This is a genomic window from Salipiger sp. PrR007, assembly GCF_010499845.1.
Taxonomy (GTDB): Bacteria; Pseudomonadota; Alphaproteobacteria; order Rhodobacterales; family Rhodobacteraceae; genus Salipiger; species Salipiger pacificus_A.
The window spans coordinates 1-193,482 of the sequence record NZ_JAAGOZ010000093.1; the positions used below are offsets into that span (position 1 = coordinate 1).

The 193,482-nt window shown below is 67.5% G+C and carries 191 protein-coding genes, 2 tRNA genes, 1 other RNA gene and 1 pseudogene; 95 read left to right on the forward strand and 100 right to left on the reverse strand.

Annotated elements, in window-relative coordinates; genetic code table 11:
- Positions 1-935 (reverse strand): annotated as a pseudogene (locus G0Q01_RS24595) (hypothetical protein); the annotation flags it as partial.
- Between the two features lie 165 nt (positions 936-1,100).
- Between G0Q01_RS24595 and G0Q01_RS24600 the strand changes: the two are divergent.
- Positions 1,101-1,814, forward strand: coding sequence for an SIMPL domain-containing protein (locus G0Q01_RS24600; RefSeq protein ID WP_164188800.1), 714 nt, complete (start codon positions 1,101-1,103; stop codon positions 1,812-1,814).
- Positions 1,815-1,893: 79 nt separating this feature from the next.
- Here the strand turns inward: G0Q01_RS24600 and G0Q01_RS24605 are convergent, their stop codons facing one another.
- The 5 genes from G0Q01_RS24605 to G0Q01_RS24625 form a co-directional block, all read right to left on the reverse strand.
- Positions 1,894-3,063 (reverse strand): exo-alpha-sialidase, encoded by a 1,170-nt coding sequence (locus tag G0Q01_RS24605; RefSeq protein WP_164188802.1) that lies wholly within the window; start codon positions 3,061-3,063, stop codon positions 1,894-1,896.
- Positions 3,064-3,176: 113 nt separating this feature from the next.
- On the reverse strand, positions 3,177-4,166 hold the full coding sequence (locus G0Q01_RS24610) for a hypothetical protein (RefSeq protein ID WP_164188804.1): 990 nt from the start codon (positions 4,164-4,166) through the stop codon (positions 3,177-3,179).
- Between the two features lie 201 nt (positions 4,167-4,367).
- Positions 4,368-5,060 (reverse strand): metal-dependent hydrolase, encoded by a 693-nt coding sequence (locus G0Q01_RS24615; protein WP_164188806.1) that lies wholly within the window; start codon positions 5,058-5,060, stop codon positions 4,368-4,370.
- Positions 5,061-5,264: 204 nt separating this feature from the next.
- Positions 5,265-6,782 carry an aldehyde dehydrogenase gene (gene adh, locus G0Q01_RS24620; protein WP_108966742.1) on the reverse strand — a complete coding sequence of 506 codons (1,518 nt, stop codon included), beginning with the start codon at positions 6,780-6,782 and terminating at the stop codon, positions 5,265-5,267.
- Positions 6,783-6,939: 157 nt separating this feature from the next.
- Positions 6,940-7,905, reverse strand: a complete 966-nt coding sequence (locus tag G0Q01_RS24625; protein WP_164188808.1) for a GAF domain-containing protein — start codon at positions 7,903-7,905, stop codon at positions 6,940-6,942.
- A gap of 364 nt (positions 7,906-8,269) precedes the next feature.
- Here G0Q01_RS24625 and rpsA point away from each other — a divergent pair, with 364 nt between their 5' ends.
- The 5 genes from rpsA (at position 8,270) to G0Q01_RS24650 (ending at position 12,505) form a co-directional block, all read left to right on the forward strand.
- Positions 8,270-9,946 carry a 30S ribosomal protein S1 gene (gene rpsA, locus G0Q01_RS24630; RefSeq protein ID WP_108966738.1) on the forward strand — a complete coding sequence of 559 codons (1,677 nt, stop codon included), beginning with the start codon at positions 8,270-8,272 and terminating at the stop codon, positions 9,944-9,946.
- A gap of 166 nt (positions 9,947-10,112) precedes the next feature.
- Positions 10,113-10,802, forward strand: coding sequence for a gamma-glutamylcyclotransferase (locus tag G0Q01_RS24635; protein ID WP_164188810.1), 690 nt, complete (start codon positions 10,113-10,115; stop codon positions 10,800-10,802).
- A 275-nt stretch (positions 10,803-11,077) separates the two neighbouring features.
- The gene (gene ihfB, locus G0Q01_RS24640) at positions 11,078-11,359 is read left to right on the forward strand and encodes an integration host factor subunit beta (RefSeq protein WP_092425075.1); all 282 of its coding nucleotides are present in this window, start codon (positions 11,078-11,080) and stop codon (positions 11,357-11,359) included.
- Positions 11,360-11,364: 5 nt separating this feature from the next.
- Positions 11,365-11,715 (forward strand): lipopolysaccharide assembly protein LapA domain-containing protein, encoded by a 351-nt coding sequence (locus G0Q01_RS24645; protein WP_108967766.1) that lies wholly within the window; start codon positions 11,365-11,367, stop codon positions 11,713-11,715.
- Between the two features lie 121 nt (positions 11,716-11,836).
- Positions 11,837-12,505 (forward strand): phosphoribosylanthranilate isomerase, encoded by a 669-nt coding sequence (locus tag G0Q01_RS24650; RefSeq protein WP_164188812.1) that lies wholly within the window; start codon positions 11,837-11,839, stop codon positions 12,503-12,505.
- A 149-nt stretch (positions 12,506-12,654) separates the two neighbouring features.
- On the opposite strand, the gene ykgO is transcribed toward G0Q01_RS24650, so the two are convergent.
- Together ykgO and G0Q01_RS24660 are read right to left on the reverse strand one after the other, a co-directional pair.
- On the reverse strand, positions 12,655-12,780 hold the full coding sequence (gene ykgO / locus G0Q01_RS24655) for a type B 50S ribosomal protein L36 (protein WP_008884645.1): 126 nt from the start codon (positions 12,778-12,780) through the stop codon (positions 12,655-12,657).
- A gap of 80 nt (positions 12,781-12,860) precedes the next feature.
- Positions 12,861-12,935 (reverse strand) — tRNA-Val (locus tag G0Q01_RS24660).
- 158 nt (positions 12,936-13,093) lie between these two features.
- On the opposite strand from G0Q01_RS24660, the gene G0Q01_RS24665 reads away from it, so the two are divergent.
- A complete protein-coding gene (locus G0Q01_RS24665; protein ID WP_108966733.1) occupies positions 13,094-13,954 on the forward strand; it encodes an N-formylglutamate amidohydrolase in 861 nt (286 codons plus the stop codon).
- Between the two features lie 75 nt (positions 13,955-14,029).
- On the opposite strand, the gene G0Q01_RS24670 is transcribed toward G0Q01_RS24665, so the two are convergent.
- Together G0Q01_RS24670 and G0Q01_RS24675 are read right to left on the reverse strand one after the other, a co-directional pair.
- A complete protein-coding gene (locus tag G0Q01_RS24670; RefSeq protein ID WP_164188814.1) occupies positions 14,030-14,677 on the reverse strand; it encodes an RluA family pseudouridine synthase in 648 nt (215 codons plus the stop codon).
- 83 nt (positions 14,678-14,760) lie between these two features.
- Complete coding sequence (locus G0Q01_RS24675; protein ID WP_164188816.1) at positions 14,761-15,948, reverse strand: acetyl-CoA C-acyltransferase; 1,188 nt, start codon at positions 15,946-15,948, stop codon at positions 14,761-14,763.
- Positions 15,949-16,229: 281 nt separating this feature from the next.
- Between G0Q01_RS24675 and G0Q01_RS24680 the strand changes: the two genes are divergently transcribed.
- A complete protein-coding gene (locus tag G0Q01_RS24680) occupies positions 16,230-16,604 on the forward strand; it encodes an STAS domain-containing protein (RefSeq protein ID WP_108966727.1) in 375 nt (124 codons plus the stop codon).
- Between the two features lie 15 nt (positions 16,605-16,619).
- Positions 16,620-17,105 carry an ATP-binding protein gene (locus G0Q01_RS24685; protein WP_164188818.1) on the forward strand — a complete coding sequence of 162 codons (486 nt, stop codon included), beginning with the start codon at positions 16,620-16,622 and terminating at the stop codon, positions 17,103-17,105.
- 599 nt (positions 17,106-17,704) lie between these two features.
- Here G0Q01_RS24685 and G0Q01_RS24690 read toward each other — a convergent pair.
- The 4 genes from G0Q01_RS24690 to G0Q01_RS24705 all read right to left on the reverse strand — a co-directional run bounded on the left by G0Q01_RS24690 (position 17,705) and on the right by G0Q01_RS24705 (position 21,249).
- Positions 17,705-19,075, reverse strand: coding sequence for a glutamate--cysteine ligase (locus tag G0Q01_RS24690; protein ID WP_108966724.1), 1,371 nt, complete (start codon positions 19,073-19,075; stop codon positions 17,705-17,707).
- Positions 19,076-19,142: 67 nt separating this feature from the next.
- Positions 19,143-19,670 (reverse strand): hypothetical protein, encoded by a 528-nt coding sequence (locus G0Q01_RS24695; RefSeq protein WP_164188820.1) that lies wholly within the window; start codon positions 19,668-19,670, stop codon positions 19,143-19,145.
- Positions 19,667-20,524: a GNAT family N-acetyltransferase gene (locus G0Q01_RS24700; RefSeq protein WP_164188821.1), complete on the reverse strand. Its 858-nt coding sequence runs from the start codon at positions 20,522-20,524 to the stop codon at positions 19,667-19,669. Before G0Q01_RS24700 ends, G0Q01_RS24695 begins: the two co-directional genes overlap by 4 nt.
- Positions 20,521-21,249: a 16S rRNA (uracil(1498)-N(3))-methyltransferase gene (locus G0Q01_RS24705; protein WP_164188823.1), complete on the reverse strand. Its 729-nt coding sequence runs from the start codon at positions 21,247-21,249 to the stop codon at positions 20,521-20,523. Before G0Q01_RS24705 ends, G0Q01_RS24700 begins: the two co-directional genes overlap by 4 nt.
- A gap of 12 nt (positions 21,250-21,261) precedes the next feature.
- On the opposite strand from G0Q01_RS24705, the gene ubiA reads away from it, so the two are divergent.
- From ubiA to G0Q01_RS24730, 5 genes are all read left to right on the forward strand, one after another.
- Positions 21,262-22,230, forward strand: coding sequence for a 4-hydroxybenzoate octaprenyltransferase (ubiA, locus tag G0Q01_RS24710; protein ID WP_164213950.1), 969 nt, complete (start codon positions 21,262-21,264; stop codon positions 22,228-22,230).
- 62 nt (positions 22,231-22,292) lie between these two features.
- Positions 22,293-24,266: an OmpA family protein gene (locus tag G0Q01_RS24715; protein WP_164188827.1), complete on the forward strand. Its 1,974-nt coding sequence runs from the start codon at positions 22,293-22,295 to the stop codon at positions 24,264-24,266.
- On the forward strand, positions 24,263-24,592 hold the full coding sequence (locus G0Q01_RS24720; RefSeq protein ID WP_108966714.1) for a hypothetical protein: 330 nt from the start codon (positions 24,263-24,265) through the stop codon (positions 24,590-24,592). Before G0Q01_RS24715 ends, G0Q01_RS24720 begins: the two co-directional genes overlap by 4 nt.
- Before the next feature lie 366 nt (positions 24,593-24,958).
- Positions 24,959-28,081, forward strand: a complete 3,123-nt coding sequence (locus G0Q01_RS24725; protein WP_164213951.1) for a calcium-binding protein — start codon at positions 24,959-24,961, stop codon at positions 28,079-28,081.
- A gap of 84 nt (positions 28,082-28,165) precedes the next feature.
- Complete coding sequence (locus G0Q01_RS24730) at positions 28,166-29,092, forward strand: LysR family transcriptional regulator (protein ID WP_164188831.1); 927 nt, start codon at positions 28,166-28,168, stop codon at positions 29,090-29,092.
- Between the two features lie 9 nt (positions 29,093-29,101).
- On the opposite strand, the gene G0Q01_RS24735 is transcribed toward G0Q01_RS24730, so the two are convergent.
- The 5 genes from G0Q01_RS24735 to G0Q01_RS24755 form a co-directional block, all read right to left on the reverse strand.
- The gene (locus G0Q01_RS24735; RefSeq protein WP_164188833.1) at positions 29,102-30,103 is read right to left on the reverse strand and encodes a glycosyltransferase family 4 protein; all 1,002 of its coding nucleotides are present in this window, start codon (positions 30,101-30,103) and stop codon (positions 29,102-29,104) included.
- A gap of 26 nt (positions 30,104-30,129) precedes the next feature.
- A complete protein-coding gene (locus G0Q01_RS24740; protein WP_164188835.1) occupies positions 30,130-31,101 on the reverse strand; it encodes a glycosyltransferase family 2 protein in 972 nt (323 codons plus the stop codon).
- 19 nt (positions 31,102-31,120) lie between these two features.
- Positions 31,121-32,035 carry a glycosyltransferase family A protein gene (locus G0Q01_RS24745; protein ID WP_164188837.1) on the reverse strand — a complete coding sequence of 305 codons (915 nt, stop codon included), beginning with the start codon at positions 32,033-32,035 and terminating at the stop codon, positions 31,121-31,123.
- A gap of 294 nt (positions 32,036-32,329) precedes the next feature.
- The gene (locus G0Q01_RS24750) at positions 32,330-34,957 is read right to left on the reverse strand and encodes an ATP-binding protein (RefSeq protein WP_164188839.1); all 2,628 of its coding nucleotides are present in this window, start codon (positions 34,955-34,957) and stop codon (positions 32,330-32,332) included.
- A 26-nt stretch (positions 34,958-34,983) separates the two neighbouring features.
- Entirely contained in the window at positions 34,984-35,502 is a 519-nt protein-coding gene (locus G0Q01_RS24755; protein WP_108966699.1) for an oxidoreductase, read from the reverse strand.
- Between the two features lie 357 nt (positions 35,503-35,859).
- On the opposite strand from G0Q01_RS24755, the gene G0Q01_RS24760 reads away from it, so the two are divergent.
- Together G0Q01_RS24760 and G0Q01_RS24765 are read left to right on the forward strand one after the other, a co-directional pair.
- Complete coding sequence (locus G0Q01_RS24760) at positions 35,860-36,522, forward strand: response regulator transcription factor (protein ID WP_235940389.1); 663 nt, start codon at positions 35,860-35,862, stop codon at positions 36,520-36,522.
- Between the two features lie 259 nt (positions 36,523-36,781).
- Positions 36,782-37,171 (forward strand): hypothetical protein, encoded by a 390-nt coding sequence (locus tag G0Q01_RS24765; RefSeq protein ID WP_164188841.1) that lies wholly within the window; start codon positions 36,782-36,784, stop codon positions 37,169-37,171.
- Between the two features lie 238 nt (positions 37,172-37,409).
- On the opposite strand, the gene ffs is transcribed toward G0Q01_RS24765, so the two are convergent.
- An RNA gene (ffs, locus tag G0Q01_RS24770) (signal recognition particle sRNA small type) lies at positions 37,410-37,508 on the reverse strand.
- A gap of 204 nt (positions 37,509-37,712) precedes the next feature.
- Here ffs and G0Q01_RS24775 point away from each other — a divergent pair.
- On the forward strand, positions 37,713-38,873 hold the full coding sequence (locus tag G0Q01_RS24775) for a hypothetical protein (protein WP_108966693.1): 1,161 nt from the start codon (positions 37,713-37,715) through the stop codon (positions 38,871-38,873).
- Between the two features lie 7 nt (positions 38,874-38,880).
- On the opposite strand, the gene G0Q01_RS24780 is transcribed toward G0Q01_RS24775, so the two are convergent.
- The 5 genes from G0Q01_RS24780 to G0Q01_RS24800 all read right to left on the reverse strand — a co-directional run bounded on the left by G0Q01_RS24780 (position 38,881) and on the right by G0Q01_RS24800 (position 44,670).
- Entirely contained in the window at positions 38,881-39,642 is a 762-nt protein-coding gene (locus G0Q01_RS24780) for an ABC transporter permease (RefSeq protein WP_164213952.1), read from the reverse strand.
- A 97-nt stretch (positions 39,643-39,739) separates the two neighbouring features.
- Entirely contained in the window at positions 39,740-40,534 is a 795-nt protein-coding gene (locus G0Q01_RS24785; RefSeq protein ID WP_164188845.1) for an ABC transporter ATP-binding protein, read from the reverse strand.
- Between the two features lie 63 nt (positions 40,535-40,597).
- Entirely contained in the window at positions 40,598-41,602 is a 1,005-nt protein-coding gene (locus G0Q01_RS24790; RefSeq protein WP_164188846.1) for an ABC transporter substrate-binding protein, read from the reverse strand.
- Positions 41,603-41,758: 156 nt separating this feature from the next.
- Entirely contained in the window at positions 41,759-42,442 is a 684-nt protein-coding gene (locus G0Q01_RS24795; protein ID WP_164188848.1) for an HAD family phosphatase, read from the reverse strand.
- Positions 42,443-42,696: 254 nt separating this feature from the next.
- Positions 42,697-44,670, reverse strand: a complete 1,974-nt coding sequence (locus G0Q01_RS24800) for a bifunctional 2',3'-cyclic-nucleotide 2'-phosphodiesterase/3'-nucleotidase (RefSeq protein ID WP_164188850.1) — start codon at positions 44,668-44,670, stop codon at positions 42,697-42,699.
- Positions 44,671-44,883: 213 nt separating this feature from the next.
- Between G0Q01_RS24800 and nudC the strand changes: the two genes are divergently transcribed.
- Positions 44,884-45,858, forward strand: coding sequence for an NAD(+) diphosphatase (gene nudC / locus G0Q01_RS24805; protein WP_164188852.1), 975 nt, complete (start codon positions 44,884-44,886; stop codon positions 45,856-45,858).
- A gap of 47 nt (positions 45,859-45,905) precedes the next feature.
- Positions 45,906-46,364 (forward strand): SRPBCC family protein, encoded by a 459-nt coding sequence (locus tag G0Q01_RS24810; protein WP_164188854.1) that lies wholly within the window; start codon positions 45,906-45,908, stop codon positions 46,362-46,364.
- Here the strand turns inward: G0Q01_RS24810 and xylB are convergent, their stop codons facing one another.
- The 4 genes from xylB to G0Q01_RS24830 all read right to left on the reverse strand — a co-directional run bounded on the left by xylB (position 46,365) and on the right by G0Q01_RS24830 (position 51,435).
- Positions 46,365-47,819 (reverse strand): xylulokinase, encoded by a 1,455-nt coding sequence (xylB, locus tag G0Q01_RS24815; RefSeq protein WP_164188856.1) that lies wholly within the window; start codon positions 47,817-47,819, stop codon positions 46,365-46,367.
- A gap of 69 nt (positions 47,820-47,888) precedes the next feature.
- A complete protein-coding gene (locus G0Q01_RS24820) occupies positions 47,889-48,521 on the reverse strand; it encodes an ATP-binding cassette domain-containing protein (protein WP_164188858.1) in 633 nt (210 codons plus the stop codon).
- Positions 48,514-50,202 carry an ABC transporter permease gene (locus G0Q01_RS24825; RefSeq protein ID WP_370457123.1) on the reverse strand — a complete coding sequence of 563 codons (1,689 nt, stop codon included), beginning with the start codon at positions 50,200-50,202 and terminating at the stop codon, positions 48,514-48,516. Before G0Q01_RS24825 ends, G0Q01_RS24820 begins: the two co-directional genes overlap by 8 nt.
- Positions 50,203-51,435, reverse strand: coding sequence for an ABC transporter substrate-binding protein (locus tag G0Q01_RS24830; protein ID WP_370457124.1), 1,233 nt, complete (start codon positions 51,433-51,435; stop codon positions 50,203-50,205).
- Between the two features lie 178 nt (positions 51,436-51,613).
- On the opposite strand from G0Q01_RS24830, the gene G0Q01_RS24835 reads away from it, so the two are divergent.
- Positions 51,614-52,207, forward strand: a complete 594-nt coding sequence (locus tag G0Q01_RS24835) for a cyclopropane-fatty-acyl-phospholipid synthase family protein (protein WP_164188859.1) — start codon at positions 51,614-51,616, stop codon at positions 52,205-52,207.
- Positions 52,208-52,219: 12 nt separating this feature from the next.
- Here G0Q01_RS24835 and gph read toward each other — a convergent pair whose 3' ends face one another.
- From gph to coxB, 11 genes are all read right to left on the reverse strand, one after another.
- Complete coding sequence (gph, locus tag G0Q01_RS24840; protein WP_164188861.1) at positions 52,220-52,885, reverse strand: phosphoglycolate phosphatase; 666 nt, start codon at positions 52,883-52,885, stop codon at positions 52,220-52,222.
- Positions 52,886-53,015: 130 nt separating this feature from the next.
- Entirely contained in the window at positions 53,016-53,849 is an 834-nt protein-coding gene (locus tag G0Q01_RS24845) for an MBL fold metallo-hydrolase (protein WP_164188863.1), read from the reverse strand.
- 118 nt (positions 53,850-53,967) lie between these two features.
- The gene (locus G0Q01_RS24850) at positions 53,968-54,552 is read right to left on the reverse strand and encodes a GNAT family N-acetyltransferase (RefSeq protein WP_164188865.1); all 585 of its coding nucleotides are present in this window, start codon (positions 54,550-54,552) and stop codon (positions 53,968-53,970) included.
- Positions 54,552-55,814 (reverse strand): pitrilysin family protein, encoded by a 1,263-nt coding sequence (locus G0Q01_RS24855; RefSeq protein WP_164188867.1) that lies wholly within the window; start codon positions 55,812-55,814, stop codon positions 54,552-54,554. Before G0Q01_RS24855 ends, G0Q01_RS24850 begins: the two co-directional genes overlap by 1 nt.
- Positions 55,811-57,199 carry a threonine synthase gene (gene thrC, locus G0Q01_RS24860; RefSeq protein ID WP_164188869.1) on the reverse strand — a complete coding sequence of 463 codons (1,389 nt, stop codon included), beginning with the start codon at positions 57,197-57,199 and terminating at the stop codon, positions 55,811-55,813. The genes G0Q01_RS24855 and thrC overlap by 4 nt, the downstream gene beginning before the upstream one ends.
- Positions 57,200-57,205: 6 nt before the next feature.
- Complete coding sequence (locus G0Q01_RS24865) at positions 57,206-57,895, reverse strand: SURF1 family protein (RefSeq protein WP_164188871.1); 690 nt, start codon at positions 57,893-57,895, stop codon at positions 57,206-57,208.
- A 335-nt stretch (positions 57,896-58,230) separates the two neighbouring features.
- Positions 58,231-59,031 carry a cytochrome c oxidase subunit 3 gene (locus G0Q01_RS24870; RefSeq protein ID WP_108966661.1) on the reverse strand — a complete coding sequence of 267 codons (801 nt, stop codon included), beginning with the start codon at positions 59,029-59,031 and terminating at the stop codon, positions 58,231-58,233.
- 25 nt (positions 59,032-59,056) lie between these two features.
- Positions 59,057-59,641 (reverse strand): cytochrome c oxidase assembly protein, encoded by a 585-nt coding sequence (locus tag G0Q01_RS24875; RefSeq protein ID WP_108966659.1) that lies wholly within the window; start codon positions 59,639-59,641, stop codon positions 59,057-59,059.
- Positions 59,631-59,810: a hypothetical protein gene (locus G0Q01_RS24880; protein WP_108966657.1), complete on the reverse strand. Its 180-nt coding sequence runs from the start codon at positions 59,808-59,810 to the stop codon at positions 59,631-59,633. The genes G0Q01_RS24875 and G0Q01_RS24880 overlap by 11 nt, the downstream gene beginning before the upstream one ends.
- The gene (gene cyoE, locus G0Q01_RS24885) at positions 59,810-60,772 is read right to left on the reverse strand and encodes a heme o synthase (protein WP_164188873.1); all 963 of its coding nucleotides are present in this window, start codon (positions 60,770-60,772) and stop codon (positions 59,810-59,812) included. Before cyoE ends, G0Q01_RS24880 begins: the two co-directional genes overlap by 1 nt.
- 67 nt (positions 60,773-60,839) lie before the next feature.
- Positions 60,840-61,745, reverse strand: coding sequence for a cytochrome c oxidase subunit II (gene coxB, locus G0Q01_RS24890; RefSeq protein WP_164188875.1), 906 nt, complete (start codon positions 61,743-61,745; stop codon positions 60,840-60,842).
- Positions 61,746-61,931: 186 nt separating this feature from the next.
- Here coxB and tldD point away from each other — a divergent pair, with 186 nt between their 5' ends.
- The 5 genes from tldD to G0Q01_RS24915 all read left to right on the forward strand — a co-directional run bounded on the left by tldD (position 61,932) and on the right by G0Q01_RS24915 (position 69,159).
- The gene (gene tldD, locus G0Q01_RS24895; protein ID WP_164188877.1) at positions 61,932-63,353 is read left to right on the forward strand and encodes a metalloprotease TldD; all 1,422 of its coding nucleotides are present in this window, start codon (positions 61,932-61,934) and stop codon (positions 63,351-63,353) included.
- A gap of 176 nt (positions 63,354-63,529) precedes the next feature.
- A complete protein-coding gene (gene dprA, locus G0Q01_RS24900; RefSeq protein ID WP_164213953.1) occupies positions 63,530-64,687 on the forward strand; it encodes a DNA-processing protein DprA in 1,158 nt (385 codons plus the stop codon).
- Between the two features lie 154 nt (positions 64,688-64,841).
- The gene (gene topA, locus G0Q01_RS24905) at positions 64,842-67,538 is read left to right on the forward strand and encodes a type I DNA topoisomerase (RefSeq protein WP_164188881.1); all 2,697 of its coding nucleotides are present in this window, start codon (positions 64,842-64,844) and stop codon (positions 67,536-67,538) included.
- 290 nt (positions 67,539-67,828) lie between these two features.
- Positions 67,829-68,533 carry a CoA transferase subunit A gene (locus tag G0Q01_RS24910; RefSeq protein ID WP_108966646.1) on the forward strand — a complete coding sequence of 235 codons (705 nt, stop codon included), beginning with the start codon at positions 67,829-67,831 and terminating at the stop codon, positions 68,531-68,533.
- Entirely contained in the window at positions 68,533-69,159 is a 627-nt protein-coding gene (locus G0Q01_RS24915; RefSeq protein WP_164213954.1) for a CoA transferase subunit B, read from the forward strand. Before G0Q01_RS24910 ends, G0Q01_RS24915 begins: the two co-directional genes overlap by 1 nt.
- Positions 69,160-69,354: 195 nt before the next feature.
- On the opposite strand, the gene G0Q01_RS24920 is transcribed toward G0Q01_RS24915, so the two are convergent.
- Together G0Q01_RS24920 and G0Q01_RS24925 are read right to left on the reverse strand one after the other, a co-directional pair.
- Positions 69,355-69,807, reverse strand: coding sequence for a phasin, PhaP (locus tag G0Q01_RS24920; protein ID WP_164188883.1), 453 nt, complete (start codon positions 69,805-69,807; stop codon positions 69,355-69,357).
- Between the two features lie 144 nt (positions 69,808-69,951).
- Complete coding sequence (locus G0Q01_RS24925) at positions 69,952-71,748, reverse strand: alpha/beta hydrolase (RefSeq protein ID WP_164188885.1); 1,797 nt, start codon at positions 71,746-71,748, stop codon at positions 69,952-69,954.
- Between the two features lie 161 nt (positions 71,749-71,909).
- On the opposite strand from G0Q01_RS24925, the gene phaZ reads away from it, so the two are divergent.
- Positions 71,910-73,175: a polyhydroxyalkanoate depolymerase gene (gene phaZ, locus G0Q01_RS24930; protein WP_108966639.1), complete on the forward strand. Its 1,266-nt coding sequence runs from the start codon at positions 71,910-71,912 to the stop codon at positions 73,173-73,175.
- 114 nt (positions 73,176-73,289) lie between these two features.
- On the opposite strand, the gene G0Q01_RS24935 is transcribed toward phaZ, so the two are convergent.
- From G0Q01_RS24935 to G0Q01_RS24945, 3 genes are all read right to left on the reverse strand, one after another.
- Positions 73,290-73,829 carry an adenine phosphoribosyltransferase gene (locus G0Q01_RS24935; RefSeq protein ID WP_164188889.1) on the reverse strand — a complete coding sequence of 180 codons (540 nt, stop codon included), beginning with the start codon at positions 73,827-73,829 and terminating at the stop codon, positions 73,290-73,292.
- Between the two features lie 37 nt (positions 73,830-73,866).
- Positions 73,867-74,490 carry a LysE family translocator gene (locus G0Q01_RS24940; protein WP_164188891.1) on the reverse strand — a complete coding sequence of 208 codons (624 nt, stop codon included), beginning with the start codon at positions 74,488-74,490 and terminating at the stop codon, positions 73,867-73,869.
- A gap of 73 nt (positions 74,491-74,563) precedes the next feature.
- The gene (locus G0Q01_RS24945; protein WP_164188893.1) at positions 74,564-75,436 is read right to left on the reverse strand and encodes an S-methyl-5'-thioadenosine phosphorylase; all 873 of its coding nucleotides are present in this window, start codon (positions 75,434-75,436) and stop codon (positions 74,564-74,566) included.
- A gap of 204 nt (positions 75,437-75,640) precedes the next feature.
- On the opposite strand from G0Q01_RS24945, the gene G0Q01_RS24950 reads away from it, so the two are divergent.
- The gene (locus G0Q01_RS24950; protein WP_108966631.1) at positions 75,641-77,260 is read left to right on the forward strand and encodes a SulP family inorganic anion transporter; all 1,620 of its coding nucleotides are present in this window, start codon (positions 75,641-75,643) and stop codon (positions 77,258-77,260) included.
- Positions 77,261-77,353: 93 nt separating this feature from the next.
- On the opposite strand, the gene rpe is transcribed toward G0Q01_RS24950, so the two are convergent.
- The 9 genes from rpe to G0Q01_RS24995 form a co-directional block, all read right to left on the reverse strand.
- The gene (gene rpe / locus G0Q01_RS24955; RefSeq protein WP_108966630.1) at positions 77,354-78,049 is read right to left on the reverse strand and encodes a ribulose-phosphate 3-epimerase; all 696 of its coding nucleotides are present in this window, start codon (positions 78,047-78,049) and stop codon (positions 77,354-77,356) included.
- Between the two features lie 37 nt (positions 78,050-78,086).
- Positions 78,087-79,022 carry a glyoxylate/hydroxypyruvate reductase A gene (locus G0Q01_RS24960; protein WP_164188895.1) on the reverse strand — a complete coding sequence of 312 codons (936 nt, stop codon included), beginning with the start codon at positions 79,020-79,022 and terminating at the stop codon, positions 78,087-78,089.
- Positions 79,023-79,039: 17 nt separating this feature from the next.
- A complete protein-coding gene (gene rodA / locus G0Q01_RS24965) occupies positions 79,040-80,179 on the reverse strand; it encodes a rod shape-determining protein RodA (RefSeq protein ID WP_164188897.1) in 1,140 nt (379 codons plus the stop codon).
- Positions 80,176-82,095, reverse strand: coding sequence for a penicillin-binding protein 2 (gene mrdA / locus G0Q01_RS24970; RefSeq protein ID WP_164188899.1), 1,920 nt, complete (start codon positions 82,093-82,095; stop codon positions 80,176-80,178). Before mrdA ends, rodA begins: the two co-directional genes overlap by 4 nt.
- Positions 82,092-82,634: a rod shape-determining protein MreD gene (locus tag G0Q01_RS24975; RefSeq protein ID WP_164188901.1), complete on the reverse strand. Its 543-nt coding sequence runs from the start codon at positions 82,632-82,634 to the stop codon at positions 82,092-82,094. The genes mrdA and G0Q01_RS24975 overlap by 4 nt, the downstream gene beginning before the upstream one ends.
- Entirely contained in the window at positions 82,627-83,586 is a 960-nt protein-coding gene (gene mreC, locus G0Q01_RS24980; RefSeq protein ID WP_164188903.1) for a rod shape-determining protein MreC, read from the reverse strand. Before mreC ends, G0Q01_RS24975 begins: the two co-directional genes overlap by 8 nt.
- A 116-nt stretch (positions 83,587-83,702) precedes the next feature.
- Positions 83,703-84,749: a rod shape-determining protein gene (locus G0Q01_RS24985; RefSeq protein WP_095882793.1), complete on the reverse strand. Its 1,047-nt coding sequence runs from the start codon at positions 84,747-84,749 to the stop codon at positions 83,703-83,705.
- 307 nt (positions 84,750-85,056) lie between these two features.
- Positions 85,057-85,506 (reverse strand): YtoQ family protein, encoded by a 450-nt coding sequence (locus tag G0Q01_RS24990; protein WP_108966619.1) that lies wholly within the window; start codon positions 85,504-85,506, stop codon positions 85,057-85,059.
- A gap of 83 nt (positions 85,507-85,589) precedes the next feature.
- Positions 85,590-86,312: a hypothetical protein gene (locus G0Q01_RS24995; RefSeq protein WP_203595172.1), complete on the reverse strand. Its 723-nt coding sequence runs from the start codon at positions 86,310-86,312 to the stop codon at positions 85,590-85,592.
- Between the two features lie 429 nt (positions 86,313-86,741).
- Between G0Q01_RS24995 and mscL the strand changes: the two genes are divergently transcribed.
- Complete coding sequence (gene mscL, locus G0Q01_RS25000) at positions 86,742-87,164, forward strand: large conductance mechanosensitive channel protein MscL (RefSeq protein WP_164188905.1); 423 nt, start codon at positions 86,742-86,744, stop codon at positions 87,162-87,164.
- Positions 87,165-87,278: 114 nt separating this feature from the next.
- Positions 87,279-88,166 (forward strand): cation diffusion facilitator family transporter, encoded by an 888-nt coding sequence (locus G0Q01_RS25005; RefSeq protein WP_164188907.1) that lies wholly within the window; start codon positions 87,279-87,281, stop codon positions 88,164-88,166.
- 126 nt (positions 88,167-88,292) lie between these two features.
- Here G0Q01_RS25005 and ald read toward each other — a convergent pair whose 3' ends face one another.
- Positions 88,293-89,411 (reverse strand): alanine dehydrogenase, encoded by a 1,119-nt coding sequence (gene ald, locus G0Q01_RS25010; RefSeq protein WP_164188909.1) that lies wholly within the window; start codon positions 89,409-89,411, stop codon positions 88,293-88,295.
- A 150-nt stretch (positions 89,412-89,561) separates the two neighbouring features.
- Here ald and G0Q01_RS25015 point away from each other — a divergent pair, with 150 nt between their 5' ends.
- On the forward strand, positions 89,562-90,020 hold the full coding sequence (locus tag G0Q01_RS25015; protein ID WP_164188911.1) for an Lrp/AsnC family transcriptional regulator: 459 nt from the start codon (positions 89,562-89,564) through the stop codon (positions 90,018-90,020).
- A 196-nt stretch (positions 90,021-90,216) separates the two neighbouring features.
- Positions 90,217-90,543, forward strand: coding sequence for a hypothetical protein (locus G0Q01_RS25020; RefSeq protein WP_108966609.1), 327 nt, complete (start codon positions 90,217-90,219; stop codon positions 90,541-90,543).
- Between the two features lie 133 nt (positions 90,544-90,676).
- Here G0Q01_RS25020 and ccoS read toward each other — a convergent pair whose 3' ends face one another.
- The 9 genes from ccoS to ccoN all read right to left on the reverse strand — a co-directional run bounded on the left by ccoS (position 90,677) and on the right by ccoN (position 99,893).
- The gene (gene ccoS / locus G0Q01_RS25025; protein ID WP_095881226.1) at positions 90,677-90,838 is read right to left on the reverse strand and encodes a cbb3-type cytochrome oxidase assembly protein CcoS; all 162 of its coding nucleotides are present in this window, start codon (positions 90,836-90,838) and stop codon (positions 90,677-90,679) included.
- Complete coding sequence (locus tag G0Q01_RS25030) at positions 90,835-93,030, reverse strand: heavy metal translocating P-type ATPase (protein WP_164188914.1); 2,196 nt, start codon at positions 93,028-93,030, stop codon at positions 90,835-90,837. The genes ccoS and G0Q01_RS25030 overlap by 4 nt, the downstream gene beginning before the upstream one ends.
- A 4-nt stretch (positions 93,031-93,034) precedes the next feature.
- Positions 93,035-93,508 carry a FixH family protein gene (locus G0Q01_RS25035; protein ID WP_164188916.1) on the reverse strand — a complete coding sequence of 158 codons (474 nt, stop codon included), beginning with the start codon at positions 93,506-93,508 and terminating at the stop codon, positions 93,035-93,037.
- Entirely contained in the window at positions 93,505-94,941 is a 1,437-nt protein-coding gene (ccoG, locus tag G0Q01_RS25040) for a cytochrome c oxidase accessory protein CcoG (protein ID WP_164188918.1), read from the reverse strand. The genes G0Q01_RS25035 and ccoG overlap by 4 nt, the downstream gene beginning before the upstream one ends.
- A gap of 90 nt (positions 94,942-95,031) precedes the next feature.
- Entirely contained in the window at positions 95,032-95,910 is an 879-nt protein-coding gene (locus tag G0Q01_RS25045; RefSeq protein ID WP_164188920.1) for a LysR substrate-binding domain-containing protein, read from the reverse strand.
- Positions 95,911-96,356: 446 nt separating this feature from the next.
- A complete protein-coding gene (gene ccoP / locus G0Q01_RS25050) occupies positions 96,357-97,244 on the reverse strand; it encodes a cytochrome-c oxidase, cbb3-type subunit III (protein WP_164188922.1) in 888 nt (295 codons plus the stop codon).
- Positions 97,245-97,257: 13 nt separating this feature from the next.
- Positions 97,258-97,455 (reverse strand): cbb3-type cytochrome c oxidase subunit 3, encoded by a 198-nt coding sequence (locus G0Q01_RS25055; protein ID WP_108966599.1) that lies wholly within the window; start codon positions 97,453-97,455, stop codon positions 97,258-97,260.
- A 12-nt stretch (positions 97,456-97,467) separates the two neighbouring features.
- Complete coding sequence (ccoO, locus tag G0Q01_RS25060; RefSeq protein WP_164189061.1) at positions 97,468-98,238, reverse strand: cytochrome-c oxidase, cbb3-type subunit II; 771 nt, start codon at positions 98,236-98,238, stop codon at positions 97,468-97,470.
- Positions 98,239-98,279: 41 nt separating this feature from the next.
- Positions 98,280-99,893, reverse strand: coding sequence for a cytochrome-c oxidase, cbb3-type subunit I (ccoN, locus tag G0Q01_RS25065; RefSeq protein WP_164213959.1), 1,614 nt, complete (start codon positions 99,891-99,893; stop codon positions 98,280-98,282).
- A gap of 204 nt (positions 99,894-100,097) precedes the next feature.
- Between ccoN and G0Q01_RS25070 the strand changes: the two genes are divergently transcribed.
- A complete protein-coding gene (locus G0Q01_RS25070; protein ID WP_164188924.1) occupies positions 100,098-100,937 on the forward strand; it encodes a universal stress protein in 840 nt (279 codons plus the stop codon).
- A gap of 274 nt (positions 100,938-101,211) precedes the next feature.
- The gene (locus G0Q01_RS25075; protein WP_235940390.1) at positions 101,212-101,526 is read left to right on the forward strand and encodes an SH3 domain-containing protein; all 315 of its coding nucleotides are present in this window, start codon (positions 101,212-101,214) and stop codon (positions 101,524-101,526) included.
- A 25-nt stretch (positions 101,527-101,551) separates the two neighbouring features.
- Here G0Q01_RS25075 and G0Q01_RS25080 read toward each other — a convergent pair whose 3' ends face one another.
- Entirely contained in the window at positions 101,552-102,007 is a 456-nt protein-coding gene (locus tag G0Q01_RS25080) for a MarR family winged helix-turn-helix transcriptional regulator (protein WP_108966593.1), read from the reverse strand.
- A gap of 70 nt (positions 102,008-102,077) precedes the next feature.
- On the opposite strand from G0Q01_RS25080, the gene G0Q01_RS25085 reads away from it, so the two are divergent.
- Positions 102,078-102,428: a DUF1428 domain-containing protein gene (locus tag G0Q01_RS25085; RefSeq protein ID WP_164188926.1), complete on the forward strand. Its 351-nt coding sequence runs from the start codon at positions 102,078-102,080 to the stop codon at positions 102,426-102,428.
- A 19-nt stretch (positions 102,429-102,447) separates the two neighbouring features.
- Here the strand turns inward: G0Q01_RS25085 and fnrL are convergent, their stop codons facing one another.
- Complete coding sequence (gene fnrL, locus G0Q01_RS25090; protein ID WP_108966590.1) at positions 102,448-103,203, reverse strand: transcriptional regulator FnrL; 756 nt, start codon at positions 103,201-103,203, stop codon at positions 102,448-102,450.
- A gap of 64 nt (positions 103,204-103,267) precedes the next feature.
- On the opposite strand from fnrL, the gene hemN reads away from it, so the two are divergent.
- Positions 103,268-104,623 carry an oxygen-independent coproporphyrinogen III oxidase gene (gene hemN, locus G0Q01_RS25095; RefSeq protein WP_164188928.1) on the forward strand — a complete coding sequence of 452 codons (1,356 nt, stop codon included), beginning with the start codon at positions 103,268-103,270 and terminating at the stop codon, positions 104,621-104,623.
- A 45-nt stretch (positions 104,624-104,668) separates the two neighbouring features.
- Here the strand turns inward: hemN and G0Q01_RS25100 are convergent, their stop codons facing one another.
- From G0Q01_RS25100 to G0Q01_RS25120, 5 genes are all read right to left on the reverse strand, one after another.
- The gene (locus G0Q01_RS25100; RefSeq protein ID WP_164188930.1) at positions 104,669-106,264 is read right to left on the reverse strand and encodes an ABC transporter ATP-binding protein; all 1,596 of its coding nucleotides are present in this window, start codon (positions 106,262-106,264) and stop codon (positions 104,669-104,671) included.
- Positions 106,261-107,466: an ABC transporter permease gene (locus G0Q01_RS25105; protein ID WP_164213955.1), complete on the reverse strand. Its 1,206-nt coding sequence runs from the start codon at positions 107,464-107,466 to the stop codon at positions 106,261-106,263. Before G0Q01_RS25105 ends, G0Q01_RS25100 begins: the two co-directional genes overlap by 4 nt.
- Before the next feature lies 1 nt (position 107,467).
- On the reverse strand, positions 107,468-108,580 hold the full coding sequence (locus G0Q01_RS25110) for a microcin C ABC transporter permease YejB (protein ID WP_164188935.1): 1,113 nt from the start codon (positions 108,578-108,580) through the stop codon (positions 107,468-107,470).
- A 1-nt stretch (position 108,581) separates the two neighbouring features.
- The gene (locus G0Q01_RS25115; RefSeq protein ID WP_164188937.1) at positions 108,582-110,573 is read right to left on the reverse strand and encodes an extracellular solute-binding protein; all 1,992 of its coding nucleotides are present in this window, start codon (positions 110,571-110,573) and stop codon (positions 108,582-108,584) included.
- Between the two features lie 312 nt (positions 110,574-110,885).
- Positions 110,886-111,395, reverse strand: coding sequence for a cytochrome c family protein (locus G0Q01_RS25120; protein WP_164188939.1), 510 nt, complete (start codon positions 111,393-111,395; stop codon positions 110,886-110,888).
- Positions 111,396-111,539: 144 nt separating this feature from the next.
- Here G0Q01_RS25120 and G0Q01_RS25125 point away from each other — a divergent pair, with 144 nt between their 5' ends.
- Positions 111,540-112,373: a prephenate dehydratase gene (locus tag G0Q01_RS25125; RefSeq protein WP_108966577.1), complete on the forward strand. Its 834-nt coding sequence runs from the start codon at positions 111,540-111,542 to the stop codon at positions 112,371-112,373.
- Positions 112,374-112,394: 21 nt separating this feature from the next.
- A complete protein-coding gene (locus tag G0Q01_RS25130) occupies positions 112,395-112,901 on the forward strand; it encodes a hypothetical protein (protein WP_235940391.1) in 507 nt (168 codons plus the stop codon).
- 78 nt (positions 112,902-112,979) lie between these two features.
- Here G0Q01_RS25130 and G0Q01_RS25135 read toward each other — a convergent pair whose 3' ends face one another.
- The 3 genes from G0Q01_RS25135 to G0Q01_RS25145 are packed head-to-tail and all read right to left on the reverse strand — an operon-like array spanning position 112,980 to position 115,596.
- The gene (locus tag G0Q01_RS25135) at positions 112,980-113,726 is read right to left on the reverse strand and encodes a TadE/TadG family type IV pilus assembly protein (protein ID WP_235940392.1); all 747 of its coding nucleotides are present in this window, start codon (positions 113,724-113,726) and stop codon (positions 112,980-112,982) included.
- Positions 113,727-113,737: 11 nt separating this feature from the next.
- Positions 113,738-114,274 carry a TadE/TadG family type IV pilus assembly protein gene (locus tag G0Q01_RS25140; protein WP_164188941.1) on the reverse strand — a complete coding sequence of 179 codons (537 nt, stop codon included), beginning with the start codon at positions 114,272-114,274 and terminating at the stop codon, positions 113,738-113,740.
- Entirely contained in the window at positions 114,271-115,596 is a 1,326-nt protein-coding gene (locus G0Q01_RS25145; RefSeq protein WP_235940393.1) for a pilus assembly protein TadG-related protein, read from the reverse strand. The genes G0Q01_RS25140 and G0Q01_RS25145 overlap by 4 nt, the downstream gene beginning before the upstream one ends.
- Positions 115,597-116,058: 462 nt before the next feature.
- Here G0Q01_RS25145 and G0Q01_RS25150 point away from each other — a divergent pair, with 462 nt between their 5' ends.
- On the forward strand, positions 116,059-117,495 hold the full coding sequence (locus G0Q01_RS25150) for a Glu/Leu/Phe/Val dehydrogenase (protein ID WP_164188945.1): 1,437 nt from the start codon (positions 116,059-116,061) through the stop codon (positions 117,493-117,495).
- Between the two features lie 66 nt (positions 117,496-117,561).
- Here the strand turns inward: G0Q01_RS25150 and ribD are convergent, their stop codons facing one another.
- From ribD to G0Q01_RS25170, 4 genes are all read right to left on the reverse strand, one after another.
- The gene (gene ribD / locus G0Q01_RS25155) at positions 117,562-118,650 is read right to left on the reverse strand and encodes a bifunctional diaminohydroxyphosphoribosylaminopyrimidine deaminase/5-amino-6-(5-phosphoribosylamino)uracil reductase RibD (RefSeq protein WP_370457127.1); all 1,089 of its coding nucleotides are present in this window, start codon (positions 118,648-118,650) and stop codon (positions 117,562-117,564) included.
- Between the two features lie 31 nt (positions 118,651-118,681).
- Positions 118,682-119,149, reverse strand: a complete 468-nt coding sequence (gene nrdR, locus G0Q01_RS25160) for a transcriptional regulator NrdR (RefSeq protein ID WP_108966569.1) — start codon at positions 119,147-119,149, stop codon at positions 118,682-118,684.
- A 175-nt stretch (positions 119,150-119,324) separates the two neighbouring features.
- The gene (locus G0Q01_RS25165) at positions 119,325-119,744 is read right to left on the reverse strand and encodes a secondary thiamine-phosphate synthase enzyme YjbQ (RefSeq protein ID WP_108966567.1); all 420 of its coding nucleotides are present in this window, start codon (positions 119,742-119,744) and stop codon (positions 119,325-119,327) included.
- Between the two features lie 101 nt (positions 119,745-119,845).
- On the reverse strand, positions 119,846-120,097 hold the full coding sequence (locus G0Q01_RS25170) for a hypothetical protein (RefSeq protein WP_164213956.1): 252 nt from the start codon (positions 120,095-120,097) through the stop codon (positions 119,846-119,848).
- Positions 120,098-120,308: 211 nt separating this feature from the next.
- On the opposite strand from G0Q01_RS25170, the gene G0Q01_RS25175 reads away from it, so the two are divergent.
- From G0Q01_RS25175 to G0Q01_RS25240, 15 genes are all read left to right on the forward strand, one after another.
- Positions 120,309-120,983, forward strand: coding sequence for an SDR family oxidoreductase (locus G0Q01_RS25175; protein ID WP_164188948.1), 675 nt, complete (start codon positions 120,309-120,311; stop codon positions 120,981-120,983).
- 131 nt (positions 120,984-121,114) lie between these two features.
- Positions 121,115-124,528 (forward strand): DUF2126 domain-containing protein, encoded by a 3,414-nt coding sequence (locus G0Q01_RS25180; RefSeq protein WP_164188950.1) that lies wholly within the window; start codon positions 121,115-121,117, stop codon positions 124,526-124,528.
- 40 nt (positions 124,529-124,568) lie between these two features.
- A complete protein-coding gene (locus tag G0Q01_RS25185; protein WP_164189071.1) occupies positions 124,569-126,938 on the forward strand; it encodes a circularly permuted type 2 ATP-grasp protein in 2,370 nt (789 codons plus the stop codon).
- Positions 126,939-126,952: 14 nt separating this feature from the next.
- Positions 126,953-127,831 (forward strand): transglutaminase family protein, encoded by an 879-nt coding sequence (locus G0Q01_RS25190; RefSeq protein WP_164188952.1) that lies wholly within the window; start codon positions 126,953-126,955, stop codon positions 127,829-127,831.
- A gap of 97 nt (positions 127,832-127,928) precedes the next feature.
- Positions 127,929-128,918: a hypothetical protein gene (locus G0Q01_RS25195; protein ID WP_164188955.1), complete on the forward strand. Its 990-nt coding sequence runs from the start codon at positions 127,929-127,931 to the stop codon at positions 128,916-128,918.
- 134 nt (positions 128,919-129,052) lie between these two features.
- On the forward strand, positions 129,053-129,814 hold the full coding sequence (locus G0Q01_RS25200; RefSeq protein WP_108966554.1) for a sulfite exporter TauE/SafE family protein: 762 nt from the start codon (positions 129,053-129,055) through the stop codon (positions 129,812-129,814).
- Between the two features lie 151 nt (positions 129,815-129,965).
- On the forward strand, positions 129,966-130,859 hold the full coding sequence (locus tag G0Q01_RS25205; RefSeq protein WP_164188957.1) for a 2-dehydro-3-deoxygalactonokinase: 894 nt from the start codon (positions 129,966-129,968) through the stop codon (positions 130,857-130,859).
- Positions 130,856-131,476: a 2-dehydro-3-deoxy-6-phosphogalactonate aldolase gene (locus G0Q01_RS25210; protein WP_164188959.1), complete on the forward strand. Its 621-nt coding sequence runs from the start codon at positions 130,856-130,858 to the stop codon at positions 131,474-131,476. The genes G0Q01_RS25205 and G0Q01_RS25210 overlap by 4 nt, the downstream gene beginning before the upstream one ends.
- Before the next feature lie 51 nt (positions 131,477-131,527).
- Positions 131,528-132,040: a tRNA (N6-threonylcarbamoyladenosine(37)-N6)-methyltransferase TrmO gene (tsaA, locus tag G0Q01_RS25215; protein WP_164188961.1), complete on the forward strand. Its 513-nt coding sequence runs from the start codon at positions 131,528-131,530 to the stop codon at positions 132,038-132,040.
- A gap of 180 nt (positions 132,041-132,220) precedes the next feature.
- Complete coding sequence (locus G0Q01_RS25220; protein WP_164188963.1) at positions 132,221-133,048, forward strand: urease accessory protein UreD; 828 nt, start codon at positions 132,221-132,223, stop codon at positions 133,046-133,048.
- Between the two features lie 2 nt (positions 133,049-133,050).
- Positions 133,051-133,353: an urease subunit gamma gene (locus tag G0Q01_RS25225; protein ID WP_164188965.1), complete on the forward strand. Its 303-nt coding sequence runs from the start codon at positions 133,051-133,053 to the stop codon at positions 133,351-133,353.
- Positions 133,354-133,412: 59 nt separating this feature from the next.
- Positions 133,413-133,580 carry a hypothetical protein gene (locus G0Q01_RS26660; protein WP_203595175.1) on the forward strand — a complete coding sequence of 56 codons (168 nt, stop codon included), beginning with the start codon at positions 133,413-133,415 and terminating at the stop codon, positions 133,578-133,580.
- Positions 133,577-133,882, forward strand: coding sequence for an urease subunit beta (locus tag G0Q01_RS25230; RefSeq protein WP_164188967.1), 306 nt, complete (start codon positions 133,577-133,579; stop codon positions 133,880-133,882). The genes G0Q01_RS26660 and G0Q01_RS25230 overlap by 4 nt, the downstream gene beginning before the upstream one ends.
- 32 nt (positions 133,883-133,914) lie before the next feature.
- Positions 133,915-134,244, forward strand: a complete 330-nt coding sequence (locus G0Q01_RS25235) for an antifreeze protein (RefSeq protein WP_164188969.1) — start codon at positions 133,915-133,917, stop codon at positions 134,242-134,244.
- Positions 134,245-134,271: 27 nt separating this feature from the next.
- Positions 134,272-134,484 (forward strand): hypothetical protein, encoded by a 213-nt coding sequence (locus G0Q01_RS25240; protein WP_108966538.1) that lies wholly within the window; start codon positions 134,272-134,274, stop codon positions 134,482-134,484.
- Positions 134,485-134,577: 93 nt separating this feature from the next.
- Here the strand turns inward: G0Q01_RS25240 and G0Q01_RS25245 are convergent, their stop codons facing one another.
- Positions 134,578-135,420, reverse strand: coding sequence for a c-type cytochrome (locus G0Q01_RS25245; RefSeq protein WP_164188971.1), 843 nt, complete (start codon positions 135,418-135,420; stop codon positions 134,578-134,580).
- Between the two features lie 70 nt (positions 135,421-135,490).
- Between G0Q01_RS25245 and G0Q01_RS25250 the strand changes: the two genes are divergently transcribed.
- The 7 genes from G0Q01_RS25250 to G0Q01_RS25280 all read left to right on the forward strand — a co-directional run bounded on the left by G0Q01_RS25250 (position 135,491) and on the right by G0Q01_RS25280 (position 141,281).
- Complete coding sequence (locus G0Q01_RS25250) at positions 135,491-135,877, forward strand: lysozyme inhibitor LprI family protein (protein WP_235940394.1); 387 nt, start codon at positions 135,491-135,493, stop codon at positions 135,875-135,877.
- Positions 135,878-135,897: 20 nt separating this feature from the next.
- Positions 135,898-137,637 carry an urease subunit alpha gene (gene ureC / locus G0Q01_RS25255; RefSeq protein WP_108966533.1) on the forward strand — a complete coding sequence of 580 codons (1,740 nt, stop codon included), beginning with the start codon at positions 135,898-135,900 and terminating at the stop codon, positions 137,635-137,637.
- Between the two features lie 445 nt (positions 137,638-138,082).
- Positions 138,083-138,301 carry a DUF1127 domain-containing protein gene (locus G0Q01_RS25260; RefSeq protein WP_108966531.1) on the forward strand — a complete coding sequence of 73 codons (219 nt, stop codon included), beginning with the start codon at positions 138,083-138,085 and terminating at the stop codon, positions 138,299-138,301.
- 138 nt (positions 138,302-138,439) lie between these two features.
- Positions 138,440-139,039 carry an urease accessory protein UreE gene (locus G0Q01_RS25265; protein ID WP_164188975.1) on the forward strand — a complete coding sequence of 200 codons (600 nt, stop codon included), beginning with the start codon at positions 138,440-138,442 and terminating at the stop codon, positions 139,037-139,039.
- Complete coding sequence (locus G0Q01_RS25270; RefSeq protein WP_164188977.1) at positions 139,029-139,664, forward strand: urease accessory protein UreF; 636 nt, start codon at positions 139,029-139,031, stop codon at positions 139,662-139,664. Before G0Q01_RS25265 ends, G0Q01_RS25270 begins: the two co-directional genes overlap by 11 nt.
- 16 nt (positions 139,665-139,680) lie before the next feature.
- On the forward strand, positions 139,681-140,313 hold the full coding sequence (gene ureG / locus G0Q01_RS25275) for an urease accessory protein UreG (RefSeq protein WP_164188979.1): 633 nt from the start codon (positions 139,681-139,683) through the stop codon (positions 140,311-140,313).
- Positions 140,310-141,281, forward strand: a complete 972-nt coding sequence (locus G0Q01_RS25280) for a ketopantoate reductase family protein (protein WP_164188981.1) — start codon at positions 140,310-140,312, stop codon at positions 141,279-141,281. The genes ureG and G0Q01_RS25280 overlap by 4 nt, the downstream gene beginning before the upstream one ends.
- 231 nt (positions 141,282-141,512) lie before the next feature.
- Here G0Q01_RS25280 and G0Q01_RS25285 read toward each other — a convergent pair whose 3' ends face one another.
- The gene (locus G0Q01_RS25285; RefSeq protein WP_235940395.1) at positions 141,513-146,381 is read right to left on the reverse strand and encodes a translocation/assembly module TamB domain-containing protein; all 4,869 of its coding nucleotides are present in this window, start codon (positions 146,379-146,381) and stop codon (positions 141,513-141,515) included.
- On the reverse strand, positions 146,378-148,198 hold the full coding sequence (locus tag G0Q01_RS25290) for an autotransporter assembly complex family protein (protein WP_164188982.1): 1,821 nt from the start codon (positions 148,196-148,198) through the stop codon (positions 146,378-146,380). The genes G0Q01_RS25285 and G0Q01_RS25290 overlap by 4 nt, the downstream gene beginning before the upstream one ends.
- A 215-nt stretch (positions 148,199-148,413) precedes the next feature.
- Between G0Q01_RS25290 and G0Q01_RS25295 the strand changes: the two genes are divergently transcribed.
- Together G0Q01_RS25295 and G0Q01_RS25300 are read left to right on the forward strand one after the other, a co-directional pair.
- A complete protein-coding gene (locus G0Q01_RS25295) occupies positions 148,414-149,325 on the forward strand; it encodes an NAD(P)-dependent oxidoreductase (RefSeq protein WP_164188984.1) in 912 nt (303 codons plus the stop codon).
- Between the two features lie 4 nt (positions 149,326-149,329).
- Positions 149,330-149,893, forward strand: a complete 564-nt coding sequence (locus tag G0Q01_RS25300; protein ID WP_164213957.1) for a DedA family protein — start codon at positions 149,330-149,332, stop codon at positions 149,891-149,893.
- Positions 149,894-149,969: 76 nt separating this feature from the next.
- Here the strand turns inward: G0Q01_RS25300 and G0Q01_RS25305 are convergent, their stop codons facing one another.
- The 4 genes from G0Q01_RS25305 to G0Q01_RS25320 form a co-directional block, all read right to left on the reverse strand.
- Positions 149,970-150,254, reverse strand: a complete 285-nt coding sequence (locus G0Q01_RS25305) for an HlyU family transcriptional regulator (protein ID WP_164188988.1) — start codon at positions 150,252-150,254, stop codon at positions 149,970-149,972.
- A 16-nt stretch (positions 150,255-150,270) separates the two neighbouring features.
- A complete protein-coding gene (gene rpoD, locus G0Q01_RS25310) occupies positions 150,271-152,265 on the reverse strand; it encodes an RNA polymerase sigma factor RpoD (protein WP_164188990.1) in 1,995 nt (664 codons plus the stop codon).
- Between the two features lie 141 nt (positions 152,266-152,406).
- On the reverse strand, positions 152,407-154,401 hold the full coding sequence (gene dnaG / locus G0Q01_RS25315) for a DNA primase (protein WP_164188992.1): 1,995 nt from the start codon (positions 154,399-154,401) through the stop codon (positions 152,407-152,409).
- Between the two features lie 128 nt (positions 154,402-154,529).
- A complete protein-coding gene (locus G0Q01_RS25320) occupies positions 154,530-154,811 on the reverse strand; it encodes a hypothetical protein (protein WP_164188994.1) in 282 nt (93 codons plus the stop codon).
- Here G0Q01_RS25320 and G0Q01_RS26975 point away from each other — a divergent pair.
- From G0Q01_RS26975 to G0Q01_RS25340, 4 genes are read left to right on the forward strand one after another with little or no spacing between them, the layout of a single operon-like run.
- Positions 154,810-155,187, forward strand: coding sequence for a hypothetical protein (locus tag G0Q01_RS26975; protein ID WP_235940397.1), 378 nt, complete (start codon positions 154,810-154,812; stop codon positions 155,185-155,187). The genes G0Q01_RS25320 and G0Q01_RS26975 overlap by 2 nt on opposite strands.
- Positions 155,184-156,704 (forward strand): CHAD domain-containing protein, encoded by a 1,521-nt coding sequence (locus G0Q01_RS25330; RefSeq protein WP_164188996.1) that lies wholly within the window; start codon positions 155,184-155,186, stop codon positions 156,702-156,704. Before G0Q01_RS26975 ends, G0Q01_RS25330 begins: the two co-directional genes overlap by 4 nt.
- A complete protein-coding gene (locus G0Q01_RS25335) occupies positions 156,701-157,453 on the forward strand; it encodes a ParA family protein (protein WP_108966508.1) in 753 nt (250 codons plus the stop codon). The genes G0Q01_RS25330 and G0Q01_RS25335 overlap by 4 nt, the downstream gene beginning before the upstream one ends.
- Positions 157,450-157,932, forward strand: a complete 483-nt coding sequence (locus tag G0Q01_RS25340) for a CYTH domain-containing protein (protein ID WP_164188998.1) — start codon at positions 157,450-157,452, stop codon at positions 157,930-157,932. Before G0Q01_RS25335 ends, G0Q01_RS25340 begins: the two co-directional genes overlap by 4 nt.
- 398 nt (positions 157,933-158,330) lie before the next feature.
- Here G0Q01_RS25340 and G0Q01_RS25345 read toward each other — a convergent pair.
- Positions 158,331-158,405, reverse strand: a tRNA-Thr gene (locus tag G0Q01_RS25345).
- A gap of 135 nt (positions 158,406-158,540) precedes the next feature.
- Here G0Q01_RS25345 and G0Q01_RS26665 point away from each other — a divergent pair.
- Genes G0Q01_RS26665 through G0Q01_RS25355 form a run of 3 tightly spaced genes read left to right on the forward strand, consistent with a single transcriptional unit; the run spans position 158,541 to position 160,449 of the window.
- Positions 158,541-158,714 (forward strand): hypothetical protein, encoded by a 174-nt coding sequence (locus G0Q01_RS26665; RefSeq protein ID WP_203595176.1) that lies wholly within the window; start codon positions 158,541-158,543, stop codon positions 158,712-158,714.
- Positions 158,714-159,985: a UDP-N-acetylglucosamine 1-carboxyvinyltransferase gene (murA, locus tag G0Q01_RS25350; protein WP_108966504.1), complete on the forward strand. Its 1,272-nt coding sequence runs from the start codon at positions 158,714-158,716 to the stop codon at positions 159,983-159,985. Before G0Q01_RS26665 ends, murA begins: the two co-directional genes overlap by 1 nt.
- Complete coding sequence (locus G0Q01_RS25355; protein ID WP_193989030.1) at positions 159,982-160,449, forward strand: DUF2948 family protein; 468 nt, start codon at positions 159,982-159,984, stop codon at positions 160,447-160,449. Before murA ends, G0Q01_RS25355 begins: the two co-directional genes overlap by 4 nt.
- Before the next feature lie 41 nt (positions 160,450-160,490).
- Here G0Q01_RS25355 and G0Q01_RS25360 read toward each other — a convergent pair whose 3' ends face one another.
- Complete coding sequence (locus tag G0Q01_RS25360; protein WP_235940398.1) at positions 160,491-160,904, reverse strand: c-type cytochrome; 414 nt, start codon at positions 160,902-160,904, stop codon at positions 160,491-160,493.
- Between the two features lie 169 nt (positions 160,905-161,073).
- Between G0Q01_RS25360 and hisD the strand changes: the two genes are divergently transcribed.
- From hisD to G0Q01_RS25425, 13 genes are all read left to right on the forward strand, one after another.
- Positions 161,074-162,375, forward strand: coding sequence for a histidinol dehydrogenase (gene hisD / locus G0Q01_RS25365; protein ID WP_164189000.1), 1,302 nt, complete (start codon positions 161,074-161,076; stop codon positions 162,373-162,375).
- 108 nt (positions 162,376-162,483) lie between these two features.
- Positions 162,484-162,963, forward strand: a complete 480-nt coding sequence (locus G0Q01_RS25370; RefSeq protein ID WP_108966500.1) for a UPF0262 family protein — start codon at positions 162,484-162,486, stop codon at positions 162,961-162,963.
- A gap of 4 nt (positions 162,964-162,967) precedes the next feature.
- Positions 162,968-163,414 (forward strand): low molecular weight phosphatase family protein, encoded by a 447-nt coding sequence (locus G0Q01_RS25375; RefSeq protein WP_108966498.1) that lies wholly within the window; start codon positions 162,968-162,970, stop codon positions 163,412-163,414.
- Positions 163,411-163,809, forward strand: coding sequence for a ketosteroid isomerase-related protein (locus G0Q01_RS25380; RefSeq protein WP_164189002.1), 399 nt, complete (start codon positions 163,411-163,413; stop codon positions 163,807-163,809). The genes G0Q01_RS25375 and G0Q01_RS25380 overlap by 4 nt, the downstream gene beginning before the upstream one ends.
- Positions 163,806-164,414 (forward strand): GNAT family N-acetyltransferase, encoded by a 609-nt coding sequence (locus G0Q01_RS25385; RefSeq protein WP_370457131.1) that lies wholly within the window; start codon positions 163,806-163,808, stop codon positions 164,412-164,414. Before G0Q01_RS25380 ends, G0Q01_RS25385 begins: the two co-directional genes overlap by 4 nt.
- 90 nt (positions 164,415-164,504) lie before the next feature.
- The gene (locus G0Q01_RS25390; protein WP_164189004.1) at positions 164,505-165,389 is read left to right on the forward strand and encodes a carbon-nitrogen hydrolase family protein; all 885 of its coding nucleotides are present in this window, start codon (positions 164,505-164,507) and stop codon (positions 165,387-165,389) included.
- A gap of 108 nt (positions 165,390-165,497) precedes the next feature.
- On the forward strand, positions 165,498-165,716 hold the full coding sequence (infA, locus tag G0Q01_RS25395; RefSeq protein ID WP_005978431.1) for a translation initiation factor IF-1: 219 nt from the start codon (positions 165,498-165,500) through the stop codon (positions 165,714-165,716).
- Positions 165,717-165,782: 66 nt separating this feature from the next.
- On the forward strand, positions 165,783-166,361 hold the full coding sequence (locus G0Q01_RS25400; protein WP_108966490.1) for a nucleoside triphosphate pyrophosphatase: 579 nt from the start codon (positions 165,783-165,785) through the stop codon (positions 166,359-166,361).
- A 15-nt stretch (positions 166,362-166,376) separates the two neighbouring features.
- Complete coding sequence (locus G0Q01_RS25405; RefSeq protein WP_164189006.1) at positions 166,377-167,420, forward strand: ribonuclease E/G; 1,044 nt, start codon at positions 166,377-166,379, stop codon at positions 167,418-167,420.
- Positions 167,417-167,605, forward strand: coding sequence for a DNA gyrase inhibitor YacG (locus tag G0Q01_RS25410; protein ID WP_164189008.1), 189 nt, complete (start codon positions 167,417-167,419; stop codon positions 167,603-167,605). The genes G0Q01_RS25405 and G0Q01_RS25410 overlap by 4 nt, the downstream gene beginning before the upstream one ends.
- 146 nt (positions 167,606-167,751) lie before the next feature.
- On the forward strand, positions 167,752-168,489 hold the full coding sequence (locus tag G0Q01_RS25415) for an allophanate hydrolase subunit 1 (RefSeq protein WP_164189010.1): 738 nt from the start codon (positions 167,752-167,754) through the stop codon (positions 168,487-168,489).
- A complete protein-coding gene (locus G0Q01_RS25420) occupies positions 168,486-169,523 on the forward strand; it encodes a biotin-dependent carboxyltransferase family protein (RefSeq protein ID WP_235940400.1) in 1,038 nt (345 codons plus the stop codon). Before G0Q01_RS25415 ends, G0Q01_RS25420 begins: the two co-directional genes overlap by 4 nt.
- Before the next feature lie 27 nt (positions 169,524-169,550).
- Entirely contained in the window at positions 169,551-170,327 is a 777-nt protein-coding gene (locus tag G0Q01_RS25425; protein WP_164189012.1) for a LamB/YcsF family protein, read from the forward strand.
- A 46-nt stretch (positions 170,328-170,373) separates the two neighbouring features.
- On the opposite strand, the gene G0Q01_RS25430 is transcribed toward G0Q01_RS25425, so the two are convergent.
- The 6 genes from G0Q01_RS25430 to G0Q01_RS25455 all read right to left on the reverse strand — a co-directional run bounded on the left by G0Q01_RS25430 (position 170,374) and on the right by G0Q01_RS25455 (position 176,360).
- Positions 170,374-171,405, reverse strand: coding sequence for a siderophore-interacting protein (locus tag G0Q01_RS25430; protein ID WP_164189014.1), 1,032 nt, complete (start codon positions 171,403-171,405; stop codon positions 170,374-170,376).
- A gap of 14 nt (positions 171,406-171,419) precedes the next feature.
- Entirely contained in the window at positions 171,420-172,211 is a 792-nt protein-coding gene (locus G0Q01_RS25435; protein ID WP_164189016.1) for an ABC transporter ATP-binding protein, read from the reverse strand.
- The gene (locus G0Q01_RS25440; RefSeq protein WP_164189018.1) at positions 172,208-173,185 is read right to left on the reverse strand and encodes an iron chelate uptake ABC transporter family permease subunit; all 978 of its coding nucleotides are present in this window, start codon (positions 173,183-173,185) and stop codon (positions 172,208-172,210) included. Before G0Q01_RS25440 ends, G0Q01_RS25435 begins: the two co-directional genes overlap by 4 nt.
- On the reverse strand, positions 173,182-174,168 hold the full coding sequence (locus G0Q01_RS25445; RefSeq protein WP_164189020.1) for an iron ABC transporter permease: 987 nt from the start codon (positions 174,166-174,168) through the stop codon (positions 173,182-173,184). The genes G0Q01_RS25440 and G0Q01_RS25445 overlap by 4 nt, the downstream gene beginning before the upstream one ends.
- Entirely contained in the window at positions 174,168-175,169 is a 1,002-nt protein-coding gene (locus G0Q01_RS25450; protein ID WP_164189022.1) for an ABC transporter substrate-binding protein, read from the reverse strand. The genes G0Q01_RS25445 and G0Q01_RS25450 overlap by 1 nt, the downstream gene beginning before the upstream one ends.
- 177 nt (positions 175,170-175,346) lie before the next feature.
- The gene (locus G0Q01_RS25455) at positions 175,347-176,360 is read right to left on the reverse strand and encodes a zinc ABC transporter substrate-binding protein (RefSeq protein WP_164213958.1); all 1,014 of its coding nucleotides are present in this window, start codon (positions 176,358-176,360) and stop codon (positions 175,347-175,349) included.
- A gap of 147 nt (positions 176,361-176,507) precedes the next feature.
- Between G0Q01_RS25455 and G0Q01_RS25460 the strand changes: the two genes are divergently transcribed.
- The 3 genes from G0Q01_RS25460 to G0Q01_RS25470 are packed head-to-tail and all read left to right on the forward strand — an operon-like array spanning position 176,508 to position 178,557.
- On the forward strand, positions 176,508-176,999 hold the full coding sequence (locus G0Q01_RS25460; protein WP_108966464.1) for a transcriptional repressor: 492 nt from the start codon (positions 176,508-176,510) through the stop codon (positions 176,997-176,999).
- The gene (locus G0Q01_RS25465; protein ID WP_164189026.1) at positions 176,996-177,763 is read left to right on the forward strand and encodes a metal ABC transporter ATP-binding protein; all 768 of its coding nucleotides are present in this window, start codon (positions 176,996-176,998) and stop codon (positions 177,761-177,763) included. The genes G0Q01_RS25460 and G0Q01_RS25465 overlap by 4 nt, the downstream gene beginning before the upstream one ends.
- Complete coding sequence (locus G0Q01_RS25470; protein ID WP_164189028.1) at positions 177,763-178,557, forward strand: metal ABC transporter permease; 795 nt, start codon at positions 177,763-177,765, stop codon at positions 178,555-178,557. Before G0Q01_RS25465 ends, G0Q01_RS25470 begins: the two co-directional genes overlap by 1 nt.
- Positions 178,558-178,581: 24 nt before the next feature.
- Here the strand turns inward: G0Q01_RS25470 and G0Q01_RS25475 are convergent, their stop codons facing one another.
- From G0Q01_RS25475 to G0Q01_RS25485, 3 genes are all read right to left on the reverse strand, one after another.
- Entirely contained in the window at positions 178,582-180,507 is a 1,926-nt protein-coding gene (locus tag G0Q01_RS25475; protein WP_235940402.1) for a capsular polysaccharide biosynthesis protein, read from the reverse strand.
- Between the two features lie 116 nt (positions 180,508-180,623).
- Positions 180,624-181,766 carry a polysaccharide biosynthesis/export family protein gene (locus G0Q01_RS25480; protein ID WP_164189032.1) on the reverse strand — a complete coding sequence of 381 codons (1,143 nt, stop codon included), beginning with the start codon at positions 181,764-181,766 and terminating at the stop codon, positions 180,624-180,626.
- A gap of 95 nt (positions 181,767-181,861) precedes the next feature.
- Entirely contained in the window at positions 181,862-183,172 is a 1,311-nt protein-coding gene (locus G0Q01_RS25485) for a capsule biosynthesis protein (RefSeq protein WP_164189034.1), read from the reverse strand.
- Between the two features lie 145 nt (positions 183,173-183,317).
- On the opposite strand from G0Q01_RS25485, the gene G0Q01_RS25490 reads away from it, so the two are divergent.
- The 10 genes from G0Q01_RS25490 to G0Q01_RS25535 all read left to right on the forward strand — a co-directional run bounded on the left by G0Q01_RS25490 (position 183,318) and on the right by G0Q01_RS25535 (position 189,778).
- Complete coding sequence (locus G0Q01_RS25490; RefSeq protein WP_108966451.1) at positions 183,318-183,905, forward strand: riboflavin synthase; 588 nt, start codon at positions 183,318-183,320, stop codon at positions 183,903-183,905.
- Between the two features lie 211 nt (positions 183,906-184,116).
- Entirely contained in the window at positions 184,117-184,275 is a 159-nt protein-coding gene (locus tag G0Q01_RS25495; RefSeq protein WP_164189036.1) for a hypothetical protein, read from the forward strand.
- A gap of 128 nt (positions 184,276-184,403) precedes the next feature.
- Positions 184,404-185,321 carry a cation diffusion facilitator family transporter gene (locus G0Q01_RS25500; RefSeq protein WP_164189038.1) on the forward strand — a complete coding sequence of 306 codons (918 nt, stop codon included), beginning with the start codon at positions 184,404-184,406 and terminating at the stop codon, positions 185,319-185,321.
- Between the two features lie 110 nt (positions 185,322-185,431).
- A complete protein-coding gene (locus G0Q01_RS25505) occupies positions 185,432-186,058 on the forward strand; it encodes an ATP-dependent Clp protease proteolytic subunit (protein WP_108966446.1) in 627 nt (208 codons plus the stop codon).
- A 156-nt stretch (positions 186,059-186,214) separates the two neighbouring features.
- The gene (gene clpX / locus G0Q01_RS25510; RefSeq protein WP_095881278.1) at positions 186,215-187,480 is read left to right on the forward strand and encodes an ATP-dependent Clp protease ATP-binding subunit ClpX; all 1,266 of its coding nucleotides are present in this window, start codon (positions 186,215-186,217) and stop codon (positions 187,478-187,480) included.
- A gap of 155 nt (positions 187,481-187,635) precedes the next feature.
- A complete protein-coding gene (locus G0Q01_RS25515; RefSeq protein WP_164189040.1) occupies positions 187,636-188,118 on the forward strand; it encodes a hypothetical protein in 483 nt (160 codons plus the stop codon).
- Between the two features lie 4 nt (positions 188,119-188,122).
- Positions 188,123-188,485 (forward strand): RidA family protein, encoded by a 363-nt coding sequence (locus G0Q01_RS25520; RefSeq protein WP_108966440.1) that lies wholly within the window; start codon positions 188,123-188,125, stop codon positions 188,483-188,485.
- An 80-nt stretch (positions 188,486-188,565) separates the two neighbouring features.
- Entirely contained in the window at positions 188,566-188,949 is a 384-nt protein-coding gene (locus tag G0Q01_RS25525) for an NADH:ubiquinone oxidoreductase subunit NDUFA12 (RefSeq protein ID WP_164189042.1), read from the forward strand.
- A gap of 17 nt (positions 188,950-188,966) precedes the next feature.
- On the forward strand, positions 188,967-189,416 hold the full coding sequence (gene mlaD, locus G0Q01_RS25530) for an outer membrane lipid asymmetry maintenance protein MlaD (protein WP_164189044.1): 450 nt from the start codon (positions 188,967-188,969) through the stop codon (positions 189,414-189,416).
- Positions 189,413-189,778: a DUF2155 domain-containing protein gene (locus G0Q01_RS25535; RefSeq protein ID WP_164189046.1), complete on the forward strand. Its 366-nt coding sequence runs from the start codon at positions 189,413-189,415 to the stop codon at positions 189,776-189,778. Before mlaD ends, G0Q01_RS25535 begins: the two co-directional genes overlap by 4 nt.
- Here the strand turns inward: G0Q01_RS25535 and aat are convergent.
- From aat to G0Q01_RS25555, 4 genes are all read right to left on the reverse strand, one after another.
- On the reverse strand, positions 189,742-190,377 hold the full coding sequence (gene aat / locus G0Q01_RS25540; protein ID WP_164189048.1) for a leucyl/phenylalanyl-tRNA--protein transferase: 636 nt from the start codon (positions 190,375-190,377) through the stop codon (positions 189,742-189,744). The two genes, G0Q01_RS25535 and aat, sit on opposite strands and share 37 nt — an antisense overlap.
- A 66-nt stretch (positions 190,378-190,443) precedes the next feature.
- The gene (accC, locus tag G0Q01_RS25545) at positions 190,444-191,796 is read right to left on the reverse strand and encodes an acetyl-CoA carboxylase biotin carboxylase subunit (protein ID WP_164189050.1); all 1,353 of its coding nucleotides are present in this window, start codon (positions 191,794-191,796) and stop codon (positions 190,444-190,446) included.
- Positions 191,797-191,805: 9 nt separating this feature from the next.
- The gene (gene accB / locus G0Q01_RS25550) at positions 191,806-192,297 is read right to left on the reverse strand and encodes an acetyl-CoA carboxylase biotin carboxyl carrier protein (RefSeq protein ID WP_164189052.1); all 492 of its coding nucleotides are present in this window, start codon (positions 192,295-192,297) and stop codon (positions 191,806-191,808) included.
- 209 nt (positions 192,298-192,506) lie between these two features.
- Entirely contained in the window at positions 192,507-193,223 is a 717-nt protein-coding gene (locus tag G0Q01_RS25555; RefSeq protein ID WP_164189054.1) for a hypothetical protein, read from the reverse strand.
- Positions 193,224-193,482 lie beyond the last annotated feature (259 nt).

A 193,482-nucleotide genomic window follows, 5' to 3' on the forward strand; every position in this document is an offset into this window, starting at 1 on the left:
GCCGAGGCCGAGGCCGCGGGCGCCGGGCCGCGGCTGGCGCGCACGCTACTGAAGCTCGGCGCGCCGGGAGGCGAGACGGGGTGCGCGATCGGCGGCGCGACCGGGGCAGGCGGGGGCGCAGCCTCGGGGGGGGGCATGGGAACGGGCTCGGGGTCCGACTCGGCAGGCCTTTGCGGGGCGCCGGGATCGGCCCGCGGCGTTTCTGCGGCGACAGGAACCTCGACAGGGGGGGCGACATGGTCGTCAATCGGGGCGTCGCCCGTGGCGTCAATCGGGGTGGCGGGCGGCGCCGGTGTTGCGGCAGCTGCGGGCGCTTCCGTGGCAACGGCAGGGGTGACCGGGACGGTCTGCGATTCAGCGGCGGGCTCTGGCTCCGCCGGGTCCGCAATCGTCTCGGCGGTTTGCGGCTCGGCCGTTACCTCCAGCGGCAGCAGCACCACCTTGCCCGGACGTTCGGGGGTGGCGCCCTGCCAGGAGTCGGCGGGGCCGAAATAGGCGGTGCCGCGGAAGGTGCCCGAGGGCGGTATTGCGGCAAAGAGCACCGGCTCGAACCCGCGCTCGCGCAGGAAGGTCTCGGCCTCCTCCAGCGACTCCCGCGCCACGGCAGCGCCAAGCAGGGTGGTGCCGGAGAGCGACCAGTCGAGAACCAGATCCGCGACCCGGTAGGGCGTCGCGCCTTCGAGCGCGGCTTCCAGCGCGGCGCGGCGCTCGATCTCGGTGCCGGGATCGGGCATCTCGAGATAGCGCACCTGATCGTTGGGCAGGAAAAGCGCCACCTGCGCCCCCGCGGGGTCGAGCGCCTGCGCGCGCTCGCGCATGGCGTCGAAGCCGTCCGCAGACAGATCGGCATCGGCCAGCGCAAGCCATCCGCCGGCCTCGCGGCGCAGCAGGGTAAGCCCGTCGGATGTAAGCGAAAGCGCGAAATCTGGTATCATGCGCGGTCTCTAGCACTGCTCTTGGAGCTATGGGAGTCTCCGGCTCCTTGAGCGCAGCCTACAGCAGGAGTTTGCTCAGCGAAAGAACCGGGGGCGCCCGCCCCTTGTCGTTTGCCGTGTCCCTACCGACATTGTGAGCGGAATTCCAAGCCAAAGGATGTGCTTATGACCAGTATTCCCCGCCGCGCCGCCCTCATGGCCGCCACCTGTCTCGCGCTGGCCGCCCCGGCGCTGGCGCAGGCGCAGGAGGCGCCGCTGCCGCGCATCACCGTGACCGGAGAGGGCGAAGTGGCCGCGGCCCCAGACATGGCCACGGTCTCGCTCGGCATCACCGCCGAGAACGCCGAGGCCGGCGCCGCCATGGACGAGGCCTCGCGCGTGGCCGAGTCGCTGCTTGCGCGGCTCGACGAGCTGGGCATCGCCGCGGCGGACCGCCAGAGCTCCGACATCTCGCTGCGGCCGGTCTGGTCGAACGGCGAGGACGGCACCACGCGCGGCATAACCGGCTACGAGGCGGGCAATATGTTGACCGTGCGGGTCCGCGACCTGGACCGGATCGGCGAGGTGCTGGGCGCGGTTCTTGACGGTGGCGCCAACCAGCTTTCGGGCCTCAGCTTCGGTCTGCAGGAGCCGAAGCCGGTGATGCAGGACGCGCGCCGCGCCGCCGTCGCCGACGCGATGGACAAGGCCCGGGTTCTGGCTGAGGCCGCCGGGGTGACGCTCGGCCCGGTGATCTCGATCGCCGAGGCGGGCGGCGGTTTTGCCCCGGCGCCGATGATGGAGATGGCCCGCGGCGCCAAGGTGCCCGTCGCGGCCGGCGAGACGGTGGTGAGCACGCAGGTCACCATGGTCTTCGAGCTGGGCGGCGCGCCCGAGTGAGCCCTGTCCCCGCGGGGACGCGGGCTCTCCGTCCCCGCGGGGACGCCCGACCTCTGTCCCCGCGGGGACAGGGGACGGCTCAGGCGCGTGGCATGACCTCGACGCAGAGCACCGTCGGCAGGTGGCGCGCCAGCTCGCTCCAGCTGTCGCCCTCGTCGAATGAACCGAAGACCGAGCCCGAGTTGGTGCCGAAGAACACCCCGGCGGGCTCGGCGGCATCCACCGCCATCGCCTGTCGCAGCACGGTGAAGAAACAGCCCTGCTGCGGCAGCCCGTCTCTGCAGGCCTCCCAGCTTTCACCCGCATTGCGGGAGCGCCAGACCGCGGCCTTCGCGTCGGGCGGGTAGCGCCCCTCGGTGTCGCCGTTGAGCGGCAGGGTCCAGATCGTCTCGGGGTTGCTGGGGTGCAGCCCGATCGGAAAGCCGAAGGTCGAGGGAAGCCCCTCGGTGATCTCGTCCCAGCTGCGACCGCCGTCGCGCGAGCGGTACACGCCGTGGTGGTTCTGCTGGTAGAGCACGTCACCGCCCCCCGCGGCGCGGCCCATGTTGTGCACGCAATGGCCGGTCTCCTGCCCGTCGCCGGCGGCGGGATGAGAGCTGGGCGTGGCCGGGGCATTGGACCGGCGGTTGCGGCGCTCCCATGTCTCGCCACCGTCTTCGGTGGCGAAGACCCCGGCAGCAGAGATCGCCAGCCACATGCGCTTGGGATCGGCCGGATCGGCGACGATCGTGTGCAGGGTGAGCCCCGCTGCCCCGGGCATCCAGTCGTCGGCGGAGGGGTGATTGCGCAGGCTCTCTATCTCCTCCCATGTCTCGCCGCCGTCCTTGCTGGCGTAGAGCGCCGCGGGCTTGCCGCCGGCGTAGAGCGTGCCATCCGCGGATTTGAGCGACCAGACCGCCTGCAACTGGCCGGTATAGGGAGCGGGGCCGGAGGCCGTCATCCCGAGCCGGGCAGCGAGCTCGGGGTCATTGGATATCCAGTCGTCCATCTGACCGCCAGCGAGCTTCGCCAGCTCCCAGCCGTCGCCATTCGCGCTGCCATTCGCGCGGCCGTTCCTGCGCCAGACCCCGGCACCGAACCACTCGTTGCCGCCCCCTGCCCAGATCGTGCCGGTCTTGGCATCGCCCGCCATGTGGTTGATCGGCCAGCCGTTGCAGAAGGGGCCTTCGGCGCTCCAGCCGTCCTCGCCCTTGGCGAGCAGGAAGGCGCCCTTGGTGGTGCCGACAAGAAGCGTGGGGGCGGTGCTCATGGGACTTCCTCCGTCCTTTGGGTTGATATCAACCTAACATGAGTCTTGGGGCACCGCGAAGAGGCTTTTGCGAGGGGGTGCAGGTTTCCGCGCGTGGCAAGTTGGGGCGGGCTTCAGCGCATCCAGAGCCCGGCGCGCTTGAGCGGGTTGCGGATGCCCTGCTCGCGCCGCGGCAGATCGTTGCGGTCGAACATCGCCCGGACCTTGGCGCCGCGCCCCTGGTAGATGTAGCGCAGGAAGGGCTCGTGGTCCTTGAGCAGTTTCTTGATGCGCTTGGGCGCGGCGATGGCCTCGAGAAAGGCGATGAGCGCGTCGCTCTCGCGGGCATAGAGCAGCGGCATGGCGCGGTAGTGGCAGCTGTGGCTGCCGTCGAGCATTCCCTCGGGCAGGGTGTCGCGCCCACCGCCGAAGCTGTGGATCACCAGCGGCAGCACCACCTGGTCGAGCCAGGGGTCGAGGCTCTGGCAGACCAGCGCCTCGGGCGGGTCGTCCCTGATCGAAAGGGCGTAGTCGAGGAAGCGCTGCCCGAAGTCTTGCGGGCAGGCGTGGAAGAAGAAGCCCGCGTTGAAGTAGAGGTAGCGCTGCCAGTATTCGTCGGGCCACGAGCGGTCGAGCGAGCTTTCGAAGTCGAGCCCGAAGCGGTCGTAGAGGGCGCGCCATGTCTCGGTGTAGCCCGGCCCGTAGAGCTCGATCTTCGGCCAGGTGTCCTCGCGCCTCATCGAGGCGGTGGGGCGGGCGAAGTCGAAGGGCACCTCTGACAGATCGCCGGTGATCAGCGTGTCGGTGTCGAAGAAGACAAAGGGCTCCTTCGCAGGCAGGGCAAAAAGTGCCTCGATCTTGTTGCCGTAGGGGTAGGCCTGCCCGAAGTGGCGGCTCTCGAAGGGAACGATGCGGGCACCGAGGTCGCGCAGGATGTCGCAGGCCTCGGGGGTCATGCGCGGATCATCGTCCCAGAGCGGGCCCGGCTGCGGTTCGGCGACGAAGAGGCGGGCGCGGCCCTCGGGGGTGGCGGCATCGAGCGAGAGGGCGAAGAGCACGGCCTCGTACTGCAGCCGCCCGTGCTGCCCGACGATCAGGATGTTGAGCGGGTGGGGACCTGTCATTCTGCCCGGTTTTCGCCTGTGGTGCCATGCTTGGGCGGGACTATAGGCGGGACCTTAGGGGGCGGGAAGCGGGTGGCGGTGCGGCGGGGGCGCGCTGTGACATCGGAAGCAGCACGCCGATCCGCCGGACTGAGGTCGACAGCGCCGGACGAGCGCCTGCCCGCCTCGGCAGGCTGGCCTCGCCCGGCTTGGCTGGGCCGTCTAGAGCGAGATTGCCGTCAGCACTTCGGGCTCGATCACCTGCACGCCCGGCAGGCCCTCGGCCAGCTTGGCTGCCGATTGCTCTAGCGCCGGGAAGGTGCGGTAGTGGCAGGGGATGACCGTGTCGAAGTCGAAGTAGGTCTTCGACGCCCAGGCTGCCATCTCCATATCCATCGTATAATAGCCGCCGGCGCTGAGGATGCCGATGTCGGGCTTATAATACTGTCCGATCCAGGCCATGTCGGCCATGATCGTGGTGTCGCCCGAGAAGTAGATGGTCTTGCCTTCGCCCTTGATGATGAAGCCTGTTTCCATGCCCGCATACTTGGGGCCTTCGTCGGTCGGCAGGGAGGAGCTGTGCGAGGCGGGCACCATGCTGACGCTGACATTGCCGAAAGAGATGGTGCCGCCCTTGTTGAAGGCGTGGCCCTCGATCGCGCCCTTGCCGTGCAGCTGCCCGGCAAGCTCGACGATGCCCGAGACCGGCGCCCCGGTGCGTTGAGAGACCTCGACGACATTGTCGGTGTGATCGAAATGGCCGTGCGTGATGAGGATCTGCGTGACGTCCTTCAGGGCGTCCTCGATGCGGTCCTCGGGGAAGGCCGGGTTGCCCTTGACCCAGGGGTCGATCAGCAGGACCTGGTCCTCGATCTCGATGCGGAAGGAGCCGTGTCCGAGCCAGATGATGTTCATGCGAGTGCCTCCTGAGCCTTGCCAATCTTGGATTGAGGCGGAGGGTAGCACGCGGAAAATGACGGGCAAGCGATGGCCTGGAGGGGCATGGGTGCGAAAAGAACCACCGGCCAGGCGGGAGGGCCTGGCCGGCGGACCCCTTGCCGACGCGCGCTTGGGGATACGCCCGCGCCGGCCAGGTGGCTGGGGATCAGGAAATTCTGATCAGAAGAAGCCCAGCTTGTTGGGGTTGTAGCTGACCAGCATGTTCTTGGTCTGCTGGTAGTGGTCGAGCATCATCTTGTGGTTCTCGCGCCCGACGCCCGACTGCTTGTAGCCGCCAAAGGCCGCATGGGCCGGGTAGGCGTGGTAGTTGTTCACCCAGACCCGGCCGGCTTCGATGTTTCGGCCGAAGCGGTAGGCGCGGGTGCCATCACGGGTCCAGACGCCGGCGCCGAGCCCGTACATCGTGTCATTGGCGATGGCGAGCGCCTCGGCCTCGTCCTTGAAGGTGGTGACAGACACGACCGGGCCGAAGATCTCCTCCTGGAAGACGCGCATCTTGTTGTGCCCCTTGAGGATCGTCGGCTCGATGTAGAAGCCGTTCTCCAGCCCCTCGATCTTTGCCGCCTTGCCGCCGGTGAGCACCTCTGCGCCTTCCTCAACGCCGATGGTCAGGTAGCTCAGGATCTTGTCCTGCTGCTCCTGGCTCGCCTGCGCGCCGACCATGGTGGACATGTCGCGCGGATCGCCGCGCTGGATCGCCTCGACCCGGGCGATGGCGCGCTTGATGAACTCCTCGTAGATGTCCTCTTGGATGAGCGCGCGGCTGGGGCAGGTGCAGACCTCGCCCTGGTTGAAGGCAAAGAGCACGAAGCCCTCGACCGCCTTGTCGAGATAGGCGTCATCCTCGGCCATCACGTCCGAGAAGAAGATGTTGGGAGACTTGCCGCCCAGTTCGAGCGTCACCGGGATCAGGTTCTCGGTCGCCGCCTGCATGATCTTGCGCCCGGTTTCGGTGGAGCCGGTGAAGGCGATCTTGGCGATGCGCGGGCTGCGGGCGAGCGGCGCGCCGACCTCGGCGCCCATGCCGTTGACGATGTTGAGCACGCCGTCCGGCAGCAGATCGGCGATGCACTCCATAAGGACCATGATCGCGGCGGGGGTCTGTTCGGCCGGTTTCAGCACGACGCAATTGCCGGCGGCAAGGGCCGGGGCGAGCTTCCAAGCCGCCATCAACACCGAGAAGTTCCAGGGGATGATCTGCCCGACCACGCCGAGAGGCTCGTGGAAGTGGTAGGCCACGGTGTCGTGGTCGATCTCGGACATGCTGCCTTCCTGCGCCCGGAGCGCGCCGGCGAAGTAGCGGAAGTGGTCGACCGCCAGCGGGATGTCGGCGGCCATGGTCTCGCGGATCGGCTTGCCGTTGTCCCAAGTCTCTGCGGTGGCGATGAACTCGAGGTTTTCCTCGATGCGGTCCGCGATCTTCAGCAGGATGTTCGAGCGCTCGGCGGCCGAGGTTTTGCCCCAGGCCTCGCGCGCGGCATGGGCGGCGTCGAGCGCCAGCTCAATGTCCTCGGCGGTGGAGCGGGCCACCTCGCAGACCTTGGCGCCGGTGATCGGCGTGATGTTGTCGAAGTACTGGCCTTTCACCGGGGCGGTGAACCTGCCGCCGATGAAGTTGTCGTAGCGGGTGCGGAAGGGCGATTGGTAGCCAGCCGCGACTTGGGTCATCTCGTTCATGTCTGTCCTCCTCAGGGCCCGGTCCTCCACCGGGGATGAGGAGAGTGTGGCGAGGCGCGAAGGCCGCGTCAGCCCGGGGGAAGTCGCGGGACGGGCGGATCTGTCTCAGCCCTGAGACAGGTTTGGGCAGGGAGATGACGCGCGGCGGCGCTGGGCGCTACGACAGCCCGAGCTTTTTCATCCGCCGGTAGAAGGTCGCCCGACCGACGCCAAGCGTGCGCGCGGCCTCGGAGACATTGCCCCTGGCCCGCGCCAGCGCCCGCACCATGGCGGCGCGCTCGGCGCGATCAAACCCCGAGGGGCCATCGTCGCGGCCGAAGAGGTCGCTGGCCGGGCGGGCGACGAGTGGCCCGCTGCTCTCCAACCCGAAGGAGCGGCGCGCGGCGCGGGTGGCACCCTGCACCAGGTCGTCGCCATCGACCGCCAGAAGCACCGAGGCCTCGCTCTCCTCGGCATCGGCGACGATGATCCGCGCCTCGGGGAAGGCGGCGCGGAAGGTGTCGGCCTCGATCTGCCGGGCGGTCTGGGAGACCATGGCGGCGATCAGCCGGTTGAAGGCCTCGGTTTGGTCGGCGCGGGCCGAGGAGACATCGAGCGCGCCGATGAGCTCGCCCTGGGGGCCGAAGATCGGCGCGTCCATGCAGCTCATCGCGGTGTTGCGGGCGTGGAAATGCTCGTCGCGGTGGATCACCACCCGCCGGGCCTCGGCGATGCAGGTGCCGATGCCGTTTGTGCCCTCCGAGGCCTCGGACCAGTCCGAGCCCGGGCAGAGACCCCAGGCGCGAAACACCCCGAGATCGCCCGAGCCGGCGCGCAGGTCGAGCACCACGCCCTCGGCATCGGTCAGAAGCACGCCGCAGCCCGAGCTGCCGACCATCTGGTAGAGCGCGTCGAGTTTCGGCGCGGCGATATGCAGAAGCCGCTCGGCCTGTTCGCGCCGCTCGGAGAGCGCCTGGTCCGTGATCCGGTGCACCCCGTCTTGCCGTGCCGGGTCGAGCCCGTGATGCGCCAGCGACCGCCGCCAGGAGGCAGCGAGACGCGAGCGTGCCGCGGCGGCCGGGTCGGTCGCCGTCTCGACGACGCGGGCGGCGTGGCGGTCGGCTGAGGGCCGGGATCGGGTCATGCGGGTGTCCTCCGGAGGCCGACGATACAGCAATTCGCTTCGGCGCCAAATCCTTCGTTCGTGCTTGGCTGGAGAGGCGGGCGCGGGGGCTTCTTTCGTTTCCCGATAGGCCCGCCGGAGGTCGTCCAAGCGGCCCCGCGGCCAGTATGACGCGGCACCGCCAAGCCTTCGGCCTTGATCTGCGGAGCCTGCGGGTCTATATCGCGCGCGTCAAGCAAGGCAACCAACGCCGCGGACATCGAGACGGGCAGGGTCGGACAACCGGCCCTCTTTGTCATATGCGGAGCGCCCGAAAGACCAATCCGAAGACCGGTGGAGACAACCACCCGGCCAGAAAAATCGATGTAAAGGACATATACGCCACATGGCAAACGCAACCATGGAGGAGTTCGAAGCCCTCCTTTCCGAAAGCTTCGAAATGGACACCCCCGAAGAGGGGTCCGTTGTTAAAGGCAAGGTCATCGCGATCGAAGCGGGCCAGGCCATCATCGACGTCGGCTACAAGATGGAAGGCCGCGTCGAGCTGAAGGAATTCGCAAACCCCGGCGAAGCCCCCGAGATCTCGGTCGGCGACGAAGTCGAGGTTTACCTGCGCGCAGCAGAAAACGCCCGCGGCGAAGCCGTGATCAGCCGTGAGATGGCCCGCCGCGAAGAGGCATGGGACCGTCTCGAGAAGGCCTATGCCGACGACGCCCGCGTCGAAGGTGCGATCTTCGGCCGCGTCAAGGGTGGCTTCACCGTCGACCTCGGCGGCGCCGTGGCCTTCCTGCCCGGCTCGCAAGTCGATGTCCGCCCCGTGCGCGACGCCGGCCCGCTCATGGGTCTCAAGCAGCCGTTCCAGATCCTCAAGATGGACCGTCGCCGTGGCAACATCGTTGTCTCGCGCCGTGCAATCCTCGAGGAATCGCGCGCCGAGCAGCGTGCGGAAGTCATCGCCAACCTCACCGAAGGCCAGACGGTCGACGGCGTGGTCAAGAACATCACCGAATACGGTGCGTTTGTAGACCTGGGCGGCGTCGACGGCCTGCTGCACGTCACCGACATGGCATGGCGCCGTGTGAACCACCCGTCCGAGATCCTGTCGATCGGCGAGACCGTTAAGGTCCAGGTCATCAAGATCAACAAGGACACCCACCGTATCAGCCTCGGCATGAAGCAGCTGCAGGAAGATCCGTGGGATCTGGTGGCCGTGAAGTACCCGCTGAGCTCGGTGCACACCGGCCGCGTGACCAACATCACCGACTACGGCGCCTTCGTGGAGCTGGAGCCGGGCGTCGAAGGTCTGGTTCACGTGTCGGAAATGTCCTGGACCAAGAAGAACGTCCACCCGGGCAAGATCGTGTCGACCTCGCAAGAAGTCGAAGTCATGGTTCTCGAGATCGATCCCGCGAAGCGTCGCGTGTCGCTCGGCCTCAAGCAGACCATGCGCAACCCGTGGGAAGTGTTCTCCGAGACTCACCCGGAAGGGACCGAGGTCGAGGGCGAGGTCAAGAACATCACCGAATTCGGTCTGTTCATCGGCCTGCCCGGCGAGATCGACGGCATGGTTCACCTCTCGGATCTCTCGTGGGATCAGCGCGGCGAGGAAGCCATCCAGGAGTACCGCAAGGGCGACGTGGTCAAGGCCGTTGTCACCGAAGTGGACACCGACAAGGAGCGCATCTCGCTCTCGATCAAGGCTCTCGGCGGCGACAAGTTCGCTGACGCGGTTGGCGGCGTGAAGCGCGGCTCGATCGTGACCGTCGAAGTCACCGCGATCGAAGACGGCGGCATCGAGGTGGAATACGAAGGCATGAAGTCCTTCATCCGCCGTTCCGACCTGTCGCGTGACCGCGCAGACCAGCGCCCCGAGCGCTTCTCGGTCGGCGACAAGCTGGACGTCCGCGTCACCAACATCGACAGCAAGACCCGTCGTCTGGGCCTGTCGATCAAGGCACGCGAGATCGCCGAAGAGAAGGAAGCCGTGGAACAGTACGGTTCCTCCGACTCCGGCGCATCGCTGGGCGACATCCTCGGCGCAGCTCTGAAGCGCGACGAGTAAGCCTCGCGCTTGCTGAATTGAGGAAGGCCCCGGGAGACCGGGGCCTTTTTCGTTTGTCCCCTCCGGTCCTGCGCCTTTGCTCTGACCCGCGCGGCAGCGCACAGGGGATTGTGCAGGGCGACCCGCGCTCTTGCGCGGAACTGGTCTCAGGGACGATATGCGGAGCATGGATAGAGAGCTTCACCTTACCGAAGAGCATGTGAGCCGGGTGTTTCGCGACGTCCCCGAGGGCGACGATGCGCTGCATTGGGGCTGGACCCGCCTCGACGAGGCCGCCGTCTCCGCCAAGGCGCGGGAGATCCTCGCGCAGCGGCCCGAGGGGCCACTGCAGGTCTTTGCCTATGGCTCGCTGCTGTGGAAGCCGGAATTCCGCCCGGTGGCCTCGCGGCCGGGGCGGGCGATCGGCTGGCACCGCGCCTTTTGTATCGAGCTGACCTCCTGGCGTGGCACCCCCGAGGCGCCGGGGCTGATGATGGCGCTGATGCCGGGCGGCGACTGCACGGCGCTGCTGCAGGAGATCGCAGAGCCGGAGGTGCTGCCGGCGCTCGAGGCGCTGGTGCGCCGCGAGGTGCCCTTTGCCGAGGTGGCGGAGTCCTACGCCTGGATCGAGGTGGAGGCCGCCGAAGGCCCGGTGCGGGCGCTCACCTTCTATGCGCCGCCGAAGGGACAGGACCTGCGCCGCGACCTGTCGCTCGAGCAGACCGCGGCGATCATCGCGCGCGCCTGCGGTCACGCCGGGTCAAACACCGAATACCTGCACCGCACGGTGACCGCGCTGGCCGCGCAGGGCATTCACGACCCGAATCTCTGGCGCCTTCAGCAGCTTGTGGCGGCGGAGATCGACGCGCTGGACTAGCGCCGGTCCGGGCGGCTTCGAGAGGTATCTAGAGACCGCTCTGCCTCTTTGCGGACGCATTTGGGGGGCGAATCGCGGGGGGGTGCTTTCGCCTAGCCGCGACGCAGCAATGGGCCTGCTTTGGGGTATCGAAGGGGTTACACCGGCGTGAAGCCGCGCAATACGCTGCTTTCCATGGGTTTTTCTCTGATTCGCGCGGTTTGTGTTTGGCGCGCCCCGGGCAAAGGTCGTACAACGGGGGAGGCTCCGAAAATGCGATACAGGGATGGGCGAGGATGATCAGATCGGAATTGATCCAGAAGATCGCGGAAGAGAACCCGCATCTCTACCAGCGGGACGTCGAGAGGATCGTGAACACGATCTTCGAAGAAATCACATCGGCTATGGCGCATGGCAACCGCGTCGAGCTGCGCGGCTTCGGGGCGTTTTCGGTGAAACAGCGCGACGCGCGGCAGGGACGGAACCCCCGTACCGGCGAAGCGGTTGACGTCGAGGAGAAATGCGTGCCGTTCTTCAAGACCGGCAAACTCCTGCGGGACCGACTGAACGGGAAGTGACCTCGATGAAATACATTCGCTACGCCTTCTGGGCCGTGCTGGCCGTTGTGCTGATCTGCGTGTCTCTGGCCAACCGTGGCCCGGTGACGCTCAACCTGTTGCCGGCCGAGCTTGCCACGTTGCTCAATTTCCAGCTCTCGGCGACCGTGCCGGTGTTCATCGTCATCCTTGGCGGGATCATCGCCGGGCTGCTCATCGGCTTCGTCTGGGAATGGCTGCGCGAGCACAAGCACCGCGCCGTGGCTGCGCAGCGCAAGACCGAGGTGAAGCGTCTGGAGCGCCAGCTCAAGAAGACCCAGGACGAACGCGACAAGGACAAGGACGAGGTTCTCGCGATCCTCGACCAGAGCGCCTGAGGGCGACTCGCGCCGCATCGCTGGCTAGAAGGGAAGGGGGCCGTGTGCCCCCTTTCGCTTGCGCTCGCGTCCCCCGGGGATATTTTCGCGGTGGAACCGCAACGCGAGCCGGAGGGCCGACATGGACATTCAGGTGAAGATTTGCGGGCTGCGCAGGCCTGAGGACGTAGCTGTCGTCGCCGAGGCCGGGGCGCGCTACGCAGGCTTCGTCTTCTTTCCCAAAAGCCCGCGTTCCGTGAGCGTCGCAGAGGCGCGCGCGCTGGCGCTGCTGGCCCCCGTCGGACTCGCCAAGGTGGCGCTGGTGGTGGATGCGGACGACTCGCTGCTCGACGAGATCGTCGCCGAGGTGCCGCTCGACATGCTGCAGCTCCATGGCCACGAGTCGCCCGAGCGCGTGGCGCAGGTTCGCGCCCGCTACGGCCTGCCGGTGATGAAGGCGGTGGGCGTCGCCTCGGAGGCTGATCTGCCGGCGCTGGAGGCCTATGGCAAGGTGGCGGACCAGTTGCTGGTCGATGCCAAGGCGCCGAAGGAGTCGGCGCTGCCGGGCGGCAACGGGCTGGCCTTCGACTGGCGGCTTGTTGCCGGTCGCCGCTGGCCGGTGCCCTGGATGTTGGCAGGAGGGCTGACCCCCGAGAATGTCGCCGAGGCGGTACGGCTGACCGGGGCGCGCCAGATCGACGTCTCGTCGGGCGTGGAGCGCGCACGTGGCGAGAAATCGCCCGAGTTGATTCGCGCCTTTGTCGGCGCCGCGCAGGCCGCCGGGGCCGAGCCCGCGGTGCCGCGATTCTGAAGTCCGCCTGTTCCGGCTTAGAAACTGGAAAAGCCCCGCAATCTGCGGGGCTTTTTCTTGAGGCGCGGCAGGGGGGATGTGAGGGTCCCAGACAGCAAAAAGGCCACCCATTTGGGCGGCCCTCAGCCGGATCTCGTCCTGCGCTTCGTTTAGCCCTGACGGGCCTTGAAACGGCGCTGGGTCTTGTTGATCACGTAGACGCGGCCCTTACGACGCACGACGCGGCAGTCGCGATGGCGCTGTTTGAGCGAGCGGAGCGAGTTTGCGACTTTCATATCAAGTCTCTCCTCTTTCGCGGCGCGCGAGCGCCTGGCGTTGCGTTGTGCCCCGGGACGCATCCCGAAGCGGTGAATAGTGGTGGGCGGTACTGGGATCGAACCAGTGGCCACTACGATGTCAACGTAGTGCTCTACCGCTGAGCTAACCGCCCGTATGGCCTGCGCTTTTCTTTGCTTTCGCTCCGCTTTCCTCTGTGGAAGTCCGCGGTGAGCAGCGCCGGTGGAGGGCTCTATAAAAGGAGTCGGAGGGGGGATCAAGGGCTTTTGGCAGAAATCGGTTCCGGCTATCTTGTTTTCGCAAGGAGCCCTTATGCCCAAAGTCGCGTATCACCTCGACCTGCCTGAAACGCCCAGTTCGGTGGTGGTTTTTGCCTCTCCGCATTCGGGCCGGGATTACCCCTGGAGCTTCCTGCGCGGGACCATCCTCGACGAGACCTTGATTCGATCTTCCGAGGATGCCTTTGTCGATCGCCTGTTCGATTGCGCGCCGCAATTCGGCGCGCCCTTGCTGCGGGCCGGGGCGCCACGGGCCTTTCTTGACCTGAATCGGTCGTCGGACGAGCTTGATCCCGCGCTCATCGAGGGGGTGCGCCGCACCGGCCACAACCCGCGGGTGGCGAGCGGGTTGGGAGTGGTGCCGCGCGTGGTCGCCAACGGTCGGGCGATCTACAGTGGCAAGTTGCCGCTGGCCGAGGCCGAGCGGCGAATCGGGCTCTACTGGAAGCCCTACCACACCCGTTTGCAGGCGCTGCTCGACACCGCCAAGGCGCAGTTCGGAGAATCGATCCTGATCGATTGCCACTCGATGCCGCACGAGGCGGTGGAGAGCATGTTGCGCAAGGGCGGGGCGCGCCCGCAGATCGTGCTGGGCGATCGTTTCGGGGCCTCTGCCGCGCCGGAGATCGTCGAGCTGGTGGAGCAGGCCTTCAGCCGGGCCGGGCTCGTGGTGGCGCGCAATTCGCCCTTTGCCGGGGCTTACACAACGATGCACTACGGGCGCCCCTCGCGGCGTCAGCACGCGATCCAGATCGAGATCGACCGGGGGCTCTACATGGATGAGGCGGCGATCAAGCCGAACGGCAACTTCCACGCCTTCCGCAGGCTGCTGCGCGGGGTGATCGCCGAGATCGCCGCGATCGGGCACCGCGAGCAGCGGCTGGCGGCCGAGTGACCCTCTGCCGCCGGTGCGCGGCGTCCAGCTCCGTCGGTGGGTATCTTCACCTCGAAGACGCGTTTGGCACCGTGCTCAGAACGGGGCGGGGGCGCGGAACTTGAGGCCGAGGCCGCCGTCGGGGTGGCGCAGGCGCAGCTCTTCGGCGTGCAACATCATGCGCGGATAGTTGGCCGCGGTCTCCGGCGCGTAGAAGGGATCGCCGAGAATCGGGTGACCCTGCGCCAGCATGTGCACCCGCAGTTGGTGGCTGCGGCCGGTGAGTGGCATGAGGTGCACCCGGCTCTCCTCGTCGCTGCACTTGATCACCCGCCAGTCGGTCTGCGCCGGCTTGCCGGTCTCATGGCAGACCATCTGCTTGGGGCGGTTGGGCCAGTCGACGATCAGCGGCAGGTCGATATGGCCGGTCTTCGGCTCGAGCTTGCCGGCGACGCGGGCGAGGTAGGTCTTCTTGGTGCGCCTGTATTCGAACTGCTGGCCGATGTGGCGCTGCGCGTGCGGCGTCAGGGCAAAGACCATGACCCCCGAGGTGTCGCGATCGAGCCGGTGCACCAGCAGAACCTGCGGGAAGGCTTGCTTGAGCCGTTCGATCAGGCAGTCGGCCAGCTCCGGGCCCTTGCCGGGCACCGAGAGCAGCCCGGCGGGCTTGTCGACCACGAGGATCTCGTGGTCCGCGTGCAGGATCGGGATCTCGCCCTGCGGAGGGGTGTATTCAGCGCTCATGGGGCCTGCTCATGGCAGGCGGCGGTGCTGGCCGCAAGGGCCCGCGCCGTCGCAGAAGGCCGCGCAGGGCGCGCGCTGGGGGATTAGAGCCGCTCGATGGCGATGGCCGTGCCCTCGCCGCCGCCGATGCAGATTGCCGCCACGCCGCGCTTCAGCCCGCGGGTTTCGAGCGCGTTCAGCAGGGTGACCATGATCCGCGCGCCCGAGGCGCCGATAGGGTGGCCGAGCGCGCAGGCGCCGCCGTTCACGTTCACCACGTCGCGCGGCAGGCCCATCTCCTTCATGAACGCCATGGGCACGACCGCGAAGGCCTCGTTCACCTCCCAGAGATCCACGTCGGAAGGCCGCCAGCCGATGCGCTCGAGCAACTTGCGGGCGGCGGGAATCGGCGCGGTGGGAAAGAGGCCGGGGGCCTGCGCATGGCTGGCGTGCCCGAGGATGCGGGCGCGGGGCAGGGCGCCGGTGCGTTCGACATTGGCGAGGGTGGTCAGCACCAGCGCCGCGGCGCCATCCGAGATCGAACTGGAATTGGCGGCCGTGACCGTGCCGCCGGGGCGGAAGGCGGGCTTCAGATGCGGGATCTTCTCGGGGCGGGCGCGGGAGGGCTGCTCGTCGCGGGTGATCACCTCCTCGCCGGTGCGGGCGTGCACGGTGACCGGGGTGATCTCGGTCTCGAAAGCGCCGCTGCGCTCGGCGTCGAGCGCGTTCGACAGCGAGGCGAGCGCGTATTGATCCTGCGCCTCGCGGGTGAACTGGAAGGCCTCGGCGCAATCCTCGGCAAAGCTGCCCATGAGGCGGCCGCCGCCTTTTTCTCCCCTGTCGTAGGCATCCTCGAGCCCGTCGAGGAACATATGGTCGATCACCTCTCCATGACCCAGACGGGCGCCGCCGCGCATCTTGGGCAGAAGGTAAGGGGCATTGGACATGCTCTCCATGCCGCCGGCGACCATGACCTCGGCTTGGCCGAGCGCCAGCCGGTCCCAGGCCATCATCGCCGCCTTCATTCCCGAGCCGCACATCTTGTTGAGGGTCGTGGCGGGCACCTCTTCGCCAAGACCGGCCTTGAAGCCCGCCTGGCGCGCCGGGGCCTGGCCCTGGCCGGCGGGCAGCACGCAGCCCATCAGCAGCTCGTCCACCGCCGGACGCCCGGCCTCGGCCAGCGCCGCGCGGATCGCGGCGCCGCCGAGCTGCGCCGCGCTGAGCCCGGAGAGCATCCCCTGGAACCCGCCCATCGCGGTGCGCGCGGCACCGGTTATCACCACATCCTGCATGCTCTCTCCTCCCAGGGTCACGACACCTGAATACCGAATGGTAAGGATTGCCGTCTAGCGTGCTGAGAATATGGGCGCTTGTCGCCGCCTCGGCAATGCGTCGGCGGTGTCGGCCCGGCACCGCGCGCGGATCGGGCAGGGTGGCAGAGAGCTGGCAGGGCGGCCGGTGATGCGTTGTGATGCGTGGTGAGGGGCCGTGAGCGGCCGTGGCAGGCTGGGCCGGTCACCTGCCGGAGGCGTTGCCGCCCGCAGAGGGGCGAACTTCAGGAGGCAAGGACGTAATGAAGTTGACGTGCCGGGGAACGGAGCCGCAGATCATCGCCGTTGGCGAGCCGCGCATCGATGCGGCTGTGGCGATCCAATTCAAGGACGCCATGCGCGCTGCGCTCTCATCCGAGGCGGGCCGGGTGATCCTCGACCTTTCGCAGGTGGAGTTCATCGATTCCAGCGGGCTCGGCGCCGTGGTCGCGGTGAAAAAGGCCATGCCGCCGCCGCAGCGGCTCGACCTCGCCGGGCTCACGCCGATGGTCGACAAGCTGTTCCGTCTCACCCGGATGGACACGATCTTTGCACTCTACCCGACGCTGGCCGAGGCGGAGGTCGCGCAAGCCCCGCTGGGCGCCCAGCGGTCCCCGGTGGATGGCTCCGAGGGCTGAAGGGAGATGGGTTCCATGGCGCTGCGCTCGGTCATGGGGGCCGACGGGCCGGAGCCGGGCGGCGCGGGGCTGAGGCTGCAGATCTCCAGCAGCGCCACGGAGGTGCGCGCGGCGCTTGGGCAGGTGACGGAGGCGCTTGGCCGCGGTGGTCATGATGCCCGCGCGCGAAGCTGCGCCGAGCTGGTACTGGCCGAGGCGCTCAACAACATCGTCGAACATGCCTATGCCGGGCAGGACTTGGGGCGCATCACGTTGCGGCTGCAGGGGGCGCCCGGAAAAATTCACCTGGAACTGCGCGATCGCGGACGGCCGATGCCGGGCCTCGCCCTGCCCGAGGGGCGGTTGAAGCCTCTGGGCCATGACGGCGATCTGGCCGAGGGCGGCTTCGGCTGGTATCTGATCCGGCGTCTCGCGACGGAGGTCAGCTACCGGCGGGACGGCCGCGAAAACGTCCTGCGTCTGGTTCTGGTCAGCGGGCCGGAGCCCGGCGAGCGCGGCTGAGCGCGATGCCCCGCCAAGCCGGGGTCTCAGTGGCTGCGCATTTTTGTCCCAGTGTTGATGGCCGTGGGCGCACGGGCGGCAAAAACTGTGCCCTGCCGCCGCAGCGCGCTGTGCCGGTTCGGCGGGGGGGCGCGGCGTTGACGCGGTCGCGTGGAACTTCCGGTAAGTCCTGACGCTTTCCGGGGTTTCCGTGCGATGGGCGTCTTTCTGCCGTTGAAGGGGTGATCTGCGCGGGCTTTCGCCGACCCGGGACAATCTGCCCGGCCTGCTGCACTAAGGTCTCAGAGCGACCTTAGTATTGCCTGATTTGAGCGGGATACATGGAACTGTAGCTGCATATGGCTTCCCTCGGCGCCACGCCGTTTCAGCCCCCACCCAGTGCGTGGCGTCGAGGACTCTAAAGCGCAGCGATTTCCCCGACCTCACAGATCCGGTCCGCGCAGATCCCGACCGCGCAGATCCCGACTGCACAGATTGCGACATGGCAGAGCCCGCCGCCGAGCCGCGCCCCTGTCCGTGTCGGCACGCGGTCGCCCTGACGCAAGCCGCCCGGTCTTTCGGACCGGGCGGCTTGGGATCTCGGTGGCAGGGGGCGGGCCTCAGTAGCTGTAGGCGCCGTAGATCTTCGAAAGATCGCCGCCCCAGTCGCCCTCGTAATGCGCCAGCATCTCGTCGGCCTGCACCGTGCCGCTCTCGATGCTTTCCTTCAGCGCGTTGAGGAAATGTGTCTCGTCCGGCAGCAGGCCACCCGCGCCGGGGCGGGCGCGGGATTTGAGCCCGGCCTCGGCGATCTCCAGCACCTGCGCGGCCAGATCGTGCATCCGGATGCCGTTCACCTCGGCCTGCAGCGCCTGTTCGGAGGCGGCAACGCGCAGACCCTCGCGGGTTGCGTCGTCCCAGCCTTTCACCAGGTCCCAGGCGGCGTCGAGCGCACCCTGATCGTAGGTCAGGCCTACCCAGAAGGCAGGCAGGGCGCAGAGCCGGCGCCAGGGGCCGCCATCGGCGCCGCGCATCTCGATGAACCTCTTCATCCGCGCCTCTGGGAAGAGCGTCGTCAAGTGGTCGGCCCAGTCCGAGAGCGTCGGTTTTTCGCCGGGCAGGGCGGGCAGGCGTCCGGCCATGAAGTCGCGGAAGGACTGGCCGAGTGCGTCGATGTACTTGCCGTCGCGGTAGACGAAGTACATGGGCACATCGAGCGCGTATTCCACGTAGCTTTCGAATCCGAAGCCCTCGTCGAAGACGAAGGGCAGCATGCCGGTCCGCGCGGCGTCGAGATGCCGCCAGACGTAGGCGCGGTAGCTCTTGAGGCCGTTCGGCTTGCCCTCGAGGAAGGGCGAGTTGGCAAAGAGCGCGGTGGCGACCGGCTGCAGCGCCAGCGCCACGCGCATCTTCTTGATCATGTCGAGCTCGGAGCCGAAATCGAGGTTCACCTGCACGGTACAGGTGCGGCGCATCATCGTGGTGCCGGTGGTGCCGACCTTGCCCATGTAGGCGTCCATCAGCTTGTAGCGGCCCTTGGGCATGAGGGGCATTTCCTCGTGCTTCCATTCGGGCGCGGCGCCGAGACCGATGAAGCCCACGCCGATCTCGTCGGCGATGCCCTTCACCTCGCGCAGGTGCTCGTTCACCTCGTCGCAGGTCTGGTGGATGGTCTCAAGCGGGGCACCCGACAGCTCGAGCGCGCCGCCGGGCTCAAGCGAGACGTTCGCCCCGTCCTTGGTCAGACCGATGAGGTTGCCGCCCTCGGTGACCTCGGCCCAGCCATGACGGTCGCGCAGACCTTCGAGCACGGCCTTGATCGAGCGCTCGCCGTCATAGGGCAGCGGGGCATGCGTGTCGGTCAGGTAGCCGAACTTCTCGTGTTCGGTGCCGATGCGCCAGTCGTCCTTGGGCTTGATGCCCTCTTCGAGGTACTCGGCAAGCTGCGCGTGATGCTCGATCGGCCCGCCGCCGGATTGAGGGATGGACATGGCTTGGGCTCCGATCTTGCTCGCCTTTGGTGTCGAAGGTCAGGGATGGGCGCAACCGAAGCCCTTGTCAATGCAGACGGAGGGGGTGGTTTTGTGCGCTGGCGCGCTGCCAGATGAGCACCGGTGCGGAGCCACGCGCCTGCATCTTCGACAGCATCCGCTCGGTCTGCAGCCCGGGCAATTGGGCGAAAATGTCGAAGAGCTGCTCCGAGCCCTCGGCGGTGAGGGGAATCGCCAGCATGGTGCCGTCTTCGCTGCGCAGCAGCCAATGCGGCGGCCTGGCGGAGGGATCGAGGCTGAGGGCGGTGAGGCTCGACAAGTCGGCGAAGCCGCCGGTGAGCGGGCCGAAATAGCTGATCCGCCCCTCGACCACCTGTACCATGCCCGGCCCGCCAGTGCCGGTGCGGAAGCGCGCGCGCTGTACCCCGGCGAAGGTGAGCGCCGCGCCGGCCAGCGCCACGGCCCATCCCAGCAGCGCCAGAAGCCCGCCGGTGAAGAGCGCCCAGTAGAGGCCGAGCGCCACGGCACCGGCCCCCACCAGAACCTCGCGCCAGCGCATCAGCGTGGCCTCGGCCTCGGGGCGCAGGAAGCTCATGCGTGCGTCCTCGCCGTTTGCGGCACACGCAGCACCGCGACGCGGTAGCCGCCGATATGCTCGAAGCCGAGCGCCTCATAGGCGCGCGCCGCCGCCGGGTTATTGGCGAAGAGCACCGCGGTGCGAATGCCGCGGTCCTGCGCCTCGCGGAGCTGGGCGTGGACCACCCGGCGCCCGCGCGCAGCATTGCGCAGGGCGCGCGGCACGAAGACGCCGCCGAGTTGAACGAGATCCGCAACCTCGGCATTGAAATCGCTCATGGCCACGGGCCGGCCCTGGTCGATGAGCAGGCGCAGCGAGCCCTTGGTGATGCAATAGTCGGCGCGCTCGCGTGCGGCCTGACGGGCCGGTTCGTCGGCGGCCGTCGCCTTGATGTCGACCCCGTAGTCGAAGAACCAGTCCGCCAGCAGCGACGCGTCCTGGGGGCCGGGCGGTCGGATGACATCCGCGCAGTCTGGCAGCCTGGCCAGATCGAGCCTGTAGAGCGGCTCCACCTGGTTCAGCCTGAAGGCGGCGTCCCCGAGCCCCAGCGCCGAAATGAGCGCGGCGGTCTGCTCCGGGGGGCCGCTGATCACGGTCACCGGCAGGGGGGCGATGATCTCGGCATAGGCACGGAACGCCTCTGTGGGAGCGCCCTGCGCTTGGCAGATGACGTCGCCACGCCGTGTTCGGCCAAAGACCGCCCGGATCGCGCCGCGTTCGGACCAGATATGCACCGTGGTGGCAAGCCGGTGACCACTGTCGCCGAGTCCGTGCGCGGCGATATTGCTGCGCAGGAACATCGAGGTTTCAGCATGGGGCGCGAGGAAGGCGTCGAGCGCTGCGACATCGCCGGGCAGGGCGCGCCGGATCATGCCCAATCCCCGCAATGCGCCTGCCAGAGCGTCAGCGCAGCCACGGCCGCCGTATCGGCGCGCAGGATGCGCGGACCGAGGGCGATGGACGTTGCCTGGTCCATGCCGTGCAGCTTCTTGCGTTCGGGCTCCGAGAAGCCACCCTCGGGGCCGATCAGCACGGCCCAGGGAGCGGGATCGCCCGACAGGGCGGCGGCATAATCGGTGCCGGCCCCGGCAGAGGATTCGTCGCAGAAGAGCAGGCGGCGCTCGGTCCAATCGGTCAGCAGCCGGTCCAGCTTCTGCAACTCGGCCACCTCGGGCACGAAGGTGGCGCCGCATTGCTCTGCCGCCTCGACCGCGTGGGCCTGCAGCCGGTCCTGCCGGATGCGCTCGGAATTGGTGAAGGCGGTCTGCACCGGCACGATGCGCCGCACGCCCAGTTCCACCGCTTTTTCGACAATGAAATCGGTGCGCGCCTTCTTGATCGGCGCGAAGAGCAGCCAGAGGTCGGGCGGCGTGCCCTGCGGGCGGGTCTGTTCCACGCAAGTCAGCGTGCCGCCCTTCTTGCCGGCCTCGGCCACCTCGGCCAGCCACTCGCCGTCGCGGCCGTTGAACAGGGCAACCGGCGCGCCGACCGGCAGCCGCATCACGGAAAAGAGATAGTGGGCCTGCTCGCGTTCGAGAGCGACCGGTTGTCCCGCGCCCAGCGGGTCGTCTACATACAGGCGTACCTTAGCAGTCATGAGGCGGACCATATGACCCATCCCGGCGCAGCGCCAGATCCCGAAGGACAGGTTTCCGACGCCGTCCGGGGCAACTGGGTGGATCACCACGCCCCGGCCTGGACGCGCCCCTACCTGCGCCTGTCGCGCGCCGACCGGCCGATCGGGACGTGGCTGCTGCTGCTGCCCTGCTGGTGGGGCCTGCTGCTGTCGATGGTCGCGGACGGGCAGGCGCGCTGGTTCGACCTGTGGATCTTCGTCGGCTGCGGCATCGGCGCTTTCCTGATGCGCGGCGCGGGCTGCACCTGGAATGACATTACCGACCGCGATTTCGACGGCTCGGTGGCGCGCACCGCCTCGCGGCCAATCCCCTCGGGGCAGGTCAGCGTGAAGCAGGCGCTGGCCTGGGCGGTGGTCCAATGCCTGATCTCCTTCGCGATCCTGCTGACGTTCCCGCCGATGGCGATCCTGCTGGGGGTCGTGGCGCTGGGGCCAGTTGCGATCTACCCGTTCGCCAAGCGGTTCACCTGGTGGCCGCAGGTGTTCCTTGGCATCGCCTTCAACTGGGGCGCGCTGCTGGCCTGGGCGGCGCATAGCGGCAGCCTCGGCTGGCCCGCGGTGGCGCTTTACTTCTCGGGCATGGCCTGGACGCTGTTCTACGACACGATCTACGCCCACCAGGACAAGGAAGATGACGCGCTGATCGGGGTGAAATCCACCGCGCGGCTGTTCGGCGACGCACGCACCCCGGCGATGCTGGCGCGTTTCCTGGTGATCTCGGTCGCGCTGATGGGGCTTGCAGTGGTACTGGCCGCGCCGCGCGGCGAGATCCTGCAGCTGGTGATCCTGATCGCCGGCCCCTGGGCCTTTGGCTGGCATATGCTTTGGCAGATGCGCAAGCTCGACGTGAACGACAATGCCGTGCTGCTCAGGCTGTTCCGGTCCAACCGCGACGCCGGCCTGCTGCCCGTGCTGTTTTTCGCCGCCGCGCTTTTGGCATGATTGCGCCGACCCGGGGGCGGGCGTATCAGAGATGAAAAATTGATCAAGAAAGGGACGCTTTGATGCGCCTTTCCGGCTATCTCCTTCCGGCTACCGCCTTTGCTGCCGCTGCGGCGCTCTGTGCCGGGACCGCCTATTTCTCGATGCAGATGGTCGAGACCGCCTCGCGGCAGGATGTCGCCGATGCGCTGCTGCGCGATGGGCAGGACTGGGCCGAGGTCGATGTGAACGGTTTGCAGGTCTTTCTCATCGGAACCGCGCCCGACGAGGCGGCGCGGTTCCGGGCGATGACAGTGGCAGGCTCCGCGGTGGATTCAGCGCGGGTCATCGACCAGATGCTGGTCGCCGATGCCGAGGAAATCCAGGCGCCGCGCTTCTCGATGGAGATCCTGCGCAACGAGTCCGGTATCTCGATCATCGGGCTGGTGCCCGGCGAAACCGACCGTGAGCGTCTGCTGGGCGTGCTTTCGGAGATGACCGAGGGTGATCAGCAGGTGGCCGACCTGCTCGAAGAGGCCGATTTCCCCAAGCCCGAGGGTTGGGGCGCTGCCGTGGACTTCGCCGGCCGCGCGCTCGAGGATCTGCCGCGCTCGAAGATCTCGGTCTCGGCGGGTCGGGTGCACATCAAGGCGATGACTGACAGCGAGAGCGACCGGCGCGAGATCGAGCGCACCCTGCGCCGCCGGGCACCGAATGGCGTGGATCTGACGCTTGATCTGTCCGCGCCGCGGCCGGTGATCACCCCCTTCACCCTGCGCTTCCTGATGGACGAGGAGGGGCCGCGCTTCGACGCCTGTTCCGCCGATACCGAGGCTGCGCGCGAGCGTATCCTCAAGGCGGCGCAGGACACGGGTTTCGAGGGCACGGCCAACTGCCGCCTCGGACTGGGCGTGCCCTCGCGGCGCTGGGGCGAGGCCGGGGCAATGGCGATCTCGGCAGTGAAGGAGCTGGGCGGGGGCTCGGTCACCTTCTCCAATGCCGATGTCTCGCTTGTGGCGCTGGAAGGCACCAGCCAGGGGCTTTTCGACCGGGTGGTGGGCGAACTCGATACGGCGCTGCCGCAGGTCTTTGCCCTGCACGCCACGCTGCCCGAGACGCCGCAGGAAACCGACCAGGGCCCGCCCGAGTTCACCGCCACGCTCTCGCCCGAGGGCTCGGTGCAGCTGCGCGGCCGGATCAACTCGGACCTCTCGCGCGAGACCGCGGACAGCCTGGCCAAGGCGCTCTTCGGCTCGGACAGTGTCTATACCGCCGCGCGCGTCGTCGAGGGGCTGCCGAATGGCTGGTCGACCCGCGTGCTGACCGGGCTCGAGGCGCTCGGACAGCTCAGCAACGGCGCGCTGCGGGTGACCCCCGAACTGGTCCGGGTCTCGGGCAATACGGGCAATAAGGACGCGAACGCCGAGATCGCCGGGTTGCTCTCGGACAAGCTGGGCGAGGGCGCCGACTACGAGATCGACGTCACCTACCAGGAAAAGCTCGACCCCGAGCTGGGCATCCCAACCCCCGAGCAATGCGAGGCGCAGATCGTCGAGATCATCGGCGACCGGAAGATCAGCTTCGAGCCGGGCTCGGCCAATCTCGACTCCTCGGCCAAGGACATCATGGACGAGCTCGCCGATCTGCTGAAGCTTTGCGGCGACATCCCACTGGAGATCCAGGGCCACACCGACAGCCAGGGCCGCGAGTCGATGAACGAGGCGCTGAGCCGCGACCGGGCGCAATCGGTGCTCGACGCACTGCGCAACCGCCGCGTGCTGACCTCAAGCTATCGCGTGAAAGGCTATGGCGAAACACTGCCGATTGCGGATAACAGTACCGAAGAGGGACGCGAGGCGAACCGCCGGATCGAATTCAAGCTGATCCGCCCCGAGCCGACCGAGGAAGAGCCGACCGCGCTCGAGCAGATCGAACAGGAAGGCGCCGAAGCCACCGGTGAGTCGGGGGCCTCGGAAGAAAGTGACGCCGCGCAGGACAACGCGGCGCAGGACGAGGCAGGGACGGGCGAGGCAGGCATGGAAGGGGCAGAAGAATGAACCGGACGGAATTCGTGATCGCGACGGCGGTTATCCTCTTCGTGGCCTTCTGCATGGGCTGGTTCGCCAACTGGCTGGTGCACCGGTTCAAGCGCGTCGCCCAGGCCGACGTCGACCAGCTGGAGAAGATGAGCCGCGAGCTGCACGAAGCCGAGGAGACCCGCGACCAGGCGATCACCTACTTGCAGCAGCGCGAGGCCGAGCTGACCAATCAGCTGGCGCAGACCGAGGCCGAGCTCTCTGCGGCTATGGAGGGTCTGCGCGAGGCGCGGCACGAGGCCGAGGACCTGCGCGGGCTGGTCGAACGCAAGAAGGGCATGGCCTGAGAGCCATCTCAGGCGCAGCTTGCGACAAGGCGAGGCTGTGCCTCGCCTTTTTTGCAGTGAATGAGGTTCCGCACCCGCCCTGCTGCCGTTCGCGGGATAAGCCTGCCTCTCAGAACGCGCGGGGTTGATCGGCTGCGGTTTGATCTGGGTCGGGCGGCGCCGTCGGCGCGCAAAAACCTTCGGCATTGCTGATATACTCAAGACAATTTTGCCTGATGGGACTTGCTGTTTCACAAATCGGGCCGTGATCGTTCGCGGCGCCTTAAACTTGTCGCATCTTGTCCCTATCCAGTCTTAATTCGGGGCGCAGACCAGCCCCCGTGTGCGATTCCCCGGGTGTTGGGGAGCTATGTCAGGGTGTGTGCGATGACGGTCTACGCGGTGACGCAGGAGAACTGGAACGATCCGACCTTCTGGGCGGCGATCTCCGAAAGCTCCGCGGGGCACCAGCTCGACCTCGCGGGTCTGCCGGACGGGGTCGAGGCGGAGTTCGACCAGGCCAACCTTGTGCTCTTTCTCCATTACGAGGGCGGCAGCTTTCTGATCGGCGACACCACGGCCCCAGCGGTCTCCGACGCGCAACTCGGCGCGGGCACCGACTGGAGCTATTTCACCCTGATCACCGGCAGCGCGGGCGACGACAAACTCGGTGGCGGCGAGGGCGATGACACGCTCTGGGGCGCGGCGGGGGAGGACAGCATTCTCGGCTATGCCGGGGACGACCTAATTTACGGCGGCGACGGTGGCGACACGGTGCATGCCGGCATCGGTGCCGACACGGTGATCGGCGGCGAGGGCGATGATTCCCTGTCCGGCAACGAGGGGAACGACGTGCTGGAGGGCGGCGCGGGCAGCGACTCGCTCTACGGTCAGGAAGGCGATGACTATGTCAGCGGCGGCGACGGCGACGACACGCTCGAGGGCAACGAGGGCGCGGATACGATCGTTGGCGGCGCGGGCAACGACTGGATGCGCGGCTCTTACGGCAACGACGCGCTTTGGGGGGGCACCGGCGACGACAGCTACTGGGGCGGGTGGGGTGACGACACTTTCCACATCGAGAACGGTTTCGGCAACGACACGGTGGATGCCGAGGGCGTGGACGAGGTGCTGGGCGACACGCTCGACCTGTCGCTTGTCACCGACGCGCTGCGCCTCGACCTGGGCGACATCAACCCCGAAAACGGACGTGTCTCTGACGGAACGAGCACGCTGATCTACGACGAGGTCGAGCACATCATCCTTGGCGCCGGGGAGGATACGCTGGCGCTGTCAAACGGTGGTGGGCACGATGCGGTGGAGGGCTTCGCGCCGCCGAGCGCTCTTGGCGATGGCACCTACGCGGGCAACGACCTGTTGGACGTCTCGGGGCTGACCGATGCCGAGGGCAATCCGCTGGACGTCGGCGACGTCGCGGTGAGCGATACAGTCGGCGACGGCACAGGCGACGCGGTACTAAGCTTTCCCGGAGGCGCCTCTCTGACACTGGTGGGCGTGCTGGCCTCCGAGGTTTCCTCGGCGGCGCAGCTTCAGGCTATGGGCATTCCGGCGGCCAGCGAAGGGGCCGATCCGGTGGAGCCGGGTGATCCTGTCGATCCGGTTGACCCCGTTGACCCGGTCGAGACCACGGGGGAGCTGCCGCAGATCGACGGGGCTTTCGAGTTCGAGGCCACGGTTCGCTTCGATGATCTGTCCGCCGCGCCGGGCCAGAAGGTGTTTGAATTCGGCGGTGCGGGCGAGGACCGGCTGAGCTTCGGCCAGCTCGGCCCGAGCACGGCCGTGCTTTTCGAGATCGTGCAGGACGGGGCGAGCTGGCTCATCGTCGCCGAGGACGCCATCGTCGAGGGCGAAAGTGCCACCTGGACCGTGGGCGTCGACGAGACCGGCTTCATGTATGTCGAGAAGGACGGGCTGCAGATCGCGGAAGGCGACGGCGTCGTGCCAGCCGACAGCGAGCGTCTGACCAACATCCTTGGCGGCAGCGACGGGACGGCACTGGTCGGCGCGATCTCGGGGGTGTCTGTCACCCAGGCGAGCGGCACCTGGGTACCGGCCGGCGGCAGCGGGGCGGATGCGGGCGGTGACGGCGGAGAGGCTGGGGGAGAGACTGGTGGCGAGACTGGCGGCAGCACCGACCCCACGGACCCTGACCCTGCCGATCCGACCGATCCAGCAGGCCCCGATCCGGACAGCGACGCGATCCCGCAGATTGGCGGCGCCTTCGAGTTCGAAGCGAGGCTGCGGTTCGACGACATCACCGGCGCGCGCGACCAGCGGATCTTCGAATTCGGCGGGGCGGGCGAGGATCGCATCACCTTTGGCCAGCTCGGCCCAAGCAGCGCGGTGCTCTTCGAGATCGTGCAGGACGGCGTCACTGCGCTCATCGTCGCCGAGGATGCGATCTCCGAGGGCGAGACCGCGACCTGGACCGTGGGCGTGGATGAGACCGGCTTCATGTACATCGAGAAGGACGGGGTGCAGATCGCCGAGGGCGACGGGATCGTGCCGGCGGACAGTGACCGGCTCGAGAACCTGCTCGGCGGCTCCGGCTCCACGACGCTGCAGGGCGAGATGAGCGACGTCAGCCTGGTGCAGGGAAGCGAGATCTGGACGCCCGAAGAGGGCACGCAAGTCTATGACCCCGGTGAGACGGAGGCGGAGGACGGGGGCGGCGCGGTCGATCCCGTGCTTCCCGAGCCAACCGACGACGACCTGCCGCAGATCGGCGGGGCCTTCGAGTTCGAAGCAGAGCTGCGCTTCGACGATCTCACCGATGCGCGCGGCCAGCAGGTCTTTGAATTCGGCGGGGCGGGCGAGGACCGCATCGCCTTTGGCCAGCTCGGGCCGAGCGATGCCGTGGTCTTTTCGGTCAGCCAAGGCGGATACACCCATTACATCGTGGCCGAGGATGCGCTTACCGAGGGTGAGACGGCAAGCTGGACGGTGGGCGTGGATGAGACCGGCCTTATGTACGTCGAGAAGGACGGGGTGCAGATCGCCGAAGGTGAGGGCGTGGTGCCAAATGGCAGCGCCCGGCTCAGCAACCTGCTCGGTGGCAGCGGCGACCGCGCGCTGCAGGGGCAGATCAGCGACGCCAGCATCACCCAGGAGGGCAGCCATTGGTGGCTCGACGAGGCGGGCGATGCGCATCTTGAGCTGCACGGCACAGAGGAAGACGAGCTGCTCGAGGGCGGCAGCGGCGACGACACGCTCTGGGGGGGCGGGGGCGATGACACGCTGACCGGCGGCGACGGCGCCGATGACTTCGGCGTGAGCGCGGCGGCGGGGAATGTCACCATCACCGATTTCTCTGGGGCCGACCGCATTGACCTCTCGCAGCTCGGGCAATGGGCGGATGGCGAGGCGCTGATGGCGGCGCTGAGCCAGGAGGACGGGACCGCCAGCCTCAGCTTCGACGTCGACGGCGCCGCGCAGACCCTGCTGATCCACGCGGACGAGGAGCTGACCGAGGACGACTTCCTGCTCTGAGCCGTCCCGCCCGGCCAACGGCTTGGCAAGGGGCGGGGCGCGTGGTTCACTCCGCCGACGCCGACAGCCCCTCGAAGGACCGCCATGCCCGGACTGCCCCATCTGCGCGCGATGCAGGCCTTCGAGGCCGTGGGCCGCTGCGGCTCGGTGCGCCGCGCCGCCGAGGACCTGGGCGTCTCTTCCGGCGCGATCAGCCAGCAGGTGCGGCGGATCGAGGAGCATCTGGGCGTCGCCCTGCTAGAGCGTCGCGGACGGCAGCTCGAGCTGACCAGCTGGGGCCGGGTCTACCATGCCGAGGTAAGCAAGGGGTTCGCGCAGCTTGCCCACGCGGGCGAGGCGCTGGCGCGGGCGCGCAACAGCAGGGGCTTCGTGATCAGCTCGCTCACCACGGTGACCAACAAGTGGCTCGGGCCTCGGCTCTTCGAATGGACCGCCGACAACCCCGGCGCGCCGGTGCGGCTGGTCGGCACCGAGATAGAGCCGGATCTGACCCGCGACAACGTCGACTTCCGGCTCTACTTCGACGACAGCCCGCCACATGGCCAGTATGCCGAGCTTTTCACAGACTGCATCCTGCCCGCCTGCGCGCCGTCGCTGCTAGAGGGGCGCAAGCTGCAGCGGCCCGAGGAGGTCTACGACTACCCGCTGCTGCAGATCTCCTGGATGGAGAGCTTTGCCGCGCATCAGGTGCCGGGCTGGGCAGATTGGGCGGCGCAGTGCGGCGTCGCCCCGCCGCCGGACCCGGGCGGCTCGGCGCTCAGCTTCGCGCTGTCGTCTAGCGCCATCGACGCGGCGGTGGCGGGGCGGGGGTTCGTGCTCGGGCAGCTGGCGATGATCGGCGAAGAACTGGCCAGCGGGCGGCTTGTTGCGCCGTTCGATCTGCGCATGCCGCTCTCGGTGCCCTACGGGCTGGCGTGGGACCGCGCGAGTCTCGAAAAACCCATGGGCCGGGCGCTGCGCGACTGGCTGGTGGCGCAGGGGCGGCGGCAGGCGGCCCTCTGCGCCCGCTGAGCGGCGGCATCAGATCGTTGCGAAGGAACTGCTTTTGGCGGTCTTGCGGCAGCCGAGGCGGCCGAGCAACGCCTGCCAGCCCTGCACCGTGGGCTCGCGCGCGGCCGCCACGGCGAGGCGCGGCACGGCATCGGTCTCGGCCAGAACGTCACTGAGGGCCCGGCTCCAGGCGGCGACCGAGAGGTCGGCGACGGTCACCAGCCCAGGTCCCTGGATCTCGGAAAGGCTGTCGCGGCCCGAATGCAGGACCCGGCGCCCGGCGGCCAGCGCCTCTTGCGCGGCCAGCGGGGAGGGTTGCCAGCGGGCCGGGATGGCGATGGCGTCGGCCCGGCGCAGCGCCGCCAGCCGGGTGGTGCTGCCATGTACGCGGATGCGCAGGTCGTGGCGGGCCAGCGCGCGCAGCTCGCCGCGCTGCGGACCGTCGCCGAAGATGTCGAGCCGGGCGTCGGGGTTGGAGACGACGCTGAACGCCTCGATCAGCATATCGAGGCCGCTTTGCCGGTGCAGGCGGCCAATCGCGGCGATGTGCCGGACCGGGCCCCGGGGGTCGGGCAGGGCGGCAAAAGGCGCGAGATCGGCGCAGGGCGGTATCACCGAGAGCTGGCCCGGGTTGACGAGGGCGTGCCGGCGCATCCAGTTTGCCTGCGGGGTGCTCAGGGCGACGACGTGATTGAACAGCGCATAGGCGCTGCGCAGAATGGCGCGCTGCCGGCCGCGGTTCCGCGCCGCCGCCGCCGACCCCTCGCAATGCAGATGCTCGACATGGATCAGCGTGGCGCGCGGGTGGCGGGCGCGCAGGGCCATGAGACCCGGCAGGCTTTGCAGGCGCAGCGGCAGGTGCGAGACGATCACCTCTGCCCTGAGGGAGACCGCCCCCGCGGCAAAGCGTGACACGCGCACCGCGTGGTGCTCGGCGGTGGCGCCAAGCGCGGCATCGCGGCCCAGAAACGCAAGATAGCGAGACAGGTCGCCCGACGTGTGGTCGTCGTGAAGATGGGCGATGCGCGGCATTGGCTAAATCTCCATGCGATGAGGGGTCACGCCGAGCGGCCGTGCCGACGCGAAAGCCGGCTCAGCAGCGGGATGCTGGTCATGGAAAGAAACAGGCTAGTGGCGCAAATCGCCAGCGTCCGGCCGGGCTCTTCGGTCAAGGGCCTCCGCGAGGAGACAAGCGCCCCGCGCAGAAGCTGGGCAGCACCCGGCGCATCACCGCTGGCGATGGCACAACGCGCGAGGTGGCGCAGGTGGTAGGCGCGGGCGGCGGCCGCGTACCGGCCGAAGAACTGCCGATCCTGTGCCGAGAGCTTGGTCACCATACGCTCCCAGGCGGCGAGCTGCTTGCCCACCGAGGTGTGGGGCTCGGCGCGGCGGCAGCTGCAGAGCGTGCGCGGGATCGCGGCGATCTCCCAGTCGGTGACCAGCGCGAAGCGCAACCAGAGCTCCAGGGCCTCGCCCTGCAGAAAGGTCTCGTCGAACCACCAGTCGCGCTCGGTCTCCTGCGGCGGACGGAAGGCGATGCGCTGCAGGGCGGCACGGCGGAACAGGGCCGTGGAGACGGGACCGATGGGGTTGCGCTTGAAGATCGCCGCTGCTCCGTAAAGGCGCTTCCGGGGCGTTTTCCACAGGCTGTACCGAGGGCCTTCGTCGCGGATCATGTCGCAGGCCGAGAAGCTCAGGCCGACGCTCGGCGCGGACTGCATCAGTGCCATGTGCTCGGCCAGCTTCTCCGGCGCCCAGAGATCACCTGCGTCGCAAAAGCCCACCAGGGACCCGCGCGCGGCGGCGATGCCGGTGTTGCGCGCGGCCGGGAGCCCGCGGGTGCGCTGGCGCAGCACGCGGATGCGCAGATCGCCGAAGTCCTCTGCCAGCTCGGCGCTGTGATCGGCGGAGCCGTCGTCCACCACGATGATCTCGAAGTCGGGAAAGCTCTGCGCGCAGAGGCTGCGCAGGGTCTCCTGCAGCCGCTGCGCGGAATTATGTGTCGCAACGATGATAGAGGCGCGGGGCATTGGGGGACCTCCCCGGGGTTCAGCGCGAGAAGAGCGCGTTGCGCAGCAGGCGGGGCAGCAGCGTGGAAAACAGCGCGGCGGTCAGCACGCGGGCACCGTGGCGCGGGTTCGAGAACCAGCCCCTGGGGCTGGTGGTGCAGCCGATGAGACCAAGGCGCAGCACCTGCCGGCCCGAAGCGCCGATGCGCAGGGCTCGCGCGGCGAGGAAACGAAGATGCGCGGCTTCGCTGCGGGCGGTGCTGCTGAAGCCGTAGCGCGCGGCGCTGATCAGCGCGATCGCGCGGCCGGCCTTCATGCCTTCGAGATCGGAGGACAGGCCGCGGTCAGAGACGCGGTAGGTGACCAGCGGGGCGTCGATGCCCACGACCTTGGCACCGTCGCCGATCAGCCGGACCAGCCACTCGAGGTCGGCGTTATGGGTGATGTCGGTGTTGAAGCCGCCGCTGGCAAGGAAGCTCTCGAGGCGGATCGCGAAGTTCGACATGGTGCAGACCGGATTCTCGGACAGCAGCGCATCCAGCGTCAGCGTGCCCTCGAAGGGACCGGTGGGGGTGCCCACGGTGCGCCCATCCGAGAGGGTGACGCGGCCGAAGCAGGCGTCGGCGCTCTCTTCCTCGAAGAAGGCGTCGAGCCTCTCGAGCTTCTCGGGATGCCAGGTGTCATCGGCATCAAGGAAGGCTATGATCTCGCCATCGGCCTCTGCCAGCGCCATGTTGCGCGCCGCGCTGGGGCCGGTGCCGTTGCTCTTCATCAGGCGGAACCGCATATCGATCCCGGCCATGGCGGCGGCGATCAACCGGGTGTCGTCGCTCGAGCCGTCGTCGATGATCAGCACTTCCCAGTCCTGCTCGGTCTGCGCGAGTAGGCTCTCGAGCGTCTCGGCGAGGGTGTCTTCGGCGTTGTAGCAGGGAATGACGACGGAAAAGCGGGGCATCTTCGGGCATCCTTCTCTGCCGGGGACAGGATCGAGGAACGTTGGAACGGGATCGGCGCTTGGCGTCCGATACACCATTTCTACCTGCGCTCCCGCGACCCTGTCGCCCGCACCAGAGGGGAGTCGGATGGGGCAAGCGGCGAGAGACCTATCCAGTAGGATAGGCGCACTAATCCGCGCCCGGGGCGGGCGCGGCAAGACTGTGACAAAGCGGGGCGGAAAAGCGGCGCGGAGGCCCGAAGCGGGCTGCGGAAGGACCTTGCCGACTCGGTTTTCAGGCGCTGCGCAAGGCGGTTAGGCCGCCTCGAGTCGGCTCTCCAGCGCGCTGCGGCTCTGCTGCCAAAGATCGGCCAGCGCGGCGAGTTCGGCCCTCGACGGTTGATCGCCGCGTTTCACCTGCGTCTCGATGCGTCCCAGTGCGCGGCGCAGCGCTTCGACGCCGAAGGGACCGCAGGAGCCGGCGCATTGATGCGCGACCGGACCGAGATCGGGATCGTCGGGCGCGGTTTCCGCGAGTGCGGCAATGTTGCGATCCATCTCGGCGTAGAACCGCTCCAGCAGCTTGTCGACCGTGGGACGCGGCACCTCGGACAGGAAGGCACCGAGGCGCTCCTCGTCGAGCAGTTCCGTGTCGGGCGCGCCTGCGCCCTCCGGCCGCGGCTTGACCACAGTGAGCGAGGGGGCGGCGGCAGCCGCGGCGACGATCTCCGGCGGGATCGCCGGGATGGCCCCCGAGGTTACCTCGGCCAAGGTGCGCAGCAGCAGCGGGCGCTCGATTGGTTTGGTCAGGCAGGCGGTCATCCCGACCTTGCGGAAGCGCTCGCGCTCCTCGGGCAGGGCGTGGGCTGTGAGGGCGATGATCGGCACCTCGGCGCAGGCGCCGGTGCCGCCGCGAATGTGAGCCGACGCGGTGGTGCCGTCCATGACCGGCATGGAGATATCCATCAGGATCACGTCGTAGCGGTGCAGGGCCGCCGAATCCACGCCAGCCTCGCCATTCTCGGCTATGGTGACCTTGTGGCCCTCTCCCTCGAGCATTTCGCGAACGATGAAGCGGTTGATCTCGTTGTCCTCGACCAGCAGAACGTCGAGCGGCCGCTGCGGCTTCTCTGGGCAATCGCGCGGCTCTTCCGGCTCGATGCCGAGGTCCTCGGAGGGGCGCAGCGGCACGCGGATCCAAAACAGGCTGCCTTCGCCGGGTTCGCTTTCGGCGCCGATCTCGCCACCCATCAAGCGCATGAAGCGCCGCACGATGCCGAGCCCGAGCCCGGTGCCGCCCGCTTCGCGCGCGTAGGAGGAATCGAGCGTCTCGAAGTCTTGGAAGATGCGGGTAAGGTCTTCCTCGGCGATGCCGATGCCATTGTCGATGACGCGGAACTCGACCTCGGTCTTCGCGGCATTGACGTATTCCACCTCGATCTCGACGCTGCCGTTCCGCGTGAACTTCAGCGCGTTGCCGACGAGGTTGAGCAGCACCTGGCGCAGACGACGGGCGTCGCCGATGGCGCCGTCGCCCCTGGGGCCGGACCAGCGCCAGTTGAGTTCGTTGCCGTAGGTCTGCGCCAACGGCTGGGCTGTCTCGACCAGCCCGTCGAGAAGGCGGTTGATCGAGAAGGGGGCTTCCTCGACCTTCATTTTGCCCGCCTCGAACTTGGCCAGATCGAGCACGTCGTTGACCAGTTCGAGCAGCAGCCGGCCCGAGCTTTGCATGCGGTCGAGCAGTTGGCTCTGGCGCGCGCTGAGGCTTTGGTCGCGCATCAGCTGCATGGCGCCCAGCAGCCCGTTCAGCGGGGTGCGCATCTCGTGGCTCATCACCGCGAGGAACTCGGACTTGGTGCGCTCACCGGCGAGGGCCCGGTCGCGCGCTTCGGTCATCTGCTCCTCGGCCTCTTTCCAGTTCGAGATGTCGCGGATGTAGAAGACGTAGAGCGGGTTGTCGGCCTCGGCCCTGTCGGCGGAAATCTCCGCCGGGAAGAGATGCAGGTCGCGGGTCTGCAGGGTGATCTCGAAGTGCTGCTCCTCGGGGCGCGGGCGGCGGTGCTCGTCGAGGAAGGCCAGCGCGCCGAGCTGGTGGCGAGCGAGCGATTCAGTCGGGACCATGAGCTCCAGTGCCAGCCGGCCAACTGCCTCGGCGCGGGTGAAGCCGAAGAGCGCCTCTGCAGCGGTGTTGAACTCGCGCACCACGCCCACCTCGTCGGTCACGACGATGGCGTTGGGGGAGGTCTGCACGATGGTCTTCATCCGGGTGCTGGCGAACTGCAGCGCGTCGGCGCGCTTCTGCGCGAGACGGAACAGCCGGAACATCGCATAGGCCAGCAGGGTCAGGCCGATGAACAGCGCCAGAAGCACCGCGGCGATGTAGATCATCAGCTCGGTAATGCCCTCGCGGCGGGAATCCGAGACCTCGGCGAAGGCCGCCAGCGCCGCGAGCGAAAAGGCGCGAACATCGGCGGTGACCTGTTCGGACTGCTCCAGCAGCGAGGGCAGTTCGGCGAGGAAGTCCTCGTCCGGCCCGTCGATCAGCGGGACGGTCTGCTCGAGGAAGTCGAGCACCCGCATGCGCGGCGCAGAAGATTGCACCGACTCGCGCAGGGCATGGAACACCCGCCCGCTGCTCATCGTCACCATGCGGCTGTAGAAGATGTCGAAGCGTCGGCGTACGTCCTCCATCGCGGCGGGATCGTCCTGCGCCTCCTTCATCGAGAGACGGAACTGCAGGAATTCGACGTCCGCCTGCGCGAGGCTCCACTGAAGGTTGTCGGAGTTGGCGACGGAGAAGTCGTCGATCTCTCTCAGAACCAGCCACCCGAGCCAGACCACAAGGCCGACACAAAGCAGGAGCGCCGAGGCCGCGCCCCCGGTCTGCACCAAGGTCGCGCGGCTGTGGGTCGAATTTTCGTCGGGCAAGTTCAAGTTGATCATGCTTCCATGGGCATGAAGCGGGCGTGCTAGTCAAGCACGACGATGCGGTCCAACTGCCAGATTGCACGAGAGTAAATCTGCTCGGTCTGGTACTCGGGCCGCTGGTCGAAGGGATAGACGATCCAGAGGGGGCCCTTGTCACGCACGGCCATCTTCTCGCCGCTGTTGAGGAAGGCAACGATCGGTCCGCCGTCCACCCAATCCGCGCGGGGGATGTTCACCGCGTAGTCGTTGATCGCCGTCGCCTTGATCTCGTCGCCGGTGGCGCCGACCAGGTCCATCAGGTCGCTCAGCTGCACACCGGTGAAGGTCTGGTCGCCGTCCGTCCATATGGTCTTGGTGGTGAAGGTCACCGTGTCCAGCCCCTCGAGCATCTCGAAATCGAAGGAGGCGGTGTCGTCCACATTGGTGTTCGAGATCGCTCCACTGACCACAAGCAGGGGTTTCTCCTCGGGCACCGGCAGGTTCTGCGCCGCCGCAGCTGCCACGGGCGCGACGAAAAGAGCGAGGGCGATGAGCGTGCGCAGGGGCGGAAGACCGAGCATGTTAAGCGACTCCTTGGTAGCTGAACCCATAGTGTCACATACGCGACAATAGCGGTATCGGGGCAATCGGAGGGTCCCCTATCCGTCCGGGTAGGGACGGATCCGACGCCTGAATAGGTGGGAATTGCCGCAGGTGCAGCCTTGCCGTTGCGCGATCCGGGATGCGATACCGATACTCAGGCGGGCATTGGCGGCGAAAATGCACGTAAAACGAGAGGACTTAGGCCCGGCCAGGATGTGCAAGCGTGCCACAGGCCCTGTTTTGTCCATAATTTAACCGCAATCCGCCAATAACTTTGCTATTTGTTTAGAGAATGATGATCGGCGATTCGCCGTGAGGTTGCAGGGAGATGGACGATGATGGCACAGCAGGCGGCACAGGCGGTAACCAGACCGGCCAATATGCTCCGCGTTTTGATCGCCGACGACCATGATCTGCTGCGCGACACGCTCCAGATTTTTCTTGAAGGCGAAGGCACTTTCGAGACCGTCTGCGTCGCAAGCTACTCCGAAGCCGAAGCGCTGGTGAAGGCGGGGGAGCAGTTCGACCTCGTGCTGCTCGATTATTCGATGCCCGGCATGAACGCGCTTGAGGGCTTCAACAAGATGCGCGCGCTCGAGGGCTCGCAGCGGGTGGCGATCATCTCCGGCACTGCGAATCGCGACGTCGCTGAGCAGGTGCTCGAGGCTGGCGCCGCGGGCTTCCTGCCCAAGACGCTCTCCGCCAAGTCGCTGGTCAACGCTGTGCGCTTCATGGCGATGGGCGAGCAATACGCGCCGCTGGATTTCATGCGCCAGGAAGAGGCCACGCCGAGCCACCCGATGGCCGAGCGCCTGTCGCCGCGCGAGCTGGAAGTGCTCGAGGGCTTGACCCATGGCAAGTCGAACAAGGAGATCGCCCGCGATCTCGACATTCGCGAACCGACGGTGAAATTGCACGTCAAGACGCTCTACCGCAAGATCGGCGCGTCGAACCGCACCCAGGCCGCGCTGCTGGCCAAAGAGGCCGGCCTGTTCTGAGCGGCGCCTCCCGACGCTGACATCCGCGAAAGACGCGCCGGGTTTCCCGGCGCGTCTTTTCTTTTGGCAGGCGGTGTGGATTTGGGCGCCGGCCGGCTCGCTTTGTCTCAGTGAGATGTGGTGCCTCACCGGGGCGCCCGGCGTAAATTGAGGTGCAATTATGGCGAAGACCGAATATAATGGGCGCGCAAGACCTTGAAAAGGGCGGGTATTGAGCCGCCTTCATTTTGTGCGATGCATTTTTTTAAGGAATATTGATATGAGTCTTAAGATTATCGCCTTTGGGCTTGTAGCGAGTATTGCAATTTCTGGTTGTGCAAAGAAGTCCCAAGACATTTCAGCCCAATATGTTTCTCCAATGCAGTTCCAATCCTACTCCTGTCGCCAGATCACCGAGGAAGCGCAGCGCGTTTCCGAGTATTCGGCTCGAGCGATGCGTGTTCAGAACCAGACCGCAAGCACCGACGCTGTCGCGACCGGCGTCGCGATCGTGCTGTTTTGGCCCGCGGCCTTTTTCGTGAGCGGAAACGGCGCGAACGCGGATGAGCTTGCGCGTCTCAAGGGGCAGATGGATGCGCTGCAGAGTGCCAGCACGCAAAAGCAATGCGGAATCGAGTTTCGCAGGGCGCCATTGCCCGAGCCGACCTGAGCGCCTGAACAGACCCTGATCTGGCATCCTGCACTCACCCGGGTCCCTCCAGCAGGGGTCCGGGTTCTTGTGTTTTCGACAAGAGGGTGGTCCGGGATGCGGCCTGCGCTCCTCTGCCGGACCTGTCACCCTTGCTGCGGTGCGCGTGCCGACTTCCGAGGTCGAGCGTCGACGGCTCCGATCGAGCCGCGGTGGATTGCGGTCGCTTTCGCAGGGTCTGGTCGTCCTGAGGGGGATAAGGTGAGAGGCTGGACAACGACCCAAGCGGGGCTCGTTACGGCTGCTTCCTTCCGGACCTGACCGGGTTGGCGAGGCGCTCGCCCGCGCCAACCTCTCGACGCTGATATAGGCCGCCCGGTGGCAGGACTGCAAGGGGGGCAGGGCAGAGATTTTTTGTCCGGCCCTCTTTGGATTTTCGCAAACTTTACCTTGATCGGCATAAAGTCGTCGGACAGCGCGGCCCTTGTCGGGGCGCGGTCGCATTCTATCTTGCTTTATCGACATGGCTATAAAGGTGTCGGCGACACATGGGAATCCACAGATGACCGACAGGAGCAACCGCGGCGCCTTCTACGTCCCGCGCAGAGAGCTGGCGGAGACCATTGCCGGGCGGCTGTCGCTCGACCCGCTGATGGGCAGCCCTTCGGGGCTCATGCTGGCCGCCCCGCGGCGGACCGGCAAGAGCACCTTCCTGCGGCGCGACCTTCTGCCGGTGCTCAAGGCGCGCGGCGATCACGCCGTGCTGGTCGACCTCTGGTCGGATCGCAAGGCCGACCCGGGCCAACTCATCGCAGACGCGCTCGCCGCCGACATCGCCGGGATGCCGACCCCCGCCGAGCGCGTCGCCCGTGCCGCGAACGCGGTGCCGATCAAGTCGATCAGCATCGGCGGGCTGCGGGCCGAGATCGGCGGCGTCGCGGACGGGCGCAACCTCACGCTCACCGAGGCGCTGCTGGAGATCGGCGCGCGGGCGAAGGCGGACGTGGTCTTCATCATCGACGAGGCGCAGCAGGCGGTGACCTCCGAGGCCGGGCTCGACGCGATGTTCGCGCTCAAGGCGGCGCGCGATGCAATGAACCAGAGACCCGAGGGCGCGCGGCTCTTCGTGCTCTGCACCGGCTCCAACCGCGACGGGCTGGCAGGGCTGCTGTCGACCAACCAGCAGCCGTTCTACGGCGCGCGGGTCGAGGATTTCCCGACGCTTGGCCGGCCCTACGTCGAGGCGCTGGTGGCGGCGATCAACCCGCGGCTGGCCGAGGACAACAAGCTCGATCCCGAGGATGTGGCGCAGGCCTTCCGCTTGCTGGGTCACCGTCCCGAGAAGCTGGTCGAGGTGGTGCAGCAACATGCCGCCTGGTTGCCCGGCAGCGCCGGGCTGAAGCGCACGCTGCAGGAGCGCGCGGACGAATTGCGGGCGCGGGTCTGGGACCAATACGGTTCGGATTTCGACGGGCTGACGACGCTGCAGCGCGCAGTGCTCGAGGTGCTGATCCGCGACGGAGCGAATTTCGCGCCCTTCCACGAGAAGACCGTGCAGCGCATCGCCGGGATCGCCGGTCGCAAGACCTCTGCGCAGGCGGTGCAAAAGGCGCTGGACGCTCTGCGCGACAGGCAGCTGGTCTGGCGGCCGGGCCGGGGGCGCTACGCGCTCGAGGACCCGGACATGCGCGACTGGCTGCTGGCGCGGATGGAGACGGGCTGAGCGCTGCTCAGCCCTGCGGGCGTTCGGCCCAGCCCGCGAAGACCTTCTCGAGCGCGACCACCACGTAGTAGAGCACGATCCCGAGGAAGGCCAAGGCGATCAGCACCGCGAACATCAGCGGGTAATCGGAGTTGGTCTTGCCGCTGTCGAACAGCGCGCCGAGACCGCGCCCGTGCGGGCTGACGATCTCCATCAGGTTGGTGCCGATGAAGGCCAGTGTCACCGCCACCTTCAGCGCGCCGAAGAACTCTGGCAGGGTCTTGGGCAGCGCGATCTTCCAGAAGATGGTCGACTGGCTGGCGCCGAGAGAGCGCAGGATGTCGCGGTACTCCGGCTCCAGCGTCGACAGGCCGATCGAGACCGAGACGGCGATCGGGAAGAAGGAGATCATGAAGGCGATGAGCACGGTGTTGAAATCGTGCATGCCGACGAACATCAGCGCCACGATGGGCACGACGGTGGCCTTGGGCACGGCGTTGAACCCCACGAGCAGCGGGTAGAGCGCATCGCGCATGGTGCGCGAGAAGCCCATGACCATGCCGAGCGCGGTGCCTAAGACCACGGCGATCAAGAGCCCCACCACGGTGCGCCAGAGGGTCTGCCAGCCCATGGTGAGGAACAGGCTCCAGTAGCGCTCGTAGGCGGGCAGCAGATCGGAGGGCGAGGCCATCTTGTAGTTGGGCCAGCCCATGGCCCAGACCAGCGCCTCCCAGAGCGCGAGGAAGATCACGATGGCGAGGCAGGGGACGGCGAACTGGCGGAAAGTCATGAGGGGCTCCGCTGCGCGGCCTGACCGGCGGGGGCGCGGGTTTCGGCGGCGGGATATGCGTATTTGGAAAGAGGATAAGCGGGCAGGAAGACTCGCATCACGTGGAAGCCCCCGCGGGGGCCCGGCCCTGGGCGATCTCGATCTGGTGGCGCAGCGTGGCGAGCATCTCGGCAGCCTGCGGCGTATAGAGGTGCTCGATGTCGCGCGCGCCGCTTATCCCTGTGTCGAGGGTGAACTGGGTGCGGGCCGGGCGGCCCGAGAGCACCACCACCTGATCGGCGAGGTAGATCGACTCGCGCAGATCGTGGGTGATGAGAACGCCGGTGAAGGGCTCTTTCTCCTTCACTTGGTGCATGATCTGCCACAGGTCCTCGCGGGTGAAGGCGTCGAGCGCGCCGAAGGGCTCATCGAGGATCAGCACCTCGGGCGAATGCACCAGCGCGCGGCAGAGCGAGGCGCGCTGGCGCATGCCGCCCGAGAGCTCGGAGGGACGCTTGTCCTCGAAGCCTTCGAGACCGACGAGGGAGAGCAGGTAGCGGGCGCGCTCCTCCTGCTGCGCCTTGTTGAGTTTCGTCGGCACGATCTCGAGCGGCAGCATGACGTTCCGGAGGATTGAGCGCCATTCCAGCATCACCGGGTTCTGGAAGGCCATGCCGACGGTGGCGCGCGGGCTCTTCACCTTTTCGCCGTGCAGCCAGACCTCGCCCTCGTCGGGTTTCAGCAGGCCCGCCACCAACTTGGTCAACGTGGACTTGCCGCAGCCGGAGGGGCCGACGACGGCGACAAAGCCGCCTTCGGGCACCGACAGCTCCAGCCCGTCCAGCACCGGCAGAGGGCCATTGGCGGTCTTGTAGGCGTGGCGCACGCCCTTGATCTCGATGAGGTTGGTCATGTCTTGCCTTGCATGGGTGCGCCGGGGCGGTAGAGCCGTCCCGGCGCGGTCTTCGTCAGGGTCTCACTCGAGCGGGAAGCCGCCCTCGGGAAGGTAGTCGCCGGTGAAGTAGAGCGCGGCATCGGGCTCGTGCTGGAACTCGTAGGTCAGCTTGATCTGCTCGAGCGCGCTCTGCATGCGGGTGTCGTCGATCGGTCCGAAGCCGTTCGCCTTCGTCCAGTCGGTGACCACATTGGCGTCGAGCGCCAACTCGAGCCGGCGGGTTTCCAGCTCAGCATCCGCAGCGGGGTTGCGCGAGACGAGGCTTTCCACCGCGGCGGCGGGATCGGCCACCGCATCTTTCCAGCCTGTGGCGACGGCGGCGAGGAAGCCCTTGAGCAGGTCGCTGTTCTCGGCGGCCCAGTCGGTGTTGACGATGATCGCGTTGCCGTAGAGGTCGACGCCGTAATCGGCCATCAGGAGGGTCGAGATGTCGGCCTCATCCACGCCGAGGCGGGCGGTGTTGAGATAGGAGGTAAAGGAAAAGCCGGTGATAGCGGCCACCTTGCCCTCGGCCAGCATCGGCTCGCGGGTCGGGAAGCCGACGGGCTCGATGGTGATCTTCGAGGTGTCGAGATCGTTCTCGGCGGCAAAGATCGGGAACTGCGCCCATGCGCCATCCGGCGGCGGCGCACCCAGCACCTTGCCCTCGAGGTCCTTGGGGGCCTCGACGCCCAGCGACTTGCGGCCGATGATGGCAAAGGGCGGCTTGTCGTAGACCATCATGACGCCGGTCACCGGCGCACCGGGGTTCTGGTCGAGGAACTTGATCAGCGAGTTGATGTCGGCAAAGCCCACGGGGAAGGCACCGGTGGCCACTTTGGGGATGGCGTCAAGCGAGCCGGATCCGGCGGAGATCTCCACCTCGAGACCGGCATCGGCGAAATAGCCCTTGTCGATGGCGACGAAATAGGGGGCCGAGGGGCCTTCGAATTTCCAGTCGAGCGCGAAGGGCAGGGCGGTCTGGGCCGAAGCGGCGGTGGCGGCGGCCACGAGGGTGGCGGCCAGCGCGAAGGCGCGGGGGGTCATGGTGTCTTCCTCCGTGTTGCGGCGGTCGGGCCGCCAGGATTTTCGGCGTGTTCGTCACGTCTTGCGGCGAGCTTGCCCGGAAATGCGGCGGTGGGAAGACCTGATCGGAGGAAGTCGCGCGCCGGCCCTGCTGATTTTTAATCGAATGATCAAAAGTTAGGCAGAGAGGTCCTCGGCGCCCTTGCGCAGCGGCAGGCCGGCCGCCAGCGCGCCCTCGATCAGCGAAGCCGCGAGGTGGTGCGCATGGAGCCCGTCGCTGGGCAGCATGTCGGGCACCTGCACCACGCGCATGCCCGCGGCGCGGGCGCTGGCGGCACCGGTGTCGCTGTCCTCGAAGGCGAGGCAGAGCTCCGGCGCATGGCCGAGCGCCTCGGCGGCCAGGAGGTAGGGATCGGGCGCGGGCTTGGGGTTCTCGACGTGGTCGAAGGCGATCACCGCAGTGAAATGTGCGCGCAGCCCGGCGAGGGTGAGCTTGCGCTCGGCCTCCTCCGCACCCGAGCTGGTGGCCACCGCCATGGGCAGACCGAGCGCGGCGATCTCCTCGACCAACAGCTGCACGCCGGGCTTTAGCGGCAAGCCGCTGGCCGCGCGCAGGGCGATACTCTCCTCGCGGATCGCCTGCAGCAGCATCGGCTGGTCGAGGTGCCCGTAGGTGTCGCGCAGGGCGCTTGCCACGGCGTTTCGGTCGCGGCCGATCAGCGCTTCGAGAAACCCCGGCGCCACGGTCTCGCCGAAACGCAGGAAGGCGCGCCGCCCGGCCTCGAGCGCGACCCGTTCACTGTCCACGAGCGTTCCGTCGAGGTCGAAGATGACGGCGGCGAAGGGGAGTGGGGTGGTCATGGCGGGCCTTTCTGCATCGGGCGCCGCCATGTGACCCATCGCGCGGGGGAATGTCGAGGCCGCGGTGTCGTGCCATGCTGTCTGCCTTTGAGTCAGGCTTGAGTCAGGCAGGCACCACAGAAACCTCGTGGACCACGGAGGGTGGTTCGATGATCGCGCGTGTCTTCCAGGTCGTCGCGATCCCGCTGCCGCGCCGCATTAGCGGCTCGTCGAGGTGCTGCCGGGGGCGCTGCGAGGCGCCCCCGGCGGGATCCTCAGAGCTTGATGCGGAACTGCGCGTAGCCCTCCTCGGTGTCGCCCGCGTCCTCGATGTCGAGCGCGACGCTTTCCATGTAGTCGCGTGCCTTGGGGCCGGTCTCGAAGAGCACCGTGGTGCCGTCCATCGGGGCGAAGCTCCAGTTGTCGTCAGCGCTCGGGTTGATGGTGCCCTGCTCGACGATGTAGCGCACGATGACATCGCGATTGGTGTCCGGCGCCTCGAAGACGATGGTGTCGCCGGTGCCCGGGAAGCTGCCACCGCCCGAGGCGCGGTAGTTGTTCGTCGCGATGATGAATTCGGCCTCGGGATCGATCGGCTTGCCCTCGTAGGCGAGGTTGACGATCCGGTTGGTCTCCTCGTTCACCACATTGCCATCGCGGTCGAACATCGCCGGTTGCGACAGGTCGATCTGATAGGTCACCCCGTCGATCACGTCGAAGTTGTAGCTCGGGAAGTCAGGGTTGAGCAGCGGTGCATCACTGGCGCCGGGCTCGATCTGGTTGAACATGCCCGCAGACCGCTCCAGCCAGCCCTTGATCTGAGCGCCAGTGACCTTCACCGCGCGCACCGTATTGGGATAGAGGTAGAGATCCGCGACGTTCTTGATCGCCACCGGGCCCGCGGGCACGTCGGTGTAATACTCCGGCCCGCCGCGGCCACCGGCCTTGAACGGCGCTGCCGCCGACAGGATCGGCAGGCCCTCGTATTCGGTGCCCTTCATCATCTGCGCGATGTACCAGCTCTGCGCGATCGAGACGATCTGCACCGAGGGGTCATCCGCCACCAGCGCAAAGTAGGAATAGAGCGGCGCCGAGGTCTCGCCCACCGCGCGGCGCACGTAGTCCAGCGTCGCCTCGTGCTCGGGGCGGATCGAGTCGAGCACCTCCGCGTCGTCCTCGACCAGCGCCGTGATCGAGCGGTCTTCGCCGCGCTCGTAGATCGGGCGCGCTTCTGACGTGGTCGAGACCACCTTCCACGCGTTGCCGTCGCGCTCGAGCAGCAGGTCGATGAGCCCCATGTGCGAACCCCAGAACCCCCCCATGACGGCGGGCTTGCCGTGGATGGTGCCCGCCGAAAGGTCGATGGCGTCCTGCCCGTCGTAATCCGGCGAGGGGAAGACGAGGTGGCTGTGACCGGTCATCAGCGCGTCGATCCCGTCGACGGCGGCCAGCGGTACCGAGGCGTTCTCCATCCCGTCCTCGTGCTGCGCCGCGCCGATACCGGAGTGCGAGAGCGCAATGATGATCTCGGCGCCCTCTTCCTTCATCTGCGGCACGAACGCCTCGGCGGTGGTGACGATGTCGCGCGCCTCGACGTTGCCCTCGAGATGTTTGCGGTCCCAGTTCATCACCTGCGGCGGGGTGAAGCCGATGATGCCGACGCGGATAGGATGGGTAGTGCCGGCCCCGTCGGTGACCTCGCGGTCGAGGATCACGTAGGGCTTGAACAGGGTCTCGTCCTCGCGCGGGTTCGCGCCCTGCTTCTTGGCGATATTCGCAAGCACGATGGGGAAGTTCGCGCCTGCGGCGGATTTCTCGAGGAAGCCGAGCCCGTAGTTGAACTCGTGGTTGCCGATGGTGCCCGCGTCATAGCCCAGCGTGTTCATCGCGGTGATGACCGGGTGCATGTCGCCGTCCTTCATGCCACGCTCGTAGGCGATGTAATCGCCCAGCGGGTTGCCCTGAAGGAAGTCGCCATTGTCGACGAGCAGCGTGTTGGTGGCCTCGGCGCGGATGCTCTCGATGATCGAGGCGGTGCGTGACAGGCCCACGGTGTCGACCGGCTTGTCGGCGTAATAGTCGTAGGGGAAGACGTGCACGTGCAGGTCGGTGGTTTCCATGATGCGCAGGTGCGCCTGATTGGCCGCCGCCCGGGCCGAATAGGGGTGCAGCGCGATCAGCGCGCCACTCGCGGCGCTGCCAGCGAGAAAGCCTCGGCGGCTGATCGGGGTTTGGGGAAGTTTGCGCATCTTGCTCTCCTTCGAGTCTCGTCGCTGCGGGAATAGTGCAGCTTCAAGACGGTCTTGCAACGATTGCCTCGCGCGGCATCGCGTATTGGCAGATGACGCTGCGACATGCGCCGGGGGCTGTGCATCGCGCCTCCGGCACGGCTCGGAGGGCGCATCGGTTGCCAGTCCGCGCGCCGCGTGCCATCCCTTGCCCGACCCAGCAGGAGACACGGCATGCGGCAGGCGGAAGAGGTGACATTTGGCGGCTCGGGGCTCGATCGGGCGGCGGAGCTGCGCGGCGACGTCCCGGGCCTTGCGGCGTTGATGCAGCGCCCCGGCGCGCGCGGCGTGGTGTTCTGGCGCGGCAAACCTCTCATTGCCGATGAGGCGTCGCGCGGCACCTCCTGTGCCGGGCTGCTCCGGCTGCCGCTCGATCATCCGCTGCTCGGCGCGGCGCGGTCGCGGCCGGTGCTCCTTGGGCGCGAGGCGGGCGAGGTTGTGCTGGCCTACGACATTTCTGCCTGGGAGCCCGACGCGCCGCAGGAAGAGGGCTTTGTCGACCCGAGCGTGCAGGTCCACCCGGATGCGCCGGAGGGCGCGCGTTTCGTCGAGCTGCGCACGCTGCTGATGGCGCTCACCCCGCGCGACGCCGAGCTCGCCGCCACCGCCAAGGCGATCCTCGGTTGGCACGATACGCATGGGTTCTGTGCGCGCTGCGGGTCGGCCTCTGATGTGACGCAGGCGGGCTGGCAGCGGGTCTGCCGATCCTGCGGCGGCCAGCATTTCCCGCGCACCGATCCGGTGGTTATCATGCTGATCACCCGCGGCAATGCCTGCCTTCTGGGCCGGTCGCCGGGTTGGCCCGAGGGAATGTACTCCTGCCTTGCCGGCTTCATCGAGCCCGGTGAGACGGTCGAGGCGGCGGTGCGCCGCGAAGTGATGGAGGAGACAGGGGTCGAGGTCGGTCCGGTCTCGCTGCTCACCAGCCAGCCCTGGCCCTGGCCCTCGTCGCTGATGCTCGGCTGCCACGGCGAGGCGACAAGCGAGGCCATCACCATCGACCCGGTCGAAATCGAGGCCGCGCAATGGGTCAGCCGCGAGCGGCTCGCCGATGCCTTTGCCGGGCTCGAGCCGGGCCTCGTGCCGGCGCGACGCGGCTCGATCGCCAACCACCTGCTGCGCAACTGGCTTGCGGACCGCCTTGAATAGGCCAAGATGCGGCGGCAAATGGGGAAAACTGGGTAACGAGGCAGGCAATGGACATCTCCACCAAGGAAGACATCGCGGTTCCGGTCGAGCGGGTCTACGCGGAGGCGACGAATTTCGATCATCTCGAGCGGCAAATCATGCGGCGTGGGATCGAGTTGCGGCGGGTGAACCCGGAGGGCGCGGGCAGCCATGCCTGGCACGCGGTGTTCAACTTCCGCGGCAAGGCGCGGTCGGCCGATATCACGCTGGTCGAGGAGGATGCGCCGAACCTGCTGGTCTATCGCAGCTTGACGGACGGGCTCGAGGTGATGACGCGGATCGAGTTCGTGGCGCTGTCGCGCAGCCGCACGCGGGTGGCGATGGACCTCGAATTGAAGCCCAAGACGCTCTCGGCCCGGCTCATGGTGCAGTCGCTGAAGCTGGCGCGGGCCAATCTCGAAAAGAAGTTCCGGCTGCGCATGGCAGACTACGCGCAGGCGATCGAGGACCGACTGAATCGCGCCTGATCAGCGCGGGACAGCGAGCGGCTTCAGCACGCGGTAGAGCGCGCGCCAGGCTTCGAGACGATCCTGCAGTGCGGCAGTGGGGCGGGGGCCGAAGATCTCGCGCGCCTCGGGGCGCCGGGCCAGGTCGCTGCGCGACAGCGCGCCTGTGGCCAGCGCCGCGAGCTTGGCCGCGCCCAGAGAGGGCCCGCTGGTGGCACTTTCGGGACGGAAGAGGCTCAGTCCGCTGGCATCCGCGACGCTTTGCAGCAGCAAGTCGCTTTGGGCCCCGCCGCCGAGCGCGGGCAAAGGTGCCAGCCCCTGCGCGGCAGGCCCGAAGCTTTGCACCGCGTCGGCAAAGCAGAAGGCCACTGCCTCGACCACCGCGCGCATCATCGCGGCGCGACTGGTGCTGTCCTCGAGCCCGAAGAAGCCGCCGCGGATGTGCGGGTCGCCATGCGGGCTGCGCTCGCCGGTGAGATAGGGCAGAAAGAGCGGCACGCGGGTTTCGGGCACCTCTGCAGCTTCCTGCAGCAGCGCGCCGATCTCGGCCCCGGACACCCCGGCGAACCAGGCGATCGGGCGGGCACCGTTGAGCATCGCGGCCATCTGGTACCAGCGTTCCGGAAGGGTGTGGGCGAAGGCGTGCACGAAGGCCCCAGGGTTGGGGCGATAGGCGCTACCCGCCAAGAGGAACTGCCCCGACGTGCCGAGAGAGATGAGCCCGGTGCCATCCTCCACGGCGCCCACGGCAACCGCACCGGTGGCCGCATCGCCGCCGCCGGTGACGATCTGCACCTTGGGCGAGAGACCAAGCTCGGCTGCCATTTGCGGGAGCATTTCTCCGGCGACCTGTGCGCCCTCGAGCACCGGCGGCAGCCAGTCCGGATCGGTCGCGGAGGCGGCACAGAGGGCCTCGGACCAGCGCCTCTGCGCCTGGTCGAACCAAAGGGTTCCGGCGGCATCCGAGGGATCGGTGGCGTAGCCGCCGTGCAGGCGCAGGCCAAGGTAGTCCTTGGGCAGAAGTACATGGGCAATGCGGGCGTGGGTCTCGGGCTCGTGCCGCGCCAGCCAGAGCAGCTTCGGAGCGGTGAAGCCGGGCAGCGGTGGAACCCCCGCGAGGGTGCCGATCCCGGGCAGCGCCTCCTGCAGCGCGGCGCATTCGGCATGGGCACGGCCGTCGTTCCACAGCATTGCCGGGCGCAGCACCGCGCCCGCCGCATCGAGCAGCACGGCACCGTGCATCTGTCCCGACAGGGCAATGGCGCTTATGCTCCGGCGCTCGGCCTCGGGCAGGGGCGCGATCAGTTCGGCGAGAACCGCGCGGGCCGCCTGCCACCAGTCCTCGGCGTTCTGCTCGGAAGCGTAGGGCGTGGGCGACGCGGTGGTGAGCGGGCGGCGCGCTTCGGCGCGCGGCCTGCCTGCCTCGCACAGCAGGCCGATCACCGAGCTGGTGCCGAGATCCAGTCCGATTTCCAAGCTGCGTCTCCTCCCATGAGCCCCATTTCGCCCAACCTTTTCGCGGATCGGCGCAGGCCGCAAGGGGGCTCAGCCGAGGGTGATCACCCGTCCGCCAGCGGCCTTGGCATCCTCGGGGTCGTGGGTCACCAGCAGGACTGGCAGGCCCTGAGCCCGTGCCCGCTCGAAGACCAGCGCGCGGATCTGCCCGCGGCGGGCGGCATCGAGCTTCGAGAAGGGCTCGTCGAGCAGCAGCGCGCGGGGCTCGGCGAGCAGCATCCGCATCAGGGCGACGCGGGCCTTCTGCCCGCCCGAAAGCGTGGCGGGGTCGCGCGTGGCAAATCCCTCGAGGCCGATGTCGCGCAGCGCGGTGTCGATCTTTTCGTGCCGGGCCCTGCCGCGCAGCCGCGGCGGCAGGCCGAAGCCGAGGTTGCCGCCGACCGAAAGGTGGGGAAACAGCAGCTCGTCCTGAAAGAGAATGCCGGCGCGGCGCTGCTCGGGTGGCAGGTAAGTGATCTCGGTGCCGTCGAGCGTGATGCGCCCCTCCAGCGTGAACCCGGGCGCCAATGTTCCGATGACCGCGGCGAGCAGCGTGGACTTGCCCGAGCCCGAGGGCCCCATGACCGTCAGCACCTCGCCCGGTACGACGGTGGCGTCGAGCGCCAGCAGGGGGGCGCCGTGATGGAGGATGCGCAGGTGATCCAAGACCAGCCCCCTATCCATGTCGCATTCCCCGCCGGTTGCGCCAGGCCAGCGCCGGGATCAGCAATGCCAGACCGAAGGGCAGGAAGGCCGCGGCGGTCTGCGCCAGAGCGGTCACACCGATGACCCGCCGGTCGCCGCCGGACGCGAGGGCGAGCGCCTCGGTGGTCAGGGTTGGCACGCGGCCTCCGCCGATCAGCAAAGTCGGCAGGTATTGCCCGACACTGACGGCAGCGCTGACCGCGGCGGCGGTGAGCCAGGGTCGCAGCAGCATCGGCAGGCGCACGCGCCAGAAGGTGGCACCGGGGCCGCGCCCCAGCGCGTGGGCGACGGCGGCGTAGCGCGGATCGAGCGCGCGGTAGGGGTCAGAGAGCGACAGGAAGGCATAAGGCAGCACGAAGACCACATGCACAGCGATCACCGCCGCCAGCGTGCCATCGAGTCCGGTGAGCAGCCCGGCCACCTGCAGCCCTGGCAGAAAGGCGATCTGCGGCACCAGCAGCGGCAGATAGAGCAGCCAGAGCGCCCGCGCGCCGGGCCGTAGCCCGTGGCGTTGCTCGGCCTCGAGGCAGGCGGTCGTCAGGATCATGGCGATGCCAGAGGACGTGGCGGCGATCAGCAGGGTCCGCGCGAAAAGCGCCAGCAGCTCGGGTCCGTGGCGCATCCAGCTGCGCAGGCTCCAGCCTTGTGGCAGCAGTTCGGGAAAGCGCCACAGCCCGGCGAAGGACCAGACTGCCAGCCCGATGAGCCCCAGCAGCACCAGCGCCGCCGAAAGCGCGCCGAGGCCGAGCCCCAATGCGCGCAGTAGCCGTTCGCCGTGGCCGCGCCCTCCGGCCACCAGCCAGCGCGCCGCGAGCCGTGCGAGCGTGATCTCTGCGCCGCGCCAGAGCAGCAATGCGGCCAAGGTCAACGCCAGCAGCAGCAGCGCCCCGGCGGCGGCGCGGAAACGCATCGCGAGGTCCGGATCGTTCATCCATCTCAGCACCTGCACCGCCAGTGGCGGCGGCGTGCCCGGCCCGAGGATCATCGCCACGTCAACCACCGAAACCGAGAAGGCCAGCACGGCGTAAACCGGCAGGCGGATCTGTGGATAGAGGCGCGGCAGGATCACCTTGAACCAGGCGGCGACGCGGCCGTACCGCAGGGCCTGCGCGGTGGCGAGACTCTGTGCCGGGCGCAGCGCGGGCAGGGCGGCGAGGGTCATCAGCAACAGGAACGGCATCTCCTTCACCACCAGCCCGGCGATCAGCGACAGGCCGAAAGGGTCCTGCAGGATCAAGAGGTCCGGCGGGCGCTCCCACCCCAAAGGCTGCGCGATCAGCCGGGCGATCCAGCCCGAGGGAGCGATGAGGAAGGCCAGCCCGAAGGCGGCGGCGGCATGGGGAACCGACAAAAGCGGAGAGAGCGCGCGTTCGAGGGCTCTGAAGGCGCGGGTGCCCTGCCAGCCGGCGCAGATCAGCACCGTCAGCGCCAGCGAGACCAGCGTCGCCGCGAGGCCGGTGAAAAGCGACAGGGCCACCGCGCGGGGCAGCCCCGGCCACCCCAGCAAGTCGCCGAAGGGCTCAAGGCTGAGGTCGGTTCCGCCGAGGGCGGGCATCAGGCCAAAGGCCGGGGCGAGCGTGCCCGCCAAGCCCGCCGCCACCGGCCCGAGCAGTGCCAAGAGCGTCAGGACCGGCGCCGCGCGGGTCGGCGAGAGGCCCACTCAGGGGGCCACGCCGTAGCGCGAGGTCCAATCCTCTTCGAGCTTTTCCATCCACGACGGATGTGGCTCGGGCAGGGTGGGCCCCAGCTCTTCGGGGGTCAGCGTCGCGATGCCGACCGGGATCTCGTCGAAGAGCCGCACCTGATCGTCCGAAAGCCGGTCCATCGCCAGCACCGTGCCAAAGCCCAACTCGTCGGGGCTGGCCATGCGCGCCTGCGCCTGCGGCGAGAGCAGCAGGTTGGCGATCACCATCGCCCCCGCCTTGGCATTGGCGTTGTAGGGGATGGCGACGAAGCTGGCGTTGCCGAGCGAGCCGCCCTCGAGCACGAAGCTGCGGACCGTGTCAGGCAGCTGGAAGTTCGCGATGGCGTTGGAGGCGGCGTTGGGGTTGAACTCGAAGCCGATGTCGATCTCGCTGTCGGCCACGAGCTGGATCATCCGCTGGGCGTTCTGCGGGTAGGCTTTGCCCTGGCGCCAGAGATTCGGGGTCAGCGCGTCGAGCCAATCCCACAGCGGGGCGGTTGCAGAGGCGTAATCGGCCTCTTCGACCGGCTGCGACAGGGCATCCGTGTCCGGGGTCAGCTCGATCAGCGCCTGCTTGAGGAAGGTCGAGCCGAGAAAGTCCGGCGGCTGCGGATAGGTGAAGCGGCCGGGGTTCTGCTCTGCCCACTCCGCCAGCGCCGCCATGCTGCGCGGTGGCCGGGACAGGCGGGCGGTGTCATGGTAGAACACCAATTGCGCCATGCCCCAAGGGCTTTCCAAGCCCTCTGTCGGCACGGTGAAATCGGCGGTGAGCGCGGCATTGGCCTCGGGGTCGGTGAGCTGCCAGTTCGGCAGCGCCTCGGACCACGGGCCAAAGAGCAGCTCCTGCCGCTTCATCGCCGCGAAATTCTCCCCGTTGATCCAGATGAGGTCGATGGCCCCGCCCGTGTCCTTGCCGGCGCTCTTTTCGGCCAGCACACGGCTCACCGCCTCGGCGGTGTCCGAGAGCTTCACGTGTTCCAGCGTCACGCCGTAATTCTCCTGCGCGAGCTCGCCCATCCAGTCGATGAAGGCATTGACGTTCTCGGCCCCGCCCCAGGCGTTCCAGTAGACGGTCTGCCCCTTGGCCTCGGCCAAGACGGCGTTCCAGTCGGCGGGGTCCGCCTCGGCAAAGGCAAGGGTAGGAGCTGTGACAGTGAGGGCAGCGGCAAGGCCGAACGGCAGCCAGTTGCGCATCGGACGGCGGATCATCGCGCGGGTCTTTCCTGCTGTGCCGCAAGATGCGGCAATTTCGTGCTATAGGGAGTCATGTTTTCGCAAGTGCGCCGCCCCGGGGTCAATGGCAAAAGGCTGTGAACGATTGCCACGCGCTTGTCGCCTTCGGGCGCCTTTCTATCTGAGCCATATGTATTTTTGAGGAGCATCGCCCATGTGGGACGAACGATATGCCGTCGAGGACTACGTGTATGGAACCGAGCCTTCGGGCGTTTTGATCCGCCGAAACCACTGGCTGAAGCCGGGCGCGCGGGCGCTTTGCGTTGCCGATGGCGAGGGGCGCAACTCTGTCTACCTTGCGGGGCAGGGTCTGAAGGTCACCGCATTTGATGGCGCGGCGCCCGCGGTCGAGAAGGCGCGGCGGCTGGCCGTCGAGCGCGGAGTCGAGGTCGACTACGCGGTGCAGGATGTCTTCGACTGGTCCTGGCCGGTGGCGGAATTCGACCTTGTTGTCGGCATCTTCATCCAGTTCGTCGGCCCCGCCGGGCGCGCCATGCTGTTCGACAAGATGAAGGCGGCGCTGAAGCCCGGAGGCGTGTTGCTCCTGCACGGCTACACGCCGCAGCAGCTGCGCTACGGCACCGGCGGCCCGGGCGTGGCCGAGAACCTCTACACCGCCGGCATGCTTCGCAAAGCCTTTGCCGACATGCAGGTGCAAGTGCTCGAGGACTATGAGCTCAATATCCAGGAGGGCCGGGGCCACAACGGGCGCTCGGCGCTGATCGACATGATCGCCGTCAAGCGCTGAACACTGCGCGGCTCAGGCCTCTTGCGCGGCGAAGTGCTGCGCCACGATCCCGGGAAGCTGGTCCCAGTGGTCGAAGGCATAGGCGTGCGGCAGCTCCCCCACCGGGGATTTGCGATAGCCCTCGGTGAAGAGGACAAACGGCAGGCCAGCGCGCTCGGCGGTCTCGGCGTCGACTTCGCTGTCGCCGACGTAAAGCCCCGGCCCGCCCAGATCATGCATGACCTTGATCAGCGGCGCGGGATCCGGCTTGCGCACCGGCAGGGTGTCGGCGCTGGCGACGGCGCGCAGGTGGCGGTCGAGCCCGAAGTGCTTCAGCGCGATATGGGTGGGGGCCTCGGGCTTGTTGGTGCACAGCCCCATGGCGCAGCCGAGCAGCTCGAGCCGCGCCAGCGCGTCGATCACCCCGGGGTAGAGCACCGTCAGCGCCGGATCTCGCTCGTATTCGTGCATGAACTTGCCCAGCAGCCGGGCGTGGGCGTCGGGATCATCGCTGAGCCCCACGGCTTCGACCACCCGCTCGATGAGCACCGACGCGCCCTTGCCGATGAAGCTGCGGGCCTGCTCGAAGGTGATTTCTGGCAGCCCCTCGCTGCGCAGAACGACATTGGTGGCGCGGTGCAGGTCCGGGGCGCTGTCGATCAGCGTGCCGTCGAGATCAAAGACTACGGATTTCAGCATGTTGCGCGGCCTTCGGCGAAGAGGGCGTGAGAGAAGGGCATGGCGCAAGGCTCCTGTATCGGCGCCGCGGGAAGGCGGTGCGCGGCCATACTGGCCCCGCCAGGGCACGACGTCCAGCGCCACCGGGATCTCATTCGCCGAGCCATTCGGGCGGCAGCACCATGACCGTCGGTTGCGGGGGCAGGGTGTTCAGGCCGATGACCAGCTCGGAGCTGTCGCGGCGCTCGACCACGAAGGTGTCCGACACATCCGCGATGAAGCGCTCCAGCGAGGCGCCGGAGAACCAGTGCATCGGCAGGATCAGCGAGCTGCGCAGCCTCTCGACCACGCGCTCCATATCCTCGAGCGGCATCGTCATGCCGCCGTCCACCGGGACCATCAGCACGTCGATCCGGCCGAGTGCGGCGTATTGCGCGTCGCTTGGCTCGTGGTGAAGGTGGCCGAGATGGCCGATGCAGAGCCCCTCGACCTCGAAGACAAAGATCGAATTGCCGTTTTCCTCGGTTCCGCCGTAGGCCGAGCGGATGTCCGTCGAGACATTGCGCACCAGCATCTCGCTTAGGTCTAGGTGATGCTCGATGCCCTCGCCGAAGGGCCCCCAGCCCTCGAGGATGTGCGGGATCGCCGGATCGGGATAGGGGGTCCAGTGGCTTGTGTGCGCGTGGTTCATGGTGACGACGTCTGGGATCATCGGCACGTTGCCGATGTAGCCGGTGAAATCGGTCACCACGTTCAGCCCACCGCGGGTCTGGATCAGGAAGGAGGCATGCGAGAGATACTGGATGCGCACCGAATACTCGGGCACCGGGTCGGTCCAGGCCGCCTGGTGCAGATACTGTATGCCGGGTGCGGCGTCGGCGATGGCGATGCAGTGAGACGCGCGGCGCTCCTGCGCCTCGGCGGGCAGGGGGGCGGTCAGCAGAGGAATCAGCGCGGCGGCTGAGGCAAGGACAGGACGCGGCATGGCGGGGCTCCTTTCGGGAAGCAGCCTAAGCCGGATGGCCCCGCGCGAAGTTAAAATTTACGTGGGGTAAGCTTTGGGCGCTCTGCGAACGCGTGGCAGCGGCCTTCCCCGCGGGCCATCAGCCGACCTGTGTCCGCCCGCGCCGGTCCAGCCGCAGCGCGCTGTAAAGCACATGGGTGCGCCAGCGGCCATTGATCTGCAGATAGCTCTGCGCCACGCCCTCGTACTTGAAGCCCGAGCTTTCCAGCAACCCTCGCGAGGGAACGTTCTCCGGCAGGCAGGCAGCTTCGATGCGGCTGAGGTCCATCGCGGTGAAGGCGTGATGCACCAGCGCCGCGATCGCCTCGCGCATGTAGCCGTGACGGGAGAAAGGCTGGCCGGTCCAGTAGCCGAGCGTGCCCGACTGCGCCGGGCCGCGCCGGATGTTGTCCAGGGTGATCGCTCCGATCAGCAGCTGGTCTTCGCGCCGGACAATGAAGAGCGGCACCGCCGAACCTGCGTTGATCGAGCGCTGCGCCCAGTAGACACGGTTGGTAAAGGCGCGCCGCGACAGGTGATCCTCGGCCCAGGACGGCTCCCAGGGGGTGAGGTATTCCTTGCTCTGCAACCGCAGCGCGACCCAGGCGTTGAAATCGCCATGGAGCGGCGGGCGCAGGATCAGGCGCTCGCTGTCGAGCCTGAACTTCCGCCGCCGTCCCAGCATCACGCGGCTCGCTGCGCCTGCAGTTCGCCCAGCCCCGGCGCGCCCGAGACCGGCCCGTAGAGCGCCAGCGCCGCAGGCGCCTCGGCGGCGACGGTCTCGGCGAAGTCGCGCACGTCGCCGGTGGTGACATTGTCGATCTTCTCGACCGTCTCCTCGATCGGCGGCACCTCGCCCCAGATCTGCACCATGCGCGCCATGCGCTCGGCGCGGGAGGACGAGCTTTCCAGCCCCATCAGCAGCCCGGCCTTCATCTGCGCGCGGGCGCGGGCGACCTCCTCGGGGGACATGTCGTCAGCGGCGCGCTTCATCTCGTCGATGGTCAGCCGGGCAAGCTCGCCGACTTCCTCGCCGGAGGTTCCGGCGTAGATCGTGTTGAGCCCGGTTTCCGCATAGGCGCCGGTCTGCGAGAAGATCGTGTAGCACAGGCCGCGCTTTTCGCGGATCTCCTGGAACAGCCGCGAGGACATGCCGCCCCCGAGCGCGATCGAGTAGATCTGCGCGGTGTAGAAGGCGGGGTCGCGATAGCCCGGCCCTTCGAAGGCCAGCGCCAGATGCGCCTGCTCGAGCGTCTTCTCGCGGCGGAACTCTCCGCCGGTGAACCGCGCGTTCTCGGCAATCGGCGCAAGCCGCGGCGCCATGTGGCCAAAGAGCGCCTCGGCCTGCGCCACCAGCGCCTCGTGATCGACCGCGCCGGCGGCCGAAAGGATCATCTGGCCCGGCCCGTAGTGCTCGGTGACAAAGTTGGCGAGATCGTCGCGCCCGAAGCCCTTCACGTTGGCTGCCTCGCCGAGGATGGTGCGCCCGAGCGCCTGTCCACCATAGGCCTGCTCTTGCAGCCAGTCGAAGATCACATCATCGGGCGTGTCGAGCGCCTGGCCGATTTCCTGCAGGATCACGTGGCGCTCGGTCTCGATCTCCTTGGGCTCGAAGATCGGGTTGAGCAGGATGTCCCCGATCACGTCCATGGCGAGCTTGGTGTCGTTCTCCAGCACGCGGGCGTAATAGGCGGTCACCTCGCGCGAGGTATAGGCATTGATGTAGCCGCCCACGTCCTCGATCGCCTCGGCGATCTGCAGCGCGCTGCGGGTCTTCGTGCCCTTGAAGGCCATGTGCTCGAGGAAATGGGCAATGCCGTTTTGCTCGAGCCGCTCGTTGCGGCCCCCGGCGGTGACCCAGATGCCAAGCGAGGCCGACTGCAGGCCGGGGACGTTTTCCGAAACGACGCGGAAGCCGTTCGTAAGGGTGGTGAGTTGCACGGTCACTTGGAGATACGCTCCCGGATGAGGGTTTCGAGTGCCGCAAGGTCATTGGGCACGCGGGTGACACGCTCGGGGCGGTCAAAGAGATCGGCCATGCGCGCGGGTAAGGGCGGGCGGATGCCGCTGGCCTTCTCGACGGCGTCGGGGAACTTGGCCGGATGCGCGGTGGCGAGGGTGATCATCGGCACCGAGGGGGTGCGATGCTCCTCGGCGACCTTCACGCCGATGGCGGAATGCGGGCACAGAAGCTCGCCCATGGTCTCGCGCGCCTGCGCGATGGTGGCCAGGGTTTCGTCTTCCGAGGCGCGGCCGCTCTCGAAATGCTCGCGCAGCGCCTGCAGCGCGCCCTGGCTGACGTGGAAGCCGCCCGCTTTCAGCTCGTCCATCAGCTGCGCCACGGCCGCACCGTCGCGGCCGTAGGCATCGAAGAGCGCGCGCTCGAAGTTGCTGCTCACCTGGATGTCCATCGAGGGGCTAATCGACGGGTGCACTTCCGAGGTCTGGTAGTCGCCGGTCGACAGGCAGCGGTGCAGGATGTCGTTCTGGTTGGTCGCCACCACCAGCCGGTCGATGGGCAGACCCATCTTCTTGGCGATGTAGCCGGCGAAGATGTCGCCGAAGTTGCCGGTGGGCACGGTGAAGCTGACCTTGCGGTCGGGCGCGCCGAGCGAGACCGCCGACGAGAAGTAGTAGACCACCTGCGCCAGCACCCGGGCCCAGTTGATCGAGTTCACTCCCGCCAGCCGCACGTCGTCGCGGAAGGTGAAGTCGTTGAACATGTCCTTGAGCTTGGCCTGGCAGTCGTCGAAATGCCCGTCGAGCGCGAGGGCGTGGACATTGGCCTCGGGCGGCGTGGTCATCTGGCGGCGCTGGACCTCCGAGACGCGGCCATGCGGGAAGAGGATGAACACATCCACCGCGTCGAGCCCCTTGAAGGCCTCGATCGCCGCCGAGCCGGTGTCGCCCGAGGTCGCGCCGACGATGGTGACGCGCTCGCCGCGGCGGGTCAGCGCTTCCTGGAAGAGCTGGCCGATGAGCTGCATGGCGAAGTCCTTGAACGCCAGCGTCGGGCCGTGGAACAGCTCCAGCAGGAAGTGGTTCGGCGCCAGCTGCACCATCGGCGCGCGGGCGTTGTGGCCGAAACCGGCATAGGCCCTGGAGATCAGATCGCCGAAGGTCTCGTCGCTGAAGGTGTCGCCGACGAAGGGGCGCATGACGCGAAAGGCGACTTCCTCGTAGGATAGCCCGTTCAGCGCGCGGATGTCGCCAGGGGTCATCACCGGCACCGTCTCGGGCACGTAGAGGCCGCCGTCACGGGCAAGGCCAGAGAGCATGGCCTCTTCGAAGCTGAGCGCCGGGGCTTTGCCGCGGGTCGAGATGTAGCGCATGAGGGCTCAGGCCTTTCCTGTCTTAGACTGCCGGCGGATGTAATAGCCGGTCATGATCAGCCACACCACGGCCAGCGAAAACCAGGTGATGGCATATTGCAGGTGATCGTTTGGAATGCCGCTGGGGCTGACCGGCAGCGGCTCTATCTTGGGGTCGGCGGGGTCGATCTCGCGCGCGACGACGAGCAACGGCTCGGTCTGCAGCACCTCGGCCATGGCGCCGATGTCCCTGGCGAACCAGATGTTCGCCTTGAGGTCATTCTCCGGTGTCGCGCTGTTGCGGTCGTCCGGCCAGTGCAGGTTGCCGGTCACGGTGACCGGACCGGTGCTGCGCGCGGCGTCCTTGTCGGCATCGGCGGTGAAGCCGCGGTCGAGCAACAGCAGCCGCGGCCCGCTCGGCGCCCCCTCGACCCGGAAGGGCGAGATGATCCGATAGCCCGCGCCGACCTGCTTTTGGCTGACCAGCACGCGGATTTCGCCGGGCAGGATTTCGCCCTGCAGGGCGACCGGCTGGTAGCGCTGTTCGTCGGGCGAGATCATTTGCGGCAGGGGCTCGGCCGGGCCGGAGATGCGGCTGTCGATCTCGGCCAGCACGGCCTCTTTCCATTCGAGCCGGCGCAGCTGCCAACTGCCCAGGGAGACCAGGATCCCGGCGCCGATCAGGCCAAAGAGGAGAGGAGCGAGGTAGCGGGTCACGTAGGTCCGGGTCCAGCTTTCAGTCGAGGGTCGGGGCGCCTGTGCGTCCCGCCTGCTTTAGCGCCTCTGCGCGGGGCACATCAAGGCGCGATTGAGCGGCCTTGCAAGAGGGGCGGGAACTGCAGCCAAAGAGCAGGGCGTCCGCTCCTCTGCGGATGCGCCGCAGTCACCCCGGCATATCTGGAAAGAGAAGACGCGCGCTGCCGCTGCGTCTTCTCTTCTGCAAGCACGTTTGCCGAAGCCCTGCCGTCGCGCGCGGAGTCGGGCAGATGCGAAACGCCCGCCGAAAGGGGCGGGCGTCTGCGGTCCCGAAGGACGAAGCGCGGGGGCCTGGCTCAGCCGCCCCAGATGTAGACCGAGGCGAAGAGGAAGAGCCACACGACATCGACGAAGTGCCAATACCAGGCGGCGGCCTCGAAGCCGATGTGCTTGGTCGGGGTGAAGTCGCCCTTCATCAGCCTCAGCAGGCAGACGAAGAGGAAGATCGTGCCGATGATCACATGGGTGCCGTGGAAGCCCGTCGCCATGAAGAAGTTGGCGCCGTAGATGTTGCCCGAGAAGCCGAAGGCCGCGTGGGTGTACTCATAGGCCTGGAAGACGGTGAAGAGCACGCCGAGCGCGATGCCGATGATCAGGCCCCACTTCATGTCCTGGCGGTTGTTCTCATGCACCAGCGCGTGGTGCGCCCAGGTCACCGCGGCGCCAGAGCAGAGCAGGATCAGCGTGTTGATCAGCGGCAGGTGCCAGGGATCAAAGGTCTCGATTCCCGCGGGCGGCCAGACGCCGTCGACGGCCGGCGAGTTCGGACCCATCGGGTAGAGCGCATGTTTGAAGAACGACCAGAACCAGGCGAAGAAGAACATCACCTCGGACATGATGAAGAGGATGAAGCCGTACTTCAGGCCGATCTGCACCACCGGGGTATGGTCGCCCACCCGGCTTTCCGCGATCACGTCCGACCACCAGCCGAACATGGTGTAGAGCACGCCGACGAAGCCCGCGAGGAAAATCCACGGCCCGTGGTCGTGCATCCACAGCACCGCGCCGAAGAGCATGACGAAGGCAGAGGCCGAGCCGATCAGCGGCCAGGCTGATGGAGGCAGGATGTGGTAGTCGTGGTTCTTTGCATGCGCCATCTCGATTCCCTCGTTGGTCAGGCGGTCAGTTCACGGAACTGGTGTCCGCTTCCTCTTTGGCGAGAGCGGCCTGCGTCTCCTCTGGCAGGTCGATCTCGTAGAATGTGTAGCTGAGCGTGATGTGCTTGGCGAACTTCGCGTCGGGATCGTTGACGATCTCCGGGTCGACGTAGAAGCTCACCGGCATTTCCACCCGCTCGCCGGGCATGAGCACCTGCTCGGTGAAGCAGAAGCACTCGATCTTGCTGAAATAGGCGCCCGCATCATAGGGGGCCACGTTGTAGGCGGCCTGTCCGGCAATCGGGCGGTCGGTGGGGTTGTAGGCCTCGTAGAAGGCCAGCCCGTCCTCGCCGATGCGCAGCGTCATCTCGGTTTGCAGCGGCTTGAACTCCCAGGGGAAGCCGCGATCCTTGGAAGCATCGAAGCGGATCTTGATGGTTTGGTCGAGGATCTGCGAGGATTCCCCGGTGGCCACGTTGGTGGTGCCGCCATAGCCGGTGACCCGGCAGAACCAGTTGTAGAAGGGCACCGCTGCCCAGGCCATGGCGCCCATGAAGACCACCACGCCGATCAGCGACCAGAGGGTTTTCGTGGTCCCCTTAGTTGCCATTCTGGACCTCTTCCTGCTGCGGCGCGTTGGCGGCGCCGAAGTCCCCCGAGCCGATCTTCACCATGGTCAGCCCAAAGACGATCGCGATGAAGGCAGCCAGGGTCAGCCCGACCCCGATATTGCGCCCGCGGCGGCGCTGGTGCAGCTCGTGTTCGTGCGCAATGCCCATCAGAAAGCCCCCAGAAGATCGATGCCGAAACGGGCCAGCCCCGCCTCGACCAGGATCGCGCCGAAATGCGCGAAGAGGTAGAGCAGCGAGAGCTTGAAGAAGCTCTTTTCGGTTTTGAAGTTGTCCGCCTCGGACATGGTCTCGTCGCGGCGGAAGATGTCCCAGGCACCCTTGAGGAAGAGCACGTTCAGTACCAGCGCCACCGCAAGGTAAATCGGTCCGCCCACCGAGGTGAAGCCGGTGCCGATGGCCAGTGCGGCTAGCAAGATGGTGTAGACGAGGATATGCTTGCGGGTCGAGCGGCGGCCATGGGTCACGGTCAGCATCGGCACCTTCGCGTCGTCGTAATCGGAGCGCATGAACAGCGCCAGCGCCCAGAAGTGCGGCGGGGTCCACATGAAGGTCAGGCAGAACATCAGCACGGCCTCGACGCTGACCGACCCGGTCGCGGCGGCCCAGCCGATCATCGGAGGGAAGGCGCCCGCGGCGCCGCCAATGACGATGTTTTGCGGCGTCGAGCGCTTCAGCCACATGGTGTAGATCACCACGTAGAAGAAGATGGTGAAGGCCAGCAGCCCCCCCGCGAGGACGTTGGTGGCCAGCGCCAGGAAGACGCAGGAGAAGCCCGAGAGCGCGAGCCCGATGGCCAGTGCCTCGCCCGCCTGCACGCGGCCCGACGGGATCGGACGCTTGGCGGTGCGCTTCATCACCGCGTCGATGTCGGCGTCCCACCACATGTTCAGGGCGCCAGAGGCGCCGCCGCCCACGGCGATGAAGAGGATCGCGCAGAAGCCGATGAAGGGGTGAACCGGAACCGGAGCGGCCAGCAGGCCGACGAAGGCGGTGAAGACCACCAGCGTCATGACGCGCGGCTTGAGCAGGGCGAAATAATCGCCGAACTGCGCGTCGTACTCGGACACGCGGGCTGCCTGGGCTGCGGGATTGGTGGTGAGGTCGCTCATCTGGGTCTCGATTCAGGTCTTGGAAACGCGCCCTCCTCCTCGGGGCGCGCCTCCGTGGTGTAAAGAGTTACGACGCGGCGAGGAACTGGCGCACGTCGACGTAGCCGCCCTCGTCCTGCGAGGCAGCGAGCCAGGCGTCGTAGGCCTCCTGGCTGACCACCTTGACGGTGATCGGCATGTAGGCGTGGCTGATGCCGCAAAGTTCCGAGCACTGGCCGAAGAACACGCCTTCGCGCTCGGGCTTGAACCACAGCTCGGCAATGCGGCCCGGAACGGCGTCCTGCTTCACCCCGAAGGCGGGGATGGTCCAGGAGTGGATCACGTCGGCCCCGGTCACCTGCATGACCACGGTCTTGCCCACGGGCACGACCACGGCGCTGTCGGTGGCGAGCAGGAACTCGCTGTCGCTGTAGCCGGCTTCCTGCAGCTGGGCAGAGACCTCGGGGTTCATGCGGTTGTCGCCGCCGGTGGCCGGCGCGCCGATCATGTAGCCTTCGTAGCCGAGGTCGGTGCCGACGTATTCATAGCCCCAGTACCACTGGTAGCCGGTGACCTTGATGACCACGTCGCCCTCGGGGATTTCCTGCTGCTTGAACAGCACCGGCAACGAGAAGGCACCGATCACCACGAGAATCACGATGGGACCAAGGGTCCAGGCGATCTCCAGTGGAGAGTTGTGCGTGAAGCTCTTGGGGTTCGGGTTCGATTTCCTGTTGAAGCGCACCGCGGCGAAGGCCAGCAGCGCGATGACCAGGATGCAGATCGCGGTGATGATGACCAGCAGCATCCCGTCGAGCCAATGAAGATCGCGCGCCAGCTCGGTCGCGGCGGGCTGGAAGCCCACGCCGCCGGCCTGCGGGTGGCCGACCAGCTCCAGCGAGTCCTGCGCCATGGCGGGCGCGGCCTGCACAGCGGCGAGGGCTGCGGCGAGGGTGCCGGTGGCGCGGCCCGTCAGCATCGATAGTTTACGCATGTATCACCTGATCCGGTTGTCATTCTTCTCTGCGGACAGGAGGATTCACCCCCGAGCCGCCGCCCGAAGAGCCTCCTCCCTGTTGTTGTGGACTTTAAAAAGCACATTGCGCCCATCAAATAAAGATGAACGCTTGCGGCAAAAGCGCACTTTTTTGATCCAGATCAAATCTAAAAGGACAATCCCATGAGCGAAAGCCCCTTCCGGCCCTTTGAAACGGCCCTCGATCTGGACCGCACACTGGGGCAGCTGCGTAATGCTGTCGCGGGGGCGGATGACGGCGAATTGTTCCTCGAACGCCGCCGCGGCGAGGCTTTGGTGCTCGACGACGGGCGAATCAGGACCGCCAGCTACGACGCCTCCGAGGGATTCGGCCTGCGCGCGGTGCGTGGCGAGGTGGCGGGCTACGCCCATTCCACCGAGATCTCTGAACAGGCGATCACCCGCGCCGTGGAAACCGCGCGGTTGGCGGTGGGCGATGGCGGCGGCGTGCTCGCCCCGCCGCCCGCGGGCACCAACCGCAAACTCTACACCGACGCCGATCCGATTGCGGGGCACAGCTTCTCGGTCAAGCTCGACACGCTGCGCGAGATCGACGCCTTTGCCCGCGACCTCGATCCGCGGGTGGTGCAGGTGACGGCCACCATCGCCGCGTCGTGCCAAGAGGTCGCGATCCTGCGGCCCGAGGGCGGGCTGGTCTCGGACGTGCGGCCGATGACGCGCGTCACCGTGTCCGTCATCGTCGAGGAGAACGGCCGGCGCGAGCAGGGGGCGGCCTCGGGCGGCGGGCGCTACCTGCTGGACGGGCTGCTGGAGCCGTCGGCCTGGCAGGCGCAGGCGCGCGAGGCGCTGCGCGTGGCGCTCGTCAACCTGCGGGCCGAGGATGCGCCCGCCGGGGTCATGGACATCGTGCTCGGGCCGGGCTGGCCGGGCATCCTTCTGCACGAGGCGGTGGGCCACGGGCTCGAAGGCGACTTCAACCGCAAGGGCAGCTCGGCTTTTGCCGGCCTGATGGGCCAGCGCGTTGCGGCACCGGGCGTTACGGTGGTCGACGACGGCACTCTGCCGGATCGCCGCGGTTCGATCTCGGTGGACGACGAGGGGACGCCCTCGGCGCGCAACGTGCTGATCGAGGACGGCATCCTCGTGGGCTACATGCAGGACCGGCAGAACGCCCGGCTGATGGGGGTCGCGGCCACCGGCAACGGTCGCCGCGAGAGCTATGCCCATGCGCCCATGCCGCGGATGACCAACACGATCATGGAAGGCGGTGCCGCCGACCCGCAGGACATCGTGGCGGACCTCAAGGACGGCATCTGGGCGGTGGGCTTCGGCGGCGGCCAGGTGGACATCACCAACGGCAAGTTCGTCTTCTCCTGCACCGAGGCCTACCGGGTGAAGAACGGCAAGGTCGGCGCCCCGGTCAAGGGCGCGACGCTCATCGGCGACGGGGCGACCGCGCTGCAGCACGTGCGGGCGCTGGGGAATGACATGGCGCTCGACCCGGGTATGGGCAATTGCGGCAAGCAGGGGCAATGGGTGCCGGTGGGCGTGGGCCAGCCGACCGTGATGATCGGCGGGCTGACCGTGGGCGGTGCCGGCAGCTGAGGCCCGGCGCCGCGCAGCGGGCGCGGGGCAGGGCCCGAGGCGAGGGGCGCTGCTGCCCCTCGCGCTCCCCGGAACGCTTGGCCCAGGACGAAAGGGCGGACGCCGTGGAGCGCGGCGCTTCATGCTTGCTTAACCAGTCATCGGGTAGAGAGGATCTCGCAAGAGGCGGGATCAGGATGACCGGGCCCAGACAGACTTCCAACCACCCCCCACTCCCACCCACCACGGAAGCCGACCGGCTGGACTGGCTCCGTCTCTTGCGCTCGCGCCGAGTGGGGCCATCGACCTTCTGGCGGCTGCTGTCGGAACATGGGACGGCCGCGGCGGGGCTGGCGGCGCTGCCGGCGGTGGCGGCCGAGGCCGGTGTCGAGGACTACAGGACCTGTCCCGCGGGCGTGGTCCTGGCCGAGCTCGAGGCCGGCACGCGTGCCGGGGCCCGATTGGTGTTTCGCGGCGCGCCAGACTACCCGCCCGCGCTTGCCGAGCTGGAGGATGCGCCGCCGCTGCTTTGGGTGATCGGGCAGGGGCCGTTGCTGCGCCGCCCCACCGTTGCGCTGGTGGGCGCACGCAATGCCTCGTCGCTCGGCGCCCGCACGGCGCGATTGCTGGCGCGCGGGCTTGCTGAAGCTGGCTGGCTCGTGGTGTCGGGTCTGGCGCGCGGCATCGACGCCGAGGCGCACCGCGCAGCGCTGGAGGGTGCCGGGGGCGGAGGCGGCACGGCGGCGGTCATGGCTGGCGGCGTCGACGTCATTTATCCCAAGGAAAACGAGATGCTTGCCGCCGAGATTCGGGCGCGCGGCGTGCTGCTGTCCGAGCAGCCCATGGGCGTGCAGCCGCAGGCCCGGCATTTCCCGACCCGCAATCGCATCGTCTCGGGCATGGCCCGGGGTGTCGTGGTGGTCGAGGCGGCGGTGAAGTCCGGCTCGCTGATCACCGCGCGCTGCGCGCTCGACCAGGGGCGCGAGGTCCTGGCGGTGCCGGGCCATCCGCTCGACGGGCGGGCCGGGGGCTGCAACCTGCTCTTGCGGGACGGCGCCCAGCTGGTGCGCCATGCCGAAGACGTGATCGAAGCGCTGGCCCGGCCGGAGCCACCCGACCTCGTGGAGGTGATCGAAGAGATTCCTGCGCCGCCGCCCGAGCGCCGCAGCCGGGCCGAGACGCTGGCACTGCATCAGCGCATCCTCGACCGGCTCGGACCAGTGCCGGTGCCCGAGGATCAGGTGATCCGCGACCTTGGCGGCGCGGTCGGGCAGATCGCCCCGGCGCTCACCGATCTGGAGCTCGAGGGCCGGCTTGAACGCCGTCCCGGCGGGCTGCTCAGCCGCCCCTCCTGATCCCGGATTCCGCGCCAAATCGCGGCAATCTGCCTACGTTGCAAGGGGCCCGCGAGCGGCCCACATTGACATTTCCCCCTTGCGTCCCACATGTTGCGCCGCCATAGCGGCAGGCAAGCCGTTTTGAGCACAGCGTTGCAATGAGGTCTCATTAATGCCCGTCGTCGTCGTCGAATCCCCGGCCAAGGCCAAGACAATCAACAAGTATCTGGGATCCGACTACACGGTGCTCGCCTCCTACGGTCACGTGCGCGACCTGCCGGCCAAGGATGGATCGGTCGACACGGAGCACGACTTCGACATGACCTGGGAGATCGGCAGCGACTCGCGCAAGCACGTCGCCGCCATCGCCGAAGCGCTGAAAAACGACAACGCGCTCATTCTCGCGACCGACCCCGATCGCGAGGGCGAAGCGATTTCTTGGCACCTGAAGGAGGCGCTGACCAAGCGCCGCTCGATCAAGAAGGACACGGCTGTGAGCCGGGTGACCTTCAACGCGATCACCAAGGCCGCCGTCACCGAGGCGATGCAGAACCCGCGCGAGATCGACGCGCCGCTGGTCGAGGCCTATCTCGCCCGCCGGGCGCTCGACTACCTTGTCGGCTTCAACCTCTCGCCGGTGCTCTGGCGCAAGCTGCCGGGCGCGCGCTCGGCGGGCCGGGTGCAATCGGTCTGCCTGCGGCTCATCGTCGAGCGCGAGATGGAGATCGAGGCGTTCAACCCGCGCGAATACTGGCAGGTCAAGGCGCTGCTCTCGACGCCGCGCGGGCAGGACTTCGAGGCCCGGCTGACCACGCTCGCCGGCAAGAAGCTCGACCGCTACGATCTCGAGAACGCCACCCAGGCCGAGATGGCGGTTCAGGCCGTGGCCAAGCGCGCGCTGAAGATCCTCTCGGTCGAGGCGCGGCCCAGCACGCGCAACCCCTCGGCGCCCTTCATGACCTCGACCCTGCAGCAGGAGGCGAGCCGCAAGTTCGGCATGGGTGCGCGCGCCTGCATGAACGCGGCGCAGCGGCTCTACGAGGCGGGGCACATCACCTACATGCGGACCGACGGCATCGACATGGCCCCCGAGGCAGTCACCGCCTGCCGCGAGGCCATCGCCGATCGTTTCGGCAAAAACTACGTGCCGGGCAGCCCGCGCATCTACAAGAACAAGGCCAAGAACGCGCAGGAAGCGCACGAGTGCATCCGACCCACCGACATGACGAAGGACGCGGGCGATCTGAAGCTGCGCGAGGACGACCAACGCAAGCTCTACGACCTGATCTGGAAGCGCACGCTCGCCTGCCAGATGGAGGCCGCGAAGCTCGAGCGCACCACGGTCGAGATCGGCTCGGACGACCAGCAGGTCGGCCTGCGCGCCACCGGCCAGGTCATCGTCTTCGACGGCTTCCTGAAGATCTACGAAGAGGGCCGCGATGATGTCGCGGATGACGACGACAAGCGCCTGCCGCAGATCATGCAGGGCGAGAATGCTGCTTTTGCCAAGTCGGGCCTCAAGGCGCAGCACGAGAAAGCTGCCGAACGCGCCACCGCCGCCTCCGGCGTGTCGTCGATCCTGTCGGACAACAGTGCCGTGCTGGGCACTCAGAGCTTTACCCAGCCGCCGCCGCGCTACACCGAGGCGACGCTGGTCAAGCGGATGGAGGAGCTCGGCATCGGGCGGCCCTCGACCTATGCGTCGGTGATCACCACCATCCAGGACCGCGAATACGTCAAGAAAGAGCAGAACCGCCTGATTCCCGAGGACAAGGGCCGGATCGTCACGATCTTCCTGCTCAACTTCTTCCGCAAGTACGTGGGCTACGAGTTCACCGCCGAGCTTGAGAACGAGCTCGACGAGGTCTCGGCGGGCGAGATGGACTGGAAGGCGCTGCTGGGCAAGTTCTGGCGCGACTTCTCGGCGGCGATCTCCGAGACCTCCGAGCTGCGGATCTCCGAGGTGCTGGACGTGCTCGACGATGCGTTGGCGCCGCAGCTCTACCCGCCGCGCGAGGACGGCTCCGATCCGCGGGTCTGCCCCAAGTGCGGCACCGGCCAGCTGCATCTCAAGACCTCGCGCACCGGCGGCTTTGTCGGCTGCGGCAACTACCCCGAATGCACCTACACCCGCCCGATCGCGGGCGAGGGGGCCGAGGGCGACGAGCGGCTGCTTGGCGAGGATCAGGGCGACGAGATCTGGCTCAAGGCCGGGCGCTTCGGCCCCTACGTGCAGCGCGGCGAGCCGACCCCCGAGAACAAAAAGCCGCCGCGGGCCTCATTGCCGCGCGGCTGGTCCAAGGACGAGATGACGCTGGAGAAGGCGCTTGTGCTGCTCTCGCTGCCGCGCGAAGTGGGCGAGCACCCCGAGGGCGGCACGGTGTCGAGCAACTTCGGGCGCTTCGGCCCCTACATTATGCACCAGCTGCCCGACGACGCGAAGCCGACCTACGTCAACCTCAAGGACCCGGCGGATGTCTTCGAGATCGGCATGAACCGCGCGGTCGAGATGCTGGCCGAGAAGCGCGCCAACCCGGGCGGGCGCGGCCGTGCGGCGGCCAAGGCGCTGAAAGAGCTGGGCGATCACCCGGACGGCGGCAAGATTGCCATCTTCGACGGGCGCTACGGGCCCTACGTGAAATGGGAAAAGGTGAACGCCACCCTGCCCAAGGATACGGACCCCGAGAGCGTCACCATGGAACAGGCGCTCGAGTGGATCGCCGAGAAGGCCGCGAAGTCCGGAAAGAAGAAAGCCGCCCCGAAAAAGGCTGCGGCGAAGAAGACGACCACCAAGAAGACCACGGCGAAAAAGACAACCGCGAAGAAGACGCCGGCGAAGAAGACTGCGGCGAAATCGGGCGACGACTGAGCGCGCCCAGATTAGGCTCGGCGGATCGGCCCGCGCCCCCGTTGGCGCGGGCCGTTGCACGTCCGGCGTTGCGCCCCTGCGCCCCTGCGCCCCGAACGGGGACATTTCCGCCTAGAAGAAAAGGGCTTGCCCTTGCCTGCCAATCTTGGGAATGCTGCATCGCGGCGCCAGTTTGCTGCGCATGCGAAAGTGACTTGGCGCGAACCCCGCGAACGGCGGGGGAGGCTTCGTTGACTCTGCGGGTCCCGCGGGTGACAAGTCTCGCAGACTCTTTCTTTCGGGAGGACGGAATGAAGAAAGTTTACGGCTCCGCCGCAGAGGCGCTGGACGGGCTGCTCTTCGACGGGATGACCATCGCGGCGGGCGGCTTTGGCCTTTGCGGCATCCCCGAGCTGCTGATCGACGCCATGGTCGAGAGCGGCGTCAAGGATCTGACGATCGCGTCGAACAACTGCGGCGTCGACGGCTTCGGCCTTGGCAAGCTGCTCGACACCAAGCAGATCAAGAAGATGATGAGCTCCTACGTGGGCGAGAACGCCGAGTTCATGCGCCAGTACCTGTCGGGCGAGCTCGAGCTCGAGTTCAACCCGCAGGGCACGCTCGCCGAGCGTATGCGCGCCGCCGGCGCGGGCATCCCGGGTTTCTACACCAAGACCGGTGTCGGCACCGTGGTGGCCGAGGGCAAGGAGACCAAGGTCTTCGGCGGCGAGGAATACGTGCTCGAAGAGGGCATTTTTGCCGACCTTTCCATCGTCAAGGCATGGAAGGCCGATACCACCGGCAACTGCGTGTTCCGCAAGACGGCGCGCAACTTCAACCCGCCGGCGGCCATGTGCGGCAAGGTCTGCGTGATGGAGGTCGAGGAGATCGTGCAGCCGGGCGAGCTTGACCCGGATCACATCCACCTGCCGGGCATCTTCGTGCATCGCATCATCCAAGGCGAGCATGAGAAGCGGATCGAACAGCGCACCGTGCGCAAGCGGGAGGACGTGTAATGCCCTGGGATCGTAACCAGGTGGCCGCGCGTGCGGCCGAGGAACTCGAAGACGGCATGTATGTGAACCTCGGGATCGGCATCCCGACGCTTGTCGCCAACTACGTGGGCGACAAGGAGATCACGCTGCAGTCCGAGAACGGCATGCTGGGGATGGGCCCCTTCCCCTATGAGGGCGAAGAGGATCCGGATCTCATCAACGCCGGCAAGCAGACCATCACCGAGCTGCCCAAGACCTCTTATTTCGACAGCTCCATGTCCTTTGCGATGATCCGCGGCGGCAAGATCGCGGCGGCCATCCTCGGCGCCATGGAGGTCGCCGAGAACGGTGACCTGGCGAACTGGATGATCCCGGGCAAGCTGGTCAAGGGCATGGGCGGCGCCATGGACCTGGTGGCGGGCGTTGGCCGCGTCATCGTCGTCATGGACCACACCAACAAGCACGGCGAGAGCAAGCTGCTCAAGGAATGCACCCTGCCGCTGACCGGCAAGGGCGTGGTTGACCGGATCATCACCAACCTGGGCGTGCTGGACGTGGTCGAGGGCGGTCTGAAGATCGTCGAGACTGCCGAGGGCGTCACCGAGGACGAGCTGCGCGCGGCAACCGAGGCGACCATCGTCGACTGAGGCGCGGTCCCAGTGCCTTATCCGAACGCGGCCCCCCGGGGCCGCGTTTTTCTTTGGCGTCCTCTGCGGATCCGGGCGCGGCACAGAAAAAGGGCGGGCTCTGATGAGCCCGCCCCACGCATTGCGCCGGATACATGGGAGGAGAGGAAAGGCGCAACAGCGGCTCGCCCCGGGGAGGCCGGGGCGAAATCCGTCTTATTTCGTGGCGGCCGTGGTGGTCTTCTTGGCAGCTGCCGTCATGTCGTCGGTGGCCTTCTTGACCGCCGCGGAGGCATCCTCGGAGAAGTCCTTGCCAGCGGCCATCATCAGCTCGACGGTGTCCATCTGCACCTTCTTCGCGATCTCTGCGAAGGCGGCCATGTTCTCGGCAGCGACCTCGGCCTGCGCCGATGCGAAATCGGTCATTGCCTTGGCATAGTCGGCCGGCTCTTTCTTGACCTTGGACATGTCGGAGAGTTTCGCCAGCGTTTCTTTGGTCCACTTGGCGGAGATCTCGGTGGACTTTCCGGCCGCTTCGAGCGCAACCGCCGAGAGTTTCTCGTTCAGCGTTGCAGAAGTCTTGAAGGCTTCGTCCATGGCCTTGGTGTCCACGGGGAACGCGCCCATCATGTCCTTCATCATGGCGGTGAAGTCTTGAGTCTTAGCCATCCTTAAATTCCCGTATTCAGCCTGGCGGGCCCACCCCGCGCTTTGTCTATCGGCTACACACAATATGAATGCTGCAGTGCAGCATTTCAAGGTTTTTTGCCGCAGCGCAGCAAAAATCGTGCAACGTCCTGAATTGACGCAAGGTTAAGCGGCCTTTACCCGCACGTATTCGCCGGGCGCGGGGCAGAGCGCGGGATGCGCCGAATCGCCAGGGGCGCGCGCGGGGACCAGTTTGCCCGAGCGTTTGCGCAGCCAGGCCTCCCAGACCGGCCACCACGATTGCTTTTCGTGGAAGGCCGCGCCGGCCTGCCAATCCTCGGCCGAGAGCTTGAGGTCGGGGTTCAGGTAGTGGCCGTACTTGTTCTTGCTCGGCGGGTTCACGATGCCGGCGATGTGGCCAGATTCCGACAGCACGAAGGTCTTCGACCGCGAGCCCATCTTCTGTACGCCGCGATAGCAGTCCTTCCAGGCGGCGATGTGGTCGCCCTCGGCGGCGATCGACATCAGGGGGACGTCCACGTCGGTGATGTCGAGCCTGTGCCCCAGGATTTCGAAGTCGCCGCGAGAGAAGAGGTTCTGCTGGCAGAGCCCGCGCAGGTACTGGACCGTCATCTTGCCCGGCAGGTTCGCGCCGTCGCCGTTCCAGTAGAGCAGGTCGAACGCCGGGGGCGTCTCGCCCATCATGTAGCTGCGGATCGCCGGCGTGTAGATCAGGTCCGTCGAGCGCAGGAACGAGAAGGTGCGCGACATGATGAAGCTCTTCAGGATGCCGCTGGCGTTGATCTCGGCCTCGATCCCATCGACAAAATCGTCTTGCAGGAAGGGGGTGAACTCGCCCTGATCGGAAAAATCGGTGAGCGTGGTAAAGAAAGTCGCCGACTTCACCGAGGTGTCGCCCCGCTGCTTGAGCAGGGCAAGGGTGAGCGCGAGCGTCGTGCCGGCGATGCAGTAACCCACCGCGTTCACCTGCGCGACACCGCAAATATCCCGGACCTGCTGGATCGCGGTCAAGAAGCCGTCCTCGATGTATTCCTCGAGGCCGACGTCGCTGTAGCTCTCGTCGGCATTGACCCAGCTCACCACGAAGAGCGTGTATCCTTGGTCAACGATGTACCTGATCAGGCTGTTCTGCGGCTTGAGATCGAGGATGTAGTACTTGTTGATCCACGGTGGGAAGAGCACGATCGGGGTCTCGCGCACCTTCTCGGTGGTGGGCTTGTACTGGATCAGCTCCATCATGCGGTTGCGGTAGACCACCTCGCCCTCGGCGGTGGCGATGTTCTCGCCGAGCTTGAAGGCGTTCTCGTCGGCGAGACGCACCACCAACTCGCCGTTGTTGGCCTCGAGGTCGGCGACGAGGTTCTCCATCCCCTTCACCAAGCTTTCGCCCTCGGTCTCGAGCGCCTTTTGCAGCGCGTCGGGGTTGGTGGCGAAGAAGTTGGTCGGCGCCATCATGTCGACGATCTGCCGGGCGAAGTAGCGCAGGCGCTTCTTTTCCTTGGGATCGAGATCGTCGATCTCGTCGATCGACCGGTGGATCGCATCGGCGGAGATCAGGTACTGCTGCTTGATGAAGTTGAAATAGGGGTGATTGTCCCACAGCGGGTTCGCGAACCGCTTGTCTCGGGGGCCGGTATCCTCGGGCGGCGTCAGTTGGCCACCGGCCAGGGCCGCCTGCGCCTCGAGGTAATGGCTGAGCGCCTTGCCCCAGTAGGACACCTGCTGCTCGTAGACCTTGGCCGGATTTTGCATCCACTCCATCCAGTAGGCCTGCGCGGCCTTGCCGTAGAGCAACGGATCCGGGCCATTTAACGCGGGATTGATCGGCTTACGTCGCGAAATTGCTTCCATAAGGCGTTGAGAAAGGGCTTCGATCTTCTCAATGTTTGCTTCGAGTCTTGCGCGGTCAGACGTGACGTCCGTGCCCGGAGTAGTTGTCATAAGGTCGAATCCCCTCTACTTTCGGCATGTTGCAGAATAACGGCGGCAGAGCGGGGGGCAAAGCGGCGAATTGGTCCGGGGACCGGATCGGCGGTGATTGCGTGACGGGAGGTGCGCAAGGCCGGACGCTGTGAGCGACCGCATCTCAGGAGACACGCATCATGCGTCAAATGGCGACCTACGATCTGATGGAAACCTTCCGGAACACCAACCAGTGGCTCGGGGCCACCGCGCGGACCATGGCTTCCTATCCGGCCTTCGCGGCAATCCCCAATCCGATGATCGGCTTGATGGCCGCCTGGGGCGAGGTGACCGAGCGCACCTTCGAGCGCATGGTGGTCAAGCCCGACTGGGGCATCCGCACGGTGACCTGCAACGATGGCCGCGACCACGTCGTCGAACCGACCACCGTGGTCGAAAAGGCGTTTGGCGACCTGGTGCATTTCGAAGTGGTCGGTCGTCCGACCAAGGAGCGAAAGGTGCTGCTGGTCGCGCCCATGTCCGGCCACTACGCGACGCTGCTGCGCTCCACGGCCGTCTCGCTGCTGCCCGATTGCGAGCTCTACGTCACGGATTGGAAAAACGCCCGCGACATCCCGGTCTCGGAGGGCAAGTTCGATATCGAGGACTACACCCTCTACCTGATGGACTTCATGCGCGCGCTTGGGCCGGACACCAATGTCATCGCGGTCTGCCAGCCGGCGCCGCTGACGCTGGCGGCCACCGCCTATCTCGCCGAACTCGAGCCCGCCGCGCAGCCGCGCACGATGACGCTGATCGGCGGGCCGATCGACCCCAATGCCACCCCTACCGACGTCACCGATTTTGGCCACCGCGTGACCATGGGCCAGCTCGAAGAGACGATGATTCAGCGCGTCGGGTACAAGTACGCGGGCGTCGGAAGGGCGGTCTACCCGGGGCTGCTGCAGCTGGCCTCCTTCATGTCGATGAACGCCGAGCGTCACTCCAAGGCGTTCTCCGAGCAGATCCTCCGCGTCACCCGTGGAGAGGCCTCGGATTACGACGCGCACAACCGCTTCTACGACGAGTATCTCGCGGTGATGGACATGACCGCCGAGTTCTATCTCTCGACCGTCGAGCGGATTTTCAAGAACGGTGAGATTGCCTCGAACAATTTCATCGTGGACGGGCACAAGGTCGACATCGGCAAGATCACTGACGTGGCGGTGATGACCGTCGAGGGCGCCAACGATGACATCTCGGCCCCGGGCCAATGTGTCGCCGCGCTCGACCTCTGCACCGGCCTGCCGGACAGCAAGAAGGGCCGGCACCTCGAGCCGGGAGCGGGCCATTACGGCATCTTTGCCGGGCGCAGCTGGCGCAGCAACATCCGGCCGCTGGTGCTCGACTTCATCGACCGCAACTCGAACGCGCCCCGCAAGGCAGCCAACAGCAACGCCGCCTGAGTTCTGCGGGAAGGGGGGCGCTGTCCGCTCTGGCCTAACGGCCGGGTTTTCCTACGGCGTACTAGCAAAGAGAATAAGCGCGGCGGGCCGAGAGGCACCGCCGCGTCTTATTGGTCAGAGGCCTTCGTAGGCGCAGAGCGCGTGGACCTTGCCACCGAGCGCTTCGAGCCGCTTGCGGCCGCCGAGGTCTGGCAGGTCGACGATGAAGGCGGCGCCGACCACGGTGCCGCCAAGCCGCTCGACGAGCGCCACCGCCGCCTCGGCGGTGCCGCCCGTGGCGATGAGATCATCCACCAGCAGCACCTGCTCGCCGGGCGCGATGGCGTGCTCCGAGAGCTCCACCACCGCCTCGCCGTATTCCAGCGCGTAGCTCTGCGCGATCACCGGCGGCGGCAGCTTGCCCTCTTTGCGCAGCGCCGCGAAGCCTGCCGAGAGCTGGTGCGCCACCGCGCCGCCGAGCAGGAAGCCGCGCGCCTCGGGTCCGATCACCTTGTCGATCTTCTGGCCGGTGAAGGGCAGGGTGAGCTGGTCCACCGCCAGACGGAACCCCTGCGGGTCGGCGCAGAGCGGCGTCACGTCGCGGAACAGGATCCCTGCATGCGGGTAGTCGGGGATCGTGCGGATGTAATCGGGAATGGACTTGGGAGGCTTCATCGGAAGGATCCTGTGACAGATGCCGCGCGCGGCAGGGTCAGGCGGCGCGGCGCAGCGTGGCGGTGAGGGCGCCCATGGCGATCAGCGCCGCGCCTCCGGCGCGGGTGAGCCAGGCGAGCACCGAGGGGCGGCCGATCAGCCGGCGCAGCCGGTCGGCGGCCAGCGCATAGGCCAGCACGTTGAGCGCCGCAAGGGTGACGAAGGTGGCCACCAGCAGCGCGAATTGCGGCAGGAGCGGCGCCGAGGCGTCGACGAACTGCGGCACGAAGGCGATGAAGAAGGCGATGCTCTTGGGGTTGAGCGCGGTCACCGCCGCGGCATGACCGAAGACACCGCGCGCGCTCACCGCGTCGCGGGGCACCGCCAGCCCGGCACCGGGGGCCGAGCGCAGCAGTTTCACCCCCATCCAGACCAGGTAGAGCGCGCCGATCCACTTCAGCACGGTAAAGGCGGTGGCCGAGGCCAGCACCAACGCACCAAGCCCGGCGAGCGACAGGCTCATGGCCGTGAAATCGCCGAGCGCAACGCCCGCCGCCGAGGCCAGCGCCACCGAGCGGCCCTTGGAGAGCGCGTAGGACAGCACCAGCAGCACCGTCGGGCCCGGGATCAGCAACAGCGCGACAGAGGCGGCGACGAAGGTCAGCCAGAGATCGAGGGGCATGGCGGTGTCCTGTCCTGTTCGGCGGGCAGTCTGGCGCGGCGGCGCGCGCGGGGCAATGGCGGAATGAGTACTTTCAGAGCAGCCGGCCAGCCACGGCATCCAGCCTTGCCAGCACCTCGGGATCGCGCGCCGCGGGGGCGGTGATGAGCGCATGTTCGAGCGCCCGGTCACAACCATGCGGGCAGGGCGCGCGGCTCGCCCCAAGCAGCGCCGGCAGGCGCGAGACCAGCGCGCGGGCCTTCTCGGCATTGCCCTGCAGCACCTTGAGAATGTCCGAGACCTCGACCGCGCCGTGATCCTCGTGCCAGCAGTCGTAGTCGGTGACCATGGCGACCGAGGCGTAGCAGAGCTCGGCCTCGCGGGCGAGCTTGGCCTCTGGCATGTTGGTCATGCCGATGACGTCGGCGCCCCATTGTTCGCGGTAGAGGCGCGATTCCGCGAGGGTCGAGAACTGCGGGCCTTCCATGGCGAGATAGGTACCGCCGTCATGCACCGTGATCCCCGCATCGCGCGCCGCGGCGAGCGCATGAGCGCCGAGCCTCGGACAGGTGGGACGGGCGAGCGAGACATGCGCGACACAGCCGGTGCCGAAAAAGCTCTTCTCGCGCGCGAAGGTGCGGTCGATGAACTGGTCGACGACGACGAAGTCGCCCGGCGCCATCTCCTCGCGGAACGAGCCACAGGCCGAGACCGAAACAACGTCGGTCACTCCGAGCCGCTTCAGCGCGTCGATATTGGCACGGTAGGGCACGCTCGAGGGCGACAGCCGGTGGCCGCGGCCATGGCGCGGCAGGAAGGCCATCTCGACCCCTTCCAGCGTGCCGGTGAGGATCTGGTCCGAGGGCGCTCCCCAGGGCGTGTCCACCGTCACCCAGGCGCGGTCCTCCAGCGTGTCGAGGTCATAGACCCCGGATCCGCCGATCACCCCAATCATCGTCTTTGCCATGCGCGGTCTCCTTTTGCGCGCAGCCTGCCCCGCGGCGTCGGCGAAGGAAAGGGGCGGGATCTGCCGCCCCGCGGCCCCTCCGAATGCCGGATTTGCACCATTCGTGGCGGATCTGCCGAAATTCGGCGCCTCCGGGTAGCGCCCGCAGCCTCTGTGCCTTATGGGCAGGGGCGCGCGCAAACAGACCGATTGGAACAGCTCCCCATGGCCAAAGCCCTCCTGGCGCGATACGCCAGCCGTATTCAGAAACCCGACCTGAGCCTCTCGCCGACGGCGCGGCTCACTCCCGCACAGATCCGCACCGACATCCTGTCGGGCCTGACCGTGGCGCTGGCCCTGGTGCCCGAGGCCGTGGCCTTTGCCTTCGTGGCGGGGGTGCATCCGCTGGTCGGGCTCTATGCCGCCTTCCTCGTCGGGCTGATCACCGCGCTGATCGGCGGCCGGCCGGGGATGATCTCGGGCGCCACCGGCGCGCTCGCCGTGGTCATGGTGGCGCTGGTCGCGGACCATGGCGTCGAATACCTCTTCGCCACGGTGGTGCTGATGGGTCTGCTGCAGATCTTTGCAGGCGTCATGCACTGGGGCAAGTTCATCCGGCTGGTGCCGCACCCGGTGATGCTGGGCTTCGTCAACGGCCTGGCGATCGTGATCTTCATGGCGCAGCTCACGCAGTTCAAGGTGCCGGGTACAGCGGTGCCGGGGGTGACGCCCGGTGAGTGGCTCGCGGGTCCGCAGCTTGCGATGATGCTGGGGCTGGTGGTGCTGACCATGGCGATCATCTGGCTGCTGCCGAAGGTGACCAAGGTTATCCCGGCGCCGCTGGCGGGCATCGCGGTGACCGCCGCCATCGTCATCGCCTTCGGGCTCGACGTGCCGCGGGTCGGCGACATGGCCTCGATCGAGGGCAGCTTCCCGCCGTTCCACCTGCCGATGGTGCCGCTCAACCTCGAGACGCTGCAGATCATCCTGCCCTATGCGGTGATCCTCGCCGCCATCGGCCTGATCGAAAGCCTGCTGACCCTCAACCTCGTCGGCGAGATGACCGGCCAGCGCGGCGGCGCCAGCCAGGAATGCATCGCCCAGGGGACCGCCAACGTGGTCACCGGCTTCTTCGGCGGCATGGGCGGCTGCGCGATGATCGGCCAGTCGATGATCAACGTGAAGTCGGGCGGACGCACCCGCATCGCCGGCATCGTCGCGGCGCTCTTCCTGCTGTCCTTCATCCTCTTCGCCTCGCAGCTGATCGAACTCATCCCGCTCGCGGCGCTGGTCGGGGTGATGTTCATGGTGGTGATCGGTACCTTCGCCTGGAACAGCCTGCGTATCCTCGCCAAGGTGCCGCTGACGGACGCCTTCGTCATCGTGCTGGTGACCGTGGTGACGGTGTTCGAGGATCTCGCGGTGGCGGTGGTCGTCGGTGTGATCGTCTCGGCACTGGCCTATGCCTGGAACAACGCGCGCCGCATCCACGCCAAGAGCTACACGACGCCCGAGGGCGCCAAGGTCTACCAGATCCAGGGTCCGCTCTTCTTTGGCTCGTCCGACGGCTTCGCCGAGCTCTTCGACATCGAGGGCGACCCGAAGGCGGTGATCGTCGATTTCGCCGACAGCCGGGTGGTCGACCAATCGGCGCTGCAGGCGATCGAGGCGGTGGCCGGCAAGTACGAGGCCGCGGGCAAGCGGCTTCAGCTGCGCCACCTGTCGCGCGACTGCCACCGGTTGCTGACCAAGGCCGGGCACCTGGTCATCGACAGCGACGACGACCCCGATTACGCGCTGGCTGCGGATTACCACGTGCGCACGGGCATTCTCGGCGGGCATTGAGCCGCATCCGACAGGAATGAAAAAAGGCGCCGCGAGAAATCGCGGCGCCTTTCTTCATTGCAGGAGGGGTCTCCGCTCCCGAGGCGCGGAGGCTCAGCCCTCGAGGCTGGCGCGGATGGCGCGGATGTTCTCGCCGTAGGGCGCCGGGTTCTCGACCGAGCCGCCGCGGAAGACGGCGGATCCCGCCACCAGCACGTCGGCGCCGGCCTCGACCACCAGCGGCGCGGTCGAGGGGTCGACGCCGCCGTCGATCTCGATGTGGATCTCGCGATCGCCGATCATCTCGCGCAGCTTCTTCACCTGCGCCACCTGGCTGTGGATGAACTTCTGGCCGCCGAAGCCGGGGTTCACGGTCATCAGGCAAACGAGGTCGCACATGTCGAGAAGCGGTGCCGCCGCCTCGACCGGGGTGCCGGGGTTCAGAGCGAGCCCGGCCTTGGCACCCGAGGCGCGGATCGCCTGCAGGGTGCGATGGGTGTGGGCGCCGGCCTCGAGGTGCGCCGTGATGATATCGGCGCCTGCCTCGGCGAAGGCCTCGATGTAGGGATCGACCGGCGCGATCATCAGGTGCACGTCCATGACGGTCGAGATGTGCGGGCGGATCGCCTTCACCAGCGGCGGACCGAAGGTGAGGTTCGGCACGAAGTGGCCATCCATGACGTCGACGTGGATCCAGTCCGCGCCCTGTGCCTCGACGGCACGGATCTCGGCGCCGAAATTGGCGAAATCGGCGGAGAGGATCGAGGGGGCGATCTTCACGTTGCGGTCGAAGGTCTCGGGCAGGGGCATGGCGGCAGCATCTCCAGTTAAGATGCGCCGCGCCTTATCAGTATCCCGCGCCCCGGTCCACAAGATGCAGCAGCGGCTCGCCCGTGACGCCGCGCCGCAGGTTCTCGGCAATCACCCGCGAAGCCGAGTCGGCCCGGGTTTCGGCGGCGATATGGGGAGTGACCGTCACCTTGGGATGCGCCCAGAACGGATGGTCCTGCGGCAGCGGCTCGACCCGGAAAACGTCGAGTGTGGCATGGCCGACCTGTCCGGCGTCGAGTGCCGCCAGCAACGCGTCGTCGTCGATCAGCGGGCCGCGCCCGGGGTTGATGATCGCGGCACCGGGTGCCAGCAGGGTGAACTGCTCGGCGCCGAGCGTGTTCTCGGTCTGCGGGGTGAAGGGCAGCAGCAGCACGACGATCTCGGCGCTGGCGAGCGCTTCGGCCAGCCCCTCGGCGCCCGACAGGCAGCGGATACCCTCGATCTCCCGCGGGGTGCGGCTCCAGCCGGTCACCGGGAAGCCGATCTGCGCAAGTTGCCGGGCGCAGGCGCTGCCCAGCATGCCGAGGCCGAGCACGGTGACCGGGCGCTCGCGCGCCAGCGGCGGCGCCTTGTTCAGCCAGACATGGTCGGGATTCACGATATGCGCATCCATCCCGAGGTGATGGCGCAGCGCGTGGCCGGTGACATATTCGACCATGCCCTGGGTGAGCCCCTCGTCGTCCACCATGCGGGTAAGCGGCACGGCAAGCTTGTCGTTGCCCACGATCTTCTCGACCCCGGCCCAGAGGCTCAGCACCGCCTTGAGCTTGGGAAAACCGGTGAAGTCGGTCAGGCCCGAGCTCGGCGCATAGACGATGTACTCGACCTCGGCCGCAGGAATGTCACGGGAGAGGTGGTAGTCGATCCCGGTGGCGTCCAACGCCTCGGTAAGCGGCGCGCGGTATTCGTCCCAGCTGTCCTGCGGGGCGGCGAAGAGGATCGTCGTGGTCATGGAAGTCCTTGCGAAGTCTAGCGTGGCCTGTGGATGTGCGCACTCTGCACGAGACCGAAGGCGATCATCAACACCAGCATGGCCGAGCCGCCGTAGCTGACCATCGGCAGCGGCACGCCGACCACGGGCGCAAGGCCCATGACCATCGACATGTTGACCGCGAAGTAGAGGAAGAAGGTCAGCCCGATGCCCAGCGTTAGCAGCGAGGAGAACCGGTCGCGGTTGCGCAGCGCTGCGAAGATGCAGAACAGCAGGATCAGCACGTAGAGCGTCAGCAGCGACATGCCGCCGACGAAGCCGAACTCCTCGGCCAGCGTGTTGAAGATGAAGTCTGTGTGCTTCTCGGGCAGGAAGTTGAGCCGCGACTGGGTGCCCTGCATGAACCCGCGCCCGGTCCAGCCGCCCGAGCCCATGGCGATCTTGGCCTGGGTGATGTGATAGCCCGCGCCGAGCGGATCGGTGGATGGGTCGAGGAAGGTGTCGATGCGGCGGAACTGGTAGTCCTTCAGCAGCTGCCAGTCGGTGCCGCGCGACTCGAATACGGTAAAGACCGTGCCCACCCCGGCGGCGATCACCACGGCAAAATAGGCCCAGTGCACCCCGGCGAGGAACATGATCAGCCCGCCGCCGATCATCAGCAGCAGCGCCGTGCCGAGGTCGGGCTGGATCAGCGTCAGCCCGGTCGGCAGCAGGATCAGCAGGATCGGCATCAGCACCCAGAGCGGGCGCGACGTCTTCCTCAGCGGCAGCCAGTCGTAATAGGCGGCCAGCACCATCACCAGCGCGATCTTCATCAGCTCCGACGGCTGCAGCCGCATGAAGCCGATGTCGATCCAGCGTTGCGCGCCCATGCCGACGGTGCCGAAGAGCTCCACGGCGATCAGCAGCCCGAGCGCGCCGAGGTAGGCCAGAACCGACAGGTTCCGCCAGAGCCAGATCGGCACCATGGCGGTGACGAACATCGCCGCCAGCCCGAGGCCGAAGCGCTTCATCTGCGGCTCGGCCCAGACGTCAAGTCGTCCGCCAGCCACCGAGTAGAGCATCAGGAAGCCGACGCTGGCCACGGCGGTCAGCAGGATCACCAGCGGCCAGTTGATGTAGAGCACCTTGCGCCAGCCCGTGGGCGTGGTCTTGACGGTGTATTCGAGATAGCTCACGCGCGCCCCCGTGCCTGTTCGGCGCGCTCGCGGCGCTCGCGGTCGAGCCGCTCCTGCAGCTCCTTGATCTTGTCGTGGTCCGACGAAGGGTAGGCGTCGAGCGGGGGCGTGCCGCCGTAGAGCGCCTGCAGCGCCACGTCGCGCACGATGGGGGCCGCGGCCGAGGAGCCGCCGCCGCCGTGCTCGACGACCACCGAAACCGCGATGCGCGGCGCGTTCACCGGGCCGAAGCCGACGAAGAGCGCATGGTCGCGCTCGACCCAAGGAACCTCGTCGTTGCTGACCACCCGGTTGCGGACCTGCGCCGTGCCCGACTTGCCGGCAAGCTCGTAGCCTTCGGCGACAACGCGTGAACGGTAGCCCGTGCCGCGCGTGGTATTCATCACCGACGACATGCCCTTGCGCACCCAGCGCAGGTGGTTGGGATTGATGTCGAGCGCCTGCCCGCCGACAAGCTCGGTCTCGACCCCGTCGATGGTCTTGACGAGCCGCGGGTGTACCTCGCGGCCGGTGGCGATCCGGGCGGTCATGATCGCGAGCTGCAGGGGCGAGGTCAGGACGAAGCCCTGACCGATCGAGGCGTTCACCGTGTCGCCGATCAGCCAGCCCTTGCCCCGCTCGCGCTGCTTCCACTCCTTGTTGGGCATGATGCCGGAGGTTGTCGCCGACATCGGCACGTCCGGCGCGGTGCCGAGCCCGAGCCGCCGACCGACATCCGCGATGCGGTCGATGCCGACCTTCATCGCCACGTCGTAGAAGAACACGTCGCAGCTCTGCTGCAGCGCCTGCTCCAGCGTCACGTGCCCGTGGCCGGAGCGCTTCCAGCAGTGGAATCGGCGCGAGCCGACCTCCAGGTGGCCGGGGCACCAGACGGTGTCGTCGGGCGAGAGGACCCCTGCCTCGAGCGCGGCGAGCGCGGTGACCATCTTGAAGGTCGAGCCCGGCGGATAGGCATCCTGCACGGTCTTCGAGGCGAGCGGGCGGTGATCGTTGTCGCGCAGGATCGAATAGTCGGCGACCGAGATGCCGCGCACGAACTTGTTGGGATCGAAAGAGGGAGCCGAAGCGATGGCCAGCAGGTCGCCCTTTTCCACGTCCATGATCACGCAGGAGGCGGATTCATGGCCCAGCCGCGCCTGCACGTAGTCCTGCAGATCGCTGTCGATGGTCACCTGGATGTCGGCGCCGTTGTCGCCCTCGCGCCGGTCGAGCTCGCGCATGACCCGGCCCACGGCGTTGACCTCGACGCGTTTGGCCCCCGCCTTGCCGCGCAGCTCTTCCTCGTATTTGGCCTCGACTCCGACCTTGCCGATCTGGAAGCGCGGGATGCGCAGCACCGGCTCGGGGTCCTCGTAGCGGGCGAGGTCGCGCTCGGACACCGGGCCGACGTAGCCCACCACATGCGCGAAGTTGCCGTGCTGCGGGTAAAAGCGCGACAGGCCGACCTCGGGGGTGACGCCAGGAAGGGCAGGGGCGTTGACCGCGACGCGGCTGATCGACTCCCAGCTCACCCGGTCGGCGATGGTGATCGGCAGGAAGGGGGCAGAGCGGCGCATCTCGGCCAGCGCGCGGTTGAGCTCGTCCTCGTCCAGCTCGACCAGCGCCGAGAGCTTGGCGATCACATCCTCGACGTCCCCGGCGTCTTCGCGGACGATGGTGATGCGGTAGGTCGGGGTGTTCTCGGCGATGACCTTGCCCTTGCGGTCGAAGATGCGCCCGCGACTCGGCGGGATCAGCCGCATGTTGATGCGGTTTTCCTCGGCCAGCAGGCGGAACTCGTCCGCCTGATCGACCTGCATGTGGTGCATGCGCAGCCCCAGCATCCCGGCAAAGCCCAGCTGCGCGCCGCCCAGCAGCAGGGCGCGGCGCGATATGCGGCGCCAGCTGTCGGAGCTTTCCTTGGGGGTGCGTCTCACATCGGTCTCCCGGCATGGTCGAAATCGCCCGGCGCCATCCGGCGCACGCCGAACAGGCCCTGCGACAGCAGAACCACCAGAGGGTAGCAGATCACGGTGGTGGCGTATCGCATGAGCGCAAGGAAAGAGGTTCCCTCGGGCACGATCAAGAGCCCCAGCGCCAGCCGGAACAGGATCGTGATCACCGCCAGCACCACGGCGACGGTGATCCATTCCATCAAGAAGGTCTGCTCGCGCCGCGGCCCGTCGCGGTTCTTCAGCGACTCGGTGGCCATCAGCACCAGCACCGCCCAGAGCCCTGGCGGGCGTTGGAACAGCAGGTCGGCCAGCAGCATGACTCCCGCCACCAGCAGCGCGGGCACGTAGTCGGGCCGGCGCAGCGCCCAGGCAAAGCACAGGGCGGTCAGCACGTCCGGTCCCGCATAGGCGGCGGGCATCAGGTCGAGCGGCAGCAGGTGGATGAAGATGAGCGCGAAGGTCAGGGCGACGAAAATGGCGCGCATCATCCAGACCTTGGCCGGGCGGCTGCTCTCAGCCATTGCCGGCCTCCGGCCCCGATCCGGGCTCCGCGTCGCTGAGCGGTGGCACCGTCGGATCGGTCACCGCCTCGGGCTGCGGTGCCTCGGGCGGGGTTTCGGGCAGGATCAGCCCCGACGGGGCGCTGACCCGCCGCGCGCCGTGGTCGCGCAGCACGCGCAGGAACTCCAGCCGCTCGTAATCGGCGGCAAGGCGCACGCGCAGCCGCCCGCCCGGATCCTGCACCACCTGGCCAATCAGCAGCCCCGGCGGGAAAACCTCCCCGTCGCCCGAGGTGACAATGCGGTCGCCGGGCTTCACGAGGTCGGGGTTCTCGAGGAAATCGATCGGCGGGTTGGCCGAATTGTCGCCGACCACCATGGCCCGCTGGCCCGAGGGCTGGATCGTCGCCGGGATGCGACTGCTGGCGTCGGTCAGCAGGATCACCCGCGCCGTGTTGTTCCCGACCCCCGAGATGCGCCCGACTAGACCGATGCCGTCCATCGTGGCCCAGCCGTCGACGATGCCGTCGCGGCTGCCGACGTTGATCAGCACCGACTGGCGAAAGGGCGAGCCGCTGTCGGCCAGCACCACGCCGGTGATATAGGTCAGCCGCGGATCGAGCTGCACGTTGTTGAGATCGCGCAGCTTGGCGTTCTCCTGCTCGAGCTGCAGCGCGGCCTCCTTCCAGGCGGTCATCCGGCGCAGCTCGCGGCGCAGCTCCTGGTTCTGCTCGTGGATGCGCTGGTAGGACTGGAAGTCGCGCAGGATCTTCACCGCGCCGGTGACCGGCGCCATCGCCCAGTCGAACCCGGGCATGATGGTGTCGATCACCTGTGCGCGGAATCGCTCGACGCGCGGGCTGTCGATGCGCCAGAGGATGAACAGCCCGGTGAGACACAGGATCAACACCGCCAGAAGCAGGCGCTTCAGCGGGGCGGAATAGTCTTCGCTGTTGGTGCCGTGTTTCGCCATCGGATCTCTGCGGGTGGCCTCTGCGTCACGTGTGCCTCAGGGGCGGTGCAGGGCGGGTGCGGCCTCGGCAGCACCCGCCCCGGACTATGCCGCAGCCGGGACGATCCCGAAAGGGATCAGCTGTCGTAGTCGATCGCGTGCTGCAGCTGCTTTTCGTATTCCAGCGCCTTGCCGGTGCCGAGCGCCACGCAGTTGAGGCTTTCCTCGGCGATCGACACCGCAAGCCCGGTCTGCTCGCGCAGCGCCAGATCGAGATCGCCCAGCAGAGCGCCGCCGCCGGTCAGCATGACGCCGCGGTCGACGATGTCGGCCGCCAGATCCGGCGGGGTCGCCTCGAGCGCGGACATCACCGCCTCGCAGATCGCCTGCACCGGCTCGGACAGCGCCTCGGCCACCTGGGCCTGGCTGATCTCGGTTTCCTTCGGCACGCCGTTCAGCAGGTCGCGGCCGCGGATCTGCATCGAGCTGCCGCGCCCGTCGTCGGGCATGCGCGCGGTGCCGATCGACGTCTTGATGCGCTCGGCCGTGGCTTCACCCACCAGCAGGTTCTGCTGGCGGCGCAGGTAGTTGACGATGGCCTCGTCCATGCGGTCACCGCCGACGCGGATCGAGCGCGCATAGACGATGTCGCCCAGCGAGAGCACGGCCACCTCGGTGGTGCCGCCGCCGATGTCGACGACCATGTTGCCGGTCGGATCGGTGATCGGCATGCCAGCGCCGATGGCCGCGGCGATCGGCTCTGCGATGAGCCCCGCCTTGCGCGCGCCGGCGCTCAGCACCGATTGACGGATCGCCCGCTTTTCCACCGGCGTCGCGCCATGCGGCACGCAGACGATGATCTTCGGCTTCGAGAAGGTCGAGCGCTTGTGCACCTTGCGGATGAAGTGCTTGATCATCTCCTCGGCGGTGTCGAAATCGGCGATGACGCCCTCGCGCATCGGCCGGATGGCTTCGATCGAGCCGGGGGTGCGCCCCAGCATGAGCTTCGCATCCTCGCCGACGGCCAGCACCTTCTTGACGCCGTCCTTGACGTGATAGGCCACAACCGACGGTTCGGACAGAATGATTCCGCGACCTTTCACGTAGACCAGCGTGTTCGCCGTGCCGAGGTCAATGGCCATGTCCGCCGAGAAGGCGCCCATGAGTCTGTCCAGTCCAAACATTAAGTGTCCCGCCCCAGAAATACGCGTTTTGGCCCTCGACTCCCCTCGAGCGAAGGCTCGGGTGTTATAGGGTCGGACGGCGCGGCAAAAAAGCCCCCACCCTGCGCAAATGCGCGTGAAATCGCGTGTGGGGTCTTGCTGCCGCACATCCGCCGGTCGGCAGCGCCCCGACTCGGCGCTGAAGCACGTCGCACATCTCTCGGCATTTGCTTGCGAAAGGGGCGCGACGGAACGTCGCGGCCGCCGCATCGGGCCGCAGGGCGGGGTGGGCCGCGTCGTGGCGTCACCCGGCGGCGATGATAGCCTGTTATTCGGGCAGGGCGCCGGTCAGAACGTAACGCAGCGTGGCCACCACCTCCTCGGGCTCGCGCGTGACCGCCAGCGCCGCGGCATCGACCTCCTTCAGCGCATGGTCATGCTCGGGGCGCTGCAGGATGATCAGCGACTTGCCGAGCGCGGCGGCATAGCCCGCGTCGAAGGCGGCATTCCACTGCTTGTACTGCTCGCCGAAGCGCACGACGACGACGTCGGCATCGGCGATCGCCTTGCGGGTGCGGATGGCGTTCATCTTGGCGCCCTTGTGGTCGTGCCAGAACTTGCTCTGTTCGGCGCCGAGGATGGCCACGCCGCAATCATCACTGGCCGCGTGGTCGGTCACCGGGGCGCTGAAGGTCACATCAAGCCCCTGCGCCCCCGCGATGATACGCTCGCGCCAGTCGGTGTGAATCTCTCCCGAGAGATAGACGTTCAGTCCCATGCGGTGTCCCTTCCGTGTCCTTGCGTACCGGGCAACCTATGCACTGACCGGCGCAAGACAACCGCAAAGGCGGGGAAGAGGGCTCAGAACTCGTGCCGGTAGGAGACGCCGAGCTTCTGCTCTTCGCCGAAATCATTGTCGATGTAGGAGCCGAAGAGCGCCACCGTGTCGGCCTCGGACAGGTGATAGGACAGCCCGCCGCCCAGCGAGATACCGTTGAAGTCGTCGGACCCGCGCGTGTAGATGCCGCCGGTCATGAAGGTGAGCTTCTCTGTGAACGGCCGGATCGCGAACAGTCCGGCATAGCCGCTGTTGTTGCTGACCTCGACGTCGAAGGTCTCGTGCAACTCCACGCTCGTGACTGCCACGGTGCCCTCGCTGTAGGTATAGCCGAAGGGGGTGAAGAGCTGCCACCGCCCGGTCTTGAGCCCCATGGCCGTCAGCGGGATGAAGCCCCCGAGCGAATAACGGGTCTGCTCCGAGCCATTGTCGAACTCGTTCTTGCCGGCCGAGAAGGTCAGGATGCCGAAGGAGAAGAGGTAGGATGCCCCGAGCGACCATTGCCCGCTCTCCGAGACCCGCGCGTTGACCTTGGTCACCGGGCCGAAGGCCAGCGAGCCGGAGACGGAGAACTCGTCCGAATAGGACACGCCGGCCTTGGTGGCGATCTTGGTGGGGTCCTCTGGGTTCTTCTCCTCCTGCGCGGCGGCAGGGGTGGAGGTCAGAAGCGCGATCAGGGCGGTGCCGGCGCAGAGCCGCGCAAAGCGGGGGTCCGTGAGGAATGGTCGGGAAACGGGTCTGGCCACGAGATTGCCCCTTGTGAAATGCCGACGGGAAGAATGATCGGTTGGAACGCCTGTCATGCGCGACGCCGGGAAATGCCTGCGGTCATACTAAGGCGGGAAAGCCAAACAACAAGCACCAGTTAAGGTGGAGCGAGACGGCGCGCGGTGTGGTTCTGGTTGCCCTGGGCCGCCGTGACCTGCGCGCCGTGCAGCGGCCAGCGCGCCCCGATCCATGGCGGCCAATGCTGCGGCGACGAAACCGCGCCGCGCGGAGAGGGCGACGTCCGGGCGCACCGGGCCCAACGCACAAAAAGTGAGGGATCTCTGCATCCTGTCCGCCGCCCGCGCGGAATGTCCCCGGGTTTTCCGTGGCGTCATCGCGGCAAACGTGCCACCTCTGGACCCGGAAACGACAGTCACACCCGCGCAGCGGGCAGGGAACCCAGAGACATGATTCAGGAATTCAAGGACTTCATCGCCAAGGGCAACGTCATGGACATGGCGGTGGGCATCATCGTCGGCGCCGCCTTCACCGCCATCGTCACCTCGCTCGTGGGCGACATCATCAACCCGATCATCGCTCTTTTCACCGGCGGCATCGACTTCTCGGGCTGGTTCTACGCGCTCGACGGGGGCGACTACGCCTCGCTGCAGGCGGCCAAGGACGCCGGGGCGCCGGTCTTCGCCATCGGCAGTTTCATCATGGCGGTGATCAACTTCTTCATCATCGCCTTCGTGGTTTTCATGCTGGTCAAGATGGTCAACAGGATCCGTTCTGCGGCGGAAAAGCCCGACGAGGTGGCCCCCGAGGTGAAGACCGGCCCCTCCCAACTCGATATCCTGATCGAGATTCGCGACGCGCTGAAGAAGTGATCCGTCTTGCGCATTCTGCAGTCCCGCCATGCAGGCCCGGATCCCGATACGGGTTCCGGGTTGCGAGCCAAAGACGACATCGCTAAGTCGCCCGGACCCCTCCGGAGAGCCAGCATGACCCGCAGCGTGAAGATCGCCCTCGGCAGCGTATTCGTCGGCATTCTCGTGCTGACGATCAAGACCTTTGCCTGGTGGCTGACCGGCTCGGTCGCTCTGATGTCGGACGCCCTGGAGAGCATCGTCAACGTCGCCACGGCGCTGGCGGCGCTTCTGGCGATTCACATCGCCTCGCAGCCGGCGGATGCAGACCACCCCTTTGGCCACCACAAGGCCGAGTATTTCAGCGCCGTGCTCGAGGGCGTGCTGATCGTCGTCGCCGCGGTGCTGATCCTGCGCGAGGCCTGGGGGGCCTGGCAGCAGCCCGAGGCGATCCAGCAGGTCGGGCTCGGCCTTGCCATCAACCTCGCGGCAGGGGCGATCAACGCGCTCTGGTGCTACGTGCTGCTGCGCGAGGGGCGCAAGCTGAACTCGCCGGCCCTGGTGGCGGACGGCAAGCACCTTCTGACCGACGTCTTCTCCTCGGCCGGGGTGGCCGTGGGGGTCGGCGCGGCGGTGCTGACCGGTTGGCTCTGGCTCGACGCCGCTCTGGCGGCGCTGGTGGCGGTCAACATCCTCTGGTCCGGCTGGCAGGTGATCCGCGGCTCGGTCGGCGGGCTGATGGACGCGGCGGTGCCCGAGGCGGAACTGGCGGACATGCGCGCGGTGATCTCGGCCAATGCCGAGGGCGCGGTCGAGGCGCATGACCTGCGCTCGCGCCGGGCCGGGCAGGCGGTCTTTCTCGAGTTCCACCTCGTGGTGCCGGGCGAGATGTCCGTCGATGCGGCGCATGAGATCTGCGACCGCATCGAGCACGCGCTTCAGGAGAAGATCGACGGCTGCCGCGTGACCATCCACGTCGAGCCGGAGCACAAGGCAAAGCACTCGGGCATCGTGGTGCTCTGAAACCCGGGCCGCAGGGGGCATTACCCCCGACCTGCCTGCGCTTGGACTCCCCGCGTATTTGAAAAGAGAAAAAAGGGCGGGCGCTTCTGGCGGCCCGCCCTTTCGTTTCTCGCGATGTCGTGCCGATCAGGCGGCGAGAGCCTTCTCGATGCTCTCCAGCGGCAGGTTCAGCGCGCGGGCCACGGCAGCGTTTGTGATCTGCCCGTCGTGCACGTTGAGCCCGGCCTGCAGGTGCGGGTCCTCGGCGCAGGCGACGCGCCACCCCTTGTCGGCGAGCGCCAGCATGAAGGGCAGGGTGGCATTGCCGAGCGCCAGCGTCGAGCTGCGCGGCACCGCGCCCGGCATGTTGGCGACGCAATAGTGCTGAATGCCGTCAACCGTGTAGACCGGGTCCTGGTGGGTGGTGGCCTTCGAGGTCTCGAAGCAGCCGCCCTGGTCGATCGCCACATCCACCAGCACCGCACCGGGCTTCATGGTCCCGAGCTGCGCGCGGCTGACCAGCTTGGGCGCGGCGGCACCGGGGATCAGCACCGCGCCGATCACCATGTCGGCCTCGGCCAGCAGCTCGGCCACGGCGCCCTCGGTCGAGTAGCGGTTCTTGAAGAGGCTACCGAAGGTCTCGTCGAGCTGGCGCAGGCGCGGCAGCGACCGGTCGAGCACGGTGACATCCGCGCCCATGCCTGCGGCGATGCGGGCCGCATGGGTGCCGACGACGCCGCCGCCCAGCACCACCACATTGGCCGGCCCGACGCCGGGCACGCCGCCCATCAGCACGCCGCGCCCGCCATTCGCCTTCTGCAGCGACCAGGCGCCCATCTGCGGCGCGAGGCGCCCCGCGACCTCGGACATCGGCGCCAGCAGCGGCAGCCCGCCACGCGCATCGGTCACTGTCTCGTAGGCGATGCAGGTGGCGCCGGACTCGAGCAGATCCTGCGTCTGCTCGGGGTCGGGAGCGAGGTGGAGGTAGGTGAACAGCAGCTGGCCGCGCGTGAGCTGCTTGCGCTCGCCTGCCTGCGGCTCCTTCACCTTGACGATCATCTCGGCCTCGGCCCAGATTTCCTCGGCTGTGGTCGCGATGCGGACACCCGCCGAAGTGTAATCCTCGTCGGAGAAACCGGCGCCGAGACCCGCGCCCTGCTGCACGATCACCTCGTGACCATGGGCCACCGCCTCGCGCGCGGCGTTGGGCGTAAGACCGACGCGATATTCCTGCGGTTTGATCTCTGTCGGGCACCCGATTTTCATGATAGCTCCTCCTCCTGGCCCCTCCGGGCATCTCTTGATGCTTTCAGGATGCGCCCGCGCGCGTGCAATTTCCTTGCTGAAGTGTCCCGTCCAAAGCGCTATTGGGGGGAGAATCTTCGACCACACCGCCAAGTTTTCGAAAGACTACGCATGCAACTCGACGATACCGACCGGCGCATCCTGCGCGCGCTGCAGAAGCAGGGCCGCATGTCCAACGCGGAGCTGTCGGAAAAGGTGAACCTCTCGGCCTCGGCCTGCCACCGGCGGGTGCAGCGGCTGGAGGCCGAGGGCTACGTGAAGGACTACGTGGCGCTGCTCGACGCCCGCAAGCTGGGGCTCGCGAGCACGGTGTTTGTCGAGATTCGCCTCAGCGCCCAGGCCGACGAGGTTCTGGATGCCTTCGAGAAGGCGGTGGCGCGGGTGCCGGCGGTGCTGGAATGCCACCTGATGGCGGGCACGGCGGATTACATCCTCAAGGTCGTGGCCGAGGACACCGAGGATTTCGCCCGCATCCACCGCCAGTATCTCACCCGCCTGCCGGGCGTGGCGCAGATGCAGTCGAGCTTCGCCCTGCGCACCGTGTTCAAGACCACCGCCCTGCCGCTCTGAACAGCCTGCACCGCATTCCGACTTGCCGCGCCATGCCGCGCACCCCCTCGGGCAACACAAATGCGCCGACGACCATGATCGCCGAGAAGGCGGCCGAGATGATCCTGCAATGCTCCTCTGCGGTTGCGTCGGAACCGTGCTATGCTCGGCGGTGTTCGAGACTCAAGACTTTGCCCGAAGCATTTGGAGACAGCCGATGAACGCCATTACGCCGATCGCCGCCGCGGTCCTTTCGCTCAGCCTTGCCGCCCCGGCGCTTGCCGGGGATTTCACGGTCTACGAGGGTGTGCCCGCCGACCGCAGCAAGGACGCAGGTCGCTACTTCTCGCAGCTCGACCTCGACCGCAACGGTGTGCTGACCTGGTCCGAGCTGGTGGCCGCCTACGGGGATTCGGCCTTCGACGCGATCATGGCTTTTGATGGCAACGCCGACCGCATGGTCACCCGCAACGAGATGCGCGCCTATGACGATCTCGGCACCGGCGGGCCGGCCGGGCTGCTGCACGAGAGAGTGCGCGGCTGACCGGGGCGCGGAGGGGGCTTTGCCCCCTCGGTGCTGCTTTCCTCACCCCGGGGATGGTTCCCCTTAGAAGAAAACCGCGCGGCGTCTTCCAGGCTCGAGCCTGTGCGCCGTAGGCGGGCCTGCCCGGGGGCGCTCAATCCTGCTTGGGGTGGTCGTCGTACTTGCCCGACAGGATCCGCTGCGCGTCGCCCTCGGGATCTTCGTACTGGCGGCTCTTCACCGTGAAGACGAAGAAGCCGAGTCCGAGCCCCCCGAGGATCAGCGAGATCGGGATGAGGTAGGCGAGGATATTCATTTTGTTGCCTTGAGACGCAGCGCGTTCAGCGAGACGGTGATCGACGAGGCCGACATGGCCAGCGCCGCAATGAGCGGCGAGCAGAGCCCGGCTACGGCCAGCGGCACGGCGATGACGTTGTACCAGGTGGCGATGGCGAAGTTCTGGCGGATGCGTTGCGTGGCGCTTGCGGCCACCGACAATGCTCCGGGGATCGGCGCCAGCGAGCGGCCCAGCAGCACGATGTCCGAGGCCACCCGCGCCGCGTCGAGCGCCGACGCCGGCGAGATCGAGACATGCGCGCCCGCCAGCGCCGCCGTGTCGTTGAGCCCGTCGCCGACCATCAGCACCCGTCTGCCTGCGTCCGAGAGCGCCCTTACCCGCGCCGCCTTGTCCTGCGGCAGCGCCTCGGCGACCCACTGCGGGATCTGCAGCCGCGTCGCCAGCGCTTCGACCGCGGCGGTGCTGTCACCGGAGAGCAGGATCACGCGCTTGCCCATGTCCTTGAGTGCGGCGACTGTTTCCTCGGCGCCGTCCCTCAGGCTGTCCTCGAAGGTGAAGACCTGCGCCGGGCCTTGTCCGACCCGCAGCCATGCAGCGGTGGCGGCGCTCTGTCCGCCGCCGGTCCAGGCGGCCCGGCCGAGCCGCACGGGCTCTGCGCGCCAGAGGGCCTCGGTGCCATGGCCGGGCACCTCCTTGAGCCCGGTGACCTCGGCGGGGCTGATCCCGGCGGCGCGCAGCGCGGCGGTCAGCGACACCGAGAGAGGGTGGGCCGAGCCCTCGGCGAGGGCGAGGGCGATCTCGAGGTCGTGCCGGGTGAAGTCGTCGCGATTGGTCAGAGCCGGCGTGCCCGCGGTCAGCGTGCCGGTCTTGTCGAAGACCACCGTGTCGATCTCGGCCAGCCGCTCGAGCGCGGTGCCGTCCTTGATCAGAAGCCCCTGCTTGAAAAGCTTGCCCGAGGCGGCTGTGGTCACCGCGGGCACGGCGAGCCCGAGCGCGCAGGGGCAGGTGATGATCAGCACTGCGGCGGCGATATTGAGCGCGACGCGGAAATCGCCGGACCAGAGCAGCCAGCCGAGGAAGGCCAGCGCGGCGAGGATGTGTACCCCCGGCGCGTAAAGCTTGGCGGCCTTGTCGGCGAGCGGCGTGTAGTTCTCGCGGCCCGACTCGGCCACGGCCACCAGATCGGCCATGCGGTGCAGCGAGGTGTCGCGGCCCACCGCCGTGGCGCGGATCACCAACGGGCCGGTGAGGTTCACCTCGCCGGCGCTCACCGTCTGGCCGGGGGCGGCGTAGACGGGCAGGGTCTCGCCGGTCAGCAGCGAGCGGTCGAGCTCTGACTGGCCCTCGCAGATCTCGCCGTCGACCGGCATCCGCCCGCCGGGGCGCACGCGGACCAGATCGCCGACGCGCAGCTCGGCGGCGGGGACCTGTTCCTCGCCCGCCTCGGTGAGACGCCAGGCGCGGGGCACCTCGAGCGCCGAAAGCTCCTCGGCGGCGGAGCGGGCGATGGCGCGGGTGCGGTGGTCGAGGTAGCGCCCGGTGAGCAGGAAGAAGGTCAGCGCGATGGCGGCGTCGAAATAGGCGTGCTCGCCCGAGAGCATCGTCTCCCAAAGCGAGGTGACGATGGCCAGCAGGATCGCCAGAGAGATCGGCACGTCCATATTGAGATGCCCGGCGCGCAGCGCGGACCAGGCGTTGCGAAAGAAGGGCTGCGCCGAGAAGGCGACAGTGGGCAGCACGATGGCCGCCGAGATCCAGTGGAACAGGTCGCGCGTCGGCCCCTCGGCGCCGGACCAGACCGCGACCGACAGCAGCATGACGTTCATCGCGGCAAAGCCCGCCACGGCGAGGCGCATCAGCAGATCGCGCCCGGCCGTGTCGGTGGCGGTGGCCGCAAGCGTGCCGGCGTCGAGCTCGTGAGCCTCGTATCCCGCCGCTTCGACGACGGGGATCAGCGCTTCAGCGGTCATTTGCGGGTCGGCCTCGATGCGCACGCGCTTCTGGCTGAGGTTGACCCGGGCGCTGCGCACGCCGGGCACCTTTTCCAGCGCGCTTTCCACGGCGGTCATGCAGGCGGCGCAATGGATGGTCGGCAGCGACAGGGCCAGCCGGGCCTCGGAGGGCTGCGCGCGCTCGGCCAACGCCTCGGCGGCGGGGGCGGCGACGCAGGCCGGGCAGGCAGAGGCGGGCGGTCGCAGGGTGGCGGTCATGAGGTCAGCCCCTGATGAAGAATTCCAGACGCTGCTCGAAGAGCGTACCATCCTCGGCTTGGGCCTTCACCCAGACGTTCCAATGGCCGGGCGCAAGATCGTCGGCGGCGACGAACTGGCGGCCGTCCCAGAAGAACTCGGGCGTGTGGTCGTCCTTGACGTGGGTCGAGCGGCCGAGTCTTGCGCTCAGCTCGGCGGGCTTCACCGGCAAACCCTCGGGATCGGTGAACCGCAGCACCACCGCGCCCTCGCGCGGCTCGGCATGGGCGGTCCAGCGCAGCGCCTCCTGCTCGGCGCGGCGGACATCGAAGGTCTGGCTGGCGACGTAGGAGTTCGGCACCTCGAGCCCAGGGAAGGTGGCGATGGCATTGTAGGCGAGCGCGATGTTCACCGCGATGATCACCCCGAAGGCGCCGCCGAAGATCGCCAGCACGTGCCAGCCGGTGAGCTTGCGTCCGCTATCCTGTGCTTCGGTCATTGAATTGTCCGTCCGTTGAAGATGGTCGCCTTGGCGGCGCGGTCGCCGGTGGTCAGGTCCTCGACCCAAATGTGAAACTCGGTGCGGTCGGCCTTAGCCTCGGGGGTGCCCTCGGGAGCGGTCACATAGACCCTCTGAAGGTGCGTCTCGTTGGCGGGCACGTCAACGGTGGTGTCCGTCTCGCCCTCGAGGCTGATCTGCAGGATGGCATCGTCCGAGAGCGACAGCCGGAAGGGCCGGTCCTCGCCGTGCTTGTTGAGCAGGCGCACGTCGTAGGTGTTGCGGATCGAGCCGTCCGAAAGCACCACGTAGGTCGGATTGCGCACCGGGGCGACGGTGAGCTCGATCTCGGGGCGCAGCACCAGCGCGACCAGCAGGCCGACGCCGACCAGCGACCAGAGCGCGGTGTAGAGAAGCACGCGCGGACGGAAGATGTGCTTCCAGATCCTGCGGGGTTCTTGGCCCGCGCGCTCGCGCGTCTCGTCCGACAGGGCGAGGTAATCGATCAGCCCGCGCGGCTTGCCGATCTTGTCCATCACGTCGTCGCAGGCGTCGATGCAGAGCGCGCAGGTGATGCAGGCCATCTGCTGGCCGTCGCGGATGTCGATCCCCATGGGGCAGACGTTCACGCAGGCGTTGCAGTCGATGCAGTCGCCGAGCTGCTCTGCGCCCTCGGCCTTGCGGTGCTTGCCGCGCGGCTCGCCGCGCCAGTCGCGGTAGCCGACGGTCAGCGTCTCCTCGTCCATCATCGCCGCCTGGATGCGCGGCCAGGGGCAGGCATAGATGCAGATCTGCTCGCGCGCGAAGCCGCCGAAGGCAAAGGTCGTGGCGGTGAGGATGGCGATCGTCGTGTAGGCCACGGGGTGGGCGTTGCCGGTCACCAGGTCGACCAGCAGGGTGGGCGCGTCGGTGAAATAGAACACCCAGGCACCGCCGGTGGCCAGCGCGATGAGCAGCCAGACCACCCATTTGGTCAGCCGCAGCCGTAGCTTGCGTACGTCCCAATTTTTCTGCCGGTGCAGCCGAAGCCGCGCGTTGCGGTCGCCCTCGATCCAGCGTTCGACGAGGATGAAGAGGTCGGTCCAGACGGTCTGCGGGCAGGCATAGCCGCACCAGACCCTTCCCAGCGCCGAGGTGAAGAGGAAGAGCCCGAGCCCTGCCATGATCAGCAGGCCGGCGACGAAGTAGAACTCGTGTGGCCAGATCTCGATGAAGAAGAAAAAGAAGCGGCGGCCAGCCATGTCGACCAGCACCGCCTGGTCCGGCAGCTCCGGCCCCCTGTCCCAGCGGATCCAGGGGGTCACGTAGTAGATGCCCAAGAGCACGAGCATCAGCACCCATTTGAGATTACGGAAGTGCCCGCGCACCCGGCGGGGGAAAATCGGCTCGCGCGCCGCGTAGAGAGAGGGCGCGCCTGGTTGGGTCTCGGACACCGCAAGTACTCCGGTTCGAATCTGCCTGTGCCGCCCGTTCTGACGCCGCAGCGCGCCGCGAACTTTGACCTGCATCAATAAGCATATCTTTCACTTAGCTTTTGCGGCCTCACGTCGCAGCCAGGTGGTGAACATCCGGAGCGGCGCGCGCATGACTCCGGGCCGGGTGACCAGATAGTAGCCCTTTTGTCGGCTATCTTCGAACAATAGTCGCAGCCGGCCCGAGGCGATGTCGTCCTCGGCAAAGACGCGGGCGGTGATCGCGATGCCATGACCCTGCCGCGCGGCCTCGAGCATCAGGTTGCCGGGCAACGAGCTGACCCCCTGCCGGACGTCGTGGTCTATGCCGAACTGGGCGAACCAGTCGGTGGCCTCGTTGGTGCCCAGCTCCTGCAGCCAGTGGAAGCTGCGCAGCTCGGCGGGGTCGGTGTACTCGCGGTCGCCCACCAGCTGCGGCGCGCCGACCAGCGCGATGGGAGACTCCACCAGCAGCTCGGCCTCGAGCCCTGGCCAGCGGCCCGAGCCGTAGCGCAGCGCCACGTCGATGCCGCCAGGCTCCAGCGGCGCGAGCTTGGCCGAGGGATCGAGCATCAGGCTGATCTCGGGATGCGCCTCGCGAAAGCGCGCGAGCCGCGGCATCAGCCAGGACGAGGCAAAACTCGGCGTGGTGGTGATCATCAGCGGCCGGTCGGCTTCGGCGCCGGTCAGCGCCTCGAGCTCCTGCGCGATGCGCCCGAATCCCTCGGCCAGCGCCTGTGCCAGCCGCGCGCCTTCCTCGGTCAGCGCCATGGAGCGCCGCGAGCGGTCTAGCAGCCCGATGCCGAGATGCGACTCCAGGTTTCGTATCTGCTGGCTGATCGCCGCGTGGCTGACGTTCAGAGCTGCGCCGGCCTTTTGCACCGACCCGGTCTCGGCGTAGGCGGCAAAGGCCCGGAGCGCAGGGAGAGGGGGGAGAGAGGTCCAATTCATTATGTCAAGCAATCTTACATGTCAGAATTCTTCCTGACTGGCTGCAATGGGCCCTTCGATCAATACTTGAAGGGCGAAATGGCGTATTCAGGAGGTTAAAAGTGCTTGTAATATATGCAAAAACTTTCATGACTGCGACCCGGACGGACGTCAGGCCAAATTGCCCTCCATCCGCGCGCTCGACACATGCGCCTCACCCCGGTGCGCCAGAGGCGTCCCGGGCAAGCGACAGGCGTCGCCGGGGTATACGGTCAATGATCAACGGAATTTTGATGCGTGCCAAGGGCAGAAATGCGGCCAAGGCAGATTGCCGGGGTCATGAGACGTGAAACGTCCGCTTTCTCGGCGGCAAAAGGAAACGCCGGCCCCCCTGGAAACGCGCGAACAGGTGGGGGACCGGCGTCTGGCCTCCGGGCCTTGCGGCCCAGAGGTATCTTGTCGCGCGCCTACTCGGAGGCTTCGCCGCCGCCAAGCCCGTGCACATAGGTGGCCACGGCGCGGATTTCCGCTTCCGACAGACGGGCGTTCCAGTTCGGCATGACGCCGAAGCGGGCGTTGGTGACGGTCTCGTGGATCGTCGCGTAGTCGCCGCCGTAGAGCCAGATCGCGTCGGTCAGGTTCGGCGCGCCCTGCATCCGGTCGCCGGTGCCGTCCTCGCCATGGCAGGCCGCGCAATTGTCCGCGAAGACCGTGGCGCCCTCGTCAACGAGCGAAGCGTCCTGGGGCTCTTCGCCCGACAGCGTCATCACGTAGTTGCTGACCGCGGCGATCTGTTCGCGCTCGAGCAGCCCGTCACGCCCGAAGGCCGGCATTTCCGAGTAGCGCGCATCGGGGTCGTCCTCGTTGCGGATGCCATGGGTGATCGTGGTGTGGATCTCCTCGATCGAGCCGCCCCAGAGCCAGTCGTCGTCGAGCAGGTTGGGATAGCCCTTGGCCCCCGCTGCGCCCGAGCCGTGGCACTGCGCGCACCAGGTGCGGAAGACCGCGGCCCCGGCGTTCTGCGCGTAGCCGCCCAGCTCGGGGTCGCCCGCGATCGCGCTCAGCTCGACCGAGGCAAGCTGCTCGTTGATCGGGGCGAGCTTGGCCTCCTGCGCCGCGATCTCCTCGGCCACGGCGCCGCGGGTCGAGTAGCCGAGCAGCCCCGCGGTGGCCGAACGCACGCCCGGCCAGGCGGGATAGGCGATGGTGTAGCCCACGCCCCAGATGATGGTCGCGTAGAAGACCATCAGCCACCAGCGCGGCAGCGGCTTGTTGTACTCCTCGATCCCGTCCCAGGAATGGCCGGTGGTCTCGTAGTCGAGATCGTCTCTACGGGTGTCTTTCTTGTCGCTCATGATCCTCGCCTCCTCACTTGTGGGCGGGTTTTTCGGGCGCGTCGGGCGCGGCCGGGGCGGTGTCGTTGCGAAGCGGGATGCTGGCGGCGTCATCGTGATTGCGCCTGGCCCCGGGGCGGAAGATCCAGACGATCATCCCCACGAAGAACAGGAACATCAGCAGCAGCCCCCAGCTGTCCGCGAAGTGGCGGAGGCCGGAATAGGTGTCCATCTCGTCCCCTCCTCAGCGGCTGGCGTCGGGCGTGAAGGTCGAGAAATCGACCAGCGTGCCGAGCATCTGCAGGTAGGCCACCAGCGCATCCATTTCCGAGATGCCCGGTTCGCCGTCGAAGTTGCGCACGCTGACCTTCTCGCCGTAGCGCTCGAGCAGCCCGTCGTAGTCGAGATCGGGGTTCGCCTGCACCCGGAAGTCGGCCGAGGCGTTCTCGACCATCTCGTCGGTATAGGGCACGCCGACCATGCGGTGGGTGGCCAGAAGGTCTTCCATGTACTGCCCGTCGATCAGCTTGGCCGACAGGAAGCCGTACTTGGGCATCACCGATTCCGGCACGACCGACTGCGGGTCGGTCAGGTGATCGACGTGCCACTCGTCCGAGTAGCGGCCGCCGACGCGGGCGAGGTCGGGCCCCGTCCGCTTCGAGCCCCATTGGAACGGGTGGTCGTACTGCGATTCCGCCGCCAGCGAGTAATGGCCGTAGCGCTCCACTTCGTCGCGCATCGGGCGGATCATTTGGCTGTGGCAGACGTAGCAGCCCTCGCGGATGTAGATGTCGCGCCCGGCCAGCTCCAGCGGGGTATAGGGGCGCATGCCCTCCACGTCCTCGATGGTGTTTTCCAGGTAGAAGAGCGGCACGATCTGCACCAGCCCGCCAATGGTCACCACCAGGAAGGCGAAAATGGCCAGCAGCGTGACGTTCCTCTCGAGAACGCCGTGCTTGTCGAGGATGGACCACCTTTTGGGGCGGTCACCCAGACCCGTGGCGGAGGCCGGCATCGGGGGCTTTTTGTCGTTGGTTGCCATTGTCTCGGCCCTCCTTATTCGGCCGGGTGCGCGTGAGCGGCCGCGGTCTCGGCTTCGACAGCCGGAGCCCGTTTCACGGTCATCCACAGGTTGTAGCACATGATAATCGCACCAGCGATGTAGAGGCCGCCGCCGAGGGCGCGCACCACGTACATCGGGAACTTGGCGGACACGGTGTCGGCGAAGCTGTTGACGAGGAAGCCGTTGGCATCCACCTCGCGCCACATCAGGCCTTCCATGATGCCCGTGACCCACATCGACGCGGCGTAGAGCACGATGCCGATGGTGGCGAGCCAGAAGTGCCAGCTGACGAGGCTGAGGCTGTAAAGGCGCTCACGGTTCCACAGTTTCGGCGTCAGGAAGTAGAGCGCGCCGAAGGTGATCATGCCGTTCCAGCCAAGCGCGCCGGAGTGCACGTGGCCAATGGTCCAGTCGGTGTAGTGCGACAGCGAGTTCACCGCGCGGATCGACATCATCGGGCCTTCGAAGGTCGACATGCCGTAGAAGCCGATCGAGATCACCAGCATCCGCATGATCGGGTCGGTGCGCAGCTTGTCCCAGGCCCCCGAAAGCGTCATCAGGCCGTTGATCATGCCGCCCCAGCTGGGCATCCACAGGATGATCGAGAACACCATGCCAAGGGTCGAGGCCCAGTCGGGCAGGGCGGTGTAGTGCAGGTGGTGCGGACCGGCCCAGATGTAGAGGAAGATCAGCGCCCAGAAGTGCACGATCGACAGCTTGTAGGAGAACACCGGGCGCTCGGCCTGCTTGGGCACGAAGTAGTACATCATCCCCAGGAAGCCGGCGGTCAGGAAGAAGCCCACGGCGTTGTGGCCATACCACCATTGCGTCATCGCGTCCTGCACGCCCGAGAACAGTTGCACCGACTTCGAGCCCCAGATCGATACGGGGATGCTGAGGTTGTTGAAGATGTGCAGCATGGCGACGGTGATGATGAAGCTCAGGTAGAACCAGTTCGCCACGTAGATGTGCGGTTCCTTGCGCTTGATGATCGTGCCGACGAAGACCAGCAGGTAGGCGACCCAGACCACGGTCAGCAGCCAGTCGACGTACCATTCGGGCTCGGCGTATTCCTTCGACTGGGTGGCGCCCAGCAGGTAGCCGGTCGCGGCCAGCACGATGAAAAGCTGGTAGCCCCAGAAGACGTACCACGCGAGGTTGCCGCCCCAGAGGCGGGTCGCCGAGGTGCGCTGGACGACGTAGAACGATGTGCAGATCAGCGCGTTGCCGCCAAAGGCGAAAATCACCGCCGAGGTGTGCAGCGGCCGCAGCCGTCCGAAGTTGGCAAAGCCCTGCGCCCATTCGAAGTTGAGCGCCGGAAAGGCCAGCTGGGTGGCGATGAACACGCCGACCGCGAATCCCACCACGCCCCAGAAGGCGGTTGCAATGACGCCGGCGCGCACCACATCGTCCATGTAGCTCAGCTCTCGCACCCGGGCGGGCACCGGCTCGTCGGTATTGCGGAGGGTCCAGAGGAACAGACCCGCCGCGAGGAGGAAGATGGTCAGCGCATTGACCATGTAAGCCACGTCTCGTGCGTAGTTGGCAGCGATCAGCGCGAAGAGCGCGACAACCCCCAGCACGATGAGCTTGATATAATTCAGCATCATTCGTCCCTTCGTCTGACTCGCACGATTCGTTGCCGCGCGAGCGGTTCTGACTGACGGGGTTTTGAAGTGAATGCTCCCGCCCAACCTTGATCTGAATCAAGGCTTTGGTTCCGAGTTCTTGCGTTAAGTCATTCTAAGGGTTGCCCTTCGGGCGTAATGTGCCGGTGTCGGGCCCTCCCGGACAATACCACGGAGATTGCAATGGGCTACAAATCAATACTTACGGTTGTGACCGACGAGGCCTTCCTGGAGTCGACGATCGATCACGCCGCCGCGGTTGCCGCCTGCTGGGACGCCCATCTGGATGTGCTCGCCTTTGGCGTCGACCGCACCCAGACCGGCTATTATTACGCCGGCGCCGACGCGATCATCCTGCAGGAAACGCTCGACCGCGCTTCCAAGGACGCCACGGCGCTTGCCACGGCGGCGAAGGCGCGGCTGAACCGCTTCGACCTGCGTTGGGCGGTCGAGGAGGGTGTGGCGCAATTGGCCGACATCGGTCGCCACGTGGCGGGCCGGGCGCGGTTTGCCGACATGGTGGTGCTGCCCAAGCCCTATGGCCCGGACCGCGGCGTCGAGCTGGAGCCGGTGGTCGAGGGCGCGCTCTTCGAGGGGCAGGCCCCGGTGCTGGTGGTGCCGCGCGCCTCGGACCCGTCGAGCAAGCCCAAGCGCGTCGTGCTGGGCTGGAACGAAAGCGCCGAGGCGCTGCGCTCGGTGCGCGCCGCCATGCCGATCCTCAAGGAGGCCGAGGCGGTGCACGTGGTGGTCATCGATCCGCCGCAGCACGGGCCGAACCGCTCCGATCCGGGCGGCATGCTGTCGCAATACCTGTCGCGCCACGGGGTGAGCGCCGAGATCGACGTGCTGACGAAGACCATGCCGCGGATCTCCGACATCCTGAACCGCCACGTGCAGGACGTGGACGGTGACATGATCATCATGGGTGCATATGGCCATTCCCGCTTCCGCGAGGCGATCCTCGGCGGCGCGACGCGGAACATGCTGGAACTGGCGGAGGTACCGGTCTTTCTGGCGCATTGAGGCTTGGGAGAAGAGGCCTCTGCGAAGAAACCGGACAGGCGGCGCAAGCCGTCCGAGGGCGGACCCGAGGGTCCGCCCTTGTCGTGTCAGCCGGTCCGTGTCAGCCGGTCCGTGTCTGCCGCGCCAACCCTGCGAGGACGTGTCTGCGGCAGAGGTTGCCCGGGCACCGCACGGTGGGGGCGCAACGGCCCGGCGCGCTCGGTTGAGGTTCCTTTCGCACCGGCAAGTCGATAGGGTCCGGGCCGAGGCAGAAAAGAACGAGCAGGAGACACCCATGCGCGCAACGATCGGGACCGTGATGATGAGAGGCGCGGCAGCGCTCGCCCTTGCGGCGACATTGGGCGGATGTGCCGCCAATCCCGGCTGGGGCGGGCGCTACGAGGTTTACGGCGTCGAAGAGGGCGACATGCTCAAGCTGCGCGGCGGGCCGGGCACCGGTTTCGACGTGATCATCGGCCTGCCGAACGGCACCGTCCTTCGGGTCTACGACTGCACCCAGACCGGCGGAACCCGCTGGTGCGAGGCCGCCCTCGACCGGGCGCCGGAGACACGGGGCTACGTCTCCTGGGCCTATCTGCGCGAGCACTGAGCACGCCGTCCCCGCGGGGACGGGCTCAGATCTCGCCCAGGGCCATCAGCGCCGCCTTCAGCGTCTCGAGGTCCATATCCCCGAGCGCCGTGTCCACGGCATCGTGCTCGCGGCGCCAGATCGGCATCGCCGCGTGCAGCACCTCGTGTCCCCGCGGGGACAGGCGCAGCCGCTTGCCGCGCTTGTCCTCGGCATCGGCGGTGCTTTCGACCAGCCCGCGCCGCTCGAGCACCTTGAGCGCCGCGGTCAGCGTGGTGCGGTCCATGGCCAGGAAGGGCGCCAGATCCGAGATGCGCGGCGGCTCGGGGCGGTTCAGCGACATCAGGATCGAGAACTGCCCGTTGGTCAGCCCCACGGGTTTCAGCGCGACGTCGAAGCGCCGGCCAAGCGCGCGTGCCGCCCGCTGCGCGCGGAAGCACAGGCAGCGGTCGCGGACCTCGAGGGTGGTCTCATAGGGCAGGGATGGCGTTGTCTCGCTCATGTATTCTCATTCATGTTGATATCAACTTAATTATGCGCCTAGGATGCGGAAGAGCAACAGGAGATGTCTCATGACGCATGTTTGGGGGTTTTTGACGCCCGTGCCGCAGGAAAACAAGGCAGCCTATTTGGAGACGGCCCGAAAATCCTGGGATTTATTCAAGGAATACGGGGCCTTGTCGCTACACGAATGCTGGGAGGCCGAGGTGCCCGAGGGCAAGCTGACCTCCTTTCCCATGGCGGTGAAGCGCGAAGAGGGAGAGGCCGTGGTGTTCAGCTGGATGATCTGGCCCGACAAGGAGACCGCCGACCGCTGCGGCGCCTCCTTCGAGACCGATGAACGCTGGAAGGCGACCATGGACATGCCTTTTGACGGCAAGCGGATGATCTACGGAAGCTTCGATCCGCTGTTCGAGGCCTGAGCCGGGCGCAGGCGGGCGGTCAGGCGAAAACGCCGCCGTCCGCGTCGTCGCCCGCCTCTTCGAGCAACCGGTCCATGTCGGGGATGGTGACGTGGCGCTTGCCCTCGAGCTCGATCACCCCGTCCTTGCGCAGCGCCGAGACCTGGCGGCTGACCGTCTCGAGCGTCAGCCCGAGGTAATCCGCCATGGCCTCGCGGGTGAGCGGCAGGTCAAAGGTGATCCGCTCGCCGGGCGCGCTCACGTCGCGCATGTTGATCGAGGCATCGCGACGGGCAATGATCGACAGCAGCGAGGCGATCTTCTCGCGCGCGGTCTTGCGGCCGAGCACCAGCATCCATTCGCGTGCAGCATCGAGCTCGTCGAGGGTCATCTCGAGAAGGCGCTGCGCGATATGCGGGGTGCGCATCATCATCTCTTCGAAGGGGCTCTTGCGGAAGCAGCACATCACCAGGTCGGTGGTTGCCACCACGTCGTAGGCAGCCGAGGCGCGGCCCGGACGGCCGACGAAATCCGACGGCAGCAGCAGGCCGACCATCTGGGTGCGCCCGTCTTCCATGGTCTGGGTGAGCGTCGCGATGCCCGAGACCACCGAGCCGACGAATTCCATCCGGTCGCCGGACCAGATCACCGTCTGCCCGGCTTCGAATTTGCGGTAATACTTGATTTCTTCGAGCCGCTCGAGCTCATCCGACTCGCAGCGGGCGCAGACCGCACGGTGGCGGATCGGGCACTCGTTGCAGTCATGCGAAACCGCGATGCTCTTTTCGTTCAGCATTCCATGTCCAAATCTTGATCTGCGTCAAAGTCGTGCCGCGAAAAATTTTCGTAAGCCTACGCTCATGATTACGCGAGCACAACTCTCCCGCCTTGGCCTCTTCGACGCGAAGGTTCCCCGGTACACCAGCTACCCGACGGCCCCGCATTTCTCGGGCGACGTCACCCCGGGCGATTTCGCAAACTGGATCAGGGCCGTGCCCGAAAATGGCATGGTCTCACTCTACCTGCACGTGCCTTTCTGTCGCAGGCTGTGCTGGTTCTGCGCCTGCCGCACGCAGGGCACCGCGACCCTCGCGCCGGTGGAAAGCTACGTCGAGACGCTGAAGGCCGAGCTTGACCTGCTGAAGCGGCATCTGCCCCGGGGTGTCAAACTGTCGCGGCTGCACTGGGGCGGCGGCACGCCGACGCTGCTGACGCCCGAGCTGATGCGGGCACTGATCGACAAGCTCGCCGACGTTGCCGATTTCGCCGAAGGGGCCGAGTTCTCGGTCGAGATCGACCCCAACGAGATCGACGGCGAGCGGCTCGACGTGCTGGCCGCCGGGGGGATGAACCGTGTCTCGATCGGGGTGCAGGACTTCGATCCCGGGATCCAGAAGACCATCGGTCGCGAGCAGAGCTACGAGGTGACCCGCCGCGCGATCGAGATGGTCCGCGACCGCGGCATCGGCAGCCTCAACGCCGACATCCTGTACGGGCTGTCGCATCAGTCGAAGGCGCGGATCACCGAGTCGGTGCAGAAGCTGCTGTCGCTCGGGCCCGACCGCGTGGCGCTCTACGGCTACGCGCATGTGCCCTGGATGGCCAAGCGCCAGCAGATGATCCCCTCGGACGCGCTGCCCACGCCGAGCGAACGGCTCGACCTTTTCGAGACGGCGCGCCAGCTTTTTGCCTGGGATGGCTACGCCGAGATCGGCATCGACCACTTCGCCGTGCCCGATGACGGGCTGGCGATCGCGCAGAAGACCGGCAAGTTGCGGCGCAACTTCCAAGGCTACACCGACGACACGTCCGAGGTGCTGATCGGGGTGGGGGCCTCGTCGATCTCGCGCTTTCCGCAGGGCTTCGCGCAGAATGCTCCGGCGACCTCGGCGCATGTGGCGGCGATCCGAGAGGGGCGTTTCTCGACAGCGCGCGGGCATACTTTCCGGGGCGAGGACAAGCTGCGCTCGCGGATGATCGAAATGCTGATGTGCGATTTCCGCATCCGCTCCGAGGAGTTGATCCGGGACTACGGCGCGAGCGAGGCGATGCTCGCGGGCCTGTACCGCGATGCCAATGCCCGCTTCGACGGGCTGCTGGAGATCACTGAGGACGGGCTTTTCATTCCGGTGGGCGCGCGGCCGCTGACCCGCATGGTGGCGCGCAGCTTCGATGCCTACGAGCTGTCGAAGGCCGGGCACAGCTCGGCGATCTGAGCAATGGCGCATGGGCGGGCGCTGGCCCGCCCGGCGCGCGCCGCCTTATCCCGCCAGCTCGAAGGCCGCGGCAAAGAGCGTCTGCGTGTAGTCCGTCTTGGGCGCGGCGAAAATCTCTTCCGCGTCGCCCATCTCCACCACGTCGCCCTGCTTCATCACGATGACCTTGTGGCTCATCGCGCGCACCACCTTGAGGTCGTGGCTGATGAAGAGGTAGGCGAGGTCGTACTTGCGCTGCAGCGCGCGCAGCAGCTCGACGATCTGCACCTGCACCGTCATGTCGAGCGCCGAGGTCGGCTCGTCCAGCACCACCAGCTTGGGCCGCAGCACCATGGCGCGGGCGATGGCGATCCGCTGGCGTTGACCCCCCGAGAATTCATGCGGGTAGCGGTGCATCGTGGCCGGGTCGAGACCCACCTCGGTCATGATCGCTGCCACCACCTCTTTCGCGGGTCGCCCGTCGGGGGAGCCGTGCACGCCGAGACCCTCGGCGATGATCTGCTCGCAGGTCATCCGCGGGCTGAGCGAGCCGAAGGGGTCCTGGAAGACGATCTGCATCTCGGAGCGCAGCTTGCGCAGCTGCCGGGTCGACAGGTCGCGCACGTCGCGCCCGTCGAAGGTGATGCCGCCCTGTGACTGGATCAGCCGCATGATCGCAAGAGCCAGCGTGGTCTTGCCCGACCCGGACTCGCCGACGATGCCCACGGTCTCGCCCGCGCGCACTGAGAAAGACGCGTCGTTGACCGCCTTCACGTAGCCGACGGTCTTTTTCAGGAACCCTTTCTGGATGGGGAACCAGATCTTCAGATTGTCGGCGCGGGCGATCTCTTTCGCATCCGGCTCAACCGGATCAGGTTTCCCGGTGCTCTCGGCCGAGATCAGCTTCAGCGTGTAGGGATGCTGCGGGTTGGCGAAAAGCTCGGCGGTGGGGCCATGCTCGACGATCTCGCCGTTCTTCATCACGCAGACCCGGTCTGCAATCTTGCGCACGATGTTGAGGTCGTGGGTGATGAACAGCAGGCTCATGCTCTCGGCCTGCTTGAGATCGGCCAGAAGCTCGAGGATCTGCGCCTGGATGGTCACGTCGAGCGCGGTGGTGGGCTCATCCGCGATCAGCAGGTCCGGCCCGTTGGCCAGCGCCATGGCGATCATCACCCGCTGCCGCTGCCCGCCCGAAAGCTGGTGCGGATAAGCCGACAGACGGCTTTCGGGGTCGCGGATGCCGACCTTGTTCAGCAGATCGAGGATGCGCGCGCGGGCCTTGTCGCCGGTTAGCCCCTGGTGCAGCGCGAGGCTCTCGCCGAGTTGCTTTTCCAGCGTGTGCAGCGGGTTGAGCGAGGTCATCGGCTCCTGGAAGATGAAGCTGATGTCATTGCCCCGCACCTTGCGCAGGCGCTGCAGATCGGCGCCGATCATCTCCTGATCGTTGTAGCGGACCGAGCCTTCGACATGTGCGGCATCGCCCAGCAGCGAGACGGTCGAGAGCGCGGTCACCGACTTGCCCGAGCCCGACTCGCCGACCAGCGCCACGGTCTCGCCGCGCGGGATGTCGAAGCTCACACCCTTGACCGCGAGGCTGCGCGTGCCGTCCTGGGTGAAGCTGACCTTCAGGTCGCGGACCTCGAGGATATTGGCGCTCATGAGAAGGTCTTTCTGGGGTCAAACGCGTCGCGTACGCCTTCGAAGATGAAGACCAGCAGCGACAGCATCAGGGCAAAGACGGTGAAGGCGGTGAAGGCCAGCCACGGCGCCTGCAGGTTCTGCTTGGCCTGCAATGTCAGCTCGCCCAGCGAGGGCGCCGAGGAGGGCAGGCCGAAGCCGAGGAAGTCGAGGCCGGCGAGAGTGCTGATCGTGCCGGTCACGATGAAGGGCAGCATGGTCAGCGTCGCGACCATGGCGTTGGGCAGCATGTGGCGGAACATGATGGTCCAGTTGCTGACGCCGAGCGCCTTGGCGGCGCGCACGTACTCGAGGTTGCGCGCGCGCAGGAATTCTGCCCGCACCACGCCCACGAGTGCCGTCCAGCCGAAGAGCACCGTCAGGAAAACCAGCAGCCAGAAACTTCGGCCCAGAATGGCGAAGAGGATGATGATCACGTAAAGCGATGGCGTTGCGGACCATATCTCGATCAGCCGCTGGAAAATGAGGTCGAGCCAGCCGCCGAAGAAGCCCTGCAGTGCCCCGGCGACGACGCCGATGATCGACGAGACGACCGTGACCACCAGCGTGAAGAGGATCGACAGGCGGAAGCCGTAGATCACCCGCGCCAGCACGTCGCGCTTGGTGTCGTCGGTACCGAGCAGGTTCTGCCCATTCGGGGGCAGGGGCGCCGCGCCGGGACGGTCGACCGGGGTGTTGAACGTGTAGGGAATGGGCGGCCAGATGCTCCATCCCTTGACGAAATCGCCCTCGGGGGTGCCGCCCGCCTCCACCGTCTCGATCAGCCCTTCGGGGTCGTCGAAACATGCCTCGATGCCGCCGGTGCGAATGAGGCATTGCACCTCGGGATCGCGGTAGGCGGCCTCGGTCCGGAAGTCGCCGCCAAAGGCGGTTTCGGGGTAGAAATTGAAGATCGGCATGCGCAGCTCGCCGCGGTAGCTGACGAGGATCGGCTTGTCGTTGGCGATGAACTCGGCGAACAGCGACAGGCCGAAGAGCACCACGAAGCTCCACAGCGACCAGAAGGCGCGGCGGTTGCGCTTGAAGTTGCGCCAGCGGCGCTGGTTCAGCGGCGACAGCGCGAAGCGGCCGGGTTTGGGCTGCGGGACGACGGGAATTCCGGGCTCGGGCTGCGGGCGGAGCGGCGCGGAGTCGTCGAAGCGGGGATCAGGCTCGTAGCTCATCTCAGCCCTCCCGCTTCTCGAAGTCGATGCGCGGATCGACCAGAACGTACATCATGTCCGAGATGATCCCGACGACAAGGCCGATGAGGCCGAAGATAAAAAGCGTGCCGAAGATCACCGGATAGTCGCGCGCCACCGCCGCCTCGAAACCGAGCCGCCCGAGACCGTCGAGCGAGAAGATCGTCTCGATGATCAGCGAGCCCGAGAAGAAGACGCCGATGAACACCGCCGGGAAGCCGGCGATGACGATCAGCATGGCATTGCGGAAGACGTGGCCATAGAGCACGCGGCTCTCGCTCAGGCCCTTGGCACGGGCGGTCATCACGTAGTGCTTCTTGATTTCGTCGAGGAAGGAGTTCTTGGTCAGCAGCGTCAGCGTGGCAAAGGCCGAGATCGTCGAGGCGATCACCGGCAGCGCGATGTGCCAGAAGTAATCGGCGATCTTCATCGGCCAGCTCAGCGCCTCCCAGTTGTCCGAGGTGAGGCCCCGCAGCGGGAAGATCTGCCAGAACGAGCCACCGGCGAAGAGCACCAGCAGCAGGATGGCGAAGAGGAAGCCCGGGATGGCGTAGGCGACGATGATCACGCCCGACGTCCATGTGTCGAAGCTGCTGCCGTCCTTGACGGCCTTGCGAATGCCGAGCGGGATCGAGACGATATAGGCGATGATCGTCGACCAGAGCCCGAGCGAGATCGACACCGGCATCTTTTCCAGCACCAGGTCGATCACCGAGATCGAGCGGAAGTAGCTCTCGCCGAAGTCGAGCCGCATGTAGTTCCACATCATCCCGAAGAAGCGCTCGAGGGGGGGCTTGTCGAAGCCGAACTCCTTCTCGAGGCTCTCGATGAACTCGGGCGGCAACCCGCGGGCGCCGACGTATTTCTCGTTGCCGCCGCCGCCCATGCCCGCGCCGACAGTGTCCATTCCGGCACCGGGCGCAGTGCCGCCACCGCCGGAGAAGCCGCCGAAGACGTCTCCCTGGCCCTCGATCTGGGCGATGATCTGTTCGATGGGACCGCCGGGCACGAACTGCACCAGCGCGAAGTTGATGATCATGATCCCCAAGAGCGTGGGGATGATGAGCAGCAGTCTGCGGAGAATGTAGGCTCCCATATTATTTCAGCACGCCGGCCTCTTTGAGGGCCTTCTCCTTGTCGGGGTTCACCCACCAAAGGCTGAGGTAGCCAAGATCGTAGGGCGGGATGGTCTCGGGGTGTTCGTACATGTCGTAATAGGCGACCCAGTAGTCTGCGATATAGCCGTCGGGGACGATGAAGAACTCGTAGCGCAGCGCGCGGTCGAGCGCCATCAGCGCGACGTCGGTTTCCGCCTGGCTGGTGGCCTCGAAACTGGCGGCGATGATCGCGTCGACGAGCGGGCTGGCGAGCCCGGCGGGGTTGAAGAGCGAGAATTCGGCTTCGCGCGAGCCGTACATCTGGCTGAGCCCGCCCCCCGTGGACAGGAAGGCGCCGTAGCGACTCGAGTAGATCATGTCGTAGTCGCGCTCGCGCTGCCGCAGCGTGAACTGCGAGGGATCGACCTTTTCGTAGCTGGCATCGATCCCGATGGCGCGCAGGTTCTGCACGTAGGTTTCATGCATCGACTCGATGCTCGCTTCGATGTTGCTGGGAATGATCATGTGCAGCTTGAGGGTCTCGCCGGCGTCATTGCGCGCCAGCCCGTCGTCGCCCACGCTCCAGCCCGCCTCCTGCAGCAGCCCGCCTGCCTGGCGGCGCGTGCCGCGGCTGATCAGGTCCTCGGGGTTGCTCTCGTGCATGGTCCAGACGTCGGTGGTGTAGATGCCTTCGGGAACCACGTCGCCCAGCGACTTGAGGAAGTCCAGCTCGGCCCCCTCGGGCAGGCCCTTGGCCTCGATCGGGGTGCCCTCGACGAAGGAACTGCGCGGGCTGTAGAGCCCGTAGCGCAGGCTCTCATTGCTCCACTCGAAGTTGAAGGCCAGGGCGATCGCCTCGCGCACGCGCTTGTCCTTGAGCTGCGGCTTGGCGAGGTTGAAGACGAAGCCGGTGGGGTTGGGCGGGCTGCCGTCGGCGATCTCTTCCTTTTTCACCGTTCCCTGCTGGATGCGCGGGAAGTCGTAGGAGGTGGCCCAGAGCTTGGGGTCGCTCTCGACCCGGAAGGTGTATTCGCCCGCCTTGAACGCCTCGAAGGACGCCGTCTGGTCAGAGAAATACTCGACCCGGACGGTGCCGTAGTTGTGCCGGCCCTTGTTGAAGGGGATGTCGCGGCCCCAATAGTCGTCGCGCAGCTTGTAGACGATGCGGCGGTTCACCTCGTAGCTGTCGAGCTTGTAGGGGCCAGAGCCGACCGCCACCTCCATGCGCGGCTCGTCGAGGCGGCGCTTCTCGGGGTCTTCCTCGAACCAGGCCTTCTTGAACACCGGCGTGGCGCCCACGGTCTCGATGCGCGAGCGCTTGGTGAGCTCTGTGTTGAAGGTGAATTTCACGGTGCGCTCGTCGAGCGCTTCTGCGCCGGTCACCATCTCGCCCACGGCGGCGGCATAGGAGGGAAGGCCCTGGGTGATGAAGAGCTTGTGCGAATAGACCACGTCCTCGGCGGTGACCGGCGTGCCGTCCCAGAAGGTCGCCTCGGGGCGGATGTGGAAGATCACCCAGGATTTGTCCTCGGGGTATTCGAGGCTCTCGGCGAGGACGCCGTAATATTGGCCGACGGAATCCTCGGTGCTCTCGATCAGGCTATCGTATTGCAGGGTGGTCAGCGCCCCGGCGCGGCCCTTGCGCGAATAGGGATTCATGCTGTCGAAGGTGCCGGAGGCGCCGAGCACGATCTCGCCCCCCTTTGGCGCGTCGGGGTTGGCAAAGTCGAAATGGTCGTAGTCGGCAGGGTAGTCGAGCTCGCCGAAGTAGGAGTAGCCGTGCGCGGTGATGATCTTCTGATCCGTCGCCTCGGCGGAGTCGGGGGCAGTTTCGGTGGCGGCGGGGCTGGCTGCGGGACTGGAGTCCTGGGCCCAGCCGGCTTGGGCGGCGAGGGCGATCCCCAGCGCGGTCAGCGCGCCGAGAAGGGGGCGAAAGGCAATCGGATCGAGGCTGCGAATGGCGGCCGCGGCAGGGCGCGTCGTCCGGATCATGTGGTCTCCCCTCTGGTTGTCGGCTTGAGCTCTGCCGTTTGATGTAAGCTAAGGGCCGGTCGCGACGACATTCAAGCCGAACTTGCTGGAGTTTGCGTGAGCGCCCGCGATTTCGGCGCGAGGGCGCCTGCGCGCAGGCCGTCCCGCCCGCGTCGCGGCCCGGCGCGCTTTGGGGGGTCGATTTTTCAGGGAAGGGGCGCGCAGCGGCCGCTGGTGGAGCGCCCATCCGTCCGCAGCGCACAGAAAAAGGCCACGGCGCGGGGCCGTGGCCTTTGCAATCTTGCTGCCGGAGCGATCCGGCTGATCCGCGGATCAGCCGCCCAGCGAGTCCAGGTAGGCGATCAGGTTCACGCGGTCCTCGGGCTTTTTCAGGCCGGCGAAGGACATCGCGGTTCCGGGCGCCACACCCTTGGGGTTCTCGAGGAAGTGGAAGAGGTTCTCGGGGGTCCAGACATCGCCGACCTGCTCGAGCGCGCCGGAGTAGGAGAAGCCGTCCACGGCGTCGATGTCGCGCCCGACGACGCCGTCGAGATGCGGGCCGGTGGCGTTGGTGCCGTCAATCTTGTGGCAGGCACGGCACTTGCCGAAGACCTTCTCTCCCTTGCCGGCATCGGCCGAGGCCATGAGCGTGGCGAAGTCGACCGTCTCTTCCTCGGCGCCGCCGCCGGCATCGGCGACCTCGATCACGTAGGAGGCCGTTTCCTCGCCATGGCTGCCGCCGACGTGGTAGAGGCTTTCGCCGACCCAGCTTCCCAGAAGGTAGATCAGAAAGGCGCCGCAGACGCCGCCCACCACTTTCGTCAAGGTCATGGTATCAAACATATGTCGCGTGTCCTCCCCAGGTCGGGCGTCGAAAGATAACCGTCGATCAGTGGTCTACGGCTTCCCTTGGCGTCTGGCAAGGTATACTAGCCGCGACCAAATGCCCACAAGCTGCAAGTGTTTCCAAAACGACGCGAGACTGAAATGACCAACCGCATTGCCTTCCAGGGAGAGCTTGGCGCCTATTCGCACCAAGCCTGCCGAGACGCCCGTCCCGACATGGAGGCACTGCCGTGCCGCACCTTCGAGGACACGATCGAGGCGGTGAAGAGCGGTGAGGCGGATCTGGCCATGCTGCCGGTCGAGAACTCCACCTACGGGCGGGTCGCGGACATCCACTCGCTGCTGCCGCACTCTGGGCTGCACATCGTTGACGAGGCCTTCGTGCGGGTGCACATCAACCTGCTGGCGCTGCCGGGGGTGCCGCTCGAGAAGATCGAAAAGGCGATGACCCATACCGTGCTGCTGGGCCAGTGCCGGAAGTTCCTGTCCGAGCATGGCATCGCCCGGCTGACCGGCGCCGACACGGCGGGCTCGGCGCGGCAGGTGGCCGAGATGGGCAAGCCCGAGATCGCGGCGCTGGCCTCGGAACTGGCGGGAGAAATCTACGGCCTCGACGTGCTGGCGCGGCACATCGAGGACCAGGGCAATAACACCACCCGCTTCCTCGTCATGTCGCCCGAGGCGAATCACGAGCGCCGCGGCGATCACGGCATGATGACCACCTTCGTGTTCCAGGTGCGCAACATTCCCGCCGCGCTCTACAAGGCGATGGGCGGTTTCGCCACCAATGGCGTCAACATGACCAAGCTGGAAAGCTACATGGTCGGCGGATCGTTCACCGCGACGCAGTTCTATGCCGACATCGAGGGCCATCCCGAGGACCCGGCGGTCAAGCGGGCGCTGGAGGAACTCGACTACTTCACCGAATACCTTGAAATCCTTGGGGTCTATCCGCGCGATCCGCGCCGCGACTGATCCGGGGCAGGGGGAGGACCCATGCAAGACAAGATGGACGACAAGATCCTGGCGCGCGCCTCGGCCACCGGGCCGCGGCGGGTGATCGGCGTCGGCACGATGGGCGGGCTCGGCCTGCTGCTGCTCTGGCTGGCGGTGATGCAGCCGCCGGCGAACCCGCTCTGGCTGGTGTTCCTGATCGTGCTCGGCGTGGCGGCGCTCTGGGTCGCGCAGATGATGTGGCGCGTGACCTCGCGCGAGCTGCTGCTCACCGACGACGCGCTGAGCGACAGCTCGGGCGCGGTGATCGCGCGCATCGCCGACGTGGTGAAGGTGGACCGCGGCGCCTTTGCGCTCAAACCCTCGAACGGCTTTGCCCTGACGCTGAAGGCACCGGGCAAGCGCGCGTGGTATCCGGGGCTTTGGTGGCGCACCGGTCGGCGGGTTGCCGTGGGCGGGGTGACCGCCGCGCGCGACACCAAGCCGATGGCCGACATCATCTCGGTGCTGGTGATGCGCCGCGAGGGCGAACTGCCGCCGGAGATGTGATCCCGGGGCACCCCGAAGAGCAGAAAGGCCGCAGCGATGCTGCGGCCTTTTGCGTAGGGTGGTGGGCGCGGGCGGGGATCAGCTGTCCCAGCCAGCCTCATTGTTGTAGCTGCCGTCGGTGTTGTCGCAGTCGGTGGCGTTCTCGGCGTTGTTGTTGCACAGCGAGTTGCCCGAGGCGTCCTGGTCGCCGTTGCCCCAGCCGTTGTTGCCGCTCTTGTTGTTGTAGAGAAGCTGCGGCGCATAGCGCGGCTGGGTGAAGCTGTAGGCCTTGATCGGGAAGGCGGAGAGACCGACCCGGAACAGCGGGTAGTAGTCGTCCCAGGTCTCCACCAGGATCACCTGCGCGGCATCGGCCAGGATCGGCAGGCGGTTGCGCATCCCGCTAAGGTCGCCGTTGGTCAGCGGCGCCGGATCGCCGCGCACGACGGACCATTCGACCGAGTAGTTGTCCTTTTTCTCCGAATAGCTGACCACGGTGATCCGAAGGTCGGTCTTATAGAGGTCGCCCTCGGCGAAGCCGGCGTTTTCGCGGTCCTCTCCGTAAACCGCGTTGCCGGTTCGGGTGAACAGTTTCAGCAGCTTGTAGGCGTTGTCGATATAGGTGTCGGTGATCTCGTCGGTTTCGCGCGAGAGCGCATCGCCGATGACGTAGTTGGCCTTCTGGTTCACCGAGGTCTCGCGAAAGACGTCGAAATAGACCCAGCAGGCTGCGAAGATCACCACCAGGATGGGCAGGGTGATCATCGCTTCCATCGTCACGTTGCCCTCGGTGTCGCGGGCAAAGCGGGTCAGGCGCGAAGCGAGGGATCTCTTCAGGGTCATCATGTCCTCACTCCTCACAGCGGTTCGTGGACGAAGGCCGAGGTGGCCACCAACGCGGTGTAGCCCTCGTCGTCCTTGTACATCGACGAGGCCAGCGCTCCGCCGGGCGAGATCGGGCGGTATTTGAAGCAGGCGCGCAGCAGCATGGTCTCATGCTGACCGCCGTGGACGAAGCTGCGCATCGGCGTGACCGTCAGGTTGGTGTCAACGCAATCCGGCGAGGCCGCGGGCGCCACCCAGTTGCGCATGTCGAGGCCGACCATTTCGAGCTGCAAGGTCTCGACGCAGCTTCCGAGGATGGGCGCGCGGTCGCAGATCATCTCCTTGAGCGAGTCGGCCGTGTAGAGCGTGCCGGTCCCGAGCTTGACCTCGCGCACCGTCTCGTCGAGCGCGCGGTCCAGCGCGGTCTGGCGCATGGTGGCAAAGCCCGATTCGACGCTGGCGATGAGCAGGCCGACGAAGACCGGCGTCCAAAGCGCGAAGGGGATGACTGCCGAGCCGTTCTCGTCACGGCCGAAACGCCGCAGGGCGGATTTCAAGGAGCCGATCATTGGGTCAACCTCAGCTGGTTGAGGGTGTGCGCGATGGTCGAGAAGGCTTCGCTGATCTCCGTCCCCTCGACGCGGAAGAAGTGCGAGGGCGAGGAGGCACAGCTTTCCATCACGTCCGCGCCGTGGTCTGCGACCTCGAAGCCGATGGACCAGATGATGATGCCCTTGTCCTTGGCGGCGGTGCAGATGTTGTCCAGCAGCGTGTCGCCCGTCCTGGCGTCATACTTCTGGTAATAGAAGTTGCCGCGCTGCCATTCGTAGACGTTGCGGTTCAGCCAGTACCAGAGGTTGTTCTTGCTCCACTGCACGTACTCGGATTCCGAGTTGTAATATGCATCGCGGATGCGGAACGACTTGTCGTGCTGCCCGTCGGTCATCAGGACAACCGTCTTCAGCACGTCCTCGTCGCCGTAGTCCACCGGACGACCCTCGAAGACCGAGTCCACCTCGCCATCGGCAATCAGCCCGCTGGCGATATTGCGGCTCGAGGGATCGAGCAGCGCCGCGCCCCATTTCATCCCGAGGAAGATCGAGGTGCCGGCGCGCGGCGTCAGCTTTCCGATCTGCCGCTTGAGCGCCGTCGCATCCTGGCTGAACGGGGTGATCCGCTCGTAGTCGTAGCGCGGGCAGACCGTGTCGGTCAGCGTGTTCCTGCCGTCGTAGTTCCACTGGAAATGCTGCATCTGGTCATAGCGGATCGAGGTGTCGAGCTCGGTCGAGCCGAAGACCGAATTGGGCATCTCGAGGCAATGCGAGAAACCGTGCTTCCAGTTCACCGGCAAGTAGCTCAGGATCTCGGGGCCAGCGTTGACCTGCTCGGAATAGGGCACCAGCGAGATCGAGACCAGATCGTCGCTTCCGTCCGACAGCAGGGTGTCGACGAAGTCGCTCGCGGCGGCCTTGAGGTTTTCCATCTTGTTGTTGTTGACCATCGAGCCGGAAATATCGACGACCAGCGAAACCTCGACCTTGTTGAACCGTTCCGTGGCCTGGGCGTGTCCCGAGGCCGTGGTCGTGTCGATGCCGAGCAGGCCGATGAAGTTCGAGGGCGCCTCGACGAAGCCGTCGGCAGTGACGATCCGGTAATTGAGGCCCTCGTCCACATCGGAGGAGACCAGCGCATCGCCAAGGCCCATCTTTGCCATGTAGTCGGCAACGACGTCCTCGGGGTCGAGAATTTGATCGAGGTCCGCGGCGGCAAGCACCGCGCGGTCCAACGTGTTCTGTACCTTGGTGCGATTGAGCTCGGTGAACACCATGTCCACACCAATTCCGCCAAACGCTATCATCACTAACGAGGACACAAGCGCGAAGTAGGACATGCTGCCCTCTTCGTCACGGAGAAAGGCATCGCTGCCGCGCATCCGCGCCATCAGCGAAACCCTGCTCCGGGCGCGAAATACGCGCCAGCAAGCAGTCTGCTTTTCCATGATATAAGATACCCTTTTCTCGACCATTGCTGACGCAAGGCCTTCAGAACTCACCACACTACGAGGGGAACTATCGGAACGCTTGATGGCTAAAATGCGGCTCATTTCACGGCGAAATTGGGACCTACGGCTCGCGGTCAGGGACAATACCGGGGGCTTTCGAGGGGCAGGTTCCGGAGTCAGAACAATACGTTGCCCATCGGTTAGCAAACGGTTTCGCCGCGACAGGTTTTCGGTCAGTAATGAAGGGCCGCCGTCTCTTGCTCCTCCGGACTGTCCGGCACCGCGGCAGCAGACGGCACTCCGCGCTTCGGCGCGGACCGGCAAGCGTGCGTTTGGCCAGGAGGAGATCCAATGAACGTCTTACCATCCAACGAGCCGACATTCCGCCAGAGCGTCGATCTGATGTTCAACCGCGCCGTGGCGCTGATGGACCTGCCGCCGGGACTGGAAGAGAAGATCCGTGTCTGCAACGCGACCTACACCGTGCGTTTCGGGGTGCGCCTGCGCGGCAAGATCGAGACCTTCACCGGCTACCGCTCGGTGCACTCGGAGCACATGGAGCCGGTCAAGGGGGGCATCCGCTACGCTGCGGCGGTGAACCAGGACGAGGTCGAGGCGCTGGCCGCGCTGATGACCTACAAATGCGCGCTGGTCGAGGCGCCTTTCGGCGGGTCCAAGGGCGGTCTGCGGATCGACCCCACGCAATACGAGGAGCACGAGCTCGAACTGATCACCCGGCGCTTCGCTTACGAGCTGTGCAAGCGCGACCTGATCCATCCCAGCCAGAACGTGCCCGCGCCCGACATGGGCACCGGCGAGCGCGAGATGGCCTGGATCGCCGATCAATATGCACGGATGAACACCACCGACATCAACGCGCGCGCCTGCGTGACCGGCAAGCCGCTCAACGCCGGCGGCATTTCCGGGCGGGTCGAGGCGACGGGGCGCGGCGTGCAATACGCCCTGCGCGAGTTCTTCCGCCACCCCGAGGACGTGGCCAAGGCCGCGCTTTCGGGCGGGCTCGCGGGAAAGCGGGTGATCGTGCAGGGTCTTGGCAACGTGGGCTATCACGCCGCGCGTTTCCTGTCCGAAGAGGATGGGGCGATCATCACCGGGATCATCGAGCGTGACGGCGCGCTCTACGATCCCAAGGGGCTCGATGTCGAAGCGGTGAAGGATTGGATGACCAGCCACGGCGGGTTGGTTGATTACCCCGACGCCATCCACACCCGCGATGGCGGCGCGGTGCTGACCGAGGACTGCGACATTCTCATTCCTGCCGCGCTCGAGGGGGTGATCAACCTCACCAATGTCCACAGGGTTCAGGCCAACCTGATCATCGAGGCCGCAAACGGGCCGATCACCGCGGGCGCCGACGACATCCTGCGCAGCCGTGGCACGGTGGTCATCCCCGATCTGTTCGCGAACGCCGGGGGCGTCACCGTGTCGTACTTCGAATGGGTGAAGAACCTCAGCCACATCCGCTTCGGGCGGATGCAGCGGCGCCAGGAAGAGTCGCGGCACCAGTTGGTGGTGGACGAGCTCGAACGGCTCGACATCGCCATGGGTGACGCCTGGACCCTCGATCCGGCGTTCAAGGCGCGTTACCTGCGCGGCGCGGACGAGCTGGAGCTGGTGCGGTCTGGGCTCGATGACACGATGCGCACCGCCTACCAGTCGATGCGCGAGATCTGGCACGGGCGCGACGACGTCACCGACCTGCGCACCGCCGGGTTCATCGTCGCGATCGACCGGGTGGCCAAGAGCTACAAGGCCAAGGGCCTTTGATCTGCCGGGGGAGGGGCGTGGCGCTGCCGCGCCCCTTGCCATGCCTGGGCCGCACCCGGGCCGCGCCTAGCGCAGCCAGCGGTGCATCACGTCGTTGCCAAGCGCGCGGGTCTCCACCAGCCGGAAGCGCGGCGCCTCGCTCAGGGTGTCGACCCCCATGGCGCCGACGCCGGGCCGCCCCTCGGCGCCGAGCGCAAGGCCGGCGGTGAAGCCGACCAGCTCGTCGACGAGATCGGCGGCGAGCAAGGAGGCGGCGAGCTGACCGCCGCCCTCGCAGAACACCCGCGTCAACCCCTGCGCGCCAAGTGCCGAGAGCAGCGCCCCGGGATCGAGGCGCCCCGCGGTGACGCGGCTCTGGATCAGGGTCGCGCCGCAGCTCTTCCAGGCCCGGCGGGTCTCGGCGGCGGCGTCGGAGCCATGCACGATCCACACCGGCACCTCGCGCGCGGTCGAGGCGAGCCGGCTCATCAGCGGCACGTCGATCAGCCGCGAGGCGATCACCCGTATCGGCTGGTGCACCTCGCCCCAGCCGCGCACGGTGAGTTCGGGATCATCTGCGCGCGCGGTGCCCGCGCCGACCATCACCGCGTCATGCGCCGCGCGCAGCCCGTGCACGGTGCGGCGCGCCTCGGGGCCGGTGATCCATTGGCTCTCGCCGGTGGCTGTGGCGATGCGCCCGTCGAAGCTGCTCGCCAGCTTCAGCGTCACCCAGGGGCGGCCCTCCTCGGTCTTCAGGAAAAAACCCGCGTGGTCGTGCGTCGCCTCTTCGGCAAGCACGCCGGTGGCCACCTCGATGCCCGCCTTGCGCAGCATCTCGAAGCCCTGGCCCGAGACGCGCGGATCGCTGTCGGCGATGGGGGCCACCACCCGCGCGACGCCCGCCTTGATCAGCGCCGTTGCGCAGGGCGGGGTCTTGCCAGTGTGGGCGCAGGGCTCGAGTGTGACATAGGCGGTGGCGCCACGGGCGCGCGGGCCGGCATCGGCCAGCGCCACGGCCTCGGCATGCGGGCGGCCGCCGGGCTGGGTCCAGCCGCGGCCGACAATCCGGCCGTCATTGACCAGCACGCAGCCGACGGCGGGGTTCGGCCAGCACTTGCCCATGCCCCGGCGCCCAAGGCGCAGGGCGTGGGCCATGTGGCGGGCATCGTCGGTCACGCGGACATGCTCCCTTTTTGCCGGTGCGGGCTCACTTCTCGGTGTGGGTGCCCGGGCGCAGCTCGCTCACGAACTTGTCGAAATCGTCGGCCGCCTGGAAGTTCTTGTAAACGCTCGCAAAGCGCACGTAGGCCACCGTGTCGATCCGGGCGAGCGTCTCCATGACGATTTCGCCGATCTGCTTCGACTGTATGTCGGTCTCGCCGAGGCTTTCAAGACGCCGCACGATCCCCGAGATCATCTGGTCCACGCGTTCCGGATCGATCGGGCGTTTCTGCAGCGCGATGCGGATCGAGCGCTCGAGCTTGTCACGGTCGAAATCCTCGCGCCTGCCGCTGGTCTTGATCACCACGAGGTCGCGCAACTGGACCCGCTCGTAGGTGGTGAACCGGCCGCCGCAGGCGGGGCAGAAACGCCGGCGACGGATCGAGACATGGTCCTCTGCCGGGCGTGAATCCTTGACCTGGGTGTCGATATTTCCACAAAACGGGCAGCGCATGCCTTCCCCCAATCACTTCGTTCCAACGTGGGCATGAGGTTATCCCTCATTTATCCACAGCCACTATAGGGGAGCGCCCAGAAATTGGGTAGAGGTCAAATCACCCCGCAAGATGAAGGGCGTTGAAAATCTGCGGGACGGACCTAAAGCGCTATGAAAACGGCCTTGCCCGCCTTCACGCGCAGAGATGGGCCAAAATCTCGCGCCGGTGCGGCGCGCTGCGGTGCTCGAAAAGATAGATGCCCTGCCAGGTGCCGAGCGACAGCTTTCCACCGGTGACAGGAATGGAGAGCGAGACCGGCAGCAGCGCCGCCTTGATGTGGGCGGGCATATCGTCCGGGCCTTCGTAGGTGTGCGTGAGATAGCGCATCGACGGATCGCTGCTGGGTGGCACCAGCCTGTGGAAGAACTCGGTGAGATCGCTGCGCACCTCCGGGTCCGCATTCTCCTGAATGAGCAGCGAGGCCGAGGTGTGGCGGATGAAGAGCGTGAGAAGACCGTCGCCTTTGCCGGTCCCGCCGACCCATCGGCTGACGTCACGGGTGACCTCGTAGAGGCCGGGGCCTCGGGTCTCAACGGTGAAGAGCGTCTGCATTGGCGTGGGCGCCTCGCTTTCGGATTGGGAGTCCAAGGCGTAGCAAGCGGGGCGCGGGAGTGCCAGCGCCCACGCTCCAGACCGTGGCCCAGACCGTGGCCTCAGACCGTGGTGGCGACGCAGCGCACCTGCGGCAGGTCCTCGGACGACTGGAAGAGCAGGGGCGTGCCGTCGTCTGAGACGGCGGGCATGGAGCCGACCTGTTGCAGCGTCTCGCGGCACTGTGCCAACTCGTGCGGCGCGACCTCAATTTCGATGACCGTTGCGGCGCCAGGGTTCAGCGCCTCGGTCGCGGCATAGGCGGCGACGGCGGTGCAGGTGGCGGCGGCAGTGAGCAGTGCAAGGCGTTTCATCAAGAGTCTCCGTTACTGGTCAGCAGGTACGGTCGGCAAGAAAACGCTGGTGCGTCGAAAATCGTTCCATTTCCGCCGCGTGAGGTCCGACCGGTTCACGTCGAGGCCCGGCTGCATGGGCGGCGGCACGCGGCGCCCTACCTTTGAGCGGAGCCGCGCCGGGAAGCCGGCGCTTCGAGTTTCACGGCAATTTCCTTCGGGAGGATTAAGCATGAATCGCAAGACCCTCTTCATCACCGGTGCCTCCTCGGGCATCGGCGCACAGACCGCCCGCGCCGCGGTCGAACACGGCTGGAACGTCGGGCTCTTCGCCCGCTCCGAAGACAAGATCGCAGAGTTGGAAAAGGAGCTTGGTGCGCACGCGCTGGCGCTGCCCGGGGATGCGACCTCGCTGCAAGAGCAAGAGGCGGCGATGGCAAAGCTGGCCGGGCATTTCGGTGATGTGAACGCCGCCTTTGCCAATGCCGGGACGGGCCTTTCGCAGTCGGGCACCCGCAAGGGCGATCCCGAGGAATGGGAGGCCCTCGTGCGGCTCAACATTCTGGGGGTGCTCTGGACCGCCAAGGCGGCCTCTGCTTACTTCGTGAAGAACCGCGGTCATCTTCTGATGACTGGCTCGGCGGCGGGGCGGACGACCATCAAGGGCTCGCTTTACGGCGCCTCGAAGTGGTTCGTGCACGGCTACGGCGGCAATCTCGCCGAAGAATTCCGCGAGTGGGGTGCGCGGGTTACGGTAATTGCGCCGGGCATGGTGGACACGCCCTTCTTCGACGAGGCAAAGCCGGACAAGCTCAAACCCGAAGACATTGCGCGCTCGGTGATCTTCGCGCTCGAGGCCGATCCGCGCGCGAATGTGCGCGAGGTCTTCGTTATGCCGGTGAACTGAAGCGGGACACCGCGCCGCCTGCGGAACGGGCGGCGCGGCAACGCGTGATGCCGCGAGGTCACGCAGGGCTTTACAAGCGCAGACCAAGTCGCTCAGGTGTGGGAGGTTTCCCCCAGTTCCGGACCTGATGAATGGCGATCACGGCAAGTATCTATCACCTGACGCATTACAAGTACGACCGCCCGGTGTCGCTCGGGCCGCAGATCATCCGGCTGAGGCCCGCGCCGCATTCGCGCACCCGGGTGATCTCGCATTCGCTGAGGGTCTCGCCCGAGGGGCACTTCGTCAATCACCAGCAGGATCCCTATGGCAACTGGCTGGCGCGCTTCGTCTTTCCCGAACCGGTGACCGAGTTCAAGATCGAGGTTGATCTGGTCGCCGACATGACGGTCTACAACCCGTTCGATTTCTTCGTGGATGAGAGCGCCGAGGCCTTTCCTTTTGAATATTCGCAGGACTTCGCCGAGGACCTGTCGATCTACCGCACCCCCGAGCCGGCCGGGCCGCGGCTGCAGGCTTATCTTGACACGATCGAGAAGAGCGCGCCGCGTACGGTCGACTACCTCGTCGGACTGAACGCCCGGCTGCAGAAGGACATCGGTTATATCGTCCGCATGGAGCCCGGGGTGCAGACCCCCGAGGAGACCTTGCATTTGGCGAAGGGCTCGTGCCGCGACACCTCGTGGCTGCTGGTGCAGATCCTGCGCCACCTCGGCTTCGCGGCGCGCTTCGTGTCGGGCTATCTCATCCAGCTCAAGCCCGACCTCGTCTCGCTCGACGGGCCGGCGGGCACCGATCACGACTTCACCGACCTGCACGCCTGGTGCGAGGTCTACATCCCCGGCGCCGGCTGGATCGGGCTCGACCCGACCTCGGGGCTGCTGACCGGCGAAAGCCACATCCCGCTCGCCGCCACGCCGCACTACCGCAACGCCGCGCCCATCGTCGGGGGCTATGCCGCGCCGCCGGACACGCAGACCGACTTCGACTTCGACATGCAGGTGACGCGTGTGGCGGAGCACCCGCGCATCACCAAGCCTTTCTCCGACGAGGCGTGGGAGGCGCTGGATGCGCTCGGGCAAAAGGTCGACGCCGAGATCGCGGCGCAGGACATGCGGCTGACCATGGGCGGCGAGCCCACCTTCGTGTCGATCGACGATTTCGAGAGCGCCGAGTGGAACACCGCCGCTGTCGGCCCGCAGAAGCGCGCGCTTGCCGACCAGCTGATCCGCCGCTTGCGGACGCGCTTCGCGCCGGGCGGCTTCCTGCACTACGGGCAGGGCAAGTGGTACCCCGGCGAGACGCTTCCGCGCTGGACCTTCTCGCTCTACTGGCGGCGCGACGGCAAGCCGGTGTGGAAAAACCCCGACCTTGTGGCGAAGGAGACCGCCAAGGGCGCCGACGCCGCGCAGGCCGACAGCTTCATGACCCGGTTCGCCGAAACCCTCGGGCTCAGCGGCGATTACGTGCATCCTGCCTACGAGGATCCGGCCGAGTGGATTCTCAAGGAAGCCGACCTGCCGATGAACGTGACGCCGGAGGATTCAAAGCTCAAGGATCCCGAGACCCGCGCCCGCATCGCCCGGGTGTTCACCCGCGGGCTCGACGAGGCGGCGGGCTTCATCCTGCCACTGCAGCGCTGGCAGTCCAAGGCGAGCGGGCCGAAGTGGCGCTCGGAGCACTGGAAGACCCGGCGCGGGCATCTCTTCCTGATCCCCGGCGACAGTCCGGTGGGCTTCCGCCTGCCACTCGGCGCGCTGCCCTTCGTGCCGCCGTCGGCCTATCCCTATGTCTATCCCGCTGACTCCAGCATCCCGCTGACCGAGCTTCCGGATTTCCACGCGCAGCAACAGGAGCGCCGCGCGCGGCTGATGAAGGAGCTGGAGCGCATCGCCGAGGAAGAGCGCGAGGCCGCCGCGTCGCTGCCCGAGGTCACCCCGGGCCACGATCAGCCGGTGAGCGCAGCGCGCGACGTCGGGCGGCGGCAGCGCATAATGGAGCAGGGCGTCGATCCGGCAGGGGGCGCGGTGCGCACCGCCATTGCCATCGAGCCGCGCGATGGGCGGCTCTGCCTCTTCATGCCCCCGGTGGAAGCGCTGGAGGATTATCTCGACCTGCTCGCCGCCGCCGAGACCACCGCCGAGGAGTTGGGCCTGCCGATCCATATCGAGGGCTACACCCCGCCGCATGACGCCCGGCTCAACGTCATCCGCGTCGCCCCCGATCCCGGGGTGATCGAGGTCAACGTCCACCCGGCGCACAGCTGGGAGGACTGCAAGGCGATCACCAATGGCGTCTACGAGGAAGCCCGCCAATGCCGCCTCGGGGCAGACAAGTTCATGATCGACGGCAAGCACACCGGCACCGGGGGCGGCAACCACGTGGTGGTGGGCGGCGAGACGCCGAACGACTCGCCCTTCCTGCGCCGCCCCGACCTCATGCGCTCGATGATCCTGCACTGGCTGCGGCATCCCTCGCTGAGCTATCTCTTCTCGGGGCTCTTCATCGGCCCGACGTCGCAGGCCCCAAGGATCGACGAGGCACGGCACGACAGCCTCTACGAGCTGGAGATCGCGCTGGCGCATTTCCCGGCGCCGGGGCAGGGCGAGCCGCCGCTGCCCTGGCTCACCGACCGGCTCTTGCGCAACATGCTGATCGACGTCACCGGCAACACCCACCGGGCCGAGATCTGCATCGACAAGCTTTACTCGCCCGACGGGCCGACCGGGCGGCTTGGCCTTGTCGAGTTCCGCGGCTTCGAGATGCCGCCCGACGCCAAGATGAGCCTTGCCCAGCAGGTGCTGATCCGGGCGCTGCTGGCGCGCTTCTGGAAGGCCCCGATCCAGGGCAAGCCCACGCGCTGGGGCACCACGCTGCACGACCGCTTCATGCTGCCGCATTTCGTCTGGCAGGATTTCCTCGACGTGCTGCGCGACCTTGGCGATCACGGTTTCGCCTTCCGCCCCGAGTGGTACGAGGCGCAGCGCGAGTTCCGCTTCCCCTTCGCCGGGGAGGTCGAGTACGACGGCGTCCATCTCGAGCTGCGACAGGCGCTCGAGCCCTGGCACGTGCTGGGCGAGCGCGGCGCCATCGGCGGTACCGTGCGCTACACCGACAGCTCGGTCGAACGCATGCAGGTGCAGCTCACCGCCACCGAGCCGGGGCGCTATATCGTCGCCTGCAACGGTCGAGCCGTGCCGATGGCCGAGACCGGCGCTTCAGGCGTCAGGGTCGGCGGCGTGCGCTTCAAGGCGTGGCAGCCCGCCGAGGCGCTGCACCCGACGCTGCCGGTGAACGCGCCGCTGACCTTCGACATCTTCGACACCTGGACGGGTCGCGCGCTGGGCGGCTGCCGCTATCATGTGGCGCATCCGGGTGGGCGCAACTACGACACCTTCCCGGTCAATACCAACGAGGCAGACGCGCGCCGGCTTGCCCGTTTCGAGAAACTCGGGCACACCCCGGGCAGCTATTGGCCCGCGCCCGAGACACCGCATCCGGAGTTCCCGATGACGCTCGACCTGCGCCGCCTGCCGGGGATCTGATGCCGTGGTGGCGGACACAAAACGCCCGCCGCCGGAGACGGTGGCCAAGTTCCTCCAAGGCTACAGCCCCCCGCCGGGCGTGGCCGACGAGCTCTTGCGCTCCGATGGCCGTCTCCGCCCCGTCTGGCAGCCGCTGATCCGCCACCTCGCCGCGCAGAGCACCGAGGCCCGCGCCCGCGCCTTTGCCCGGGGCGACCAGTACCTGCACGACACCGGCGTCTACTTCCGCCAGCACACCGGCGAGGGCTCGACCGAGCGCAGCTGGCCGCTGAGCCATGTGCCGGTGGTGATCTCGGGCCGCGAATGGGCGACGCTCTCGGAAGGCATCGTGCAGCGCGCCGAACTGCTCGAGCGGGTGATGGCCGATCTCTACGGGCCGGGCAATCTGGTGAAGCAGGGGTACCTGCCTGCCGACCTGGTGGCGCGCAACCCCGAGTGGCTGCGCCCCATCGTCGGCGTGCAGCCACGCTCGGGGCATTTCCTGCATTTCCTGGCCTTCGAAATCGGTCGCTCGCCAGACGGCTCGTGGTTGGTGCTGGGCGACCGCACGCAGGCCCCCTCCGGGTCGGGTTTCGCGCTGGAGAACCGGATGGCCACCGGCCGGGTGTTCCACGACCTCTTCCCCAAGGCCAACGTCGAGCGGCTGGCGGGCTTCTTCCGCAGCTTCCGCGACGCGCTGATCGGCCTGCGCGCCGACGACCGCAGCCGGGTCGCGATCCTCACCCCGGGCCAGCACACCGACACCTACTACGAGCACGCCTATATCGCCCGCTACCTCGGCTTCATGCTGCTGGAATGCGAGGATCTGGCGGTGCGGAGCGGCCAGCTCAAGGTGCGTACCGTGGCCGGGGACCAGCCGGTCTCGGTGCTCTGGCGGCGGCTCGACTCGCGCTTTGCCGATCCGCTGGAACTTGACGAAAGCTCGGCCCTCGGCACGCCCGGCATGGTCTCGGCACTGCGCGCCGGGGCGATCACCATGGTCAACTGCCTCGGGTCCGGGGCGCTGGAATCGCGGGCGCTCATGGCCTTCCTGCCGCGCATCTGCGAGGCGCTGACCGGCGAGCCCCTGAAGCTGCCCAACATCGCCACCTGGTGGTGCGGCCAGCCCTCGGAGCGTGCCTATGTGCGCGACAACCTGCACCGCATGCTGATCGGCCCGGCGCAATCGACCAAGCTGCCCTTCGACATCGACGCGGGCACCGCGCTCGGCGGGCGGTTCCGTGGCGGCGTGCATGGCTCGGTCTCGGACTGGCTGGAGCGCGAGGGCGAGACGCTGGTGGGGCAGGAGGCGGTGACCCTTTCGACCACCCCCGCCATGGTCGGCGACCAGCTTCTGCCGCGCCCGATGGTGGTGCGTGTCTTTGCCGCCCGCACGCCGCAGGGCTGGACGGTGATGCCCGGCGGCTACGCGCGCATCGGGCGCACGGGCGATCCCACCGCGCTGGCGATGCAGGCGGGCGGCTCGGTGGCCGATGTCTGGATCACCTCGGACGCGCCTGTCGCCCGCGAGACGCTCGCCCCGCGCGACACGGGGCCGTTCCTGCGCCGCCAGCCGGGTCTGCTGCCGGCGCGGGCGGCGGACAACCTCTATTGGCTCGGGCGCTACGTCGAGCGGGCCGAGAACGGCGTGCGGCAGATCCGCGCCTACCACCTGCGGCTCGAGGACTACGGCCCCGACGCGCTTCCGCTGTTGGAGAGCCTCGCGCGGTTCCTGGCGGGCTACGGTCTCGATCCGTCCGAGGAGCCGGTGCCGCCGGGGCTGCTGCAGCTCTTCGACGTCTCGCGCGGTTGCGCGGCCAAGGTGCGCGACCGTTTCTCCACGGACGGCTGGAACGCGCTTTCGGACCTTGCCACCACCGCCCACGAGGTCGCCGAGGGCTGCCATCCCGGCGACGACGCCGCCCGCGCGATGAGCCTGCTGCTGCGCCGCATCGCCGGCTTCTCGGGCCTCGTGCACGAGAACATGTTCCGCTTCCTCGGCTGGCGCTTCCTCACCTTGGGGCGGGCGCTGGAGCGCGCCGACCAGATGGCCGCCTTCCTTGCCGCCTTCACCGACAGGGCCACCCCGACGGGCGGGCTTGATCTGGCGGTCGAGGTCGGCGACAGCGCCATGACCCACCGCCGCCGCTACTCGGTGGAAACCTCGCGCGAGACGGTGATCGATCTCTTGGCGCTCGACGCGGGCAACCCACGCTCGCTGCTCTTCCAGCTCGACGTGCTGATGGCCGAGGAGGCGCGGCTGCGCCCGGCGGGCAGCAGCGGCCTGCCCGAGGCCGGGCGGCGCATCCTGCTGTTGCGCACCGCGCTCGCCGTGGCCGCCCCCGAAGAGATCACCCCGGCCCGCCTGCGCGGCTTCCGCGCCGACCTCGCGGCGATCTCCCACGCGCTGACCGCGCATTACCTGAGCTGACCCCGGAGCCGCCCATGTCCCAGCTCTACGACATCTCGCTGCGGATCACCTATGAATACGCCCATCCCGCCGGGGCCAGCCGCACCTTGCTGCGCATCCTGCCGCGCGCCCTGCAGGGGCAGCAGCTGCTCTCAGGGGCGGTGACCGCCGATCCCGCTCCGAGCTGGCGACGTGATGGAAAGGATTTCTTCGGCAATCCGACCTGCGAGATGGCCCATGATATGCCGCTGAGCGAGATCGCCTTCGCCTTCTCGGGCCGGGTGCGCAAGGCGCGGCCGGTGGACGGGCTCGACCTCTCCGGCGGGCTCGGCGCGTTGGCGCAGGAGCTTGCGGGGGTGCGCAGCATCGGGCCTGAAAGCCCGCATCACTTCCTTGGCGCCTCGCCGCGGCTGCCCGCCGCGCCCGAGATCGCCGCCTTCGCGCGGGGCACGCTGAGCTCCGCCCTGTCGGTGCGCGCGGCAATCGAGGCGATCAGCCACCAGCTCCACAGCGAGTTCACCTTCGACCCCGAGGCCACCGAGGTCACCACCGCCGCGATCGAGGCCTTTCGCGCCCGCCGCGGCGTCTGCCAGGACATCTCCCACGTGATGATCACCGCGCTGCGCAGCCTCGGCATCCCTGCGGGCTATGTCTCGGGCTTCCTGCGGACCCTGCCGCCCGAGGGTCAGCCGCGCCTCGAGGGCGCCGATGCCATGCATGCCTGGGTCCGCGCCTGGTGCGGGGTCGAGCTGGGCTGGGTCGAGATCGATCCCACCAACGACATGTTCGCCGGTGCCGATCACGTCACCGTCGCCTACGGGCGCGATTATTCCGACGTGGCCCCGACGCGCGGCTCGCTGCGGTCCGAGGGCAGCCATGTGACGACGCATTTTGTGGACATGGTGCCCGTCTGAGCCCCCCGCCGAGACCCAGCCCGGGCCCGCGCCGCCATTGACGATTGCGCAACCTCTTTGGCGCATGCTGCCGCGAGGGGCGCCAAGGGGGCAGGCGATGCGGCGGATCGATGAGAAACTGGCGAAGATCGCGCAGGGGCGGTACGGGCCGCGCGATTTCATCCTGACCTTCTGCAAGGATGCGGACCTTGTGCGCGGCTGTTCCGCCGCCGGGCGGGACGAAAACGGCCGGCTGCGCAACGCCCCGGCCTACCGCGCTGACATGCGCCGGGTCATAGAAAGCGATCTGGCCGACATCGTGCTCAGTTCCCTGGCCAACGCCGAGATCTTCAGCGAGGAGGGGATCTATGCCCGCTCCAACGTCACACCGGCCGTACGCCTGACCGACAATACCGACATCTGGCTGGTGCGCGGCGGGCGCTACGCGCAGGTCCCCGCCGTGCCCTTCCGCAGCTCGCGGCTGGAAAACGTGCGCCCGGTGGCGAACCTCGGCCTCTACGCGCTCAGTTTCTACAACGACATCGACATCGACCACGCCACGCTGCGCGCCTATGCCGAGTTTCGCCAGATCGCCGCCTCGGTGGGGCTGCGCCACTTCCTGCGGGTCGCCGATCCGCCCATCCCCGTCGACACCGGCCCCGAGGAATATGGCGCATATCTCAACGACGTGCTGACCCGCAGCCTCGCCGGCGTCGCCAGCAAGGAGCGGCCACTCTTCGTCGAGGTCGGCTACCACGGCCCCCGCCTGATGGAGGAACTGGCCAACTGGGACCCCACGCGGGTGATCGTCGGCCTCACCGGCTGCAAGGAGGGCACCACCCGCGACTGCCTCGAGCGGCTGGCGCAGGGCGAGCGCTACGGCGCGCGCACCGCCAGCTTCAGCCGGCTGGACTTTCAGTGCGAGGATCCCGTGCTGATGATGCGCGCCATGCGCCGCGTTGTGCGCGAGGGCGTGAGCTCGCGCGAGGCGGTGCAGGCCTACCATGCCGAGCTCGAGGTTGCGGGGCTGCCTCCGAACCGGCCCCTGCAGGAGGACCTCGAGCTCACCGTGCCCCTGCTCAGCCGAAACCACAGCCGCGCCGCCTGACGCATGCGGGCGGTCCGCCCGGTTTGTCGCCCGCCGCCGCCGCGCCTGTCTGCATCTGCGGCTGCCACGGCGGTTTCCGCTTTTCCCTCCCTCCGCCTTTCTCCAGAAGGGGGCACGGCAAGAGAGGGTGCGTCATGGAAGATGGAAGCGGGTTCTGGATTGCGGCGGCGCTGGCGACCTTCTGCGTCGGCGCCTCCAAGGGCGGCATGCCGGTGATCGCCATGCTCGGCGTGCCCATGCTGACGCTCTTCATCTCTCCCGCCGCGGCCGCCGGGCTGCTCTTGCCGATGTACATCCTGTCGGACGTCTACGCGATCTGGCTGTTCCGCCGCAATTTCTCGCGCCGCAACCTGAAGATCCTGATCCCCGCTGCCGCAGTCGGCATCCTGCTGGCCTTCCTGTGCATCTCGCGGGTGCCGCCCGAGATCGGCAAGCTGATCGTCGCGCTGGTCGGGCTTTACTACCTTGGCGACACGCTGCGCAAATGGCTGGTGCGGGACCACGCTGCCCGGCCCGCCGATGTCCCGCGCGGGCTCTTCTGGGGCGCGCTTTCGGGTTTCACCAGCTATATCTCCCATGCCGGCGGTCCGCCGTTCCAAGCCTATACCCTGCCGCAGATGATGCCCAAGATGACCTACGTGGGCACCCAGGCCATTGTCTTCGCCTGCATCAACTGGATGAAGCTGCCGCCGTATATCGTCGCCGGGCAGGTGACCTGGGACAGCCTGCAGCGGGTGGCGCTGCTCGCGCCCGTGGCGCTTTTTGGCGCCTGGTCCGGCCAGCGGCTGGTGCGGTGGCTTCCCGAGCGGCTCTTCTTCGGGGTGGTGCGCGCAGCGCTGGGGCTGCTCAGCCTGCGCCTCCTGTGGGAGGTCGCCCGCGCCTGGGGCTGGCTCTAGGCGCGCTGCCGCGGTTTCCCCCGGGCGGACATGGCCCGGAGGGGCAGCCGCGGATCCCCGCAGCATGCGGGTCGCCAGGTTCTGCGGGCTCCCGCGCTTGCACGCCGCAGGGCCGGGCGCTAACACCAAGGCTGCAATTCACGGAGGGCGCATGGCCAAAGCTGACTGGATCGCGGTGGACTGGGGCACGTCGAACCTGCGCCTTTGGCGCATGGCGGCGGATGGCACGGTGCTCGACCGCGCCGAGAGCGACGCCGGAATGGGCCGCCTTTCCCCCGAGGACTTCGAGCCGACCCTGCTGGGGCTGCTGTCCGATCTCGACACGGAAACTCCGGTGATCATCTGCGGCATGGCCGGGGCACGGCAGGGCTGGGCCGAGGCGCCCTACGTCAAGACCCCCTGCGCCCCGCCCGGCGTCGCCGAGGCGATCACCGTGCCGACGCGCGATCCGCGCCTGAACGTGTGCATTCTGCCCGGCGTTGCGCAGGACCGTCCCGCCGACGTGATGCGCGGCGAGGAGACGCAGGTCGCGGGCTTCCTTGCGCTCAACCCGCGGTTCGATGGGGTGATCTGCCTGCCCGGCACGCACAGCAAGTGGGTGCATGTGAGCGCGGGCGAGATTGTCTCCTTCCGCAGTTTCATGACTGGCGAGATCTTCGAGCTGCTGAGCCAGAAGTCGGTGCTGCGGCACGGGCTTGGCGGCGGCTGGGACGAGGCGAGCTTCGCCGAGGGCGTGGATCAGGCCATGGGCCGCCCCGCGGCTTTTGCCGCCGAGCTCTTCACCCTGCGCGCAGAGGGGCTGCTGCACGGGCTGCCGCCCGAAAAGGCCACGGCGCGGCTCTCGGGCCTGCTCATCGGCATGGAGCTCTCGGCGGCGAAACCCTACTGGCTCGGCCAGAGCGTCGCCCTTCTGGGCGCCTCGAAGCTGGTGGCGCACTACCGCAGCGCGCTCGAGACGCTGGTGGTGCCGGTGGTCATCGCTGACGCCGAACGCATGACGCTGGAGGGGCTGAAGGCAGCCCGCAAGACGGAGAAGACCGAATGACCCGCGAGATCATCGCCATCCTGCGCGGCCTCACCCCCGAGGAGGCCCCGGCCGTCACCGAGGCGCTGATCGGCGCCGGGATCACCAAGATCGAGGTGCCGCTGAACTCGCCGCGCCCCTTCGACTCCATCGCCAAGATGGTGCAGGGCTTCGGCACCGACGCGATCATCGGTGCGGGCACGGTGCTTGCCCCCGAGGAGGTGCTGCGCCTGCAGCAGATCGGCGCGCGCATGGTGGTCTCGCCCGACATGAACCAGCGGGTGATCATGGCCACCAAGAAGGCTGGTATGCTCAGCTATCCCGGGGTGCTGACCCCGACCGAGGCTTTCACCGCGCTGCGCACCGGCGCCGACGGGCTGAAGTTCTTCCCCGCCTCGCTGGTCGGCCCCGAAGGGGTGAAGGCAATGAAGGCGGTGCTTCCCGAGGCCACGGCAACCTATGCGGTGGGCGGCGTCAGCGCCGGGAACATGGGCGAATGGCTGGCGGCGGGCGTCACCGGCTTCGGCATCGGCACCTGGCTCTACAAGCCGGGCCGCAGCCTCGACGAGGTGGCCGCCCGGGCGCGCGAGGTGGTTGCTGCCTATGACACGGCGCAGGAGGCGGAACTGGCGGGCTGAGCACGGCCGCGCTAGCTTGTCTGCCAAAGGGGCAGGGACAGGACGCGCGCCATGAGCCAGACCAGGGACGATCAGACCGGGGTCGATAAGACCGGGCAGACCAGCGACGATGCGATCCGCCCCGGCGAGACCGCGCTCGAGCTGCCGCCAGCGCGGGACGCAGAGCTTCGCTTCATCGGCCGAATCCGCACGCCCTTTGCCAGCCGGCGCGATTGCCCGCGGCAGGGCGATCTCGACGGCCCCGAGTGCCGCATCGAACTCGACCCGCAATGGGAGCCCGCTCTCGAGGGCATCGAGCGGGCAGAGCGCATCCAGGTGCTCTACTGGCTCGACCGTGCGCGGCGGGACCTTCTGACCCAGACACCCCATGGCAACACCACCCGTGGCACCTTTGCGCTGCGCTCCCCGGTGCGACCCAATCCGATCGGCATTTCTTCGGTCCGGCTGGTCCGGCGCGAGGGCGCGGTGCTGGTGGTCCAAGGGCTCGATTGCGTCGACGGGACCCCGCTTCTGGACCTCAAGCCGGACCGGTGCGAGCACCGCGAACGGCCGAAGAATGGTTGATTCAATAACGCCCAATCCTTACGCAATCACGCGATTTTCGCCGCGTTTCTGTGCGTATGGCCTGCGCGGTCTGGGGGAGGTCCGGCCTTGCGGCGCACCACTCCTTGTCGCGCTTGCCGCGATGACAGAGGGTCCGCGAGGCAAGCGGAGGACACGTCCATTCCCTATGATAATCCCCAGATGAGCGCGCCTTCTGCCCCGCCGGGGAAGATCGCCGCGCAGCGTGCCCGCGGACGCGCCCGGCTTGCCGCGCGGCGTCGCGGGGCCGCCAGCGTCATCGGGGATCTGCACATGTCAGGTAGCTCCAAGCTGCTCTTCCCGCGCGCATTGGACGCGCTGCAGGCGGTCTATCTCAACAGCTCGGGCGGGGTGACCGGGGGCGACGCCTTTGACATCACGGCCACCGCCCGCGAGGGCGCGCATCTGGCGATCACCACGCAGGCCGCCGAGCGCGTCTACCGCGCGCTGCCCGGCGAGATCGGGCGCGTCGACACGCAGTTGACCCTCGAAGAGGGCTCAAGGCTCGACTGGCTGCCGCAGGAGACAATCCTCTTCGACGGCGCGGCCCTCGACCGGCGGCTTTCGGTCGAGATGGCCGGGGACGCGCGTCTGCTGCTCTGCGAGCCGCTGATCTTCGGCCGCGCGGCCATGGGCGAGAGCGTCACCGACCTGCGCCATGCGGACCGCATCGATATCGCGCGCGCCGGACGGCTCGTCTGGTCCGACCGGCTTCGCCTCAACGGCGACGCTGCCGCCTGCCTTGCCGATCCGGCCATCGCCGAGGGCGCGCGGGCCATGGCCACCGTCGTTCTCGCAGCGCCCGGCGCGGCGGCACAGGTCGCGCCGCTGCGCGGGATGCTGCCCGAAACCGGCGGCGTTTCGGCGCTTGATCCCGACCTTCTCGTGCTGCGCCTGCTCGCCATTGACGGCTTCGAGCTGCGCCGCCACCTTTGCCCCATACTGCGGCGGCTTTCGGGCGCCGAACTCCCAAGACCCTGGATGATCTGACCATGCAACTGACTCCCCGCGAAAAGGACAAGCTTCTGGTGGCGCTCGCCGCCGAGGTGGCCCGCAAGCGCCTCGCGCGCGGCGTGAAGCTGAACTACCCAGAGGCCGTGGCGCTGATCACCGACGCGGTGGTCGAAGGCGCCCGCGACGGCCGCTCCGTCGCCGAGATGATGGAGGCCGGCGCGCAGGTCATCACCGCCGAGCAATGCATGGAAGGCATCCCCGAGATGGTGCACGAAGTGCAGGTCGAGGCGACCTTCCCGGACGGCACCAAGCTGGTGACCGTGCACAATCCCATTCGGTAAAGCCGGGTTCTCGGGAACCTCCGGGGCCACGAGGCACTTTGAAGACCACAGGTGACAAAATGAAATACCTCCTTCCGATCCTTGCCCTGCCGCTCGCAACCCCGGCGCTCGCGCATTCCGGCGCGCACCTGCACCCGCATGGCGCCGAGACGTGGTTGACCGCCGTGGCGGTGCTGGCCGTGGCGGCCTGCGCCGGCTGGCGCATGTTTGGCGGTGGTCGCAAATGATCCCGGGCGAGATCCTTCCCGCCGCCGGTGAGCTTGTGCTCAACGATGACCGCGAGGCGATCACCCTGATGGTCGCCAACACCGGCGACCGCCCGGTGCAAGTGGGGTCGCACTACCATTTCGCCGAGACCAACCCGGCGCTCGACTTCGACCGCGATGCGGCGCGCGGCCTTCGGCTCGACATCGCGGCGGGCACCGCCGTTCGCTTCGAGCCCGGCCAGCGTCGCGAGGTTCAGCTCATCCCGTTCTCGGGAGAGCGCAAGATCTACGGCTTCAACCAGAAGGTCATGGGGGCACTCTGAGGTCTCCTCTTCCAGCGATAGGGACGGCAAGCATGTTCGAAGCATTTACGGCACTGACCGGCAGCATGATGCGGCTGGGGTTCCTCGGCGCCGAGGCGCAGAGCGTGATGACCTACCGGATGCTGGGGTTCGCCGGCATGTGGTCGGTTCCCTCGACCGAGGTCTACCGGATGACCGCCGAGAAGGGTCCGGCCTTCATCCAGGCTTGGTCGCAAGCGAGCGCGGCGATGATGCGCGGCGCGCCCGCGCCGGTGGTGATCAACGCGTTTTCCCGACCGCTGGAAGTGAAAGCCCGCCGCAACCGCAAGCGGCTGAGCCGGCGCGGGCCGCAGTTCCGCCCCGGTCAGCGCTCGGGCTGGTAGGCGCGGTCAGGGCAGGGAGGAGCGGCGATGGTCTACCTGACACCCTTCGACTGGGCGGCGCTTATGCTGCGCGGCGCGAGCCAGATGCTCGCGGTCCAGGCGCAATGGACCGAGGTTTACCTTGGCCATGTCCGCAGGCGGGGGGCTGCAATGCCGACCGCCAAGGCGACCGTGCTGCCCTTCGTGCGCCCGGCGCCCCTGGCAACGATGGGCATCTGCGGCCCGGCGCGGGTGAAGTGAGGGCCCGCCTTGCACGCAGCGAGCCACGCATATTCCTCTTTGGTCAGGCCGGCCCCGGCGCGCCAGCGACTGGCACGCCGGGGTGCGTATCTCTCAGGCGTCGGGCAGCGGCGGCAGGCTACGCAGGTAGAGCACGACGGCATCGAGATCGCCCTCGGTCATATGCGCGAAATAGCCATAGGGCATGGGCGGCATCATCGCCGAGCCGTCGGGCCGCGTGCCAGTGGTGATCATCTTCTTCAGATCGTCGTCGCTGTAGCCCGCCAGCCCGTCCTCGGAGCTGGTGAGATTGGGCGCGGTGACGCTGCCCCAGGGGCCGTGGAATTCGAATCCGCCCTGACCGAGGTGCTCGGGATCGGTCATCGGGCCCTTGTCGCTCATCGGCGAATGGCACTCCATGCAATGGCTGACGGCGGTGGCGAGGTATTGGCCGTAGTCCGCCGACACGCCGCGCGCGGGCGGGGTGATGCTCTCGACCGGCGGGCCGTAGGCCGGGGGCAGGGGGATGTTGTAGACCGAGTCCGGGACTTCGTTGTCGACAGCCGGGAGCGTCCGCAGGAAGGCGACGATCGAAGCCAGATCGTCATCGCCAAGACCGCGGTACATGGCGATGGGCATGGGCGGGCCGATCACCGAACCGTCGGGCAGGATGCCCTCGCGGATGGCGCGGGCCAGCTCTGCGTCGGTCCAATCCGCGACCGCGCCGGCCGGGGTGATATTGGGGGCATAGGCGGTGAACATGGGGTTGTCTTCCACGAGGCGCCCGCCGAGCTCCTTGCTCATGTCGAACCCCGCCTCGCCGAAAGGCGTGTGGCAATTGCCGCAGCCCGCCGGACCCCTGACCAGATATTCGCCGCGGGCGACATCGCCCTCCGCGGCAGCAGCCCCGGCGCCGAGCGCCAGCAGCGAAAGTCCCGCAATCGTCGACCTGGACATTCCAATCTCCTTGCTGATGAACTGGCTGGGAGGAAAAATGAACTTTGCCTGCTTGCCCGGAAGGTTACTCTTGTCCCCTAGTCTTACAAAGCGAATTCGCATTGCCGCCCTTGCAGGGATATCGCTGCTTGCGCTGACTTCGGCCGAGCCGGCCCGCGCCGAATGCGCCGACGCTGTAACCACCGTCGAGATGCGCGCCTGCGCAGCGCAGGAATACGAGGCCGCCGACGCCGAGCTGAACGCGGTCTACGCGCAGGTGAAAGCTGCCGTGTCCAAGGAGGTCATGGGCTATGTCCGCGAGGCGCAGCGGGCCTGGATCCCCTTCCGAGACGCGGCCTGTTCCGCCGAGGCGGCCCCTTACGCAGGCGGTACGATCCAGCCGCAGATCGGGACCGACTGCAAGACGAGACTCACCCGGCGCCGCAGCGAAGATCTGCGCGCGCTCTTGCCGAATTGACCAACCCGAGGACGACCCGAATGCCCGCAACGATTTCCCGCCGCGACTATGCCGCCATGTTCGGTCCCACCACCGGGGACAAGGTGCGGCTTGCAGACACCGACCTCATCATTGAGGTCGAGCGCGATCTCACCGCCTCGCTTGCCGGCGGGGGCACGCGCGCGCTCTACGGCGAAGAGGTGAAATTCGGCGGCGGCAAGGTGATCCGCGACGGCATGGGCCAGTCGCAGTACACCCGCGCGCAGGGCGCCGTGGACACGGTGATCACCAATGCGCTGATCGTTGACCATACCGGCATCTACAAGGCGGACGTGGGCCTGAAGGACGGGCGCATCGCCAAGATCGGCAAGGCGGGCAACCCCGACACCCAGCCGGGTGTGAACATCATCGCGGGTCCCGGCACGGAGGTGATCGCGGGCGAGGGGCGTATCCTCACCGCAGGCGGCATGGACAGCCACATCCACTTTATCTGCCCGCAGCAGATCGAGGACGCCCTGCATTCGGGCCTGACCACGATGCTTGGCGGCGGCACCGGCCCTGCGCACGGCACGCTGGCGACGACCTGCACCCCGGGGCCGTGGCACCTTGGCCGGATGATGCAGGCCGCCGACGCCTTCCCGATGAACCTGGCCTTCGCCGGCAAGGGCAACGCCTCGCTGCCCGCGGCGCTGGAAGAGCAGATCAGGGGCGGTGCCTGCTGCCTCAAGCTGCACGAGGATTGGGGCACCACCCCGGCGGCCATAGACACCTGCCTGTCGGTGGCCGACGACTGGGATGTGCAGGTGATGATCCACACCGACACGCTCAATGAATCGGGCTTCGTCGAGAACACCGTCGCGGCGATGAAGGGCCGCACCATCCACGCCTTCCACACCGAAGGGGCAGGGGGCGGTCACGCGCCGGACATCATCAAGATCTGCGGCGAGGAGTTCGTGCTTCCGTCATCCACGAACCCGACCCGGCCTTACACGGTCAACACGCTCGAGGAACACCTCGACATGCTGATGGTCTGCCATCACCTCGACAAGTCGATCCCCGAGGACGTGGCCTTTGCCGAGAGCCGCATCCGCCGCGAAACCATCGCCGCCGAGGACATCCTGCACGACATGGGGGCCTTCTCGATCATCGCTTCGGACAGCCAGGCCATGGGCCGCGTCGGCGAGGTGATCATCCGCACCTGGCAGACCGCCGACAAGATGAAGAAGCAGCGCGGCAAGCTGGCCGAGGAACAGGGCGACAACGACAACTTCCGCGTCCGCCGCTACATCGCCAAGTACACGATCAACCCGGCGATCGCGCATGGCATCAGCCAGCACATCGGCTCGATCGAGGAAGGTAAGCGCGCCGATCTGGTGCTCTGGAATCCGGCCTTCTTTGGCGTGAAGCCCGAGATGGTGCTGATGGGCGGCACCATCGTCTGCGCGCAGATGGGCGATCCCAATGCCTCGATCCCGACGCCGCAGCCGGTCTACACCCGCCCGATGTGGGGCGCCTATGGCCGCTCGGTCGAGAATTCGGCGGTGATCTTCGTATCGGAGGCGGCACAGGCCGACGGTTTGCGTGACAAGCTCGGCATCGCCAAGCAGACGCTGGCGGTGAAGAACACCCGCGGCATCGGCAAGAAGGACCTGATCCTCAACGACGCGCTGCCGCATGTCGAGGTGAACCCCGAGACCTACGAGGTGCGCGCCAACGGCGAGCTGCTGACTTGCGAGCCCGCCAAGGAGCTGCCGATGGCGCAGCGCTACTTCCTCTACTGACGCCCGCCACCGCAGCGGAGCTCATGACGCCGGCCCGTTGCCACGGGCCGGCGTCTCTGTTCCCAGACGGTGAGTCTCAAGGGGGCCGAATCCGGGTCGAGCCGTGCAAAAAGCGCAGATCGCGCCCCGGATCCAAGCTTGCCGGATGCGCCCGAAAATTCGGCAGCCTCCCCGCCTGCGCATGGCTGCCCTCGGCTAAATGACGCGTCTTGCAGAGTTTTTTACGGCAATTGTTCGCAAAACGCCGCCCATTTATGCGTCAAATAATTTTGCATCCCTCCTAGGGCGGCGTGAGTAATAAAATTATCTGTGATCTTTGCATGGCTGGGGGGCCGGCTATGCACATGCAGCATTTGTTGTTCCCGGGTGCCTGACCTATCTTGGCTGTCAAGGGAGGAAACCAAAACCGAACGCAACGAACTCAAACGCTAGGATAGGTTTCCAAATGGCATTTCTGACTGCATCCGCACGCACTGAACAGGCACCGTTCTTCTCGCGCTTCTTCGCCGCAATCGGCAACGGCCTCGTTGCACTGGGTGAAGCAAACCCGCGCCTGCGCAAGATCGAAGCCCTGCAGCGTCTTTCCGACGAGCAACTGGCCGAGCGTGGCATCCGTCGCGAAGACATCGCGCGTCACGTCTTCCAGGACGTCTTCTACCTCTGAGTTCCTTGGGGCGCGCAAGCGCCGCAGAACTCGGCACATCAAGGCCACGCCCCGGTGATCCCGGCGCGTGGCCTTGCCTTTTCCGGTCGTTGGTCCGAGGGTGCTGGCGCAATCCAGACGATCCCCGGAGCCCTCCTCATGACAGCCCCCTCGACAAGCCTGTCCGTGTCCCACGAGATCGCCCGCAAGGGCGTCGTTCCCGAAGCGAGCCTGAGCGTGACCCTCAGCTACGAGGATCGCTTTCTCCGCCGCAAGGTGCTGAAGAGCGACCAAGGCGAGAGCTTCCTCGTCGATCTCGCGCACACCGAGAGTCTCGACCAGGGCGACGCCTTTGTACTGACCGACGGGCGCGCGGTGCGCGTCGAGGCCGCCGCCGAGCCGCTGCTGGCGGTGAGCGGAGCAGACCTGCCGCGGCTTGCGTGGCACATCGGCAACCGCCACACTCCCTGCCAGATCGAAGCCGCGCGGCTGCTGATCCAGCGCGACCACGTGATCCGCGACATGCTCGCCCATATCGGCGCGACCGTGGACGAGGTGCTCGAGCCGTTCACCCCCGAGGGCGGGGCCTATGGCCACGGCCGCACCCACGGCCATGACCACTCGCATGCGCACGGGCCAGAGGGGCACGCGCACAGCCACTCCCATTCGCACAGCCATGCGCACGCCCATGATCACGATCATGCGCACAGCCACAGCCACAGCCATTCCCACGGTCCCGCGCACGCGCATGACGACTGATCCGCTGCTGACGCTGCACCAACTTTTCTCGCCGGCCTTCCCGGTGGGCGCCTTTGCCTATTCGCACGGGCTCGAGACGCTGGTGCAGGAGGGCCGCGTCACCACCGCCGCGCAGCTGCAGGGCTGGCTCGAGGCGGTGCTCGAACACGGCGCAGGCTGGAGCGACGCGGTGCTTCTTGCGCAGGTATCGCAGGGCGGGGACGTTGCAGAGCTGACGGACCTCGCCACGGCGCTCACCCCCTCCGCCGAGCGGCGGCTCGAGACAGTGAAACAGGGCGAGGCCTTTGCCGCCACCGTCCGCGATCTGTGGCAGGCCGATATCCTCCCCGCGCCCTATCCCGTGGCAGTGGGGCAGGCCGTGCGCGCGCTGGATCTGCCGCTGCTACCGGCGCTGCAACTCTACCTTCTGGCCTTCGCCTCGAACCTTGCGGCCGCCGGCATCCGCCTGATCCCGCTCGGCCAGACGGAGGGGCAGGCGGTGATCCGTGCGCTCTCGCCGCTCTGCGAGGCGCTCGCGGCCCGCGCAATGACCGCCAGCCTTGATGAGATCGGCGGCTTCTCCCCGCTCTCGGACGTTGCCAGCCAGCGCCACGAGGCGCTCTATTCCCGTATCTTCCGATCCTGACACCTCTGGAGACCACATGACTTCCCCCAACGGACCCCTCCGCGTCGGCCTCGGCGGCCCCGTGGGCGCCGGCAAGACCACCCTCACCGCGGCGCTGGCCCGCGCCCTGCGCGACCGGCTCTCGATGGCCGTGGTGACCAATGACATCTACACCCGCGAGGACGCCGAGGAGCTGATGCGCCAGCAGATCCTGCCGCTCGACCGCATCAAGGGTGTCGAGACCGGCGGCTGCCCGCATACGGCGATCCGCGAGGATGCCTCGATCAACCTTGCCGCCATCGCCGAGCTGAACGCGGCCTTCCCCGACCTCGACCTGATCCTCATCGAAAGCGGCGGCGACAACCTTTCTGCGACGTTCTCGCCGGAGCTGGCCGACGTGACGATCTACGTGATCGACGTGGCCGCGGGCGAGGAAATCCCGCGCAAGGGCGGTCCGGCGATCACCAAGTCGGACATCCTCGTGATCAACAAGACCGACCTCGCGCCCTACGTCGGCGCCTCGCTCGAGGTGATGGAGCGCGACGCCACGCGGATGCGGGCGGGCAAGCCCTTTGTCTTTGCCCAGGTCAAGCACGGCGAGGGCGTGGACGAGATCGTCTCGCTGCTCGCCAAGATCGGCGGACTGCCTCTGGCGGAGGCGGTGGCATGAGCCGGATCGTCATCCTTGGCGTTGGAGCCGTCGGCGGCACGCTGGCGGTCAAGCTGACCCTTGCCGGGCAGGAGGTGCTGGGCATCGCCCGTGGCGCGCAGCTCGAGGCGATCCGCGCTGGTGGGCTGACGCTGCTGACGCCCGAGGGCGCCTTGCAGGCCGAATTCCCCTGCGTGGCCAGCCCCGCCGAGGCGCAGCTGCGTCCGGACGACGTGATCTTCCTGTGCGTGAAGACCCAGCACACCGAGGCCGCGCTCATGCAGCTGCGCGACGCGGGGCTGCAGGACCAACATGTCTTCTGTTTCCAGAACGGCGTCGAGAACGAGCGGCTGGCGCTGCGTTACTTCCCCAACGTGCACGGGGTGACGGTGATGCTTCCGGCGGACTTCGTGCAGCCGGGCGAAGTGGTCTGCTACGGCGCGCCCTGCATCGGCTCGTTTGACATCGGGCGCTACCCCTCGGGCTTCGACGCCGCGGACACCGCGCTCGTCGCGCGGCTCGAGGCTGCGGGTTTCCCCTCTGCCACGCGCGCGGCGGTGATGGAACGAAAATATGGCAAACTCCTGATGAACCTCGGCAATATCGTGGGTGCTGCGCTTGGCGAAGAGGTCGACAGCACCGCAGTCACCGCTGCGCTCAAGGCCGAGGCCGAGGCGGTCATGGCCAAGGCGGAGATCGACTGGTCGGACCCCGCCGAGGAGGACGACAAGCGCGCGGCGCAGCTGAAGATCGTCGAGGTGCCGGGGGTGACACGGGTCGGCAGCTCGACGGCGCAGAGCCTCGCGCGCGGGGCCGGCTCGGTCGAGACCGACTACCTGAACGGCGAGGTCGCGCTGCTGGGCCGGCTGCACGGCGTGCCCACCCCCTGCAACGCCTGGTTCACCGCGCTTGCCGCCCGGTTGGTGCGCGACGGTGCCGCGCCGGGGGCGGTGACGCTGGCCGAGGTCGAGGCCGCGCTGGGGCTCTGAGCAGAGGCCAGAGCGTCGCGATAACGCGTTTCGGGGACGATGCGGTAGAAACGACCGCCGATCACCCCGAACCGCCCTCGGGCCGGAAGAGCCTGATCCATGACGCCGCTCTCCCGGATGACCGACTGTGCCGTTCTGGAGAGCCGCAGAGCCGCAGGCAAGAATTGCACCATTGATGAAAAAGGGGTGTCCCCGCGGGGACACCCCTAGATGTTTTGGCGGCGCGGCGCCTTAGTAGTCGTGCTCGTAATAGATGCCGAGCGTGCTGTCGCCCTCCGAGGTCACGCTGCCCTTTGCCTTGAGGCTGGGGGTGATCTTGATGTTGAGGTTGACCGCGCTGCCGCCGCCGGAGTCGACTTCGACGTCGGTGTAGATGTCCTCCGAGATGTACTTGCCGAGCCGCAGCCCGGCCTCGCCCTCGTCGTTCGTGGTCACGTCGAGATCGTCCAGCCCGAGGTTCTGCCTCAGCCCGTCGACCGCGCCGGAGCCGCGCCCGGCGAGCGTGTTCACCGCCGCCGCGATCTGCAGCGCCTGGAAGCCCGAGATCTCGGTGATGTCACGTCCGAAAAGCAGCAATGCCAGCACCTCTTCCTCGGGGCGCGAGGGATCGGAGGAGAACTCGACTTCGGGCTCCGTGGCGAGTCCGGTGATGCTGACGGTCACCGTGGTGCTCTCGACCTGCGAGGTGGCGGCGATATCCAGCGTCGGGATGAACTCTCCGGTGAGCGCCATGGTCGCCCGGTCCAGCGTGAGCCGCTGGCCGAGGATGTCGAGCCGGCCGCGGATCAGGTCGAACCGGCCTTGCGGGATCACGTCGGCCGAGCTGCCGGTGATGCGCAGCGCGCCGCCAAGCTCCATGTCGAGGCCACGGCCGCGCACGAAGATCTGCTGCGGCGCACGGATCACCAGGTCGAGCGGCAGCGCGTAGGCCGAGCCGCCGCCTTGCTTCTCCTCGTCGATCATCCCGGCCCGGATGCGGGTCACGCGCGAGCCGAAGGGCTCGGAGACATGGGTCAGCACGAAGCCATGGCTGCCCGGCCCGAGCCCGGTTTCGGGGATGCGGATTTCGGCGTTGTCGATAAGGATCTCGCCGCCGATCGTAGGCCCGGTGAGCAGTGGCCCCGAGATCGTGACGTTGCCGCCGAGCTGCACCTGGTAGAGCCGCCGGTCCTCGAGCACGAGGTCGTCGAGCGCAATGACGAGGTTGGCGGGGAAATCGCCGCTCATGCCGATGGTGCCGTCGACGTTGATCCGCCCGCCGGTGGCCAGCGCGGTCGAGGCGGTCAAGCTGGTCTGCCCGCCCGAGACATTGGCGTTGAGGTTGAGCCCGGTGAACTCGAGCCCGGCGGTGGGCACGATGACGCGCGCGCCGTTGACCGTGACATTGCCGGACAGGGAGTTCAGCGCCAGCGGTCCGTTCAGCTGCATGTTGAAATTCGCCATGCCGGACATGAGGTTGGGCGAGGCCACCTGATTGGCCAGCTCGAGCGGCGCATTGCCGGTGATCGCCAGGTTGGCGCTGCCGAAGTCCTGCGCGATGCTGCCCGAGACCTGCGCCCGCGTGCCGCCGGGGGCGGTGAGGTTGGTCTGCACTTGGTACTGGCCGCCGTTCTGGGTCAGCGTGCCCTCGGCGGTGGCGCGGCCGGGGAGCTGTGGCACCAGAAGGCCCAGATCGCGCAGCGCGACATTGTAGGTGATGCTGCTGTCACCGGTGCCATAGGTGCCATTGGCGGTGGCGGTGATCTCGCGCGTCTGCACCTCGAGCTGTTGCACGTTCAGCGCCCCGTCCGCATCTCGGCTCAGTTGCACCACGGCGCGGCCGTCGCCGCCAACGAGCTGGTCGACGGTGGGGATGCCAAGCGCCAGCGCGCGGGTGTCGAGCCGCCCATCGGCCGTAAGGCTGCCATCCTCGAGGTTGTAGGCGACGTTGCCGTCGAAGTTGACCCCGCCCGAAAGCGGCTGGCCGACCAGCGGCGCATAGGCGTTCAGCGAGGCGACCGAGGCGGTGCCATCGAAGCCCACCGCGCCGAGCTTGCCGCCGCCGAGCTTCTCGGCGGTGACGCGGCCCTGCGCGTTCGCCTCGCCCGGGCCGGAGCCGCTGAAGTCGAGCTGATAGGCGCCGTCACTTTCCTGCAGGGTGCCCCTGAGCTGCGCGCCGCCGGTGACGCCGGGCTGGATCAGCGACATGTCGGGCAGCGAGATGTCGAAGCTGGCGTTGCTGAGGCCGCTCTCGGCCGAGCGCTCCTTGCCGAGCAGCGCGGCGGTGTAGACATCGCCCTGCGCGGTGACCTGGATTGCCTGGCCGTTCACGTCGAGCTGCCGGATCTGCACCAGATCACCGTCATAGGCGACCGAAGCGTCGAGATCGACCGTGCCGGTGAGCAGCCCGTCCAGCTGCGCGATGCCGGTGCCGAGATCACGCGTGGTGCCGTCGAGCACCGCGTCGGCGGCGCCGGTGGCCATGTCGTAGGAGACGTCGGCGGTGAGGTTCAGCCCGCCCGCCAGCGCGCGTCCGACGAGCGGCTCGTAAATCGACAGGTCAGAGGCCGCGAGGTCGCCATCGAAGGTGACCATGCCGAGGCTGCCATCGGCCCGTTTCTCGGCGCTGGCCTTTCCGATGATGCGCACGTCGCCCGGCGCGGTGGCGTCGAGGTCGAGCAGGTAGGCGTTGCCCTCTTCCTGCAGCGTGCCGGTGAACCGTGCGGGGCCGGTGATCTCGGGCTGGATCAGCGACATGTCGGGCAGGGAGATGTCGAAGCTGGCGTTGCTCTGGCCTGCACTTGCCGACGGGGTGCCGCCCAGCAGGGCGGCGGTATAGACCTCGCCTTCGGCCGAGACCTGCACAGCCTGACCGTTCACCGTCAGCTGGCGGATCTGCGCCAGATCGCCATCATAGGCAACCGAGGCGTCAAGATCGACCGCCCCGGTGAGCAGCCCGTCCACCTGCGCGATGCCGGTTTCGACGTTGGTCAGCCGACCGTTCAGCACGGCATCGATGGCGCCGCCGTCGAGCGTATAGGTGACGTCGGTTTTCAGATCGACGCCGCCCGCCAGCGGTCTTCCAGCCAGCGGGGCATAGGCCGCCAGGTCCTGCGCCGCGGCATCGCCCATGAAGCGCAGGAACCCGATGCCGCCACCTTCGAGCTTGCTTGCGGTCAGCAGACCATCGAGATCGGTGCCGCCCGGCGCGGTGCCCTCGATGTCGAGGCGGTAGGCTTCGGGGGTCTCGTCGAGCGTGCCGGAGACCTGCACCGCGCCCGAAAGCCCGTCCTGCACCTTCGACACGTCCGGTATAGAGATGTCGAAGGTGCCGGTGCTGCCGCCGGTCTGCAGCTTGGCCTCGGCAGTGGCCTTGAGACCCTCGCCCGAGAGGTCGAGGCGGCGCAGCTCGGTGCCTTCCTCGTTGCGGACTGCAGAGGCGAATAGCTCGACCTGCCCCTCGAGCAGGCCGTCGGCCTGCGCGATGCCGGTCTTCAGATCGAGGGTGCGGCCCTGCGCGGTGATGTCGAAGCGGCCCGCGACCGGCTCGATCGAGCCCTTTACCGCAAGGTCGGCATCGCCGCCGAGAGGGCGCCCGGCAAGGCCGGAGAAGCGGCCGATGTCTTTGGCCTTCACGCTGAGGTCGGGCTCGATGATGATATTGCCGCTGTTGCCGAGGCCCGAGAAGGTCACGTCTCCGTCGAGCGAGAGCCCCGCGCCGCCGAAGTCGATCTGCCGCAGGTAGAGTGGATCGCCCGCTTGCCAGTCGATCTGCATGACGCCCCTCAACTCCTCGCCCGCGGCGTCGGCCATGGAGGCGTCGGCGAAGTCGAGGCCGGTGGCATCGAAGGTCAGCTGCGCCTCGACTCCGCCAGGCAGGGAGGCGCCGGCGCTGCGGCGGATGGTGCCGCGCCCGGCGATGTCGGCGCGGTCGATGGACATGTTGGGGCGGTCGATGCCCTCGGCGACCAGATCGAGGATGAAGGCCTCGCCCTGCGATGCGTCGAAGTCGAGCGTCAGCGTGGCGGTGTCGAGCATGGTGACGTCGCCGGACATGGCCAGCCGCACCGGGCTGCCGTCGTCGGAGGCGATTTCCCCGTCGAGTTTCAGCAGCTCGGGCCAGCCGTCTGCGCCGATCCGTGCCGAGCCGGTGAGCGAGACCATTGCGGTTTGCAGGTCCAGCTTTTCCAGATCGAGCGTGCCGTCCGAGCCCTGCAGGCCCGTGACTTGAAGGCTCTGCTCGGGTCCGAAGAAGTCGCGGTGCTCCTCTGGCAGCAGCGGGCGGAGGTCGCCCGAGAGATCGGCGGTGAACTGGCGCCCGGCTTCGGAGCTGCCCTGCAGCGTGACCTGTCCCCCCAGCCGTTCCTCGCCATCGGTGGCGAGCTGCAGGTCGGCGGTGAAATCGTCGAGCACGCCGTCGCCCTTGACCGTCAGCGCCAAAGAGGGCGCTCCGGGCAGGCCCAGCTTGGTGCCGACGATTCCGCCGCTGTCCTCTTCGAGCGCGAGGTCGATGTTGAGCGTGCCGCTGTCGTTGGCGTAGCTGCCTGCGAGAGTCAGCGAATCCCGCGGCCCGTCGAGCCGGTTTACCGAAATGTCGGCATTGCCTTCGCCATCCGCGAGTTTGGCCGAGCCTTGGACCTCCAGCGCGATCTCCTCGCCCATCAGCGGGGCGCCGAGTTCGACGCGGGCGATATTCAGCGCGCCGACCTCGACCGAGACGGGCAGATCGGGCAGAGCGAAATCGCCCGAGGCCTCGGGGGCGGGGGCCTCGCCCTCGGTGATCGGGGCACGCGCGATGGCGAGCCGCTCGGCGCTGAGCTCGTTGACGACGAGCTGGCCGCGCAGCAGCGCGGTGCGGCGCCAGTTGAGCTTGGCATTCTCGAGCGTCAGCCAGACGCCGTCGGAGTCGGAAATGGTCATCCGCTCCAGCGTTGCTTCGGAGCTCAGCGCGCCGCGAAAGCCGATGATGCGCACGTCGCGCCCGGCGCCGGAGAGGGAATCCTCGATCAGCCGTTCAAGAAAGCCGCCGCTGTCCTCGTCTTCCTCCTGCGCCAGCGCAGGCGGGGCCGCCAGAAAGAGCGGCAGCAGCAGCAGCATCAAAAGTCTTTTGAGAAGGGTCAAAACGCTTGTCCTATCCCGAGGTAAATCTGAACGCCGTCGCCGGTGTCGCCGCCGGCGGGCATGGCGACATCGAAGCGCAGCGGGCCGATGCCCGTCTTGTAGCGCACGCCGAGACCGGCGCCCGCGTGCCATTCGCCGTCATCGCCGCCGGGGGTGCTGTCGCGGCCGACGTAGCCCGCGTCGTAGAAGACCACCGCGCCGAGGCTTTCGCCGATGTCCTGCCGAAACTCGGCCGAGAGCGCTGCGAAGCTGCGGCCGCCGATGGTGTCGCCGTCGCCGATGTCGATGGCCAGCGACTGATAGGGCTGGCCGCGGACGGTGCCGGCGCCACCGGAATAGAAGAGGTAGTCGGGCGGGGTTTCGTCGATGTCGGGGCCGAGCACCGAGCCCAGCATGACCCGCCCTGCCAGCACCGAGCGCTCGCGTTCGCCGAGCGCGAGATAGCCGCGGAAGTCGCCGTAGAGCCGCGCGCCGTTGGGATCGTCGCGCAGGTTCAGGAAGGGGGTCGCCTCGGCTAGCGCGTAGAAGCCGTGTCGCGGATCGAACTCGTTGTCGCGGCGATCGTATTCGGCCTTCATCGGCAGAGTCAGCAGCTCGAAGGTACGCTCGCCGAGATCGTCGGTGGTCTCGGAGTAAAGATAGCCGACGCCGATTTCGGTGTAGAGATGGTCGGTGAGTTGGCGGGTGATGCCGAGGGTCAGCTCGATGCTGTCCAGATCGTAGTTCGGCTCCTGCAGGTGCTGCAGCTCGGTCTCGAAGAAGCCGTTGGTCTCGGGTCCGATGACGGCGGGCACGTCGAGCCGCCCGGTGAGCGTGTAGTCGAGCGTGTCGGCCTGATCGGTTATGTCGGTGATCGAGGCGTCGAAGCGCAGTCGTTCGGCACCGCCGAGGATGTTGCGGTGCAGCCAGTAGCCGGTGAGCGACAGGCCTTCGAGCGAGCTGATCTCGGCGCCGGCGCCAACGCGCCGCGGCTTGGAGTCGACAACCTGGAGCGTGTAGTCGAGCGTGCCGTCGGGGTTGGGCACCTCCTTCTCGCGCAGGGTGACCGTGGCAAAGGCGCCGGTGCGGGTGAGCCGATCAACCGCATCGTTGACCTCTTGCGGATCGTATATCTCGCCAGTGGGCAGCCCGGCGATGCGTCGCCGGGCGCTGCCGCGCACGGCGCTCTTGCCGACGTTGAGCAGCCGGCCGAAGCGCAGACGCGGGCCGGTGGTCACCCCGAGGTCCACATCGACGTAGCGGCTGACGTGGTTGGCGGTCACATCCTCGCGGGTCAGCTCGGCCTTGGGGTAGCCGACGTTGCGCCAGCCGTCGACGGCTGCCTGCGCGGCGCCGCTGATGGTGCTTGCGCGGGCGCGGTCGCGGGTCTTGAAGTCCGAGGGCAGTTCGGTGCCGGGGGCCAGCGGCGCCACGTTCGTGCGCCCGAAGCGGAAGCTGGGACCGCGCTTGACCAGAACGTCGACACGGTTCACCGACTGCGGCGTGGTGAGCAGCGGGATGTCGGCCGCCTCGCGACCGTCGATGCGGATCGACACTTCGGGTCCGTAATAGCCGTTGGAATAGAGCGTCTCGACGATGATTCCGTAGTCCTGCAGCGCCGCGGCGAGCACGTCCGGCCCCTGGGTCTTGCCGTCGGTCTTGGCACGCACCAGCGCCGAGTAGGTGGTGATCTGGTCCTGAATGTCCTGGTCGAGCTCCGGAAATGCGAAGCTGAGCGTTTCGAAGGCCGAGGCCGGCAGGGCGGCGAGGCTCAGGGCGAGGCTCAGGGAAATAAGAGAGTGCCGAGGGCGCAATGAACTGTCCTTTCTCGAAACCATGCGGGCACCTTAACGCAGCGGAAGTGCTGCGGCTAGGCGCAGCGGCAATAAGGTCAGCGTTCCGGGTGATTTAGCGCTCATCGGTCACGGGGCGACCGTCGATCCGCAGCGGGAGGCCGCCGGGACGCGGAAAAGCCGCGGCGCGGCTTGCCGTAAGGTCGGTGCGGCACTATCCCGATCAACAGGCAGCTTGGCAAAAAGGGCAGGGCATCACGATGGCGACGCAGACCTATGTGACCGGATGCGCCGGCGTGCTCGGCTTCGAAATCCTGCGCGCGTTCGACGCGGCGGGCCTGCCGGTCACCGGCATCTCGCGCAGCGCGCTGCCCGAAGGGGCGGCGGCGCTGCCGCACGTGCGGGTGAGCGACGCACTGCACCCGGGCTGGCTGGCGCCGGGCGATGCGGGGGCCACCATCGTGCATTGCGCCGGCCTGTCGGACGCGCGGCGGCGCTTCGGCTCGATCGGTGAGTTGTCGCAAGAGATCACCCGGCCGCAGACCGATTTCGTCGAGGCGCTGGTGGCGCGCGGCTGGCGCGGGCATTTCATCTACCTGTCCACCGCGGCGGTCTACGGCGACACGGACGCGCTGCCGATCCCCGAGACCCGCGAGCCACAGCCCAAGGGGTATTACGCGCTGCACAAGCTGGCGATGGAGGAGGCACTGCTGTTCCTCGCCGCGCAGCATGGCTTCCGGCTCACTCTGCTGCGGCTTGGAAACCCCTATGGCACGGCGATGCCTGGGCGCGAGCGGGGGGTGATGCGGCTGCTGCTCGATGCGCTGGCCAGCGGCGCGCCTTTCACCGTCTATGGCAGCGGCGAGACCTCGCGCGATTACCTGCACATGGATGACTTCTGCGCCGCGGTGGAGCGGGTGGCGACCGGCCCGCTGCCGGCGGCGGTGACCCGGCTCAACCTCGGCGCGGGCGAGGGATGTTCGCTGAACGCGTTGATCGCGAAGCTGGAGGCGGCCACCGGACGCCAGCTCAACCTCGTCAGCGAACCTTCGGCGCTGGAGGTGAAGTCGAGCGTGCTCGATATCGCGCGCGCGCGACGTGTCCTTGACTGGGCGCCGCGGGTGTCCCTGGACGACGGGCTGGCGCGCATGGTCGCGGACTACGGGCTTTGAGGCGATGATCGACGCGCTGATCGCCAAATACGGTCTGATCATCGTCTACCTCGGCTGCGCGCTCGAAGGCGACACGGTCGCCATCACCTCTGGGCTGCTGGCGCATCACAAGTTGCTGCCGCTCTGGCCGACCCTTGCCGCCGCCTGGGCTGGGGCTTGGAGCGCGGACGCCGTGATCTTCCTGCTGGCGCGGCACTACCGCGATCACCCGCGGGTCCTGCGCCTCCTCGCCCACCCGGTGTCGCAGAAGATGGCGCGGCGGTTCCTTGGGCGTCCGGTCCTGCTGGCCGCGGTCTTCCGATTCCTGCCGGGAATGCGCACGGTGACGCCGGTGCTTTTGGCCACCGGCGCGCGGCTGAGCCCGGCACTTTACCTGCCGCTCACCTGCGTTTCGGCGCTGGTCTGGGCCGGGGTGATGGTGGTCATCGGCCATGGCATCGGCGGGCTGGTGCACCGCATCTGGGGGCATGTGGACCGGACCGAGTTGCTGCTGGCGCTGCCGGTGCTGCTGGTCGCGCTGTTCCTTGGGCACCGGCTGTGGCAGATGCGGCGGGATCTGCGCGAGTAAACCAGCCAGACTTGGCCGGCGCCGCAAAAGAAAACGCCGCCCCGGAGGGCGGCGTCTTGCGTTCCGCGGGCGCGCTTCAGCCGAAGAGCCGGCTGCCCTGTTCGTCGATCATCTGCTTGGCCTTGCGGATCGACGCCTCTACGGCCTCGTCGCGGTCGCGGATGACGTCGGCGCGGATCAGTTCGTGCACCTTTGTCTCGCCGTTCACCTCGCCCTCGATGCGGGCGGCGATGCGGAACTGACCCTCTGCCGGCTGCGGCGTGGGAAAGATGCGGAAGCCGCTATATTCGACGGCCTCCGCCTGCGGCTCTGCCTTGGCGGGGCCGGAGCCGCCGCCGAAGAGACGAGACCAGAAGGACATGGGCGTTCCTCCGCGTTTACTGGTCGAGGAAGGAGCGCAGCTTGCGCGACCGCGACGGGTGCTTGAGCTTGCGCAGGGCCTTGGCTTCGATCTGGCGGATCCGTTCGCGGGTCACCGAGAACTGCTGGCCAACCTCTTCCAGCGTGTGGTCGGTGTTCATGCCGATGCCGAAACGCATCCGCAGAACCCGCTCTTCACGCGGGGTGAGCGAGGAGAGCACGCGGGTGGTGGTCTCCTTGAGGTTTTCCTGAATCGCCGAGTCGAGCGGCAGGATCGCGTTCTTGTCCTCGATGAAATCGCCGAGCTGCGAATCTTCCTCGTCGCCGATCGGCGTTTCGAGCGAGATCGGTTCCTTGGCGATCTTCATCACCTTGCGGACCTTCTCGAGCGGCATCTGCAGCTTTTCCGCCAGCTCTTCCGGGGTCGGCTCGCGGCCGATCTCGTGCAGCATCTGGCGGCCAGTGCGGACCAGCTTGTTGATCGTCTCGATCATGTGCACCGGGATACGGATGGTGCGCGCCTGGTCGGCGATCGAGCGGGTGATCGCCTGACGGATCCACCATGTCGCATAGGTCGAGAACTTGTAACCGCGGCGGTACTCGAACTTGTCCACGGCCTTCATCAGGCCGATGTTGCCTTCCTGGATGAGATCGAGGAACTGCAGCCCGCGGTTGGTGTATTTCTTGGCGATGGAGATCACGAGGCGCAGGTTGGCCTCGACCATTTCCTTCTTGGCCTGACGCGCCTCTTTCTCGCCCTTCTGCACCTGCTGGACGATGCGGCGGAATTCGCTGATGTCGAGGCCGACGTACTGGCCGACCTGCGCCATGTCGGCACGCAGCTCTTCTGCCTTGTCCGAGAAGCGCTCGATGAACATCTGCCAGCCGCGACCGTCCTTGGCCGCCATGTGGTCCATCCAGTTCGGATCAAGTTCGCGGCCACGGTATTCGTCGATGAACTCGCGGCGGTTGATGCGGGCCTGGTCGGCCAGCTTCACCATCGAGCTGTCGATCATCATGATCCGCTTGTTGATGCCGTAGAGCTGGTCGATCAGCGCCTCGATGCGGTTGTTGTGCAGGTGAAGCCCGTTCACCAGCACCACGATTTCCGAACGCACGCGCTGGTACTGCGCCTCGTCCTCGGCCGAGAAGGAGCCGTCCTCGTTCAGCGTGGCGCTGATCCGGGCATCCTGCATTTCCGACAGGGTTTCGTAATCGGCTGCGATCGTGTCGAGGGTTTCCAGAACGCGCGGCTTCAGCGCGGTCTCCATCGCGGCCAGCGACATGCTGGCCTGGTCGTCCTCGTCCTCGTCGTCATCACGGCGCAGCGGGTTGCCGTCGGCATCGAGTTCGGGCTCGTTGCTGCGCTGCTTCTGCGCCGAGGCGTCGCCGCCGGTGCCGACCACCGGCTCGTCCAGCTCGCCGTCCTCGTCGAGCTGGTTGCCGAAGGTCGCCTCGAGGTCGATCACGTCGCGCAGGAGGATTTCCTCGCTGAGAAGTTCCTCGCGCCAGATGGTGATCGCCTGGAAGGTCAGCGGGCTTTCGCAGAGGCCCGCGATCATCGTGTTGCGGCCAGCCTCGATGCGCTTGGCGATGGCGATTTCGCCCTCGCGCGAGAGCAGTTCGACCGAGCCCATCTCGCGCAGGTACATGCGCACCGGGTCATCGGTGCGGTCGAGCTTCTCGGCGCCCCCGGACGACAGCGCGACGTCGCGACCGCGCGAGGCGTCGACCAGATCGGTCGAGCCCTTCGCCTTGTCGTCACCGTCTTCCGATTCCTCGTCCTCTTCGGTGACTTGGATGCCCATTTCGGAGAGCATCGACATCACGTCTTCGATCTGGTCTGAGCTGACCTGATCGGGCGGCAGAACCTGGTTCAGCTGGTCATAGGTGATAAAGCCACGCTCGCGCGCCTCGGCGATCATCTTCTTGACCGCGGCCTGGCTCATGTCGAGGCTGTGTGCGTCGTCCTGAGTTTCCGGCTTGGCGTCGTCGTTGTCTTTGGCTGCCATGAAGTGCTCCGTCAGAGGGAGGGGCCGGTTCTGGCCGGCACTCGCGCAAGTGAAGTGATTCGATTTTGCGAATCATGGGGGGAATCGTTTGATTCGGCCACCCGTCTACCGGTTTTTCCTCCAGTTTCCCTAAATGGCCATCTAGTTCTGACCTTTGGAAAAGCGAATCTGCTGCAGCAACGCGTCAAAGGCGCTGCGTTCTTCCTTGTCCATGCGGGCGCCATTCACGCCCACGTCGAATTCCACGTCATCCTCGGACCGGTTCATCACGGCCTGGTTGCGTGCCTGCGCTGCCTGTCCCAGGCGCCAGGTGAGGGCTTCGTCCGCCAGGCTTTCCATGTCTTCCAGAGCCTCGGCGAGTTCGGCCACGAGCCCAGCCTGAGCGGCGATTTTCGCGAACTCCTCGGCCACCGTCAGGCGGGCGAGCTCGCTGTCACCGAAATGTCGCAGGCAGGGTACGACAGCCACATGGCGTGCCCCGAGCAGGGAATCAAGGGCCTCGGGTCCGATTCTCTGCATCGCTTCGTCCTGGAGTGTCTCGGGATCGTCGGTCACCCCCGACAGCAAAAGGCTGCGCAGGGCGGCGTGCGAGGGGTCCTGGCAGGGCAGCGTCTCGAGCGGGCTCTCGAATTCGGCCATCAGCGCGGGGTAGCGCAGCAGCACGGCGAGGATGACATCCTCGCGCAAGCGGGTCTCGGCGGCGTCGCCAGCGGCAACCAGGAGCGAGGCCTTGGCCGAGGCGCTCGGCGCGATGGGCACGGCCTGGCCCCATTTCTGCGTACGCCTGCCGTTGCGGAAAGGGGTGTATTGGCTCGCGCTTCCCGAGAACCCGCCGGACGAGCCGCCGCGCTTGCCGCGGAAGAGCTGCCAACGCAGGTCCTTGATCTCGTCGCCGTAGTGGCGGCGCAGGTCGGGGTGCTGGATCCGCTTGATCGCGGCGCGCAGCGTCGCGTCGAGGGCGGCCTTGCGTTCGGGGCTGTCGAAGACCTTGCCTTCGGTCTCGCGCCGCCAGAGAAGCTGCACCATGGGCAGCGCCTGGTCGAGCACGGCCTTCACCGCCTGCGGACCCTTCGCGCGGAGCAGATCATCGGGGTCCTGCCCCTCGGGCATGAGGGCGAACCGCAGCCCTTTGCCAGGCACCAGCAAGGGCAGGGCCGTGTCGATCACCCGGTAGGCGGCGCGCAGCCCGGCCTTGTCGCCGTCGAGGGCGATCACCGGCTCGTCGGCGATACGCCATAGGAGGGCGAGCTGATGCTCGGTCACCGCCGTGCCGAGCGGCGCGACCGAGGCTTCGAACCCGGCTTCGCTGAGGGCGATCACATCCATGTAGCCCTCGGCAACGATCAGCGGCTGGCCCTTGCCCGCCGCCTCGCGCGCGGGCGCGTGATTGTAGAGGTTCCGGCCCTTGTCGAAGAGATCGGTCTCGGGCGAGTTGAGGTATTTCGCATTGTCGCGCGGATCCATCGCCCGCCCGCCAAAGGCGATCGCGCGGCCGCGACCGTCGCGGATCGGGAACATGATGCGGTTGCGGAAGACGTCATAGGGCGCGCGGCCCTTGTCCGAGGGCTTGGCCAGCCCGGCGCCGAGGATCAGATCCTCGGCCACGCCCTGTCCGCGCAGGTGATCCCAGAGCCCCTGCCAGCCGTTCGGCGCGAAGCCGAGCTCGAACCGGTCCTGCACCTCCTGCTTGAGGCCGCGCCGCTCGAGATAGCCACGCGCCTCGGCGGCGGCGCTGGTGCGCAGCTGCATCCGGTAAAAGCGCAGCGCCTGTTCCATCACCTCGGCGAGCTGGCTGCGGCGGTCGGCCTTCTGCGCGGCCTGCGGATCGCGCGCCGGCATTGGCATCCCGGCCTCGCGGGCGAGGATCTCGACGGCTTCCATGAAGTCGACGTTCTCGCTCTCGCGGATGAAGGAGATGGCGTCGCCCTTCGCGTGGCAGCCGAAACAGTAGTAGAAGCCCTTGCGGTCATCGACGTGGAAGGACGCGGACTTCTCTTGGTGGAACGGGCAGGGCGCCCACATGTCCCCCTTGGCCTGGTTCGATTTCCGGCTGTCCCACATGACCTTGCGGCCCACGACCTGAGACAGGCTCGTGCGCGTGCGCAACTCGTCGAGGAAACCGGGTGGAAGACTCATGGTCGGAGTATCAATGCACAACGGAGCCGAGTCCATGCGACTCGACCGGGGATTTCATCATTCGTTGCGGATAGCCGACTCCGGCGCCGCGCGGAAGCGCGACGTCGGTGCCCGTCAGCTCTGAGGGCTCATTGCGTGAGGCACTGTTGCTCCCACGTCCGACCCACGTCGAGGGTCAGATCCTTCTCCGGCAGCTCGTAGATCCATTGCGCGAGCGAAGCGCCGGTGTCGCGGTCGAGCGCCCGGCGCAGCTCGCGCTCGGTCCGCTTGAGGGAAATTCCGTCCTTACGCGCCTGCACCGCTTCCATGACCATCTTTGCCGAGGTCTCGCAGCGTGCCGCCTTCTCACTTTGCGCGGAGAGGGGCGTGGCAGCGGCAAGCACCAGCCCGAGTACAACAAGGTTCCGCATGGTCTGCATCTCCTTCGTCAGCCATGCTGGGTACCTAAGCGCTCGCGGCGGCGCTGTCATCCGCAGCACTCTGTTCATTCACGAACAGATGAGTAGGCCGAGCGTGTTGATTTCAGGGAAAACCGCGTTGCGGGCCGGTCGCAGGAATGACATCATGACGTCACATACAGGAAAGGTGCGCAGCATGGCGAAGGTCAAACAGCCCAAGGCCAAGGATGCACAGGAAGATGAGAAGAAGAACACCTCCCTTCGGCTCAGCGGCGAGACCCTGAAGGCGCTCAAACTGCGCGCGATCGAGGAAGATACAAGCGTGCAGAAGATCGTCGAGACACTGATCGAAGACTACCTGCGCAAGAGCAGAAAGAAGGTACGATGAGCCCGGAGACCCTTGCACTCTATCTCCTGCCCGAAGCGGCGCTGGAGCGGCTGATGGGCGCGCCCGTCGGCGGCCTTGCCGCGCGGTTGGTCTGGCAGGAGGGCAGCAGCGCCTTCCAGGTCCGAGACAGCTTCGATCAGAGGCTCCGGAACTCCGGCAGGCTGCTGGTCGAGGCGGACGAGCGGTTCGAGCTGCTGCGGCCTGCGGGCGCGCCTCTCGTGCAGCGCGGTGCCGCCGGGGCCCGCTTCGTCAGCGACCTTCCCGAGGGGCCGGTCAAGGGGGCGCTCTCGGACCTCTCTTCGCTGCGCTGCCTGCTCCCAGTGGGCGCGGGCACGCTGCGCCGGGGAACGTTGTCGCTGCTGGATGACGAGGGCAAGACGCAGGCGCGGGCGCAGCTTATCGAGCTGGCGGCGACCGGGGGCGGAACCGTATTGGTGCTGCAGCTGCAGGGGCTGCGCGGCTACGACAAGGCGCTGCAGCGGCTGCGCGCTATGGTCGAGGATGCGGGCGGCACGGCGCTCGGCGAGGCCGGGCTCTATGCAAAGCTCTTTCCGGGTCTGAGCGACTACACCCCCAAGCCGGTCGTTTCACTGGATCGCGAGACCGGGGCCTTCGATGCTGCGAGCGACATCATCGCCGCCTATCTGCATGTGGCGCGGGCCAACGAGGCCGGGGTGATCGCCGATGACGACACCGAGTTCCTGCACGACTACCGCATCGCGCTGCGCAAGGTCCGCTCGGTGCTGAGCCTTTTCAGGGATGTCTACGACGCGGAGCTGACCGCCGAACTGAAGGCGCGCTTTTCCGACCTCATGACGCCCACCGGGCGGCTGCGGGATCTTGATGTCTACCTGCTGGAGCGGGACGGCTTCTACGGCATGGTGCCCGCCAGCCTGCACGGCGGGCTCGACCGGATGTTCGCGCTTTTCGCGCAGGAGCGGACGGGGGAACACCAATCGCTTGCGGCACACCTGCGCAGCACTGCCTACCGCAAGGAGATCAAGGCGCTCATCAAGCTCTTTGACAAGCGCAAGAAGCTGGCAAAGGGGGGCAAGGCTGATCTGTCCGCCTACGACTTCGCCTGCAAGCTGATCTGGAAACGCTACCGAAGGATCTGCGCCATTGCCGAGGGCATCGACGAGGGCACACCCGACCACGAGGTCCACGAGCTGCGCATCCACTGCAAGAAGCTGCGCTACCTCATGGAGTTCTTCGCGCCGCTCTTCCCGGCAAAGCCCTTCAAGCAGATCATCAAGCCGCTCAAGAAACTGCAGGACAACCTCGGCCTCTTCAACGATTACTCGGTGCAGCAGGAGAGCCTGCAGGCCTTTCTCGGGCGTCTCGAGGGGGCGACACCGGGCAACCTGCAGATTGCCCAGAGCGTCGGCGCGCTGGTCCTTGTGCTGCACGACCGCCAGCTGGCCGAGCGCGCACGGGTTGTCGGCAGCTTTGCCGCCTTCAACAGCGCCGAGACCCGCCAGACGTTCCGCGACCTGTTCCACGGGGGAAAACCATGAAGATCATCGCCTGCTATTCCAACAAGGGCGGCGTGGGAAAAACCGCGACCTCCGTCAATCTCGCCTATGCGCTGGCGCAGGGCGGGCGGCGGGTGCTGCTCTGCGATCTCGATCCGCAGGGCGCCTCGGGGTTCTACTTCCGGGTGAAGCCATCGAAGAAGCTGACCGAGACGCGTTTCTTCGACGACGTCGCGCGCTTCACCAAGGCCATCCGCGGCAGCGATTTCGACAATCTCGACATCTTGCCCGCGAATATGACCTTCCGCGACTTCGACGTATTTCTGGCGAGGATGCGCAACTCGCGCTCTCGGCTCAAGAAGGCGCTGAAGGCGGTGAAGGGCGACTATGACGTGATCCTTCTGGATTGCCCGCCGAACATCTCGACCCTGTCGGAGAACGTCTTCCGCGCCTCGGATGCCGTTGTCGTGCCGGTGATCCCGACGACGCTCTCGCAGCGCACCTTCGAGCAGCTCAAGGCGTTCTTCCGCGAGCACGACCTGCCGGTGAAGAAGTTGCACGGCTTCTTTTCCATGGCGCAGGGGGTGAAGTCGTTGCATGGCGAGACCATGGACGAGATGCGCCGGGAGCACGGCAAGCGGCTGCTCGCGGCGTCGATCCCCTTTACCTCGGACGTGGAGCGCATGGGGGTGCATCGCGCGCCGGTCATGGTCTCGGCCCCGTCGAGCGCGGCAAGCGCGGCCTACGCGACGCTGCATGACGAACTTGTTGCCCGGGTGTTCGGCAAATGAGCGGCGGCGTGGAGATCGAGCGCAAGTTCCTCGTCGCCCGCCTGCCGGTGCTCGAGGGGCTGAAATCCAAGCCGGTGCGACAGGGGTATGTCACGCTCGAGGGCGATTCCATCGAGCTGCGCCTGCGCGAGAAGGGCGGCGCCTATTTCCTGACGCTGAAATCCGAGGGCGGGCTGGCGCGGATGGAGCGCGAGATCGAGATCGGGCGCGCCCAGTTCGAGGAACTCTGGCCGACGACCGGCGGGCGCGTGGTCGAGAAGACCCGCTACGTGGGCGCGCTGGCGGATGGCACCGGCTTCGAGCTCGACGTCTTTGCCGGCGCGCTGGCGCCGCTGGTGATGGTCGAGGTGGAATTCGATACGGTGGAGGCCGCACTGGCTTTCACTCCGCCGGACTGGTTCGGCGCGGATGTGACCGAGGATCGCCGCTACCGGAATCGCGCGCTCGCCGACAACGGGGTGCCGGGCCGACCCGGGTGACGTGACGTTCGCCTCCTGCGACTCGTGTGTATCGATTCGCGGGGGGCAGTTTTCGCGGCGGAGAATCGCGGTGCCGTGCGATCTGGGCGCGACTCGTTTCCGCGCCGGAGTCGGGGTGACGCCGGGGTGACGCGCCGGGGTGACGCAAGGACCGCTTCCGGGGGTCGGAAAATGCGCAGGATACGGGGGCTTCGGGATGCCCTTGCGGCAGCTCGGTGCGCGCTGCGCGGTGGCGCGCCAAGAGCCCTGGCGACGTGCTCCGATAAAGCCCTGATCTACCGGACCAAGCGCATGCAGGAGCCAGCGCGGCAGCGCGGAGGCGTCTCGGCAAGGCCCGGAGCGCGAGAGGCCACCCTGGGAGAGGGTCTCGCGAAATCTAGCGATTTCAGGGATTTAAGTGGTGCTGCTGGACAGGATTGAACTGTCGACCTCTCCCTTACCAAGGGAGTGCTCTACCACTGAGCTACAGCAGCGCCGGTTCGCCTTTCGAAGCGTCCGCGCTAGGTTGCGTCGGTGTGCCTCGTGGCGTGGCGCGGTGTCTAAGGGCAAACGCCGGGGGGTGCAAGCGCAATCTGGACGGTTTTTTGCCTCTCAAGTAAAGAAAGTTCATGGAGCCGAAAAACAGCCCCCGAACATCCCCTGCGCAGGAGCGCGAAACCCGTCTAAAAGCCGCGCTGAAGGCGAATCTCGCCCGGCGCAAGGCGCAGGCCAAGGCGCGCAATGCCGCGCCGACAGAAGATAACAAGCCCGAAGACGGGCAGAGCAGTGAAAAGGACAGTTAATGGATTCGATCGTCGTCACGGGCAACGGCCCGCTTTCGGGACAAATTCCGATTGCCGGGGCGAAGAACGCCTGTCTCACGCTGATGCCGGCCACCCTGCTGTCCGATCAGCCGCTCACGCTGACCAATGCGCCGCGGCTGTCGGACATCCGCACCATGACGCTGCTGCTGCAGTCGCTTGGCGCCGAGGTGCAGTCGCTGAATGACGGGCAGGTCCTGGCCATGTCGAGCCACGCGCTGACCTCGACTCGCGCCGATTATGACATCGTGCGCAAGATGCGCGCCTCGATCCTCGTGCTCGGCCCGCTGCTGGCACGCTTTGGCCATGCCGAGGTTTCGCTGCCCGGTGGCTGCGCCATCGGCGCGCGCCCTGTGGACCTGCACCTCAAGGCGCTCGAAGCCATGGGCGCCGAGCTCGACCTGCGCGACGGCTACGTGCATGCCAAGGCCCCCTCGGGCGGTCTCAAGGGTGGCATCGTCGATTTCCCCTTCGCCTCTGTGGGTGCCACTGAGAACGCGCTGATGGCCGCGACGCTGGCCAAGGGCACCACGGTGATCAAGAACGCCGCGCGCGAGCCCGAGATCGTCGACCTGGCGCAGTGCCTGCGCAAGATGGGCGCGCAGATCGAGGGCGAGGGCAGCTCCACCATCGAGATTCAGGGTGTCGAGACGCTGGGCGGTGCGACCCACCGCGTGGTCACCGATCGCATCGAGCTGGGCACCTACATGCTTGCCCCGGCGATCTGCGGCGGCGAGGTGGAGTGCCTTGGCGGCACCATCGCGCTGGTTGAGAGCTTCTGCGAGAAGCTCGACGCGGCGGGCATTTCGGTCGAGGAGACGCCCACGGGTCTCAAGGTGGCGCGCAAGAACGGCCGGGTGAAGGCGGTGGACGTGACCACCGAGCCTTTCCCGGGCTTCCCCACCGACCTGCAGGCACAGATGATGGCGCTGCTCTGCACCGCCGAGGGCGAGAGCGTGCTGGAAGAGAAGATCTTCGAGAACCGCTTCATGCATGCCCCCGAATTGCTGCGCATGGGAGCCAAGATCGACGTGCACGGCGGCACCGCACGGGTCACCGGGGTCGACAAGCTCAAGGGCGCCCCGGTGATGGCCACCGACCTGCGCGCCTCGGTGTCGCTGATCCTCGCGGGTCTCGCCGCGGAAGGCGAAACCGTGGTAAGCCGGGTCTATCATCTGGACCGCGGCTACGAGCACGTGGTCCGCAAGCTGCGCGGCGTGGGCGCCAAAATCGAACGGGTGAAGGGCGAGTGACCGAGGACGCAAGATTCGAAGACGCGGGCAACCAACCGCTCAACCTGGGTGCCATGGATCCGGAGGACCTGCAGGTCCTTTCGGCCCTTGCGCAGGATTCGGTGACGACCGTGGCCGACGTGGCCTGGGAGAAGCGTCACCACCGGCTGGCGCTGCTGATCAACCGGCTGCGCCGTGAGGATGGCGTGCATGTCTCGCCGCCGGAGCGGGTGCGATCGCTTCTGGTGATCGAGAACGTCCTGAAGGTCTCGGCGCAAGGGGTGAACCCGGGCGAGAAGGACACCGTGCTCTCGCTGCTCTCGGTGAAATTCGAGCCGGGCGAGGAGGGAGCAGGATTCGTCGAGCTGACCTTCGCCGGTGACGGCGCGCTGCGTGCCGAGGTCGAGGCGCTGGAGTTGCGTCTCAAGGATGTGACCCGGCCCTACACCGCGGTGTCGGGGCAGGTGCCGGATCACGGGGCCTGAACCGGTGGTCCTGAACCACCGGGCCTGACTCCTTTCCGAACCTACTGCGCCTGGATCGATTCCAGGTGCTGCGCGAGGGCGAGAATCCGTCCTCGCGTCACGATCTCGCTGGCGTAGGGGCCGATGTCTATGGAAAGCGCTTCCTTGAACCGCTGCCCCCAGACCGGCATCGGGTAGCCATGCCCCCGGATGCCGCTGCGCCCGTCGATGATCTGAATGACGTCGAGCATCGGAAACGCGCCGTCGTTCCGCGCCGAGATCTGCGTGAGGTCGGGTAGATCGACGGTCATCAGTTCGGCCAGCGGCCCGTCGCCGGTGCCTTTCTCGCCATGGCAAGCGGCGCAGGCGTTCATGTATTCCGTTTCTCCGGCGCTCTGCGCCACGGCCGATCCGCCAGCGCAGAAGGCACTCGCCGCAACCACCAGCCCCATGGCTGCAAATGTCTTCTGAAACATCTTTGCTCCTCCGAAATGCATCGGCTCTCCCATGCCGATTTCGACATATTAGGCGAGTCGCATGTTTTTCGGGCTGATCCATGTCAAGGGATGCGGGCGAATCCCCCGGCGCGCCACTTGAGCCGGGCGGCGCTTCTCTCTAAGCAGTCTCGCGACAAGGAGACCGCCCATGCCCGTCTTTCTCGACACGACCGACCCGGATTTCGAGCTGGAGTTCGCCCAGCTGCTCAGCGCCAAGCGCGAGGACAGCCCCGACGTGGATGACATCGTCGCGGGCATCATCGCCGACGTGCGCGCCCGCGGCGACGCCGCCGTGCTGGAGATGACCGCCAAGTTCGACCGGCTCGAGCTGGAGGCGGCCGGGTTGCGGTTCACTCCCGAGGAGATCGACGCCTATTGCGCGCAGGTCCCCGCAGCCGAGCGTGCCGCGCTGGAGATCGCCGCCGAGCGCATCCGCGCCTACCACGTGCGGCAGATGCCCGAGGATGCGCAGTGGACAGACCCCGACGGCGCGACCCTCGGCTGGCGCTGGACGCCGGTCTCAGCGGCCGGTCTCTATGTGCCGGGCGGACTTGCCAGCTATCCGTCCTCGGTGCTGATGAACGCCATTCCCGCCAAGGTGGCGGGTGTCGAGCGGCTCTGCATCGCCGTGCCGACGCCTGATGGCGTGGCCAACCCGCTGGTGTTGCTGGCGGCGCGCATCGCCGGGGTCGACGAGATTTACCGGATCGGCGGGGCGCAGGCGATCGCCGCGCTCGCCTATGGCACCGAAAGCATCGCGCCCGTGGACAAGATCACCGGCCCGGGCAATGCCTTCGTCGCTGCCGCCAAGCGCCGGGTCTTCGGCAAGGTCGGCATCGACATGATCGCCGGCCCCTCCGAGATCCTCGTCATCGCCGACGAAGGCAATGATCCCGAGTTCATCGCCCTCGACCTGCTCAGCCAGGCCGAGCACGACGAGAGCGCCCAGTCGATCCTGATCACCCCCGACGCGGGCCTTGCTCAAAAGGTGGCCGACGAGGTCGCCCGGCAGCTCGAGGTGCTCGAGCGCCGCGGCATCGCCGGCGCCAGTTGGCGCGACTTCGGCGCAGTCATCATCTGCCGCGATCTCGACGAGGCGGCGGCCCTGTCGAACCGGGTGGCGCCCGAGCACCTCGAGCTCTGCGTTGCCGAGCCCGAAGCGCTGTCCGAGAAAATCCGTCACGCCGGGGCGATCTTCCTCGGCCAATGGACCCCGGAAGCGATCGGCGATTACGTCGGCGGGCCGAACCACGTGCTGCCCACCGCGCGCTCGGCGCGCTTCTCTTCGGGGCTGTCGGTGCTCGATTTCGTCAAGCGCACCACGCTGGCGAAGATGTCGCCCGATGCGCTGCGCGCCATCGGCCCCGCCGCCGAGGTGCTGGCGACCTCGGAAAGCCTGCAGGCGCACGGCATGTCGGTCACCGCGCGGCTGCGCAAGCTCAACGGCTGATCGTCCGGGGCGGGGGCGTCGCCGCTTCTGCCCCATGAGTCGCAAGTCGCATTGCCCCATCCCCGCGCATTGGCTACAGATTCCGGAGCCGCAGCCGAGGACGCGCCCATGAGCACCATCGCCCGTATCGAGCTTGACGACGCCAACCTGCCGCCTCCGACCCCGGAGATCGAGCAGGAGCGGCGCGTGGCCATGTTCGATCTCATGGAGGACAACAGCTTCTGCCTGCCGGCGCGCAACGGCCGCGACGTGCCCGACGGTCCCTATGCGCTCGGCCTGTCGATCCGCGACAAGCGGCTGGTTTTCGACATCACCACCGACGCTGGAGATCCGGCAGCCGAGTTCCACCTGTCGCTCGCGCCCTTTCGGCAGGTGGTGAAGGACTACTTCCAGATCTGCAAAAGCTACTTCGATGCGGTGAAGACGGCGGCACCGAGCCAGATCGAGACCATAGACATGGCCCGCCGCGGCATCCACAACGAGGGCGCGCGCATCCTGCAGGAGCGGCTCGAGGGCAAGGCCGAGGTCGACATAGACACCGCGCGGCGCCTTTTCACACTCATCTGCGTGCTGCATTTCGGGGGCTGATCGCGTGCCGAAGCTGCCGCAATCGGTGCTCTTCTGCTGCGACCACAACGCGGTGCGCTCGCCCATGGCCGAGGGCATCATGAAAAAGCTCCACGGTCAGGGCACCTATGTGCAGTCCGTCGGCGTGGTGAACGATCTCGAGATCGACGGCTTCGCGATCTCGGTCTGCCAGGAGATCGGCGTCGAGCTGTCGCGCCACCGCTCGCGCAGCTTCGAGGAGCTCGAGGAGATGGGCGAGACGCTTTCCGGATTCGACCTGATCGTGGCCATGTCGCCCGCCTCGCAGCGCGCCGCGCTGGATCTGACCCGCTTCTTCCATCTGACGGTGGAATACTGGCCGATCATGGATCCGACGGGGCTCGGCGAGACCCGAGAGACCAAGCTCAACGCCTACCGCCAGACCCGCGACCAGATTTACCAAAAGCTCAAGACCCGGTGGGGAGACACATGACGGCCACCGAAACGATCCAAGCCTATTTTGCCGCCTTCAACGCCAAGAACACCGATGCCATGCTCGAGCTGCTCTCGCCCGACATCGCGCATCACGTGAACGAGGGGCAGATCCGCTCGGGCAAGACGAAGTTCGCCGAGTTCTGCGCCCACATGTCCCACTGCTACGACGAGCACCTGACCGATATGGTGGTCTTCGAAGCAGAGGGCGGCACCCGCGCCGCCGCCGAATTCACGGTGAACGGCACCTATCTCAGCACCGACGCGGGCCTGCCCGAGGCGCGGGGCCAGACATACCGCCTGCCGGCTGGGTCCTTCTTCTCGCTCGAGGACGGCAAGATCACCCGGGTCGTCACCTACTACAATCTCGCCGACTGGATCCGGCAGGTCTCGTGACCGCGGTGACCGAGGTTCGTGTCCTGACCGGCGCGGCGCTCGATTCGGCGCTCGACGACGTGGCGCGGCTGCGCATCGCGGTGTTTCGCGACTGGCCCTATCTCTACGACGGCGATCTGGATTACGAGCGGCGCTACCTGGAAAGCTACCGCACCAGCGCCGGGGCCGTGCTGGTCGGCGCCTTTGCGGGCCCGCGCCTCGTCGGCGCCGCCACCGGCACCCCGATGGAGGATCACGCCGAGGATTTCGCCGCGCCCTTCGCCGCCACCGGACTCGCGCTGGCCGACATCTTCTACTGCGCCGAGTCGGTGCTGCTGCCCGAGGCGCGCGGGCAGGGCATCGGTCACCGCTTCTTCGAGGCGCGCGAGGCACACGCCCGCGCGCTCGGCCGCCGCTACAGCGCCTTCTGCGCCGTGCAGCGCCCCGCGGATCACCCGCTGCGCCCCGCCGCCTACACCCCGCTCGACACGTTCTGGCGCAAGCGCGGCTACGCGCCGCTCCAGGGCGTCGTCGCCCGCTTCCGCTGGCGCGACGTCGACCAGCCCGAGCAGACCGACCACACCCTGCAGTTCTGGCTTCGTGACCTCGACGACGACATCGCCTGACCTTTCCTTCTCTCTTCACATACGCCTCGGGAGTCCGCGCAGCGGACGGGGGCAGAGACCCTTCGACCCCGCCAGCCAAGGACACCATGCATGAAGATCGCCACTGCTGCTTACCCGATGGACTTCCTCGAGGACTGGGACGCCTATGCCGCAAAGACCGAGACCTGGGTCTCCGAGGCCGCGGGGCAGGGCGCAGAGCTCCTGGTCTTCCCCGAATATGGCGCGATGGAGATCGCGACGCTGGCCGGGCGCGCCGCGGCAGGTGATCTCGAGGCCTCGCTGCACGCGGTCTCCGAGCGCATGCCGCAGGTGGATGCGCTGCACTCGGAACTCGCTGGCAAGTACAAGGCCCACATCCTCGCCGCCTCCGCCCCGGTCTTCGATGCCGCCCTCGGTCCGCGCCCGGTCAATCGCGCGCGCTTCTTCGCGCCCGGCGGCGGCATGGGGTTTCAGGACAAGCAGATCATGACCCGTTTCGAGCGGGAGGACTGGCACGTTGTTGGCGGCGCGCCGCTGCAGCTCTTCGACACCGCGCTCGGCAAGATCGGCATCCTCATCTGCTACGACAGCGAGTACCCGCTGCTCGGCCGGGCGCTGCGCGACGCCGATCTGCTGCTGGTGCCCTCCTGCACCGAGGCGCTGGCGGGCTACAGCCGGGTGCGCATCGGCGCCATGGCCCGCGCGCTCGAGCAGCAGTGCATCGCGGTCATGGCCTCGACGGTCGGAAGCTGCGACTGGTCCGAGGCGGTGGATACCAACATGGGCATGGGCGGGGTCTTCTGTCCGCCCGACACCGGCTTTCCTGCCACCGGGGTGATCGCCGAGGGCCGACTCGGACAACCCGGCTGGACCTATGCCGAGGTTGACCTTGACGCCGTCGCGCGGGTCCGTAACGATGGCGTCGTGCTGAACCGAAGCCACTGGGACGATCAGTCCGGCCGCGACGGCCCCGTGACCCAGCGGGCGCTGCGCTAGAGCCTATTCCCGACAATCTGCAATTGTGGGCTTGAAAATTGCCCCGTTTGGGCGCATATGCATCCGCGTTCCGCGAAAGTCAGCGGGACTGCATTTTCAGGAGAAAGCATGGCCAAGGAAGATACGCTCGAATTTCCCGGTGTCGTGAAGGAACTCCTGCCCAACGCGACGTTTCGGGTCGAGCTAGAGAACGGCCATGAGATCATCGCGCATACGGCAGGTAAGATGCGGAAAAACCGCATCCGGGTTCTTGCCGGCGACAAGGTTCAGGTGGAAATGACGCCCTATGATCTGACCAAGGGCCGGATCAACTACCGCTTCAAGTAACTCCGCATGACCCGGAATCTCATGGCGGATCCCGCGTTCCCTGACACGGACACGGGAGGTCCGCGCATGAAACTCGTCCTCGGTTCCGGCTCGCCCCGGCGGCGCGATCTGCTCGCGCAGCTTGGCGTCACCGCCGACGACATCCGCCCGCCCGACATCGACGAAGACCCGATGCCGGGCGAGCTGCCCCGCCCTTACTGCGTGCGGCTCGCGCGCGAGAAGGCGCAGGCGATTCCCTCTGCAGACGACGAGATCGTGCTCTCGGCCGACACCACCGTCGCGCTCGGGCGCCGCATCCTCGGCAAGCCCCGCGACGCGGGCGAGGCCGCGGAGTTTCTCACCAAGCTCTCTGGCCGCCGTCACCGGGTGATCACCGCCGTCGCGGTGCGCCGCGGGAGCCGCATCTGGGAACGCGACGTTGTAACCCAGGTGCAAATGAAGAACCTCTCCAACGAGGAACTGAACGCCTACCTCGCTTCGGGCGACTGGCAGGGCAAGGCCGGGGGCTACGGCATCCAGGGTCTCGCCGGGGCGTTCATCCCGTGGATCAACGGCAGCTTCACCTCGGTTGTCGGCCTGCCGATGGCCGAGACCGCGAACCTGCTGCTCGCGGCGGGCTACCCGCTCTATAAACCTGCAGACTGACCAAAGGGGCCTCGCATGAAGGGACGCACCATCGCGCTCGACCAGCTCGGCGAGGCGGAAGCCGCCGCGCTGATCGTCGACGGCAAGCTCGAGGACCTGCTGATCGACAGCGATCACGCGCGCCCGGGCACCATCTACCGAGGCATCGCGCAGCGCCCGATGAAGGGGCAGGGCGGCATGTTCCTCGACACGCCCGAGGGCTCGGCCTTCCTGCGGCAGGTCAAGGGGCTGGCACCCGGCCAGCCACTGATCGTGCAGGTCACCGGCTTTGCCGAGCCGGGCAAGGCGATCCCGGTCACCACCCGCATCCTCTTCAAGTCGCGCTACGCCATCGTCACGCCCGGCGCGCCGGGGCTGAACATCTCGCGCCGCATCAAGGACGAGGACATCCGCGAGAGCCTGCTCGAGATTGCCCATGAGGTCATGCCCGGCGCCAACGAGGCCGAGAACGGCCTGATCCTGCGCTCTTCCTGCGCCGAGGGCAATGCGGACGAGATCGCTGAGGACATCGCCGCCATGGCGCAGCTTTGCGCGCAGGTGATGGCGGATGTCTCGGGCAAGGCCGAACTGCTGGTCGAGGGCGACGGGCCGCATTCCATGGCCTGGCGCGAGTGGGACGAGGGCGACGTGGACGCAGAGCCCGGCGCCTTCGAGCGCCATGACGTGCACGAGATGATCGCCGCCTTGCAGCGCCCGCTGGTGCCGCTGCCCGGGGGCGGCTCGATGAGCATCGAGCCCACCCGCGCGCTGGTCGCGGTGGACGTGAATACCGGCGGCGATACCTCTCCGGCGGCGGGGCTCAAGGCCAATATCGCCGCCCTGCGCGAGCTGCCCCGGCAGCTGCGCCTGCGCGGGCTTGGCGGGCAGATCATCGTCGATCCCGCGCCGATCCCGAAAAAAGAGCGCCGCCAGCTCGAGACCGTGCTGCGCGCGGCGCTGAAGACCGACGCCACCGAAACCATCCTCGCCGGCTGGACCCAGCTGGGGCTCATGGAGCTGCAGCGCAAGCGCGAGCGCGTGCCGCTGAGCGAGGTGCTGAAACCGGGGATGCTGCCATGAGCTGTCCGATCTGCGCCAAGCCGACCGACGAGAAATACCGCCCCTTCTGCTCGAAACGCTGCGCCGATGTCGATCTGGCGAAGTGGATGTCGGGCAGCTACGCCGTGCCCTCGGACGATCCGCAGGACGTGGAAGAGGCGATCGAGCTTGCCGAGCGCGAACAGGCCAAGCAGACGCGGCACTGACAGGGCGGGCAAGGGCCTTCGCTGCCACCGCGCTGCGCGCGTCCTCCCGAAGGAACGTCTGTCTGGAAGAAACGCAGGGCCGGTCCCGGGGCCGGCGACGGTCATTGCCTGTTGCAGCCGCGCGGGACATCGCTAACGTCCCGCGCATGACCCATACGTCTTCCTATCCCCTGCTGCGCACCGCTGGCATCGACGGCATGCTGGTGAGCTTCGGCGACCGGCTGAGCGAGCCTGCCAACCGCGCCGCGCTGGCCTTCCGTGCCGCGCTGGAGCGCGAAAGCTGGGAGGGGGTGGAGGAGATATCCTCGTCGCTGGTCTCGGCCTATCTGCGCTTCGATCCGCTGGCGCTCAAGCATGCCACGCTCGAGGCGCGGCTGCGCGCGCTGATAAGCTCGCGCGACTGGCTGCAGGCCGAGTTGCCGCACGGCCGCCGCCTGCACCGCATTCCTACCGCTTATGGCGGCACCCTCGCGCCGCAGCTGGCGGAGGCGGCACAGGTGGCGGGGATGACCGAGGCCGAGGCGGTGGCCTCGCTGTCCTCGGCGCGGGTGCGGGTGACGGCGCTTGGCTTCGCGCCGGGCCAGCCCTATCTGGGTGAGTTGCCGGAGGTGTGGAACATCCCGCGCCAGCAGGCGCTGACGCCGCGCGTGCCGCAGGGGGCGTTGGTGCTGGCGATCCGGCAATTCGTCATCTTCTCGGTCACCGCGCCGACCGGCTGGCGCCACGTCGGCCAGACCGCCGCGCCGCTGTTCCGGCTCGGGGCCGAGCGGCCTTTCCTGCTGGCGCCGGGCGACGAGGTGGAATTCCCGCAGGTTTCGGAGGAGGTCTTTAACCGGATGCAGGACGATCCCGACGGCGGGGCGAGCTGGGAGGCGCTGTCATGAGCAAGGCCATGACCGGAACCACGCGCCGCGAGCTGATCGTCCATCGCGCCGGGCCGGCGGTCACCGTGCAGGATGGCGGGCGTCCGGGCTGGATCGCCTATGGCTTGTCACGGGGCGGCGCCATGGACCGCATGGCGCTGGCCGAGGCTGCGGCGCTGCTCGGGCAGGGCGAGAGCGCGGCGCTGGAGATGGGCGGCATGGGCGGGCGCTTCGAGGCGGGCTGCGATCTGCGCATCGCGCTGACCGGCGCGCCGATGCGCGCCAGCATCGACGGCGCGCCGGTTGTCTGGCACGCCTGCCACGCGCTGCCCAAGGGCGCGGTTCTGGAGATCGGCCCGCTGCAGGCCGGGGCCTATGGCTACCTGTCGGTGGGCGGGGGGCTTGCGCCTGACGAGATCCTCGGCGCGGTCTCGGCGCATCTGACGGCCGGGCTCGGCCGGGCGATCGAGGCAGGCGACCGCATTCGCGTGGGTGCCGACCGCGGCAGCGCCGTGGCACGCAAGCTGGCTGTCGAGGACCGTTTTTCGGGCGGCGCATTGCGCGTGGTCGAGAGCCTGCAGACCCGGCTCTTCCCCGAGGAGCAGCGCGCCCGGCTCGAGACCACCCGCTTCACCCGCGACGCCCGCGCCAACCGGATGGGCGCCAAGGTCGTGGCCGAGGGCGAGCCCTTCGGCGTCGAGGGGGGGCTGTCGGTGGTCTCCGAGATCATCACCCCCGGCGACATCCAGGTGACCGGAGACGGCGCCCCCTTCGTGCTGCTGGCCGAGTGCCAGACGACAGGCGGCTATCCGCGCCTGGTCACGGTCATTCCCGCCGATCTGCCGAGCATCGCGCAGGCGCCCGCCGGGGCCGAGCTGCGCTTCCGCTTCGTATCGATGGACGAGGCACTGGCGGCCGAGGCGGCCCATCGCGCCGCGCTCAAGGAGATGCCGCGCCGGGTCGAGCCGCTGGTACGGCACCCCGGCGATGTTCCGGACCTTCTGGGCTACAAGCTGGTCAGCGGGTTTTCCAACGGCGAGCATCACGACCACTAGACACGACAGAAAAAAGGGGAGCGCAGGATGACCAGCGTCGATCTCAACGCGGATATGGGTGAAAGCTTCGGGCCCTGGGTCATGGGGCAGGACGCGGCGCTCTTGGAGGTGATCACCTCGGCCAATATCGCCTGCGGGTTTCACGCCAGCGATCCCGACGTCATGGCGGCGACGATGAAACGCGCCGTCGACCATGGCACCGGCATCGGCGCGCACCCGGGTTTTCCGGACCTGCAGGGGTTCGGGCGGCGGCGGATGCAGCTGTCGTCGGCCAGCCTGCGCAACCTGACCGCCTACCAGCTCGGCGCGGCGCAGGCGATGGCGGGCATGGCGGGCGGCAAGGTGCGGCACCTCAAGCTGCACGGCGCGCTGGCCAACATGTGCGCCGAGGACAAGGCCATGGCGCTGGCCGCCTACGAGGGGGCGCTCGCGGTCGATCCCGAGATCATCGTCATGGTGCTGGCGGCGACGCAGCAGCAGGCGGCGGTCGAGGAGTTGGGCTGCCGCTGGGCCGGCGAGATCTTTGCCGACCGCGCCTATAACGACGATGCGACGCTGGTCGACCGGGCGCTGCCGGGCGCGGTGATCCACGATGCCGAACTGGCTGCCGCGCGCATGGTCAAGATGGTCGAGGCCGGGGCAATCATCACCGAGAGCGGCAAGCACATCCCGGCGGCGGTGGACACGATCTGCCTGCATGGCGACGGCAAGACGGCGCTGCAGATCGCCCGGGCCGTGCGCGCGGCGCTCGAGGGGGCGGGCGTGACGCTGCAGGTCTTCCCCGGGCGCACCGGCGGGGTCTGAGCACCGGGGTCTGATGCCGGGGTCTGAGCGGCGGGGCCGCCCGGTCTCAGCCCTTGGTCCAATAGGCCGAGAAATACCCGCGCTCGCGCGGCAGGCCAAGCTCCTTGAAGTGGGCCTTGGCCGAGCGGACAATGGATTTCTCGGCGGCAACCCAGACGCATTGGCCGTCCTCAAGCCCCGTGACCGCTTTCAGTGCAGCCCCCAGGCCGCCGCCGTGGCCGCGGGTGATCCAGCGCAGCGCCATGCCCGCTGGCAGGATCAGCGCGGGACGGTGCTGCTCCGAGGCGGTCTCCAGGATCACCGTGCCGCGCCGGTCCGCGGGCGACTGCTCGAGGATGCGGCGGATGGTGGGCAGGGCGGTCTCATCCCCGGCAAGCAGGATATGGTCGGCCTCGGGGAACTCGCCGCCGCCCGGTCCCATCACGCCCACCGTCTCGCCCGGCCTCGCGCGACGCGCCCAGTCGGTGGTCTGCCCGCCCTCATGCTCGAAGATGTCGAAGGCAAACCGCCCCGCCTTGGCATCGAGCCAGACGAAGGTATAGGCCGCCCTGTGCAGCGCGCAGGCGCCATCCGGCCAGATGGTGCGGCCCTGCTCGGTCAACTCGGGCCAGCGCGGCGTGGTCCCCTCGGGCGGCAGCAGCAGCGAGAAATGCATGCCGCCCTCCTGCAGCGTCGCGATGCCGTCGCAGGCCATCTCGACGCGCAGGAAGCCCGGGCTGATCCGCCGCGTGCCGACCACGGCGGCGAGGTGGAAGTTGGGCGGTGTGCGGCGGGCATTGACGCCGCTCCAGGTCATGCGCGCGCTCGCCTCGGGCAGCGCCGCGTCGAGGAAGTAGATCACGCTTTCACGGCATTGGTGCAGGGGCACTTCGCCCTCGGCGGCGATCTGCACGGCAAAGCCGGCGTGGTCGAGCCGCAGGGTGATATCGGCCTGGGTGTAGCGGGCGGTCAGCTGGTGCCCGCGTTGCTGCAGCGGGATGTCGTAGTCTTCGAGCTGTGCGCGCAGGCGGCTGAGGAAGCCCTCGGGCAGCGGGCCGTCGTATCGGCTGGCAGAGATGGATCGGTCGGGCAGAACCATGGTGCGCCTTTCGCTCAGAGCGGGATGACCATCGGCGTGCCGGTCACCGGGTCGGGATCGACGCGGGCGGCAAGTCCGAAGGCGGTCTGAAGCTGTGCGGGCGTCAGCACCTCCCAAGGGCTGCCGGTGGCGACGAGCCCGTCGCGGCCCAGCAGCACCAGCCGGTCGGAGAAACGCGCCGCGAGGTTCAGGTCGTGCAGCACCGAGACCACCGTCAGCCCGGCTTCGCGGTTGCGGCGGCGCAGCAGTGCCAGCACCTCGATCTGATGCACGAGGTCGAGGTAGGTGGTCGGCTCGTCGAGCAGCAGGAGCGGCGCGGATTGCGCCATCACCAGCGCGATCCAGGCCCGCTGCCGCTGCCCGCCAGAGAGCTCGCCAATGGGACGGTCGGCGAATGCGCTCATCTGCACGGCGGCCAGCGCGTCGGCGCAGGCAGAGGCATCCTCGTCGCGCCAAGGGGTGAAGGGGCCGCGCCACGGCGTGCGGCCGCGCTTGACGAGATCGGCGACGGTGATGCCCTCGGGGGCGATGGGGCTCTGCGGCAGGATCGCCAACTCGCGGGCCAGCGCGCGGGTGTCGCGGCGGTGGATGTCCTCGCTGTCGAGCAGCACGCGCCCGGCAGAGGGGGCGAGCAGCCGGGCCATGGCGCGCAGCAGGGTGGACTTGCCGCAGCCGTTCGGGCCAAGGATGGCGGTCATTTCGCCGCGCGGCAGCGCGAGCGACAGCTCCGCGATCACCGGGCGCTCGGCGTACCCCAGCGAGAGGCGCTCGGCGGCGAGGCCGGCGGGGGGCAGATCAAGGGTCATAGCTCGCCTTTCTCCATTTCGCGCGACAGGCGCCAGAGCAGGTAGGGGGCACCGAGAAGCCCGGTCATCACCCCGGCGGGCAGCTGGATGCCGGGCAGCGCCGCGCGGGCGGCAAGGTCGGCGACCACCAGCACCAGCGCACCGGTGCCCGCGGCCGAGAGCATCTGTCCGCGCAGCCGCCGCGCGCCGGTGATCCGCGCGCCAAGCGGGCCGGACATCAGCGCGATGAAGGGCACCGGGCCCGCCACCGCCACGCCCGCCGCCGCCAGCAGCACGGCGGTTCCGGCCAGCGCTAGGCGCGCCCGACCGACGCGCAGGCCGAGCCCGGCGGCGAGGTCCTCTCCCAGCTCCAGCGCGGCGAGGCGGCGCATCTGCGCCAGGGCCAGCGCCGCCAGCAGCGCGCCAATCAGCCACACCTGCGCCACATGGGTCCAGTCGCGCGCTGCCAGCGAGCCCGTCAGCCATCGCTGGGCTTCGGCGGCCTGCGGATGCGGGAGCAGGGTCAGCAGGAAGCTCGACAGCGCCGAGGCGATGAAGCCGATGCCGAGCCCGACCAGGATCATCGTCAGCGGCGGCGTCGCATGGCCCCTGCGCTGCGAGAGCAGCGCGACCAGCAGCGCCGCCGCCAGACCGCCGCCCGCCGCCAACAGCGGCGGCGGCAGGGTGAGGCCGAGCGCGATGGCGGCGATGATGGTCAGCCCCGCGCCCGCGGTGAACCCCATGATGTCCGGCGCCGCGAGCGGGTTGCGGAAGAGCGCTTGGAAAAGCGCGCCCGAGAGGCCCAGAACCGCCCCGGCACCCAGCGCCGTGACGACCCGAGGGCCGCGGATCGTGCCCAGCACCAGCGCGCCGGGGCCCTCGCCGGTGCTCAGCCCCTGCCAGAGCAGGGCGGGGCTCAGCTGCACCGGCCCCAGCGCCAGCGCCGCCAGCGTCGCGCAGAGCAGCAGCAGACAGAGCGTCAGAGCCCCCTTCATGCGGTGGCCCCGGGGCGCAGGCGCCGTGCCACCCAGAGGAAGATCGGCCCGCCGATCAGTGCCGTCATGACGCCCGCCCGGACCTCGGCGGGCGGCATCACCACCCGGCCCAGCGTGTCGGCAAAGAGCAGCAGTGCCGCGCCCAGCAGGGCGGAGGCGAGAAGTTCGCGGCGCAGCGCATGGCCCGCGACGCGCCGGGCGAGCGGCGGCACCATGAGGCCCAGGAAGGCGATCGGCCCGGCGACCGCCACGGCCGCCCCGGTGCAAAGCGTCACCACCGCCAGCGCCGCCGCCTGCACCCGGCGGGGCTTCGTGCCAAGACCGCGCGACAGCGCCGAGCCGAGCGAGAGCGCCTCGATCTGCGGGGCGACGGCCAGCGCCAGGATCCCCCCGGCTGCGGCGATGAGAGCCATTTCCATGAGCGGGCGGCTGGCGGCCTGGGTCAGCGATCCGGCGACCCAGAAGCGGAACATGTCGAGCGTGTCCTGCCGGATGAGCACGATGGCGGTAACCAGCGACAGCAGCAGCGCGTTCAGCGCCGCGCCCGCCAAGGTCAGCCGCACCGGTCCCACGTCGCCGCGCAGCCCGCCTCCCAGGGTGAACACCAGCGCCGAGGCGAGCGCCGCCCCGGGGAAAGTCAGCAGCGCCACCGAGGTGGCGTCCGAGGTGCCCAGGGCCGTCGCCCCGATGAGCAGCGCGAAGGCGGCCCCGGCGTTCACCCCGAGCAGTCCGGGGTCGGCCAACGGGTTGCGGGTCATCACCTGCATGACGGTGCCGGCGATGCCGAGTGCGCCGCCCGCGATCAGCCCTGCCGCAAGGCGGGGCAGGCGGATCGCCATGAGGGTCACATGTTCGGGGTTGGTCGGATCGTAGGCCCGCAGGGCCTCCAGCGCCACGGCGGGCGTCACCGGCCGGGCGCCCACCGAAAGGGCGAGCGCGAGCGCCAGTGCCAGCAGCGTGAAAAGACCGAGCAGGCGGAGCATCAGAGCAGGCCGGCCTCGGAGGCGCTCGGCACCACGGTTGTCGGATCGCCGTCGAGGGCGGCACTGATCTCGGGCTCGAGCCGCTTCAGCGCATAGGGCACCGACAGCACGCTGCCGAAGGAGAGCGCGCCCGAGAGCAGCGCGTCGCAGAAGGCCTCGCGCCCCTCGGCGTTGGCGCGCAGGGTGCGGCGCATAGCGAGCGCGGCGAGATCGTCGGCCTGTCCACCGTCCGAGATCCACAGCAGCAGGTCGGCGTCGATGGGCGAGAGGTCCTCGGGCGAGAGCGCGGTGTAGAAGTCGTCGGTCCCCTGCATCTGCGCCAGCGCCTCGGGCAGGCGGAAGCCCATCTCGCGCAGCACCTGCGCGCGGCTGTCGCCGCCGAGGAAGGCGCTGGTCTGCCCGCCCTCGTGCCAGGCGCAGACGGCGCTTTGGCCCTGCCAGTCGGGGTGCCGGGCACGCAGAGCCTCGAAGCGGCCGTGCAGGTCGGCGACCAGCGCCTCGGCGCGCTCCGAGGTGCCGGTGGCGCGGGCGAGCATGCGCAGCTCGGCGTCCCAGGGCATGCCGTAGGTGGTGAATTCGGGCGCCTGCATCAACACCGGGGCGATCTGCGACAAGAGCGCGTATTCGGCCTCGGAGATGCCCGAGCCGATGGCGACGATGAGAGCGGGGGCGAAGCTGGCGACGGTCTCGATCGACACCTCGCCGGTCATCAGCATCGGCTGCCCGTCGCCGAGCAGCGGCTGCGCCCAGGGCCAGACACCATAGGGGTGATCGCCGTACCAGTAGCGGATCGCCTGCGGCACGATGCCGAGCGCCAAGAGACTGTCCTGCGTGGTGTAGCCCAGAGAGACGACGCGTCTCGCCGGCGCCGCGAGGACCGTCTCGCCATAGGCATGCGCAAAGCGCAGCTCCTCGGCGGCATGCAGTTTCGGGGCTGCGAGCAGGCTGGCGGCCCCGGCAAGGAAGCCGCGGCGGCTGAGAGAGGCGAGGGGCGTGGTCATCCGGTTTCCTTGCGCGGCTGTGGCGCCGTGAGTTCCGCAAGGTCTGAGAGTGGCAAACCCCGGCGACGCGGCGCCCGCGTCCTTTATCCAAGCTAATTAGTCGGGAAATGCGGCAAGGAAAAGCCCCTTTGCCATCAAGGCAAAGAGGCGTCGCGCAGCGGGATGTCGGGGTAGAGCTTATTGAGCGGCGCAATCCGCGATGCGCTGCGCCATGTCCTCGATCAGCGCCGGGTAGAAGCCGGGGCCGGGCTCGAGCGTGGCGCCGAGCGGGTCAATCTCGGCCACCGGGGTGCCCGCGCCTTCGGTCACCGCCGCGATGAGGCGCGGGTCGAATTGCGGCTCGGCAAAGACGCAGGCCGCTGCGGCGCCGCTCAGCGCATCGCGCAGCGCGTCGAGGCGGGCCGGGCTGGGGGTGGTGGCATCCGAGAGCGAGATCGCACCCAGCACGGTCAGCCCGAAGCTGTCCTCGTAGTACTGGAAGGCGTCGTGGAAGACGACGAAATGGTTGTCCTTCACCGGCGCGAGCGTGGCTTCGGCGGCGGCGCGGGCCTCGGCGATGCGGGCCTGCGCGGCCTCGGCGTTGGCGGCATAGGTCTGGGCGTTCTCGGGATCCTGCGCCGCAAGGCTCTCGGCAATCGCGGTCAGCCAAGTCGCGGCATTGTCGACCGAGAGCCAGGCGTGGGGGTCGTCGCCCTCGTGGTGGTGTCCGCCCGCCTCGTGACCATGGTCGTGATGGTCCTCGTGCGCATGGTCGTCATGACCGTGATCGTCATGCGCGTCGTGATCGTGCGCCTCCTCGTCGTGCCCGCCGTGGTCATGATCCCCCTGCGCACCGGGCTCGGCGAAAAGCACGTCGTCGCGCGCCGCGAGATGCCGGGTGCCGGGCAGGTCGAAGAGCGAGACTGCGCTGCCCGCCTGTGCGATCGAGTCGATCTTGCGGGCGAGGTCCGGGCTCAGCTCCTCGCCGATCCAGAAGACCAGGTCGGCCTGCTGCAGCGCGCGCGCCTCGGAAGGTTTCAGCGCGTGGCTGTGCGGAGAGGCGCTGGCGGGGATCAGCAGGTCCGGTGTGCCGAGGTCGCCCATCACGCTGGCCACCAGCCCCTGCACGGGGGCGATGTCGGTGACCACCTTAGGCACCTCGGCGAAAGCGGGGCTGGCGAGCAGAAGGGCGGGGAGGAGGGAGCGGTACATCGGGGCCTCTTGCGTGACGGTCGGGAATCAAGGTGTGTTATAAAGTAACAACAGGTGGGGTTGATATCGGCAACACTATAACATATCAACCCCCATCCACCGCGGTCCCGCTCCGGGGGCGAGATGTCAGGCATCAGGGCAGACGACATGACAGAGCATACCGATCCTCTCGGGTTCACCCCGCACAACCACGCGCATTGCCGCGAGAGCGCCCTGCAGGCGGCGGAAGACACCTGCGCGCGCGAGGGGCTGTCGCTCACCAAGCAGCGCCGCCGGGTGCTCGAGCTCTTGCTGCGCAAGCACAAGGCGATGGGCGCCTACGAGCTGCTCGATGCCATGCGCGACGACGGTCAGCCGGCGCAGCCGCCGACGGTGTATCGGGCCCTGGACTTCCTCGTCAGCAACGGCTTTGCCCACAAGATCGAGCGGCTGAACGCCTTTGTCGCCTGCGCCCATCCCGGCGAGCGGCACAAGCCGGCCTTCCTGCTCTGCAGCGCCTGCGGGCTGGTGGCCGAAATGCGCTCGCAGGGGATTGGCGAGGCGGTGAAGGCCGCCGCCGAGGAGCTCGATTTCGCGCTCGAGCGGATGGTGGTCGAGGCCGAGGGGCTCTGCCCGCACTGCCGCGGAGCCGCCGCATGACGCTGATCGAGGCGCGTGGCCTGCAGGTCACGCTGGGCGAGCATCCGGTGCTTCAAGGTGTCGATTTCCACGTCGATCCCGGGGAGATCGTCACGATCGTCGGGCCGAACGGCTCGGGCAAGTCGACGCTGCTGCGCACGCTGATCGGCGCGGTCCGGCCGCAGGCGGGCAAGGTGACGCGCAAGCCGGGGCTCCGGCTCGGCTACGTGCCGCAAAAGCTGCAGATCGACGCGACCCTGCCGCTGACCGTGGCGCGGTTCCTGTCGCTGCCGCAGCGGATCAGCCGCGCCGAGGGCCGTGCCGCGCTGGAAGAGGCCGGGGCCGGGGCGCTGGAGGAGCGGCCCATGTCGGGACTCTCGGGCGGCCAGTTCCAGCGCGTGCTGCTGGCGCGGGCGATCCTCGGAAAGCCCGAGGTGCTGCTGCTCGACGAGCCGACGCAGGGGCTCGACCAGCCGGGCTCGGCGGCCTTTTACCGGCAGATCGAGCAGATCCGCGCGCGGCTTGGCTGCGCCGTGGTGATGGTCAGCCACGAGCTGCACGTGGTGATGAGCGCCTCGGACCGCGTGGTCTGCCTCAACGGCCATGTGTGCTGCCAGGGCCACCCCGAGACGGTGGCGCAGGCGGCGGAGTACCGGGCGCTTTTCGGCACCGGCACCCATGGCGCGCTGGCGCTCTACCGACACGAGCACACGCATACGCACGATCATGCCCATGACCATGCGCATGACCATTCCCACCACGATCACGCAGGGCACGGGCACTGATGCTGGACGATTTCCTTGTACGCGCGGCGCTGGCGGGGCTCGGCCTTGCCTTGGCGGCGGCACCCCTCGGCTGCTTCGTATCGTGGCGGCGCATGGCCAACTTCGGCGATGCTACGGCCCATGCGGCGATCCTTGGCGTGGCGCTCTCGCTGGCCCTCTCGCTGCCGGTCTTTGCCGGGACGCTCTTCGTGGCGCTGGTCATGGCGGTGCTCGTGGGCGCGCTGAGCGAGCGCGGGCTTGGGATCGACACGGTGCTGGGCGTGCTGGCGCATGGTGCGCTGGCGATCGGCCTCGTGGCGATCACCTTCGTACCGGGCGCGCGGCTCGACCTCTCGGCCTATCTCTTCGGTGACATCCTCGCGGTGACCAAGAGCGATTTGCTGGTGATCTGGGGCGGGGCGGCGCTCGTGCTGGCGCTGCTGCTCTGGCGCTGGCAGGCGCTGCTGACCGCGACGCTCTCGCCCGACCTTGCCCATGCCAGCGGCATCGACCCGCGACTGGAAAGCCGGGTGCTGACCGTGGCGCTGGCGCTGACCGTGGCGGTGGCCATCAAGGTGGTGGGCGTGCTCTTGATCGGGGCGATGCTGCTCATCCCGGCGGCGGCGGCCCGGCCCTTTGCGCGCACGCCCGAGGCGATGGCGCTGATGGCAACGGGGATCGGTGGGGTTTCTGCATTGGCCGGGCTCGAGGGGGCGCTGCTCTTCGACACGCCCGCGGGTCCGAGCATGGTCTGCGCGGCAACGCTGATCTTTGCGGTCACGGCGAGCCTCGGGGCGCTGCGCGGGCGGCGCTGAGCGCCAACGGCGGCCCCCGGCGCGTCAGCGCCAGAAATGCGCCTGCGAGGCAAGCAGCCCCTGAAGTTTCGACAGCAGCCGGTTGGACAGGCCGGGGTGCGGGATCGCACCCTGCTCCAGCCTCTCCGCGACGACCTCTACCGTGCAGGGCAGGCCGCTCACCGGATCGCGGTACCGCGGGTAGGCGATGAGGGTGGCGTGGACCAGCGCCTCGAGCGTGGGCCGCTGTCCGGACAGGCGGCGCGCCGGGACCGGCCCGAGGTCGCGCGTCAGCCCCCATCCGGCGTAGAATGGCGCGCCGAGCGTCGTGACGGGAACCCCGCGCAGCAGCGCCTCGAAGCCGGAAAGCGACGTCATCGTCCAGACCTCCTGCACCTGCCGCAGCAGAGCTCCCATGTCCGTGCCCTCGACCGTCAGGTCGGACCAAAGTTCGGGCTGCGAGACAGCGCCCCTGCGCAGCCCGGCGCTGACGTCCGGGTGCGGCTTCCACAGCAGCACGGCCTCGGGGTTCTCGGCGCGGGTGCGGGCGAGCAGCGCGGCGTTGCTCTGCATGTCGGGGCTGCCGAGGCGGATCGAGGCATCATCTTCAACCTGCCCGACCACGAGGATGCGACGCCCGTCAGGCAGGGCCGGGGGCTGCGTTCCGAGGTTGTATTTGGTCAGACCCGCGCCGGTGAGCCGCGCGATGAGCCGCTGAGTGCGGTCCTGCTGGTCGGGGCGCAGCTCGGGCGCTTTCGCGAGGATCGTTTCCAGCCGCGAAGGCCGGGTCGGATCGTAGTAGATTCCCAGATCGTCGAGCACCAGCGACAGCGGCGGAACCAGCTCGGCCCCGAGCCCGCGCGAGCGCAGGAAGCCGTCTTCGACTCGCACCACGTTCCCCTCGGCCTTGCCCGCCCAGGTCATGCGGCGGCGACCGGTTTGTACAGACTTGCGGTCGGCGGCGGCGCCTTCGGCAAAGACCACCCCTTTCTGCCCGCCAAAGAAGCGCTGTAACGCGCCCCGTTTCCACAGTCTCATGCCCGAGGCGACCCAGCCTTGCCGGTCCTCGCGCCACGCCCGGGTCTGCGCCTCGAGCGCGCCGAGAGCGTCCTCGAAGGGGCAGAGCGTGTCGCGGCATGGATCGTACCAGGTGGGATGGAGGATCATCGCCCCGGCAAAGAGCTGTGCCCGGGTCAGGCTGCGGTTCCGGCGTGGCAAAGGCATCTCGTCCTGCGTCAGCCCCCATCCCGCATAGAAGGGCGTGCCGAAGACACGGGGGCGGTGCCCGGCAAGGATCGCCTCGAAGCCCATCTGGGAGCTGAGCGTGTAGACCGCCACAGCCCCCTCGAGCAGCGCCCAGGGAGAGACGGGATCGGTGCAGAGGCTGACCCGCCCCTGTGCCTCGTCTTGGGTGAAATGTCCCGGCCGCAGCCCCTGCGCGGTCTCTGGATGGGTCTTGATCACGATGCGGGCGCCGGGATTTTCCTCCTGGGCCCAGTAGAGCATCTCGAGAAAGCGGTTGCGGTCGCCGCCCGAGGCGCGGACCGAGGCGTCGCCCTGCGTCTGGTCGATGACCAGCACGTAGCCGGGCCCGGGCACCGGGTGCGCGGGGTCGAAGCCGCTATACTTGGTGAGATGCGCCGCGCGCATCCGGGCAATGCCGCCGCGGGCGCGCGCGAGCAGAGCGTGATCGTCGAGCGGGTGGGTGGCCAGCAGGGTCTCCAGGTCCGAAGGCGTGCTGGCGTCGAAATGCACGCCCGTACGGTCGAGCAGCAGCCCGAGCGGGGGCTGTCCCTTGCGGCCCGGGTGCAGCGAGCGCAGGAAGGCGTCCTCGATCCGCAGCAGAGGTGCCCCGTAGCGTGCCGCCATCGCCTCGCCGCGCGCGGCGTAGGGAGACTGGCCCCAGACGCCGACGTGATCCTGCGCGGAGGGGAGGCCCAGGGATACCTTCCAGCCAGCCAGTGTCAGCATCCGCCGCAGCCGGCGCTGGGTCAGGAAACCGCCGGTGTAGACATAGAGACGCCGGGGGATTTCTCCCCCGGCGCTGCCCTGTCCCTCGTTATGATTATTCAGGGCCTTGTCCTTAATCAGTTGGTCACCGCGTCGCGGACGGTCGAGACGGTTGCGATGGCGGTCAGCGTGCCGGTGAGCGAAGTGATCGCCTTGCTCCATTGGGCATAGGGCGCCTCGGTGACGTAAAGCGTGTCCTGGTCGCGCACCACGAAGTCGCGCGCCATGAACATGCCGTTGGGCTTGGTCAGGTCGAGCACGTAGACCATGCGCTGTGCCCCGATCAGATCGCTGCGACCGAGCACCTGGTTGGCGATGTCGGCGGGCTCGTTGCGGAAGATGAACACGCCGGTCGGATCCGAGGCCGAGGGCACGAGGCCGCCGACCTGGGCGATCGCCTCGACGGCCGAAAGCGTCTGCGTCTCGAAGGGAACGCGGGCCTGGGTGCCGGTGGCGCCGAGCGCGGTGAAGGCCCGGGTGTCCTCCTCGACGAGGATGCGGTCGCCGCCGCGCAGGGCGATGTCGAAGCGCGGGTTCTTGTAGAGGTCCTGGAACCAGATTTTGCCCTGGTTGCCGCCACGCAGCACGGTGATCTGGGCGATCTCGGGCTGGATGGTGATGCCGCCAGCGCGGGCCAGCATCGACGAAAGCGTCCGGGTCGGGCGCTCGATGGCGTAGACGCCCTGACCGCCCACGGCGCCGACCAGACTGACGGTCGAGCCGTCACCGGCAAGGCGGCGCACCTCGACCTGCGGGTCGGGGGTCTGATCCTGCAGCTTCTCGGTGATGATCCGGCGCACGGTCTCGGGCGAGTTGCCCGAGGCTCTTATGCGGCCGGCGTAGGGCACGAAGATGAAGCCCGAGCCATCGACCTGCACCTCTTCAAGCGCGGTGGCATTGGTTTCGGCAGCGGCCAGCAGCCCGTCGTCGACGTTCTCCCAGATCGTCAGGCCGAGCGTATCGCCGGGCTGGATGGTGTCGGAGCCGACGAGGCCGGCGCCCTGGAACTGGTCGGAAAAGCCGAGCGCTGGCACGACGGCGGTGGCGCGGGTCACCCGGTCGTTGACCGAAACGATGAAGGCATCGCCTTCGCGCTGCACGGAACCGGAGTAGATTTCATCCTTGTTGGGACCGACGCGGGGCAGGGCGCAGGATGCCAGAATCGACACTGCGGCCAGAAGGGCGGCGGATTTCGCCCATCGGGAGCGGGACTGTTTCACGGCTCGGTCTCCTCGACCTGTTCTTATCTGCCTCAGGTTTTTTGCGTAAGGTACGGAAATGCGGTTTCAAAAGCGAGTCCGGCCTTGGCGCGGGCTCAGCGGACCAGCCGCAACTGTTGCCGAGGCGCCGCGGTCCCGTTGCGCAGCGCGTCGTAAGGATCGTGAGGGGAGAGCATCATGTCGACCACCTGCCGCAGAAGTTGTCTGCGCCCGCGCGACGCGTAGAAGCCACCGGGAACTTGGCTGGTTTCAAGCAGATACCGCCGGTAGTCCTTGTAGGCGCGGCTGTCTGGGCGGGTCGGCAAGGCGAAGAACTCGGGCAGCGGCTGATCAGAGACGAACTCGGGCTTGGCATAGACCGCGCGGCCGAAGGTCCTGAGCGGAATGCCGCGCCAGAGCACCTGCTGTCCGGCGGTTGAATTCACCGTCACCGCGCTGCGCGCGTCGTCGAGAAGCCTTGCCAGCTTGCCGCCGGGGACGAAATGCACCCGGTCGGCGATGCCGAGCCGACGCGCGGCCTCGGCGATCATGCGGCGCAGCGGCAGCTGGCCATTCTCAAGAGGATGGGCCTTGAACACCAGATGATGGTGCCTTGGCGCGCCTTCGGCGAAGCCGTCCAGTACGAGGTCGACGAACTCGGCCATGCTGCCAAACGGCGAATGCTTGCGGAAGCTGGAGTCGTGCTCGAGCTGCAGCAGCACGAGGTGGTAGGGGTAGCCGCCGCGGCGGATCTGCAGAGTCTCGAGGAAGCGCTCGACCCGGGTCAGCGGCATCGTCAGCAGACGTTTCAGGTAGAGTTGGAACTCGCGCGCGACGGGCAGGTCGCGATGGGCGCGGAAGTTGCGATAGTCGCCGTTTCGGAACATCACGAACCAATGGTAGAGCGCGCCATAGAAGATGTGCTGGCGCATGTCGCCCCAGTGGCCGGGGGGCAGGGGGGCTTCCATGTCGGACCGTGCCAGCGCGGCGCGCATGTCCGCCACGTCCATCTGCATCAGCCGCGAATGCCCATTGGCGCCGCCGCGTTCGTAGGTCACCCAGTAGGGGCGCATGTAGCCTTCCTCGAAGACATGGACGCGCAGCCCGCGGCGACGCGCCTCGGTCACCGCCTCGGCGTGGATGCCGCGCGTGTCGCCGTAAAGCACGAGGTCGGTGACACGCTTCTCGGCGAGCAGGGCGGCGATGCGTGCGGGCCAGTCCTCGGGGGTGCCGTTGAAGGGCAGGTAGCTCTCGCCGTGGAACCAGAACGCGCGGTCTCCGGCATTGAATCCGACCCGCCAGACCTCGGCCCCGGTGCGGCGCAACATGGCGCCGAGACGATGAAAGAACGGACCGTGCGGCCCCTGCAGGAAGAGGAAGACACGGCGCGGTGGCGCTGCTGGCTGGTCTGCGGTTGCCTTGGACATGGGCACTCGTTAAGGATCGGCCTACTCGTAAGGGGTTGGCGTCCGGCTCTCCGGCCCGATGGCCCTCCCTAGCGGCAGTATTTGACCAAAATAAGGCCCGTGACCAGAGATCTATGGCGCTCGGGGCCGTCGAGAGGATTTGCAGATGTTCACCGGCATCGTCACCGACATGGGGGAAATCCGGGCGCTCGAACAGGCGGGCGACCTGACCGCGCGCATCGGCACCGCCTATGACACCGCGGGCATCGAAATCGGCGCCTCCATTGCCTGCGACGGCGTCTGCCTGACCGTGGTGACTTTGGGCGAGGACTGGTTCGACGTGCAGATCAGCGCCGAGACCCTGTCCAAGACCAACCTTGGATCCTGGGAACCCGGCAAGCGGGTCAATCTCGAGCGGGCGCTGAAGGTCGGCGACGAGCTGGGCGGGCACATCGTGTCGGGCCATGTGGACGGGCTGGCGGAGGTGGTCTCGATCCAGGACGAGGGGGACAGCACCCGCGTGCAGCTGCGCGCGCCGGACGAGCTGGCGAAGTTCATCGCGCCCAAGGGCTCGGTGGCGCTCAACGGCACCTCGCTGACCGTCAACGAGGTGCAGGGCACCACCTTCGGCATCAACTTCATCCCGCACACCAAAGAAGTGACCACCTGGGGTGGCGTGAAGCTAGGCGACAAGGTCAATCTCGAGATCGACACCATGGCCCGCTACGTCGCGCGCCTGCGCGAGATGAGCTGAGCCGACCGGTCCCGTCCCGCGCCTGTGAACGGCTCCCGCCCGGGGGCCGTTTTTCTTTGTCGCGCGGAAACATGCCGTTGCGCCGTGTCCTCGCAGGATCGTGAGCCCGTCTTGACCCGGCGTTGCTGCATAGTCGGGTGGATCGCGCCGCAGAGCGCCCCATATGAAATGCCAGCGCCCCGCACAAACAGGCAAGAAGAAGGACGCCCCGATGAGCTTTCGCCACTGGATTCTCTGCGCCGCCGCCCTGCTGTCGCTGTCTGCGGCGCTGGGGCTGTTCCCGAAGAACGAGCACGCCGAGCGGCCTGGCTACGATATCACCCGCACGCTCCAGCATGCGGTGCCCGAATCCCGCGACGCTGTGCTCTGACAGGCTGACGGCCTGACGACCCTCACTCCCTCCGATCCCGCGGTTGGACAGGGCGCCGGTTGCCGCCGCGCCGTCTGTATCCTGCCGCCCCTATTGACCTTCCCGGCGTACGAGCGCCTGATGCCCGCATGAGTCACCACCATCACCACCATCATCACGTGGACCCCGAGGCCGGCGATTTTCGCATGGCGCTCGCGGTCGGCGTGAACATGCTGCTGACCGTCGCGCAAGTGGTGGGCGGCATCCTCTCGGGCAGCCTCGCGATGATCGCCGACGCGCTGCACAATTTCTCGGATGCGATCTCGCTGATCATCGCCGCGCTGGCGCGCAAGATCGCGCGCCGCCCGGCCAATGCCGAGATGCCCTTTGGCTACGCCCGGGCCGAGACCGTGGCGGCGCTGATCAACTACACCACGCTGATCGTCATCGGCGTCTACCTGATGATCGAGGCGATCCTGCGGTTTCTCTCGCCCGAGCCGGTGCAGGGCTGGATGGTGGTGATCATTGCCGCCGTCGCGCTGGTGATCGACGTGGTGACCGCGCTGCTGACCTATTCGATGTCGAAGGACAGCCAGAACATCCGCGCCGCCTTCCTGCACAACGTGGCAGACGCCATGGGTTCGCTCGCGGTGATCTTGGCGGGGACGCTGATCCTGCTTTTCGGCTGGACCTGGATCGACCCGCTGGTGACGCTGCTCATCGCCGGATACATCCTGTGGATGGCCTTTGCCGAGATCGGCGGGGTGATCCGCGTGCTGATGCTGGGCAGCCCGCCTGACGTGGTGCCGGCGCAGGTGCTGGAGGCGGCGCAGGCGATCGACGGCGTCGCGGGGCTGCACAAGGCGCACTTGTGGCAGGTCGACGAGCACAACGCTGCGCTGCAGGCGCATCTTGTGGTCGATGAGGGCGCCTGGGCCCGCGCCGACGGGATCAAGCGCGCGGTGAAGGAGGAAATGCAGAGCCGCTTCGGCTTGCGGCAGGTGACGCTCGAGCTGGAATGCAGCCGACACAGTTGCGCGTCACCGCAGGACTGGGGCGACGCATGAGCCGGGGAATTGGCGCGCCAGCCCTTGCAGCCCCTTTGGCCCGACACTAAGACTCGTTTAACGCGCGCGCGCTAGGCACCATTTGGACACGACAGAGCAGGCAGGCGAAGATGAAAGACCCATTTGAAACATACATGAACACCCTCGTCCCCATGGTCGTCGAGCAGACCAGCCGTGGCGAGCGGGCCTACGATATCTTCTCGCGGCTGCTGAAGGAGCGTATCATCTTCCTCTCGGGCCCGGTGCATGACGGCATGTCCTCGCTGATCGTGGCGCAGCTGCTGCACCTCGAGGCCGAGAACCCGGGCAAGGAAATCTCGATGTACATCAACAGCCCGGGCGGCGTGGTGACCTCGGGTCTGTCGATCTACGACACGATGCAGTACATCAAGCCCAAGGTCTCGACGCTGGTGATCGGGCAGGCGGCCTCGATGGGCTCGCTGCTGCTTGCCGCGGGCGAGCCGGGCATGCGCTTCTCGCTGCCGAACAGCCGCGTCATGGTGCACCAGCCCTCGGGCGGCTACCAGGGCCAGGCGACCGACATCATGATCCACGCGGAAGAGACGCTGAAGCTGAAGAAGCGCCTCAACGAGATCTACGTGAAGCACTGCGGCCGCACCCTCGAGGAAGTCGAGCGGGCGCTCGAGCGCGACAACTTCATGTCGCCCGAGGACGCCAAGGCCTGGGGCCTCATCGACGAGATCGTCGAGAAGCGCGGCAGCGCCGACGCGGCGTAACCCGCCGCCCGTGCCGCGCGCCGACCTGCGCGCGGCAATTTTGACATTGTGGACCGGAAAGGCCTGTCCTAGACTTTCCGGACTTGGCAGAGACGATAGGCCTCGTCGGGGCAACGGCCCCGACCAATGCGAACACAAGGCCTGGAAAGGTGTGACATGGCGACGAACTCCGGCGGCGACAGCAAAAACACCCTGTATTGCAGCTTCTGCGGCAAGAGCCAGCACGAGGTGCGCAAGCTGATCGCGGGACCGACCGTCTTCATCTGCGACGAATGCGTCGAGCTCTGCATGGATATCATCCGCGAGGAGACCAAGGGCGCTGGCCTGAAGTCCTCCGACGGTGTGCCCACGCCGCGCGAGATCTGCGACGTTCTGGACGATTACGTGATCGGCCAGATGAAGGCGAAGCGCGTGCTCTCTGTGGCCGTGCACAACCACTACAAGCGGCTCAACCACTCGCAGAAGAGTGGCGACATCGAGCTGGCGAAATCCAACATCCTGCTGATCGGCCCGACTGGCTGCGGCAAGACGCTGCTGGCACAGACGCTGGCGCGCATTCTTGACGTGCCCTTCACCATGGCCGATGCGACCACGCTGACCGAAGCTGGCTACGTGGGCGAGGATGTCGAGAACATCATCCTCAAGCTTCTCCAATCGAGCGAGTACAACGTCGAACGCGCGCAGCGCGGCATCGTCTACATCGACGAGGTCGACAAGATCACCCGCAAGTCCGAGAACCCCTCGATCACCCGCGACGTGTCGGGCGAGGGCGTGCAGCAGGCGCTGCTGAAGCTGATGGAAGGCACCGTGGCCTCGGTTCCGCCGCAGGGCGGTCGCAAGCATCCCCAGCAGGAATTCCTGCAGGTGGACACCACGAACATCCTGTTTATCTGCGGCGGCGCCTTTGCCGGTCTCGACCGGATCATCGCGCAGCGCGGCAAGGGCTCGGCCATGGGCTTTGGCGCCGATGTGCGGGACCCCGACCAGCGCGGCACCGGCGAGATCTTCAAGGAGCTGGAACCCGAGGACCTGCTGAAGTTCGGCCTGATCCCGGAATTCGTCGGCCGTCTGCCGGTGATCGCGACGCTCGAGGATCTCGACGAAGACGCCCTGGTGACGATTCTCACCCAGCCGAAGAACGCTCTGGTCAAGCAATACCAGCGCCTCTTCGAGATGGAGGACACCACGCTTACCTTCACCGACGATGCGCTCTCGGCCATCGCGAAGAAGGCGATCGCGCGCAAGACCGGCGCCCGTGGCCTGCGCTCGATCCTCGAGGGCATCCTGCTCGACACCATGTTCGAGCTGCCGGGCATGGCCGATGTGACCGAGGTCGTGGTGAACGAGGAGTCGGTGAACGCCGACGCCAAGCCGCTGCTGATCTACACGGACCCCAAGAAGGAGCCCGCGTCGGCCGGCTGATCCAAGCGTGACAAGTGACTTTCTGGTATGAGTAAATGACTTGGTTCCTGGCGCAGCTTGTGCAGAACGCTTTGAGAATGCTTGCCGTCGTGGCAGGCATTTTCTTTTTGGGGGGATGGGCATGGTTCGCCTATTTACACGGGCGTGACGCCGACGTGCGCAGACTTCCGCCCCCTCACGAGGTGCAGGCCCGCTACGGCAGCGCAACACCTGTGCCCGGCACGGGCTCGCTTGCGCCGGGGCCCGAGGCCTATGCCCGCAAGGTGTTCGGGGGGCTGCTCCCGATCGAGGAGGTGCTGGCCAGCAAGCTTGCTTCGGACGAGGGCAAGGGGTGCACCTACGCGATCATCCGGACCGGCACCGGCGTTGCCAACGCGCCGCCAACCTCGGCGTTCGGAACCGTCTGGTGGGAACGCTTCGGCGGCGACTGGCGGCAGTCGCCGGAACGGCTCTTCGGCAAGTTGCCGGTCGACGTGCTGGACGAGTGCCGCGGCGAGTGGCAGTCGGAGCTGGGCGCCGAGCTGCAGCACGCGCTCGACACGCCTGGCAACTGGTACATGCGCAACGCAACGGCCGAGGACCTTCACATCTTTTCCGCCGATGGCCGCCTTGCGGCGCGCATCCGCTTCGGGAGCTGACCCCATGACCCTCAAACGCATTTCCTCGGGCGGCGAATTCGAGGCGAAGATCGGTTATTGCCGCGCCGTCGTGGCGGGTGGCTTTGTGCATGTCGCGGGCACGGTGGGGCAGGGGGAGACGGTGGTCGAACAGTGCCGCTCTGCGCTGGCCACCATCGAGAAGGCGCTGGCAGAGGCCGGGGCGAGCTTCGCCGATGCGGTGCGGGTGACCTACTACCTGCCCGACGCCGCCGAGTTCGAAGCCTGCTGGCCGCTGCTGCGCGAGACCTTCGGAGACAATCCGCCGGTCGCGACGATGCTCGAGACCGCGCTGATCGACCCGAAATTCCGGATAGAAATCGAATTGACCACACTCGCCCCCGCCTGAGGCCGAAGGCGCACCGTCGCCGCTGGACCTCGGCGGCGGATTTGGTCATACACGGGACAGGATCAAGCGAGGAGTCGTCCATGGGCATTCTCAATACGTTGCTGCGGGCCGTTACCTGGTGGAACGGGGCGACGCTGAACACCCAGCTCTACACGTCCCGCAAGGGCCAGCGCGTCGGCGAGGACGAGCAGGGGAACGTCTTCTACCAGACCAAGGACGGCACGCGCCGCTGGGTCATGTACAACGGCGAGGCGGAAGCCACCCGGGTCAGCCCCCAGTGGCACGGCTGGCTGCACCACACCTTTGATGCGCCGCCGACCGAGCGCCCGCTGCCGCACAAGGCCTGGGAAAAGCCGCATGTCGAGAACCTGACCGGCACCGCCTTGGCCTATGCGCCCAAGGGCTCGATCCGTCGCCCTGAGCCCGCCCCGCGCCGCGACTACGAGGCGTGGAGCCCTGAATAAGAGCCCGGAATAATCCCATGTCGCACACTGCCACAGAGGTGACCGTCGGCGGGCTGGTGCTGGCTGGGGCCATTGCTTTCTCGGCTTATGCGGTCAGCGCCACTGGCTTCGCCATCGGTGGCGACAGGGGGTACGCGCTCGACGCCAGCTTCCGTTCGCTCGAGGGTATCAGCGTAGGCAGCGACGTGCGGCTAGCGGGGGTAAAGGTCGGTTCTGTCAGCGAAATCCGCCTCAACCCGGAAACCTATCGCGCCGACATGACATTGATGGTCCAGGACGATGTGCAGCTGCCCGACGACAGCTCGATTGTCATCTCCTCCGAGGGGCTTCTGGGCGGCAACTTCGTCGAGATCAGCCCCGGTGGTTCGCCCTTCTATTATAGCGCGGGCGACGAGGTGCTGGACACGCAGGGCTCGGTCAGCCTGATCTCCCTGCTGCTGAAATACGTCGCGGGAGGAAGCGAATGAAACGCGCTTTGGCAGGGCTGATTATGCTGGCCTCGACCGCGACCGCGGCCGGGGCACAGGACGCCACAGAAACCGGCTCGGGCGCGGTGCTGCGCGGGCTGGACAAGCTGACCGGGCGGGCGACCGACCTCGAGGTAGCGTCGGGCGCCAGCGTCGCCTTTGGCCGCATCGAGATCGCGCTGCAGGAGTGCCGCTACCCCGAGGGCAACCGGGCAGGCGATGCCTTTGCCTTCCTGACCATCCGCGAGGCGGGCACCCCGGACGCGGTGTTCCGCGGCTGGATGATCGCCTCGTCTCCGGCGCTCAACCCGATGGATCACCAGCGCTACGACGTCTGGGTGCTGCGCTGCACCACCTCCTGACCTGAGTTCGCCAGCGGCGTGCCAGAAAGGTCAGGCGTCACCAGGAGCGCCGTCGCGAGCTGCGCGCGGTACTGCTGGCGGGGGATCTCGATCGCACCCAGGCTGGCGAGGTGTTCGGTCAGGAATTGCGTGTCGAAGAGTATGAAGCCCGCGCGTTTCAGCAGGTCGATCAGCCAGGCCAGCGCGATCTTCGAGCCATCCCGGCGGCGGGAGAACATCGACTCGCCGCAGAAGGCGCCGCCCACTTCGAGGCCATAGACACCGCCGACCAGCTCGTCCTGCATCCAGACCTCGATCGAATGGGCATGGCCGCGTCGGTGCAGCTCGGCGAAGAGCGCGCGGATCTCGGAATTGATCCATGTCTCGCGCCTGTCGGCGCAGGCGTCGATCACCCCCTCGAAATCTCGATCGAAAGTCACCTCGTAATCCTGCCGGCGCAGCCGCCGGGCAAGGCTGCGCGAGATGCGAAAGCCGTTCATCGGGATGACGCCTCGGCGGCGCGGGTCGACCCAGAAAAGCTCTGGATCGTCGCGGTGCTCGGCCATGGGGAAGACGCCGGCGCGATAGGCCTGCAGCAGAAGCTCGGGGCTCAGACTCATACGGCCCCTCCCCGGGATCGGGAAGGGGCCGCACACATTGATTGCTCCGATCTGCTCACGCGTGGATCAGGCGTCGGCGAGCTTGCTGGCCAGCCATTTCTCGAGCCAGTGGATCGAGTAGTTGCCGGTCAGGATGTCTTTCTCCTGCAGCAGCGCGGAGAAGAGCGGCAGCGTGGTGTCGACGCCATCGACGATCAGCTCGCCAAGCGCGCGGTCGAGCCGCGACAGCGCCTCGCTGCGGTCGCGCCCGTGCACGATCAGCTTGCCGATCAGGCTGTCGTAATAGGGCGGGATCGAGTAGCCCTGATAGAGCGCGCTGTCCATCCGTACGCCAAGGCCGCCCGGCGCGTGGTACTGGGTGATCTTGCCGGGGCAGGGCGCGAAGGTCGGCAGACGCTCGGCGTTGATCCGAACCTCGATCGCATGGCCGTTGATCTCGAGCTCGTCCTGCCCGAAGGACAGGTCCATGCCCGAAGCCACGCGGATCTGCTCGCGGACAAGGTCGACGCCGAAGATCGCCTCGGTCACCGGGTGTTCCACCTGCAGGCGGGTGTTCATCTCGATGAAGTAGAACTCGCCGTCCTCGTAGAGGAACTCGATGGTGCCGGCGCCGGTGTAGTTGATCTTGGCCACGGCGTCGGCGCAGGTCTTGCCGATGCGCGCGCGCTCCTCGGGGGTGATGCAGGGGCCGGGGGCCTCTTCAAAGACCTTCTGGTGGCGGCGCTGCAGCGAGCAGTCGCGCTCGCCGAGGTGCACCGCCTTGCCCTTGCCGTCGCCGAAGACCTGGATCTCGATGTGGCGCGGGCGCTGCAGGTACTTCTCGATATAGACCTCGTCGTTGCCGAAGGCGGCCTTGCCTTCTGCGCGGGCGGTCTGGAAGGCCCGCTCCATCTCGGCCTCGGAGGCCGCGACTTTCATGCCGCGCCCGCCGCCGCCGGCGGTGGCCTTGATGATCACCGGGTAGCCGATGTCGCGGCCGACCTGCTTGGCGGTCTCAAGGTCGGGCACGCCGCCGTCCGAGCCGGGCACGCAAGGCACGCCGAGCGCCTTCATCGTGTCCTTGGCGGTGATCTTGTCACCCATGACGCGGATGTGCTCGGCGGTCGGGCCGATGAAGGTGAGGCCGTGGTCCTCGACCATCTGCACGAAGCGCGCGTTTTCCGACAGGAAGCCGTAGCCCGGGTGGATCGCCTGGGCGCCGGTGACTTCGCAGGCCGAGATGATGGCGGCCGGCGACAGGTAGCTTTCCGACGAGGGTGCGGGGCCGATGCAGATCGTCTCGTCGGCCATGCGCACGTGCATGGCGTCGGCGTCCGCCGTCGAGTGGACCGCCACCGAGGCGATGCCCATCTCGCGGCAGGCGCGGATCACGCGGAGCGCGATCTCGCCACGGTTTGCGATGAGGATTTTGTCGAACATGGCTGCCTCTTACTCGAGGATGACCAGCGGGGCGCCGTATTCGACCGGGGCGCCATCCTCGACGAGGATGCGCTTGACCGTGCCCGCGCGCGGGGCGGGGATGTGGTTCATCGTCTTCATCGCCTCGACGATGACGAGGGTGTCGCCTTCCTTTACCTGCGCGCCGACCGAGATGAACGACGGGGCGCCGGGCTCGGGCTGCATGTAGACGGTGCCGACCATCGGCGAGGTGACGGCGCCGGGGTGCGCGGCGGGATCCTCGGGCAGCTCTGCTGCGGGTGCAGCTGCGGGTGCCGGTGCGGCGGCGGGGGCTGCGGCCGGTGCGGCGGCGACGGTGGCGGTCACCGGGGCCTGCGGCTGCACGCGGCTCACGCGGACATTGAGGCTGTCTTCTTCGCCATATTCACGCTTGACCTGCAGTTCGGTCAGGTCGTTTTCACGGAGCAGTTCAGCCAGTGCCTTGATGAAGGCCACGTCGGCTTCGTGGTTGTCTTTGCTCATGCGGTCCTCGCCGGTGTTATGCTGGGCCCGGTCGGTGCAGGGCCTGATGATTTCGCGCTTATAAGACAAGCTTTGGCGCATGAAAAGCGAGGCGGTGCGGGAAAACCGGCGAGAGCGGGGCAGGAAGCGCGGGGTCTTCACCCGGGACCGGGCCCAAAAACCGGGATGGCGAGCGCTTGCAGGGGCTTGCGGAGGTCCGGCTGGGACGCTCAGCCCGTGCCCAGGGCCTCCGCCTGCCGCCCGAAGGGGGCCGAATCACTGCCGTAGGCGTGTGGGGTCGGTGCGGCGACCGGCGTCGTGCGGCGCGCGTCCCGGCGGGAGACCGGCAATTCCTCGCCAGCTTCAATGCCTCGGGAAGTCGGGTCGGGCGCCTCGGTCGGGGCCGCAGGGGCGGTACCCTGCGACAGCGCCGTTTCTGCCCGGGCGGGGGCCAAAGCGGACTCCGCCTGCTCCGGGGCCCCTTGCCCGCCGCCGGGCCCGGCCGTGGCGGTCCGGGTGGTTGGGTCTGCACCGGGATCGGCGCCCGCGATCTGCCCGGGCCCCTCGTCTTGCGGCGGCGGAGCAGTCGGTTCCGTCTGTGCGGGAGGCGGGCTTTTGACCCCGATACGGGCGATGGCCTTGTCGCGCAGTTCCTTCAGCAGCGCTTCGGCCTGCTCTTCGAGCAGGGCCGAGATGCGGATCTGCATGATCGAGGGCGGGGCCACGTGATTGGCCGGGTCCGGCAGGCCGGTAAGGCTGCGCCAGAAGCCGGTGGGCGGCTGGCCGTCGGTCCCATGGTCGGCGCCATGATCCGTGTCGGTCGTGGACTGCTCTTTGACCGGTTGCACCTTGGTCTCCTCGGCCGTCCTGACCGGGGCGCCGGGCAAGCCGAGGGGGTGCCCGGTGGCCAGAGGTGCCACCACTTGGGGAACACCTGTCAACTGCATCGAAATGCTCCGTCTGCTATCGGCCCCACGGGATCGAGACTAGCACAAGGCGGCTGCCCGGGCATCAGGATGTCGCGAATTCTTCCTAGTTTTCGGTAAACTGGTTAACCGCAGCTGACCGCCCAGAGACGACAAAGGGCCCCCTGAGGGGCCCTTCGGTTCGGCGGCAAAGGGGCGCTACGCCTTGTTCGCGCGGTTCTCGATGAGGTCGTCGACGACCGAGGGGTCGGCGAGGGTGGAGGTGTCGCCGAGGGCGCCG

Bases quoted from the DNA above. Each gene is read 5' to 3' on its own strand.
- G0Q01_RS24600 (WP_164188800.1), top strand. From the start codon at position 1,101: ATGACCAGTATTCCCCGCCGCGCCGCCCTCATGGCCGCCACCTGTCTC.
- G0Q01_RS24605 (WP_164188802.1), bottom strand. From the start codon at position 3,063: ATGAGCACCGCCCCCACGCTTCTTGTCGGCACCACCAAGGGCGCCTTC.
- G0Q01_RS24610 (WP_164188804.1), bottom strand. From the start codon at position 4,166: ATGACAGGTCCCCACCCGCTCAACATCCTGATCGTCGGGCAGCACGGG.
- G0Q01_RS24615 (WP_164188806.1), bottom strand. From the start codon at position 5,060: ATGAACATCATCTGGCTCGGACACGGCTCCTTCCGCATCGAGATCGAG.
- adh (WP_108966742.1), bottom strand. From the start codon at position 6,782: ATGAACGAGATGACCCAAGTCGCGGCTGGCTACCAATCGCCCTTCCGC.
- G0Q01_RS24625 (WP_164188808.1), bottom strand. From the start codon at position 7,905: ATGACCCGATCCCGGCCCTCAGCCGACCGCCACGCCGCCCGCGTCGTC.
- rpsA (WP_108966738.1), top strand. From the start codon at position 8,270: ATGGCAAACGCAACCATGGAGGAGTTCGAAGCCCTCCTTTCCGAAAGC.
- G0Q01_RS24635 (WP_164188810.1), top strand. From the start codon at position 10,113: ATGGATAGAGAGCTTCACCTTACCGAAGAGCATGTGAGCCGGGTGTTT.
- ihfB (WP_092425075.1), top strand. From the start codon at position 11,078: ATGATCAGATCGGAATTGATCCAGAAGATCGCGGAAGAGAACCCGCAT.
- G0Q01_RS24645 (WP_108967766.1), top strand. From the start codon at position 11,365: ATGAAATACATTCGCTACGCCTTCTGGGCCGTGCTGGCCGTTGTGCTG.
- G0Q01_RS24650 (WP_164188812.1), top strand. From the start codon at position 11,837: ATGGACATTCAGGTGAAGATTTGCGGGCTGCGCAGGCCTGAGGACGTA.
- ykgO (WP_008884645.1), bottom strand. From the start codon at position 12,780: ATGAAAGTCGCAAACTCGCTCCGCTCGCTCAAACAGCGCCATCGCGAC.
- G0Q01_RS24665 (WP_108966733.1), top strand. From the start codon at position 13,094: ATGCCCAAAGTCGCGTATCACCTCGACCTGCCTGAAACGCCCAGTTCG.
- G0Q01_RS24670 (WP_164188814.1), bottom strand. From the start codon at position 14,677: ATGAGCGCTGAATACACCCCTCCGCAGGGCGAGATCCCGATCCTGCAC.
- G0Q01_RS24675 (WP_164188816.1), bottom strand. From the start codon at position 15,948: ATGCAGGATGTGGTGATAACCGGTGCCGCGCGCACCGCGATGGGCGGG.
- G0Q01_RS24680 (WP_108966727.1), top strand. From the start codon at position 16,230: ATGAAGTTGACGTGCCGGGGAACGGAGCCGCAGATCATCGCCGTTGGC.
- G0Q01_RS24685 (WP_164188818.1), top strand. From the start codon at position 16,620: ATGGCGCTGCGCTCGGTCATGGGGGCCGACGGGCCGGAGCCGGGCGGC.
- G0Q01_RS24690 (WP_108966724.1), bottom strand. From the start codon at position 19,075: ATGTCCATCCCTCAATCCGGCGGCGGGCCGATCGAGCATCACGCGCAG.
- G0Q01_RS24695 (WP_164188820.1), bottom strand. From the start codon at position 19,670: ATGAGCTTCCTGCGCCCCGAGGCCGAGGCCACGCTGATGCGCTGGCGC.
- G0Q01_RS24700 (WP_164188821.1), bottom strand. From the start codon at position 20,524: ATGATCCGGCGCGCCCTGCCCGGCGATGTCGCAGCGCTCGACGCCTTC.
- G0Q01_RS24705 (WP_164188823.1), bottom strand. From the start codon at position 21,249: ATGACTGCTAAGGTACGCCTGTATGTAGACGACCCGCTGGGCGCGGGA.
- ubiA (WP_164213950.1), top strand. From the start codon at position 21,262: ATGACCCATCCCGGCGCAGCGCCAGATCCCGAAGGACAGGTTTCCGAC.
- G0Q01_RS24715 (WP_164188827.1), top strand. From the start codon at position 22,293: ATGCGCCTTTCCGGCTATCTCCTTCCGGCTACCGCCTTTGCTGCCGCT.
- G0Q01_RS24720 (WP_108966714.1), top strand. From the start codon at position 24,263: ATGAACCGGACGGAATTCGTGATCGCGACGGCGGTTATCCTCTTCGTG.
- G0Q01_RS24725 (WP_164213951.1), top strand. From the start codon at position 24,959: ATGACGGTCTACGCGGTGACGCAGGAGAACTGGAACGATCCGACCTTC.
- G0Q01_RS24730 (WP_164188831.1), top strand. From the start codon at position 28,166: ATGCCCGGACTGCCCCATCTGCGCGCGATGCAGGCCTTCGAGGCCGTG.
- G0Q01_RS24735 (WP_164188833.1), bottom strand. From the start codon at position 30,103: ATGCCGCGCATCGCCCATCTTCACGACGACCACACGTCGGGCGACCTG.
- G0Q01_RS24740 (WP_164188835.1), bottom strand. From the start codon at position 31,101: ATGCCCCGCGCCTCTATCATCGTTGCGACACATAATTCCGCGCAGCGG.
- G0Q01_RS24745 (WP_164188837.1), bottom strand. From the start codon at position 32,035: ATGCCCCGCTTTTCCGTCGTCATTCCCTGCTACAACGCCGAAGACACC.
- G0Q01_RS24750 (WP_164188839.1), bottom strand. From the start codon at position 34,957: ATGATCAACTTGAACTTGCCCGACGAAAATTCGACCCACAGCCGCGCG.
- G0Q01_RS24755 (WP_108966699.1), bottom strand. From the start codon at position 35,502: ATGCTCGGTCTTCCGCCCCTGCGCACGCTCATCGCCCTCGCTCTTTTC.
- G0Q01_RS24760 (WP_235940389.1), top strand. From the start codon at position 35,860: ATGATGGCACAGCAGGCGGCACAGGCGGTAACCAGACCGGCCAATATG.
- G0Q01_RS24765 (WP_164188841.1), top strand. From the start codon at position 36,782: ATGAGTCTTAAGATTATCGCCTTTGGGCTTGTAGCGAGTATTGCAATT.
- G0Q01_RS24775 (WP_108966693.1), top strand. From the start codon at position 37,713: ATGACCGACAGGAGCAACCGCGGCGCCTTCTACGTCCCGCGCAGAGAG.
- G0Q01_RS24780 (WP_164213952.1), bottom strand. From the start codon at position 39,642: ATGACTTTCCGCCAGTTCGCCGTCCCCTGCCTCGCCATCGTGATCTTC.
- G0Q01_RS24785 (WP_164188845.1), bottom strand. From the start codon at position 40,534: ATGACCAACCTCATCGAGATCAAGGGCGTGCGCCACGCCTACAAGACC.
- G0Q01_RS24790 (WP_164188846.1), bottom strand. From the start codon at position 41,602: ATGACCCCCCGCGCCTTCGCGCTGGCCGCCACCCTCGTGGCCGCCGCC.
- G0Q01_RS24795 (WP_164188848.1), bottom strand. From the start codon at position 42,442: ATGACCACCCCACTCCCCTTCGCCGCCGTCATCTTCGACCTCGACGGA.
- G0Q01_RS24800 (WP_164188850.1), bottom strand. From the start codon at position 44,670: ATGCGCAAACTTCCCCAAACCCCGATCAGCCGCCGAGGCTTTCTCGCT.
- nudC (WP_164188852.1), top strand. From the start codon at position 44,884: ATGCGGCAGGCGGAAGAGGTGACATTTGGCGGCTCGGGGCTCGATCGG.
- G0Q01_RS24810 (WP_164188854.1), top strand. From the start codon at position 45,906: ATGGACATCTCCACCAAGGAAGACATCGCGGTTCCGGTCGAGCGGGTC.
- G0Q01_RS24820 (WP_164188858.1), bottom strand. From the start codon at position 48,521: ATGGATAGGGGGCTGGTCTTGGATCACCTGCGCATCCTCCATCACGGC.
- G0Q01_RS24830 (WP_370457124.1), bottom strand. From the start codon at position 51,435: ATGATCCGCCGTCCGATGCGCAACTGGCTGCCGTTCGGCCTTGCCGCT.
- G0Q01_RS24835 (WP_164188859.1), top strand. From the start codon at position 51,614: ATGTGGGACGAACGATATGCCGTCGAGGACTACGTGTATGGAACCGAG.
- gph (WP_164188861.1), bottom strand. From the start codon at position 52,885: ATGCTGAAATCCGTAGTCTTTGATCTCGACGGCACGCTGATCGACAGC.
- G0Q01_RS24845 (WP_164188863.1), bottom strand. From the start codon at position 53,849: ATGCCGCGTCCTGTCCTTGCCTCAGCCGCCGCGCTGATTCCTCTGCTG.
- G0Q01_RS24850 (WP_164188865.1), bottom strand. From the start codon at position 54,552: ATGCTGGGACGGCGGCGGAAGTTCAGGCTCGACAGCGAGCGCCTGATC.
- thrC (WP_164188869.1), bottom strand. From the start codon at position 57,199: ATGCGCTACATCTCGACCCGCGGCAAAGCCCCGGCGCTCAGCTTCGAA.
- G0Q01_RS24870 (WP_108966661.1), bottom strand. From the start codon at position 59,031: ATGGCGCATGCAAAGAACCACGACTACCACATCCTGCCTCCATCAGCC.
- G0Q01_RS24875 (WP_108966659.1), bottom strand. From the start codon at position 59,641: ATGGCAACTAAGGGGACCACGAAAACCCTCTGGTCGCTGATCGGCGTG.
- G0Q01_RS24880 (WP_108966657.1), bottom strand. From the start codon at position 59,810: ATGGGCATTGCGCACGAACACGAGCTGCACCAGCGCCGCCGCGGGCGC.
- cyoE (WP_164188873.1), bottom strand. From the start codon at position 60,772: ATGAGCGACCTCACCACCAATCCCGCAGCCCAGGCAGCCCGCGTGTCC.
- coxB (WP_164188875.1), bottom strand. From the start codon at position 61,745: ATGCGTAAACTATCGATGCTGACGGGCCGCGCCACCGGCACCCTCGCC.
- tldD (WP_164188877.1), top strand. From the start codon at position 61,932: ATGAGCGAAAGCCCCTTCCGGCCCTTTGAAACGGCCCTCGATCTGGAC.
- dprA (WP_164213953.1), top strand. From the start codon at position 63,530: ATGACCGGGCCCAGACAGACTTCCAACCACCCCCCACTCCCACCCACC.
- topA (WP_164188881.1), top strand. From the start codon at position 64,842: ATGCCCGTCGTCGTCGTCGAATCCCCGGCCAAGGCCAAGACAATCAAC.
- G0Q01_RS24910 (WP_108966646.1), top strand. From the start codon at position 67,829: ATGAAGAAAGTTTACGGCTCCGCCGCAGAGGCGCTGGACGGGCTGCTC.
- G0Q01_RS24915 (WP_164213954.1), top strand. From the start codon at position 68,533: ATGCCCTGGGATCGTAACCAGGTGGCCGCGCGTGCGGCCGAGGAACTC.
- G0Q01_RS24920 (WP_164188883.1), bottom strand. From the start codon at position 69,807: ATGGCTAAGACTCAAGACTTCACCGCCATGATGAAGGACATGATGGGC.
- G0Q01_RS24925 (WP_164188885.1), bottom strand. From the start codon at position 71,748: ATGACAACTACTCCGGGCACGGACGTCACGTCTGACCGCGCAAGACTC.
- phaZ (WP_108966639.1), top strand. From the start codon at position 71,910: ATGCGTCAAATGGCGACCTACGATCTGATGGAAACCTTCCGGAACACC.
- G0Q01_RS24935 (WP_164188889.1), bottom strand. From the start codon at position 73,829: ATGAAGCCTCCCAAGTCCATTCCCGATTACATCCGCACGATCCCCGAC.
- G0Q01_RS24940 (WP_164188891.1), bottom strand. From the start codon at position 74,490: ATGCCCCTCGATCTCTGGCTGACCTTCGTCGCCGCCTCTGTCGCGCTG.
- G0Q01_RS24945 (WP_164188893.1), bottom strand. From the start codon at position 75,436: ATGGCAAAGACGATGATTGGGGTGATCGGCGGATCCGGGGTCTATGAC.
- G0Q01_RS24950 (WP_108966631.1), top strand. From the start codon at position 75,641: ATGGCCAAAGCCCTCCTGGCGCGATACGCCAGCCGTATTCAGAAACCC.
- rpe (WP_108966630.1), bottom strand. From the start codon at position 78,049: ATGCCCCTGCCCGAGACCTTCGACCGCAACGTGAAGATCGCCCCCTCG.
- G0Q01_RS24960 (WP_164188895.1), bottom strand. From the start codon at position 79,022: ATGACCACGACGATCCTCTTCGCCGCCCCGCAGGACAGCTGGGACGAA.
- G0Q01_RS24975 (WP_164188901.1), bottom strand. From the start codon at position 82,634: ATGGCTGAGAGCAGCCGCCCGGCCAAGGTCTGGATGATGCGCGCCATT.
- mreC (WP_164188903.1), bottom strand. From the start codon at position 83,586: ATGGCGAAACACGGCACCAACAGCGAAGACTATTCCGCCCCGCTGAAG.
- G0Q01_RS24985 (WP_095882793.1), bottom strand. From the start codon at position 84,749: ATGTTTGGACTGGACAGACTCATGGGCGCCTTCTCGGCGGACATGGCC.
- G0Q01_RS24990 (WP_108966619.1), bottom strand. From the start codon at position 85,506: ATGGGACTGAACGTCTATCTCTCGGGAGAGATTCACACCGACTGGCGC.
- mscL (WP_164188905.1), top strand. From the start codon at position 86,742: ATGATTCAGGAATTCAAGGACTTCATCGCCAAGGGCAACGTCATGGAC.
- G0Q01_RS25005 (WP_164188907.1), top strand. From the start codon at position 87,279: ATGACCCGCAGCGTGAAGATCGCCCTCGGCAGCGTATTCGTCGGCATT.
- ald (WP_164188909.1), bottom strand. From the start codon at position 89,411: ATGAAAATCGGGTGCCCGACAGAGATCAAACCGCAGGAATATCGCGTC.
- G0Q01_RS25015 (WP_164188911.1), top strand. From the start codon at position 89,562: ATGCAACTCGACGATACCGACCGGCGCATCCTGCGCGCGCTGCAGAAG.
- G0Q01_RS25020 (WP_108966609.1), top strand. From the start codon at position 90,217: ATGAACGCCATTACGCCGATCGCCGCCGCGGTCCTTTCGCTCAGCCTT.
- ccoS (WP_095881226.1), bottom strand. From the start codon at position 90,838: ATGAATATCCTCGCCTACCTCATCCCGATCTCGCTGATCCTCGGGGGG.
- G0Q01_RS25030 (WP_164188914.1), bottom strand. From the start codon at position 93,030: ATGACCGCCACCCTGCGACCGCCCGCCTCTGCCTGCCCGGCCTGCGTC.
- G0Q01_RS25035 (WP_164188916.1), bottom strand. From the start codon at position 93,508: ATGACCGAAGCACAGGATAGCGGACGCAAGCTCACCGGCTGGCACGTG.
- G0Q01_RS25045 (WP_164188920.1), bottom strand. From the start codon at position 95,910: ATGAATTGGACCTCTCTCCCCCCTCTCCCTGCGCTCCGGGCCTTTGCC.
- ccoP (WP_164188922.1), bottom strand. From the start codon at position 97,244: ATGAGCGACAAGAAAGACACCCGTAGAGACGATCTCGACTACGAGACC.
- G0Q01_RS25055 (WP_108966599.1), bottom strand. From the start codon at position 97,455: ATGGACACCTATTCCGGCCTCCGCCACTTCGCGGACAGCTGGGGGCTG.
- ccoO (WP_164189061.1), bottom strand. From the start codon at position 98,238: ATGCCGGCCTCCGCCACGGGTCTGGGTGACCGCCCCAAAAGGTGGTCC.
- ccoN (WP_164213959.1), bottom strand. From the start codon at position 99,893: ATGCTGAATTATATCAAGCTCATCGTGCTGGGGGTTGTCGCGCTCTTC.
- G0Q01_RS25070 (WP_164188924.1), top strand. From the start codon at position 100,098: ATGGGCTACAAATCAATACTTACGGTTGTGACCGACGAGGCCTTCCTG.
- G0Q01_RS25075 (WP_235940390.1), top strand. From the start codon at position 101,212: ATGCGCGCAACGATCGGGACCGTGATGATGAGAGGCGCGGCAGCGCTC.
- G0Q01_RS25080 (WP_108966593.1), bottom strand. From the start codon at position 102,007: ATGAGCGAGACAACGCCATCCCTGCCCTATGAGACCACCCTCGAGGTC.
- G0Q01_RS25085 (WP_164188926.1), top strand. From the start codon at position 102,078: ATGACGCATGTTTGGGGGTTTTTGACGCCCGTGCCGCAGGAAAACAAG.
- fnrL (WP_108966590.1), bottom strand. From the start codon at position 103,203: ATGCTGAACGAAAAGAGCATCGCGGTTTCGCATGACTGCAACGAGTGC.
- hemN (WP_164188928.1), top strand. From the start codon at position 103,268: ATGATTACGCGAGCACAACTCTCCCGCCTTGGCCTCTTCGACGCGAAG.
- G0Q01_RS25100 (WP_164188930.1), bottom strand. From the start codon at position 106,264: ATGAGCGCCAATATCCTCGAGGTCCGCGACCTGAAGGTCAGCTTCACC.
- G0Q01_RS25105 (WP_164213955.1), bottom strand. From the start codon at position 107,466: ATGAGCTACGAGCCTGATCCCCGCTTCGACGACTCCGCGCCGCTCCGC.
- G0Q01_RS25110 (WP_164188935.1), bottom strand. From the start codon at position 108,580: ATGGGAGCCTACATTCTCCGCAGACTGCTGCTCATCATCCCCACGCTC.
- G0Q01_RS25115 (WP_164188937.1), bottom strand. From the start codon at position 110,573: ATGATCCGGACGACGCGCCCTGCCGCGGCCGCCATTCGCAGCCTCGAT.
- G0Q01_RS25120 (WP_164188939.1), bottom strand. From the start codon at position 111,395: ATGTTTGATACCATGACCTTGACGAAAGTGGTGGGCGGCGTCTGCGGC.
- G0Q01_RS25125 (WP_108966577.1), top strand. From the start codon at position 111,540: ATGACCAACCGCATTGCCTTCCAGGGAGAGCTTGGCGCCTATTCGCAC.
- G0Q01_RS25130 (WP_235940391.1), top strand. From the start codon at position 112,395: ATGCAAGACAAGATGGACGACAAGATCCTGGCGCGCGCCTCGGCCACC.
- G0Q01_RS25135 (WP_235940392.1), bottom strand. From the start codon at position 113,726: ATGATGACCCTGAAGAGATCCCTCGCTTCGCGCCTGACCCGCTTTGCC.
- G0Q01_RS25140 (WP_164188941.1), bottom strand. From the start codon at position 114,274: ATGATCGGCTCCTTGAAATCCGCCCTGCGGCGTTTCGGCCGTGACGAG.
- G0Q01_RS25145 (WP_235940393.1), bottom strand. From the start codon at position 115,596: ATGTCCTACTTCGCGCTTGTGTCCTCGTTAGTGATGATAGCGTTTGGC.
- G0Q01_RS25150 (WP_164188945.1), top strand. From the start codon at position 116,059: ATGAACGTCTTACCATCCAACGAGCCGACATTCCGCCAGAGCGTCGAT.
- nrdR (WP_108966569.1), bottom strand. From the start codon at position 119,149: ATGCGCTGCCCGTTTTGTGGAAATATCGACACCCAGGTCAAGGATTCA.
- G0Q01_RS25165 (WP_108966567.1), bottom strand. From the start codon at position 119,744: ATGCAGACGCTCTTCACCGTTGAGACCCGAGGCCCCGGCCTCTACGAG.
- G0Q01_RS25170 (WP_164213956.1), bottom strand. From the start codon at position 120,097: ATGAAACGCCTTGCACTGCTCACTGCCGCCGCCACCTGCACCGCCGTC.
- G0Q01_RS25175 (WP_164188948.1), top strand. From the start codon at position 120,309: ATGAATCGCAAGACCCTCTTCATCACCGGTGCCTCCTCGGGCATCGGC.
- G0Q01_RS25180 (WP_164188950.1), top strand. From the start codon at position 121,115: ATGGCGATCACGGCAAGTATCTATCACCTGACGCATTACAAGTACGAC.
- G0Q01_RS25190 (WP_164188952.1), top strand. From the start codon at position 126,953: ATGTCCCAGCTCTACGACATCTCGCTGCGGATCACCTATGAATACGCC.
- G0Q01_RS25195 (WP_164188955.1), top strand. From the start codon at position 127,929: ATGCGGCGGATCGATGAGAAACTGGCGAAGATCGCGCAGGGGCGGTAC.
- G0Q01_RS25200 (WP_108966554.1), top strand. From the start codon at position 129,053: ATGGAAGATGGAAGCGGGTTCTGGATTGCGGCGGCGCTGGCGACCTTC.
- G0Q01_RS25205 (WP_164188957.1), top strand. From the start codon at position 129,966: ATGGCCAAAGCTGACTGGATCGCGGTGGACTGGGGCACGTCGAACCTG.
- G0Q01_RS25210 (WP_164188959.1), top strand. From the start codon at position 130,856: ATGACCCGCGAGATCATCGCCATCCTGCGCGGCCTCACCCCCGAGGAG.
- tsaA (WP_164188961.1), top strand. From the start codon at position 131,528: ATGAGCCAGACCAGGGACGATCAGACCGGGGTCGATAAGACCGGGCAG.
- G0Q01_RS25220 (WP_164188963.1), top strand. From the start codon at position 132,221: ATGAGCGCGCCTTCTGCCCCGCCGGGGAAGATCGCCGCGCAGCGTGCC.
- G0Q01_RS25225 (WP_164188965.1), top strand. From the start codon at position 133,051: ATGCAACTGACTCCCCGCGAAAAGGACAAGCTTCTGGTGGCGCTCGCC.
- G0Q01_RS26660 (WP_203595175.1), top strand. From the start codon at position 133,413: ATGAAATACCTCCTTCCGATCCTTGCCCTGCCGCTCGCAACCCCGGCG.
- G0Q01_RS25230 (WP_164188967.1), top strand. From the start codon at position 133,577: ATGATCCCGGGCGAGATCCTTCCCGCCGCCGGTGAGCTTGTGCTCAAC.
- G0Q01_RS25235 (WP_164188969.1), top strand. From the start codon at position 133,915: ATGTTCGAAGCATTTACGGCACTGACCGGCAGCATGATGCGGCTGGGG.
- G0Q01_RS25240 (WP_108966538.1), top strand. From the start codon at position 134,272: ATGGTCTACCTGACACCCTTCGACTGGGCGGCGCTTATGCTGCGCGGC.
- G0Q01_RS25245 (WP_164188971.1), bottom strand. From the start codon at position 135,420: ATGTCCAGGTCGACGATTGCGGGACTTTCGCTGCTGGCGCTCGGCGCC.
- ureC (WP_108966533.1), top strand. From the start codon at position 135,898: ATGCCCGCAACGATTTCCCGCCGCGACTATGCCGCCATGTTCGGTCCC.
- G0Q01_RS25260 (WP_108966531.1), top strand. From the start codon at position 138,083: ATGGCATTTCTGACTGCATCCGCACGCACTGAACAGGCACCGTTCTTC.
- G0Q01_RS25265 (WP_164188975.1), top strand. From the start codon at position 138,440: ATGACAGCCCCCTCGACAAGCCTGTCCGTGTCCCACGAGATCGCCCGC.
- G0Q01_RS25270 (WP_164188977.1), top strand. From the start codon at position 139,029: ATGACGACTGATCCGCTGCTGACGCTGCACCAACTTTTCTCGCCGGCC.
- ureG (WP_164188979.1), top strand. From the start codon at position 139,681: ATGACTTCCCCCAACGGACCCCTCCGCGTCGGCCTCGGCGGCCCCGTG.
- G0Q01_RS25280 (WP_164188981.1), top strand. From the start codon at position 140,310: ATGAGCCGGATCGTCATCCTTGGCGTTGGAGCCGTCGGCGGCACGCTG.
- G0Q01_RS25290 (WP_164188982.1), bottom strand. From the start codon at position 148,198: ATGGTTTCGAGAAAGGACAGTTCATTGCGCCCTCGGCACTCTCTTATT.
- G0Q01_RS25295 (WP_164188984.1), top strand. From the start codon at position 148,414: ATGGCGACGCAGACCTATGTGACCGGATGCGCCGGCGTGCTCGGCTTC.
- G0Q01_RS25300 (WP_164213957.1), top strand. From the start codon at position 149,330: ATGATCGACGCGCTGATCGCCAAATACGGTCTGATCATCGTCTACCTC.
- G0Q01_RS25305 (WP_164188988.1), bottom strand. From the start codon at position 150,254: ATGTCCTTCTGGTCTCGTCTCTTCGGCGGCGGCTCCGGCCCCGCCAAG.
- rpoD (WP_164188990.1), bottom strand. From the start codon at position 152,265: ATGGCAGCCAAAGACAACGACGACGCCAAGCCGGAAACTCAGGACGAC.
- dnaG (WP_164188992.1), bottom strand. From the start codon at position 154,401: ATGAGTCTTCCACCCGGTTTCCTCGACGAGTTGCGCACGCGCACGAGC.
- G0Q01_RS26975 (WP_235940397.1), top strand. From the start codon at position 154,810: ATGGTCTGCATCTCCTTCGTCAGCCATGCTGGGTACCTAAGCGCTCGC.
- G0Q01_RS25320 (WP_164188994.1), bottom strand. From the start codon at position 154,811: ATGCGGAACCTTGTTGTACTCGGGCTGGTGCTTGCCGCTGCCACGCCC.
- G0Q01_RS25330 (WP_164188996.1), top strand. From the start codon at position 155,184: ATGAGCCCGGAGACCCTTGCACTCTATCTCCTGCCCGAAGCGGCGCTG.
- G0Q01_RS25335 (WP_108966508.1), top strand. From the start codon at position 156,701: ATGAAGATCATCGCCTGCTATTCCAACAAGGGCGGCGTGGGAAAAACC.
- G0Q01_RS25340 (WP_164188998.1), top strand. From the start codon at position 157,450: ATGAGCGGCGGCGTGGAGATCGAGCGCAAGTTCCTCGTCGCCCGCCTG.
- G0Q01_RS26665 (WP_203595176.1), top strand. From the start codon at position 158,541: ATGGAGCCGAAAAACAGCCCCCGAACATCCCCTGCGCAGGAGCGCGAA.
- murA (WP_108966504.1), top strand. From the start codon at position 158,714: ATGGATTCGATCGTCGTCACGGGCAACGGCCCGCTTTCGGGACAAATT.
- G0Q01_RS25360 (WP_235940398.1), bottom strand. From the start codon at position 160,904: ATGTTTCAGAAGACATTTGCAGCCATGGGGCTGGTGGTTGCGGCGAGT.
- hisD (WP_164189000.1), top strand. From the start codon at position 161,074: ATGCCCGTCTTTCTCGACACGACCGACCCGGATTTCGAGCTGGAGTTC.
- G0Q01_RS25370 (WP_108966500.1), top strand. From the start codon at position 162,484: ATGAGCACCATCGCCCGTATCGAGCTTGACGACGCCAACCTGCCGCCT.
- G0Q01_RS25380 (WP_164189002.1), top strand. From the start codon at position 163,411: ATGACGGCCACCGAAACGATCCAAGCCTATTTTGCCGCCTTCAACGCC.
- G0Q01_RS25390 (WP_164189004.1), top strand. From the start codon at position 164,505: ATGAAGATCGCCACTGCTGCTTACCCGATGGACTTCCTCGAGGACTGG.
- infA (WP_005978431.1), top strand. From the start codon at position 165,498: ATGGCCAAGGAAGATACGCTCGAATTTCCCGGTGTCGTGAAGGAACTC.
- G0Q01_RS25400 (WP_108966490.1), top strand. From the start codon at position 165,783: ATGAAACTCGTCCTCGGTTCCGGCTCGCCCCGGCGGCGCGATCTGCTC.
- G0Q01_RS25405 (WP_164189006.1), top strand. From the start codon at position 166,377: ATGAAGGGACGCACCATCGCGCTCGACCAGCTCGGCGAGGCGGAAGCC.
- G0Q01_RS25410 (WP_164189008.1), top strand. From the start codon at position 167,417: ATGAGCTGTCCGATCTGCGCCAAGCCGACCGACGAGAAATACCGCCCC.
- G0Q01_RS25415 (WP_164189010.1), top strand. From the start codon at position 167,752: ATGACCCATACGTCTTCCTATCCCCTGCTGCGCACCGCTGGCATCGAC.
- G0Q01_RS25420 (WP_235940400.1), top strand. From the start codon at position 168,486: ATGAGCAAGGCCATGACCGGAACCACGCGCCGCGAGCTGATCGTCCAT.
- G0Q01_RS25425 (WP_164189012.1), top strand. From the start codon at position 169,551: ATGACCAGCGTCGATCTCAACGCGGATATGGGTGAAAGCTTCGGGCCC.
- G0Q01_RS25430 (WP_164189014.1), bottom strand. From the start codon at position 171,405: ATGGTTCTGCCCGACCGATCCATCTCTGCCAGCCGATACGACGGCCCG.
- G0Q01_RS25435 (WP_164189016.1), bottom strand. From the start codon at position 172,211: ATGACCCTTGATCTGCCCCCCGCCGGCCTCGCCGCCGAGCGCCTCTCG.
- G0Q01_RS25440 (WP_164189018.1), bottom strand. From the start codon at position 173,185: ATGAAGGGGGCTCTGACGCTCTGTCTGCTGCTGCTCTGCGCGACGCTG.
- G0Q01_RS25445 (WP_164189020.1), bottom strand. From the start codon at position 174,168: ATGCTCCGCCTGCTCGGTCTTTTCACGCTGCTGGCACTGGCGCTCGCG.
- G0Q01_RS25450 (WP_164189022.1), bottom strand. From the start codon at position 175,169: ATGACCACGCCCCTCGCCTCTCTCAGCCGCCGCGGCTTCCTTGCCGGG.
- G0Q01_RS25455 (WP_164213958.1), bottom strand. From the start codon at position 176,360: ATGTACCGCTCCCTCCTCCCCGCCCTTCTGCTCGCCAGCCCCGCTTTC.
- G0Q01_RS25460 (WP_108966464.1), top strand. From the start codon at position 176,508: ATGACAGAGCATACCGATCCTCTCGGGTTCACCCCGCACAACCACGCG.
- G0Q01_RS25465 (WP_164189026.1), top strand. From the start codon at position 176,996: ATGACGCTGATCGAGGCGCGTGGCCTGCAGGTCACGCTGGGCGAGCAT.
- G0Q01_RS25470 (WP_164189028.1), top strand. From the start codon at position 177,763: ATGCTGGACGATTTCCTTGTACGCGCGGCGCTGGCGGGGCTCGGCCTT.
- G0Q01_RS25475 (WP_235940402.1), bottom strand. From the start codon at position 180,507: ATGCTGACACTGGCTGGCTGGAAGGTATCCCTGGGCCTCCCCTCCGCG.
- G0Q01_RS25485 (WP_164189034.1), bottom strand. From the start codon at position 183,172: ATGTCCAAGGCAACCGCAGACCAGCCAGCAGCGCCACCGCGCCGTGTC.
- G0Q01_RS25490 (WP_108966451.1), top strand. From the start codon at position 183,318: ATGTTCACCGGCATCGTCACCGACATGGGGGAAATCCGGGCGCTCGAA.
- G0Q01_RS25495 (WP_164189036.1), top strand. From the start codon at position 184,117: ATGAGCTTTCGCCACTGGATTCTCTGCGCCGCCGCCCTGCTGTCGCTG.
- G0Q01_RS25500 (WP_164189038.1), top strand. From the start codon at position 184,404: ATGAGTCACCACCATCACCACCATCATCACGTGGACCCCGAGGCCGGC.
- G0Q01_RS25505 (WP_108966446.1), top strand. From the start codon at position 185,432: ATGAAAGACCCATTTGAAACATACATGAACACCCTCGTCCCCATGGTC.
- clpX (WP_095881278.1), top strand. From the start codon at position 186,215: ATGGCGACGAACTCCGGCGGCGACAGCAAAAACACCCTGTATTGCAGC.
- G0Q01_RS25520 (WP_108966440.1), top strand. From the start codon at position 188,123: ATGACCCTCAAACGCATTTCCTCGGGCGGCGAATTCGAGGCGAAGATC.
- G0Q01_RS25525 (WP_164189042.1), top strand. From the start codon at position 188,566: ATGGGCATTCTCAATACGTTGCTGCGGGCCGTTACCTGGTGGAACGGG.
- mlaD (WP_164189044.1), top strand. From the start codon at position 188,967: ATGTCGCACACTGCCACAGAGGTGACCGTCGGCGGGCTGGTGCTGGCT.
- G0Q01_RS25535 (WP_164189046.1), top strand. From the start codon at position 189,413: ATGAAACGCGCTTTGGCAGGGCTGATTATGCTGGCCTCGACCGCGACC.
- aat (WP_164189048.1), bottom strand. From the start codon at position 190,377: ATGAGTCTGAGCCCCGAGCTTCTGCTGCAGGCCTATCGCGCCGGCGTC.
- accC (WP_164189050.1), bottom strand. From the start codon at position 191,796: ATGTTCGACAAAATCCTCATCGCAAACCGTGGCGAGATCGCGCTCCGC.
- accB (WP_164189052.1), bottom strand. From the start codon at position 192,297: ATGAGCAAAGACAACCACGAAGCCGACGTGGCCTTCATCAAGGCACTG.
- G0Q01_RS25555 (WP_164189054.1), bottom strand. From the start codon at position 193,223: ATGCAGTTGACAGGTGTTCCCCAAGTGGTGGCACCTCTGGCCACCGGG.